This window comes from Pedobacter sp. Bi126 (assembly GCF_918698245.1).
In the GTDB taxonomy this organism is placed as follows: Bacteria; Bacteroidota; Bacteroidia; order Sphingobacteriales; family Sphingobacteriaceae; genus Pedobacter.
Genome location: NZ_CAKKMS010000001.1, coordinates 1,095,757 through 1,326,442, shown reverse-complemented (window position 1 = coordinate 1,326,442; position 230,686 = coordinate 1,095,757). Strand labels below are relative to the sequence as shown.

The following is a 230,686-nucleotide window of genomic DNA, read 5'->3' as shown; positions in this document are numbered from 1 at the left end:
TGGCTTTCCCGGTTCTTAACGATAATTTTTTGGCTTTAAGGTTATTCACTAAACCCGTAATCTGGCCATCAACATCAAGGTCGAGTTTCATGGTGTTCAGTTCCGGCGCAAAGAAGGCTATATCTCTGGAAGTGATGTGGCTATCTTTAAAAATGGCCTTCATCCGAACATTATCTACATAGTGGTTAAAGTCTTTATAGCTTTTAAACCGCATTTGGTAGTAGTTTGTTAAACGGCTCTGGTTGGTTTCGAGCAATAGGTTTTTTAGCTCGATGGCATTACTGTCTATAGTGGTTTGGGCCGTTAAGTTTTTAAGGTAAAACCCGCTACGCTCTTTAAAAGTAAGGTTTTTGATATTGGTTTTAATCAAATGGTTTTTAGTATCGAGCCCTTCAAAAATTCCGCTCAATTCTTTAACAGATACATTTTCGAAGTTTACGCTTTTGCCCTGAACGGTATCTTTTGCCCTGTAATTGATATACCTGAAGGCGAATTTATTTAAAATAATGCGGCCAATATTAATATCGTACGGTTTGCTTTTCTTTTTCTTTACAGTAGGTTTACCAGAATCGAAGTAGTTGATGATGAAATCGAGATTAGAAGACTTATCTTTGAAATCCTTTAGGAAAAACTGCCCATTGTTAATTTGAAGGGTATTGATATCAATGATCTTTTTATCAATGGACAATTGATTAATATCCACCATAAATTGTGGTGTGCTCAGTAAAGTGTCTTTTTGTAAATCTAAAACCAATAAATCTTCGAGTACAATAGATTTAAATGGCTTGATGTAGAGGCTCTTGATTGATACGGTGGTTTTAAGCTCTTTAGATAAATATGCGGCAGCCTTCTGCGCAAAATAAGTTTGAACAGGCTTAAATTGTAAAGAAAAAATAAGTAGCGCAAGCAGCAAGATTATTGATGCGATTACCCAAAGGAGTATTTTAAATAGTTTTTTAATAATTTTGCAGCTTAAATATTAATAATTTGTCTGTTATACTTGCTATCGAGTCTTCTTGCGATGATACATCCGTTGCTATTTGTAACAACGGCAAAATTACTGCCAATGTTATTGCAAACCAAACAATTCATCAAAATTATGGTGGTGTTATACCTGAATTAGCTTCAAGGGTACATCAACAAAATATTGTGCCTGCTGTACAACAAGCTTTAATTAATGCTAAAGTTACAAAACAGGACATTAATGCTGTCGCTTTTACACGTGGTCCCGGCCTTTTAGGATCGTTACTGGTTGGTGTTTCTTTTGCAAAATCTTTTGCATTAGCTTTAAATATACCTTTAATTTCTGTCAATCATATGCATGCGCACATCTTAGCGCACTTTATTGATGATCCCAAGCCAGGTTTTCCATTTATCTGTTTAACCGTTTCGGGCGGGCACACACAGATTGTGCTGGTAAAAGATTACTTTGATATGGAAATAATTGGCGAAACATTAGATGATGCTGCGGGTGAAGCTTTTGATAAAACTGCTAAATTACTGGCTTTGCCTTATCCGGGTGGGCCGCTGATCGATAAACATGCACAGCATGGAAATCCTTTCGCCTTTAAATTTGCCGAACCGCAAATTGCCGATCTGAATTTTAGCTTTAGCGGCTTTAAAACCTCTGTCCTGTATTTTATCAGGAGACAGGAAAAAGAGAACCCTAATTTTATTGCCGAAAATTTAGATGATATTTGCGCCTCGGTTCAACATAGCATTGTGCAAATTTTGCTGAATAAGTTGAAAAAAGCGGCAAAACAATATGGAATTAATGAAATTGCTATTGCAGGAGGTGTTTCGGCGAACTCCGGTTTAAGAAATGGATTACAGCAAACAGCCGACGAACTGGGCTGGAAGGTATATATCCCCGCCTTTCAATACTGTACAGATAATGCAGGGATGATCGCCATAGCAGGTTATCAGAAATACCTGAAACAGGATTTCGTAGGGCAGGATGTTTCGCCGATGGCGAGGATGGAGTTTTAATTTGGGTTCATTGGTCATTGGTTCAGTAGTCATTGGTTCAGTAGTCAATAGTTATTTGTCTGGAGTAGTTAACTGTAAACTGGCAACTGAAAAAACCGGTTAATTCCCTCGTTCATCATTGCGAGGAACGAAGCAATCTTACTACGGTGGTTAAGGCAGTGTACCCCCGTGTTTCTGTGCTTCCGTGGCAAAAAACTGTAAACCGCCAATTGAAAACTGGCAACGAAAATTGTTTAAATTGAATTTATATATATGACTGGAGCATCGTTAATATTTTGGATTGTTTGTGCCATACCGCTAATCGGTATTTTATATTGGTTGATCAGAAATGACAAAAACAAACTAAAGGGAAGCTGGGGAGTGATTATTTTAGGTGCTTTGGTTATTGCCGCACTTTTGGTAATTGTATATGTAACCAAAGATTTTAATGCCATTTTTAGCCAGAATTAAAAGATTATTTCCGCTAATCTTATTTAGACCTAATCTATTTAAGGTTGATTGCCTATCTTTGCCGCAAATTAAAGATAGATGAAAAAAATTATACTGATCATTGCTGTCTTATTGCTTAATCTCCTTTGTGTGCACGCACAGAACGTTAAGGTTGAAGGGCATGTTAAAGACAAAAATAGCGAAATCCCTTATGTAACCATTTCCCTGTTAGGGCAAAAAGTTCAAACAGATAGCAGAGGTTATTACTCTTTATACATCAAAAGCGGTGTTTCTTTTAAAATCGATATTAATGCCGTAGGTTACAAAACGTTTACCCAGCATATTTTATCGGTTAAAAGCGATACCGTTATAAACGTTGGCTTAGAAGCATTAAGCAATACGCTTGATGACGTTGTGATTTCTACTTCCAGAAAACCAGAGGAGATTAGAAATGTTACTACTTCGGTAAGTATTGTAAATAAGAAAAAGCTCGAAAAAGAAATTGCTATTAACCCTGATCTGAGTGCTATACTCGCCAATCAGGTACCTGGTTTTGCACCCACTGCGCAAACAGGTAATAATGTGGGCCAGAATTTAAGAGGCCGGCCTATGTTGGTGATGATTGATGGTGTTTCACAATCTTCGCCGTTAAGAAATGCCGAGGTGGATCTAAGATCCATCGATCCATCGGTATTGGAGCGCATAGAGATAGTAAAAGGTGCAACCGCAATTTACGGAAACGGTGCCGCCGGTGGATTGGTGAATTACATTACCATGGTTCCGGATACCGCGGCAAGCTTTGCCGGTAAAACCCAGATCAATTTAAACGGCTCCTTGGTAAAGGTGAAAAACTCTGAAGGCGGAAGGATTAACCAAATGTTTTATGGCAAACTTGGAAAGTTCGATTATGTGGTGAGTGGTATGTATGAGCAGACCGGAGAATATAAAGATGCAAAGGGCGATGTTGTAGGGCCTAATTATAGTTTAGGTGAAACCGATAGCTATAATGCTTTTGCCAAGTTTGGTTATATACCCGCAAAAAATCAACGTATTCAGCTTACCTATAATACATACAGCAGTTTGCAGAACAGTAATTTTACTTTGGTAAATGGTAATCTGGCAACTGGTCAGAAAGCAACTGGTGTTTTAGGAAAACCGCTTGATATCCCAACGGGAGTTGATTATAACCACAATTTAAATCTATCGTACAAGATTGACAGTACTTTTCTTCATTCGAGTTTGAATGTAGATGTTTACTACGAAACCCGTAAAGATGTTTTTTATGTTTCTTTAGGTCGCTTTGATGGAGGTGACGGACAATCGCTTGCCAAAAATGATAAAAAAGGGGCACGTTTGTTTTTGGAAACGCCAGTATTGAATCTTGATTTCTTAAAAGCAAAGGTTGCCTATGGTGCCGATTTTATGAAGGATAAAACTGCTCAGCCACTGGTAGATGGCAGGGTGTGGGTGCCAACCATGGATATGACCAATATTGCCCCTTTTGCCCAGGCAGATTTTAATATTTTAAGGAAGCTGGTATTCAAAACCGGGCTACGTTACGAAAATGTAAACATAGCAGTTGATGATTACCGCACTTTAAGAACTACAGGTGCCAATAATAGCACCATTACACCTTCTTTCGATGTAACAGGTGGCAACTTGAAATACAGCACCTATCTTTTTAATGCAGGTTTGAGGTATAACCAGTTTAATGTTTTTAGCCCTTTTGTAAGTTTCTCTCAGGGCTTTTCGGTAATGGATATCGGGCTTGCTTTACGCGATGCGAAAGTGAATAGCATCGATAAGATCAATACCGATGCTGTAAAAGTTAATAATTACGAAGCAGGTTTTGAAAGTAAGATTGCTGGATTAACATTTTCTGCTTCAGGATATATCAGTACTTCTAAATTAGGTATCGAAGTGGTTTACGATCCTGCCACGGGTTTATTTAATACCGCCAGAAGCCCTGAAAAAATTTATGGTTTTGAGTTAGCCGCTGATTACCGTTTGTTTGATCAACTGGGTTTGTCTGCAAGTTACAGTTATACGGAAGGCAAACGTGATATCGATAAAAATGGAAAATTCAATGATGACGGAGATCTATACCTAAACGGCCGCCGCATTTCTGCACCTAAAGTTACCGCTTCAGTAAGCTATAGCCCGTTAAAGGTGCTAGATTTAACATTGAATTATACGGGAATCAATTCGCGCAATAGATTCGAGAAAAACAGCAATGGGGTGTACAATGGAAACGAAGGTGCAGTAAAGGCTTACCATTTATTCAGTTTTGCCGGAATTTACCAGGTTAAAAAGAACACCAGGCTTAGCTTAGGTATTGATAACATTTTTAACCAGGATTATTTTCCTGCCAGGGCGCAATGGTTTATGCAGCCTGGTTTTTACTCAAAAGGGAGAGGTACTGCTGTGAATTTAGGAATTTCGGTTAGTTATTAAACTGCGAGTTCTGAGCAAAAGAAAAGCGTCCCGATTTTTTACATCGGAACGCTTTTTTTATGGATTTATCTGGTGATTTCTATTTCTCAGCCAATTTATCGCCGGTTACTTCGGCTTTAATTTTAATTTCTAATTCTTCTGCAAGTTCAGGGTTGTCGCTTAACAATTGTTTTACGGCGTCTCTACCTTGGCCAAGTTTGGTATCTCCGTAAGAGTACCATGAGCCAGCTTTTTTGATGATGCCGAAGTCAACACCTAAATCTACAATCTCTCCGTTTTTAGAAATACCTTCACCAAACATTACATCAAATTCTGCAATGCGGAAAGGTGGAGCCACTTTATTTTTAACGATTTTTACTTTCACACGGTTACCGGAAACTTCATCAGAATCTTTGATCTGTGAAATACGACGGATATCTAAACGTACTGATGCATAAAATTTCAACGCATTACCACCCGTTGTGGTTTCTGGGTTTCCGAACATCACCCCAATTTTATCGCGTAACTGGTTAATGAAAATACAGCAACATCCGGTTTTAGAAATTGTTCCGGTTAATTTACGTAGCGCCTGACTCATTAAACGGGCGTGTAAACCCATTTTACTGTCGCCCATTTCGCCCTCAATTTCACTTTTAGGAACCAAAGCCGCAACAGAGTCAATTACGATTACATCAATAGCACCTGAACGGATTAAGTTATCAGCTATTTCTAATGCCTGCTCACCATTATCTGGTTGAGAGATTAGAAGGTTATCGGTATCTACACCTAGTTTCTTTGCGTAAAACTGATCAAAAGCATGCTCTGCGTCGATAAAAGCAGCAATGCCGCCTTTTTTCTGTGCTTCGGCAATAATATGTGTTGCTAAAGTTGTTTTACCAGAAGATTCCGGACCATAGATTTCAATTACACGGCCTTTTGGGATACCGCCAATACCTAAAGCAATATCTAAACTGATTGATCCGGTAGAAATAAAATCTATTGGTTCAACGGCAGAATCGCCAAGTTTCATTATGGTACCTTTACCGTATGATTTCTCTAGCTTATCTAAGGTAAGTTGTAGGGCTTTTAATTTATCTGGATTTGCAGTGCTCATTTCTTTTTTCATTGATTGCGTAAATATAATCGTTTATCGGCTAATATGCTTAAATGTTGATATTTATAATACTAATATATTTAGCTAAGGTAAATGTTTTTTAGCTAATGTCAATAGTAAAGTGAAAATAATTTTTTAAGCTTTTAATTTATCTCTTTCGTTTTGAGCGGTTAACCGTTCGAAGTACCTGCACATGTAGGTAATTTCGCAAACATCACATTTGGGGCTTCTGGCCACACAAACGTAACGTCCGTGCAGAATAAGCCAATGGTGTGCAATGTGGATATCGTGTTCGGGAAGATTTTTAACTAAATCTTTTTCAACCGCCAGCGGGGTTTTACCATTGGTTAAACCTAAACGGTTGGCCACACGGAAAACATGGGTATCAACCGCCATTGCCGGTGCATTGTAAATTACCGAGGCAATTACATTGGCGGTTTTGCGGCCAACACCTGGCATTTTCTGTAAATCGTCAATCCCCGAAGGCACCACATCGTTAAATTCGTTAAGCAGAATATTAGCCATACCCACCAGGTGTTTAGCCTTATTGTTGGGGTAGCTGATGCTTCTGATGTAATCGAAAACAATATCGGGCGTAGCTTCGGCCAGTGCTTTAGCATTAGGGAAGCGTTGAAAAAGCGCAGGGGTTACCATGTTTACCCTTTTATCGGTGCATTGTGCTGAAAGGATTACCGCCACTAAAAGCTGGTAGGGATTATTATAATGTAACTCGGTTTCTGCATCAGGCTGCTTGGCCGAAAAATGTTCTACAAAAAGTTTGTAGCGTTCTTTTTTAAGCATGTGCAAATATAGCTTAAAGATGGAAAATGTAATATGGGAAATGGAAGATCATGAAGATGGATGAGGCATGCATTAAAACTGCGATTTGTCATCGTAAGGGTTAATTTATTGTACAGAAATCAATATGATTGACAGAGGGTTTAATTGCTATGTTCCAGCGAGGATTCGTCATTGCGAGAAGGCTTTTTCAGCCGACGAAGCAATCTTACAACTATCGCTAGTAGCGAGCGCTTTAAGATTGCTTCGTGCCTCGCAATGACGATCTTTCTATTGGAGCTGTCAATGATAGCGTACTCGAAGGGCCTTTGTTTATAAAGGTTAATTGTTAAACCGCTCAATCCACCCCCAACCACTTAACGCCAACCTCATGGCCCAACTACAAGCAATAATTATATAAACATTTTCGATAAAAGTGTAACATCCGGAAAGGCCATGCCGCTAGCTTTGTGTAACAATAAAAACCTGTTCTGGTTGCAAAGTAAATTAATAAGCAGCTCGCAAACTGGTATCAGGAAATAGGTTGATAACATTTAACGTAACACAAAATGAAAAGATTATTTAAATTATGGACAATCAATGTTCTTGTACTAATTGTGGCTGGCAGTGTATCAGCACAGGAAAAAGCAGCAGTGGTTAACCCTTTGCAGGCTTATTACGAAGTTAAAGATGCCTTGATTAGCAGCAATGCAAGCGTGGCTGGTACCAAGGCTACTGTATTAATCAACGCCATAAAAGCCAACGAAAAAACGAATACTTCCAAAGTATTGCGTGATAAAATATTATTTGATGCCGAACACATTGCCGAAAGTAAAGATATCGAACATCAAAGAGATCATTTTACCTCCCTGTCGACCGATTTTTATGCCTTGGTAAAAGCAGTAAAACTGAGCGATAAGCCTGTTTATTATGCTTATTGCCCGATGAAAAAAAGCTATTGGTTAAGTGAAAGCGAGGCGATAAAAAATCCGTATTATGGCAGTAAAATGTTAACTTGTGGCAAGGTTGCCGAGGTACTTAAATAAAACATACGCTACAAAATGAAGTTTATTTTAGTTTGTTGCCTTAGTATTTTGCTCAGTAGCTTTGCTTTTGGCCAACATCAGCACAGTGAGGTAAAAGCAGCCGCCCCAAAAAAAGCTCCCCCCAAAGTAAGTGATGTGGAAACTTTAGGCAACAAAAAGTCGCCGGGGGTTGTGCGCTATGATTTATATGTTGCCGATACAACGGTAACTTTTGGTGGGAAACCTAAAAGAGCCATTGCGGTTAACGGGCAAATACCTATGCCAACACTAACTTTTACCGAGGGTGATACAGCAGAAATACATGTACAGAATAGACTTAAGGAGTCAACTTCGTTGCATTGGCATGGGCTATTTTTGCCAAATCAATATGATGGGGTTCCTTATTTAACCCAAATGCCTATTGAGCCCAATAAAACCCACGTTTACCGTTTTCCAATTATACAGAACGGTACCCATTGGTACCATAGCCATTCGGGCTTGCAGGAGCAGATTGGAATGTACGGTGCCATGATTTTAAATAAAAGAAAAGAGCCTGTTATACCTACGATACCTGTTGTTTTGAGTGAGTGGACAAACATGATGCCGCACGAAGTTGACAGGAGATTACACAATGCCAATGATTGGTTCGCGATAAAAAAAGGCACAACACAGAGTTATGCCGAAGCCATAAAAGGCGGGCATTTCAAAACCAAGCTCACCAACGAACTGAAACGGATGACTGCCATGGATGTGAGTGATGTGTACTACGAAGCATTTTTGGTAAACGGAAAAAATCAGTACCAGGTACCAAACAAGCTCAAAGCAGGCGATAAAGTAAGGTTGCGAATTGCTAACGGCGGGGCATCTACCTATTTTTGGCTCACTTATGCCGGTGGTAAAATAACGGTGGTGGCCAATGATGGTAACGATGTAACACCTGTAGAAGTAGATCGGCTCATTATTGCCGTTTCCGAAACCTATGATGTAATGGTAACCATCCCCGAAAATAAAAACTTCGAGTTTTTGGTAACCCCCGAAGACCGTACCAAATCTGCTTCTTTATGGCTGGGTAGTGGGCAAAAAGTGCCGGCCCAAAAATTGCCCAAATTGAAATATTTCGAAGGCATGAAAATGATGAACGAAATGATGGATATGAACGGTAATCTGGTGCAGATGGAAGGCATGAAAATGCAGAATCAGGTGATGGATATGAATACCGTAATGTCTGCTGAGCTGGATGATGCGGGAACAGATACTGTTGTTGTTGATGCGCATAAGGCCCATAATATGGGGAGCGGCAAAAGCGCAAAAGGTCCTATGACAACATTAAATTACGATATGTTGCGCTCGCCTGAAAAAACGGTTTTGCCTAAAGCCCCAACTCGCGAAATGGAGTTTCAGTTAACGGGCAACATGAACCGTTATGTCTGGACTTTAGATAATAAAACCATTTCTGAAGAAGATAAAATTCTCATCAAAAAAGGCGAAAACCTGCGGATCATTTTATATAACAACAGTATGATGCGCCACCCTATGCACTTGCATGGGCACGATTTTAGGGTAATTAATGGTCAGGGCGATTACGCTCCTTTAAAAAATGTACTCGATATTATGCCCATGGAGCGCGATACCATTGAGTTTAGCGCTTCAGAAAGTGGCGATTGGTTTTTTCATTGCCACATTTTATACCACATGATGAGTGGGATGGGTAAAATCTTCAGTTATGAAAACTCACCGCTAAACCCCGAAATCCCAAACCCTAAATTGGCGCAGCGAAAACTTTTTGCCGATGACAGGATGTTTCATTTTATGGCCGAAAACGATTTTGCGAGTAACGGAAACGACGGTATGGCCATGTTGGCAAATACGCGCTGGAGCATTGGCGCCGAGTGGCGCTTAGGTTACAATAAAATGCATGGCTTTGAAACCGAAACTCATATTGGCCGGTACGTAGATAGAATGCAATGGTTAATGCCTTTTGTGGGTTTCGATTGGCGCTACCGGAAAATGGAAGCTGGCGAACAGGAAAGCAATATTTTTGGCCAAAAAAGCACAAAGGATAACAGAAGATTGTTTAGTGTAGGGCTTGCCTATACCTTGCCAATGCTAGTGGTAGCGCAGGCGGAAGTTTACCACGACGGTAATGTTCGTTTGCAGTTGATGCGTGAAGATATACCGATTTCTAAACGCTTAAGGGCAAGCTTTATGGTAAATAGCGATAAAGAATTTATGGGCGGACTTAAATTTATTACCACAAAATACATGGGTGTTTCTGCGCACTATGATAGCGATATGGGTTTTGGCGCAGGCTTAACGCTTAATTATTAATCTTAACCATTGGTAATCTCCCTCAACAGCTTGTCGCATTCGGCAAAGGCATTATACAGGTATTTATTGCGGTGTTTTTCTCCCTGGCCGCTAAAAGAAACCGATTTCATAATCAGGCCTTGCATCCATTGTTTGGTTTGTTTGCAATAGGCCTGATCTTCGGTTCTTAAGTAATTGAAAGTATTAAACCTGTTGTAGCAGGCCATGCGGTCTTTAAAATCGACCAGGTAAGCGATGCTTCCCAATACATCGCAATTATACCAGTTAAAGGTATGGTTTGGGTCGATGGTTTTTTTGCTGCTAATGGCGTACATATTCATATCAGTGAGGCAATACCTTACCTGCTCTACAATTTTTACGGCCAGTTCGGTATCGGTAAGATGCCCGGCTTCGAATGCATACCTGATCTGTTCGAGTGTGCCTGTTACGGTATCTTTAGACCATATTTCGGTGCTTGGTATTTCCAGGTAAGTGGCATGCAGCTCTTGCGAAATTTTAATAATCTCATCGGATAGGAAGGAAGAACTGAACGGCATTTCCAGATTATTGGCGCTATTTGCCCAAAAGAAGAGTTTAAAACTGGTGAGTTCGGGGTACTTGAAAAAATGAAATAAAGGAATATCGTCGGTCGTAATGGTGATGTGTTTCTTGTTGCTGTTCTTGATGGATTTTATATTGTCCAGTAAATTCCGGAGATAGCCAATCATATCTAAATCTTCATTTACACTTAAATAGCTAAAAGTAACGGATAACGATTGTTTCGGGCTGTATAGAAATGGAACATCGAAACAATCGGAAAGTTTGATGATCTGCTGGAATGTAAGGTTGCTGTCGCCCCTGATTTTCTTATAGGCCTCATTCGTGCTTATTCCCAGTTCTTCGGCTACACTCAGCGCCAGGTTCTGGTATTCTGGCAATGCAGCTTTGATGGCTTGAAAAAATAATGCTTGCTGATTATCCATAAAGATTAATTTATTAATGAAATCCTAATGTTTTTAATAATGGAATGGATTATTATCAGGTGTTAATTTATTGAATATAATTTATAATTACATTATAGGTGTATAAATTTCTTTTAGGGTTTATTATTTAATTTGATATAATCTTTAAGGGTAATTGAGCATTACGGAGTGTTTTAGATTTGATAAACAATTTAAAATACATCAAAATGAATACGCTAACCTCAACCTCAATTCAACCTTATACCAATGATCATAGGCTAAAAAACAACATCTCCTGCTTTAGGCAAGGTATCTGTATTACGCTCTGCCTGTTGCTTTCGGGCTGCGCTTCTTTTTCTGACAGGCCCATCAGGCGGCACAAGGTTAAGCTGCACAAAGACGAGATATCAAAAATTTCGGGCACTTATCAGTTATTTCCTGATTTAGCTTATACCAAGAATGGGGTGGCCGAGATGCTCCGTTATCAACCAATAACCGAGCACTTTCATCAGTATATCAGCAAACGTGGAATCTATTTTAAGCCTTCTGAAAATGTGGTCGTTGATGTAAAAGTGATGGACAATAACCAGATCCGTTTTCACTTTAAAAAGGACAGTATAGTTGTAGATAGTGTAACCCTATCAGCCAAGCTGCAATCGCGGGGCTTGTTGCTTTTAGGAAACAAGTATGTCGAATTTCACGGAGTGCCATACATTTTGGGCGGCTCAAAAAGTGAGAAGATAAGGATTGGACTGGCTAGCGATGGAGGACTCATCTTAAATCATGCCTACGACAGTTCTGGTGCACTTTTACTGTTTATAGGTGCAGGTCTTTCTTACGATTCTGCTTTTCATTTTAAAAGAATTAAATAATATAGTTATGAAAAAGATTATTTTATTATCGGTTTTAACCTTGCTGGGCAGTATTGTTAAAGCACAAAGAAATTTTGATGATTTTTTTAATCCCCTAAGTTTTGGGCTTGAGCTCGGCGCTGCAACATTGCAAAAACCCTTGGTTTCGGGCTTTATTGCATACAACAAACCGGGTTCTTATCTTAAGTTCAAAATATCTTCCGTAATGCAGGAGAGTTATGAAGTGAATGTAAATGGAGAAGAAACAACTATGCCGGGTTTTTCTGAAGTGGCACTGATGTTAGGTAAGCGGGTTAAAATCAATTCCAATCATAGGATTGAATTTGGAGGGGGCGTAGCACTAATTGCAGATCTGAAAAAGTACGATGAGTCGAATAGTGATACCACAAGGGATAAGATTATACAAAAAAACTCGGTGGGACTTGTTGCTGAGGCCAGGTATATATTCCGTTTTGTTGATGGTGTTGGAATTTCTTTATCAGTGAATGGCAATGCAAACAGGCAAAAAACTTTTGCAACAGCAGGTTTAGGTTTGGTATTCGGTTCTAAAAAGCTTTAATAGTATGCGAAAACATGTTTTAATCTTATTGCTCGTTTGCATTAACGGTTTTGTTTTTGCACAGCAGGATACTTTACACCAAAAAAGGAAAAGCTATTTCGGCCTTGGCTTTAGTCTGGGCGGTGGAGGAAACAGACGCTTCTATGGAGATGTAGATTTTTACCTGCAGAAAAGAAGTAATTATATCGCGCTTAAAACATCAGCTGTAGAACGTATCCGGATTTTTTATTTTGGCGGTTTGCCAGAACCACATATTTCTGACTTTGGTATTTTAGTGGGCAAAAGTTATACTTTTAACCATTACCATTATGTCAAGTTTGGCGCAGGGTTTTCGTTGGTTGATCAGGTAAGTCCCGGTGCATTTCTGTATAACGATTGTAATAGGCCAGGCGGATGCCTTTTCAGTAATAATGTGTATGAAAAGATCAGAAGAAAAACGGTCGGTTTGCCGCTCGAAATGAAATATGGACTGTACTTAGATAGGACAGCGGCTGTTACTGCTGGTTTTTCGGCAAACCTGAACAATCTGCAATCTTTTTATGGACTATCCCTTGGTCTGGTAGTAGGCAGGTTGAAAGATAAAGGGGGCCGCAGGTATTAGGCATAAAGGGCCTTAGCTAGGTGATCCAATTTTTAGTATGTCGGGTTTTATGCATCGCACTGACCATTCATTATAAACCTGATAGAAGCGGTAGCCCGAGCTTTTTCTGCGAGGCTTTAGCGTACAGCAGGACTAACCGTTTTTACTTGCACTTGCTTTCATTTTCTACAAAGTTAGCTGGGCAAATAAGTTTGAATGACTGAATTTTGAATGAGTGAGTGATTTGGATCCTCTAATTCAATCATTCTCTCATTCAATCATTGGACTAATGAAAAGATGCAGCCGGTACTTTAACCTGTTCTGTTACGCCCTGATTACTTTTAATCAACCAAAACGCAAAGAAAGCACCAACCAAAGCCATTGCGGCACCAACATAGGCCGGCGAAGTATAATCGAAACCATATACTAACGGAAGACCACCGAAGAATGCGCCTAAAGCATTACCAATATTAAAACTCGCCTGACTTGCAGATGCAGCCAGCATTTCGGAGCCCTTAGCACTCTGGATCATTAACATCTGTATTGGGGCTGCCAACGCAAAAGATACGGCGCCGGTAACAAAAGTCATAATTAAAGCCAATGGCTGACTTGCGGATACGAAGTGAACAATGGTTAAGGTAACGACCATGGTAAGCAATAAGGCAGCAGATGCTTTTGCAGGTGAAAATTTATCGGCCAGTCGGCCGCCAACATAATTGCCGAACATCATGCCCAAACCTGCCAGCATTAATATATAGGTTACTGCATTTGGCGAAAAGCCTGCAACATCTGTCATTAAAGGGGCAATATAACTGTACCAGGTAAATAATCCACCCGTTCCGATCGAGATCATAAAAATGATGATCCAGGCTTCTCTTTTTTTGAAGAAACTTAATTCGGCTTTTAAATCGCGGTTTTTTGTGGCTTCCAGCGCTGGCAGCCATAATTTTAAACTCAGCAAAGTAACAAGGCCAACAAATACGACAACGGCAAAAGAGATCCGCCAGGAAAAATTGTGACCGATAAAGGTACCCAATGGTACCCCAACAATATTGGCGATGGTTAAACCCATAAACATAAGCGATACCGCCTGAGCAGCTTTTCCCTTTTCGGCTATTCTGCTGGCTACTACCGATCCTACGCCAAAAAATGCACCGTGTGGTAAACCCGAAAGCAACCGGGCAATAAATAAGGTGTCAAAAGTAGGCGCGAACGCAGAGAAGGCATTAAACACGGTGAACATGATCATCAAAGCAATCAATATCATTTTTGGTGGATATTTGCCGGCAATCATGATTAATAAGGGTGCGCCAATTACTACACCTAAAGCGTATGCAGAAATTAGATGCCCTGCCTGCGGAATGGTTACTGCTAAATCTTTTGAGATATCGGGTAGCAGGCCCATCATAACAAATTCTGTTATCCCGATGCCTAAACCGCCTAAAGTGAGTGGGAGCAAGTTCTTGTTCATAGCGTACTTAGTGTTAAATTTACACTATGCAAAGGTAAGGCTTTTTGCTTTAGGAGATTGTAAAAATTAGGCCATTTATGGATAAGAGGGAAGAGGTAGGATGAGAGATTGACGATTCATTGCTAAATTGTTTTATTGTTGATGGTCAGATCGTTAATGGTTTATGGCCAAATGGATGATAGCCAGGTAGCAATGATGTGCATAAGTAGTTATAAGATAATACAGCACCATCAATTATGAACTGGTAGCCGGTTTGCAGTTACCAATGAACGAATGGCAAATGAACTATTGAACTTATAAAATAAAAAAAAGCTTGCCCCACCCTGTGGAACAAGCTTTTTTGGCTCATGTAAAGATTTTCTACTTTGCGCTGCTGTAAGCTAAAATCTTGTTGATGGTTTCATCTTGAGGATTTTTAGCCAGTCTATCTAACTTACCTTTTATTTGATCATAAAATAAGTCGATTTCTGCGTCAGATTCAATATCAGTTCTAGGCTGAAACATGTTAGGTGTAGGTAAATTTACATTTGTTTTTGATGTAGAGGTTTTTGTCATAAGCAAAAAATGTGATAAGTTTTATAAACTTAACGATAGTTCAGATGCTTTATTTCAACCCCTAAAAAATTTTATGTAACAATTTTACTACCCTTTGTAGGTCATCTCCTTTGTTTTAAGCATTTTACGCAAATTACTCAATGCATAACGCATACGGCCTAATGCTGTATTGATGCTTACATCGGTTAAATCTGCGATCTCTTTAAAGCTTAGATCAGCGTAATGACGCATCAGGAGCACTTCTTTCTGCTCATCAGGCAATAAATGGATCATTGCTTTCAAATCTTTATGGGTCTGGTCGCGAAGCATTTTATCTTCTGCGCTCTCATCATAAAAGTGTAGCATATTGAATACATCCATTCCATCAGCACTGGTGATGATTGGTGTTCTCTTTTCTTTTCTGAAATAATCGATAACCAAGTTATGGGCAATACGCATTACCCAAGGCAAAAACTTGCCTTCTTCGTTATATCTTCCCGATCGCAGGGTATTAATTACTTTTATAAAAGCATCCTGAAAAATATCCTCCGCCAGATATTGGTCTTTAACCAACAAGTAGATAGAGGTATAAATTTTACTTTTATGTCTTCTTAAAAGTTCCTGCAATCCATTCTCGTTCCCGGCAATATATACCTTTACCAGGTCCTGATCATTATATGATTGTAAATTCATAGGTTTACCTACACTAAATCCCGTACTATTTGCTAAAAATTAATTTGTAGATGTTTAATTTCTATAGCTTCTCTCCTATGTTTTTTGATGTGTGTTAGTTTGGTTTTGAGGTTGTTAATGTTCAAAGAAAGTTATTTTTTTATCAAAAAGCAAAAAATAAAATGTTAAAAAATAAATTAACCGTCTCAGTACCCTATTTTTGTATGTTCTTAAAACCCTAACCGCATTCTGGGGTTATACATTATATTCGTTACTATACATGAGCAAAAAAGAGGCCGAAAAAGATCCGCATAAAAATATTATCATAAAAGGTGCCCGCGTGCACAACCTCAAAAACATCGATGTTGCCATTCCAAAAAATAAACTTGTGGTGGTAACAGGTATGTCTGGTTCTGGGAAATCTTCGCTTGCATTTGATACTTTATATGCAGAGGGGCAACGCCGATATGTAGAAAGTTTATCTTCTTATGCCCGCCAGTTTATGGGCCGGATGAATAAACCCGATGTTGATTATATTAAAGGTATTGCTCCGGCAATTGCCATCGAACAAAAGGTTATTACTTCCAACCCACGTTCTACTGTCGGTACCTCGACCGAAATTTACGATTACCTCAAACTGCTTTTCTCGCGTATCGGCAAAACCATTTCGCCGGTTTCGGGCAAAGAAGTAAAAAAGGATTCGGTAAGCACGGTGGTAGATTATGTAAATGCCATGCCCGAAGATACAACGGTTACTATTTTTTGCCCGCTGTACCCGCACAATAACCGTACGATTAAAGAAGAGCTGGCTATTTTATTACAGAAAGGATTTTTACGTGTTCTGATTAACGATAAAATAGAAAAGATAGAAGCCGTTTTAGATGATGCCGACTTTAAGGATGAAGCCTTAACGGATGATAAAACCGTTCAGATCCTGATCGACCGTATTGTAACCAACCAGGAAGAAGAAACATTAAGCAGATTGGCTGATTCGGCACAGACTGCTTTTTTTGAAGGTAAAGGCGATTGTTATGTAGAAGCCCAGGGCACAACTAAACATTTTAGCGACCGGTTTGAGCTGGATGGAATAAAATTTGAAGAACCAACGCCGAACTTTTTCTCTTTCAATAACCCTTATGGTGCGTGTAAACGTTGTGAAGGTTATGGAAACGTAATCGGCATTGATGAAGATCTGGTTATTCCTGATAAGAGCAAAAGTATTTACGATAATGCCATTGCCCCCTGGCGCGGCGAAAAAATGAATGTATGGTTGCAGAATTTTATTAAAGCTGCACCAAAATTCGAATTCCCGATTCACCGGCCTTATAGTGCCTTAACAGAAACAGAGCAACGCTTGCTTTGGACAGGAAATAAATATTTTGCAGGTCTGGATGCTTTTTTCAAAGAACTGGAAGAGCAGACTTACAAAATCCAGTACCGTGTAATGTTATCACGTTACCGGGGCAAAACCACCTGTCCTGATTGTAAAGGCTCGCGTTTGCGTAAGGATGCATCTTATGTAAAGATTGCTGAGAAATCGATTATCGATGTGGTGCTGATGCCATTGGCAAAAGCTTTGGTTTTCTTTAACGAGTTGAAGTTAAATGCTAACGATACCAAAATTGCCAAACGTTTATTGGCAGAGATCGATAACCGTTTCCTTTATTTAAATAATGTAGGTTTAGGCTACCTCACCTTAAACCGTTTATCGAATACGCTTTCGGGTGGAGAATCGCAAAGGATTAACCTGGCCACTTCATTGGGAAGTAGTTTGGTGGGTTCTATTTACGTTTTGGACGAACCGAGCATCGGTTTGCATCCACGTGATACCAATAAACTGATCGAAGTATTGATCTCGCTCCGTAATGTAGGCAATACCGTTTTGGTGGTGGAGCATGAAGAAGAAATGATGCGTGCAGCCGATTACATTATCGATATCGGCCCTGAGGCTGGTACCCATGGCGGTAATTTGGTTTTCAGTGGTAATTACGAGGAGATTTTAAAAGATAAAAATAGCTTAACAGGCCGTTACCTATCGGGAATAGAAAAAATTGCCATTCCGGATAAACGCCGTAAGTGGAAGGATCACATCCTGATTAAAGGAGCAAGGGAAAACAACCTGCAGAATATTGATGTGAAGTTTCCGCTAGGTGTTTTTACTGCCGTAAGTGGTGTTTCCGGATCGGGTAAAACCAGTTTGGTTAAAAAGATCTTATATCCTGCACTGCAAAAAGCAATTGGAAACTACGCTGGTGAGCAAACGGGTGCTTATGACGGCATTTTTGGCAATTACGATCTGGTAAGCGCTGTAGAAATGGTCGATCAGAACCCGATTGGCCGCTCGAGCCGTTCTAATCCGGTTACTTATGTAAAGGCATGGGATGATATCCGTGCCTTGTTTTCAGGGCTGGCATCGGCAAAAGCTGCGGGCTTAAAACCAGCTGCATTCTCTTTCAACGTAGAAGGTGGCCGTTGCGATGTTTGCCAGGGTGAGGGCGAGGTGAAAATCGAGATGCAGTTTATGGCCGATATTTACCTGCCTTGTGAAGCCTGTAACGGTAAACGCTTTAAACAGCAGGTTTTAGATGTAACCTATAAAGAGAAAAACGTATCTGAAATTTTGGATATGACTATTGAAGAGGCGGTAGAATTTTTTAAGGATGAACAAAAGATCCTTAATAAATTAAATCCATTGGTTGATGTAGGTCTGGGTTATGTACATTTAGGTCAATCTTCCAATACCTTATCGGGAGGTGAGGCACAGCGTATTAAACTCGCATCGTTTTTAATTAAGGGAAATAATGCCAATAAAACGTTGTTTATTTTTGATGAGCCGACAACCGGTCTGCATTTCCATGATATTAAAAAACTGCTAAAGGCGCTGAATACCTTGATTGAACAAGGGAACACGATTTTGGTGATTGAACACAATATGGACATGATCAAATGTGCCGATTGGGTAATCGATATCGGCCCTGAAGGGGGCGATGGCGGTGGTCAGGTGGTATTTGAAGGCATACCCGAAGATTTAGTTAAGGTGGAAAAATCGTACACCGGAAAATATTTAGCATCGCATTTAAATTTAAATCCATAATTTCGGCAATGCTTTTTCTAACGTTTTTCATCGGCATCATTCTCAATGCCATGGGCTATATTCCCCCTGGCAACATTAATCTCACCGTTGCACAGCTCGCCATTAATAAGGGCATGCGGCAGGTTTGGTACTTTATTCTTTCCTTCTCTTGTGTAGAAGTATTTTTCACTTTTGGGATGATGCGTTTTGCCCGCTGGGCGATGAGTGATATCAATCCGAACGAGGCGGTAAGCGAAGTGCGTTTAAGTACTTTAGTCGATTGTTTTATGATCGTGATGTTTTTGGTGATGGGTACCATTACCTGGAAAAACCGGAAAAAAGTACCTAAAACAAGTAATACCAAAGAGGATAAACGAAGCGGAAGTGTTTTATACGGATTGATTTTAGGCGTTTTAAACCCTGTTCAGATTCCATTCTGGTTGTTTTTTGGCAATTATGTCATTTTACACCAATGGATCGAAACGGATTACCTCTCACTAGTAATTTTTAGTTTGGGCTCGGGCGTTGGTTCTACACTCGCACTTTACTTATATGCGCATTTTGCAACCTATATTCAGGAGAAATTTGCGTTAAGCAGTTTAATTATCAATAAATCGATAGCGATATTTTTGTTTGCATTGGCGGCTTACCTGGTTATAAAGCAGGCAATCGTTATTCTATAAATCTAATCCGGGGTCTGTGTTTCCACAGACCTTTTGTTTTGGTATTTTCTGAATTGGTAGTTTTTTTTGCCACGGAAACACGGAAAGCACGGAACAGGTGCACTTGGTTTATTATCTTAATCCAGGGTCTGTGTCGCCACGGACCTTCCAGTTGGCCTTTATCAAGTATTAACAGGAAGAAATTATTTGTTTTTCTTTATGTGAGAATACGGACTGGGTAATGGTTTTTCGTCTTATTAAGTCCGTTGTAAACGGCTAAGAACAGCTGCAGTTACCAAGCCACCAATAACATACCAGGCTACGGTTAATATTTTTGTCTTATCCGTATGGGTTACCGGCGTATCGTCCAAACCAATTTTATCGGGAATATTTATAGCCCCTAGGCCCGCTGTAAGTCCTGCTAACGCGCCTTTTATATAAATATTTTTTTTGCTGCCAAAGCCTATGGCGCTATAATATAAACCATTGCTCACTATATCGCCAGCAAGAGTGGCCAGATAAAGATTGTTCCCACTTGGCGTTTCAAGATTTAAACTTTTCATCGATCTTGACAGGGCTTGTTCGCCTAAAAGATCAATCCTTGGTGCATCAGGATCAATCCGTCTTACACTTTCGTGCAATATATTTAATGCTCCGGCACCAGCGAAGCCCGCGAGTAGGGATTTGAGTAGTTTCATATTATGATAATCGCTGCTACACCAAAATTGTTTTGAAATTGCCAAAATTGTATAGTCAAAACCAGTTAGCAAAATCACTGTTCTGTTATAAAATTGATACATAGATATGCTTCGGTTAACCTAATCATAACATTAAATTTATGTTTAAGAAGCCTAACCAAGCTAATATTGGGCTTTGATACAAAACATATCTTATCCTTATGTCTAACAGACGATTTTTTCTGAAAAATAGTTTGGCTGCCGCTGTAGTGGCCAGTATTTCGCCCGTTCTTTCCTCTTTTGCTGAAGAACACACGGCGCCTGCCAGACCGGGCAAAGCTCCTAAATTGCGTTTCGCTATCGCATCCGATGGACATTATGGCCAACCTGGAACGGAGTACAAATTGCACCACGAGAATATTGTGAAGTGGTTAAATGAATCACATGATAAAAATCCACTCAATTTTGTAATCATTAATGGGGATCTCGTACACGATCGCCCGGAACTATTATCGGAAGTAAAAAAGGAATATTACGATAAACTCAAAGTTCCTTTTTATGCCATTCCAGGTAATCACGACCATGCCGATGCAAAGATCTGGAAATCGGTTTTTGGCTATGAGGATAACTTTTCTTTCGAAAAAAATGGAGTAGGTTTTGTTTTGGCCAATACATCTGATACCAAAGGCACTTATTTATGCCCTAATAACGATTTTTTAAAACAGGAACTCGATAAGTTTAAAAACCTGAAAACTGTTTTTGTGGTGTTGCATATTCCGCCTCATTTCTGGGTACCCGAAAGTCCTTTTGTAGATTGTCCGGATACGGTTAAACTGTTGCACAGTTATGCCAACGTAAAGGCTGTATTTCATGGACACGACCACAGCCTTGATGCTGTTTTTTATACCGATAAACTGCCACACTTTTTCGATGCACACATCGGTGGAAACTGGGGTACGGCCTATAAGGGTTACCGCATTGTAGAGGTTGATGAAAATGATAAGATCCAGACTTATCAGGTAAATGCAAGTCAATCGCCATTATTAAATGAAACCAAATTTTAATTGATAGATCATCGCAATGAAAAAGACAATTTTGATGCTCATTTTTGCTGGCACCGTTTTAAACTGTGCCGCACAGCAAATAAATGAAGCCAAGCCTGAAATGAAAACTGGAACTGATGCCGCTCAGCCCTTCCTGTTTTCTCTGAATACCTTAACCGCAGAAAACCCCCGTTGGAATATCCATTATTCAGGAAGTTATGGCGAAAGAACCAACGGACAGTTCGGTTATGATGGTTTAGGGCAACAGTTTGGTGTTAAAGGCTATTTAGGCAGCAGGCTTACCTTGTATGCTACAGCGGCAATCGGTTTTGCCAATTCAGGAGGTGTAACCTCTGCTCAACAGGCTGAAGTAATTAGAGATTTAGTGGGCAGTAAAGGCATAGCTGGTTTTAGGTTAGGTGCAGGTTTAGGTTTAAGCAGAGATTGGTCGAGTGTTGGTTCGGCAATTAGCAGAATTACCGCTTCATTTGATCAGACAAACTGGCGAATGGCGGGTAACCTTCGCTTTGAAAAAGCTTTTGATAAAACAAGGGATAAACTCGATTTTATAAGCAGTTTTGGGTATCAGCATCGTGTTTCTAACGTTTTATACCTTGGCTTGGAGGCCTTAGGGCAGGATTTAGAAGGTTTTTGGGAAAAAGACGAGGCAGAAGGTGGTGCAAAGGTAATGATCGGGCCATCAATCAATCTGGAACCAAACCATTCGAAACTTTCGTTCTCTCTTTCTGGTGGGCCTGTTTTTTATGCAACCCGCAGTCAGGTGATCCCATCAGAGGCCATCCGCGAAATCGGTTCCGTAGCATCTGGTAACGGTTACACCATCAGGGCGCTGGTTAATTTTAATCTTCATCGCTAAGGCACTCCTAAGTCAATTTAAGAAAATGAAAAAATCATATATATTTATATTATTCGGTTTCCTGTTCATCCAAAAAGGATTTGCACAATGGCCAGGCAAAAACGAAAGTACGCTGCAGATTTTACTGCCTAATGGGTGGAAGCTGAGCCCGGCAGGGCATTCGCTGCAATTGGGCGATTTGCCTTTAAACATGCAGCTCAGTGCCTCGGGTAAATATCTTGCCATTACCAACAACGGACAAAGTACCCAGTCGCTGCAATTGCTTGATGCCAAAACAGAAAAGATTATTGATGAAAAAGTGCTAAGTAAATCTTGGTACGGCATTGCTTTTAGTAAAGACGAAAAACACCTGTATGCTTCTGGCGGTAACGACAACTGGATTTTAGATTTTAATATCCAGAACAATAAACTTGGCAAAAGCGATACGATTAAACTAGGTCCCATTTGGCCAAAGGGAAAAATCAGTCCGGCGGGGATTGTTGTAAACAAAAACAACAGTAAGTTATACACGGTAACCAAAGAAGACAGCAGTTTATACATTATCAATCCCACAGAAAAGCAGATCCTGAAAAAAATCCAGCTTCCTGCAATTGCCTATAGTTGTGTTTTATCTGCAGATGAAAGTAAATTATACGTTTCACTCTGGGGTGGAAAATCTGTTGCGGTTATCGATTTAGTTTCAGAAAGCATCTTACAGCGCATTCCTGTTGGCGATCACCCAAATGAACTATTGCTTAATAAAAAAGGAAATATTTTATTCGTAGCCAATGCGAACGATAATACCGTTTCGGTAATCAATACTTCGAATAATAAGGTGGTCGAAACCATTGCTACTACCCTTTACGCTACACAGTTAACAGGTTCTACCACTAATGGTTTAGCTTTAAGTGCCAACGAGAAAACTTTGTACATCGCTAATGCAGATAATAACTGTTTGGCAGTTTTTGATGTGAGCAAACCTGGATTAAGCTTAAGTCAGGGTTTTATCCCTGTAGGCTGGTACCCAACAAGTGTTAAGGTTTTAGGCTCGAAAATTTTAGTTACGAATGGCAAAGGCAATACACCGATGGCTAACCCTCAAGGGCCACAACCGATTTCTAAAGTCGATAATAGCGGTTACCACATGGGCAGTACGGCCAATAGCCGCCTGCAGTATATTGCCGGTTTGTTTAAAGGAACCTTATCTTTTATTGCTGCACCAAAACCTGAGCAGTTAAAAGCATATACCAAGCAGGTGTATGCCAATACGCCCTTTACCGATAAGCGGACGATTATGGCCGATGGTGAAGCCGGAAATCCTATTCCACGTAAACAGGGCGAAAAATCGCCCATTAAACATGTTTTTTATATCATCAAAGAAAACAGAACCTACGATCAGGTGCTTGGCGATCTGCCAAAAGGAAACGGCGATTCTACATTAACACTTTTCGGTAGAAAAATTACACCTAACCAGCATGCTTTTGCCGAAAACTATGTGCTATTGGATAATTTCTATGTTGATGCAGAGGTAAGTGCCGATGGACACAACTGGAGCATGGCCGCTTATGCTACAGATGTAGTTGAGAAAACATGGCCTACCAGTTATGGAGCACGTGGCGGAAGTACCAGTTTCGAAGGCGGCAGACCCGTTACCTATCCTAAAGGTGGTTTTATCTGGGACTACTGCCAAAGGGCAGGGGTAAGCTACCGCAGTTATGGTGAGTTTGGCGATTATGGTAAGGCAAATATTAAATCGCTACAGGGCCATATGTGTGCTGCTTCACCAGGTTTTGATATGGATATTAAAGATCAGGTTCGGGTAGATGCATGGCAACACGATTTCGATTCGTTACTGGTTGCAGGCGTTGTACCACAATTTAATACCTTAAGAATATCTAACGATCATACCAGCGGACAAAAGAAAGGTAAATATTCGCCACAGGCCGCAGTTGCCGATAACGATCTGGCTGTTGGTCGCATTTTGGAGCATCTATCGCATAGTAAAATCTGGAAAGAATCAGTTGTTTTTATTTTGGAAGACGACGCACAGAACGGACCCGATCATGTTGACGCGCACCGTTCGCCAGCCTATGTGGTTGGCCCTTATGTTAAGCGGAATACACCTGTTCATACCATGTATTCTACTTCCGGATTTTTAAGAACAATGGAACTTATTTTAGGTTTGCCACCAATGAGCCAGTACGATGCTGCAGCCATGCCACTGTATGAATGTTTTACGGCTAAGCCCGATTTTACACCTTATAACGTGATTCAGCCGCTTATTGATTTAGATACACGGAATGTGGCGGTGAATGAAAGCAGCAGACGTTCCGAACTGTTCAATTTTGCAAAAGAAGATTCGGCACCGGATTTGGATCTGAATGAAGTGGTATGGAAATCGGTTAAAGGAGAGCAATCGGTAATGCCAGCGCCCAAACGGAGTGCTTTTGTGATTTTGGAGAAGAAGAAAAAAGATGATGACGATTAATGATCTGTTATGATGATGTTTTAAACAAAAAGGCAATTTTCGATTAGAAAATTGCCTTTTTTTAAATTGATCGTCATTGCGAGGCACGAAGATAACCGAACGAAAGTGAGCTCATGAATGCCTTTAAAAACAACTGCAAAGATGAATAATCTTAAAGCGCTCGCTACTAGCGATAGTTGTAAGATTGCTTTGTTGGCTGAAAAGGCCTCCTCGCAATGACGATTCGTCGCTGGCACATAGCACTAAAGATGCTCTGTCAATAATATTGATTTTTATAAAAGAAATTATCCTTCAGGATGACAAAAAGGATTTCCGCGGCAATCAGGTTTAAAATTGGAGAGATTTGCTACTATTTAAGGTTGGTTAGCATGGCGCAGATAGATGATCGTATTCCAGAATTGTGCAGCCCCAAATAGCATTGCTTACCACGCCACTTAAACCCGATCAAAGTGAGATGCTCCCGATTCTTCATCGGAGCAGGAGCGAGAGCGGGGCGGAATGAACCGAAATGCTACTGTATCTGATTTCCAGAAAACAAAACTGACTCTCCAGCTTTCTGTCAAATTGCTTTGTGCCTTTTAATAGCGACCTTATTTACAATTTCCAATCCGGCCTTTCAAAGTGGCAGGTATAACCGTAAGGGTTTTTCTGTAAATAATCCTGGTGTTCTTCTTCAGCATTCCAGAAATCGGTTTCAGGTACCACTTCAGTTATAATTTTGCCAGGCCATTTGCCAGAAGCATCCAACTCGGCAATTAATGCATTTGCGGTGTTTTTCTGTTCCTCGCTATTGTAAAAAATAGCTGAGCGGTAGGAGGTACCCACATCATTTCCCTGTCTGTTGCGTGTACTCGGATCGTGGATCTGGAAGAAGTACTCTAATAATTTACGATAGGTTAAAACAGTTGGATCAAAAGTAACTTCAATGGCTTCGGCATGTGTGCCATGGTTCCGGTAAGTGGCATTGGGAACATCCCCACCAGTGTATCCAACAACTGTTGAGGTAACACCTGGGTAATGACGGAGCAGTTCTTCTACTCCCCAAAAGCAGCCGCCTGCAAGAATGGCTTTTTCAGTATTCATATATCTTCCTTTTTTATTGATAATAAAGATACGACGAAGATGTGTAAAGGGAAAGTAAAGAAGGGAATGATAAATTACGGGATCGCATTACAAATGCGAATCTCAATAATCCTCGTTACAAACGAGGACTATAAGGGATAAACTGCATAGTGTCATCCTGAGCGTAGTCGAAGGATTGTTTTACTACATAAACTTACATGATCTTATATTCCTTCTATGGTTAAACGGATCCAGGAGTCTTCGACACTTCCCTCAGACTGACAAATTTTGGCAACTGCAAGCTCTTATGTTTTGGAGCGCAAGGCTTCTGCAAACACACTAAATTTCTTCCCGTCTTCCGCTTTTACGCTTTCCCGAAACTTCGGGATGCCTCGTCGCTGCAGGGTAACGCTTCAGCCGGGGCTAAATGGCTAACTCAGTTTTTTATTTGTGAGGTTGCAGGGTGCACAAGCCCTTGTTCCTAAACCCGACAGTAGCGGCAGCCTCCGATTTTTTTTCTATCGGAGCTATAGCGAATGGCGGGATTGCAAACCGCCAAGAACCACAAGCCATTCGTTTCCTAATTTTGAATATACAAACAATTCGGTTTTCGGTAGGTGAGACACCTACCGATAGGATGAATGAATATGTTCCATTTTGGTCGGTGAGACACCGACCGATAGATTGAATCGCGAAATGCATGGCCTAACCGCCAAGCGCAAAATCCATAAAACTTACATTGTTTTTGCGGGAAGAACTTACGGCGATCCCTTTATTGGCCTGATCGGTAAAGGTAAAACCTTCCAGTTCATCCAGTTTATCAGTGTCTACAACTTTGATAACAGATTCTTGACCGCTGGCAAGTGATTTTTCCAGATCAAGAAAGGTAAGTCTCCATTTACGTCCTTCAATCTGGTTCTGGATTAAAACGAGTATACCTTTGCTAGCAATATAATGTAAGTTTTGTACCCATGGCGAACAGGTGAATTTTTTGAAGAGGATTCCCTTTTGACTTGTTTTATCGGCTTTTGATAAGGCTTCGGGATTGTATAACCGTACTTCATTGGCTTTATTGCCATAATCGGCTGTTGCGACGAACCATTTGCCTTTGTAATTTACATATTCGGGCCGTGTACCCTGGATACAGGCATCATCTTCAATACTTTTAATCAGGTTTCCATCTAGCTTTTTGGTCTTTAAAAGGCCTTCCCAGTTAATGCAATTAATTACCGCTTTCCAAACGGTGCCTGCTGCATTTTGCTTTACCGAATTACCCACAAACGTCGGTAAGCCTTTGTGATAGGCAATGCCCGTAGGATGTTTGATGATATTTTCGCCTTTAACGGTGAACTTGTATTCCTTATGCTGATCAATCAAGGAGTCTTTTTGGAGTTGATATTCGCGCATTACCCCCACTTCTCTATCGCCATAAAGAAAATACCTTCCGTTTTGATAAGAAATACCCTGACAGGCACCTAATGAGTCAATTGTAATCGTTTTTGTGATCTTTCCTTCTGTTTTATTGTACCTGGCCACAAAAAACATCACGATCAGTACTAAAATTGGGTTTAATGTTTTCATAAACTAAGGATCTAAAGGTTCATCAAAATCAATTTGTAAAGAAGTTGTATTTAAGTAGAATTCTGATTCGGTATCACTCAAACGTTTTCCGTTTTTATAAGGATAGTAGCCGAGTTCTTTTTTGCAACGCTCGGGGAGCAGATTGGTGATATTATAACTCTGCGATTTTACGGTACAGGCTAAACCAGGTTTATCTACCGGCATCCCGTACCTAAACATCAGCCTTGCACAGTTGCGCAGGTTGGTGGTGGTATGGCGGGCATGCGGCTCCATAATAATGGCACTTTCGGGTATTTGAAGTGTTTCCATCAGGAATTTCTTCATTTCATATGCTTCGCTGAACTTGGTCTTATAGGGATGTACACGTCCGCCCGAAACCACAATAAATGGTGCCATGCCTGTATGGTATTGCAAGGCCGCTAACCTGCAGCGGATCATTCCGCCAGCACTTAGCGCAACGTCTTTTTCCTCGGGGCCAGCACCTGGAACCAGGATTACGCTGTAAGGGTATTTCTTCCATTCTGTTTTCTTGATCTGGTTAATCGCCGAAAGGTTTACGCCTTTAGCCATCGGTTCATAATCGGCAGCCTCATTGCGTTCGTTCAGTTCTAAAGCTTCCAATGCAAATAACATGGCAGGTTCGAAAAAGAGCTTATTATTGCTCTGCAAGGACAATAATGCACTGGCAGAGGTGAGTTCTGCAAACGTTTTGTCAGTTAGACTAAAACTGATTGAATCTATTTTGGGGTAGTTGGGCTTGTTTCCTTCTACATATACACCAATTGCATAATTTATGGCATTGGCATCTTGTTCCCAGGCTTTAATTAAAAGGGTTCTGTGTTGTTCTTTGGCAAACATGGCATAACAACCTGAGGGGATGAGATGATTACTTACCAAATTTCCCAGCGGATTATTTTCTGTGTAAAGCAGCGCCAAACGGTTTCCAATATGGGCTATTTCCTCATTGGTAAATTTTAAGGCTTTGGCATAACACGTAATAGCTGTTTTGCAGGTTTTAACTGCTTCATTTACCTGTGCTGTTTTTGATTTATAGATGTTGCTGAACGCTGTATCTGTAATCAGTATTTTGCGCAGTTCGGGCAATTGTTCAAAAAGAGAAAGCAGGTAATAATTTTTGTATTGTACTTCGTTCCTGGTCTTAATTAATTGATAAGACTGTTGTGGTACATCCTGTGCAGCTAAGCCTTTGCAAAATAGGCAGAGCAAAAGGAAGGGATAGAGGGATTTCATTGAAAAGTTTTGGTAACAAAATTAAAGACAGGCTATTAAATAAAGATTAAGTGGATGTTATACTTTAATCTTCTGGTAAAACGATTTATTTGATATTTAATTAAGCTTAATATTAATTTAAACTACATCTTCTAATTGGTGTGGAGAGTTAACACAGGGGATACATAGTGTTAAAAGTACACTTATACTTTTGTCGCCGTAGAACGCTCCACAAATTAACCTGTTAACTATAAAAGGATAAGCCTATGTAAATGTGAAAATCTACGCTTCTACTTAAAACAAAACCCCAATTATATTTCAAAACCATTACTAAGAACAAAAAGATGACATCATTTTTTTTAACCGCAAGTATAAAAAGTGCTTGCAGGAAATTGCTTTTGCCTATCGGATTACTGGCCATCTGTAATTCCAATGCAATAGCGATTAATCATGAAGTAACCGCTTCGGGCTTGCATAATAAAGCATTTGCCACTGTAGGCGGAACAGTTACCGATCAAAATAAACAACCTTTACCTGGTGTAAGTGTTTTCGAAAAGAAAACAAAAAAAACAACTGTTACCGATCCGAATGGTAAATATTCAATTAATGTAGAAGAAGATGCAATTTTGGTGTTTTCTTATATCGGTTACGATAATCAGGAAGTTGCGGTTAACGGCCGTCAAAATATTAATATCACTTTAAAAGAAAGTAGCAATACCCTTAATGAGGTTGTGGCTATTGGTTACCAGAAGATCAGAAAATCGGATGTAACGGGTGCCATCAGCAGTGTTAAAGCCAGCGAAATGAATTTAACTTCTCCCACCGTTGGTCAGGCGCTGGTTGGTAAAGTTGCAGGCGTACAGGTATCGCAAACCAGTGGTGCGCCATATTCGGGTACCAAAATCAGGGTGAGGGGTATCGGGTCCATTAACGCCAGTTCTGATCCCTTATATGTAATTGATGGTTATCCGGCAGGAAACAACGTATCCATCAATCCGGAGGATATCGAAACCATCGACATTTTGAAAGATGCGGCTTCTGCAGCCATTTATGGTTCTAGAGCATCGGGTGGGGTAGTGTTGATTACCACCAAAAGAGGTGCAGATGGAAAAGGGAAGTTTGAGTACGATGTTCAGGGCGGTATTTCTCAATTGGCCAAAAAAGTAAAATTATTGGATGGCAACCAGTTTATCCAACTTTTAATCGACGGACGTAACAATGCCTATAAAGATTTGTGGGTAAACTCGGGCAAAACCTGGAACGATGCGATGTTCAGTGATAACAACACCATACGTATTGCCAATGTAGGCAATGGAAGTAGTGTAAGTATTCCGGCCGATCTTTATAATTTCAGCACGCAACAGGCTATCCCTGCAGCTTATAATACCGACTGGCAGGATGAACTGTACCGCAATGCAGCCTTTCAACGCCATAACCTTTCCTTTTCTGGCGGTACCAAAGATGTAAAATACTTTTTAAGCGGTGGTTACCAGAACAACGACGGTATTGTTACCAACACCAACCAAAAGGTAACCAACTTTAGGGGTAATATTGATGGCAAGGTGAGCGAGCGTTTACATGTAGGTGCAAACATTGCTTACACAAAAAACGATAACAGAGAGGTACAGGAAGGACGTTATAACTTAAGCCCGATGATGTCGGCATTAATTTATTTACCCTATCTGCCAGCGAGAGATGCGAACGGGAACCCTATCCAATTTGGAATGGGTGCATTATCTGCTCAATACGGGATACAAAACCCTGAAAACCCTTTGGCTACAGTTGAACAATTAAAAATTTCCAGAAAGAGCAATAGGAGTAATTATAATGCCAATGCTACTTACAAGATATTAGAGGGGCTTAATTTTAAGGCTAACTTAGGAACGCAGACATACAACGAGAAATATGAGTATTATTTGCCTACCAGCTTAAGCAGTGGCAATACTCCACCTTACTCACCAGAATCGATCAGGGCTGCAAATGCCATAGCACAAACCATAAGCCAGGTAGATCAGCTGGCAGAGTTTACGTTAAATTACAATAAAGCCTTTGGTAAACATAGCATAGATGTTTTAGGTGGTTATTCTACACAGAAAACATCAAGCGATCAGATCAGGGTAGCGGCAAGCGGATTTCAAAATGATTACATTGGTGAAATTACAGATAAAGGAGCGGATGCCGGTTTTTTTACCCTAGACCGCAACAGAACAGGTAAAACAGTTACTACTTTACTTTCTTACTTTGGCCGTTTCAGTTATAATTATGCGGGCAAATACTTTTTAACCGGTTCCTTCCGTCGCGATGGTTCTTCAAGGTTTGGTCCGTTAAACAAGTATGGTGTCTTTCCTTCAATAGCTGCGGGCTGGAACTTATCTGACGAAAGTTTTTACAACAACTTTTTGGGCGAACAATCGAGGGTTAAACTAAGGGCTAGCTGGGGCTTAAGCGGAAATAACAATATCCCGGATTACCGCACGCAGCAAGAGTTAAGCGCACCAGGTGGTGCGGTTTTCGGAAGTGCGATTTCTACCGCCATTTGGCCAAGCAGTATTCAGGATGGACGATTAGGATGGGAATCTACTTCTCAGTTCAACTTCGGTACCGATATCAGTCTGTTCAAAAACCGTGTATCGATCATGGCGAATTACTACTTAAGTTATTCTTTCAACTTATTGTTTAACAAACCACTTTCGGCAATTGCCAGCAGCTCAACAATTTTAACCAATCTTACTGATAGTAAGGTGTGTAATAAGGGTTTCGATTTGCAGATTGATGGCAAAATTATCCAAAATGAAGACTTTACTTTGGGTTTAAGCGGAAACATCGCGGCAAACCGGAACAAGGTTTTAGACCTGGGTGGTAACAGTACGATATTTACGGCCGGTGCAGAGCGTTCGTACATTACACATGTTACACAAGAGGGGCAGCCAATCGGTATGTTTTATGGTTTTAAGGTTTTGGGTAGAATTACGGCCGATAACTTAGGCAAGGTAGCGCCATCAGCTTCTTCTACTAACCCGGCAAAAATCGGCGATTTATATTTTCAGGATACGGATGGTAACGGCATTGTAAACGATGCAGATAAAACAGTAATCGGCACACCATATGCAAAATTCACCTATGGTTTTGCCTTAAACACTTCTTACAAAACGTTCGATTTAAGGGCATCATTTAACGGATCGTACGGAAACCAGGTGCTGGATGGACAGGATTATTACCTGTACAACTTTGAAGGTTCTGGAAACCAGTATGTTGATGTTGCCGATCGTTACAGAAATGAGGCCAATCCTGGCAGTGGTTTAAACTACCGTGCATCACGTGCGGGTACGCAGAGTAACAGTACCCGTTTATCGTCATTTTACATCCAGGATGGGTCTTATTTCAGATGTACTAATATTACTTTAGGCTACAGTTTTCCAAAGCAACTGGCCAATACACTTAAGGTGAGCAATATCCGTGTTTACGCCAGTGTAGATAACGCCTTTACCATTACCGATTATAAAGGTTATAATCCTGAAGTAGATTACAGTGCGGGCAATAACCTTGCTCCTGGGGTAGATTATGGAAACTATCCATTGGCAAGAACCTATAACCTTGGTATTAAATTGACTTTTTAGAACTAAAGAAATGAAAAAACATATTTATAAAGTATTGGCCATTAGTGCAATTTTAAGTTTGGGTGCCTGTAAGAAAGATTTTCTAAATCAAAGTAACCCCAACGCCATTGCTGTAGAAAACTATTTTAAAACAGAAAATGATGTGTTGCTGGCTGTAAATGGTGTTTACCAATCGCTTAGAAGCAGCAATACCTTGGGCGAGAACAGCGGTCTGTTTACTGATGAGCGCTCGGACGATGCGGGCAGGAATGATAACCAGAGTAACGCCGGTGAGCCATTTCAGTTTAATGATTTTTCGCTCCTGCCCAGTAATTCTTATTTAAGGAGCCATTGGCTGGCACTTTATGAGGCCATTGGCAGAACCAATGTTGTACTGACAAACATTGATAAAGTTTCTTTTGCTAATGCGGCCACCAAAGAAAACTACAAGGCAGAAGCCAAGTTTATCAGGGCGATTATGTATTTTGAACTGGTTAGGAAATGGGGACCGGTACCCGTGGTAACCAAGCAGCTTAGCACAGCCGATGAGGTAAAAGAGAATACATTTCGTGTTCCTGAAGCCGATGTATACAACCAGATTGTAAACGATTTAAAAGATGCCCTTAACAGCACATTGCCGAATTTCCAAACAGGAGCGAACATAGGTAGAACCTCAAAAGCGGCAATAAACGCATATTTGGGTAAGGTTTATTTAACAATGGCAGGAACATTGCCAGCAAATAAAACCGAGAACCTAAGCAATGCCAATACTTATTTGATGGCAGTTTATAATATGAAAACTTTTGGAAATCTTTCTGAGATTCCATATACAGATGTTTTTGATGTAGCTAAAAAAGCGACCTGTAAAGAGCTGATTTTTCAGATTTCAAATAAGCAGGGAGATATTAGTTTTAGCTCGAGCATTGCCGCAAACAACCAGGCCAAAGGCGAAACCATCAATTCGCTTAAACCTTCTACAGGGATTGGTGGCAATGTAAAACCCGATCTGATCAATGAATATGAAACAAGTGATTTAAGAAAAGATTTCTCGGTTAAATTTGCTAATGATCCCATTGTAAAAGACTGGTTTATCACCAAATTCCGCGATGCGAGCCAATTGGCAACCAATGCGGGTTATGGAGGCAACGACTGGATTTTGATGCGCTATGCCGATGTAATATTAATGCTTGCAGAAGTAAATATGCTGCAGGGCAACGATGCGGTGGCCATTCAATATTTAGATATGGTTAGGGCAAGGGCTGGAATGCCATTATACGCTGTAGCCAAGACAGACGCTACTTACGCGGCAAAATTCCCGACTTTAAAATTGGCTATTTTGCACGAACGTAGGGTAGAGTTTGCTTTTGAACACCAAAGGTGGTTTGATTTAATTAGGAATTTTACTGCTGCGGAGTTGGTTACTTACTTAAAAGCTAAGCCACAGTCGTCTTATGGGATTGCCAAGCTGGCTAATGTAACCTTAAAAGACAGGTATTATCCTATTCCTTTTGATGAAGTGAAATTAGATCCTGTTAAAATGTACCAGAATCCGGGTTACTAAGCGGGTTGGAAATATATAAGAAAAGCGGGCTGATCATTGATCGGGCCGCTTTTTTAGTTTTCAGTTAGGAGTTTTCAGTTCTGGGCGTGCAGTTGATATTAATCGTCATTGCGAAGAAGGCTTTTTCAGCCGACGAAGCAATCTTTATAACAGGGGTCATTAGCATGAAAGATTGCTTCGTCGTTCCTTCTCGCAATGACGATTCATCGCAATAATTATCCCGCAGGATGACAATTGTTATAAATTAACTTCCATATAGCTTTTTAAATCTGCGAAAATCTGCTGATCTGCGGGAGCTTTATTTATTCTCCGCTGATTAAGGATGATAAACGCTGATTCAATTTGCAAATCTTACTCATATTTATAATTCACTCCGAATTTGTCACGTTGAGCCCGTCGAAACGGCTTGTAAGATGTTTAATCACGTCCTTCGACAAGCTACCATTGACCTGCTCCAATAGAATGGTCGTCATCTCGACTGTAGCGCAGCGAAATGTTCCAAAGGAACTCCTTCGGAGGAGAGATCTTTGTACCAAGTTATTGGAATCAAAGTTAAAGATTTCTCCACTGCGGTCGAAATGACGATACTTCGAGACCATTTATCTCCTTGAAACCACTGTTATTTATATTGATTTTTATACAATAAATTATCCCTCAGAATGACAATTTTATAAACAGACTCTTATACGGTTTTTTAAAATCTGCGAAAATCTGCTGGATCTGCGGGAACCATCTTTTATTTATTCCCGTGGATTCAGTTTTCAGCTGGCAATTCGCAATTTTCAGTTAACTGTAAACTATTAACTAGAACCGGAAACCCTGAACTGAGAACTGCTTTTCCTAAATAACATTCCGTGTAATTTTTCCTTTTATAATATAAAGTGCCTGGATATTTTTTTTACGGATTACGGTATCGCCTTTAAAATTAGGATTTGAAGAACGGAGGATTAGTTTGGTATTATCAGCGTGCTGAAAAATTAGCTTTATGGTACGTAAACTGTTACTATCTGCATCCGTCATCACCACATATGCTTCGCCCCACTGTAGGATTTCGTAATTGGTAATTTCTTTTATGGCTATAATTTCGCCTGCGGCATATTTGGGGTACATGCTATCGCCATAAACCGGTAAATAAGCCGTACAATCGTTAAAAGGGAGGTAATTTACCAGGTATTCTGCCCGTTGTTCTTCTACGAGGAGATCTTTAGCATCCGATAGACTCATATCGAAATAGGGAACACCCTCTTTACTTTCGCTAACGCCAGGTTTCTTTTTAAAAAACGGTTCGCCTGTCCCGTTTTCAAGCCATGTTAAATTTACGTCGAATTTAAGTTCGAGTTTATCTTTAATGGCGTTTGATACTCTTAAGCCATCTTTCCCTCTCATTATATCAGACAAGGAGCCGGGCTGAATATTCAATGCATCCGCAAAAGCTTTTTGAGTCTTGAAATTCAATAAATCCATTAATAATTTTAATCTCTGATTTTCAGTCATTTGTGCTTATGTTGAAAGAAATTCTACTATAAGTTAGAATTTCTGTTGTTGTTTTGCTAAATTTGTTAGTGTTGCTAAGATAATAATTTAAAACTATACGCTATGGAAGGGAACTTAAATTTTAAAAAAGAAACTGTGGCATTTATCGATGCCATAGAAAACTTTTTTTTATCAGATGGTGTAGGCCATCATTTAGATTTTTTAAAAAACTGGGTAAACCCATCTCAAAACGAATTCGATTATTCGCCGCAAAAACACCCTGCGAAGCTATTGGGTTTTTATGAAAAACTGGTGCCGCTGTTTGATTATTCAGATTTAATTTTTAACCGGATTGAAGCTGATACGGCCTTTGTAAAGGCGATTGAGCTTGATGAATGTAATTTGGAACGCGAATCGGTTGTGCTTGATTATTGCCCGAAATTGTTGAGCAAGGGCGAGATGAAAAACCCGAAATTTACTTTTTTAGATATTTTTATCTTCTTTGAATCGGATAGCTATAAGATGGTTTACAAGGAATGGTTACTGGCCGGATTGGAAAATAAGCTCGATCTGGATTGGGACCAGTATGTTGCCGCGTTTTACGAGAATACCATGAAAATGCTGGAGGCCTGTTGGCTCATCCATGAAAGGGTTATCACTAAAAATAGTTTTAAGAGCATCGATCGTTATTACCATATGGCCATGTTCGAAAGTACATCGCCTTTGGCTTTCGATCAGGAATTATTTGATAATCCATTTAAGGCAATAGAATTTTTCTTTAGTTTGGACAACCTTGCAGGGCATAAAACATACCTGAAAAAATGGTATAAAATGGCTTTATCAGAAGCGCACCGTTTAAGTGATGTTGCCGATTATTTTTTCCTGTATAACCAGTTTACGAAATTGCTTAACGCAGGTTATTTAATTGCAACAAAAAAACTGATTTATCAGGAAGCCTTGCCTGAAGGCTTAATTACTAAGGGTCGTTTTATTACAAGCGAAGTGTACAACAAAGGCCTTTCTGAAGTAAATACACTATCCGCCGAACACATCGAAAATCCTTATCGCTTTGTAGCGTCTTTTTTCGTTCCTGAAAAAATTAAACAACTGCGTTTAGGCCTTTTTGAGTGGTTGTATGCCGCATTTAGTACCGGGAGCAGCATTAAACTGATGGATAAAGAATTTTTATTTGAGCAGTATGAAACCATGCTGATGATCATGGAAGCTTTCTTTATAATGATCGGGAATCCCTCACTAAGTGATGATATTAAAGATGAAAGGTGGCATTATGCGGAATAAATGCTTAAACCTTAGCCATAGTGCCATAAAAAAAGAAACCATAATGCGCTTATTAAAGTGCATTACCGCTGCGGTACCCATTCAATATATTTATCTCCATAACAATTTTTCTGCAGGTAAAGCGGTGCAGGAAATGCTGATTATGGTTCAGTTTAAACATGTGCGTATTTTAAACGAATTAACGCCGGTACTAAATATTATATTCAACGGGCAAACGGAATTTAGTTATCGGGTTTTCCATGTGCACGAGGTTGAGCGGGCTTTGCGCGAGGGGAGTTTGTTTTTTTACTATGCCACTGCAGCTCAAAATTGCTTATTTAGTAAATCTGGAAATTTTCTTGAATGTGGGACACCTGAGCTCGTTGCAGACCGGGTGAGCAGCACCTATCAACACGAAACGAATAAGGCCAACAAATTTTTATCGGGAGCCACTTTCTATTTTAAACAGCAAAATTTCGAGCATTGTGCTTTTATGCTGCACCAGGTTTTCGATTTAATGTACCGGGCCGTTGAAATTTTGGTAATAGGAAAGGATAAAAAAACACACCGCATCAGTGCCCATCAATTGTATGTTAAAGCCTATATTAAACCGCTTTCTGAGCTGTTTAATGATGAAGAAGAACTTTGCTTGTTGCATTTACTTGATGAAGCCTACCTGGCCGTTCGCTACGAAAACGATTATACCATCAGTAAGCCCGATGTGATGCGACTGTTTGATAAAGTAGATTTATTGTATTGTGTTGCAGAACGGGTTTATCAGGGGATAATGAATAATCATTTCGATCAGTAGGTTAATGAGATGTTTTTAAAGCCGAAGCTGGTCTCTCCATAATGGGCCATCTGTAGATCTGTCATTGGGAGCGAAATCTTTAATCTTTTCGGTAACATAGTTCAAAGATCTCTCCTCCGAAGGAGTTCCTTTGGAACACTCCGCGGTGCTTCGGTCGAGAGGACGATCTTTCTATTGGAGTCTGTCGATGGTAGAAGTTAGTATTTAGCTAAAAACAAAGGAGTTGGATGACAGGTTTTGGCGGTTCGTCATTCCCAACTTGATTGGAACCACGCAGTGCTCATGGATACCTCTGAAAAAAGAAAACTTATGAATAATCGTAATGCAAGCGCTTTAAGATTAGCTTCGCTGAGCACTTCGTGGTTCCCGCCTGCGCCTATCGTGTGGACACATCTTTTGTTAACTATATATATGTTTTTTTAGTACATTTCATTAAGAGGCGGTCGTCATGCTGTCCCGAATGTTCGGGATCAGCATCTTTCCAGCTATAAAAAGGCATTTATCTCCAAAACATTAATTAAGCAAGCATTGTCTTTTCCGCTCTATACCGCGGTGGCATGGTACTTTGGAGCGCCAAAGTACCCAAAGCGCTCTGTCAATCCAGCAATGGGCCTTTTACACAATCCTATACACATCAAAAAATAGCGGCACTTCGTTTAATCAGCTGTTGTCTCCGTTTTCTTCTGTCTGATTGAGCCCTTCGGGGTTTGTGTTCAATACTTCTTTAAAATTTTAAATTAGCTTTATGAACACAAAACCACTGCGTTTTAGGTTTGGTAATGCTATTTGTTCTATTCTGCACCTGTTTTTTTGATTTCTCCGGCCCTTGGGATTGACGGCGTTCTTCGGTTAAAACAATGTGTTATTTAAGGAAGCTAGCAAAACGCCTAAAAAATAAAACTCAAAAAGATGTGTCCACACCATAGGCCTGCGCGGAAAAGACGACCACTCTATTGGAGTCTGTCATTGATAGAGATTAATTCATGGATGAATCAATATAAATAACGTTTTTTAATGCTCCGCAAAGCGTTTGCAAACTAATCATTACCCATAAACTCACTCGGGGTTTTGCCGAAATGTTTTTTAAACTCTGAACTGAAATATTTCCGATCGTTAAAACCCACTGCATAAGCAATTTCGGCAATATTGCCGGTGCCTTGCTTGAGTAATTGGGCTGCTCTTTTTATCCGCAACGATTTAATGAAATCGTTCACCGAAAGGTCGGTCAGGGCCCTTATTTTTTTGTAGAGTACAGGCTGGCTCATGCCAATTTCTGAAGATAGGGTGGGTACATCAAAATCGGGATCGGCAATCCGGTCTTCGATAATCTGGATAATTTTATTCAAAAAGTTTTGCTCTGTGGTGTTAATCACCATGTTTTTAGGCTCGAGCGTAATTACCTGCGCAAACTTTTGTTTAATGGTTTCCCTCGCATTTAACAGGTTTTGGATGTTCAGCTCCAATATTTTTAAGTTAAATGGCTTCATGATGTAAGCATCGGCACCGTTTTCGAAACCGTTTACCTGGTGTACGTAAGCCGATCTTGCCGTTAATAAAACGACAGGGATATGGCTGGTTCGTTCATCGGTTTTAAGTTTCCGGCATAATTCTAAGCCATCCATTACGGGCATCATTACATCGCTGATAATTAGATCCGGAATCAGCTCTAAAGCACAATTTAGCCCGGCAGCTCCATTTTCGCGTTCGTAAATCTGGTATGCGGGGCTTAAAGCCTGTTTAATAAAGGTTCTTACATCTTCATTATCTTCCACGAGTAAGATGCTGTTTTTTCTCTTTTTCTCTGAGTCATCTGGCAGCACATCATCTTGCTTAATTTGTTCGGTTACCTGCGTTGCATTAAGGTTATAATTTAAGGCATCGTCGTAATAAACATAGTCGGGAATAAAATCGGATGGACTAAAATGTGCTTTGCCTATTTTTAAACTTACTGTGAAAGCGGTATTGCCAAAGGCTTTGCCGTTTTTAGGTGTGCTTTCGAAGCTGATCTGCCCATGATGCAGTTCTACAATGCTTTTAGAGAACGATAAGCCCAAACCTGTACCAATAGTTGTAGTGGCATTGGCCTGATAAAAATTGGTGAATAAATTGGCTTGGTTTTCTAATGGAATGCCCTTGCCATTATCGCAGATCTTAATATTAACGATTTGTTTTTCAACCTCTATTTTTAAGCTGATTTTTCCGTTTACAGGTGTAAACTTAAAGGCATTTGAGAGTAGATTAAACATCACTTTTTCCATTTGAACTTTATCAAAATAAAGCTCAATTTCTGCTTTTGTTGTTTCAAACTGATAATCGATGTTTTTGGCAATGGCCATGTTCTGAAACGCCAGAAATATTTCCCTGCAGAACTTTACCACATCGCCAGGACTTACATGTAGTGCCATTTTTCCGCTTTCTGCCTTTCTAAAGTCGAGCAGTTCGGTAACCAGGTTCATTAAACGGTCGGCATTATTTTTTATCGGCTGCAGATCCCGGTTCAGGGCGGGGTTGTCCTTGGCGTTTTCAATCAATTTATCTAAGGGGCCAACAATGAGGGTTAAAGGTGTACGTATTTCGTGAGAGATATTAGTAAAAAACTCAAGTTTGTGCTCGTTAATCTCTTTTTCTTTTTTAAGTACAGCTTTTATTAACAAATAGCGTATAAATACAATAGAAACGGCTGCAAAAGCACAAAAGTAAAACAGGTAAGCCCACCAGGTTTTATAAAATGGTGGCAAAATCTTAATAGCTAATGTGCTGGTTTTGTTGGTCCAAAGGCCATCATTATTACCTCCCTTCACCATCAGGGTGTAGTTTCCTGGCGATAGGTTAGTATAGCTTGCCGACGGGATATCTACATAGTTCCAGTTTTTTTCAAAACCCTCTAGTTTATAGGCATAATGGTTTTTATCAGATTTTATAAAGTTAAGTAGGGTAAAATCAATAGAAAATACATTCTGGTCTGATTTGAAGGTAATTGATTTAATGGTGCTGATGTTCTGTTTAAGTAAACCATCGTCGGTATTCAGGGCTATAGGTTTATTAAACAATTTTAATCCTGTAAAAATAACTGGTGGTGTATTTTTATTCTCTTTGATTTCGTTAGGGAAAAAGCTCACCATCCCGCTTAATCCACCAAAGAAAAAGGCACCTTCACTGTCTTTCAAAAATGATTTGTAATTAAATTCGTTGCCCGGCAGGCCATCTTTAACGTTGTAGGTTTTAAAAGTTTTCTGCCTGGGGTTGTATTTGCATAAACCTTTGTTTGTAGTTATCCATAGGTTGTTAAAATCATCTTCCAGTATGCCCATGATGTTATTGCTGGTTAAACCATCTAAAGTGGTAATTCTGGTATAGCGATGTCGATCGGGATTGAGCTTAAATAAGCCATTACGCGAGGTACCCACGAGCAAATGCCCTTCTTTATCGGCAGTTAAACAAGTGATTTCGTTATACGTTAAAATTCCCGGATCGGCAGCAACACGGCTTACAAATTGTTGGCTACCTTTTTTCAGTTCGTAAAGCCCCGAGTTGGTAGCTACCCACAGGTTTCCATTGGCATCTTCAAAAATGTAATATACCGCATCGGTTAAGCCGTTTATCCGATTGCGGATAAATTTACCGGTGGTGCTATTAAAGCTATTTAAGCCACCGTTGGTGCCTACCCAAAAGCGTCCATAACTATCTTCAAAAACGGCTGTAATTTCGTCATTACTAATAGATAAAGTATCGTTTTTGCGACTGGTATATCTGACAAAATTTTTGGTTTCTGGCTGAAAAAGATTTAATCCACCATAATGGGTCCCAATCCAAACTCTGTTTTTTCTATCCCGTATAATCGATTTTACCAGGTTTGCACTTAAGCTTTTAGGATCGTTGGGGTTGTTTTTATATCGGGTAAAAGTATTGTTTTTCCTGTCGTAATAATTTAGTCCTTCTCCTTCAGTACCGATCCAAAGGTTTTGGCGCTGATCTTCCATGATTGAGCTGACTACGTTACTGCTTAAGCCATTTGTTGCGGTGGTGCTTCTGTAAACCTTAAAGGGCGTATAGTTAGGGTAAGCCATGTTAATGGCGCCATAATAGGTGCCTACCCATATTATGCCCTGCCGGTCTTGATAAATATCGTAAACTGAATTTTGGCTTAGGCTAGCGGGGTCTTCAGGGACATTATGTAGGGAGCTGAAATTTTTGGTGGCAGGATTGTAGATGTTAATGCCATGTAAGGTTCCGATCCATAATTTACCTTCTTGATCCAACATAATTTTGCGGACATTATTGCTGCTAATGCCCTCTTTGTTAAGGCTGGAATATCGGTAAGTGGTAATGGCTTCGGTAATAAGGTTTAATTTGCTTACACCGGTTTGTTTGGTGCCGATCCATAAATTATTTTCAGGGTCTTCAACCATAGCGGTAATATGGTTATCTATTGCTTTGTTAAGCGCTTCACTAAAACCCTTAAAATACCTGAAGTGGGTTTTGCCATTTTTAAAACTCATGTTCATTAAACCATAAGTTGTACTTAGCCATAAGGTTCCATTATGGTCTTCGGTAATGGCATAAACTTCTTGGCGTTGCTTTTGTCCATAAAGAAAGCGTTTAAATTGATACTTCCCATTGGCGCTAAGCAGGTTCAAGCCATTCGGCGTACCAATCCAAACACGATTCTTTTTATCCTGAAAAATGCACCTTATAACATTACTGCTAATGCTGTTGAGATCTTTGTCATTGTGCCTGTAACAATCGAAGTTATCATTCGCTTCATTATATTTATTCAGCCCGTCTTGGGTACCAATTAATAATGTTCCATCTTTTAGTGCCAAAATAGACGAGAGAAAGGCTGCATTGCTCAGACTTTTCTTGTTATTATCTTCGTGATAATATACCTTGAAAGATTTAGAATCGTATTTGTTTAACCCGAACCGGGTGCCAAACCACATAAAGCCTCTACCATCTTGGGCGATAGACAATACCGAACTTTGCGAGAGCCCGTTTTCTACATTGAGGTGTTTAAAAGCATGTTTGTTTTGGGCGTTACTTACAATGATAAAAAATACTAAAGTAATTGTTAGCAGGTATTTCATGTTTGGCACAAAGTGAGGGATGGTTAGCTTTTACCTGATTAAAAGTACAAAATGTTTCTATTATAAAAATCAAATACGTTTGGTGAGGCAATTTTAAGATTTTATCCGCTCATTTGCCCTATTTAATGCTTTTTTCTGCTTTTCTTTAGAATTTTATACCTATTTGTTTAGGATTTTATCCCCTCTCTTTGCCTCCAAAGCAACAATTTTGAATAACCAAATATTAAAGCAAAACCAAACCGTTTAAGCCGATATCCTTTCATAGTAGCCAGAATTATTCTAGCTGGTGTTAGCCACAGGTTATGCCCATAATTTTTTGCGATTAAGAAAACCAATGTTAATCAACTAAACAAAAAATGGATAAACTTTACAAACATCTCAAAATTGGAGAAGCAAAACTGAGCCGTTTTTACTACCCGGTAAAACTATTCTCACTAATAATGCTTTTGAGTTTTACGGCATTTACAGCCTTTGCTCAATCTATAAAAATTTCAGGAACAGTAAAAGATGCTCAAGGAGGAACAATGCCCGGAGTAAGTGTAAAAGTAAAAGGAACTACAACGGCGGTATTAACCACTGGCGACGGTAAATTTTCTATAACAGTGCCCTCGTCACAAAGTGTACTTGTCTTTTCTTTTATTGGTTACGATATAAAGGAAGAAACTGTTGGTAATTCTACAAGTCTGAATGTCACCTTACAAGATCAGAATAATAGTTTGAACGATGTTGTGGTGGTTGGCTATGGTGTACAAAAGAAAGTAAACGTTATTGGCTCGGTGGCAACAATAGATGCTAAATCAATTGAAAACCGTCCGGTTACCAACCTTTCGTCTTCTTTGGGAGGTTTAAGTTCGGGGGTTTCGGTTAGACAGGCTTCAGGTAAACCTGGTTCAGACGGTGCTACGATCAGAATCCGCGGAACAGGAACATTAAACAGCAACAATGCTTTGATCATTGTGGATGGTATTGTGGGTAGCATGGATGCCGTAAACCCGAATGATGTGGAAACGGTTTCTATTTTAAAAGATGCTGCTGCTGCCTCTATTTATGGCTCCTTAGCGGCTAATGGTGTAATACTAATTACCACAAAAAAAGGTAAACAAGGGAAAACTACAGTTACTTACAGTGGTATTGGTTCAGTAGCTAAGCCTGCAAACTTGCCAACCTTTGTAACCGATTACATTACCCATATGCAATTAGTAAATGAGGGGTACAAAAACCTGGGACAAACACCAATTTATACTGATGCAACAATGGCATTATGGGCTACAGCTAATGCTAATCCTGATGGTTTCACAACACAGGGAATTCCAAATTATGTTGCTTATCCAAATACGGATTGGGGTAAAGAAATTTTTGAGAATAATTTTGCACAACAGCATAATATTTCATTAAACGGTGGTAGTGAAAATACACAGTACTTATTATCGGCATTTTACATTAACAACCCCGGTACAATGGCAAATACAGGTTCGGATAAATATAACCTGAGGATTAATTTGCAATCGAAAGTTGCCAGTTTCTTAACTGTCGGTACACAAACTTTTGCCTCTAACCAAACTTATGGTTTGGCAAGTACAGACAATGCATTTAACTTCTTACGTCAAACTACGCCGGGCGTTTATCCCGTATATAATGGTAAGTATGGTTTCCCGGCAGCTGCTGAAGAATCTTCAACAGCAAATAATATTTCTTCCTACTTATACAGTACCGGAGGTGATGATAACGAAACCCGCATTAATACTACAGTTTTTGCAAGATTTGATATTTTAAAAGGATTAAATTTTGAAACAAGGTTCAATTACCAGGCTCGCCAGGAAGAGTTTAATAACCATTCGATAACTAATGAGCGCTGGAATTTTGCTTCTAACATTTTAAAAAGTGCTGCTGCAACGCCCGATCAATTAAGTACAAATTATGGTTTTAATAAAAACTATGCTTATACCATTGATAATATTTTAAATTACAAAACTACAATTGCTAGAGTGCACGACATTGGGGTTTTGGCGGGTTATAATCAATATTATTATAACTATTACAATTTTGGTGCGAGCAAAAAAGGTTTAATTGATGAGACCATTACAACCCTGAGTTCTGGAACAACACTAACTTCTGCATCAGGAGATGAATATGATTATGCGCTACGTTCTTACTTTGGCCGTTTAAACTATGCTTTCAAAAACAGGTATTTATTAGAAGGTGTTTTTAGGTATGATGGCTCATCAAGATTTTCAGCTGATAACAGATGGGGTTTCTTCCCTGCATTATCTGCGGGATGGCGTATTTCGGAAGAGCCTTTTATGGAAGGCCTAAACAATTACGTAGGTAATCTAAAACTAAGAGTATCATGGGGTAAAACAGGTAACAATGCTTCAGGTAATTATGATTATCAGGCGGTATATGGTGCTACTAATTATTCTTTTAATGGCTTACAGTCAACTGGTTTAGTGTCAACAAAGTTTGCAAACAACGATTTGAAATGGGAAACCACTACTACCACCAATATTGGCCTAGATGGTAACTTATTTAAAGGTGCACTGACTTTCGAAATCGATTTGTACAAGAAATATACTGACGGTATTTTGTTTACACCAACCATACCATTAACCACAGGAACCGCAACAGCTGCCACTCAAAATATTGCAGAAGTATCTAACAAAGGTTTAGAGCTAACACTTGGGTATAATGGCAAAGTTGGTGATTTCAAATACGGTGTGTCGGGAAATTTTGCTTACAACTTCAACAGAGTTTCTAAATACAAAGGTTCACTCAATGCGGGTTATACAACCGATGCGTTGGGAAACAGGGTATATACTTCTAATTTAGGTAATGTTTCCAGTGGAAGTACTAACAGAATTCTGGAAGGACATGAAATCAATGAATATTACCTTCAAACTGTTTACAAAGGGAACGGAAGTTATTTTGCCGATGGAAAAGTTGATGTAAATGGCGGGCCAAGAGACGGTATGATCCGTACCCCTGATGATATGGCCTGGTTAAATGCAATGATTGCAGCAGGATATACTTTCCAGCCAACTGGCGGCGTAAGTAAAACTAAAATTTATTACGGCGATTTAATCTATGCAGATAATAATGGCGATGGCTTATATGGCAATGCTTTTGATTCTCAGTTCCTGAATAAATCATCAACGCCAAGATATAACTACGGGTTCAATATGAACTTTTCTTATAAAAATGTAGATATGTCTATGTTATGGTCTGGAAGTGCAGGCATGTGGTATTATTGGAATGCTACAGGTTATAACAATTCTGTCGTATCCTTAGGTAACGCGGTAAATACATTAATTGCCAATGACCATTATTATTACAACGATGCAAATCCAAGCGATCCTGCTAACAATATTATGGCGCACTATCCTCGATTAAAAAACACGACCGATGCACAGAATGCAGCAGTAGCCAGCGATTTTTATTTGTATAACGCCTCCTACCTGAAATTGAAAAACTTACAGATTGGTTATACCATTCCTGAAAAAATTTCGAAAAAAGCTTTAATCAGCAGGGCCAGGATTTATGTATCTGGCGAAAACCTTTGGACCATAACCAATTACCCTGGTTTAGATCCTGAAATTGGGGCTGGTGTTGGCTATCCTACAATGCGTCAATATTCTGTTGGATTAAATGTTACTTTTTAACGATTTAGAAAGAAGAAAATGAAAAAGATTTTAACTATAATATTTACAACCGTTATTCTTATTGGTTGTAAAAAAGATTTACTTGAAACCGCTCCATATTCGCAGATTGCCTCAGAAACAATGTGGACGAGTGATAACCTAACCGATCAGGGTGTAACTGGTGTTTATGCAGTTTTAAGATACGGATGGACCTCAGGTGGTGCTTCCGGGCTAGAGCTTTACCAAATGGATGCTTTAGGTTTTACGGGACAAACATCTGGTGCTGAATCTTTACTTTCCGGTACAATTACGGCATCAAACGGATATTTTAGCTCACATTGGCAAAACCTTTATGAAGGGATTCAAAGGGCCAATGATGCGATTAAAAATATTCCTTTAAAATCTCCTTCATCTGCTGAAAAGAAGGCAAGATACATTGCAGAATGTAAGTTTTTAAGGGCATATTTTTATTTAAGGTTAAACCAGCTTTATAAAGGTGTACCAATTTATTTAGAACCGTTTACTGCAGCCGATGCAACAAAAGCACGTTCAACTGAAGCAGAAGTTTGGGCACAGGTAGTTAGCGATCTTAATGCAGCCATAGCTGAACCAAATTTGCCCGATAGATATGTAAGTGGTAATGCACAGTATGGCCACATTACAAAAGGCGCAGCTTATGCATTACGAGGTAAAGCTTATTTATATACGCAAAAATGGGATTTAGCCGCGGCAGATTTTAGTAAAGTTAAAGACGCTGGTTATACCTTATTTGCCAACTATTCCAATTTGTTTAAAACCGCAAATGAGCAATCAAGCGAAATGATATTTTCTATTCAGAACATAGCTATAACCGGTTTTGGATCTGATACCCAATTTTATTGTGGTACACGTTCTTCTTTTGGATCTTGTTGGAACACCTACCATGTTTCGCCAAATTTGGTTGATCTGTATGAAAATGCAGATGGTTCTAAATTTGATTGGGAAATTGCAATTCCGGGTTATTCTGCTTTAACGGTTGCGGAGCGAGAAGTTTATTTTCTAAGAAACAACTTAACAGCTGCAGAAATTACGGCAGCAACAACAAGAGGCGCAAAAATGAGCCTTTATTTGCCAACCGGTAATGAAGCCCGTTTGCTTAAAGCTTACACCAACCGCGACCCAAGGCTGGCAGCCAATGTTATTACGCCGTATTCTACTTACCTTGGTGTATTTAGTGGTGCAAATGCAGTTGTAACATCCAGATGGCCATATCGCGCTGAAGCAGCAACAAACGGAGATTTACGTACAGATACGCAAAGTTTGTTCTATTATTTATATAGAAAATATGTTTATGAAGGTACAGCAGAAACACCCGCAAGAGATTATGGGCCCACAGACTTGGTTTTAATCAGATATGCTGATGTACTTTTAATGTGGGCGGAAGCGCTTAACGAACAAGGTTTAACTGCTGAAGCCACTGCAAAAGTAAATGAAGTAAGAACTCGTGCTGGCGTAGCTTTACTTCAAAATACAAATGCAGCATTGCCAACATTTGTATCAAGTCAAACTGATTTAAGAGAAAGAATCCGTAACGAAAGAAGAGTAGAATTTCCTAATGAGGGTATTAACTTTTTCGACGAAATGAGATGGAAAAGCTGGAAGGATAAAGTTTTTTACGCAGGTAACGGCGTAAAACAGGCTTGGGGCAAGGTTGTATATGCTTACTCATTTAAAGGTGATTATCTTTACAATTGGGCAATTCCGGCGGTAGAGATAGAAAGAAACCCTAACCTGACTCAAAACGCAGGTTGGATAAATTAGATATTTGGTGGGATTAGCTTTAGGCCGCTATTATGATAGCGGGCCTTTTTAACTGCTGAATTTCTACCTTCTTACTTTTTGTTCAATGTAGAATACCACATTGATCCAAAATCCAGGCTGGTAGAAAATAAAGGAATATCAGTTCAATCTGATAAATAAATGGTTAGTATCGTTAGTTTGGGGCCACCTTGCCTAGCTTGGTGGCTTTTTTAAATGAAGTGAAAAATCAAATTTGAATTGCTTTTTGCAAATTCTTTATTGCGAATACCTAAACTGGTTTGCTTAATAAAAAATAAACATGTTTGCCATAATTGAAAAAACAAACAATAAGATAAAGGCTCAGCGAAAAGTTAGATTTGGATTCCTGCTGGGAGGCCTCATGCTGATGAATGTAGGAGTGAAGGCTCAAATCGAACCTTATAATGTCATTCTGCAACGTATAAATAATGATTTACAGACTTTTGTTAAAGATAAGGCATTGGCCGAAGAGGTTGGCAATCATCTTAAAAATCTAAATGCCGATGGAAGTTGGCAGGATGTTAATTATGCCGATGTGCAATATGATCCGTTAAAACGGATCAAAGACATGGCGACAGTTTACATTCGCCCGTCGAACAAACTTTATAATAACGCCGAGCTGCATAGTGCTATTGTTAAATCTTTACAGAACTGGCTGGATAAAAACCCGAAGAACAAGAATTGGTGGTACAACGATATTTTTTATCCACAAGCAATCGGGCAAACCTTAATTTTAATGCGCAGCGCAAAGGCAGGACTTCCACCAGCGCTAGAAAATGCATTGATCAAAAGGATGATCAGAAAATTAAGAGTTGGTGATGGTGCCAACACCTCTGATGAAGCATTACATTATTTATACCGGGCTTGCCTAACACAAAACAAGGCAACGCTCGATTCGGCCGCAAAATACCTCTTCGAGCCTATTGCCATAACCGAAGGAAAAGAAGGCGTTCAGGTTGATGGGAGTTATTACCAGCACGGAAAACAGCAGGCTATTGCCAGTTATGGAAGGGTGTTTGCCGGAAATTCGGTTAATGCTGCTTTCTATTTACGGGAAACAGCATATGCTTTGCCGAAAGATCAGTTGGCTATTTTGGTCAATTACCTTAAAAATACTTTCTTAAAAACCATAAGAGGATCGTTTTACGATTTTAATGTGCGTGGACGAGGGATTAGCCGCAAAGACTCTTTGAGCAGCGGGCTGGGCGGTATGGTAAATAAAATTAAACTTTTCGATCCCGAAAATGCCGCATATTGGGATGCTTCGGTTAAACGGACCTCGGGGGCGGAACTGCCCAGTTATAAAATTTTGTCTAGCCATAACCAGTTTTGGAAAAGCGGCTATACCCTGCACCTTCGCCCCGATTATACTTTTAGTGTGCAAACGGCATCAACGAGAACTTTACGGACAGAACGCGGTAATAATGAAAACATATTGGGGAAATTTCTCCCCGATGGGGCAACCAATATCCAGCGTAGCGGATCGGAATATGCCAACCTGATGCCTGTTTGGGAATGGGATAAAATCCCTGGAACCACCAGTAGAGATTATGCCGATGATAATGGTGCAACTATTAAAAGTGACTGGGGAATTCCAGGTACCACCAAATTTGTGGGGGGCGTTAGTGATGGTGTTTATGGCGTTTCATGTTACGATTTAAACTATGATAGTGTTCAAGCAAAAAAAGCATGGTTCTTTTTCGATCAGGAAGTGGTTTGTTTAGGTGCCGGGATTAGGAGCGATTCGGAAGAAAATATTACCACAACTGTTAATCAGGCTTGGTCTAGGGGGAATGTAATTTCATCAAATGGAACACAGGCTAAAGGCGAGAGCGAAGTTTGGGCACTTCATGATAGTATTGGGTATATTTTTCCACAGGGTGGGAATTTAGAAATCAGCAATAATCCCCAAACCGGAAACTGGTACCGCATCAATCATTTTCAAGGTAAAACCGAACTCAAACATAATGTATTTAAGATTTGGTTAAATCATGGCAAAAATCCTCAGAATGCCAGCTATCAGTATATTGTTGTGCCAGGAATTGACGCTGCGAGTTTAAAAAAATACAACCGATCGATGATACAGGTATTAAAAAATACAGATGAACTGCAAGCTGTAAAACATACCGGACTGGATATGTTGCAGGCCGTTTTTTATAAAGCGGGAACACTGGTTGCCAATGGCCTTTCTCTTCAGGTAGATCAGCCGTGTACGGTTTACATTAAAGATTTAAACGGTAAAAACCCTACGTTATATATCGCAGATCCCGCACAGGAAAATGCAACTATAAGTGTGTTGTTAAAGCTGCCAGGATTATCGATGTCAAAAAGTATAAATTGTAATTTGCCAAATGGTGCTTTTGCAGGTGCTACAGCAAGTTTTAAAATAAAAGAATAATACACATCTATTAAATTATGAAAAAAATCAATTTCGCTGTCGCATTGGTGATGCTTGGCAGTTCAGTTTCCTTTGCCCAAACCACCAAGAAGCCAATGGCTCAGTTAATTAATGATGAATTTAAATTTGCAGTCGGCCAATATAAAGTACTCGCTAAAAATATACCAGAAGGTAAAACACCTCAAAGTTTCGACAAAGGTAAACCTATCAACTACGATATTAAATGGTGGTGCAGCGGTTTTTATTCGGGCAGTTTGTGGTACATATACGAACAAACTAAAGATCAGAACATTAAGCGAGAGGCAGAAGCAGCCTTAAAAGAGATAGAACCGAACCAAACTTATACCGGAAACCACGATTTAGGTTTTATGATGTACTGCAGTTTTGGCAATGCTTACCGTTTAACCGGCAAAGCAGAATATAAGGCTGTGATTCAGCGTTCGGCCGAATCTTTGGCTACACGTTACCGCCCTGTTGTAAAATCTATCCAATCGTGGAATAAAAGTAAAATGTGGGAGTGTCCTGTAATTATTGATAATATGATGAACCTGGAAATGATGAACTGGGCAAGCGATAATGGAGGAGATAAAAAGTATAAAGAAATTTCGGTTATCCATGCCAATACTACTTTAAAAAATCATTTCCGCCCGGATTTCAGTTCTTTCCATGTAGTAGATTATAACCCTCAAACAGGAGCGGTAATTAGGAAGGCAACGTGGCAGGGCGCAGCAGACTGTTCGGCGTGGTCGCGTGGACAGGGTTGGGCTTTGTATGGCTATACTATGATGTACCGATTTACCAAAGATCCGGTCTATTTAAAACAGGCCAAGGGTATTGCGCACTTTATATTGAACCATCCAAATTTACCTGCCGATAAAATTCCTTTCTGGGATTTCGATGCACAGGGGATTCCATTTGCCAAACGCGATGCTTCTGCAGGCGCACTGATGGCTTCGGCATTGTTAGAGCTTGGTCAGTACACTTCAGGGAGCGAAAAAACAGCATTCAAATCTGCAGCCGAAACCATGATCTATTCGCTTTCGAGCAGTGCTTATCATGCTAAATTAGGTGAAAACGGTGGCTTTTTGTTGATGCACAGCACAGGCGCTTATCCATTAAACAGCGAAATAGATGTACCTTTAATTTATGCCGATTATTATTATTTGGAAGCATTGGCCAGGTATAAAAAATGGTATTTATAGAAAATATTAAATAAAGGTTTAAGCGGAATAGCTGTTTTGAATTGACCAGCAGGTATTGAATTTTTGTTTTATTTGGAAACGAGCGTTCGGCAGTGCTTGGGAAACAGCAGTCCCGTTATTCGCTATAGTTCCGATGAAGAATCGGAGGCTGTCGCTACTGCCGGGTTTATGAACTAGGGCTTGTGCAAGGACTGCCAATAATTGTAATGCTTACCGTGCCATCTAGACCCGATTAAAGTGAACACGAGCCCGATTTTTCATCGGGAGAAGTAAAACGTAAAACGGGAAGAAACCTGAATCGTAGCACAGAAACCTGCTCTCCAAATAATTAAAAATAACCCGAGTGAGCCATCACACTCACATATATAATGATAATGAAATATAAACTGATTTTTTCTGCCCTGCTGATTTTTTCTCAGTTCGCAAACGCACAAAAGAAACCTACAACAGGTGCCGAAGACCGTGCTTTTTGGGTTAAAACCTTAAACCGTATTGCCTATCCAGTAATCCATAATTTGGCAAACGAAACTTTAAAAAAGAACATGCCGCTAGAAAAAGCCCCTGGCTATGGCTTAAACGTAGCCAAAGTTACGTATCTCGAAGCCCTGGGCCGTACCATTGCAGGAGTTGCGCCATGGTTGGCTTTGCCGGATGACAACTCTGCAGAAGGTAAACTCAGAAAAAACATGCGTACCGAGCTTTTAAAAGCGCTGGCCAATTCGGTAAATCCTGCAAGTCCTGATTATATCAGTTACCGCTCCGAAAATCAGCCTATTGTTGATGCTGCTTATGTTGCACATGCTTTTTTGCGTGCACCAAAAGCACTCTGGGAGCCGCTTGATGAAATCACCAAAAAAAGATTTATAGAAGCATTTAAATCGCTGCGCACCAGAAGTGGTGCCTACAATAACTGGTTATTGTTTTCGGGCTTAACTGAAGGGTTTTTATTGAGCATTAGCGAGCAGTACGATCCTGCCCGTGTTCAATTCTCAATTAATAAAATGAAGGAATGGTATGTAGGCGATAGCTGGTACAGTGATGGCGAAAAATTTAGCATGGATTATTACAATTCTTATGTGATTCATCCCATGCTGGTTGATCTTTTAAAGGTATTGGTCGATAAGAAAAGAGCCTCGCAGGCTGATTATGATATAGCCTTGAAAAGAATGGTACGTTATTCTGAATACCTGGAAAGAATTATTTCACCTGAAGGTACTTATCCTGCCTATGGCCGTTCGATCACTTACCGTACAGCAGCCTTTCAGGCCCTGGCGCAAACAGCGCTAATGGAAAAACTGCCAGAATATGTAAAGCCATCGCAAGTTCGTGGCGGCTTAACCGCGGTAATGCATAAGCTGTACGATGGAAACCAGAATTTTGATGATAAAGGATGGTTGGTGCTTGGCTTTAACGGTCATCAACCAGAAGTGGCTGATACCTATACTTCTACCGGGAGTTTATACATGGCCACGCTGGGCTTTTTAACCTTGGGTTTACCTGCCAACAATAAATTTTGGACAGATGCACCCGCACCATGGACCAGTTTAAAAGCCTGGAGCGGAGAAACCATAAAAAAGGATTATAAAGTTGAGTATTAATACAAATAATAAGTATCGTATAAATATATTTGCGGATAGGATCTGATATCGGTTCAGGCCTTATCGCAAAACTCAATTTTTAACCAATGAACAAATTCGAAAGCCGTTACGCGCAAAGCCCTAAAGAAGTTAAACAAATGGATACCGCAGCTTTGCGGGATAATTTCCTGATCGAAAACGTATTTGAGGCCAACCAGGTAAACCTAACCTTATCTCATTTTGACAGATATATTGTTGGGGGTGCAATGCCTGTTGATCAGAAAATAGCACTTCCAAACCCTGATGATTTAAAAGCGACCTACTTTTTAGAGCGTAGGGAACTGGGTATTATCAATGTTGGTGGAAAAGCAATCGTTACTGCTGACGGCGAAAAATACGAATTGGATTATAAAGAGGCTTTATACATTGGTAAGGGTACAAAAGAAGTGTTTTTTGAATCTGCCGCGCCAGGTGAGGCAGCTAAATTGTACATCAATTCTGCCCCTGCACACCACACTTATCCTAACAAAAAAGTAAGCAAAGCTGAAGCGGAGATTGTAGAATTGGGGACACCTGAAACCGCAAACCATAGGATTATAAATAAGTTATTGGTGAATAGTGTTTTGCCAACCTGCCAGTTGCAAATGGGTATGACCGAGTTAAAATCGGGCAGTGTCTGGAATACCATGCCTGCGCATACACATGATAGGAGGATGGAAGCTTATTTCTATTTCGAAGTTCCAAAAGGGCAGAGTGTTTGCCATTTTATGGGCCAGCCACAGGAAACCCGTCACATTTGGATGCAGAGTGATCAGGCGGTAATCTCGCCAAACTGGTCTATTCACTCAGGTGCAGGTACAAGCAACTATACCTTTATTTGGGGTATGGCTGGCGAGAATTTAGATTATGGTGATATGGATCACTGTGCCATCACCGAATTGAAATAAACTACATCATCGCAACTACAGCGCTGATTTTTCATCGGTAGCGAAATGGAGCGATTTTAAATGCATCATAGAATAAAGAACATGTCTAACATATTTAATTTAGCAGGTAAAACTGCATTAGTTACCGGTTGTAAAAGAGGAATAGGAAAAGCAATGGCTTTAGCTTTGGCCGAAGCCGGTGCCGATATTATCGGTGTTTCTGCCAGTCTTGAATTACAAGGTAGCACTATAGAAAAAGAAGTTTTAGCACTGGGTAGAAAGTTTTATGCTTACCAGTGCGATTTTGGTAAACGTGAAAATACCCTGGCTTTTGCTGCGCAGGTAAAGGCCGATCATCCCGTTATCGATATTTTGGTCAATAATGCCGGAACTATTTTACGTCAGCCGATTGCTGAACATTCGGATGAGTATTGGGACGAAGTAATTGCGGTAAACCAAACTGCACCATTTATTTTAACCCGAGAAATCGGAAGGGAAATGATTGCAAGAGGAAGCGGAAAAGTGATTTTTACGGCATCCTTACTGTCGTTCCAAGGTGGAATTACGGTTCCTGGTTATGCAGCAAGTAAAGGTGCAATCGCATCTTTAACCAAAGCTTTCGCAAACGAGTGGGCTTCAAAAGGCGTAAATGTAAATGCCATTGCACCTGGTTATATTGCAACCGATAATACTTCTGCTTTACGTGAAGATCGGGATAGAAGCACTTCTATTTTATCGCGTATCCCTGCCGGAAGATGGGGAACGCCAGAAGATTTTAAAGGACCAACATTATTTCTGGCCTCACCTTCCAGCGATTATGTTCACGGAACAATTTTAACCGTTGATGGCGGTTGGATGGGACGATAGGTTAGTCCTTAGTCTTTAGTTGATTATTTAAGACGATAAAACCTGTGAGGGTTATACCAAAGAAGTCAAGTTTTCAAAACTTGACTTCTTTATTTTAAATAACCTGCTGGTTTTTTTATTCACTTTGGACTCTAAACGCTCAGCGCCAAGCGCCTGGCTGTTAATAAAGGTTATAAATCTCTTTAATATCTTTCAAAATCTTTTCGAAATCGATCTTCAAGTCAATTAACTTTCCAGTATGGATATCAAATACCCAGCCGTGAACGGTTAATCCGCGATCAGAAATAGCTTCCTGAACTGCTGCTGTTTTTAACAGGTTTACACATTGCTCCTGAACATTAAGCTCTACCAATCTGTTATAACGAAGACTTTCATCTTCAATGGCATTTAGTTCGTCTTTATGGATACGGTATACATCGCGGATGTTTCTTAACCAGGGGTTTAATATGCCCAAATCTGCAGGCTGCATGGCTGCTTTAACGCCTCCACAATTGTAATGGCCGCAAACCACAATATGGTTAACTTTTAAATGGCGAACGGCGTAATTTAAAACCGTCATCACACTCAGATCCACGTTGTTTACCAGGTTGGCCACATTTCGGTGCACAAAAGCCTGCCCTGGTTGTATACCCATTAAATCTTCTGCAGTAACGCGACTATCTGAACAGCCGATGTACAAAAACTCAGGGCTTTGGCCTTTCGATAATTCAGTAAAATAATCAGGGTTGATGGCCAGTTTTTCGGCGATCCATTTTTCGTTGTTCTTAAAAACTTCTTCTACATTCATGCTTTTGCTTTAAATAGAATTTTGGGATATGTTGTATTGATAAATTGGCATTTATTGCGCCATAAAACTAAAAAAAGATTCTCTCATTTCGGTAAGTTCTTCTTCTTCTCTTTCGTTAGCTTAACTAACAACTTTTTCTGTTAAATGTTTAGTGGTTTGAAAGGTATTGTGGAAGGAAACCAGCTATAAATAGTATAAATGTAATAAAGGCGGTGAAAAATAAAAAAGGTTTAATGCCAGCGGTACTGCCACCATTCTTTAATATCAGTTGTCTGGCTACGTCTGAAGTGAGCAATGATACGCAGATTAAAAATACGAAAGCAAGCGCTAAGCCAACACCAATACCAAATATTTCTGTCTCTTTTCTGGTGTAAAATACGTTGAAAAAATCGGATAGGAAGAGTAAGTTCCAGATTACCACTATACCTACGGCAACTGGAATTTTAATCGGGAAACCAGTTTGAGCCTGAAGCTGGCTGATCTCCTGCTCAATGTAACTTGGGGTAGGTTCGGTATCATTAAGAAAACCCGTTTGTGTGATCTCTGCCACCCGCTCCTCTGCATTTCCCAGAAAGGTAAAGAAGATGTCTTTATTGTATTTTTCAACTCGGTGGGTAATCCTGATTGAACTACCTAATATAGAAGTATGGGGAGTAATGGCGATAATATCTGAGCGTTTAAAAACGAAATTGCCCCTGATAGATGCATTAAGTTCGAGTTTAAATTCGCTTACTTTTAATGTGGCAAAAGGCCAGGTTGCCTTAAAACCGCCTATTCTAACGCCACCGGTTTCTTCAAATGTATTCATTTATCGAGCAGTTAATCTGTTCGAATATATTCCATTTAATCTGATTTTTTATAGTCTCGATTAAATTTATCTGAAGAAAAATAAAAGCCAATATCAATCACCGTTATTGTTTAACGCGGATTAACATTGACTTTAAAAATGTTTTTAACTGGCAACAGCTACCGCATTCTTGTTAATGTGGTTAGGCAGTTCTTCAAGCGTATATAAGTTAACCAACGATTCTCTTAATACATTTTTAGCATCATACCACATGTTTTCTTGGGTAAAATGACAAACGCCATTGGTTAGCTCGGTAATAATTGCACCAATTAAGGTTGCAAAATGGTTTTCGAAAACATCGCCAGAATGATATTTTAAAGAAAATACTTTGTTGTAATTTTGAAGCTGAGCTTCAACCTCTGCGCTCAGTTTTATAGGTTTTGCAACCTTTCTTTTTTTCTTTTTAAATAATCCCAATATCTTTTGTACAAAACTCTGCTTGATGATTTTGTCTTTAAAGAGCTTTTTCTTGTATTCCTTAAGGTCGAATGATTTAAGGGATACGCCAAAGTTTAGTTTTAGGTTATTCTCGTTAAATATTTCCAAACTGGGTTTGTCCCATCTAAAAACGATAGGCAAGCTTCCATTCGGGTTTCTAAATGAAAAAGAGGAGTTAATATCCAGAACATTTTCATGCTCATTTAAACGTTTTAAAATTGTTGGGATAAGATCGTCTGTTAATGAATTGGTGTAGATGTTTATATAAGCACTCATGTTTAATTAAGATTAGCTGAAATCAATTATCGCAAATGGGCAATTGCCATAGGCTTTATTAAATGATAGTAAGGATATCATTATATTGTAGAGTGATCCATTTTAAATAGATTCGGCTCTTCAATATTCGATTAACTTGGAAATCTTAAGGTGAATTGGCGGTTGTCGTTTTTCATTTGTGTATGTGTTTTTTTGTGTGGCATTATTTTCGGCGGATGCGTTTTTTTAAATTTCAATTACTTAAACGAATCAAAAGACTGAAACGTTACAGTTAAATTTTTTTTAATAGCCCTTGAGCAATAATTATACCACAAATACGTTGACTATTTTAATCTTTCCAGCAGCGTTTTCATGTTGTTTAGCTGTAGGATGTTTTTAAATTCGGGCGTGTCAAAACCACCTTTATCTATCACATGCTTTAAGCTTCTGTTAAAGCTTCTTACGGAGATGCCCAGGTAGGCAGCCATGTCTTCTTTTGAGATGGAGATATGCTCATCGGCCTGTAGTTTGAGCAATTTTAAAAGTGCATATTCCAAGGTATATAGTTGTTGGAAGGATGCCCGTGTACTGGTTTGTATAATTCTGGTAGACAGTTCCTGGAGTAAGATTGTAGTAAATTCACTACTTTTATTGATCAGGGAAAGGAATAAATGGTCAGGGATAACATAGGCTGTAACATCACTTATTGCGGCTACGTTGCACAAACAATAAATCTTTTTTAAAGCTTCTAGTTCGCCAACCACTTCACCTTTGCCTAAAAATTCGATAATAAAGTCCTTGCCGTTTTCCTCAGAGATGAAACACTTGCTTATTCCTTCTTTAATAATGTAGATATTGCTGATTTTTTCTCCCTGTTCAATAAATCTATAGCCCGCTTTAAAGTTTTTAAGTGTAATGGTTCCCCCTTCACTTTCGGTACAGAAACGTTCGATAAAGGATAAGAAAGTAAGATTGGTCCGTAGCATATTTTTCAGTCAGGACAAATGTCCTTTTTTAGCAGTCTTGGTTGCGTTACTTTTGTCGCATTAAAAGTAAGCATAACAATGAAAAATCAAATTACCGTAATTGCTTTTGATGCTGATGATACCCTTTGGGTAAACGAACCATATTTCCGCGAAACGGAAGAACAGTTTGCAGGTCTTTTAGAAGATTTTATGCCTCATCATAGCATTCTGGCCGAACTTTACAAAACTGAGATAGCCAATTTGCCACTTTACGGCTACGGGATTAAAGGTTTTGTTTTGAGTATGATCGAAACAGTTTTGAGGATAACTGAAGGTAAAATAGACCCTATTGTGATTAGTAAAGCGATAACACTAGGACAGGAAATGCTCAATAAACCAGTTGAATTGCTTGATGGGGTAGAAGAGGTACTTAAAGCCCTGCACGGAAAATACAGATTAGTGGTTGCGACGAAAGGCGACCTGCTCGATCAACAGCGCAAACTCACCAAATCAGGACTCGATCACTATTTTCACCATATTGAAATTATGAGCGATAAACAGGAAAAAGATTATCAAAAACTGATCAAACACCTGGATTGTAAACCTGAGGAGTTTTTAATGCTGGGCAACTCCTTAAAATCGGATGTTTTACCAGTACTGAATATTGGCGGACATGCCGTTCACATCCCCTTCCATACCACATGGGTACATGAAAGTATCGATCATACCATTGAACATGTAAATTTTTATCAGATGGAAAATCTATCTGAGGTTTTACCAAAATTAATTGAATGAAAGAAAAAATAGATATAAATACCTGGATCAGAAAAGATCATTTTAAATTTTTTAGCGCCTTTGACGAACCTTTCTTTGGCGTAACCGTAGAAGTAGACTGTACCGCTACCTACGAAGAAGCAAAAGAACATCAAGTTTCTTTTTTCCTGCTTTATCTGCACAAATCGCTGGTTGCTGCAAATCAGGTAGAGCCTTTTAGTTACCGCATTATTGATGGCGAAGTTTGGAAATACGATAGCGTGAATGCTGCAGCTACCATCAACAGACCAAATGGCACATTCGGATTTGGCTATATGGATTTCTACAGGGATTTTGAAGATTTTAGAACATCAGCCAATAAGGAGATCGAAAAGGTACAGGCCAGCACGGGTTTAATCCCTTCCTCATCAGGTGAAAATGTGATCCACTATTCGGCATTACCCTGGTTGAACTTCACATCCTTATCACATGCCCGCAATTTTGCTTATCAGGATAGCTGCCCCAAAATATCTTTTGGCAAGGTTAGGGATGAAAACGGAAGAAAAATAATGTCGGTTTCCATACATGTAAACCATGCTTTGATGGATGGTTATAACGTTGCGCAGTTTGTAGATGCCTATCAGGAGCTATTAAACAAAAAAGAGGTTAGCGCGTATATTTAGCCTAAACCTTTAAGGAATTAAACCTAAAGGATATTTAATGTTCGGTTAATATTAGGAATTTATTTTCGGTGATGTTTATAGCTGCCGTTATTATTCCTTTTTATCTTTTAGCTATTGTAGCCATGTGTTATATGGATACCGTTTTTAAGGCCATTATGTTTTTTGTGCTGTTACTTATTGCCACATTTGTACTTTTTCTGTTCATTAATTATCCTATGCAATCGGTTTTTGCGGTAATCTGTTTAATGGCCATGTTTGCTTTTAAACCTAAAGATTAATTAAAAAATGAATTATGATTTGCATTCGAGAAAGTATTTGCTATTTTTGCTGCTCAGGCAGGAAGCTTGTTTCAATTACCGAATGATTATTTAATTATTAGTAATATTAAAATTGGGGGATTAGCTCATTTGGCTAGAGCGCTTCGCTGGCAGTGAAGAGGTGATCGGTTCGAATCCGATATTCTCCACCCTTATAATTAAGCCCTTAAATTTAATTTAAGGGCTTTTTTGTGCTTTGAAATGGTGGTTTTTCAGCACGAAATAAGCACGATTGATATCTTAAATAAATACATTTAAAGTGATTGAACGAATATGAATGTGGCACAGCATGCGATCTGGCTTTCGCCGCAAGTAAGGCGCTCAGCCCTTACAGTGCAATTATACAAATGAACAAAACTATCTATCAATATTAGCTAAAATTTCCTCATGCTGGTGCACGCCTGTGGCGTGTGAGAAATGAATAGAATTGTAGCAAAGCCTGGCAGCAAAGTTAGGCTTTGCTTGTTTGTAAATACCTCTTCGGTAAACGCAATAGCTTGATATGTAGAATGATAATACTTTGTAGTGGCAAGGAGTTGACTGACGAAATTTTGGAGTACGGATTAAGTGGACAGAAATTAAATGTAAATGGAACATCTCCAAGAGTTGCACAAAAAAATAGAACAAAATATTATAATGACCCTACAGTTTATGGAATCAATCCTCAACGGAGGAAGCGGGCCTGTTAACCAAGTTAGACCACAACCGAAGAAATAACATGTCATTATCACAAATCGACCTAAGAACTAGATATCAGCATAAACATGCGCCAATATTTAATACTCAAAGCTGGTGTATTTCAGAACTGTACTGGTCCTTTTTAAAAAACTATGATGTTGGAAAAGTTAAGAAATGTTTTATTCAGGTGAGTGACGACTGGGGCGATGAAGTAAATAAATATACTAACTGGAATGATTGCAAAGGAATTAATATGTCATTTGCTTTTGAAGAATATTTTGATAAAAGCGACTATCATAAAAAGGAAATGTTGCTTGAGATCGTTCATAGAGGTATGATGGCAATTGCAGGTAAAGAAGGATGGGATTCAGATCCGCTGTTAGATGCATTCAACTCTTGTAGGGCTGCTAATTTAGATTATTCATTTCTGGTTCAGGGTAAATTTAAAAACTCTCCAAGTAGAAAATATAAATTTGGGCTTTGGTGTGAATGGGGTCTTAACGAACTTAAAGTTTTTTGGATTCTTAAAGACAGAAATGAGGAAGAGATAAAGCGGGTTTTGTTAATTAATGAAAGTTTAGCTAAAGGAGAATCGGTTTATTATTTTACCTATAAATGGATGGATAATGAGACTGTAGTGGTAACAGATGATTATAGTAATGTAAACCGATTATGGAAAATAGATATTAATATATAGTAGTCATAAGAGTTAAGCTAAGTTATACTAATGTTGTTTTTTTAATTCTAAGGCACAAATTATGAAAAGCCAAAATAGTATTGGAATAAGGTACAGTAGCATCTCGAAAAAAACCAAATCGGAGATGTTGAGTTTAGGGCCTGAGGTTAAGGGTATTACTGTTGGAAAGTCTGGTAGTTGTTACTATCAGCTCCTTGATGGCAGAGTTATCTATGATGTGATTGGCGTTAAGTATTACTTATTCCAAAATCTTATTGATTTTGAGAGTTTTATTGCGTTGTCACAATCAGAAAAAACTTATGTCACTACTGCTATTTATCCAATAGATGATGAGAATTTTATTGAACACAAGGATGAATATATTAATACTTTTATTAAGCGTTTTACATCTAAAATTGCATTTGAAAGAATGGATGAACTAAAGCGGATCGATGAATTTTTGAGTACTTTGGATAAAGCACAATTATGGGAACTCAGAATCCCTATAATTGCGACTTGTGGGGAATTTTTGATAAATAAATCTAATACCGGCACATGGAAGTATTTAAACACATCTATCAAAGGAGTCAAACAACGGCAGCCTATCTTTATAGTTGAGGGTAAATTGATTAGTCCTTCTTTGATTTTTGACCTGGAGTACGATAAGAAATTGAAAAATAAAAATTATCAGGTCAACTTCTTTGATGGGATATCTTCTAGGCTTTAATAGCACTTGGATTCACAAAAAAAGAAGCAGATGAGATGGCACATTATTCAAGTACATATGCTGATCATCCTACTAATCGATAAGATTTGCTGATTTTATGTGGCATCCACTCGCAACAAAAGTCCATCCTTATCGCTCTGGAATAAATTATAATAAAACTAAAGATTCCCAATTGGAAAAAAAATAATGTTTGACATTCTATGATGAGTGATAAAGAAGCTGAAAGTGGAATGACATGAGAACAAGCAACAGCCAGAGGATTAAAATTTGGATGGGATAATATATTTAGTTCTGATGGAGGTAAAGATCTAGGGAAATTTGAGTAGGGTATTCATACTTTGCAAGACGCAATAGTACATGGAGGAATGACAACTCATGAGCATTTTGGTTCAAATTGGTCATCCGTTAAACAAACTTTATTTAAAGGTATGTTTGGGTCAACTGATGATGCTTCAAATCTTACAAGATCCGCGGGAATAGTTACCCGGCTAATGGCAGGAAAAGATGTTAAATTTAAAAAAAAATGAAGAATTGAATTTCAGAGGGATGTCGAATAATCGGGTGTCGTTAATGATTGGATTGTTGTTAAAGCAAGGGTTTTCGGGCACTATAAAGATGAATTGATATGAAAGTAATTATTTTAGTTTTGAAAATTGTTGTAATAGGCTTTTTATGTTTGGATTTATTATACTGGGGTGCTATTTATGGTTCAGGTCATAAAATTCCTAAAGATACTGAGTGGTTCTTGGCGAAATGGGCTATAATTTTAGCTTTTACTTTACTTTCAGTTGTTTTACTTTCAAAGAGGCTTGTAAAGAAATAGCAATTATTTCAAATTAGATGCTTAATGATTTTTAATACTTTACTATCAATATAAGATCCAAAGCCTAGCAGAAATGTTGGGCTTTGTTATTTCTTTAGGAGTTCAAGTTTAAGCAATCTCAGAATCAGTCGACCCAGTAAACAGATTTTAGATGGGACATCTTTGGGAGCAGGAGCTGTGGAAACTATTACCTCTGGTATAGCTACCTTTGCAAAGGATCCGACAACTCGAGAAGTTGCAGAAAAGGCTGGGAAATATTTAGGTGTCCCTGGAAAGGTACTCGGTGTAGCTGCCCTTAAAAATGATGTTAATAATATATATCAAAAAGGGCTTTCTAAAATGACCTTTGCAGATGGAGCGAAGCTGGGCTTATCAATTGCTCAACTAGCGCTTAAGATTAATCGTATCTTTGGCGTATGGAATAATGGATGCCATGGGTTATAATCCTGGTGATATGATCGCAGATTATTAAAATGACAAATAATGAAAAAAGAGATACGACATATATATTTTAGGCTCTATAAATACTATGACAATGATAGGTCAATTCCATTAGTATCTATATTTTGTGTAATATTTGCAATAATGGTTTTTATGGCTTTTGGGCTATTTAATGTCATGAAAATATTTTTTGGAAAGGGACTATTCACTTTTCCTGTAGCTAAGGCTGGAACAATTATGTATCTGTGGCCATTATTGTTGTTTTTTCCATTATACTTCATTTTTAAGTATTTGATGCAAAAAGAAAGACTACATGATTCGATCATGAATGAATTTGAAAATGAATCTGAAAAGGAGAGAAGAAATAGTATTTTTATAACATTATGTGTGGTTATATTTCCCTTAGTCTTCTTCTTTTTGACACTTTACATAAGAGGATAGTTTCCGAATACGTCTGGTTGTAGCGTTTTGCTACCGCCTATTCAAACAATCCCCTTGCAGGTGTATCGTGTGTTTAATCGGTTCGCTATTTACATGCTCCTTTTGCATTGTCTAAGCAGGAGCTCGCGGCTTTCTAGAGCTAGGTTTTAAGGAAAAGATGGGATTAAGAATGAAGACAGGAAAAAAAGGATGTAAAAGTAATATAGCGGCAACAAAAATTTTAAGTTTTATGGTTAGGTATTAAGGTGGGATAGGTGTGTTTCTTATCACACGCATCTGGTGGTGAAAATGGGCATGCCATCCGGCAATGCCCAGATCGTCGTCTTAACTATCACTAACTGCTGGCCATACTTCTACAATGACCAGTATGTTTTTATTTATTATGAAAAGCGTTTACCCCGTTTTCTAAGAATTTTTTATAATTTGTTATATCATAATCTGCACCCTGTGGTTGTGCCAGTATTGCTTCTGTTTTGGGATCGAGCAGTACATAAAAAGGCTGTGAGTTAGACTGGAATTTCCTGGCCTGCAGATCACTCCATTTTTTACCAATGGTATTGAGTTTTCTTCCCTCGGGTGTAATTACTACATCAGCTGGTGCCAGTTCCGATTTATCATCTACATATAACTGGATCAGTACATAATCATCGTTGATCATTTTGTACACATCCTTGTCTGGCCAAACATTAGCTTCCATTTTTCTACAGTTTACGCAGGCATGGCCAGTAAAATCAATCAGTACGGGTTTGTTTAGTTTTTTGGCTGCAGTTAAACCTTCGCTATAATCGAAATAGGCATTCAGCTTTAATGGTGCATGGAACTTATCCGCATATTTATGTGGGCCATCATTTGTTGACGTTTGTTTTCCTGCAAGTAATCCAGCAGTATAAAGGTCAAAATCTTGTGTTTCCTGTGGCGGAAGAAAAGCCGATACACTGCGTAACGGTGCGCCCCACATGCCAGGGATTAAGTAAACGGTAAAGGCAAGAACTATTGTTGCCAGAAAAAGCCTCGGTACGGAGATAAAAGCCAGCGGACTATCATGGGAAAACTTCAGTTTGCCTAAAAGATACATGCCCATCATCCCGAAAATAACAATCCACAGGCTTAAGAATATTTCCCTGTCAAACCACTCCCAGTGGTAGGCCAGATCTACATTGCTTAAGAATTTTAACGCAAAAGCGAGTTCAAGAAAACCGAGCACAACCTTAACACTGTTTAGCCAACCGCCAGATTTCGGCAGTTTGTTCATTGCCGATGGAAAAAGTGCAAACAGTGCAAAAGGAATGGCCAGGGCCAGAGAAAAACCGAACATGCCTATTGCAGGGCCTAATATAGCCCCTGTTGTGGCTGCCTGCACCAGTAGCGTGCCTATAATGGGGCCTGTGCAGGAGAAAGATACCAGGGCCAAAGTTCCGGCCATGAAAAACAATCCTGCAATGCCGCCTCTATCAGAATTGGCATCCATTTTATTTACCCAGGAAGAGGGCAGGGTAATTTCGAATGCCCCTAAAAACGAAGCTGCAAAAACAACCAGCAATAAGAAGAAAAAAAAGTTAAAAATACCGTTGGTAGACAGGCTGTTCAGGGCATCGGCACCAAAAATTACCGTTACCAAAAGCCCAAGCACCACATAAATAAGGATAATGAAAAAGCCATAGAGTGCCGCACGCCGAAAGGCCTTTCCTTTTTCTGATCCTTTAGTAAAAAAACTTACCGTAAGGGGCAGCATGGGGAAGATACAGGGCATCAGCAAAGCTGCTAAACCGCCAACAAAACCTGCAATAAAAATTCCCCACAAGGTTTTTTGTTCTTCTTTCGGTTGGGCAATAGTTTTTTGAGTAACAGCAGGAGCAGCTATTTTAGCAACAGTATCAGTTGCTTTAATTGTGCTGTCAACCGCTTCTGGCTTAATCTCTGTAAAAGTCAGCTCTTCGGTATTTGTGCTGTCCTGTGCATATCCACTTAAGGATATTGCGCAACAGAACAGCAAACCGAGACAGATTTTCTTTAAGGATATCATATGCTTTGTTACGCTATTATTTTACAGGAATGCTAAAATCTACCTGTTCTGGTGGTAAACATTGTTTGTCATCGCATACCATAAACTCTACATTACCTTTAACGGTTGCGCTTTTGCCTTTTAGCTTTACTTTTTGTTGAAATACTACTGACTTTTCGAAGTAGCTTACATCCATTTTGAAAGTAGATTCGAATTTGGTTATGGCTTTTGGTTCGATGGTTTTTCCAACGAGGGTATAAGCACCTGATGATGGAAAACTAAAGGTTGTTTTAACCGGACCGCCATCTTTAACAAATTGCGAATAGAGGTGCCAGCCCTGATCTATAGTGGCCTTAATGAAAACAGTAGCCGTATTCGGCCCGGTTTTTTTTGCTGCGTAACTCCAGGTTACAGGTTTTAAAATCTGGCTGTATGCGCTAAGGCTGATCAGGCATATGGCGCAGCATAAAATGGTGATTTTTTTCATGTTGTGGTTTATTTGTTGATTGTTTTGATTAATGTAATCTGCTAAAGGCCTGGTAGTCGATAAAGTCTACTTCAGGACTAATGTATCCGGTTTTAACCGCTTCTACCTTCATTAAATCGGTACTTAAATATTTTTTGTTGCTATCTGAAAAGATGGTCACTACACAGCTTTTCACACCCATTTTTTGTTGTTGTTTTATGGCGCCGATTACATTAGCGCCCGATGATATGCCTACGGCCAACCCCAGTTTCTCGGCCAGTTTTTGTGCCATAAGTATGGCATCGCCATCGTTTACCTGCAACACTTCATCAAGCTCGTTCAGTTTAACGATTTCGGGGATAAATTCATCAGAAATGCCCTGTATCCTATGACTGCCAACTTTATAACCAGTGGTTAAGGTCGGCGATTCTGCAGGCTCCAATGGATGTATCTTAATGCCCGGATTTTGCTTTCTTAAGAAATTTCCTACCCCCATAATAGTCCCCCCGGTGCCTACTCCGGCAACAAAAGCATCAGGTGAAAGATTTTTCAAGCGCAACTGCTCCCAGATTTCTTTACCTGTGGTATGTTCATGTGCTTCCGGATTGGCGATATTCTCGAACTGCTTAGGCAGGAAAATATTTGGATCGCTTGCTGCCAGCTGTTCTGCAAGTTTAATGCTGCCGATAAAACCGCCTTCTTCTTTGCTCACCAGAATAATCTCTGCACCTAAACTTTTAATAATATCCATGCGCTCTTTGCTCAACCAATTTGGCATAATGATGGTAACCGGATGGCCCAAAGCTTTGCCTATGGCCGCAAATGCAATCCCGGTATTGCCGCTGGTGGCTTCAACAATCCGATCACCAGCTTTGATCTTACCTTCGGCATATGCTTTTTTTAGCGTGTAAAGTGCCATCCGGTCTTTAATGCTGCCAGTTAAGTTGTAATGCTCGCATTTAACATAAATTTTGCCCTCGTTCCCCTGGTAGGTGTAGGTGAGCTCTAGCATTGGTGTGTTACCAACCAGAAGCGATAAATGTTCGAATTTTCCCTCCATGGCAGAAGTCATTTTATTTGCTGTTATTGTGCTCATAACTGTTGATTACATCGGATAGCAGTGGCTATTTTGATTGATTTTTATTTCGGTAAAATTCAGTATTATAATTTTTTACGTCAACACATGTTGTTTTTTACAGAAAATTTCTGCTTTTTTGATTATTATTTAGTCTTTATTTCAGTTTTGGCTTGATTTTTTAACTTTCATTATATTTTTTTTCAATTTATTATCGTCCAATGACCCACGGAGATTTAGATCAGGTTGATGTAGAAATACTAAAATTATTGCAGCATGATGCTTCTTTAACCAATAAAGAAGTATCCTTGAAGCTGCATAAATCTATAGCCACTATCCATGAACGGATAAGACGATTAAAGGAACAAGGCTATATTAAAAGGATTGTGGCCATTCTCGACCGGAAAAAGATCAATAGAAACCTGATCGCTTTTTCACATGTATTGTTGAAAGAACATACGGCTAAAACCCTGATCGAATTCGAAACCGAAGTTTCGAAGTTTGGCGAGGTAATGGAATGTTTGCAGATGACCGGTGCCCACGATTTTATTCTCCGTATCGCGACCAGGGATATGGATGATTACCACGAATTTCTGCGGAACAAACTCGCTACACTGCCCAATATCACAACTGTTCAAAGTTATTTTGTACTCTCAGAGCCTAAAAGTGAAACGGCATATCCTATCTGATCCCGTTAGATGGTTTGTGACAAAATTTTTCTGCCTCAAGCAATGTAATCTTGGATACCGCTGCTGGTAATCGGGTTAATGTAATTCTAATTATCAAAAAAATCATCTCTTTAAAGCAAACAATTTTCAATAATTTAGGCCTGCAGGTACCTGAAAGGCGGCGGTGCGAAAACTACTCATGATTGCTCCACTCCAGCCACTGAAAATATAAATCCAACGCCATAAACATTGTTGATTTTTACGTTTGAAGAAACAGCAAGCAATTTCCGTAGTCTGACGATAAAAACATCAAGGCTTCTTCCTAAAAAATAGTCGCTTTCACCCCAGATCTGAACCAGAATCTCTTCCCGCTTGGTGATTACGTTCCGGTTTTTGTTGAGATATTCCAGCAACTCCGCTTCACGCTGTGTTAGCGTTATTGGGGTTTGCCCGGGTATGCTAAGTTCCAGCAAGTCTTTATTGAGGCATAGGTCACCTATGTTCAGTATATTAGTTACTAATTCCTTTTCCCGCTGTGCTTTAGGGATTTGATGCCAGATAATGTTCCGTATTCTTAATACCAGTTCATCAATGTCAAAAGGCTTACAGATATAATCTACCGCACCAAGTGTAAGCCCTTTCACCCTGTCGGGTTTCTCTTTGCGCGCCGTAAGAAAAAGAAAGTATACATCGGGGTTAAGTTCCCTGATTTTTCCAGCCACCCCGAATCCATCAATATCGGGAAGTTGAATATCTATGATAATCAGATTGTAATCAGCGTGATTTTTTTGGTATAGGTTAATCGCTTCTGCTCCAGAACAGCACCAATCCACCGAAAAATCCATCAGTTCAAGGTACTGTCGGGTTACATTACCCAGATCTGTTTCATCCTCCACATAAAGTAGTCTTCTCTTCACGGCCTGCATTAAATCACAATTAAAATTTCGCTTCCCTGTCCGATGCTACTTTGCACTTCCAACTTCCAGTTATGGATCTGGATGCATTGCTGCACATAATACATGCCAAGACCTAAGCCGCTAACATGTTCCCGGCCAGGATTTTTGCCCCTGTAAAACTTGTCGAAGAGATGTTCAACCGTATATTTTTCCATTCCTATTCCATTATCTCTTATGCTGATCCTCAAACCATTCGATGTCCCATCAACGGTGATGTGTATTTCTTTAGGTGTTTTATCACTGTATTTTATAGCGTTGTCGAAGATATTCGATAACATGGTGGTCACCCAGAATCTATTCAGGTATACCTGCGTTCCGTTGTTTATACCCTGAGTGTAAAAATATACATTTTTATCATGCATTTTAACACGGTAGTCTTGTATTACTTCAGTTAAAAGTTGGCAGAAAATAACCTCTTTTTTTTCTATTTCGGTATTTACCAGGGTAATGTCCATTACCTGATTGAATAAGGTCTGTAGCTGTTTGGTTTGCCTTGCAATGATTTCAGTAAATTCAGTAATGCTTTCTTTGCTGTTAAATACTTTTTCATTCTGTATCGCTCTGTTAGCCACCATAATTGTCGAAATAGGAGTGTTGAATTCGTGGGTTATACTGTTTATAAAGTCAGATTTCATGTCTGATATCTTTTTTTGTTTAGACCAGCTTTTAAATGTAAAATAATAAACAAAAAAGACTAACAGTAAGGCGAACAGGGTAAGCAATAAAACCGGAATAGCACTTTTAAAGATTTCAGCTTGTCTGTCAATGCGATCGGCAAAGAAAGTGACAGTGATATCATAGGAATATGGACTGGATGGCCCCATAGACATTGAAGTGACTATGTTTTGTGCTTGGGGAGACTTAAGTTTTCCGCTAACGATGTACCCTTGTGGAGACTGTAGGTTTGCTTTTAGAAACGGATATTTTTTCTGATAGTGATATAAAGGGATCGGCTTGTTATCGCTGAACCGCAGGCTGATGCTGTTGATGACAATGAGATATTCAAGTTGATCATCCAGTTTATATTGTTTTTTTATCTCTTGTATGAGGGAGTCAGTTGGATTTCTGGTTTGTAACTCCTCAAACATCATTGCAAGAAGTGAATCAGTGTACTGGTTTTTTATGGAGCCAGATTTAAGATATTGACTTTCTAAGGATTCGATATTTTTAACGAGATAGCTGTCTAGGAGCGAAAACCCTCCAGCATAAATACTTTCCTTGCTGACATTTTTTAAGTAAAACTGTTTCAGCTTTTGTTTCAAATCGACCTGATATTGCTTGTTCTTTAGTTCAAATGTGTTATATATCAGGTACAGCAGCACCCCAACAAGGATGATAAACCCGGTGAAGGCAGTTGTTTGATACTTTTTGAGCTCGGTCATTTTGCGCTAAAATAATAAAAAATTGAAGCGGTCTGGTCCCATTAACATTTCGTTATGATTTCATTAACAGGATTTACAGGAAATGCCGGATAAATTTGCGGATCGATAGCGGCAAACCATATTGCCGTTATTACAACTCTTAAATATTATTTATAAAAATGAAAAATTTAACTTTAAAAATCGGATTGCTGATCACATTATTGACCAGCATTACTGCCTACGGACAAACAAACAGGTCTGCAGCTGCGTATGGGCGTGAGGAATACATAGAAGTTGAGAAAAATGTAAAACTTCACGTAACTGACCTGGGTGAAGGGCAGCCTTTAATCCTGATCCATGGCTGGCCGTTAAGCGACGCCATGTACGAATATCAGTACGCTTATTTTGTAGAAAAAGGCTTTAGGGTAATCGGCATTACGCTACGGGGATTTGGCCTGTCAGACAAACCGGGAGGTAAATACAATTACGATGTTTTTGCTGATGATATCAAGGTCATTCTTGATAAATTAAATATCAAAAATGCCACAATTGGCGGATTTTCGATGGGTGGGGCAACAGTGATTCATTATGTAGCCAAGTATAATGGTGCGCATGTATCTAAAATGGCCTTATTCGGCGCAGCTGCACCAATGTGGACAAAAAGAGCCGATTTTAACTTTGGGCTTTGGACAAAAGAAGACGTAGACGGTTTAATCAAATTGAATAATACAGACAGGCCTCAGTTGCTGGCCAATTTTGGGCAGATTTTTCCTGCAAGCCAGACAAGTGTTGCTCCAGGCTATGGTGCTTGGTTGGGTACAATCCAGGCGCAGGCCTCACCTTATGCAATGGCAGAAGGCCTTAAGACTTTAAGAGACGCTGACCTGCGTGCCGACCTGAAAAAAATTCAGTTGCCTACGTTGATTTTACATGGTAGATCAGATAAAATTTGTTCTTATGAGCTGGCGGAACAAATGAGTAAACTACTCAAAAACGCTAAACTGGTCCCTCTTGAAAAAAGCGGCCATGCCCTGTTCATCGAGGAGATGGAAAAATTCAACTCAGAACTTTTGAATTTCATTAAACAATAAAGCCCATTAAACAGATGTATCACTCATGCGATACATCTGTTTTAATATTTAAGAGAAATGAAAATTGTATTTTGGCTGTTTCTTATGGTATCTGTTTGCTCCTGTAAACCATATGCTGGTATAGTAAGGTATACCTTGAGCGAAGAAAAGGTGCCTTATTCAAAAGCTGTCATTGCCAATGGGATTCTATACGCTTCGGGCCAATTAGGTATAAATCCAAAAACAAAATTGCTGCAGCCAGATCTGGCATTGCAAACTAAGCAGATCATGGATAACCTAAAGATTTTGCTGAGACAGCATAATTCGGATACACAGCACATTATTAAAGTAAATATATATTTAAAAGACATTTCACAGTTACAGCAGGTAAATGAAATTTACACCAGCTATCTTTCTGAAAAAATGCCCGCCAGAACTTCTGTTCAAATTAACGCTTTACCTCTGGGTGCTTTAATCGAAATTGATTGTATAGCACTTGTCAAGTAAATCTTTAAACCTCAAAAAAATGAAAATATATCAACGTTACTTCTTACACATCATCGCATTTTTAGGCATGTTTGGCTGCTTAGTGCCAAATAAAGCGATAGCGCAACAGTCTGGTATTAAACGCACAGATCTTCAACGGCATGACCTTTCTGTGCCGGGATACGAAGCGATTCAGGTACGTGTTGATTTTGAGCCAGGCAAGGCCTTTGGCCTGCATTCGCATCCGGGCGAAGAAATTATTAATGTTTTAGAAGGGGAGCTGGAATATGTAATTGAGGGAGAAAAGCCTGTTGTGCTGAAAGCGGGCGGAGTACTTTTCATTCCCGCTGGAAAAAATCATTCTGCCAGGAATATTGGCAAAGTAAAAGCTTCTGAACTGGCAACTTATATCGTAGTAAAAGGAAAACCGCTATTAACATTGAAAGCTGAGAAACCTTAACTATTTGGGGGATATGCTATTGCACGCGGAATTACCATATAGAGATCAATGATAGAATAGATCGGGCGATGAAAGGCATGCATTTTTCTTTTTTTCAGATTGACCCAGAACAGACCTGTATCGATTAAACAAAAAAGGCGGTCCGTAAACAGACCGCCTGAACCAAAATATAATTCTTTTTTTATTTGCTAAGGGAAGCTAGTGCATTTTCAGTGTTTAGGCTTGTTTTTGTATTGGCTGCAACGAATTTATCCATGGTCAGCTTTTGTCCTTTGCCCATTACGAGCATATGGTCGGCAGTTGAACCACTTAAGGTTAAATCAGCATGATCTTCGATCACAGTATACAACCCTTCGGTCTGTGAGTTTAAGTCTAGTGATGCATTTCCGCTTAAGAAAACCTGCAGATATTGCGTATTGATTTTACCCTCTGTTTTTACTTTAGCGTTATCCATTGCATGGATGCGATAGATATCATTTACGTAAATGGTAAGTTTTGCAGTGCTGTTATCCAAAGCGGTAATCTCTAAGCCATCTCCGCTCTGCACAACCTTAGCTTTACCAGTGTTTTCATCTGTATAGCTGATGCCGGTACGTTTTCCCTGTACAATGGTCAATTCTACATTTCCTTTTACTTTGATGCGTTTGAAGCTCAATGCTTTTGCAGTGTGAACAGGTTTGATGGTTTCAGATGCGTTAGCTGATAATACTGCTGAAGTAGATAATACCAATGCTAAAGATGATGCGAATAATGTTTTGAATAAAGTTTTCATATGCTTTGAGTTTTAATTTTTATAATGTTTTTATTGATTGTTCTGATATTAAGACGTGCAACCACTAGAAACGTTTCAGCGCAAATCGCAGCATTATACCAGCCTGGGAAGCTAATCGACCAACGCCAGAAATTCAGAGACAAAAAGATGGTTGTCGCTTGTGAATTTTTCAGGTTTTCTTCCTGAGCGGTGAATCCACGAAAGTTCGAACTAACTGCTTTTTAATCGCATCAATACCTTGTTGCTTTACCAGCTTGGGTTCTGGCACAATAATGGCTCCGTGAATAAGATATGAAACCGAGGCACGTTATTAGCAATATCAATCATCTTTTTAACCAGCTCATGGTATAAATCGAGGACTGCCGGCAACAGTGGGAATTTCCTCCTGGCGAGGCAAAAAAAAGGAAGGGCTGTGTAAGCCGCCATCACATTTAAATTATTATTTGGCAACAAAAAATCCCTATAATTGTTATTAGGAGAAATATGAGTAAAGTATTTACAATTACAGAAGGACTCGAGAATTTAGGAGCGCTGCGAACGGGCGGGCAAGGATCGGTATATAAAGGGAAACGCATCGGTGCAATTTACTCCGCAGTGAAATTAATCCCTACTCCAATATACACCGAGAACCGCGATGATAAAAATTACCGCAATTTTGAAAACGAGGTTGCAAAGTTGCTAAAGGTAAATGAAAATCCCAGTCCGAATGTTGTAAAAATGCTCAGTTTCGGCATAACCGAAAGCGGGTCCTTCCCATTTATAGAAATGGAATATATAGAAGGGCCTGACCTTTGTGAGCTGCTCCAACCCCCTCATCAAAAGATATTTACGCTAAGCGAAGTCATAAAAGTTGCACAACACCTGGCTGCTGCCCTCGAGCACTGCCATAAACTTGGGGTAAAACATGGCGACGTTAAGAGTAATAACGTTAAATACAATTTGCATACAGCGAACTATGTGCTACTGGATTTTGGACTCGCCATTATGAGTGAGGAGCAGCGTAGAAGTAGCATCAGGCATGCAGGTGCGGTGGAGTTTATGGCGCCCGAACAAAATGAAGGCAAAATGCTTCTGCAAACCGATGTTTACAGTTATGGCATCATCTTATATGAATTACTCGGAGGTCAGGTCCCCTTTCCGCTACCTGGAAATAGTGATACCGGGCGCAATTCGGTAATGATCGGTCATATGGAAAGTGAAGTGCCTGACGTATTGGGTCTGCGCAAAGCAAACTTGCCCACGGGCTGGACTGAGGAACAGAAAACACGGGAGATGCAGGTTCCGGATTGGCTCCTAAAACTGATCGAAAAATGTCTGCAGAAAGATCCTATGTTCAGGTACAGCGATGGAATGGCTTTACATGAAGCGGTGCTTAGCGGAAGCTTATCGGGCAATGTTTTACCCATAGACCATTCAGCTATGGATTCGCTCAAAACGGAGAACGAAGCACTCCGTAAACAGGTATTGGCATTGGAAAGTATAGCCCAGATTCCGCAAAGAAACGGTATACTGTTACCTCATTTTGCGTTTGCCCTTATGATCATCTCAATTATCGGATTGCTTGCTTTCCTGGGCTATTCCCAGTTTCGCAGCGAGCCGCAGGCACAGCAAGCTGTCCAGCCCATAGATTCGATCCCACTGGCAGTTGATACCACAGCACAAGAAAAAAGAAGATTGGCGAATCAGCGCAAGCTGGCTGAAGCAGCAGCAGCAAAGCGGGCGGTGGATAGTGCTATCAACGCAGAGATCAATAAAGCCAGAGATAAAGCTGCCGATAGCACAGAAGACCTTAACCCTGATACTTCAGTTAGCCCTGTACAGTTTTAATTTTAAGAAAAAACAATTGCCCTTAACCGCCGCATAGGCACCCTTACTTATGGAAACAAAATCAAATTTCTGGCAACGTATCGGTATTCAGGATTGGTTTCTAACCGATGAAAACAAGAGCAGTGACCAAAAAGCACCGCAACTCACTCCCGAAACCATCTACAGCTTTATCGTGGATAAATTTAAGGAGTCCATCAGGGAATTATCTTTTGCCGATCGCATCGTTTTTTATCATGAATTCATTATTACCTTCAACGCTGAAGATTACCGTGAATTTATAGACAATAAACAGGGAATTTTGGGCTTGATCGTACAGGAAACAGTCAAAAAATTCTATGCGATTTTAAGAGAACACCGGCAAGCCGGAAAAAATGTAGAACCATCCGGCTCAAAATGGGTATTCCGGTTGGTATCACATCCGGATTACGCAAGGGGCGATAAGGGTTTTATCGGAAAACTGCTGCCAGACAACAATCAGAAATCGGAAAATTTACGGGTAACATTCATTCCCCGACAAACTGGTATTGCACAGACATTCGATATCAACAACGATATTTTAAAGGGCTTCACTTACTACAGCGAAGGCTATATGGAAATCCCATACGATGCGCAATTGGAATATGTTGATGGTAATACTACCCCGTCCAAGGACCAGGCTGTTCTCGGCCGGCTGGAAGCCATCATACCCGATAAGCAGTTTTCAGGCAAAAAAATAGAGTTCCTGATTAAAACAGAAGATACTATCGTTTCGGGTAACGATGACGAGCGCGAAGGTTCCAATATTTTCAAGATCGCCTCAGAATGGGCCAATTCGCCACACCTACACATCCGCTACAACAAAACAGACGGTAATTTCTATTTGGCTTCTTTCGGCGAACTTACTACTTTGAACGAGGTTTTGGTACAACGCAGCGAAATTAATTCACCACAATGGGTTTCTTTGCCGCTGAACTCCAGGATGTTGCTTAACGGCATAATCGGTATAAATCTATTTAAATCCTAACTTATGTCGCAACTGCTATCAATTTTATTGTTATCACTGGTCGTTGCGCTGATGATCGTTCATTTTAAAGACATTAAAAATTCCCGTAATAAAAATGGATAAACACTTTTTTGGCCTCACAGACACCGGCAAATCCAGAGACAACAACGAGGACAGCTTTATTGTTAAGTCCCTCACCAACGATCAGTTGATTTTAGCAGCTGTAATAGATGGCGTAGGTGGCTATCAAGGTGGCGAAGTAGCAGCAGGTATTGCGACGGAACAGATTTCAATGCAATTTTCAGGTCGTCCGGCCGATCCAATCTCGCAGATGATCAGCGCCTTCAGGAATACAAATGAAGTAATCATTGCCAAAAAGCAAACAGAGGCAGAACTTTCTGAAATGGCCTGCGTGGCCACTATGGTAATTGCGGATATTGAGCATAATCAATTTTATTATGCGCACGTTGGCGATACCAGATTATACCTGTTGCGGGACGGATCGCTGATCAAAATCTCTAAAGACCATTCATTTGTAGGTTTTCTGGAAGATTCGGGAAGATTGGATGAGGCCGCTGCTATGCAGCATCCAAAACGCAATGAAATCAATAAGGCGATCGGTTTCAGCGATCAGATTGCTACCGATGAGAGTTATATTGAAACCGGACAATCTCCTTTCCTGCCGGGCGATCTTCTCTTATTATGCAGTGATGGGCTGACCGATATGGTAAACAGGCAGGATATTACCACCCTGCTTCTACAAGGAGATACACTTGCTAAAAAAGCAGGCAATCTCATCGCGCTTGCCAATGAAAACGGCGGACGAGATAACATCACCGTTGTGCTACTGCAGAACAACAAAGCGCCTCAAAAGGTAATACCAACCAGACCAGATTTTATACAACAGCCTCAGGCAGCCGCAGGAGCAGAAAATAATGAGGCCATACGGACGCCTGAAAATCCAGCACTGGAAACTCATGCAGCGCCCAAAAGAAATTATCGGTTCGCCGCACTGGTTATTTTATGCCTCATCCTCCTTGGCACTACCATATTTATGTACCTGCAGAATCAGCACCCAGCAGCCCCTGTTTCAACACTAAATCCATCACCCAAACAAAAGATGAGAAACAGTCAGGAGCAGTTACTGCAAGATGCATTTGACCATGCCCTGGGTGACACGCTGGTACTATCCGACTCGATTTTTAAAAGTCCGGTCCTGATCAGCGATACGTTACGCCTGCGGAAAGACACCCTGTATGTTATGGCAAAGGGCATTGTGCTGCAAGCGGATAGCGGATACAAAGGTGCAGGGATAGCGATGCTCCCTCAATCCAGTCTATTGAAGCTGGACAGTTTGCAGTTTAAAGGCTTCGCTACGGCCATCGCCATTTCAGACCAGGCACTGTTACTCAAAAATGTCACCTTTACCAATTGTTTGCTTCCCATACAAAATAGCATCCATTTCCCTGACCAGAAACCGGTAAATGTAGAACTGATGAAGATAGGTACACTAAAAGGTAATACCCCTAAAACCGCAGATTCGAAAAATGGAGCAGAATAAAGGACCTGTCAAAGTGAGCCGGGCTCAGGAACGGATCTTCATATTAGCCACCGCAACCGTTCTCGCACTCTTTTTCTATCAGTTATACGCGATCATTCAGCCCAGGTTTGCAGAAGTTGTACCACGCTTAAAAGCCGGCACCATGGTTAACCTGAATGCGGAAAAACCTGCCGAGCATATCCGTAACCTACTTAAAAAAGGTTATTATTTTGAAGATCAGCGGGACATTGATCTGATAGAAAAAACCATTGCATCTGCAACGCCAAATGCCGGGCAACTCGACAACATTGGCGAAGTGAACAAACGCAGGTACTTTTTACCTGCAGATGAGGCCTATAAAAAAGGGGGGAAATCATTTAAAGCAAGGGTGTTGGCATCACGGGCACTGCTCGGTTATACGGGTGATGATTCGCTTAAATTCGACCAGGAGCAAAGTAATCCCCGTCCATATCCCTCCCAGGTAAATCTCGGCATGGGCGAGTATGATATCAGTGGAAAAATCTTAGAGAATAATAAAGCTGTGCCAGGTGTTTTGGTCCGTTTGGAAATGATATTGCCACAGGACAGTATTTACAACGACGAACCGACAGAAGCCATTAAAAATATAACTGAAAAGGCTAATGGTATTACAAAGGTTTATACTTTGGATACTGCCGGTAAGCGGAAATTATTCCAGCTCACTGCCTACGCCCGTACCGGTACTGCAGGTGAATTCACTTTTGCTAAGTTGCCCGGCAACCAGGCATTCAAGATATTGCCTTTAAAACCAGGTTTTCAGTTTGGCGCCTCAAAGGGCGTCCAAAACCTTGATGAAAATACCGCTTTCACATTTGAACAGCGTCCACATACGATAAAGCTTTTCTCTACCAGAGACTTCAATATCCTCAAAAAGGAAAAATCACTAATCATCAGAACACCCGAGGAATTTAACAAGTGGTTTATGATCATCTGCGGAAGCCTGATTGGTGGGTTTTTACTTGTCCACTTCATCCTGTCATGGAAATTCAGCACTGCCGATCAGGTCATATTGCCTGTAGTGATGATGCTTACTGGCATATCATTCCTGATGCTGCTGAGTTTGCAGGATCCGCTGCGCGACCGTTTTTTAGCTAAAGATTCCCTCTTATACCTGCTCATGGGTTTTGGAGGCATTTTATTGATGCTGTGCATTAAACTGCGCCGTTTCAATACCGATACCTGGCTTTACCGCCAGCTTTTATTTAAGAACATCCGATCAGCCGCAAACGGCTGGCCCTGGGCACTGGCCGCTATTGGATTGCTGGCACTCACGATCTTATTCGGAACCGGGCCGGAAGGGAGTGGTGTAAAGGTAAACCTGTTCGGATTTCAGCCCAGTGAAGTGGTGAAATATCTGATCATTTTTTTTCTTGCAGGATTTTTTGCCGTAAACGAGAAACTGATCAGTGAATATTTGAGCTGGAAAAAAAGATGGTCATTTTTCTCCTTTGCCCTATTGGCGATACTGTTAACCCTCATGTTATTTCTGATATTGGGAGACCTTGGCCCGGCGATGGTGGTTTGTTTCACCTTTATTATACTATTTTCATTCTCCCGCGGCGATTTTATGTTCATGGCAGGCGCTATCGTGTTGTACGTATTGGCCTCATGGATTTTTGAAAACGTATGGATATCCACCGCAGTTACCTTGCTTTTGGTCGGTATGCTGATGTTTTTCGGGCGGAGGCAGCTCAGTGAGTCCGCCATCATGGTGCTGGTGATCATGTCGGCTTTCTTAACGATTGATCAGATTCCATATCTGGACCGCGTCTTCCCTGGGCCTGTGCAGCGCCTGGGAGATCGCAAAGCAATCTGGCAGGATGCCTGGAACAATGAAGTTTATGGTGGCGATCAGGTGGCCAATGGTCTGTGGGCCATGTCTACAGGCGGTGCAACCGGTCAGGGCGTAGGGCAGGGCTTTGCGAAAACCATTCCTGAAGCACATACCGATATGATCTTACCTTCAATAGGTGAAGAATTTGGATTGACGGGCATATTGTGCATCTTCCTGCTGTTCCTGTTGTACCTACACCGCTCCATTATTATCGGGAGGAGGACCGGATCACCATTTCTCTTTTATTTAAGTGCAGGGGTCGGCGTATCCACCTTCGTACAGTTCCTGCTCATAGCAGGTGGTTCTACCGGAGCGCTACCGCTATCTGGGGTATCCCTGCCCTTTCAAAGTTATGGGGGATCATCACTTGTACTCAATTTTTTAGCCGCCGGATTTTTGATGTCGGTATCTGCGGTCCGGGGCAGCGACGTACAGATGCAGTACATTGCCAAAGCGCAGGATAAAAACCTGGTGCCGGCCTTGATTGCAGTCTGTTTGGGCATCCTGCTATTGGGCGTAAATGTAGCGGGCTATGTGCTAAACAACCGGAAATGGGTGGTACAGCCAGCCTTGGTAGCCGACCGCAGCGGCGCGAGAATGTTCAGTTACAATCCCCGTATCGCGATACTGATGAACCGTTTAAAAGCCGGAACCATACACGACCGCAAGGGAGTTTTAATGGCAACCAGCAACGTAGACAGTGTGAGGGCGCAACACTTCAAACTTATTGGTGCAGGTATCCCAAATTACAATCTCGATTCGGCGGTACATCAACGTTTAGACCGATATTATCCTTTCGAAGAACAACTGTTTTTTTGGACAGGCGACGCAAATTCAGGCATATTTAATGGAAGTGTTAATGGCTATTTTGCAGATTATGAACACGCAGCCGAACTCCGTGGCTTTAAACTGCCGGTAAAGAGCTTTACGGTTCTTGCAAAACGATATAGTGAAAACCGTTTCCTGGCACGGGGCGTTAAGGAAATGACGGTTGTGAAAAAAGATTACGCCGCGCTTTCTCCATTACTCCTTGCCGGTATCAGTAGCAAAGAAGTTGAAGATTTTAAAAATAAAAACCGTGATGTACAGTTAACCATGGATGCCGGTCTGCAGACCAAGATCCAAAAGTCAATTGCCCGCGACACTTCATTATCGGATAACCGGGTTTCTGTAGTGATCATGGAAGCAAGTTCTGGCGATGTCCTTACTTCAGCCGTATATCCACTACCACCCATACATGATTGGGAACGGTTGACCATGACCAATGCAGAACAGAATCAGCTTTCGGGGTGGATAACGACCGCTGACCTTGGCTTTACCAATTTCACACAGCCAGGCTCAACCGCTAAGCTGATTACCGCCATGGCATCGTTCAATAAACTGGGCATGGCTGCTGCTGAAAAAAAATACCAGGTGGCCTCCTGGGAGCGTATCCGTACAAAAGGTATCGAGCCGGATGAAACGGGATGGATCGATCTGGAACGTGCGGTGGTGAAATCCAACAACGTCTATTTCATCAAACTTGCAAACCAGGAACAGCTGCAGGAAAACATGGGCGAGCTGTACTTAAAAACAGGCATGTTCCTGCATGGGGCAGGAGGATATTATTACAATAAGCCCAGCGAAAACACCGCACAGGAAGAAAAATGGAAACAGCTTTGGCGCAGGACCGAATTCAACACCAAACCAAGGTATGATCCCAACAATATCCGAAAGACCAGGGCAAAGGGAATTTCCGGAATGTCTTGGGGGCAAGGCGCACTTATTGCAACCCCTGCGGCAGTGGCAAGAATGGCTGCGGGGATTGCAAATAATGGAAATATGATTGCAAACAGGTTTGTACTTAAAGTAAGCGATCAGCCACAGGCGATAAAAACTGGTACGAAATTGGTAAACAATCCGTTATACGCCAAACTGATGCAGGAGTACATGATCAAACAGAGCAGTCCAAAAGTGCAAACGCTAGGACTGGCTGTTGCCGGTAAAACCGGTACGCCGGAGCGGATCTGGAAGAAACAGCAGATTAATGATGGCTGGTATGTATTTTTTGCACCGACTGCAACTGGCAATGGTCATATTGTAGTCTGTATCCGCATTGAAGCTACCAAAGGATCATCAGACGCTGTACGATTGGCCGGCAGGCATGTAATTCCGTTCTTAAAAGAGGGTGGCTATATTAAAAGCATTGTGCCTTCGGCCAAAACTGATAACAAGGCAGCTGTATCGGAACTTAATTGAAGAAATGAAACATTTAAACTAAAACCATCAATCAATAGTTTGTATATCTTCACCACATTGAGGAACAACGCAGGTGTTGAACTCGACATATTTTATAACACATTAGCAAAGCACTAACAAAATATAGATGAAAACGATATTCGACCTCTTCAAAAGCGCAAGTGGGGAACATCCCGATGATGTGAAGGGAATCAGGCATGCATTACTACAGTTTGTAAAACAGGAATTACAAAAAGCGGAGGGCGGAGAAGGCGCAAATATCAAAGGTTTGGGTATTTTTATATACTGCAGCCCAGCAGCGCGCCATGTGTATGAAGCTGCTGTGTTTACCGAGGATCCCGACCAATTAAAAAACGAGATACAACGCATCAGTGATGACTATTCCCTGGATCTGCCTTCGGGCTGGTCACTTGAAGTTGCTTTCGACGAAGCTATTCCAGACGATGCGGTCGAAATGCAAAATCTGCCAATAGCACTGTTGGTCAAAACCAAAACCCATTTTGTTAAGCAACAGGCTAAGGCCTACCTGAAAGCACTTAGCGGGAAGACTTTACAGCCAATCTATGAAATAACTTCCGCGGGTGGAAAATACAATATCGGCAGAGATGAAAAGGCACAGTCTGATGAAGGTTATTTCCGCACCAACCACATTGCATTTCCATCAGAAAGTGATGATGAACGAAATAAGTACATCAGCAGACAGCATGCGCACATCGAATGGGATACCAGCATAGCCAAATTTGTAATCTTCGCAGATGAAGGTGGAATACCACCCCGCAATAAGGTTAAACTGCGTTCAGCGCTTACCGAAAAGACAGTAAAACTCCATGCTACCCAGATCGGGCAGGAATTAGCCGAGGGAGATCAGATTATCTTAGGCGAATCTGTCGTATTGGAGTTTAGCTTTAAGCCGCAGCATCATGAGTAAAATTTTTACAATTACAGAAGGGCTACAAAACCTCGGTGCATTAAAAACTGGTGGGCAGGGATCTGTTTACAAAGGAATGCGCATGGGGCCGGTTTATTCTGCCATCAAACTTATTCCTACACCAATCTACGTGGAAGATGACAGCGATAAAAACTACCGGAATTTTCTCAATGAAGTGAATAAGCTGCAGCAGGTAAACATCCATCCCAGCCCGAATGTGGTGAAAATACTCAGTTCAGGGATCACCGATAGCGGGTCCTTTCCTTATATAGAAATGGAATACATCGAAGGCCCCGAACTTAGCGAACTACTATTGCCTCCGCATCAAAAAGTTTTCACCGTTAAAGAACTGTTAAAAGTCGCTGAACAATTGGCTGCGGCACTTGCACATTGTCATCAGTTTGGGGTCAAACACGGCGATGTTAAAAGCAATAATGTAAAGTACAATACACAGACTGCCAATTACGTGCTATTGGATTTTGGCCTGGCCATTATGAGTGAAGAGCAGCGCAGGACAAGCATTCGCCATGCAGGGGCAGTAGAATTTATGGCACCGGAACAGCATGAGGGAAAAATGCTGTTACAGACAGATATTTATAGTTACGGTATCATCCTGTACGAACTCCTGGCCGGGCAGGTACCTTTTCCACTCGATGGCGGAGGCGATACCGCCCGCAATACGGTCATGATTTCACATCTTGAAAAGGAAATCCCAGATGCCATGTCACTGCGTAAAAGCAATCTGGAAGATAAGTTTCAGGACGATATTCTGCATGCGGAAATGCAGGTACCCCAATGGTTGATTGAGCTGATTGGGCGATGCCTGCAAAAAAATCCAGATGATCGGTATGCCAATGGAATGGAACTGCAGAAGGCTGTTACTGCCGGAATATTGTCGGCACCACAAGACAGCAGGCACAGAGAAAACACCATACCCAACGAAGCCCTGCGTTATGCCGCCTTATACGGTGAGACACAGCAAAAGAACGAAAAGCTTGAAAAAGAGCTGGCAACATTAAAACCCCTGGCCCTAAAGGCCGGAATAAAATACAATAGTTCGACTGGTGAATATCATCAGGAAAATTACATCCATGCCCCAAGAAAGGCTTTTTTAGGTTACGCTGCAGTCTGTGCCTTATTTGTTGCCTTTGTAGTTTATAGCTTAACTAAGACAGAAAACCATAATATTACGGCCATGTCGACAACCCCATACCGGTCACCATTTGAAATCGCAAATCAGCAATACAGGCAAGCACTGCAAGAAGCGAGAGAAGACAGTATCCGCAAAGCAAAAATGCAATGGGTGCAGCAAGTAAAAGCAAACGAAAAAGCCAGGAAACAGAACGGTAAAAAGAAGAAGAAATTTCTGGGTATATTCTGAGAAAGCAGTTACACCATACCTTCCGAAATTTAAATACTTAATGTGGCCTTTTATTTTAAAGAAGGATTAACATAAGGTTAAATTTTAATGATCTAAGCCTTTGCATCCTCCTAAATTGCTGATATAGCATAGTAATAGATTCTAACTATTCCATTATAGAATTAAATGATTGTGATTAGTTCTTTCAATTCTCTAAATTTATAATAATCTGGTTAAGTTTTAACAACGGATCGGATTTCACTAACAAATTAATATATGGAAAAAGAATCGAACGATATCAGCAAGTGCCCGTTTCATAACGGCAGCATGAAGAGTAATGTAGGTGGTGGCGGTACCCGAAATGGCGACTGGTGGCCAAAGCAGTTAAAGTTGGGTATTTTACGCCAGCATTCTAACTTATCCAACCCAATGGATGATGAATTTAGTTATGCCGAAGCTTTTAAAAGTTTAGACTTGGCGGCATTAAAGGCAGACCTTCATGCACTGATGACCGATTCGCAAGATTGGTGGCCGGCAGATTTTGGTCACTATGGAGGTTTATTTATCCGCATGGCATGGCACAGTGCCGGAACCTATAGGGTGGGCGATGGCCGTGGTGGTGCCGGTGCCGGATTACAACGTTTTGCACCGCTGAACAGCTGGCCAGATAATGTGAGCCTTGATAAAGCCCGCAGATTACTTTGGCCGATTAAACAAAAATACGGGCGCAGAATTTCGTGGGCAGATTTAATGATCTTAACAGGAAATATTGCCTTAGAATCGATGGGCTTTAAAACCTTTGGATTTGCCGGTGGGCGTGAGGACGTTTGGGAGGCTGATGAATCGGTATATTGGGGTTCGGAAACAACCTGGTTGGGTGGCGATCTTCGTTATGCACACGGTTCTGATGGCGCACATAAAGCACATGGTGTAGTGGTTACGGATGACGATGCCGATGGAGATGTTCACTCACGTAACTTAGAAAAGCCACTTGCTGCCGTGCAAATGGGCTTAATATATGTAAACCCTGAGGGGCCGGATGGAAACCCAGACCCAATTCTTGCAGCGAAAGATATCCGCGATACCTTTGGCCGGATGGCAATGGATGATGAAGAAACGGTCGCGTTAATTGCTGGTGGGCACACTTTTGGTAAAACCCATGGTGCTGCTTCAGCAGATCACGTGGGCAAAGAGCCTGAAGCCGCGGGTATCGAAAGTCAGGGCTTAGGATGGAACAATAGTTACGCTTCTGGCAAAGGTGCTGATACCATTACGAGTGGATTAGAAGTAATCTGGACCACAACACCTACGCAATGGAGCAATAATTTTTTCGAAAACCTGTTCGGATTTGAATGGGAATTATCGAAGAGCCCTGCCGGTGCACATCAATGGAAAGCTATAAATGCAGATGCCATTATTCCTGATGCGTTTGATGGATCGAAAAAACATCTGCCAACGATGCTTACCACCGATCTTTCTTTAAGGTTCGATCCGGCTTATGAAAAAATATCAAGACGTTTTTTAGAAAATCCAGATCAGTTTGCTGATGCATTTGCCAGGGCATGGTTTAAATTAACCCATCGCGATATGGGGCCTTTGGCACGTTACCTGGGGCCAGATGTGCCACAAGAAGAATTGCTGTGGCAAGATCCAATCCCTGCGGTTAACCATACATTGATCAACGAAACTGATATTGCCGCATTAAAAGTAAAAGTACTCGCTTCGGGACTGAGTGTGGCCGAACTGGTGTCTACTGCATGGGCTTCAGCTTCTACCTTCCGCGGTTCTGATAAACGTGGTGGTGCCAATGGTGCACGGATCCGTTTGGCGCCACAAAAAGATTGGGCAGTTAACAATCCTCTACAACTGCAGAAAGTATTGGGCGTATTAGCAAATATTCAAAATGAATTTAATGCAGCACAAATTGATGGCAAAAAAGTTTCACTGGCCGATTTAATTGTATTGGCAGGTGCTGCTGCGGTAGAAAAAGCTGCTGCTGCTGCGGGCCATTCAGTTACAGTGCCTTTTGCACCAGGGCGAATGGACGCTTCGCAAGAGCAAACCGATGTAGAATCTTTTGGTTATTTAGAGCCAGCTGCTGATGGTTTCCGTAACTACCGTAATTCAAAATCTCCTGTTCCTACAGAAGAATTCCTGATTGATAAAGCCCAGCTGCTCACTTTAACAGCACCTGAATTGACGGTGTTGGTAGGTGGTTTACGTGCGTTGGATACAAATTTTGATGGTTCGAAAAATGGTGTCTTAACCGAAAAACCCGGCCAGTTAACTAACGACTTTTTTGTAAACCTATTGGATATGGAAACCGCATGGAAAGCTGTTGGAGAAGATCAAGAACTCTATATCGGAAGCAGCCGTTCAACTGGTCAGCCAAAATGGACCGCAACCCGTGCCGATCTTGTATTTGGTTCTAATGCAGAGCTTAGGGCAATAGCAGAGGTGTATGCAAGCTCGGATGCACAAGGTAAATTTGTTAAAGACTTTGTGGCCACCTGGAATAAAGTAATGAATTTAGATCGTTTTGATTTAAATTAATCAGAAATACAGCGCAACATTTAAAGGCACCGGAATTCGGTGCCTTTTGTTTTACACTATTTCATTAAAGAAGGTTAGTCACCAAAGATTAATGTTTCTGAGTATAAATCAATTTGATATTTACTTAATGTTTTCGGTCTGAAAAACAAGGTAACTATACTTATTGATAATTTCAGAAATACTAACACTTCAATTAGAATTTCTTCTTTCTTTAAGATCCCGAAAATTTATTAGCTTTGTGACATTCCTGATGAACAATCTTTTTAATGTTTAGGAATTATGACAGCATATATCTACATATCATCCCCTTCAGAAATTGCCTAATAGGCGATAAAATAATGTAATTTGTTTTTGTTTGATTGGTTGCTTCAAGAGCTGTTCAATCTGCTATAACATTTTATTTCCCTTGAAGGGGTATATCCTTGCTCAAGGACGAATTGAGACCCACATTCAAGTTAAAGGAAATTAAATGGAAGTCCGATGGACACATATGAATTGCCATGCAGGATTAGAAGCGCACGGCAGAAAAAGCGGTTGGTAAAAACAGATCGCGACAAACAATTAATCAGGCTGAGTAAAAGAAGATCGGAACTTTGGATACAAAGGCGGGAACTGCCAATGGTACCTCTTGAAAAGCCCTATCAAAGAGGCTGGAAAAGATATTTTGTACTCAGAGCAGATATTGCATTTAGCATAAGAGCCGAGTTTTATACCGCATTATTAGCTAAGATCAATACAGTTGAATACCACCATGATAAAACTTTTAAACGAAAAAAACGCAGTAAAGGAAGGTATGGATACGAAATCAAAAAGCAATTGCTGCGCGAACTCACACCATATTTATGGGAAAGCAGCAATTTAGACCTTACCGAACAGGAAAAAGCGTGTTTTAGCCAGGTTGAAATTTACAATGTTAAAACACGCCAACAGGAAATCAGGTATGTTTTTACCGAACCGTGGAGATATAGGTTAAAAATTGCACCCAATATGGTTACACACAAAAAGTTATTGGATACCGACCTGGTAAGAGAACTGGATCTTATTGACAATCATATTCAACGCAATAATTTGGAGGGACACATACATTCATTAACCAATGGTCGAAAGAGTAACTTTTGGAGGTATCACCGAGGGTTGGCAAAATACAGTATGGTTAAGATTCCGAAATACAGATCCAAGGAAACGTATTTGGAGTTAGATTTTTAAAATTTTATCAATAACTAAAACAATTCTCAAACTTATTTGTCTTTTAGTTTCATTAGTTTGTTTGGTTTAGTTTTATTGGTGGATGCGAATAAGACAAAATAATTGGCCTCATAGCAATATGGGGCTTTCTTGTTTATATACGGCAAGGCCCAAACATAACATTGTGATAGCAATGCTGATCAATCTTACTGATAAGAAACCTGATGTGCTTTCTCTTGAAAAAAAACTTAATTTTTTTATCAAATTCTTAAAAATACACTTAAGTAGGTGAGGCATAGTGGATTTAGACTGAGCCATTTTTTGATTTGCCTGAAATACTTATTCAAAAATTTTTGGCCCTGTAAAAGTAATCATACTGTAATCGGATTTATACGATAATGTACTTCTAATGATCAAAATAATATTCTTGATTTCGTGATAAAATATTTAATATTGAATTGATAAATCGATTTATCAATAACCGAATATGATGATGAGCTTAGGAATATTTGCTACCTGTGGTGCAGTATATGTCTGTGTAGTTTATTTGTGTGTAGTTTTTAACCCGTTTAAAAATACGATCTCCCATCACACAATTGCTTTTAACTCAAGCCTTCTGATTAAAGATGATGATTTGCCGTCAATTATTTTTTTATTGAATAATTGATAAAACGTTTTAGCTGCTAGCAGTTGAATTATATATTATTAACTAATCATTTCTAAACCTAAACCAATGAAAATCAATCTACTAAAGATTTCAGGGCTTTCTGTGCTTTTTCTGCTCAATAGTCCTGCTTTTTCGATGAATCCGGTTGCTGAAAAATCCGAGGGGTTTTCCGGGCCAGATATGCCTTTAGTGCATATCCAAAACCGAAAAGTAATTACAGGAATCGTATTAGACGAAAAAAACATGCCTATTCCTGGCGTTGGCATCAAAAACATTTCGTCAGGTAAAACCGCTGTAACTGATGAAGCTGGTAAATTCAGCATTGAGGCCAACACAAACGATGTGATCCGTTTTTCTTATGTTGGCTATCAAAACAAAGATATAACAGTTGGCAATGAAGCTAACATTAGCGTTAAAATGGCACCTGCCGAAGCCAATAAGTTAGATGAAGTAGTGGTAATTGGTTATGGATCGGTGAAAAAAACAGATCTTACGGGTTCTGTTGGTGTGGTTAAAGCCAGCGAACTTCAGGAACGTCCGTCTTCATCGCTAAACCAGGCACTGGCTGGCCGTATTTCTGGCGTACAGGTAAACACCAACTCGGGTAGACCCGGCGGGCAGACCAATATCAAAATCCGTGGATTTAGTTCAATCAATACAAGCAACAATCCACTTTATGTGGTAGATGGTGTGGCTTTGCCAGTGGGATCGCAAACACAGAACAGTAACGCTATCGATTACATTAACCCAAGCGATATCGCTTCAGTAGAGGTGCTAAAGGATGCTTCTTCGACGGCCATATACGGTGCAAGGGGTGCAAATGGGGTAATTTTAATCACCACCAAAAAAGGAACAGCAAATGCCCAACGCATTACCTATGATGCAGATTTTGGCATCAATACATTGGCGGCACACCATGTTAAAATGCTCGATGCCTTTGAGTACGTTAAAGTGCAGGATCTGGCTTACGAGAATATTAAAGTTTACGATCCGGTAGGTTGGGCAGCAGGAAGTTACGCATCCAAACCCGTTCCAAAAGCAGCCAGAATTGCTTTACCTCAATTTTTCGATGGTAACGGAAATCCATTATATAATACCGATTGGTTAAAAGAATCTACACAGAACAAGCTTTCGCAAAATCACCAGCTGGGTTTTACAGGTGGAAACGAAAATAGTACTTACGGTGTTTTTGCAGGCTACCGCGATGACCAGGGACTTTTGCTGAACTCTTATTTAAAACGATATTCGGGCAGATTTAATTTTGATAGTAAAATTAAACCATGGTTAAAGGTAGGCGGTAATTTGAGCTACAATAACCAGAATGAAAACATTGTTGATCAGGGAACGGGCGGCTTAAATTCAGTCCGTATGATTACCGAAGCATTTCCTTTTCTACCAATTAAACTGGCAGATGGCAAGTGGGGCGATAATAAACTGATTCCATGGGCAGAAGGAGGCTCTAATCCCGTGCACATCTTAACTGATCAAAAATATGGAATGGTTACCCAAACTGCTTTGGGAAGTATTTATTCTACTATTAGCTTTAGCAAAGATTTGGAATTCCGTACCCAATTAGGGGCGAACATTGTGAGCCGTAACATTAATGAGTACAATGCCAAACAGTTATACGGGATCTCTGATGGACAGAATGGAACGGCGAATGTAACCGACGATCGGGAAACCTTCTGGTCACTGGAAAATTATTTAACCTATAACAAACGTTTTGCCGAATCGCATGCCATTAATGCTTTATTGGGTATCTCCTGGCAGGCCACCAGCTTTTTTAGCAATACCAGCCATGCGGAGAATTTTGTAACCGATTTTTACGGAAACAATAACATGGGCTCTGGAAGTAAATCGATTACGGTTGGTTCTAGCCGTAACAGATCGGCTTTTAACTCTTACTTCGGAAGGTTAAACTATGCTTTTAAAGATAAATACCTGGTTACATTTACGGGTAGGGTAGATGGATCATCCAAATTCGGAGAGAACCATAAATTCGCCTTTTTCCCTTCAGCAGCATTGGCTTGGAAAGCTTCAGACGAAGATTTTCTAAAAGGAAACAAAACCATCTCTAACTTAAAACTAAGAACCAGTTATGGTTTAAGTGGTAACTCAGAGCTCCCTGCGTATCAGTCGCTCGCCACATTGGTTAATAACTCGGCTATTATTAATGATAGTAAGGTAACCGGTATTGGTATCGGCAGGTTGGCCAATCCGGACCTGGTTTGGGAAAAAACAGCACAGGTTGATGCGGGTTTAGAATTAGGCTTGTTTAACAACCGCATTAATTTGGAGGCCGATCTTTATTATAGAAAAACTACCGATATGTTATTGGATGCCCCGGTTCCACGTACCACAGGATACGCGGTGATCAGAAAAAATATCGGGTCTATGCAGAATAAAGGTCTAGATTTAGGGATTAATACGGTAAACGTACAAACCGACAATTTTACCTGGAAAACCAGTTTCAATATCTCACTTAACCGTAACAAGGTACTTTCTTTGGCTACTCCTGATGATATTTTTGGTGTGGGTAACCCAAATTTCACCAATCAGACTGGTATAATCAGGGTAGGTGAGCCTGTGGGTTCATTCTGGGGGCTTGTACGTTTAGGAACCTGGAGCGAGGCCGAAAGGGCAGAAGCAGCCCAATATGTAAGTTACCGGGGTGGTAAAACTTTGCTTCCTGGCGATATTAAATATTTAGATGTAAACGGCGATCATGCCATTACAGATGCCGACCGTCAGATTATTGGTAACGGAACGCCAAAAGGCTGGGGATCGTTTGGCAACTCATTCCGCTATAAAAACTTAGAGCTGATTGTAGAACTTCAATATTCTTATGGAAATGATGTGTTGAATATGACCCATCACTCGGGTGAAGACAGACAGGTACAGGCCAATAGTTTTGCCAGCGTATTAAATGCCTGGACTCCTCAGAATCAAAATACACCGGTCGCCGCAATCAGGGATCAATCTGCCGGATATGTTACCAACGTGGATACCCATTGGTTAGAAGACGGTTCTTTCATCCGTGGAAAAAACCTTTTACTGGGTTATACTTTTGATAAAACACTTGTCGAAAAATTACGCTTAAGCAAGCTGCGTGTTTATGCATCCGTTCAAAATTTCTTCCTGGCAACCAAGTTTACAGGTAACGACCCTGAGGTAACTACCTATGGAAATGCATTTGCACAAGGTCAAACATTTTTCGATTATCCAAAGCCAACCACCTTCATGGTAGGTTTAAACATTGGATTATAAATATTAATTAAAGAAAGGATATCAAAATGAAAATGAACATAAAAAATATCGCTGCTTTGTTGTTGCTAAGCGTCGCTATAATCGGGAACTCAGGATGTAAGAAGTTTTTAGATGAAACAGATCCCACCAATCTTTCGCCCAATAATTTTTATACTTTGCCAGAACATGCTGAGGCAGGTATTGCTGCTGTTTATGCAGAGACCAGGTTTCTTGGAAACGGTGCCGGTATTTATTCCAATAACTGGCAGATGCTTGATGCGCCAACCGGTATACAATCTACCGAAACCGCACAAAACTCCGATCTGAACAATTTGTATTCATTAATTTATGATGGAACAAACCTGCATGTTAACCAAACCTGGAACGGATTTTATAAAGTGATTGCACAAACCAACCTGGTGTTGGATAAAGTTCCGGGCATTAACCCGATGGATAATGCACAGAAAAAAAGGATTTTAGGAGAGGCTGCTTTCATCAGGGCCTGGGCCTATTTTTACCTGGTACGTTTATGGGGCGATGTGCCTTTAATCACCAAGCCGATTACCAGTCCTAACGATCCCAATTTTTCTCCTTCCCGTACACCACAAGAGCAGGTGTACAAACTCATTGTTGATGATCTGGTTGCTGCAGAAGCGGCAGGTTTGCCTTTTATGGATGCAAGTGGACGTGTTTCTACGGCGGCAATTAAATCTGAACTGGCAAAAGTATATTTAACCATGGCCGGACAGCCCCTTAACAAAGGAGCAGCATATTATAAATTGGCTGCAGATAAGGCCAAAGAGGTAATCGATTATTCAACCGGGAATTCAGCATCACTTGGCTTGTTCCCTGGTTATGGAGCCCTGCACGATGCGAAGAATGACAATAAAGTAGAGCATTTATTCGGAATCCAATATAACGATGCTGCCGGATCTGGTAACCCCTTGCAATCATCTTATTTACCGCTGCACCAGCCATTGGTTTCTAAAATCGATGGCATTGGAACGGCTATTCCAACCGCAGATTTTTATGGTTCTTATGAGGCAGGAGATTTAAGGGCTAAAAACAGAGAAGGTTATTTCTTTACCGATTATTATACCGATGGATTTAAAATGCCGTTGGTTAACCGCGGTAAGCCTTATGTTTTTAAACACTTCGATCTGATTGCAAATGGAACACTAGGTGTAGAAGGTACGAGCAGGAGTGATCTGAATATTCCACAGATCCGTTATGCCGAAACCTTATTAATTTATGCCGAAGCACAGAACAGGGCAGATGGTAGTCCGAATGTTGCTGCCTATACTGCGGTAAATGTAGTACGAAAAAGAGCGCAATTGGCTGATCTTGCAGGTTTGAGCCAAACACAGTTTGAAGAAGCCGTTTGGAGAGAACGCTGGCACGAACTGTGCTATGAGGGCGTTACCTGGTTTGATATGGTGCGGTTACGTAAAGTGTACAATGAAACCACCAATGGTTTTGATAATTTTGTTGGTCATATCAATAAAAGTGTAAACCAACCTTTGCAAACCAAGCATTTATTGTTCCCGATTCCTACTTCAGAAATCAAAAACAACCCTAACCTGACTCAAAACCCAGGTTATTAAATAACAGTATTTTATTATTTCTAATGGATGGTGTCACACCGACCATTAGAAATGTTTTAACAAAAAAACGGGTGCCTCATATCGGGCATCCGTTTTTGTTTTGTAATATCCTTATTTTTCAAGATGATTTCATTCAATTATTCTTTGTTAATAAACCTAAAGGAGCTGGCATCCCTATTATTTTCAATCGGGATAAAGCGTATGGCCTATCCGTGTGTACACATCTTTTCGAGGTTGAATTTTTAGGCGTTTTGCTTGCTTACTCGAATAACGCATTACCTTAACTGAAGAACGCAATCAATGCCAAGCGCCAGGGAAATCAAAAAAACAGGTCTAACATAAACCCTTAACCTCGATCCAAACCTAAAACGCAGTGGTTTTGTGCACGTTTTGCAAAATCTTTTACCAGGCACTCGCTGCACAAAACAAAGTGCTTCTAATTTTTAACCTGTTCTGAAAGATAAAAGTTGTACACTTTAATTGCACAGGTTTGCAATTATGGGTACAGTTTTAAAGATAGCTCTATAATGGTTTTTAATTATTTTAAATTTATTATAAAAAAGCCCTATGAAAAAAATGATGCTAACAATAGGTGTTGTAGCGGTGATGCTATCTTCATGTATAAAAGGTCTTGGTGGACAAGTTGAATCTATGAAAAAGAACAAAATAGGCTTCAAACTTGGTGGAGTAAACCACAATGTAGGGGAGCCTAATGTTGGTTTTCCGACCGAGCCACTTAAAAATTTCATTGCGCAGTTAACTATTATAGCTTACAACACAGCAGATGGCACTGAGGTGGCCAGGCAGACACAACTGGCTACAAGTTCTACATTTGGCCAGATCAACTTTGAGCTGCCTAATGGAACGTATAATTTTGTAGCAATTGGATCGAATAGTGAATTTGGCATCAATCAATTTTACGATGCGGATAAAGATAAGCCTGTTTATTTACCCTATGCAGAGGCGAACTTTCAATATTGGCAACCAACACAGTTTTTTTTGGATAAGTTTTACAAAACATCTGATACATTTTTCGCAAAAAGGGTGGGTATCGCTGTAAATAGTGATCAAACCATTGAGGTGATAATGGAAAGGATTGTAGGATTATTGAATGTTGTGGTAACCGATCTCCCAAATTACATTATTGACCTTCAAAATGATTACACTGCATATAGAATTGAAACCCAAATTTCTTATAATGCAATGGAGAATGATTTTGGATCGGCACTAAAATATAGTAAAGATGGCCCCATAAGTTACTACATCATCAGAACTCATGTTCCTGTAGGCATACGGATTAGGAATGGCAGTACAGAAAAATATGTTGAGGTTAGTGTTCCCAAAAATAAGCGCACAACCTTAACCGGGCAGTTCGCGACGATGAACTTTACATCTGTTACGGAATAGTTATAATCATTTCATACGCCTGGTTAATGCAGTAAATATGACGCTTAAGATCTGAAACAAAAAAATAAAGAGCCCGAATGGGCTTTTTTAATTTATTAGGCTTATTTTTGCGGAAAATTATACAACCACACAGGAGAATAATTAATGCCTGTGAACCTCGACAATCATTAGAAAACTAATATTTTATCAATGACAAACGACAAAAAAGAAATATTCGAAAGCGTAGCACAACGTTTAAAAATTGAAGGTTTTAATGTAGTAAACCGCGATGAAACACGCCCTTGGGGTGGTTTCTTTGTAATAGATGAAGCACAGGCGCAACAATTTGCCGATACTTATTTTGATGGATTAAATGTTGAAGACCTTAAAATTGGCGGTAAATTAAGTCCGAAAATTTTAATCGTTGCACCAAATACGCGCCTTTCGTGGCAATATCACCACCGCAGAGCCGAAATCTGGCAAGTGGTAACCGGTACTGTTGGCATTAAAACCAGCCAAACGGATGAAGAAGGTGAAGTGAAAAAATATGCTCCAAAAGACCAGATCAAATTACAACAAGGCGAACGTCACCGTTTAATCGGTTTAGAAGATTGGGGTGTTGTAGCAGAAATATGGCAACATACCGATGCTTCAAACCCATCAGATGAAAGCGATATCGTACGTGTTCAAGACGATTTCGGCAGATAATAAATAATTTAAAAAAGAATCCTGTTCTATGCATTGGAACAGGATTCTTTTGTCTAAACGCTTAATTTAAGCGGTTTTCTAATCGATTAAAACTAAACACCCTCAAAATACGTTTATAAAGCATACACATCCTTACATGATTATCTTCATTTTTTTTCTTTGCCATTGGTTTTTATCCCTGTTTAGCCAAACCTTTTTCCTTCACCGTTACTCGTCTCACAAGATGTTTAAAATGGAGCTTTTTTGGGAGCGGTTTTTCTATCTGATATTGCTGATCTCGCAAGGCTCTTCATTTTTAAACCCCAGGGCTTATGCCATTCTGCACCGGATGCACCATGCTTATAGCGACACAGAGAAAGATCCACACTCGCCACATTTTTTTAAAGATGTTTTCGGGATGATGGTTGCAACGAAGAATATGTACATGAATTATCTGCAGTTTAAAATACAGCCAGAGCCAGCTTTCCAGGGTAATTATCCCGAATGGCCAATTGTGGATAAGATTGGAAATTCATGGGCCTGGAGAATTGCATGCGGACTATTTTACATTGGTTTTTATGTTGCTTTTGCCAATCACTGGTGGCTATTTATTTTATTGCCGATCCACTTTTTGATGGGTCCTTTACATGGGGCCATTGTAAACTGGTGTGGTCATAAATATGGCTATTCTAACCATGATAATGATGATCATAGCAAAAACTCATTACCTTGGGATTTCTTATTAATGGGCGAACTTTTTCAGAACAACCACCACAAAAAACCAAACAGTCCTAACTTTGCTACCAAATGGTGGGAATTTGATCCAACCTATCCCGTAATGAAGGTGCTGCACTGGATGCGGATTATAAAAATTAGAAAGGTTTAAGGGAAGACTAAAGCCCAAAGCTAACTGCTCCGTCTTACTATTCCGAATGTTCGGGATTTATTCCATGGTCTGTGTCCTCACAGACCATTTATTTTTTCTGTTTGGTTCACTAAACTGGCCATAGCTTTTTTTCACCAGGGAATCACGGAATTAATCTTAACAATTTGTCATCCTGTCGGAGGACTGTCGCAAGTTTCATTTCATGGTTTTGAGTGTAATCAAAGCGCAATAAAGGGCTTACTGTCATCCGTAATTCCTTTTACCGATAAAAGCGTGGTGTTTGCCGGCAAATTGATAGAGTTAGTGTAAAAAGTATAGCTTATAATTGTAACAAAATGCAATTTGCGTAGACTAATTACAAAAGACTAACTCTTTAACATGAAAAAACTTCTACTACTTACCTTCATCCTTGGATTATTTTTTACCGCGCATGCCCAGTTTACTGGTGGTGGCTTGGGTGGGGGACCAAAAAAATCTACCGTTACCGGACGTATTACCGCAACTATACTCGATTCGCTAACTAAAAAACCAATTGATTACGCAACGGTATCGTTGATTACTGCAAAAGATAACAAATCTGTAAACGGTGGTGTAACCGATGGAAAGGGAAAATTAAGCTTACAAAATGTATCACCTGATTCTTATAAGCTAATGATCGGTTTTATGGGCTACAAAACAAAATCTGTTTTGGTTACCACCACGCCATCAAAACCCGATAATAATATAGGTACAATTTATATTTCATCAAGCGAAAATACGCTGGCAGATGTGCAGGTTCAGGGAACAAAAGCGGTTATCGAAAATAAAATCGATAGAATGGTTTATAATGCAGAAGCTGATGGAACGAATGCTGGCGGCGACGCTACTGATGTAATGCGTAAGGTGCCGATGTTATCGGTTGATATTAATGGCAACGTGCAGTTGCGTGGTGGCGCGGTACGCGTTTTAATTAATGGTAAGCCTTCCGGTACTATGGCCAGCAGCGTTGCTGATGCTTTAAAAATGATCCCTGCAGAGCAGATTAAAAGTGTAGAGGTAATTACCAGTCCATCAGCTAAATACGATGCAGAAGGTTCTGGGGGTATCATTAATATTATTACTAAGAAATCTAATGCACAAGGCGTAAGTGGTTCGGTAAATGCTTCAGCAGGTACACGTCAGAACAACGGTGCATTTAACTTAACTGCAAAAACGGGCCGTTTAAGTGTTAATACTTCATTAGGAGGAAATTTTGCATACGCTCAGAATTCGAGGGTTGTCATCGTTAACAACACCAAACTAAACAATGGAGGTGTTAACAATTTATCACAAGACGGTTTCTCAAAATGGGGCAGAGATGGTTTAAATGGTAGTTTAGGTGTTGATTACGATTTTAATGCATACAACAACATTAGCTCTAATGTAAAGTTTAACCGTTTTTCAAATGGAGGTCCAGGTGAATCGGATTTTATTTATAATAGTATCCGTCAAAAAAATATCAGCGATATGGATATGACATTCAGTAACATGGATTGGAATGTCGATTATAAAAAGACCTCTAAAAAAGAAGGTGAAGAGTTTTCTATTTCTGCGCAGCTATCTACCGGCCGTACGCCGCAAAGGTTTAGTAATACACTTATTCCTCAGGATTCTTTAACAGGAGTAACTACTGAAAGAAACAATACCAGTAAAAATAATGAGTACACCGTTCAAACTGATTATACGTACCCATTTTCTAAATCAACAACCTTAGAAGTAGGCGCAAAAGGTATTTTTCGTAAAATTAGAAGCCAGTTCGATTTTTCATCACAAGACTTTGATTATAATCAAGATGTTGCCGCAGCTTATGGTGTAATTAGCTTCAACTTAACCAAAAAATTAAAGTTTAAAGGCGGTTTAAGAACGGAATATACTACAATAAGTTTTAACACTAAGGCTAACGGAATTCAGAAGAATGATTATCTGAATTTGTTCCCTAGTGCAATCATATCTCAAACCTTAAAAGGAAATGCAACATTAAAACTGAGTTATAACCGTCGTTTACAAAGACCTGGTCAAAACTATTTAAATCCTTTCCTTAACGATAGTAACCCAATTAACTTACAGCAGGGAAATCCATATTTAAATCCTGAATTAAGTGATAACTTAGAGTTGGGCTACAGTACCTTTATAAAAGGATCGGTAATTAATGCATCAGTGTTTTACCGCCGTACAGGAGGGATAATCGAAAGTTCACTTACTACAACTGCTGCCAATACACCATTAACCACTTACATTAATGTGGGTACTGGCCAAACTTACGGTTTCAATGTCTTTGGCTCATATAATCCTAAACCAAAATGGACTTTGATGAGTAATTTTGGATTAAATACTTATGAAGTGGATAATAAGGTAGCCAATTTTAATACAGGTACTTTTATAAACTATAATATTTTTGCCCGTTCTGCATATGGTTTTGGTAAAGGTTATAATTTTGAATTATTCGGTGTAGTAAATTCTCCAAGAAGAACGTATCAAGGTAAAACAGATGCGATGATCTTTTATGGTGCATCATTCAAGAAAGATATCTTAAACAAAAAAGGATCAATTGGTGTAAATACTTTGAACCCTTTCACAAAAGATCTTCACATCCAAACTGTAAATAACTCTATTACACCTACTGGAACAGTTTTTCAGAGCCAAAATATCTACTATCCGCTGCGCTCTTTTGGTGTGAACTTTAGTTATTCTTTCGGTAAACTTAAATTTACAGAAAAGAAAAAAATCAAAAACGACGATGTGAAGCAAGATCAGCAACAAGGCGGTGGCATGGGCGGTGGCGTTCAGCAGTAAAACCCAATTTAACATACATTTTAAGCCTTTTCGATTTCTTTCGGAAAGGCTTTTTTCGTTCATGTCCCTATTTTTTTCTGTAAAAGCGTTAAAGCCACGCTAACCAATTTTTAAGTAGCAATATTTTTGCATAATTAAGCTTGTAAGGTGGTTTATGCGTTTTTTGTTGATGTTTTTTGCAATATTTTGCAGGATGAAGGGTGTTTATGTAAAATTTTGCACGAAATACAGCCTTATTGATCATGTTTTGTGCGTGTTTTTGGTGCTAAAAATGTTATATTGCATATAACTAAAATCCCCTAAACTAAACAATTGTGATATGAGAAAAATCTTTACCTCACTTTTTTTTCTTTTTATTTTACTGATTGGCCTATCCACAATGGCACAGGTAAAAACAATAACAGGAAAAATAACCGCTGTTGATGATGGAGGTCCATTACCAGGAGCAAGTGTAAAAATCAAGGGCAGTACAACAGGTACCTCCACCAATGCCAATGGTAGCTTTACCATTCAGGTGCCATCAGCTAATGCTGTACTGGTTATCAGTCTTATTGGGTATAAAACGCAGGAAATTACTGTTGGTAGTAAAACCACAGTTAATGTAGGACTGGCTGCGGATGCACAGGAACTGCAGGAAGTAACCATTTCAACCGCACTTGGAATTACCCGACAGGCTAAATCTTTAGGTTATGCTGCACAATCTGTAAAATCTGAAGACCTGAATTATAACCACCAGCCTAACTTGCTTAATGCATTACAAGGTAAGGTTGCAGGTGCTACAATTTCGAGCACTGGCGGTGGCCCAGGCCAGGGCGCAAGTATTCGGATCAGGGGAGTTAACTCTATTGACCCTAACATTTCTGGCGATCCTTTATATGTAATAGATGGCGTGCAGATTGATAACTCTACCTCTACAGTCGGGGCTAATCCCGATGGAACCGCATATGGTTCAAGAGGTGTAACCAATAGGGCTTCAGATATCAATCCAGAGGATATTGAAACCATCAATATTTTAAAGGGAGGTGCCGCTACCGCGCTTTATGGATTAAGAGGCGCAAATGGTGTTGTGGTAATTACCACTAAAAGAGGCAAGCAGAATGGCGTTAGCGTTAATTTTAACAGTAGTTACGGCTATGATGAAGTGTTGAAATCGCCGGATGTACAAACAGAATATACCCAAGGCGTGTTGGGCGTTTATACCAACCCTCCAGGCGGAATTGGACCGGCATGGGGGCCAACCATTGCTGAAGCGAAACTGATTGATCCGACTCACCCTGATCAATTATTCAATAACTACGACCGTGCTTTTGGTACAGGTCAGCAAATTAAAAATTCGATTTCGGTTACTGGCGGAAGTGAAGCGATTAAATTTTTCTCTTCTCTTTCGCAGTTGTACCAAAAAGGGATGATGCCAAATACCGATAACAAAAATTTCTCGGGACGTTTAAATACAGACTTTACCATCAGTCCGAAATTTAAGGCCGCTGTAAATATGAATTTCACCAATTCTGGCGGATATACTTATAGTGCAGACCGTTTTGGCGAAAGTTTGGCTTATTGGTCGCCGCGTTACGATGTGGCAGATTATCAGAATGCAGATGGTTCGCAAAAATACTTCGGTACCAATAACCCGATCTGGGGTACAGCAAACAACAGGCTTAAAGGTGATGTTAACCGGTTTATCGGTGGGGCAAGCCTAAGTTATGATCCTGCAAAGTGGCTTAATTTTTCTTACCGCTTAGGTGTAGATACGTATAATGATAACCGTGTGCGCACTGCCCGCGGACCGATGTATGCTACTGAAGCCATGTACGATAATGCTCAGGGTTATTATGGCGAATACAATACCAAGTTTAGAACCATTAACAGCACTATCGTTGCCACACTTACCTCTAAACTAACGGATGATATTACTGGGACTTTAAGGCTTGGGCAAGAACTTTACGACCGTAAATCGAAAGAGATCGGTACTTTGGGCAGTATCCTCGGTGTGTACAATTTCTTTAATTTGGCTAATGCAGGTGTACTTACCCCAACGCAAACCCTGAGACAAAAAAGACTGATCGGTTATTTTGGAGAAGCAACTTTTGATTACAAAAATTATCTTTTCTTAACCGTAACCGGAAGAAATGACATCACTTCTACGCTGCCAAAAGCAAACAGGTCGTTTTTCTATCCTTCAGCAAGTTTAAGTTATGTGTTTTCTGATCAATTTAAGTTGCCTGCCGTCATTAATCAGGCCAAATTGCGCTTGTCTTATGCAAGGATCGGAAAGGATGCATCCGAATATTCTACGTTTACCGGATATTCGCCTTATACCTCGCTGCCAACCGGAACAGGTGGTTTAACCATTGCTCCAAACCTTGGCAATCCCGATCTTCGTCCCGAGTTTACCAATACCTACGAGGCTGGTTTAGAGATGTCGTTCTTTAAAAACCGTTTAGGATTCGATTTTACTTACTATTATTCATTAAGCAAAGATCAGATCATCCAAACGCAGATTTCTTCGGCAGTAGGTTATGTAACCAAATCAATCAATGCCGGCGATATCAGGAACAGGGGAGTTGAGCTGGTATTGAATGGTAAACCAATTGTGTCAAAAGATTTCAGGTGGGATGTAAATGTTAATTTTTCGGCCAACAGAAACATGGTATTGAGTATGCCTAACGGAATATCGGAAATTGTTTACGGTGCCGCAAGAGGTTACGGCAATGCAGGAGTAACGATGAAACTGATTCAGGGACAGCCATATGGCAATATTTATGGCAGCTATTTTAACCGTTATTATGGAAGTACGCCGGAGGATCCGATTGTACTCGATAAAGATCTTCCATTACTGATTGGAGCAAACGGATTCCCGAGCATTTCAGGTGGCAAACAAAAATTATTGGGTAATTCGCAGCCAAACTATATTATTGGTATGGGCAATACGTTCAAATACAAAAATTTCAGTTTAAATGTATTGTTTGATGCGCGTTTAGGATTTGAGAAATACAACTGGTTAGAAGATTTTTATTCGGCATTTGGATTGCCTGATTATACAGCAGATAGAAGAACAGTGCGGGTATTTGACGGCGTTTTGGCCAATGGACAACCGAACACCAAGCCTGTTTACATGGGGCAGCGGATCGGACCAGACGGTGTTGATTATGGTGAAGGCTATTACCGCATTTACTACCGAAACGTTTCTGAGCCTTTTGTAAGCGATGCCTCATGGGTACGTTTACGTTCTGCAAGTTTAACGTATAATTTACCAGAGAACTGGTTGCCTGCAAAATCAATCAAAAATGCTTCACTATCCGTTACCGGAAATAATTTATGGTTATGGACGAAATATTATGGTGTAGATCCAGAATCGAGTTCTTTCGATTCAGGTAGTAACAATGATGGCTCTGCCGGATTTACCTATCCATCTGCCCGTACAATTATGTTTACACTTAATGTTGGTTTTTAAATAGAATTACGATGCAAAAGATTATAAAATATACATGGTGCGCAGCTTTAATTGCAACACTGGGTTTGCAGAGTTGTAAAGACGATTATTTTGATAAATTGTCTGATAATCCGAATCAGGTTCCAACGCCAACACTCAATGCATTGTTGGCTACATCAACTTACAAAATCGGAAATAACAATTTCCTTGCCGGAAGTATTGTTGCCCCTTATGTGCAATATACCGCCAATCCTTCAGCTAATGCGGCCGGAGATACCTATCAGGCAATTGATTTTACTAGCACCTGGGATGCACTTTATTTTGCCATGGCCGATGCTAACGAAATGAAAAAACTGGCAGTTGCACAAGGCTCCAGCGAGTATAAAGGTGTAGCCGATGTAATTATTGCCTATAACCTTACCCTGGTAAATGATTTATGGGGAGACGCGCCGTTTTCGCAAGCTTTCGACATTAACAACCTTAAGCCTAAATATGATAAACAACAGGAGGTATATAACCAAGCCATAGCACTATTGGATGAAGCCATTGTTGAACTTGCCAAAACCAATGCAACAGTTAAACTGGCCCCTACAAGCGATTTAATTTATGGAAAAACTCCTGCCACTGAAAGGGCAAACTGGTTGAAAATGGCTTATGGTTTAAAAGCCAGATTATTGAACAAAATAAGTAAAACAAGTTCTTATAATCCTACAGCAGTATTGGCAGCGCTGAGTAATTCTTTTACCACAAATGCGGACGATGCCGGCATGGCTACTTTTAAAGAGCGTAATCCATGGGCCAACGTGGCACTGTCCAATTCGCAACAATCGCTGGGTGGATGGCTTTCAGAGCAGTTTATTGATGCCTTAAATGGTGCAACTTTTACTGTTTTTGATCCACGAATTGAAAAAATTACCGATAAAACCGTTAACAACACTTACATCGGAACCGTAAATGGGGCAGGTAACAGATTGCCTGGTGCAAACACCACAAAAGATGAGTGTTATATTTCCAGTAATTCTCCGTGGACCAGCAATACTGCTCCAATACTTATTGTTACTTATGCTGAGCTGAAATTTATCGAAGCTGAAGCTTCTTTTGATACCGATAAAACAAAAGCCTATGCAGCTTATTTGGCAGGTATTAGTGCTAATATGGATAAACTTTTGGTTTCGACAACTGCAAGAGATGCTTATTTGGCCAATCCTGTTGTTAATGTTGGTGCTGCGGCCTTAACAAAAGACCTGATTTTTAAAGAGAAATACATTGCAACCTATTTAAATCCTGAGGCCTGGAATGACGCCCGCCGTTTCGATTACAAGTACAAGGATTTCGGTATGCCGGCCAACGCTGCGCTTCCAACTTTTATCCGTCGTTTGGATTATCCACAGGGCGAACGCAGTAAAAACGGAGCAAATGTTCCGGCAGATGTGGCAAGAACAACCAAACTGTGGTGGGATCAGTAACATTCTTATAAAAAACAATAATCAGAGTCCTAACTGCACATCGGTTAGGGCTTTTTTTTATAATTTATTCGCTCAATATCAAGTAATGAAAAAATCGCTGCTTATACTGCTCATACTAATATCTGCCGCTAAAATTTTTGCGCAGAACTTTACACTGAAATCAGTTTTAAGTTATCCTTTTCCCACACAACTGGTAGCCTCGCCCGTTGGCGCTAAAATAGCCTGGGCCGCAAATGAACAGGGGAAAAGAAACATTTATACTGCTGAAGCGCCTGATTATAAAGCAATAAAAAATACAGATTATAATGATGATGATGGGCAGGAATTAACCAGTTTATCTATTTCTGCAAATGGCAAATGGATTGTATTTGTACGTGGCGGCGATCATGGAGGAAGAGATGGCGGACCGGTTAACGCAAATTCATCTCCAATTGCACCAAAAATACAGGTATTTGCTGTTCCTTTTGGCGGTGGAAAAGTTATTGCAATAGGTGAGGGCGATAACCCCATTATTTCACCCAACAGCGAACAGGTGCTGTTTAGCAAAGCAGGTCAGGTGATGGTTGCCCCGATTGATGGGTCGTTTCCGGCAAAAAATCTATTTTACGCAAAAGGCATCAACTCAGGTTACAAATGGTCGCCGGATGGAAAGAAGATTGTGTTTGTTTCCAACCGCACAGATCATTCTTTTATAGGTGTTTATACCGATCAGCAAACGGCGATACAGTGGTTATCGCCATCTTTTTCTAAAGATAATGCACCGGTTTGGTCACCAGACGGCAATGCGATTGCTTTTATCCGCACAGCAGGAATAGGTATTGAAACGGATTCGATTTTAACGCGAAAACATCAACCTTGGGCCATCTGGACGGTTAACGTAAATACTGGAGAAGGAAAACAGATCTGGAAAGCTCCCGAAACGATCAGGGGTTCTTATCCTTCAATTGATGGTGGTACCAATTTACAATGGGCCGATGGTAAGATAATATTCACTTCATATGAGGACGGTTGGCCGCACTTGTATGCGATTAATCCTGATGGATCTGGCCGTTTATTGCTTACCCCGGGTAATTTTGCTGTTGAAAACGTTAAACTGAGCAACGATAAAAAGACTTTGGTTTTTGCAGCAAACACAGGTAAAGAAGCAGATGATTTAGATAGGAGGCATATTTACAAAGTAGCAGTAAATAAGGCAAACATGGAGGCATTGAGTTTTGGCAAAGGCATCGAAGCCTATCCTGTAATTTCGGGAGATAACCGTACTTTTTTCTGTTTAAGTTCTACAGCAGAACGGCCGCTTTTACCAGCTGTATTAAATGATAAAAAGGCAGTTAAACTCATCGGTGAATCACTTATCCCTAACGATTTTCCCATCAAAGAAATGGTAATTCCAAAACATGTAAACTTTAAGGCACCCGATGGCAATACCGTATATGGACAATTGTTTTCTCCCAAAAAAGCAGATAAAAACAAGCCGGCAATCGTATATGTTCATGGTGGCCCTCAACGGCAAATGTTTTTGGGTTGGAACCCGATGGATTATTATTCAATTGACTATGCTTTAAACCAGTACCTGGTAAATATGGGGTTTACGGTTTTATCTGTAAATTACCGTTTGGGTACTGGTTATGGTTTTGATTTTCATAAACCTTTAAATGCCGGGGCACAGGGAGCAGCAGAATATCAGGATATAAAGGCTGCAGGAGAATGGTTAGCGAACCAGAAGGATATCAATAAACCTAAAATCGGCATTTATGGCGGTTCATATGGTGGCTACTTAACTGCACTGGCGCTTGGAAAAGATTCTAAATTGTTTGCAGCTGGGGTAGATATTCATGGCGTAAATTATAGGTTTAGTAATCCAGGAACCGAAGGAAAGGAGCCTGCCCCAGATGCTGCACTGGCCGCCAGGGTAGCCACATCATCATCTCCGGTGAGTTACATCAACACGTGGACATCGCCAACATTAATTATTCATGCCGATGACGACCGCAATGTTGCTTTTAATCAGAGTGTAGATTTGGCCAAAAGGTTTGAAGATAAAAAATTCGATTTTGAGTTTCTGACCATACCGGATGATACCCATCATTGGATGAAATTTTCTAACGGGTTAAAGGTGAGTGAAGCAACGGCCGATTTTCTTAAAAGGAAGTTGATGGATAAGAAGTAGCAATGGTTGCTGGTTGAAGACAACGTTTAAGTTGACGATTCTTCTATTTCTTTTTAATCCTTTTCAAAATCATCAAACTCAGCGGATTAAAGGAATAACCTGAAATGTTGTTCTGAAGCATCACTACCGATTGATCGTAGAAAAGCGGAACAACAGGCGCGTAATCCATTACCATCTGATCCATTTTGCGGTACAGCTCAAAGCGTTTTTCGTTATCGGTTTCATAATAGCTTTTCTCAAATAGTTGATCGAATTCTTTATTGTAAAAAGCAGTGTAATTTGGTCCATAAGGGACTTTATTTTTTGAGTAAAACATAGAAAGGAAATTCTCTCCATCGCCGTAATCGGCCAGCCAGGAGCCACGGAAAAAGTTTACGCTGTTTTTAGACATTAAATCCCTTAAGCTGGCACTTGGGCTTACATCAATTTTAACTTTAATACCTATTGCAGTAAGCTCGCCCTGAATAAATTCGATCAGGTCTTTGTAAGTTGTTGTTGTATTTAGGGTTACTTCTCCCATACCTTTACCTTCCGGGAAACCAGCTTCCGCTAAAAGTTTAGCAGCCAGTTTTGGGTTATAGGCATATCCCTTTACAGCAAGGCTATCAAAACCAGGCATGCCTTTAGGAATGAAACCAGATGTTGCCGCTATGCCAATGCCATTTCTTAGGTATTTAATCAATCTGTCGCGATCGATTGAATAATTAATGGCCTGCCTGATTTTTTTTAAGCGCAATGGCGATTTCTTCACAATCGAAAGATTGGTATCAACCAATATACCTACATACTCGGTACACAGGTATGGGCTTTTGGTTAATGTAAATTTTCCTTTGTACTTCGAGGTCATTTTTCCACTTTTGGTCAGGATATCGTCGCGGTAACTGCCGTCAACATTATAGTAGAAATCCAGGTCCTTTTTCAGGAAACTCATGAAACCACTTTGTTTATCGGTGATGAAGCTGGCTTTTACAGCATCAAGGTAGGGTAATGCCATTCCTTTGGCGTCTTTTTCAAAATAATGCTCGTTTTTTAAAAGCACTAATATTTCACCTTCTTTCCAGTATTTAAATTTAAAAGGGCCGGTGCCAACAGGATGACTTCTGAAATCCTTACCATAATGTTCTACAACTTCTTTGGGTACAACAGAGCAGTATTGTGTAGTGAGCAAACTCATAAAGGGTGGGAAAGGACGCACCAGTTTGATCTGGAAAGTAGAATCATTTAATGCGATAAAATTATGCTTATCCTTCACTTTATCACTAAAAATCCACCCGCCCGATGAGGCGACCTTTGGATCGATTAAACGATAAAAACTATATACAAAATCACTTGCCGTTACTTTTCGGCCTTTGCCATTTTTAAAAATAGGATCATCATGAAAGTAAACATCATTACGCAGGTTAAAAGTGTAAGTTAACGCATCTTCCGAAACCTGCCAGCTTTTGGCTATACAGGGGAGTGTTTGCAAGGATGAATCGATCTGTACCAAACCATTAAAAATCTGGTTGGTCATCCAGATTGCATTCTGGTTGCGCGCAAAGGCCGGATCAATAGAGGTTAAACCCTGATCGAGATTGATATTGAAGACTTTTTTGTCCTGATGATCAGCATTTTCCTTACATGAAAAGAGTAAGCTTACACAAAAAAACCAAAATATATAATTAAATGAGCCTCGCATGCGATCAGGAATGTTATTTTTGCACAAATTAATAAATTTAATGCAGATGTCTTTTTTAAACGATTTATTTATCGGCCTCGATGCTGCTCACCAGGAAGAATTACAGGAACGTTTAGATTTAGTGGAGCACAAGATTAAGTTTATGGATAAAATGCCTGTAGCCTGCTTAGATACGAGCAACAATCCGGAATATTTTTTATCAGAAGAAATTTCGCTGGCAGGTGGAATGATAGAGACTGACCTACTAAGCGCTGTTTTTATTATTTATTATCAGCCGGGTAAAACTTTAACCGACTTAATGAGAGAAGTACCTGCAGCATTAAATACCGATTGGCAAGCGGTACAAAACAACAGAATCATTTTATTGAATGACGATGTTAACCGCGAAAGAACTGCTGAAAATGCCGTTTCGCTAATAGAAGATATCGCCGAAATGTTACACCCGGGTTCTTTTATCTTTGGCCACGAAGGTGATAAATGGATCAGGTTTGGCGCATAGGGAATGTGAGATGCTAGATATGAGACGTTAGATTGGAGACGAAAAATTTGCAATTTTACAACATTCTATACTTGCGATCGTTTCCAAACAAGTGAATAAACAGTAATGTGATTTTATCGTTTGACACGATAAGCCATCAACGCTTGTTGGCCTAATCTTATGGGTAGGCTGGTAGCCTTTCAACTAAAAAATCGGTTTTTCTGCCAGATAACAATGTCTGACAGCACGAGAAAACTTTACAACTTTTACTTTTAACCTTCCGGCCCTCCTATGCTTGCGCTCGTTTCCAAACGAGTGCATAAATAGTAATACGATTTAATCGTTTGAGACGATAAGTAATTCAACGCTTGTTGGCCTAATCTTATGGGTAGGTTGGCAGCCTTTCAACTAAAAAATCGGTTTTTCTACCAGATAACAATGTCTGAGAGCACGAGAAAACTTTACAACTTTTACTTTTAACCTTCCGGCCCTCTACCTTCAGCCTTTAAATTTCCTTAATTTGGTATTCTTCTATTTTACGGTAAAGTGTGGTTAAACCGATCCCCAGTAATCGCGAGGTTTCTGTTTTATTCCCTTTGGTATGGATAAGTACTTTTTGAATGTGCTGCTTTTCTATCTGTTGTAGATTATAATCGTTTTCCATCGGTGCAAATTCAAAAAATTCGGGAGGTAAGGCGGTAGCGCTTAAGGTATCTCCATCCGAGAGGATTACCAAACGTTCGATCACATTTTTAAGTTCCCGGATATTCCCTTTCCAGCTATGACCGCTCAATAGGGATAAAATTTTATCATCCATTTTTGGTGCTGATCGGTTTACCTTATCTGCAAATTCTTTTAAGTAGTGTTTTGCCAATGCAGGGATGTCGGCTTTCCGATCGCGTAACGGCGGTAAGGTAATGGTGAAAACCGAAAGCCGATAATAAAGATCGGAGCGGAATTTTCCAGAAGTTGCATCGGCTTTTAAATTTTTATTTGTGGCGGCTAATATCCGAACATTTACCTGTTGCGTTTGGGTATCGCCTACTTTTATAAAAGTCTGGCTTTCGAGTACACGCAATAGCTTTGCCTGTAAATCGAGGTTCATCTCGCCGATTTCATCCAGTAATAATGTACCGCCGTTAGCTTCTTCCAACAGGCCTTTCTTATCTTTATTGGCGCCTGTAAAAGCCCCGGCTTTGTACCCAAAAAGTTCGCTTTCCAGTAAATCAGGGCTAAAGCCACTGCAATTTAAGGCCACAAAGGGTTTTGCTGCCCTAGGGCTTTCGTAATGGATAGATTGAGCAAAAACTTCCTTCCCTGTTCCGGTTTCGCCCAATAATAAAACAGTAGTATCAGTTGCACTTACTTTCCTGGCCAGATCAATCGCTTCCTTTAAAGCTTTTGATTGACCGATTATGGTTTCGAAGCTGTGTTTTTTAGCAATTTTGTTTTCCAGATCGGAGACCCTTCGCTGCAGATTTGATTTATCCATCGCCTTGTACAAAAGCGGAATAATTTTGTCGTTATCATCGCCTTTTACCAGATAATCAAATGCCCCGTTTTTGATCGCCAAAACGCCATCGGCAATGGTACCGTAGGCGGTAAGGTTTATAATTTCGACATAAGATTTTATGGCTTTTATATCTTTAACGAGCGCTACTCCATTAACATCAGGTAGTTTAACATCGCTGATTACAATGCTGATATCGTTATTTTTAAGCAATTTAAGGCCTTCTTTTCCAGTATTGGCCTGTAAGGTCTTAAATCCTTCTAATTCTATAATCCTGGAAAGTAAACTGCAGATTTTCTTTTCATCATCGATGATGAGCACCATGCCATTCATAGGTAAAATTTATGCTGCAATATTAAGGATAAAAATATCGAAAGATGATGAGGTGGATAAAATAAACGACTCATGCTGCCGACTCTTCTTCCTCGGTCTGTGTCTTCACAGAACGAAAAGATAAACATTGCAAAAGAAAGCGGGTGGTCTGTGAGGACACAGACCACGGGTTGAGATTAAATGATTTTCGTAAAAACTGAGTAAGGTCTTCGACTACGCTCAGACTGACAAATGCATGGTTATCTTTGGTCTTTAAGCTTTGGTCTCCCTACTCTCGACTCCCTACTCCAAACTAAATTGTACCTTTTTCGTTTCCGAAGCATTAAAGTAAAAGCTTTTTAAGCATATTTGGTTTTTGCAAAACAAATTCTATGTTTAAGAGACTAACCGCAATATTCATATTTTGCTTTCCAGCAGTTTTTTGTGCTGCCCAACAAGTACGCCCAGCCAAATCTTCTGAAATTTATAGAGAGATAAAAACGTTAAAACACCTTCCGAAAGTTTTATATCTGGCTGCTCACCCCGATGATGAGAATACTGGTTTGTTATCTTGGTTAATCAACGATCAAAATGTCGAAACGGCTTATTTGTCGCTTACCAGGGGAGACGGTGGGCAAAACCTTTTGGGCACCGAACAAGGTGCAGCCTTAGGCCTGATCAGAACACACGAACTTTTGGAAGCCCGTAGATTGGACGGTGCACAACAATTTTTCACCAGGGCAATCGACTTCGGCTTCTCTAAAAATACCAACGATACTTTTAAACAGTGGGATGCCGATAGCATTACCGCCGATGTGGTTTGGGTGATCAGAAAATTTAGACCGGATGTAATTATCTGCCGATTCCCGCCTACTGCAGCTGCGGGTCACGGTCAGCATGCCGCTTCTGCTGTTGTTGCGGAGAAGGCTTTTAAGGCTGCTGCTGATAAAAATATGTTTCCAAACCAACTTAAATATGTATCTGTTTGGCAACCAAAAAGACTATTGTGGAACACATTTAGGTTTGGTTCGGTAAATACCACAGCCGAAAATCAGTTAAAGGCAACTGTTGGGCAATACGACGCACAACTGGGAATGGGTTATGGTGAGCTGGCAGGATTAAGCCGAAGTTTACACAAAAGCCAGGGAGCAGGAACACAGTCGGTAGCTGGTGTACGTTCCGATTATTTTACAAACGTTTTAGGCGATCCTGCTAAAAGAACTTTGTTTGATGGCTTAAGCCTTAACTGGTCAGACAAAGGTATAGGCGATATTGATGAGCTGATTGACATTATACTATTATCTTTCAATTATAACCAACCCGATAAGAGCCTGCACGGACTGTTGATGCTGAGAAAGAAAATTGCTGAATTGCAGGATGCAGCCTTGAGAAAAGATAAGCTTGCGGCTATCGATAACATCATTTTAAGCAGTATAGGTTTTATGGGCGAGGTGGTAACCAATCAACCCGAAGCAATTGCTGGCAATAGTTATAATTTTCGTTTAAACTTAATTTCAAGATCGGCCACCCCCATTACGATTGAAAATGTAAACTGGTTAAACCAGACGGATAATTTAAATAGAAAGCTAGCTAACGACTCGCTGATTACCATTGAACGTAAAATCCAGATTCCGGCAGGCGCGGCACTTACTGAACCTTATTGGTTAGCTAAGCCTGCAAAAGATGCGGCAACATTCAGCGTAGCTAATGATACTTTAATCGGGCTTCCGGAAATGCAATCGCCAATTAATGTTTTATTGTCGTTAAAAATAGCATCTGAAAAATTTGAAGTCAGATTGCCTTTATCTTATAAAAAATTAGATCCTGTTAAAGGTGATGTCGTAGAAGCCCTCAGGATCATCCCCGCGCTCGATTTAAGTTTTAGCGAGCCAGTTTATTTCGCTAAAGAAAAAGAAGCTTTAAATGTTAGTCTTCGTTTAAAAGCCAATAAAAATATCAATTATGGTAAGGTTAGTTTCAAAATCGGCAACCAGGTGGTGAAAACCTTTCAAGGGATCAACCTGGCAGAGCATACCATCAATACGATGAATTTCCTTCTTCCGCTTGAAGATTTAGCCAAAATTAAAACCAGCCAGAATAAATTAGAAGCTGTTTTCTCATCAGAATCGAATGAATATTCAAAAGGACAGGTATTGATTCAGTATCCTCATTTGCCAACACTACAGTATTTTGTTCCGGCCACAACCTGGTTGATTAAAGGAGACGTAAAGGTACTGGCGAAAAAAGTTGGGTATATTGAAGGTGCCGGAGATCTGATCCCCGAGTTTTTAAGACAGGCAGGTTTGCAAGTTGATGTATTAACAGAAGCTGATATTCTTAACCCAACAAAACTGGCCAGTTACGATGCCGTGGTAACAGGAGTAAGGGTAATCAATACGGAAAAAAGAATTAAAAACTGGCAAACTGCTTTGCGCGGTTACGTAGAAAACGGTGGAACCATTGTGATGCAGTACAATACCACACAAGATATGGCACTACAGGATTTTGGTGTTTATCCGTTTAGCATCAGTGGTAAAAGGGTGACCGAAGAAAATGCAGAAGTTAAATTTTTAAAACCTGAACATAGGCTGTTAAATTACCCCAATAAAATTACTGCTGACGATTTTAAAGGATGGGTGCAGGAGCGCGGTGCTTATTTCCCTGATAAATGGGATGCCAAATACGAACCGCTTTTCGAGATGCACGATACCGATGAAGAACCGCTTCAAGGATCGACGCTGTATGCAAAATATGGCAAAGGGAATTTTATTTATACACCTTTAGCTTTTTTCAGGCAATTGCCTGCCGGAAATGTAGGTGCAGCTAGGTTGTTCTTTAACTTTTTATCAGCTGGGAAGTGATGAAAAATCAATTCAAAAACTGGAATACCTGGTATATTTTACTCGCTTTGGCGCTGGTATTTCAGATTGTATTTTATTACCTGTTTACTAAATTCTGGGCATGAGTAATATCGATTGGGCGGTACTGATATTTACTTTGCTTGCGGTGGTAACCTATGGTGTTTTTATTGGTCGTGGGCAAAAAAGCAATGCTTCCTATTTAAAGGCCGATAATAAAATGCCCTGGTATATTGTATTATTAGGGATTATGGCTACGCAGGCCAGTGCCATTACTTTTTTATCAGCACCAGGGCAGGCTTATACCGATGGCATGCGCTTCGTGCAGTATTATTTTGGCCTGCCGTTGGCAATGATTGTGATTTGCATTACTTTCATCCCGATTTTTCAAAGGTTGAATGTATACACCGCCTACGAATATTTGGAAAACCGTTTTGATAAAAAAACAAGGGTTTTAACTTCGTTGCTGTTTCTGTTTTCGCGTGGATTATCGACAGGGATCAGCATTTATGCACCAAGTATTATCCTCTCGAGCGTTTTAAACTGGAATATTTATTTAACCAACGTACTTACCGGAGGGATTTTGTTGATTTATACCTATGTTGGTGGTGCAAAAGCAATTGCACACACACAGAAACTGCAGTTTTTGATCATTTTAGGAACAATGGCCTTTGCCGGATATCTTTTGGTGCAGCACATGCCTAATGGAATCGGATTTAAAGACGCCCTTTACCTTGCCGGGAAATCGGGTAAATTAAATGTAATTACCACCGAATTCGATTGGAAGGATAAATACAATATCTGGAGTGGTTTAATCGGAGGTTTTTTCCTTGCGCTTTCTTACTTTGGGACAGATCAGAGCCAGGTAGGAAGATACATTACCGCGAAAGACAATACCAATGCAAAAATGGGATTACTCTTGAATGGACTGGTTAAAATCCCGATGCAGTTCGCTATCCTGTTAATCGGTGCATTATTGTTTGCTTTCTTCTCGTTAAAGCCGGCACCGATTTATTTTAATGAGCGTTCTTATCAGTATTTAAAAGAAACACAGCCACAGCAGGCGGCTGCTTTCGAGAAAGAACATAATGCTTTAGCACAGAAATTTAACCAGCAATCAAAAAATATCCTGATAGAAAAGGAAAAGCAATTACCATCTTTAAATTCTTCAATAGCGGATTTTAAATCAACCCAAAAGCAGGTGAAAGAACTGCACGGCAGGGTAGAAGAGGCAATTAACAAGTCGAATTACAATGCGGAGAAAACCGATACCAATTATATCTTTTTGTACTTTGTAAAGAATACCCTTCCAGTTGGAATGATCGGCCTGCTTTTCGCCGTCATTTTTTTGGCCAGTTGGGGATCTATTTCTGCAGCGCTGAATTCACTTGCTGCCTGTTCGTTAAAAGATGTACACCTCATTTTTGGTAAAAAAGAAGTAGACGACGAGACTGAACTGAAATATAGCCGTTTACATACTTTGGCCTGGGGTGTTTTTTCAATAGCTGTTGCCATGTTTGCTACACAGATGGGCTCGCTAATCGAAGCCGTTAATGTACTGGGCTCGCTCTTTTATGGGCCAATTCTTGGTATTTTTTTAGTGGCATTTTATTTCAAAAAGATAAACGGACCAATCGTATTTATTGCAGCCATCTTATCCGAAATTGCCGTTGTAGCAGTATATGAGTTCGATATTGTTTCATTCCTTTGGCTCAATGTAATCGGTGCAGCAGCAGTAATTATGTTTTCGGTAATTGGCCTCTTGTTTTCTAATCCAAAAACGGTAGTCGACAAATAAACCTAATTTTTACGTGCAGCAGATATTTGCTGCCCGAGCGCAAGGCTAAATTTTAATACCTTTATTTTCGACAAAATAGATAACGCTAAATATGAACGAAGCTTGGCTTGACAGGTGGAATGACCGATACAGTGCCGATGAGTTTGCTTATGGCGAACAACCGAATAACTATTTAAGAGAACAGTTGATGCAGCTCGATACCGGAACAATACTTTTTCCGGCAGAAGGAGAAGGCCGAAATGCCGTTTTTGCAGCTAAACTCGGTTGGAAGGTTTCGGCCTTTGATATCAGTATTGAAGGAAAGAATAAAGCACTTCAACTCGCAGAAAACAATAACGTTAGCATTGATTACCAGGTGGGCGAACTCCAAGAGCTGGACTATAAAGCTGAACAGTTTGATGCCATTGCCTTAATTTATGCACACTTTCCATCGGCGATTAAATCAACTTACCATAAAATACTGAGTAATTATTTACGCAATGGCGGTTTGCTTATTTTCGAAGCTTTTAGCAAGAAACATCTTGATTATCTTGCCAAAAACGAAAAAGTTGGTGGGCCAAAAGAAATCGACATGTTATTCTCAATTGAGGAAATAAGAACTGATTTCGAAAATTATGAGGTTCTGGCGCTTGAAGAAAAAGAAATTGAACTGAATGAGGGTTTGTTTCATAGCGGCCTGGGCTCAGTAATCAGATTTGTTGGAAGAAAGAAATAAAGCGTTTTGGTCTGTAACTGAGAATGAATTCAAAAACAGTGAAGTTTCGCTCAATTTTTTTCGACACCGGCATTATAGTTTTTATCAACCTAAAGCCATAAATTCGTAAAATCAAAAACAACAAAAACAGATAAATATAATACTATGAAAACGATGATTAAATCAATCGCATTGCTATTTACAGCAATTACTATTTCTGTAAGTGCAATGGCACAAGATGCTCAGCCTAAGCCAAGTCCTGCGGCTACAGCAACGGGAAAAGTTAAAGGTGCAACCATTACCATCACCTACAGCAGCCCTGCTGTAAAAGGACGTAAAATCTGGGGCGGTTTAGAAGCCTTTGATAAAGTATGGCGTGCAGGTGCAAACGAGGCTACTACTTTCGAAACCGATAAAGATATCGTAGTTGAAGGTAAACCTTTGGCAGCAGGAAAATACAGTTTCTTTTTAATCCCTAAAGAAAGCGGAACCTGGACAGCTATTTTTAACAAGGAACCAAAACAATGGGGTGCTTACAAATACGAAGAAGCTAAAGATGCTTTACGTGTTGATGTTAAAACAAAAGCATTAAAAGCTACACAAGAGCGTTTAGTTTATAAAATTACCAAAAGCGGATTCGCTTTAGAATGGGATAAAATTTCTGTTCCGGTTAATATTAAATAATTAGGTAAAATTACTTTAGAGCCGTCCATGTTTTACATTAGGACGGCTTTTTTTTGTATTATTTTTCGAGAATGACTGTGCAAAATCCCTTGAGTCTAAGCCATGCAACCCCAACAAATGAAATACTGCTGTAGCCATCTAACCCCGGTTGAAGCCTTACCCCAATGTCATTAAGTTATGGGATAAATCTCGAAAAAATGTCACCCTGGGCGTAGTCGAAGGGTATTTATTTGCGATTATCCTATCGGTTGGTGTCTCACCGACCGAAATAAAAGATATATCTTATTGGAAAATGAGAGGCTTGTGGTTCTTGGCGGTTTGCAGTCCCGCCATTCGCTATAGTCCCGATGAAGAATCGGGAACTGCCGCTGCTGTCGGGTTTAAGGACAAAGGTTTGTGTGCCTTGCAGCCTAACAAATGAAATGCTACCTCCCTCAATAGCCCCAGTTGAAGCCTTACCTCAATGTCATTAAGTTATGAGATAAATCTCGAAAAAAGGTCACCCTGAGGGGTAATTTATTGTATAAAAATCAATATGAATGACGTATATATTTGGTTATTGCCCTTGGCTCAACCTTGCCTCGGCTCGCCGCCGCCTAAGGGCTCTTTCTTTTTGGCATCAAAAAGAAACAAAAACTGCCGGCTGAAAATTTTTCTTTCGAAGCCAGCAGGTAGGCTTGGGCAGTGCAGCCCGAAAAATTTGTTAGGCCGGATTTAAGTAGAACGGGGATACCGTACTATGGCCTAGCTGGATGGAAATGCGAAATTTGTTAAAATGTTGATTAATAATTATTTGCAAAATAACGTCAATGGTAGCGTAGTCGAAGGGCATTTATTTGCGATTATCCTATCGGTTGGTGTCTCACCGACCGAAATAAAAGATATTCTTATTAGGAAATGAGCGGCTTGTGGTTCTTGGCAGTTTGCAGTCCCGCCATTCGCTATAGTCCCGATGAAGAATCGGGAGCTGCCGCTGCTGTCGGGTTTAAGGACAAGGGCTTGTGCATCCTGCAACCCAACAAATGAAATGCTGCTGTAGCCACTTAGCCCCGGTTGAAGCGTTACCCTGCAGCAATGAGGTACGAGGCAGCGAAGCGTAAAAGCGAAAAACGGGAAGGAACTTTTTATCCTGCACAGGCCTTGCGCTCTAAAAATAAAAAAAATCATATTTTGTTAAAGCTTTTTCTAATGTTAGTTGGGATTTGCAATCCCGTCTTAATAGCTTAGGATTTATCCTATCGGTTGGTGTCTCACCGACCGAAATAAAAGATATTCTTATTAGAGAAAATGAGCGGCTTGTGGTTCTTTGAGGTTTTCAGCCCCGCCATTCGCTATAGTCCCGATGAAGAATCGGGAGCTGCCGCTGCTGTCGGGTTTAAGGACAAGGGTTTGTGCACCCTGCAATCCAACAAATGAAATGCTGCTTCCCTCAATAGCCCCGGTCATTGTCATTAAGTGAAGCTATTCGGCGCAAGCAAATATTTAACCAAAGATGGAAAGGATGCACACAGATATAAAAATCCGTGTTTATCTGTGGTTATGCTGTCGTGATGTCCGGATCAGCATCCATAAATAATTATAAAGACCCTGACCACGAAGTAGCTATTAGACCTTTAAAACAATAAAAACTGCTAATAAAATAAATTCAGGGTGACGATTAGAGAAGGCCCTTTTGTAAAGAACCTAAAACATAATACCTACTTCATGTTAAAATACTATTTTAGGGCGATTTAAAAACAAACACAAATAATGAAGCTTTCCATTAAACTACTGGCTTTATTGCCGTTTCTTTCGTTAAACGTTTTAGCTCAACAAAAAACGCAGCTTTTTTCTGTTAAAACAGCAAAGCCTGTCGACCAGGTGAACGTTTTTTTAGGATCTTCAGCAGATCATGGGCAGATGTCGCCAGCTGCATCGGCCCCTTTTAGCATGTTGAGTATTGGCCCTCAAACTTATCCTAAAACACATACCGGTTACGAGTACCTGGCCAAGAAATTTGAAGGCTTTACCCACAACCGTTTCGAAGGAGTAGGCTGTCAGGGGTCAGGTGGTAATATTTTCATCAAACCATTTTTAGGCAGTGATCCGGCGAAGTCAGAACTGATCAAGATTGCTGAAAAAGCAAGTCCGGGTTACTATGAAGTAGGTTTCGAAAATAAAATTAAAGCCAGTTTTACCGTATTGAGCAAAGCCGGGAAGCATGCCTACCAATTTCCGAAAGGGGCCAAAGGTTTTTATCTCGATTTAGGTTATGCTTTTAATGGTGCTTTTGTAGCCGAATCGCACGAGGTAAACGGTAATGCCCTAAGCGGATGGATTACCTCGAAAACAACTTGTGGAGCAGGTAAATACAAGCTGTTTTATTACATGAAAATCGGCGATAATGTATCGTGGAAAGTAATCGACGATCATAAAATGATTGCCATGCTTAAAGGAGAATTAACTTCAGTTGGAATCAATATTGCACTTTCGTCGGTAAGTGTCGAAGCCGCAAAAGCTTCTGTCAATAAAAATCCTTTCAATACTATAAAAGAACAAAGCAAAGCCGATTGGAATACAAACCTTTCTAAAATTGCCGTAAATGGCGATCTGGAAAGTGCAAAACTATTTTATTCGCTTTTATACCGCACCATGCAATCGCCTTATGTAATTTCTGAAACTGATGGAACATATCGCAATACAAAAGGGGAAATTCAGAAAGATAAAGAAATCCGCTACAATGGCTGGGCCATTTGGGACAATTACCGTACGCAGTTACCTTTGCTTTCGCTAATTGAACAAGACAGGTATGCTGGAATGGTTAATTCTATCGCTGATCTCTATAACTCGGGCAAAAAAGATTATGCCGGGCTAAATGAGCCATCAAATACTGTGCGTTCTGAACATGCCATTGTGGTTTTGCTTGATGCCTACCGCAAGGGTTATCCGGTAGATTTTAACAAGATTGCCGATTCGTTAGTGAAAGAGGTAGATGGCCTGGATTATAAATCTCCGGATAAAGCACTGGAATCGAGTTACGATAACTGGGCATTGGCAGAAATCTTTAAGATTTTAAAGAATAAAGAAAAATCTGATTTTTATCTCAATAAAGCACTTGAATACAAGAAATATTGGAATAAAGATTTTAAAGATATGACCAAAAATGATGTCGACCGCATGCAGGCCCGTGGTTTATACCAAGGTACCATTTGGCAATATCGATGGTTTGTGCCTTATGATTTTAAAGGATTGATTGAACTGGACGGGGGAGAGGAATCTTATCTGGCAAAACTCGACGAATTTTTTGCGCGTGATTTATACAACCATGCCAATGAACCAGATTTGCAGGTACCATTGATGTATAATGTTACCAAGTCTGGTTATAAATCGCAATATTGGATGCATCAATTGGCAGCTGATACGGTAATCCAGAATTATTTTAACGATAACAGCCGCGGAATCGGTAGTTATATCGGTAAAATTTACAGAAACCAGCCACATGCCTATCTGCGTACGATGGACGATGATGCCGGTGCAATGAGTGCCTGGTATGTGTTTGCGGCAAGTGGTTTTTCTCCTGCCTGTGTAGGCTGGCCGATTTATTATTTAAATGTGCCTTTATTTCCATCGCTAAGCTATAACCTGCCAAAAGGAAAAACATTTACCATCGAAACGGAAAATTTCAGCTTTAAAAACAAATATATCAAGGCCGTTTTTCTTAACGGAAAACCTTTCAAAAAGAACGTTATCACGCAAGCCGATATCAATGCAGGAGGGGTACTAAAAATCGTTGCTTCTGCCGTACCGGTTAAAATTTCGGATACCGAAAACTGGATTTCGAGTCTTGAGCAATAATTTTAAAAATTTACAAAAAACTGCAAACTTATTCCAGATAATCCTGTTGTTCTAGTATAAATTTCAAGATCATGGCACCTTTAAAATTAAGCGAAGAACAGCATGCTACATTAAGCAATAGAAACACATCAGAACAAATTAACGAACAACCTTTAGAACTTCATCCAGAAGCGTATAAAGTAAAAGGCCCATCTCCGGATAAGATGAAGACGGTATCCTCTTCATTAAGGAATTACGCTCATGGTTTGTACGGGTTGTTGTAAAACGCCTCCAATTAAATCTCATCATACCAGATTATATAAAAGCGGTTAAGTGTAAAAGCTTAACTGCTTTTTTCATTAAAAAGATTTTCTTGAGTGTTGTTGTCCCCCTTTGAAGGGGGCAGGGAGATGAGAAATAAAAAGAGTTTAAAAGATCACTTTGTTTCTCTCCATGTTATATGCCTCAGTTCGATTAAAAACATTTTTTAAAGCTTTCCTGTAAAGCTAAACTGACGAGCTATAACCTGCATTTATTTTCAGAGGCTATTGAAGATGCTGAAACGAGTTCAGCATGACGTAACGCGGGATCAGACATGGTGAATTCTAATAAACTATCGTCATCCTGAACTTGTTTCAGGATCTTTGCCGAAAGATGTTAAGACAAACTCAATTCCTTTTCAATTCCAAATCCCTACCTTGCCCTTATGAAACAGAGTGCCGGAATATTGCTCTTCAGAAGAAAAGATCAGCAGGTAGAATTTTTTCTGGTTCATCCGGGCGGGCCGTTCTTTGCCAAAAAAGATTTAGGCTTTTGGACAGTGCCGAAAGGGGAATTAGATGAAGGTGAAGAGCCGTTAAAGGCTGCTATCCGCGAATTTAAAGAGGAAACAGGTAAAAGTTTAACTGGCGATTTCATTGAATTAAGTCCTGTTGTACAAAAGGGAGGTAAAAAAGTATTGTGCTGGGCTGTGGAAGGAGATCTTGATCCTTCTACAATTGTTAGCAATACTTTCGAAATTGAATGGCCGCCGCGATCGGGCAAAAAGAAAAGTTTCGCTGAAATAGACAAAGCCGAATGGTTTGCCTACAATAATGCCGTAAAACACATCAACGAAAAGCAGGTCGCTTTGCTTGATGAATTAAAATCCAAACTAAGCCGTTAATTCAAAGTGTGAAATTTCCTTCTCGGCACCGTTAATGATCATCGAAACCTGGTGACCGCCCAGATGAAATTTACGTGTCGTAATCAGTACGAATTTTTGCTTGCGGATAATGTTTACTGCTGCACCTGCAGGATAAGTCCGCTCCGAAATTTTATACACTTTTTTTGTGTTCTGGCCGTTTTGCTTTTTATAGTAAATGGCATATTCCAATCTAACCTTTTGTTCAGTCCGATTTTCGTTCAGAATAGAAAATGAAAACTCCAGACTTTCGCCAATTTTGATCTTGGGCGTCGAGATTTTGAAATCTTTTAATAAAATCCCTGCATCATCTAAGCCATAATGTTTAAGGATATCTGCATGGCCTTGTTTAAGTAATGTACGGCTGCCATGTTTAATAATGGCATCTGTTTCGGCACCCAAACCCGACCAATTTTTAGCAATATTTAAAACAATATGGGGATGATCTTTTGCAATATCGTTCAAACTATTGGCAACGCTCCGCCTTACGTATTCTGATGGATCTGTTTTAAGGTTTTCCAGTATGGGTAAAATGGATGTCGGGTCTTTTTTCAGAAAGGGAATACCCATGGCCCAGGGTAGGCGTGGTCTGCTGCCTTCACTGGCGAGCCTTCTTACTTTATGGCTTTCGTGCAGCGACCATTTTTTCATTTTTAAAATCATCTCGTTTCCGTATTTTAAAATGAAAGGACGAACGGCAAATTCGCAGCTTACAAACTGCGTAACAAATTCGAGTGCCTCAACCGAAGCTTCGAAATCATCTATACCATAGGTTTCGATATAGTCAGGTAAAAACATATAAGCCAAGCTATCTTCTCCAATACCCTGAAGCCTTAATTGTGCGATAGTTTTTTTAATCAACGCTATCGTTTGAGGATAATCTTCGGGTAAAAAATCATGTAATACCTTCGAGGTATGTTTCATCCGCTCTTTTAATTCTTTTGATTTGAAGTCAGCAGTAAAAACCTTTTTAATAAATTTTCCTTTGTCGAAACCTGGAACAGTAACCGTTAATGCATGGGCTAATCTATCGTAAAAGGCTGGAGAATATAAATCTTTAAGCGGGCTGGCCATATGGTATGGTAATTACAAAGTGGGAGATTATTTTAATGTGGTGCTAATTTACTAAAAATATTAGTATATTAAGGCGACTCATTCAAATAATTACTTCATCGTATCATTTTTACATGGGGTTTAAGGATTTCAGCTTTTTCTTTGGCACATTTGCTATTATAAAAATAACAAAATGAATACAACAAAAATAGGTTGGATCGGGTTAGGGAATATGGGGATCCCGATGGCAGGGCAATTGATAAAAGCAGGTTATACAGTTACTGTCTATAACAGGAGCAAGGATAAAGAAGCTTCGTTGAAAGAGATTGGCGCATCAATAGCCGAAACACCTAAAGCGCTGATTGCAGCTACTGATGTGGTAATCGTTATGGTTTCTGATGATGCCGCGATAGAACAGATTTTTAAGGGAGAAGAAGGCCTTTTTAGTATAGAAACATCGGGTAAGATCATCATCAATATGAGCACGGTTTCTCCTTCTATTTCAAAAGAAATGGCCACACAGTGTAAGGCAAAACGAAACTTTTATTTGGATGCACCGGTTTCAGGGAGTGTAAAGCAGGCAGAAACCGGTCAGTTGGTTATCATGGTTGGCGGTGAAGAAGCTGCTTTTAATCAGGTAAAACCGATTCTGGAAAAAATGGGCAAACTTGCCAAACTTGTTGGCGAAAATGGTGCGGGTAATAGCGCAAAGCTGGCCATCAATTCGCTTTTGGCCTTATATGCACAGGGCCTGGCCGAAACCGTTTTGTTTGCGAATGAACAAGGGATTAAAACAGAAGACTTATTAGAATTGATCAATAATGCAGCCATTGGTAATATTTTTACCAAAATTAAAGGTGATGCCATTATTGCTGATCATTACAAAGCTGCTTTTGCACTTAAACATATTGTAAAAGATCTGAACCTGGCTAAAACCGAAGGAATTTCATCACCATTGGCTAAAACAGCGCTAAATACTTTCGAAGATGCGGCTGCAAAATATGGAGAAGAGGATATTATTGCAGTAATTAAACAGCTTAAGGGATAAAAGCATCCCTTTTAATACTAAAGTTGATAACCATAGGAGATTTTGGCTTTTCCTATGGTTATTTATTTATGGGATATTACAAAGTTTCATGTATACCATATGAAACGGGGTAAGTCGTTATTTTTAGACCGCCAAAAGTGCTGCATAAAATAATTGCCAGTACAATTAAACCATCAGGAGATATTATTTTTGATGATTAATTTTCGTTAGACCTGCTGTTGAATAGATGCAGTTTATATCCTGCATTATTCAACAGCATTTTTTTTTGCGTTTGCCTAACAGAGAATTGCTCTTTTTAATATGTGATCTTAGAAATTAGTAAGTATATCCTTGTTATATACACTATTAATTTGCAAGTTTTGCTTAGGTGTTAAGCTTAAATCAATATCAAGATAGGAGAGAAGCAGGTCAGTAGGGATCTGGTCAAATAGTCCAGGATAAATACGTTTAAATAGCGATATTCTGTTTTCAGTATTCTGCAGTCTAAATAAGATGTTTCTATTGTTTACATCAGATATCGCAGTTTTGAGAAGATAAGTATTAAATAATGAGTCAAGAACAGGGTACCATTCGCAGCCATCCTCCAGCTCGGTTTGGTCTATCAAAAAAACGATAGTATCCTTTATGGCAAAAAGATTAAAGTTATCATCTGCTTGTTTAAAACCATTCGGGATATATACGCTACCTTTCGTGCCCAACCATATATTGGCCTGCCCGGCCTCTTCATTCACTAAATAGCCATTAACCAGGCCATCTGCTACAATTATAATGCTATTGTTAGCAACTGAACTGTTTGGCTTAAAAAGCGTTTTTCCTTTGTGAATCCTGAAAAAGGCTGTATGTCTGTACATAAAGCGAATAGCTGCTCTATCTTTCTTCCGATCTAACAACGAAAGAAATACCTTTAAAAAATATTTGATGTAGCCTACTTCCATGTTGATTTAATTAAGTTTCGTGATTAACATATTGATTTTTTTTTTTTTTTTGGTAAATCGCATCTACAAACCGGTCATGCTCAAAGGCTCAGATCCCCACCCGAATTAAAAGGGCATAATTTCTTGTCAGTTATCAATCATCGGCTCTTTCTCTTTCATAGGTTTCAACGGCACTGCAAGGTGCTATGGGTAAGACCAGCCGAAACTCATTCCTCTACCCGAAGCATCAACTTTGGAGCATCTTCGCCTATCGATAAATCGATTTAGTATTTTTGTGCGGCGATCGTTTTTTGGGTATTGTGCTAATCTTACTTAAGATCGGCTACAACTAAATTCTGCATTAAAAATTAATTTTCCTCTGATTTTGATCAAGACTTATCTTGATCTTACTCATCGCTAAAACTAGGTAGCAATGTGAGCTAAGCGATAAGTTTTTAAGTGGATATTTCAGTAAGCATATGCTAATTTTTCATCGTTTTCAAAGCGTTCATATCCAGTATAATAATATTATTACCGTCTTTTTCAATTAGCCCCTCTCTTGTGAAATCTCCAAGCACCCTACTCAGTGTTTCGGTTGCAATGCCTATGAAGCATGCCAGATCATATCTGGGGAGTATAAATCTATGATTCTCTGCAGACTCATGGTTTAGTTTAGTCAGTTCAATAATTGCTTTTGCTATCCTCTTCCTTACAGAGTAATAGGCGATGTTCAGTAGCTTTTCATCACGGTTGTTCAAGCCATGAGCAAGCGCTTTAGCAAAAAAGTTGAACATGTCTGGATAGTCTGTAATTAAATTCTGGAGATCGGTATAAGGGATGGTCAGTATTTCAACACTATCGATGGCTTCTGCAATTTCCTTATTTTCAGTGCCCAATAGCGCACTCTGAAGTCCGAAATATTCATGCGGGCCATAAATGCCAGTGATAAATATGTTGCCGGCGGAATCAGCTACATAGGTTTTTATCTTTCCTGATAAAATGTAATGTAATCCGAGCGATCGTCTCTCTCCCTTATGATAAAGAACCTGGTTTTTTTTTAAAGATCTGGGTAAACAACCTTCGAACCTTGATCTTAACCAGGATAACTCATCGCCGCTTTTGTGGATATTCTTTAATTGAGTATGCCTTTTTAAAAATAATTCATGTTGAAGCCTTTTTTTTCTGAGCTTTACCTCTACATGATTAAGCAGCTCGCCATCATCAAAAGGGGCCATCAGGTAGCCATCAGCGCCCAATTCCATCACTCTGCGGGCAAGGTCATAATCCTGATTGTTCAATATCATAATAAAACTGATGCTTGCAGTTTCCATAAATTTATTAACAACACGCAATACCCCGATTCCGTCCATTTCAGCTACATTTACCTCCGAAATAATTACATCTACCGGACTTTTTCTGAGAATGTCGATTGCTTGCTTACCGCTATTTGTTGATTTTACATTGTATTTTCCGATTGTTAGTATTTCGGTGATTTTTATCCTTAGATCGAAATCCTCAAGTATAATCAAGATTTTAGATCCCTCCATTTAAATTTTATGTTTAATCCTGAAGGCTATAGTTTCCTTTAGATTGGCAAAACAGGTGTTAAACCTGATTTCCGGACCTTGTTGTTACGTTATTAAAGCTTTTCGATAGACTAAATTAAGGTCTGCGAGAAAAGAAGATAGACAATTGGAAATAATAGGGGGAGCAAAAAACTTAAGTCGCTGGGTGGAAAAATTATCTTGACGGAAGTGAAGATAATACTGTAGGCTTTATTAAAAAAATGATGCAGTTTTTTAATAAGCATTTTTAGAGAAGGCATTTATTAGGTTTTTATAGGGATTAATAGACAAATATCCAATAAAAATCGTTATTCTGACGGATAAACAGGTTGATAATTATCAATTATATTTTTGATTGTAGTCAAGATGGTAAAAACAACCAATTAAAAAGTCTGCTTAGTACTAAAAATTAGCCTAAATAACCGTTTTTTAGTTTGTTTTAGGGAGGATAATACTTCTTTGCTGAGTACGTGAGTAATAAAACTCAAAAGATGTTGTATTGCCAATGAAAATAATACTGTTATCAACCGATGATGTGTTTAAGTTTTTAAGGATGTTTGTGTTTTTTTTGTTGTTTAAACAATTCTGGGCTTCCAGATCGATCCTTGCAAGTACAACAAAGGTTGTGATCAGGCAGCAGGTGATGAACAAATGAAATGATAGATAGCCGAACTGAAACATCCTAACATGGAAAAGAATAATCCATAACAACAATAAAAGAAAAAGGACGATGCCAAGCAGCACCAATAAAAGCTTAGTATCCTGAAAGCTGATGAGGAATGGTAAAAACGTAAATGGCAATATGCCGATCAGGAAGGCAAAATTTCTGGTAAATAGCTGGTTGGTTGTATCGTAAATCCAGTAGTGAATGATAAAACCTATGGTAATGATAAATGGTATAAAGATTAAAAAAGCGCATTTTTCCCAATATGAAAACCCTCTTTGTGATAATAAAAGGTCGGCAAGGCCATCAAGGTTTAGGATTTCGACATTAAACTTGGTAAAAAAATAATATTCACCAAAAATGGCCAGCAGCACGAGGTAAACTACTGTTAATATCAAATATTTGATAAACAGTATATGAAGGGTATTTCCTTTATCTGCCATCTTAATTATTATAAGCGATAAAATGTAACCATAAAACAAAAATGCGCGACATAGGATAGATTTTGATCCCCAAATTTGCTTAAGCGTTACCTTATGTGCATTGATAAGAGTTAATGCGATTAATGATTGTTGTCAAAGTACCTTCTGTTCCTGGCTTGTTTCAACTTTTTAGGTCTGGTTGGATTAATAAAAAATTGCCTGATTCTAAAGATGCAATACCTACTTGTTGAGACTTTAAATAATAAATAGTTTTTAATTCATTAGAAATCAGTACTTTAATTGTTTTATTGAAAAATAATTAATCTAATATTTGTATCGTACGAAAAACATCGTACCTTTAGAATATGAAAAGTAATCAAACTGAAAATAATCTGCCTGAACCTACTAAAGCTGAATTAGAAATTCTTCAGGTATTATGGGAATTCGGGCCTTCTACAGTTCGGTTTGTAAACGATAAATTGAACGAACAACGGGAGGTGAATTATACCTCAACTTTAAAGCAGATGCAGATCTTAACCGAAAAAGGAATATTAAAACGTGATGAAAGCCAAATGAAGCACATTTATATTCCTGTTGAGGCTGAAGAGAAAACCAAAGTACAGTTGTTAGACCGTTTTGTTAATACCTTATATAGAGGATCTGCCTCACAGTTAATGATGCAGCTTCTGGGTAACGAAAAAACCTCTAAACAGGAAATAGAAGAGATAAAGCGGCTATTGGATAGCATGGAATAATTAATAATAACAGATTCTAAAGAACCACAATGATGGAATTTAAGTTAATTAACCTTTTGCCCGAAAACTGGCTTCATGCCCTTGGCGCTACTTTATTCCACTCGCTATGGCTTGGTGTAATATTGGCCTTGCTTGCTGGTTTGGTTATGTTTACTACCCGAAAAGCTAGCGCGGCAATGCGCTATAACCTCCTCACCATATGTTTGGCCTTGTTTGTTGTGGCCATATTCTTCAGCTTTTACAAAGAACTGCGAAAGCCTATAGGTTCTACAGCTGAGCAGGTTGTAATTAATCTCCCAAGCGGGGCTACCGATCAACCTGTAATTGCAAACGTTCAGCAAGATATGTATTCGGGACTGAACAAAATGCTTTCTTTATGGAATGCATATGCTTATCAGATTGTATTGATCTGGTTTTTAATTATATGTGGGAAGAGTGTTCAGTTAGTGGTGGGTTTAAATGGTGTATATCATTTGCGTAAACATAAAACCTATGCTGCAGGTAAACAGTGGGATGAAAAGTTAGCTATACTGGCCCAAAAATTAGGTCTAAGTCAATCGGTTAAAATCATGCAATCGGGTATTGCGCAGGCGCCAATGGTTGTGGGGCATTTTAAACCCTTAATTCTGATTCCACTAGGTTTGCTTAACGGCCTGTCAAATGCAGAAGTTGAGGCTATTCTTTCTCACGAACTGGCGCACATTAAGCGCAAAGATTACCTGGTAAACCTATTGCAAAGTTTTATCGAAATCGTTTTCTTCTTTAACCCAGCGGTACTTTGGGTATCACAATTAATAAAAACAGAACGCGAGCATTGCTGTGATGATTTGGCCATTGTCTGTGTAAGCGATCGCAAAAACTACGTTCAGGCCCTCATATTCTGTCAAGAGTTTAAGCAGCGTGCACCTGCTTATGCCATGGCGATAACGGGTAAGAAAGGTAGCCTGCTGCATAGAGCAAGCAGGATGTTATTCAACACCAATTCAACTTTAAACAAAATGGAAAAGACAATATTAACCATCGCCTTGGTATCGGTTGTGGTTTGTAGCGCTGCGTTCAAGAGCGTGGGCAATGCAAAAACAGTTACCAGAAATAAAATATCCACTTCAATACAAGTTTTACAGGATACCGCTAAAAAAGCTAAACCTGTTGAAGGGAAATCTGCCGATCAATTGGAAAAGGAAATCAATTCGAAAATGGATCGTCAATTGAAACAGTTAAACGAAAAACGCAAAAACAGCGAAACGGATGAAGATGTAAATGCAAGAATTGCCGATCAGCAAGCCAGAAAAGACGATGCTGGAAAGGCAATAGTGGATGAACGAATGCGGAAAGAAGATGCCAAAGCAAGAATAGCCGATGAAAAACGCCGTATTGCAGACGAGAAACTGGCAAAAGAAGATGCTAAATTAGCCAAGGAAGACGCCAAATGGGCAAAAGAAGATGCCAAGTGGACAAAAGAGGTTGATAAATGGGCAAAGGAAGACGCTAAATGGACCCAGGATGATAAAGAGGGTAGAGGAAACCGTGTACCAAGAGCGCCACGTCCGCCGCGCCCACCTAGGGCACCAAGAACGCCCCGTGCTGCGTATGCTGTACCGCCGGCACCACCGTTGCCTCCAGTTCCGTCAGCTCCAACCAACCCACCAGCTCCACCTACGCCTCCAACGCCTCCTATGTATAACCCAAAAACTAGTACCAGAACAGGCGTACAGCGTACGGTTACCTCGAAAACCGTAACCGACGGAGATGGTCACGATTATACCAACGAAATCAATCAGCAATTGATGAAAGACGGCATCATTACCAGCACCAATAAATTGTCGTACAAACTTAATAAAGACGATTTAATTGTAAATGGCGTAAAACAAAATGCTGATGTGCAGAAAAAATACAAGCAAAGATTTTTGAAAAATGAAAATCATTCGCTGATGTATAATTTCCTGATCGAAAACAATAAAACTAAGTTCTAAAAGCGCTAATCCAATTCACATCATGAAATTTAAGCTCATGGCTTTTTTAGCCGTATGGATGAATATTGCCCTTACCTTTGCTCAAGCCCAAACTCCTCAATCCAGAATTTATGGTCGCGTATTGGATGCCGATGGAAAAAATATAGAATTTGCCACAGCTGCACTACTTAAAGATTCGGTGTTGGTTAAAACAACCTTCACCGAAAAAGATGGACTGTTTAGTTTTGATAAATTCGGTTATGGAAAATACCTCATCAAGGTATCGGTTGTAGGTTCGCCTATTTATCAAACCGATACCTTGGTTTTAACTGCCGATCACGCTGTGATCAATTTGGCCGACATCAAGATCAAGGCTGGAGCAACCAATTTAAAAGAGGTAAATATTTCGGGGCAAAAGGCTTTTGTAGAACGAAAGATAGACCGTACGGTGGTTAATGTTGATGCTTTGATCTCCAATGCAGGCACAACCGCACTGGATGTGCTGAGTAAATCGCCTGGGGTAAATGTAGATCAGAATGGGGTAATCTCGCTCAAAGGCAAGAGTGGAGTGGCTATTTTCATTGATGATAAACCAACCTATTTATCGGGCGCCGATCTCGATAATTACCTGCGTTCGCTTCCTTCTTCTTCGCTTGACCAGATTGAGCTGATGACCAATCCACCTGCTAAATATGACGCTGCGGGAAATGGAGGGGTAATCAATATCAAAACCAAGAAAACAAAAATCGCTGGGTTTAATGGAGGGATTAACCTGAGTTTAAATCAAGGCGAATTAAGTCGTTCGAACAACAGTTTCAACTTTAATTACCGCAAGGATAAAATCAATGTTTTCGGAAACCTGAGTTATAATTTAAATAACAGTTTTACCGATCTTGATCTGAACCGGAAATATAAAAATGACGATGGTAGTGCCAAATCCTACTTTAATCAGAATTCTTATTTCCGCAGGCACGGCAATACTTTTAATTTAAAAACAGGGCTAGATTATTACGCATCAGACCGCACAACCTGGGGCGTGGTACTTACCGGAATGAACAGGATTTCGAAACAGGTAAACAACAATACCAGTAATCTGTCTAATGCTTCGATGCAGTTAGATTCGGTCATCAGGGCTGAAAATATCGACCAGATCAAATACCAGAATGCCGGTGTAAATTTAAATTACAGGCACAAATTTAAGCAGGTAGGACGAGAATTGACTTTTGATGCCGATTATCTGCTTTACCGGAATCAAACCGATCAAACCTATTACAATTTCAGTTACCTGCCCAGTGGAGCCTTAAAATACCAGGATATTTTAACAGGTAACCTGCCTTCAAATATTGATATCTATACCGCAAAAGCAGATTATTCACATCCACTGGAAAATAAGTGGAAGCTTGATGCGGGTGTTAAAACCGCTTATACCAAAACCGATAACATTGCCGATTACTTTAATACGGCAAACGGGAAAACCAATGCCGATTATGAAAAGAGCAATCACTTTTTATATGAAGAAAACATCAATGCGGTTTACCTAAATATGAGCAGGGAAGGAAAGCGGTTTTCGCTTCAGGCTGGCTTGAGGTATGAAAACACGGTTTCTAACGGGCATCAGTTGGGCAATCTAATTAAACCTGATTCGAGTTTTAAAAGAACCTATAACAGTTTATTTCCAACGCTTTATTTCTCCTATAAACTCGATACTGCCGGTAACAATCAACTGGGACTTAATTATGGAAGAAGGATCGATCGGCCATATTATCAGGATCTTAATCCATTCTTTTCTCCTTTGGATAAGTTTACCTATTATGTTGGCAATCCTTTTTTAAAGCCTTCATTTACCCAAAGTATCGAACTTTCTCATACTTATAAAAGTAAGATTACCACAACATTTGGTTACAGCTGGGTGAGAGATGAGGTGAACGAAACCATCGAAATTTTAAATGGCACCTATTACAGCAGACCAGCAAATGTGGGCAAAACAAGAGTGGCCAATGTTTCGGTAAATGCAGAGATCGATATCACCAAATGGGTTAAGCTGAATGCTTATGTTGAGTATGCAAAAATAGTTTCAAAAACAGATTTCTACACAGGTTTTTTGGTTACCAATGGAAGTTATTTAAGGGCAAATCCGAATTTGCAGTTCAAAATCAGTCCAACCTGGAATGCAGAGGTAAATATGCGTTACCAGAGTAAACTATCTAATGTACAGTTTTTATTGGCCGAAGTACATGAGTTCGGTGCAGCGGTGCAGAAAAAACTTTCAGCAAAAAGTACGTTGAAATTAACTGCTAACGACATTTTCAGAACCCGGATTTATAATGGTATAATCAATAATCTGGCGAACACAGAAGCAAACTGGGTTAACCGTCAGGATTCGAGATCGGTTGTGGTGAGTTATAGTTACCGTTTTGGTAAAGCATTTTCTTCGCCGGCTAAACACGAGTCTTCTGGTGCCGATGCAGAAAAGAACAGGGTAAAGAATTAATGTTTTTAGATAATTTCGTCATTGCGAGGAACGAAGCAATCTTACAACGATGGGTGAAGGAACCATTCAAGTAGGTGCTACATTTTTTGAAAAGCAGCGCCTGTGGTGCTTCGGTTCCGATAGTCCCGCCCTTTGCTTAATCCCGTGAAGGACGGAATAACGCTGTCGGTCGGGTTTATTTTACCTTGGATAGTAGCACTGTTTAAGATCACTAAACCCGATCGGAGCGGGATGCCAATTCCTTCCAATTGGCAGAAGCGGGAGCGGGACTGTTTTACCCTAAAAGCTCCTGCAATTGCTTTCCAAAAAATAATTCAGGTGATAGGTCGTCATCCCGACTGGAGCAAGGCGGAATGGGGGATAAGCGCTTGATAAGCGTTGCCAACTTACTAGCGACATGGCTATTAAAAGTTGACAACGCTATCTTCCCCTTACACAAACTGATTAAGTACCAACACCCCAATAAGCCCTAAAACCGAAACCAGGCTTTCCATCATGGTCCAGGTGCTAAAAGTTTCTTTCAGGCTAAGGTTAAAGTATTCTTTAAACATCCAGAAACCTGTATCGTTTACGTGAGAAAACATCAAACTCCCTGCGCCGACAGATAATACCATTAACTCAGGAGGCGTCCCGGGGCCAATTAGCGGCAATACCATACCCGAAGCGGTTAGCGCAGCCACTGTTGCTGAACCCAGGGTTACCCTAAGCGATGCGGTGATTAGCCATGCGAGTAATAATGGCGACAAATTTAAACCGCCAGTAAGCTGTTTTACGGTTTCGCCCATACCACTATCGATCAAAATCTGTTTAAAGGCGCCGCCTGCTGCAATAATGAGGATAATCATGGCGATACTTTTTACCCCTTCGGCACACGATTCCATTGCTTTTGTAATGGTGGTTTTTTGAACCGCTAAAGCAATAATAACCGAAATTAATAAAGCAGCGGTAGGATCGGCTAAAAATATAAACAGCGGTTTACCGATATAATCTATTTTTAAGCTGCTTCCGATGGTTCCGGCGATGATTAAGAATACCGGCAGCAATGCCGTAATGAAACTCCTTGATGCAGAAGGGAGATTTTCTTCTTCGTTTATGCTGAAGTTTTGAACAGTTACCGATTGATCGCGTTTGAGAATCAACCGTGGGAAATAGATTCCGGCAATAACGGCAATAGGTAGGCTTAAAGTTAAACCGTAAATTAATGTTTTACCAATATCGGCGTGGAAAATACCAGCTAAAGCAACTGGGCCAGGGTGGGGCGGTAAAAAACCATGTGTTACTGAAAGGGCTGTGGCCATCGGGATGCCGATGTATAATTTTGATAGTCCTGTTGTGGCAGAAATGGCAAAAACCAAAGGGATTAACACCACAAAACCAGCATTGTAAAACAAAGGAATTCCCACCAATAAACCGGTTAACAACACGGCCCATTGAATGTTCTTTTTGCCGAAAGCCCCGATCAATATGAAAACGATCTTTTTTGCCGATCCGCTATCTTCAATTAATTTGCCCATCATCGCACCGAGTGCCAAAACCATTACCATGCTGCCCAGCGTGCTGCCTATACCATTGCCAATGGAGCTCATTACCTTTGGGGCAGGCATGCCCAATAAAAGACCTGTAATAATTGCCACAGCAATTAGGGCAATCATTGGGTTGATCTTTTTCAAGATCAGCACGAAAAGCAACAGGATGCCGAAGAGTAGGATAAGTAATGACATTTGGTTAGGGCTTAGGTAATGTGATTAAATATAGCTTTTACCACAGATGAACACTGATTTAATATTAGCTGTGTCTATCCTTTTTATCTCCCGAAAATCGGGAAAGGTCGTGGTAAATTTTTATTTTTTTTGCGCTTTTTACTTTTTAACAGTAATGGTTCTTCCGGTAACGAGATGAAACGCGTAAACCCGGTACAGGCCATCGTCGCTAATTTCTATATTTTCTACAAGGCCGGTTTTGCTAAAAGTATCGGTTACCATATCGCCAATTTTTACATCTTGAAGAATATCGTTGGGCGTATCGTTATTTAATCTGATCATAATGTAAATGTATTATAAATTGCTAAAAACTGTATAAAAGAAAAACTTAACTAAGTCAGTGCCAAAAACCATTGGCTTTCGCTAATATTTTTTGTTACTTTATAATAGCGGTTGTTTTTTATTGTTAGCGCTCAATTTCAGCTATAATCAAAAACAGATGACCTCCTGAAATAGCTGTAAAACCAAATAAAATGATCAGAAAGACTTTTCTTGTTGTAACCCTGTTTTTAATGTTCCAAGGCTGTAAAGCTGGTACTTCAGAGATTTTAAAGAATGAAAAAATAAATCAGAATACCAGGGCACAGCTAAGTGCATTGAACAATAAATTATTTAAGGCCATTGCTGGTAATGATGCAGCTACCGTAAAAGCAATGATGTCTGATAAACTACTGGAAAAAGATGAAGGGAATATCGAAAAACTTGTAAAAGACGCAAGTGCTTCTCTCTCTGCGAAAAACTATAGCCTCTTGGATGAATATCATGTCAAAAATTCAACAACTGGAGTAGGTAATACCCTTTTTTCTGGACTTGCTGGTAATAATGATTATATCATCCATTATCTGGCTCTAAATAAAGAAATGTATGTTTCGTTGTTATTGCCTGGCGATGGGGAATTACTAATTACTGCCATCTACGGTAATTATAATAACCAGTGGAAAATAAACATTCTTTATCTTGGACAGTATCGTTTAGAAAAATTGATCGCTCCTGACTACTATAAACAAGCGTTAGACAGTTATAATAAATCTTATTTGGTTGATGCCGCAAACTATCTTGTTCTTGCTCAACAATGTCTAAAGCCGGGGGGCGAATATTTTCAGTATCTAAAAGAAAAAGACATTAATGACCTTTCAGAGAAGGTGATGAAAGAAGTAAATGCTAAATACATATTTCCGTTAACACTTGAAAACATTGATACAAAGCCTAAAGTGTTCAGGATTTATCCTCAGATCATGGGAGAAGGGATTTTTCCTTGCATACTTTATGTAACGCGTATCGATCTTACAGATGTTGTTGCGCTAAAAGCTGAAAACGAAAAGGTAAGAATAGAGGCGGCTAAACTTTTTAACGGTATAGACAAAGATAAAAAAGCGATTCTATACCGTGCATTCGCCGAATTGCCTGATGGTGTAAAAGAAGTTAAGAGCTACGGCTTTGTTGATGAGAAATAAGCATTTGCTATAGGATTATTTAAACCAGAGTATTAAATTTTGATTCGATGTGGTTTCTGGCCTCTTTTTGAAACGCTTCGGGCGTTTGGCCTGTCTGTTTTTTAAAGAAACGGCTAAAATAAGGTCGGTCTGAAAAACCCAGTTCGTATGCAATTTCTTTAATGGTATGGGCACTATGGATAATTTTCCTTTTTGCCTCCAGGATGATGCGATCGTGGATGATCTGCATTCCTGTTTTATTTAGTTTTTCTTTTAAAATCTGATTTAATCTTTTAGAACTAATGCCGATTTTACCAGCATAGAAATCGGTGTTCCTAACCTGCTGATAATTGCTTTCGAGTAACATCAAAAATTCGTAGACTCTTTTTTGCTGTACATCATGGCTGGTAAATTCATGTTCTTTTACCTGGATCAGTTTTAATAGAAATACTTTTAGCAGTGCCCTGGTAATGATAAAAGTATTTCCTGCCTTCTGGTATTCATCCTCAATTAATTTGTAGATATTACCGAGCTCAGAAGCGGTTTCCTGATTTAGCCTTAAACAGGAAAATTCGCCCTGAACATTAAAGATCTTAAACAGATCGAGGAGGAATTCTTTTTCTTCCCCTTCAAGAACAGATCTTTTAAAGGAGATTAATACACCGTTTTTACCGGCTTTGTTAAGCTGATGCACGCGGTAGGGAGGGATGAGATAAATCCAGTCTCCTTTACTGTCGAATACTGATTCTTGTAAGGCGTGTAAAGGTTCTTCATTTTTTAACCAAACGATTTCGAAGAACTCTTTTCTGCCCGGGTCATTAAGATAACTGGGCGGACAATTGCTCAGATCGCGGATATAGATAATCGATTTTTCCAGATGTGTTACTTCGGAGGATAAACTCATGATGTTAAAGTTAAATACTTAATTTTTTAGCGATTGGATTAACTGGTAATTATGGTGGACTATTCGGAAACCATGTCTTTAATATGGCTAATGGATGACTTTTGTAGTAACATATTTCCTGATTGTCCCATATAAGTAGCTAAATGTATAACCATACTGCGAAGTGGCGCCCATACCTTTGGGCCAATAAACAGCGTGTATAAAATGGACTTAAAAGCCCCAATAGCAATTACCGACAGCCAGTTAGCAATAGATAGCCTTGATAATCAGCAGCTGGCCTGGGATCTGCAAATGAACCTGGATAAGATTATCGAGGAGAATGCCCGATTGGCCAGACAGATGGGATTAGACCAGTTAATCCCTTTTGTATATCACATTCAGCGGGCAAAACGGATTTTTATTACTGCCGCAGGCCGTTCCGGTTTCGCCATGCAATCGGCAGCAATGCGTTTAATGCATCTTGGTCTTACTGTTTACTATGTTGGAGATACCACAAGTCCGGCTATCGAAGCGGGCGATTTATTAATTGCTGCCTCGGGTTCAGGAACAACCGGATCGATTGTAAGGGCTGCAGAAAAATCGAAAGCGGTAGGTGCTGAAGTGGTAGCCATTACAACAAACGCCGGATCGTTACTGGCAAAACTGGCCAGCCACGTGGTATGGGTGCCAGCGGCGGAAAAAGAAGACCACAGCGCAAAAGTATCTACTCAATATGCAGGAAGCCTGTTCGAGCAGTTTTTGCTTTTACTTAATGATGCCGTTTTTCAATCACTTTGGAAACTGAGCGGACAAGCTGCAGAAACACTATGGAAGAGACACGCCAACCTTGAATAACAATTAATTTAATTATAGATAAAATAGAAACATGGCAAAATTACAAGTAGCAATAGATTTATTAACAACTGAAGAAGCCTTAGCTTTGGCAGCAAAAGTAGCTCCATATGTAGATATTATTGAATTGGGCACTCCGCTGATCAAGAATATGGGCGCTACAGTAATTACCGCAATGAAAGCTGCACATCCTGATAAACTGGTTTTTGCAGATTTAAAAACGGCAGATGCGGGTGAACTGGAAGCTGATATTGCTTTTAAAGCAGGAGCTGATTTGGTTACCGTAATGGGGGCTGCAGGAAATGCAACGATTATCGGTGCGGTTAAAGCGGCAAAAGCACATGGAAAAGGCGTAGTGGTTGACACTATTGGTTATCCTGACCGTGTTAAAAGAGCCCAAGAGGTTACTGCATTAGGTGTTGAATTCGTAGAATTACATGCAGGTTTAGATGAGCAGTGGACGGCTGGTTACTCTATTCAGGTGCTTATCGATGAAGCCGCAAGCGCTGGAGTTCCAGTTTCTATTGCTGGTGGGGTAAATATTGATAACGTTACTGCAGTTATACAGGCAGGTGCTATAGTTGCCGTTGCAGGTGCTGCAATTTATGGCGCTGAAGATCCTGCTGCTGCTGCAAAGGCACTTCGCGAAGCAATTGATGCTGCATAACTATTCAGTTATAGTCTGTTACCATAGGTACTTGGTTTATGGTAACAGATTATATTTACTTCTTTAGGTTATGGCTAAGCCAATAGCATGAATAAAATGCCTATTAATCCTGCTTGGTCCAAACCAAAGTGGCGGTATCATAACCTAAGCTTTCTGCCTTTCTCAAATATTGCTGTTTAATGTTTTCCGGAATGCTTTTGTTTCTGGATAAAATCCAGAGGTATTTTAGGTTGTTGCCGGCTACCAAAGCATATTGATAATCTGAGTCGACCTCGATTACATTATAGCCTGCATAAAAAGGGCCAAAGAACGAAACTTTTAATCTTCCTTCGTTGCTTTCATTTACAAATTTTGCTTTACCAATGCTCTGTTTCCATTCCTTTTTAACATAATTATAACCGCGGTTATCTACCTTGATACTGCCGTCATCCTTAAGTGAATAGGTAGCCGTTACATTATTAAGATCTTTTTCGAACTTAAAATCCATTCGTGCAATCTCATACCACTTGCCCAGGTATTTGTCTTTTTTAAATGGCTTAACAGCAGTGGCTCCCTTTGGAATAGACACACAGGAAATTAGGTTTATCGCTATAACACCAACGCCTAAAGCCAGGAATAATATCGGATATCTTTTATTCATCTTTAAATTCTTTTGAAAAGGAACAAAGCTATTATCATATAGTTTGTTTAGGGGAATCAAATTTAAAAGCGCATTTTCCTAAAACCTGCAAGACGTTATTTTAGTTGGTCTATTTATTGGGTTAGCCTTAACATAATCTAACTTTCTGTCCTTAAAATCTTTAACGGTGGTTGGTTCAGGATACTCCTGGTGCTTAATACCCCTGTAATTACGACTAGTAACACAATTGAGCCAAACAACAATAAGGTTGGCACAAATGGAGGCACAAAGGCTGCATCGAAAGTGAATTTAGCTAATGCCCAGCTTCCGCCTATGGCTAAAATCAATCCGGCACCTGCGGCAAAAGCACCTAAAAAGAAATATTCAATCGCATTTATTGCTAAAATCTGCTTTCTACTGGCACCCATTGTCCGCAACAAAATACTTTCTTTTATCCGCTGGTTTTTACTGGTTAATACCGACGATATTAAAACAATCCAACCGGTAACCATGCTAAAGCCGGTCATAAACTGAATCACAAAACCGATTTTGCTTAACAGCTCATCTAAGAGTTTCAATACCAGATCTAAATCGATGACTGAAACATTTGGAAATTTTTGCACCACTTCACCCTGAAAGCGTGCTGAAACTTCGCCCGATGGTATCCTGGTCATCAATACATGAAACTGTGGTGCTTCTTCTAATACCCCTGCCGGAAAAACAACCCTGAAATTGGTCTGCATCCTGCTCCAGTTTACTTCCCTCAAACTTCCAACAACCGTTGGAATCATCATGCCCTGCACATTAAAAAGAATTTTGTCATTCAGCTCAACATGAATCTGCTGGGCATAACGCTGGTCTAATGAAATATAAACCGTTTCATTGGGTTTTATTTTTCCGGTCCATTTGCCCGCTGTAATTTTCTCTGCTGCGGTTAAAGTATCCTGATAGGTAGCCCTGATTTCGTTGCGATAAGCCCTTCTGTTATTGGTATCTGCACTGGCTTTCTTTCCATTAATTTCTTCAATGCGCATGGTAATTACAGGCACCTGGTTCATTAGCGGTAATTTAAAAGCTTTGGTTAAACTGTCCAATCCTTCTTTTTGCGTATTCTGGATATCGAACATCACCATATTGGGCTGATTGGCGCCTGATGAAAGTGTAACGCGGCTCATTAAGATCCCCTGAACAAAAAATAGGGTGCAGATAAATGCGGTTGATAAACCAATAGAAACGGTAAGCATCAGGGTTTGGTTATTCGGCCGGTAAAGGTTGGCAAAGCCCTGCCGCCATAAATAACTGGATGAATTGGGAAAGAGTTTTCTTACCAGGAACATCAATAGTTTAGACAGTATAATCAACAGTACAAAAGCGATGGCAATACTTGCGGTAAAAGCCAGCGTTTGTATCCATGTTTTCATCTGCAAGTTCGTAAAAGCCGTAATAAAAATCGCCATAAGCAGATACACCAACCAGGTTAGCGGATCTCTCTTTCCAGTTGCTTTTTCGAAAGATACCCGGATGGCATTTAATGGCGAAATCCTTCTAACAGACAGAAGCGAGGGAAGGGCAAAGAGGATCGAGATGATCAGCCCCAGTAACAGCCCCTGACCAACAGCGGGCCACGAAACCTGCATAGTGATCTCAACAGGTAAAAAATCTTTTAATACCAAAGGCAGCAAGAACTGTATTCCCGTACCTAGAACAGCCCCTAAAACAGCCGCAATTAAGCCGATGAAAAAGACCTGGATAAGGTAGATTAAAAAGGCATGACGTGATTTTAAGCCTAAACACCTTAACGTTGCAATCGCACTTAACTTTTCCTGAATGTACACATGGATAGCGCTGCCTACACCAACACAACCCAGCAGCAAAGCGATAAAACCAGATAAAGCCAGAAAACGGTTTACATCCTTAAACGATCTTCCGGTCTGTTCTTTTCTCGATTCAACCGTATCTGCATCGAAACCTTCTTTTTCTAATTTGCTGTCCTGCTTTTTAACCCATTCATCTATTTTGGATGGATCGTTGTACCTGAAATAAAATTTATTGTTGATCCTGCTTCCTGTTTTAATCAGATTGGTTTTATCGAGGATTTGTAATGGAATATAAACCGTAGGGGCTATACTTGCACCAATACCGGTTTGGCCCGGAGCTTTGGTTAAAGTGCCCAGTATATTGAAATATAGATCGCCTATTTTTACCGAATCGCCAACTTTTGCATTAAACTGCAGCATTAGGGTTTGATCTACCAATGCGTTTCTTCCCGATTGAAACTGTTTTGCTGCGGCTAACGGAATGGTTTCTATGGTACCATAGTAGGGATAATTCCCTTCAAGGGCTTTCATCTGTACCAAACGGCTGCCTCCCCCTTTCTGGAAATAGATCATCGAAGCAAAGGTTTTCTCCTGCGATCGTTCATCGCCAAGTGTATCGAGCATTTTTTGCATCGCTTTGCTTACGCCCTTCCGGCTATCTAAAACCAGATCGGCTCCTGTAAGCTCCTTTGCCTGTGCATCGATATCTTTTTGAAGGTTATCTTTAAATGAATAAACTGCAACAAGGGCGGCGATGCCCAAAACAATGGATGAGATAAAGAGCAATAAACGTGCACGGTTTTTCCTGCTATCGCGCCAGGCCATTTTAAACAGCCACGAAAACTTAATAGATTGTTTTGGGAGGCTATTAGGCATAAGTAGGGTTTTCGTCTGAAATGATTACGCCGCCTTTAATTTTAATGCTCCTTGCCGTTCTGGCAGCCAGTTCAAGATCATGTGTTACGATAATCAATGTGGTTCCCGCATCTTTATTTAAATCAAAAAGCAATTTGATCACTTTTTCGCTGGTTTCTGCATCAAGATTTCCGGTAGGTTCATCTGCAAAAAGAATAGCCGGTTGGTTCGAAAATGCCCTTGCCAGCGAAACGCGCTGTTGCTCGCCACCTGATAATTGTACTGGATAGTGATGCGAACGGTCGGCAAGGCCAACTTTATCCAGCAGTTCTAGTGCATGTGCACGGATATTTTTTGCTCCTCTCAATTCTAAAGGTACCATTACATTTTCGAGTGCTGTTAAAGTGGGCAACAGTTGAAAGTTCTGAAAAATGAAACCCACATATTGATTTCTGATCGCCGCCCTTTCATCTTCATTCAGTTGCTCTAAAGCAATGCCATTCAGTTCAACCGTTCCGCTGCTGGCCCTGTCCAATCCGGCACATAAACCAAGTAAGGTTGTTTTTCCGCTTCCCGAAGGACCCGTTATGGCCACAGTTGAGCCAGCTGCTATCGAAAAATTAATGTTATCCAAAACGGTGAGTTCCCGTCCGGCACTTTGGTAAATTTTGCTTACATTTCGGATGTTCAATATGCTTTCCAATAGCTGAATTTTTAGGGTTTGCGTATAGATTGTGGCCAAACATAACCAGGCACTGCCTGTTAAGATAATGGTTTAAACAATAATTAGATATAGATTAATTAGATATGTTACGAAAACGATTAATGGGGCTATTTGTTTTGAGCCTTGTACTGTTGAGCTGCGGAAACCGCGAAAATAAAAGCAATACCGATAAAACTTTAGATTCGACTGACCAAAAAACTGCTTCTGTGGCTACTGAGCAGAAGAATATTCTCTTTTTTGGGACCAGCTTGACGGCAGGTTATGGACTCGACCCAACAGAAGCTTACCCGGCATTGATCCAAAATCGGATCGATTCTTTACAAATGCCTTACAAAGTAATTAATGGTGGTTTAAGTGGCGAGACTTCTGCTGGTGGAAAAGGACGGATTGATTGGCTACTTAAGCAACGAGTGGATATTTTCGTGCTCGAACTTGGTGCCAATGATGGTTTGCGTGGGTTGCCTGTATCGCAAACAATTAAAAACCTTCAGGCGATTATTGATCGGGTAAAAGCTAAATACCCTGATGCTAAAATGGTATTGGCTGGTATGCAGGTTCCACCAAATATGGGTGCCAAATATGCTGCAGACTTTAAAAACATGTTTCCTGATCTGGCAAAGAAAAACCAAATGGCACTGATCCCCTTTTTATTGGATAAGGTAGGTGGTGTTCCGGCATTAAACCAAGCCGATGGTATACATCCAACTGCCGAAGGAGATAAGATTCTTGCCGAAAACGTATGGGTAGTATTGAAGGATTTGTTGTAGTTTATGTGATTTTAACCACAGAGGTCGCGAAGGAAAAGACACCGAGAGACGCAGAGTTGTTATGCGAGGAAGTCGATCGTCATTCCCGCGCAGGCGGGAATCTTATTCCAATGTGGTTTGGATAGATCATCGTCCTCGTTTGTAACGAGGATGGGATGGGAAAGGCGATTTTATCGCCACTAAACTCTTGTTGTGCATTACAAATGCACATCTCGCTAATCCTCGTTGCAAACGAGGACTATTTTATTGAACATCTTCCAGTGTGCCTAAAAATGCAATAATCTGTTTGATCTCCAGTTTGCTTAAGTTCAGCTTATCGGCAGATAAAGTCTGGTTTTCAACATTGATTCCCATACCTGCACCACCACCTCGATTATAAAAATCCATCACCTGTTCTAAAGTTTTATAAACACCATTGTGCATATATGGACCTGTTTTAGTGATGTTTCTTACAGTTGAAGTTTTAAATGCATGTTTATATTGTGGGTAAGCATAAAGAGCATACCGGCCTAAATCAGCATCTATTTTAGGTTTTAAGGTATCTGTAGTAGCGGGCACACCTAAAACTTCTGCTTCACTTTTAATAAAGAGAGGTGCTTGGGTACCATTAAATAAGGGTGCAAAATGACAACTTCCACACTTTGCTTTTCCCATAAAAAGATTAAAACCTTCTTTTTCTTCTTGATTTAACTGTTTTTTATCGCCTTGCATGTAGCGGTCAAATCGGGAGTTAAACGGAGATAACGAACGGATATAAGATGCCAATGCGTGCTGGATTTTCCATGGATCGGCTTTCGCAGTTTTATCCAGATAAGCTTTTTGAAATAAGGTTAGATAATTTTTTGATGAATTGATTCTCGTCGCGGCTTGTGTTAATGAACCATTCATTTCCTGTTTATGATGAACCACATCAAGCGCCTGATCTTCCAGGGTTCCAGCTTTTAAATCATAAAAGAATCCACGCTGTAACCCCGCATAAGCTAAAGTTGGTGTATTTCTCAGTAACGATTGTCCTTTTGAAATCCCTGCTGCTTTGCTTAGACCATCCGTAAAGGCGAGTGATTGCTGATGGCAGCTGGCACAGCTCCGGTTATTTCCATTAGAAAGTACCGCATCATTGAACAGTATTTTTCCAAGTGCAATTTTATCGTCGTTGATAAATAAGGTGCTGTTGCCTACAAATTTGTTTACATTAAAAGCGTTTATCTGGAACATACTTGTTGCATCGTCGCGAAGCGCGCCGCCGCTGGCGGCAGTTGGTATTTTTTTTTCTAAACGGAGTAAATTGATGTGTTTGCTGATCGGATCAAGATATTCAGTTATAAAACTTAAACGATCGAAATGATCAAAATCGGTATTTTTATCCAGGTAGCTTATTGCTGAAGGTATCAATTTATCTGATGCGTCGTTTTCATACTTTGCCAGTACGTTTGCTATTCCCTGTAGTGCCGAAGCCGTTTCGGGTATCGATTGTAAGGCGTTTGGGGTATCAAAACCAGTAATGCCCAAACTGGTAATCCTGAAAATTTCTAAACGGATGGCATCAAATAATTGCGCATCGGTAATCTGGTACTGTTCATTAAAGCGACTAACACGTTGCAGGTTGAGTTGCATTTTTTTTACCTCATTTCCTAATTCCTTTCGGTTTTCTGTTGTTGGGGCTTCATAGATAATTTCTTCCATTACCTGAAAACCTGTTGGATTTTCAATGAGATTTTCGCCCAGTTCAATCTCATCAATCGGCGCACCATTAAGCAGTACAGAAGTTGAAGGGAAAAAATATTCGATATAATACTCCAGCTGTTTGTATTTTATTCTCGCCTGTAGAAAAGATTGTTTAATTGCTTTTTCATCCCTGTTTTGAACGGCTATCGATAATTTTTGGTCAACAATGTTTTGAAGTTCAATAAGCTGTCTATCAAAATCTGCTTTTACCAGTGCTGCATTTGATCTGTTTTCTGTTTTGCAGAAAATAGACAATAGGGTAGTAAGGGTAATCAGTATAAGGAAAAAAACAATTTTTTTAAGGCTAGACATGCTTGGGTAGGCGTTGAAATAAAATAGAAAAATCCCTTCCAGCATTTGCCGAAAGGGATAAAGAAATAAAATAGGTTATTTAGAAACGCCGCGAACGATTACTACTTGTCCGCCTTCGTTATTATTTACCAATCTTGTTGTACCACCATCGGCATTTTTGTATTTATCGCTTGTCCAGGTGTGTGGGTGTAAGTTCAGCACAAATGTATCAGGGATACCAGTCAGTGCAGAGATATCGTACATTGCGCCATATTCCCAGCTACTTAATTGTACACTGTTTGATGGGTTGTATTTAGCGTTAAAGGTTGCATCTGTTCTGCGGTGGTTCATTTGTAACATCGGTTTTAACGATTTTGAAGCCATTGCAAATTGCCAGACGGTTCCATCATGGTCATTGTTTTTGTAGAACGAATCTCCATCTTCCTGGATGTACACATAGTTTTCGGTTACACAAAGGTTATCTGGATTTACAATACTTTTTCCAGGGTTGTCATTTCCGTCAACAGCAACTTCTAGCTTACCTTTTAATGGACTGCTTGCGTCCAATACCAGTTTATATACACGGCCCCACATGGTTTTTCCACTTACTGGTGTAAGTTTATCACCCTGGCTAACGCCAGTTGCCGTAAAATATACTTCGCGTCCGTTTGCTGCGCTGCCTTTTCTGTAATCGATATCTTCTACGCGGGCTAACATTAGCGCTTTTTTATCGATTGTTTGTTGCTGTAATTGTGCACCTGTACTGCTTTTTACGTTGTCAAGCTCTACAAATTCCACATCATAGCTTTGTCCTTTGTCCATGTTGGTTTCTATCGGGTCGTTATTGCTGCGTTTCATCACGTATAACTTTCCGTTTTCCAGGTCGCCTTGAGTGTTAGATACGTACATGGCCAATTGCCCATCGGTTTCATCCTCACCAATCATGATAACGGTTTTACCAGCATATGATGCTTTGGGAAGTGGCACTGCGTTTTCTGCGCTCCATCTGCCTAATGCACTAACAGTTCTTTGTTTGTTCTTTTTATCTGCTGCCGCAAGAGGGTCGATAGCATGAATCATCGATTCTGCACCGCTTTCTCCGGCAGTTAAGAAAACTGGTTTAGAAAAGCCATGTTCTTCAGGTGTTACCATTGTAGCAGAACATAAACGGGTCATACCGCCATCAGAATCTACAATATATTCTCCTTTTACAGGTTTGAAATTTTTATCTAAATATACTCTCGATACCGATTGAAGAATTTCATGGTTATTGATCATGATAAAACCTTCTCCGGCTGGATTTTTAATAATTCCGGCGCCATCAGGTTGTGCACCAAATATAAAATTTGGTGATTCTGCCAGTACATCATCTGAGCTGATCAACGTGGTAATATTCAGGCTTTCGAAACCGGGCATGGTTTTTACCAATGAAGGGTTTACCGAATAATCTTTAAGCGTAACTGTGGTTTCTGGGTTTTCTGCCTCATTATTCTTTTTACAGGCACTGATCACAACTGCCGAAGTAACGAATGCGGCAACAGCAAGGGCTAATGCCTTTTGCTTTAGTAATGTTTTGTTCATAAGTTTTGTTTTCCGTTTGAGGCAAAATTACATCGGCTATGTTTCCGGAAATTAAAGTATATGTTAAGCTAAGCTGCATCGCGCTATTTAGAATTGTTCTTTTGATCAACAAATACAACGACCTAATAAAAATTAAAGGGAGGTGATAATCATAGATCGGATCAGGGTGACGACTTTATATAAGATGATAAATGAACAACTACATTTTTCATTCTTGCCTGAAGCTCTTTAGTGTTCCATCACCGTTAAACTGAAGATCGTAGCGTTCACGGCTGCCATTTATTGTAGAAGGGAACCAACGCATACCATTATCCCAAATTGAAATGTAGGCTGTGGTGGTGGGTTTTGCACCATCAACCTGGGCGGCTTTATCGTTATAAATCTGCATGACTTTTTGTGCAGCTGCAAAATTTATTTTACTTAAAGGAAAGGTCCTGCGCTCGATATTCCTGGCCTGTACGGGTTTTGGTTCAGACCAATAACCATCTTTGTATTGGTATGCATCTACATATTTGGGGTTTTCGGGATGCTGTAAGGCCAGTTTAATGGAGCCATCTTCATAAAAGTGCACAGATTCATATACCACAATTTCTCTATCACGGTATTGTGGCAACTGCCTTAGTTTCTCTTCTGCCTGTGCTAATTGTGAAGCACTTAACATTCCTTTCCTGGCTTTTGTTACTGGTTTTTCTGTATTGCTGTTTTTCGCCTCTGGCTGAGGCAGGTTCATATCCTTTAAAAATTCATTTACCCTTTTTTGGATTTCCTTGCTACCTGCTGGTGTTTGCTTTTGTTTTAATAGTTCCAGGTCATGAAAAAGTTCTTTTGCCTTGTCCTGAAGTTCTGGTGTTTTAACCGTATCACCATTTATCACTACAAATTTCTCCTGATGATGCTGTGTAGAAGTTGTCGTTGTTGTTTTAGTGGTTCCGGTATATTCGCCTTCTGATCCGATACGGTTTTCTTTATTGTATTTTTTAGCCAAAGAATCGTTTGGATGAAAGGTTTCGTCTACACTTTTTGTGATTTGTTTGCAGCTCAAACACAGGAAGCAAGACAATATGATCAGCCAGGAAATATGGGTTAAGTTTTTCATCAGAATTCTCCTTTAATTTCGTTCAGGTCTTTTTCAAGGGCAATTTTCTGTGGATTTTCTTTGAGGTAAAAAATAGATACATGTTCCTGTTTGGTTATATCCAGATCGAGCAGATCAACAATCATTTTTAAGTTTGCCCTATGTTTTTGGTTATGTTGATCGGTAAATTCCACCTCAAAATTAATCATTGGCTGTTCGTTTATAAAGGTTCCCGTTTGGCTGGCCTTAATCAACCTGGCGGTTGTCCGGATGCCTTTAAATTTGATCAGGAACAATTCATTTGGCCTACCCAAAAATTTGCTTTGGATAATAGCGCCTAAAAACCGGTAAAAAAGAAGTCCTGCAGGGCAAACCAACAGTGGATGGCCTAAGCTCATAAAACGCCAGCCCATACCTTCGCTTTCTGAATAATAAGAATAAACAAAATAGCCAGCAACGATACAGGTAAAAGCGAGCCAACCCAAGTTAACCAGCACTACTATGGTTTTGTTTATGCTCACTTCCGTACTGGCGATAATGAGATAAGGAACTTTGTTTGCTTCTTTATCCAACAGTATGCCCACGGTTTTACCAGTCTCATAGCGGCGTTCGTAAGGTTTTGAATCATTTATTATGGTTTTTTGCCTGATTTCACTACCTGCCAGATTTTTAAACTGGAGTGTGAGTTCATAGGTATCATAAGCCGCATTTGGTTCTGACATTTTTATAGCCTCTATAATTTTGGCTTCACGTGGCTCACCGGTGTTTTTGAGTTTTTCTATATTGTGCTTTATCGAAAAGGTACGGATTACCCATTTGCGGTAATAGCCTGTTAAAAGAATAATCCACAATAACGCAGCAACTGCTACTAAACTTAACGATAGCCATGGGTCGCGTTCCATCAGGTTCGGCATGTTGTCGCTTTTAATGTTGTAATATAACAACATCGGGAACGGGATGGCAAAAAACAACATGTAAAGTATCCAGAATATCGAAAGTCCTTGTTTCATAGTAATCTGGTTAAGGTATTGAATGACTGAATAATAACGATTATAGAGGTGTCTTTTCTACTGCAATGTTATTGTCCTTAGCATATACATCTGCAAGTTTCCATAGCTTATTGTACTTCTCAATAAATGAGTCATAGGGTTTGGTATCGAGTTCAGTTAAGGCCTTGTTAATGTTTTCCTCGGGCTCATGTTGATCTATCATTTTGGCTATTTTGAGATGCGCTTCCTTGTAGCTTGCTAAAACATAGTTGTATAGTAATATTGAAGCATCCAACATAGGTTTTGTTTCGGGAGTTGGCTGCAGTTTCTTTACTTTCTCCAGATTCTTTTCGGCCCTGGCAATCGAATTTTTTAGGTATTCTTCGCAATTGGTAATTTTCCCCGGACCAGATGCATTTTTAAGATATTCTTGATAGCCATCAAAATAGTAAGTGCCAAAACGCGATATATCGTTGGCATTTAAGGCGGCCTGGTCAAAATATTCTTCAGGGGCATTTACTGTAAGGTTGCATGCGGTGATGGTCGAGACCATCACCATTAGCATGACATTTTTGATGTTGAGGCGCATAAACTTCTTCTTAGTATTTACCAACAAATGAAGACTTGTCTTCGAACATTTTACCTATAAGTGGAACAGGTTTTAATGCACCGTTGGCCGCATTGATAATGCCCATAATCCACAAGACGATAAATACATAGCCAATTAAGCCTAAAAATGATAAACTGGGTACCATACTGGCAATGATGGTAAGAGCCACGCTAAAAATAATATTTACAATAGCCAATCCAAGCGACTGCCTTAAGTGGTATTTAAGTAAAGCATCAGCTTTGTCTTTTCCGCTGAAATAAGCTACAAGCCATCCGATAATGGTAATGTAGGAAATGATTGAAAGGGTTTTGTTGTTCATGATGTCTGATTTTAGATTGAAAAATTATTTAGGTCAAAGTTGAGATTAAAGATTGCCGTTTGAAAGACTTCTCCGCCTACAGAACATCTACTGTGTTTTTTAAAAACGTCTACAATACATCTACAGATGTTATTAAGTTATTGTTAATGAGTATTTTATATTTTTTTGTTGTTTTTAGCTTTTGTCTACAATTTTGCCCAAGCTCCAATCTTTATACTAATTTTACGATATGAAGCATCTGGTTTTTAAAAACATATTACTCTTGATTGGGATCGTTATAGGTTGTTATGCTGCTAAGGCGCAAAGCTTATTGGATAGTACAGCGCTCGATAATTTAAGTGAGAAGGATAAACCAGCCCTGCTTACACAACTGGCAGAAAGATATAGGACTAATGCAAACTATGCAGCCGCAATTGCAAAGGCGCAACAAAGTGTAAGTTTGGCCATAAAACTCAAAAACTTCACCGAAGCCACAAAAGCGTATACCATGCTGGCTAACGTTTATGCAAATATGAAGCAGTTTGCTTTGCTGAAAAAAACAAGCGATACCACTTTAGCTATCGGGCAAAAGGCACAACAGCCTATTGCCTTAGCTTATGCTTATTACGCGCAGGCTTTATTCTACAATGCTATCGATAATAACGAATTGGTAACTAAGTATTGCCAGATGGGGCTTAAAATGTTGGAGAAAAAATACGATCCTTACCTTACTGCCAAAATATATTACCAGCTATATGCACTGAATACCAGGTGGGACGATGTAAAAAATGTAAATAGATATGCTCAAAAGGCCATTGAAAGTGCGCTTAAAACTACCGACTATAACCTATTGAGTAACTGTTATATTGCGCTGTCGGTAGCTGCTGATTACAATTTTGCAGCAACAAAAAGAGAATTACAGCGGGATAGTATTATTTACTACTTAAATAAAGTACAAGATCTTTATAAACAGTACCCTCAATATATTGCCAGAAAAACATACGCTATGGCTTGTATCAATAGTGCAGATTATTATTTGAAATACTTTCCTGATACGGATCAGGCTGCGAAAGCAAATGCCATTCGGTATGCAAGCATGGCCAACGAGGTAATGAAAGGAGTGCTGAATGGGGAAGAGGTTAGGGCAAGCAGTTTGGGTATTTTGAGCGAATACGCCAAAAGAGATAAAAATATGGCCATGACTGAAGGGTATTTACAGGAAGCCTATAGTATGATGAGAGACCAGCAGGCGCCTTATTATTACACGCTGATCAATATTGTAACGGCATTGTCCAGCTTTTATGAGCAAAATGGCCATTACGAAAAGGCACTTGAGTTTCAGAAGAAAGCAACAGCATACAATAGTAAACTTTTTGATCAGAAGCAGGCTTTAAATGCTCAAAAACTAGAAGTACAGTACGAAGCTGAAAAAAAAAACAATGAGGTGAAGCTGTTAAAACAGAGCGAAAAATATGCGCAGCAGCAGAAGTATCTATACATTGGTATTGCAATCGCTTCTTTGCTTGGCCTGATATTTATGTTCCGTTCCTATCATTTCAGGCTTAGGTATTCACTGCAGCGTGAAAAACAGCTGCATCTGGAAAAGCAGGATGCCGAACTGCAGATGAGGCTGGAAAAGGAAGAGCAGGCAAGGTTAAAGGTAGAGCAACTGTTATTGGAAAGCCAGCAACAGCAGTTGCAGAAAGAAGTGATGGCCAATCAATTACAATTGGAGCATAAAAAAGAAATGCTTTTTCAGATCAAAGAAAAGCTCAGCGCCAACGATCAATTGAATATTAATAAAATCTGGAACGAGGAACTGCTTTTGGACAATGACTTTGAGCAAGCTAAATTTCAGATCCAACAGGTGCATCCAGAGTTTTTCGCTCTGTTAAATCAACGGGCACAACAAAAACTCACCTCGCTAGACTTAAAACTCTGTGCTTACCTTCATTTAAAAATGGATACCAAAAAAATTGCCCAGCTGATGCATATCGAAGCCAAAAGTGTGCGCATGAGCCGCTACCGCGTTAAACAAAAACTGGGGCTTGACAAAGAAGAGGATTTGAATTTATTTTTGCAGAAAATGGCTTAAAGCTTTAGTTTTCTAAGTGTTTATTAAGGCGAAAAACAGGTTAGTGCAAACGGTTAAGCAAGTTGAACTGTTTCCGTACTTCGGCCAATACCTGTTCTTTTTTATTGATTATTTTGCGCATTTTCAGCTTGTCTCTTGATAATTGCCCTTGTTGACGTATTGCAGCATCCCGTATTTTTTCAGTATTTGTTTTATTTTGACTGATCTGTTGCTGGGCAATAATTAAGCGGTCAAAAACTTCGAATTCTTTAACAGCTTTATAATATTTGTCTGTTGCCAATTTTAGTTCGTTGCCATATTTAATATCTCCTGTTTCCAGTGAATTTATTTCACTGATGATTTTATCAAATGCCTGTTCCTCTTTGGTTATTGCCTGCTGGGCGCATTTAAAATCGCCAGCAATAAGGCACTTCAGTTTTTGTTCATTAGGGCCGTTTTTGCCGAGCATTATATTGAAAGCAACCCGTTCTTTTTGCTCCAGGACTGTTTTTAAATGGACTGCTTTTTCAGACTGGCAAGAGGAAACAATCAAAATCAGCACAAGGAATAGGATGTTTCTTGGTATCATAACATTTACGCAGGATTAATAAATTATTTTCTGGTCAGATCTGTGATTAACAGCGGATTATCCTTTCTCAGTTTTTCTATCAGTTCTTGTACAGCACCTATTGTAGGGCTTTTTTTCAAATCTTCTACTTCTGCATTGGTAATGCCAACCAACTGTAAAAAGCTTACTTCGCCATGAGGGGTTTCTATTTTTCCCAGTTCGGGATCTAAGGCAAAAACAAAGCCTGTTATTGCTGTTTCTGTATTTAATCTTATTGGCCCATTTGCTGGGATAAAATGATTTTCTTCAAACCATTTACCGCTCGAAAATACGTACCGGGCCAGGTTGTTCATTACGTTTATGGCCCAGATAGGATCACGCTCATCATCTTTAAAAGGCGCCAGTCTAAATGTAAACTCAAAGCCCCATTTGCTAAATTCTCCGCCAGCTTTCTCCTCGTTATAATACAGTTCACTCATGCCATAACTGATCATGTGCCGATGGAAAGTTTGGCGGCTGCTATCATAAATACTGGCGCCATCTATTGGGTCTGTGCCGCCAGCTGCATAATGGATTCCGCACAACGGTGGGTAATGGCGCGCTTCCGTATTGCCATATATCTTCTCCAATTGATCATCTATCGCCTGCCATCCAGGTGTATCTTCTGTGGTAAATTGCTGTTTGTAGATTTCCGGGTTCATTATCGTTTTTGTTGAATGTGATGTGTTAAACCAGCTCAAAGATTTTGCCATTATTCCCATAACAATTGTTAAGGGATTATCATAACACGTTTTCTGCTGTTGGCTGCTGCTTCTATTGGGAAAATATTGTAGTGCCGTCAATAGTCAGCGTTTTTACGTAAAGACTCATCTGCAGAGCGTTGCTGCCGTTGGTCATGTAAACGCTTTCAGACGAAGCTGCAAGCTGTCCGTCTGTAAATTAATGTTAAGAAGCGAAATTGAATTTTCCTTCAAATATTTTTCCGATGAGTGGAACAGGTTTTTCCAGCTCGTTGTTGGCCGCTATGATGCCTAGCAATAACAATACAAACGGAATGAATAAAATGAGGTAAAAAATAGCACCTAAAGATGGAATAACCGCTAAAATAATACTGCTCAAAATGCTTAAAAGAACAGATGTGATGATCAGCCCGAGCGATTGCCCAAGATGATAATTAACCAGTTTACTTTTTTCTGTTGATTTTTTAAGCTCCAGGTAAGAAATGATCCAACCGATTATTGTTATGTAGGCCACAATAGCCATTGTTTTTTGTTTCATCTGATTAAATTTTTGGTGAATTGAATAACTCAAAGTTATGGACGTTAAAACCGTTAGCCAAGAAAAGGCAGACTACACAGCGGCTACCTATTTTTTAAATAGTGTCTACAACGAGACTACAAAAGCCGTTTAAACCGCTATATCGCAATTATTTGTTATACTTCTGCTTTTATAAAAGTGTTTCTTTTCTATTTTTGAATATGCAGCTACCACTGAAAACTTTGTTAAGCCTCTTTATCTGTCTTTTCTTTTTTTTTAAAAGTGCAGAAGCCCAAAAAATCTATATCGATTCTTTAAACCATTTACTTGCACAAGAGGGTATAACCAAAGAGCTGCGTGTAAATGTATTGTGCAAGCTGGCGAAAGCCAATTTTGAAAAAAAACTCCCACTATCTTTCAAATTGGCCGATCAGGCCCTTCAGGTTAGTGCGGGGCTAAAGGATGGGAAAAGTAAAGCGATGACCTATGCCACGCTGGTGTATTTATATGTTTGGAAAAAAGACATGAAAAACGCTTATCAAAGCCTTGATAGTGCCATGTACTATGCAAAGAAAACGAAAGACAGGGTTACCTTAGGTTTTGTATGGTTTAGAAATGGCTGGTTAGATCTTGTTAATGATGAGAATGATAAATCTATTACCAAAATGTTTAAAGCACTCGATTTTTTTAAGGGCGAAAATGCTTACGAATATGAGAGTGCCATATATCATTACCTGGCCAGCTTTTATGGTTATGGGAACAACCCATCTAAACAACAAAAATATGCCGATCTATGCTATCTAACGGCAGTAAAAAGCCAGCAAGTGGATCTGTTGAATAATGCTTATTTTACCATAGGACAAGCCTTTTTTGATCGCTTTAAGCTAGATACTACAAAACGTAATCTACTGGATTCGACTTTAAAGGTTTACAAAAAATCGCTTTGGCTCTCTAAAAAACAAGAAGGACGTTTGCTCGTATACAGCAATACCGCCGCAGTAGCACTAAATACAGCCAATACTTATTTTCAATACTTTCCTGCAAGCTATCGCGATAGCGCCGAAAAATATGTTGATGAGGCGATTGAAATTGCCACAAAAACGAATTTATTGGAGATTTTATTAAATTGTTATGGGCTAAAAAGTGAATATTACGTGCGGGATGGTAATTATGACCAGGCTGAAAAAATATTATTAACCGGTTTGAGCAAAATAGAAAATGGCGTAGTTAAAATGCCGCTCACAAAGTCCAGGATATTTCAGGGACTGTCAAATATCGCTGAGAAAAAGGGCGATAAGGCGGCAGCGCTAAATTATTTAAAAGAATATATCGCGAATTATAAAAAAGCTTTCGATGAACAGAAAATAAATAACACCGTCAGGATTGAGGCACAATATCAGTCTGAAAAAAAAGAACAGGAAATCGCCTATCTTCATCAACAAAGCGCTTACACGAAAAAATTAAATGTTTTCTACATCATTTCGGGACTTGCCGGGATACTAGCCTTACTTTTCCTATTGATCTCCTACAACTACAAACTTAAAGCCTCCGTCAGGAAACAGGAATTAATTGATCAGCAAAAGGATGCGGCAGAACTAAAAGCACAATTAAAAGAAGCCGAAGCTTTACAGTTGAAAGCCGAGCAAGCTTTACTTAAAGAACGGCAGGAGCGGTTGGAAAAAGAGGTATTAGCCGGTAATTTGCAGATTGAAGAAAAAAATGAGCTACTGGAACTCATATCAGACAAGGTAAACAGCGAGAGCCATCTTTCGCTTGATGAACAGATTAAACGGATTGTCAATCAACAGAAAAAGATGGATAAAGAGTTTGAAGAATATAAAATAGACTTTTTTGATACCAATCCTGCTTTTTTTGAACGCCTGCAAGAGAAAGCAAATCCTACACTTACCCGGCTCGATTTAAAATACTGTTCATATATGTTAATGGGGCTAACGAACAAAGAAGTCTCCATTCGTTTAGGTATTGAGCCTAAAAGTGTGCGCATGAGCCGCTACCGGATTAAACAGAAACTAGGGTTGAGCAAAGAAGATGATTTGAATTTATTTTTGCAAAATATAGGTTGAAATCTTAGATAGTTTTTAGTTTTTCATTTTATAAGCTAAGAAATCTTTAAGAATTTTTATAAATTGTGAAACACATGTAACAAGTTTTTCTTAAACAGAAATAACCAAATTATTTAACCTATAAAACTATTTTAATGAAAAAAATATTAACGTTCTTCATCTTAATTTTTACTTTTTCTGAATTCTTGTTTGCTCAAAATACCGCTTGGCCGGAAATGGGTAGTGCTAGTCCTGTTGGTATTGGAACAACTTCGCCTGTTGCAAATGCGAAATTAGATATTCAAGGTAATGGCTTAAACATAGGTAATAATGCAAGCCTAAATGCGACATTGCACATTGGGTCCTCTTATGGTGGTTTCGATCGGCTAACACAAATTCATCCATCACTAGCCAGTAAACCGGCGTTAAATTTAATGGCATCAACGGATGCAAGCAATAACCATCTATGGTGGGCCTGGGGGGTACTGGAAAACACTGGTACGTGGGTGCTACAACCAAATACCGGATTTGGGGGATCGGTTGGAATGTTTTTAACAAGGGCAGGGAATCTAGGTGTTGGTACTGCATTGCCCTCTGCTAAATTAAGTATATCCAGCAATTCGGGCAGTTCTTTAACTGGCTTAGCTTCAGTTGCTGATTTCTCATCAAGCTATGTTATGGATAGGGCCCGTATTTCCATTGGTAATACATCCATCGGATCATCCACAAGCGCTGCTATGGTTTTCTACGGATATAATGACAATAATACTGCGCTTGAAAATAAATGGGAAATTGGAACTGATTTATCTGCTAACCATGGCCGTGATCTGTATTTTTATAATACTAATATTAATAACGCTCAGATGTTTATGCATGGAAATGGAAATATTGGTATAGGAACCAATACACCTGATGCAAAATTAGCAGTAAATGGAGTTATACATTCAAAAGAAGTTAAAGTTGACATGACTGGATGGCCAGATTATGTTTTTATTCCATCATACAAATTAGAGTCATTGCAAAAGCTTAAGTCTTATTTGATTAAAAATCAGCACTTACCAGAGATGCCGACAGAAGCTGAAGTGGCCAGGAATGGTGTTAATTTAGGGGAAATAAATAAGCTTCTAGTAAAGAAGGTTGAAGAATTGACTCTATATTTAATCGAAAAAGATGAAGAAGTAAGGTCTCAAGCAGATAAGATAAAACTTCAGCAGGATCAGATAAATGATCTGTCAGCAAAAACAGATAAAATTTTGGAAAAGTTAAAGATTAACAATAAGTAAAATTTAAATAGCACTTCAGTTATCAAAAACCAATTCATTGAGTCTAGAAGATAAACATTTTATATTGTTTATCTTCTAGACTATTGTAACTATTTTTTAGCCAGTGTTGGGCTTGGCCGGTAATAAAACTCTTCTTCTTCAAAGTATCATCCTCTCTCTCTTTTCTGTGTGTTTAGCGGGTATTTATTATTTTTTTTCAAAAGCCATTCATGCCTAAATAAAATTTAAGACCCTGCTAAATAAACATCGGTAAGGAGTAATTATTCTAAGTTTTTTAATCGTGGTGTTGAGGAGGATATTCTAATTTCTTTACGCTCTTGGGGAGAAGAGAACTTGTAAAAAAGCAGCCAATAAGTGATGGCCATAATCAACATACCTAAGAGCGCACTGATTATATCATTCCTTTTCATACTGGTTTCGCTACAAAAAAAATGCCGATACGCCGATATTGATCCTAATTTCTTCTTTTTTTTTATCGATTTCTTAATTTTTTAATAACAATTTACAAGTCTGATTTTCGGAAATAACGGGCTTTGGGCACGGTGTAAACAAAAGAAGCCAAAATAATATCGCTTTTTTGTTGCGATAATATATTTCGCTAATACTCGGAGGCAATAAAGTTTTATTTCTTTGGTAGTGCGCTGGAGTTATTGTTGTTTTGATTGATGTTTTCTGTCCTAAATAATGGTGCCTGATAATTTTTAGGTAAGTAATCTGCTGGGATGGTGGTGGCATTTCCATCTCTGAGCGCTTTATAATGTGGCGACATAATTTCTACTCCGGCCTGGTTAAACTGATCCTGTATGTTTGCATGCAAAGCAGAATAGATTACGGCCTGCCGGTTTGGCGATTTTGTAAAGGCATTTAATCTATAACTTACATAATAATCGTCAAGGCTGGTTTGAAGCACATATGGCTTCGGTTCAGCATCAACAAGCTCAGTAGCAAGTGCAGCATTAATGAGCAGTTCATGCACTTGCCTCCAGGGCACATCATAACCAATAGTTACTGTGGTATGAATAATGAGCCCCTTTTCAAGCGCTTCAATACTAAAATTTACCGTATGGTTATTCATCACGGTGGAGTTCGGGATAGAAACCACCTCGTTCTGGATAGTGCGTACCCTGGTAACCAGCAAAGTTTTTTCAATAATATCTCCTGTAACTTCTCCAATCTTTACCCGGTCGCCTATCCTAAAAGCCCGCATATAGGTGAGTACCAGACCAGCAACAACATTTCCGAGCGCACCTGCTGATCCGAAAGTGAAAAGAACACCCATGAAAACCGAAACCCCTTTAAAAACACCCGAATCAGATCCCGGGAGATAAGGAAAAATGACAATAAGCATAAAAGCCAGAATTAACACACGGATAATCTGATAGGTAGGATTGGCCCAATCTTTATAAAAACCGGGTATAGTGAGTTTACCCCGTTCGATCTCCGTTTTGATAAACCTAACAAAGCGGATCACATACCTGAATACCACCAGAAGAACCAAAATAGTCATCAAGTCTGGAATATAGTTCCATACTGCAATACCAATTCTTTTAAGTGGACTGAGGATATAATTCAACAGGTTAACAGAGAGATCACGCGTAAAGGGGAAAATTCCAAACAGCACAGGAAAAGCCAGATAAATTACTGCCAGAATAACCCCATAACGAATGATTTTTAAGAGTATCGTAATTATAGCCAGTTGACGGTTCACATCTAATAACTCATAGTTTTTGATTTTTATACCATCTTTAAAACGTCCTTCTGCGGAGAAAAATTTGGTTGATATTTTTCTGAAGAGCCTGTTAATAAGGAATATTAAGCCAATTACCACTGCAACAACCAATATTGTCAATAAAATTTCCCTCAATAGCACTTGCCAACTGGTATCGTGAATATACTTATCGAGGGCGGCCACTACCCGTTTTTTGATTTCTGCGGTATAAAGCGTCCGGTCGCTTCTGGCCCATAATGCATCCTGATCGGTTATAGAAAGCAATAAGGTGTTACCATAAAGCAGGTCGGTAGTTTGTTCGGCGGGGATAAGCTTAAGTGAATCGGATGAAAAATTTGCACCATCACCCACTCTTTCTAGCCTGTCAGCCACAGCTTTTGCCCTGTCGGTGGCACTAAAACTGCCCAGTTTTGCATAAATAAAATAAATTGTGTCGCCATTAAATATAACCGGTACGCCTTTTATAATCTTGCGTAAAGAATCTATCTGACTTATCTGGCGGAAACGATGGATGGAATCCCTTTTTTTGAGCGATTTTAATTCAGCCATTAAACTTTCACGTTGCAATTTGTCTGTTGTTCCAAGTGCGCTTACACGTTGTTCTAGTTCTGCTCGCTTAAGTGAATCAGAAAGCCGCTCCGCAGAGAGTTGATTTACTTTATTGAATTCGTTTTCTAGCTTTCCATTCTTTAGGCTGTCTGATTTTAAGGTTGTGCTGTCCTGTCCAAAGGTGTAAATAGATACAGCAGCATTTAGCAGAAAAATAGATAATGTAAAAAATTTCGTCATGTTATCTTAGGCTAGGTTAGCGAAAATAGCCAAAATAATGAAGAAATGCAGGCATTTATTATGGCTTTTTAACCGCATGAGGTTCCTGTTTTAATGTGTTAATCTTAGCCAATTGTGTTGGTATAATGTTCCATCCAGCCAGAATATGGGAGTGAATTTAAAGCAGCCATCCTCCACTATCAAAAAAGCATAGGTATTGGTTAAATTTGAGCTAGTTTATTATGAGCTGTAAATTAGGTAAACAGAATAAAATGAGCAGAAATTATAAGTTTTATAATAAAGAGGGGCTATATTTTGTCAGATTTGCAACTGTGTTTTGGATTGATGTTTTGTTAGGTTACAATATTTTAACATTTTGATAGAGCATTTAGATTATTGTAGAAAGAATAAAGATATGGAAGTTTATACATTAATATTTAGCGCAAAAAATAATAATCGAGGCGATATGCTAAGTGATTTTAAAGTACACATGGAATTTGCCATTTCCTCGCTTGCGCGCCTATGGACATGTGGTGAATAAATAGATTTGTTGCTACCTTTAAGTCCAGGCAAGTAGCCAACTGGTTTGCTGTTAATTGCCGACGACAAGTTGATACATGGAAATAAATAATGGATATAGAAAATAAAATTAAATGCGTTTGTTGTGGTTTTTTTACGATCGAAAAGGATGCGATTTCAACGATCTGCCCAGTTTGTTTTTGGCATAAAGATTTTTATCAGGAGGAGCATATTGATGATGATGGAGGACCGAATTCAATTTCTTTGCGAGGGGCAAAAGTGAATTTTAAGTCTTTTGGGGTTATAGAGAGGGAATTTTTAGATTTTGTAAGACCACCTAAAGAAGATGAGATTGAAGGATAAAGTAGCTTTAGTATAGAATACAAGCGGGTATTAATCAATGTGCTGGTGCGAGTTTTTAACTTGTACCAATATAGAAAAGCCATAGTTCTAAAATTTAGAAAGTCGTAATCTTAAACTTTCATAATTTTCGAAGCATAATAATCATAGATTATCTAAATTGCTGTCAAGCCTATTGAGCTGTGGTCAAACGAAGTAATTGATCAAAAAGTCGATTATATTCACAATAATCCAGTTGAGGCAGGCTTTGTAACAGAAGATTACCATTGGAAGTATAGTAGTGCAATAGATTTCTGGAGAAAAGGGTTTGTTAGAAATTGATATGATTTAAGCTAATTTGGATACGAGCTACAAGCTCGCACCAGCTCGGTGAATTTTTTAGAAATTAATGCATTGATTTACCGAAAGCCCAAATCAGGCTTTGCTAAGGCCGTGGGCGCTAAGACTTGTGTTGGATGGAGGAAAAGATTCAATTTTGTGAATTTCAAACACATGGATTTTGTCCAAATTTTAAGGACTTCTCCTTGCTAAATCAATTTGCTATATTTAGCCTATGATGCGCTCTACTACAATTTTCCTTTTATTATTTTCCTTTCACCTTTCGGCAAATGCTCAAAAGAAAATGGTTGTTAAGGAGGATACAGTTTTGGCCTACACTTATCAGGAAGCCTCTATAACAGTCTCTTCTCTAGATAAATTGCCGCCTAATATACAAAAGCAGGTTGAAACGATAATGAAGGACTCTTTTTGGGAATTCAAAGATTCTCTCCATTTTATCAATGCCCAGATTGTTGATGTACTAAAATACCTCGAGGATGGCGATTCCCATAAAAGGCACTGGGTTGTTCCCAAATACGAACTTAACTTTTACTTAAAGGATACCCCTATTGGAATCCAACGGTACAACATCACACTTCACCTGGATGATTATGGACAAATTCTGCAACTCAATTGGCCAAGAGAAGGAGCGGGGAGCAGAAAAATGTTCCTAGCACGCAAAGCTATACAAGAATTCGCATTCAAGGAGGCAAAAAAACGCAGATACAACCTTCACAAGTTTGAAGTACGTTTTGAATATAACGAACAATTTCGCCGGCTTTGCTGGGAATTTTCTTTCTTAGACCACATGGAGATAGGTGCCGCTTATTACAATTTCGTAACAGTGCCCTGGGATGAGTTACTTATAATCGATAGCACTGAAAAAGACAACTAATATGGTTTGTCAACGAATTTAAATAAGATTAGGGCTATTCATATTCCCCTGCTAGTCCGAGCAAATTGCAATTTAGATAAAATGTGCTGGTGCGAGTTTTTAACTCGTACCAATATAGAAAAGCCATAATTCTAAAATTTAGAAAGTCGCAATGACTGCTTTGGATGTTTAAACGAGCAGGAGAAAAAAATAGCAATGTAACAAATGGCCAGTTTTGGCAAGAGCATAACAAGCCTATTGAGCTGTGGTTAAACGAAGTAATTGATCAAAAAGTCGAAGTATAGTAGTGCATTAGATTTTTCTGGAGAAAAAGGTTTGTTAGAAATTGATATGATAAGTTAATTTGGATACGAGCTACAAGCTTGCACCAGCTCGGGCTTTAATGTTGAACTGTTCCAAAATGGTTTTGTACAGCTCAAAGGAAGTATAATGATACTGATGCATTACACCAGTCACAATGTTACGAATCTGTTGTCTGGTCGGTTTCTCTCCGTAAATAGCCCCTGTTTAAAAGGTTGTTATCCAGTAGTATTTAGTTTTTAGGGCTGTACTTGTTTGGAATATGGAGATTGCAGATAAACTATTTTTGTAATTTAGTTCAAAACCTTAAACATAACCAAATGAAATCTGACGGTAAAGTAGGAGATAAATACCCTGATCTTGATTTATTCTTTCTTGAAAGCTTGGGCTTATACCATGCAAAACAGCGGAACGATCAGGAATGTCTCATTGACGACCAGGGTGAGATTGTATATACAACCCGGCAGAATACCAGTCGGGAACACTATTGGACCAATTTTTCTTATAGACATCTGGATAAGCTGGATGATGAGTTTAACAAGAAAATAAGCTACTGGATCCAGTTTGGTTTAACTCATTCTATGTCGGTTTCTGTATTTGGTTTTAAAAATAAGCAGGTATTTCCGCTGCTCGAGCAGGAACAAATTATATGGGCAGAACCGCTAAGTCCTTCAAAGATATTGATTCAGACAGCTGTCGGTAATACGGATCCACATTTCAGGTACCAGATCGGTATTTATGATATTGAAAAAAATGAGCTGAAAAATATCCTCAAAACCCGTTTTGGAAATGGACCAGACGAAAATTCGGTATTGCTGGTTCATAAAATATATGGCACAGAATACCTGTTTTCAGTGCAGACTGATAGGCGTAAAGACAGTGAAGAGGACTTCGATCATGATATCAATCTCCTTTATAACTGTCAGGGCGAAAGACTAACGGATTTTGAAACAACCATAGGTCAAAATGGCGAGAAAACATGGTTTGAGCCGGGTAAACGCAGTTTGGGAATTACCTATAGAATGATGGAAAGTCCTGTCCGTATTTCTTCCAGCTTTTATCACAATCGCTTTCAGGTGTACAATTCTTTAATTGATGCCAAGGGTAATCATTATGGTGATTTTTATTATATATATGGACAAAGCCCTGGTTCTCTAGGTAAAACGTCCACACGATTACCTAAATATATAGATAAAAAATTATTGTGTCTTTCAGTTCCTTTTGAAAATAACCAGTCTCCCTGTCTGGCAATCTTAGATGAAAACCACAATATATTGCAGACCCCTTATGAATGTCCGTGGTTATTTACTTTTATATCCAGGGCTTTAGTGAAGGATAAGAAAATATTTGGTGAAACCTGTATTACTGTGCTTGATTCCGAAAGTTATGTGAGGCTGATTGACTTGAATGGGCAGGAAATATCAGAAACGCGTCCCATAAAATTTGAGGGCCTGATGGTTAATTATCTTAAGCTATTTATGAAACAAATAGACATCAGCTGAAGACCAAACAAAAAGCCTGAAATCTTATGATTTCAGGCTCTAATTTTCAGCGGAGAGTGGGGGATTCGAACCCGCGGACCCTTTAACAAGTCAACAGTTTTCAAGACTGCCGCAATCGACCACTCTGCCAACTCTCCGCTGCAAAAGTACGAACTTGCCGCAAATCTGCAAATGATTTCCATTCAAATATTTGCATAAATATTTTAAGCGTTGCTAATCATTTAGTTAGCTCGCATAAAAACTTTCAAAAAAACAAATAATAGGCCAGTAAAGGCCATTTTAGCTACAATTTTGGGCTTTAGGTTTAAACTAAAGCGCCTCTTTATGGTAAATTTTTTCCCGGTCTACCGATAAAACACCATTTCCCTCAATTGCAAAACAAACGAGTCCGATTAAAACGGAGACCGAAAACCAAAATTCTGAATAGGGTTTAAAAATTCCACCAGAAATATTTACAAAGAATACCGCCCCGATCAGTATTGGTAAATTAACCAGGCAGAATACACGGGTATGTGTGCCCAGGGTGATGGCTAAGCCCCCAATTAGGTGTAACATAATAATCAGGTGCGCCAGTAAGCTAATGCTCACAGCCGTGCCTAAGAAAGCGCCCCTCATTAAATTACTAAAGGCTGGCATATTGATGTAAAAATCAATTCCCTTCCAAATTAAAATAAGGCCTAATAAGATTCTAAAATAGTCTAACCATTTTGGGTGATGGTGATCGCCCCAGATCTGGATTTTCTTAAGCATGTTCATAACTTCTATATTTTGGTTATGACAATTTACGGAAAAATTAAGAAAATAACAATGCTTAACTATTTGATTTTAAGGCTTTTTTTTATCAATAGTTTTACTGTTTACATAATCAGTTGGCGACATGCCGAACTGTTTGGCAAAGTTTCTGCCAAAGTGCGATTGAGAGCTATAACCAACCATTTCTGAGATTTCGTAAATTTTCAGTACCCCTTCATTTAAAAGCTCGGCCGCTTTTTTTAGCCTTGCCAAATTAATCAGTTCATTGGGGCTAAGGTTAGAAATGGATTTAATTTTCCGGTATAAGGTTGGCCGGCTCATATTCATCTTTTCTGCCAGATGTTCGACGTCCAGATCCTGATTGCTGATATTCTTGTTAATGGTATCCTGTAATTTTTCTAAAAACAGTTCGTCTGCCTTTGAATAAGCAATACTTTTAAGGTGGAGCAGGGGAGAGCTCGCGAAATATGCTTTGATTTTGTTCCTGTTTTTAATCAGGCTCGAAATCTGTACCTGTAAAAACTCAGGAGAAAAGGGCTTTTCCACATAGGCATCGGCACCCAGTTCTAAACCTTCAATTTTAGATTGCAATGAATTTTTTGCGGTAAGCAGGATAACGGGGATATGGCTGAATTCTAAGGTAGATTTTACTTTCGCACAAAATTCGAAACCGTCCATTTCGGGCATCATTACATCGCTAATGATGAGCTGAACAATTTCACGCTGTAATATTTCTAATGCTTCTATCCCGTTTCTGGCCTGTAATACATGGTATTTTTCTTCCAGATCATCTGAAATGAAATCAAGGATATCTTCATTATCATCAACCAGCAACACTACAGATCTTTCCATATCTTCAGTATCTTTTATGGCCAGCTTGCCTACAATTTCTTCCATTTTCCGTTCAGGTTAAATTCTATAAGTTGATGGATAGGCAATTCCAATACAAATATATTAAAATCATGGTCATTAAAATCTAAATAAAGCTCCCCGCTATGCAGTTGAGCAAGCGATTTTGAAATCGATAAACCTATTCCGGTTCCTGCCTTAATTTCTGTTTCTTTGCCCCTAAAAAAAGGTTCAAATATCTTGTCCTTAATTTCAATTGGGATGCGATGTCCATCGTTTTTTACCACTACAGCAAACTTATCTCTTCCCTGCAATGATAAATTGATCTGTACCATGGTTTTTCCGTACTTAATGGCATTGTCTACCAAATTGCTGATCATTTTGTAAAAGGCCTCTACGTCGATATAGGCAAGGAGCTTTTTCTCAGGTAAATGAAGGTTGTACTTTATCTCATGCTGTTCTGCAGCAGGTTGAAACTGAAGAAATACGTCTTTCAGGATTTCTGAAATATCGGCTTTTACGAAATTTAATGAAAATTCGCTGGTTTCGGTTTTTCTGAAATCCAGTAACTGATTGGTCAATTTGAGCAACCTATCAGTGTTTCGCTCCATAATCCGTAAATTCTTTTCTATCGCGGGTACGGCATCAGCCTGTTTAATCAGTTTCTCCATAGGGCCGATAATCAGCGTAAGGGGTGTTCTGATTTCGTGGGCAACATTCGTAAAGAATTCAATTTTCGCCTGATACACTTCTTTTTGTTTTTCATGCTCAAAAACTTCCATCCGCCTGCTGTTTTTTAATGCGATTTTTCGGTGATAGCTTCGCACCAGAAAGAAGATGATTCCACCTGCCGCGATCAGATAAAACAGATACGCCACAGGGCTAAGGTAAAAAGGAGGACGGATTTTGATCAGTAACTTCGCATTTTTGGTGCTCCAGTTACTACTTCCTTCAACCAATGCTTTCACTTCAAAAGTATAATTCCCAGGGGCAAGTTTGGTAAAATAAACTTTCCTGTTGGTTTTTAAATATTCCCAGTTTTTATAAAGCCCGGTCATTTTATAGGCATACTCTGTCATTTCGGGCGAGAGGTAACTTAATGCCGCAAAATCGATACTAAAAGAAGATTGGTTGTAGTTAAGTTCAATGGTATCGGCATAAACGATCGATTGATCAGAAACAGAATCTGCCCCATTTAAACCGATTTCTGAACTATTGATCTGAAAGCCGGTTAAAAATACAGGGGTTTCGTATGATGTTGCTTTTAAGTTGGCCGGATTGAAGCTGACCAGCCCTTTTACACTCCCAAAATAGGTTCGGCCATCCTCATCCTGATAGGCAGAACTGTAGTTGAACTGATCGGTAAGCAATCCATTGGCTTTAGTATAGGTTTTGTTTAAACCCATAGAGGGGTCAAAATGGATAAGTCCCCTGGTACTGCTAATCCAGAACTTATTTGCGGCATCTTCTTCAATGCGGAAAAGGTAATTACTGGGAAAACCATTTTTTATACCGTAACGCTTAAACTGATGTGTTTTCTGATCAAACCTGCAAAGTCCGCCACCGTCTGTGGTTACCCAAATCTGTTGTTTACTATCTTCAAAAACACTATTTACGGTGTTATGACTTAAACTTTTCGCATCCGTCGGATTATTTCGGTAGTTCACATAACCTGGTTTGGATAAGTTAAACTGAAATAAACCATCATTAAAACTGCCTGCCCAGATATTACCCTTGCTGTCTTCGATAACCGAATAGTAAAAAATAAAGGGGAGGCCGGCAACAGGTTCAAAATCATCACGTTTTCGGTTATAGCGATAAATCCCGTTAATGGTTCCAACTAAAATTTCACCAGACCGTGTTTTACAGAAAGTAACAATAAAATTGGTGCGTAAGGCATTTCCAACGCCTGCCTGGTAATGTTTAATTACCTTTTCTGTTTTCAGGTCTAAAACATCCAGCCCGTGTTCGAAAGTGCCAATCCAGAGTTTGTCGCCATCAACCAATAAACCATGGATATTGGAATAGGCAATGCTTCCGGGTTTTCCATCAGGTAAGAAGTGTTTAAATATTCCTGTTTTTACCTCAAGTTTGTTCAGCCCGGCATCTTCCGTACCAATCCAGAAATTTCCGTTGCCATCCCTTGTAATTTCCCTAACGTCGCTTCCACTGATCGAGTTTGTGCCTTTTTGAGGAAAGTATTTGGTAAAGAGTGAAGTATGGCTCGAATAGTAATTTACACCGCCAAAATAGGTGCCTGTCCAAACGCCTCCTTCGCGGTCAAGACAGATGGTGTAAACGGCATTATCGCTTAAAGAATAATCGTTATTGTACTGTTTTTTAATGTGGATAATCGCTCCGTTTTCGTCATTGTAAATGTAAATGCCCGATTCGGTGGCAATCCAAAACTCATGAGGGCCTGTTTTTTTGATATCCCGTACAAAAATTGGCGTTTTATCATCGTTTAACCGTAATATATTTTTCGATGCTAAAGTAACCGGATTAAAGAGTTTAACACCCTGATTGGTGGTGCCAACCAGTAAATTTCCATTTTCGGTTTCGGCAATTCTGGATACCCAGCCGTATTCGGTTTTTGCATTTTTACCGTTGATGTTAAAACGCTGAAAATTATTCGTCTTGGGGTTATATTTTTCGAGGGTTCCCTTTCCGGTACTGATCCATACGCTGCCATCTTTTAAAACCGTTACCAGTGAGGCATCGAAAGGTGCATTATGGGTAAAAGCCCGTACTTTCTTACTGCGTTTTTGATACAGGTATATTTTGAATGAAGATAAGATCCATAAATTTCCACGCTGATCGCTCGCCAGATCTATAATCCGCATCCCTTTCGTTTCTTTGATGATGCTGAAGCTTTCTTTTGCCGGATCGTATTGATACACGCCGCTGTTGGTACCTACCCAAAGTGTTTGCTGCCGGTCGTGGTGAAGGGCATAGATTAAATCGTTGCCTAAACTGCCAGCCTGCTCTGGCTCGTGCCGATAGGTTTTAAAAGAATAACCATCAAACCGGTTTAAGCCATCTTTCGTGCCGAACCACATAAAACCGTTTCCATCCTGCACACTGCAAAAGGCTGTATTGTTAGAAAGTCCGTTTTCTACCTGATAATGCCTGAAATAATAAGGTTGCCCCCACACGAGGTGCACCGAAAACAAAAGACATAAGAGGATGAAGAGTTTTTTCAAGATATCTTGGTCAGCTGCATCAAATATATTAAAGAAATGCTTTGCTTTCAGGCTAAATTGAATTTGAGCAGATAAGTAGAAAGATTGAGACAGATCGGTCTTGTGCAACGGAGCAAGTTATATTATTTGTGCTTCACCATCCTAAATGTGCCAGCCTCCCATTTCCAAAAAAGAACAGTCGGCTAAGCAACATATCGGTAACGCGATAAAACTATCAATTGCGAATTTCAAATTAATCTGGGCGTTACCTAAGCTGCGCAAAGGTCGGGCTTTTCAGGGCTGCGCTGCGCTTCGGTACCGATGAAGGATCGGTACTGAACCCTTACAATCCCTAACGCAAAAACCCAGCGTACAAAATCTGCAAAGTCTGACTTCTATAGCACTACAGGCCCGTGTTAAATAAACCTGATAAAACGTAAAGCCCGGATCCCGATTTTTTCTATCGGGAGAGGACTTGGAGTGATAGCAGGACTTCCCTAACCGAAATGTGCCAGCCCCATCGTTTCCAAAAAACAATCACCTAAGTCACCTGAGCAATCTATCAGTAGCGCGACAGGCTTGTGTTAAATAAAGATTTTTCTAGATTTGAAAACTGTAAACTGCCAATTTCAAATTAATCTGGGCGTTACCTAAGCTGCGCAAAGGTCGGGCTTTTCAGGGCTGCGCTTCGCTCCGGTACCGATGAAGGATCGGTACTGAACCCTTACAATCCCTAACGCGAAGCTACTGCATTAAGACTTTGCGCGTAATTGCTTGCGCTCGTTTCCTAACGAGTGCTTAAATAGATAAACGATTTTATCGTTTGAAACGACAAACTATTCAACGCTCGTTAGAAACGAGCGTTAGCACAAATGGTGGCCACAGGGAAGAGTCATCATCCGATAGTTATCGGATGCAAGGTTGCTTCCTCGAAAAGTCGTCATCTCGACTGGAGCGCAGTCCCGAACTTTTGGGAGAGAGATCTATCTAGGCAGATTTAGCTTCGCTGAGCCTTCGGGTTCTCGACTGCGTTGCACTTCGCTCGAAATGACGAAAGCTTGAGGGAACAATCTCCTTGAACTTCTATGTCATCTATAGTGATTTTTATAAAATAAATTATTCCTCAGGATGACCCATTGAGCGGCATTTTCCGTATTTCTGAGCCTCCGTGGCTAAATACACTCCTTCAATACAAATCGAGACAAAATGAAGAAAGATTGATACAAATGCGTATCCCTCTGAAAAGCTAAAAACCGAATCTTTGGATAAGAATTAAATAGAACTAAATCCATTTACTTCTATAACTAACCAAATCCCTAACCTAATATGAAAAGAAGTTTATTCTCTTATGGTGGCTTTGTCTGCCTGGATTGGTATCCGCTTCAAAAAATGTTTTTGAAACGCAAAGTCCTCTCCGCTATTTTTACTTCCATCACCTTAATCTTACTTTCCCTTCAGCTCGTTGCCCAGGAGCAAACAGCTGTCACCGGAACAGTAACCGACGAAAAGGGCGAAACGGTTGTTGGTGCCAGCATTAAAGTTAAGGGTACAAACACAGGAGTAACTACCGATGGCAATGGAAAATTCAAAATTCAGGTAAGCGATAAAAATGCAACCCTGATCTTTATTTATGTGGGCTATGCCAATCAGGAAGTTGCATTAGCTGGCCGTACGCAAATTAATGTTAGCCTTAAGCCATCTAATAACGATCTGTCAGAGGTTGTTGTGGTAGGTTACAACACACAGAAAAAGGAAGCCATTACGGGTGCCATTTCATCAATCAGCAGCAAAGATCTCGAAAAAGTTCACGGCGGTTCTACCGTAAGTACAGGCTTGGCCGGAAAGCTGCCAGGTGTATCTTTCAGGATGCCTGACGGCAGACCTGGTGCGAGCGCCAATATCCAGATCCGTAACATGGGTAACCCGCTGTATGTTATCGATGGTATTCAACAGGATGCTGGCCAGTTTAATAATATTTCGCCTAATGATATCGAAAGTATCAGTGTGCTTAAAGATGCATCGGCCGCTATTTATGGTAGCAGGGCATCAAACGGTGTAATATTGGTTACCACTAAAAGAGGAAAAAACAGTACCCGCAATACTTTTAGTGTTGATGCTTACACGGGTTGGCAGAACTGGGTGCGTTTCCCGGAAACAACCAATGCTTACCAATGGAAAGTGGGACAGGCTACTGCAGAAATGAACCAAAACGGCGCAACCAGCATTACCCAGGCCGAACTCGATAAATGGAAAGCAGGAACAGAATATGGCTATCAAAGCCAAAACTGGAAGGATATTATTATTGCACCTAACGCACCCCAAACTTCAGTAAACCTAAGTGCTTCGGGTGGAAGTGACAGGGTAAACTATTACTTTTCTGCTACCCGTTTGGATCAGAAAGGTGTATATGGAACAGCAAGGGAATTCGAATTTAACCGGACCAATATCCAGAGTAATATCGAGGCTAAAATAACCGACCGCTTTAAGGTGGGTATGCTCATCAATGGCCGTATCGAAAGCCGTGATCAGCCAGGTGTACCGGGGGGAGATGATTATTGGGCTGCCCGTTTTGCCTTATTGAGGAACAGACCTACTGAACAGGCTTACGCCAATGGCAATCCGAATTACCCAAATGATATCGGACACAATACCGAGCAGTTCGCTGTACAGAGTAAAGCGCTAAGTGGTTATTGGAAATCAGACTGGAGGGTTTTACAGACAAATTTATCAGCCTCTTACGAAACGCCTATAAAAGGCTTGGAAATTAAAGGTTTATATTCTTATTACATTGCCGATAACGTAATCAACGGGCACGAGTATACCTATAATGTATATACCTACCATCCTGAAACAGGCATTTACGAACAAAAAGTAGGCAGTTCAAACCCTTATAGAGAGCGCAGAAACGAAAAAGTATATACCAATACCTATCAGCTTCAGGCTAATTATAACCGCACTTTTGGTAAACATACCGTAGGTGGGGTATTGGTAGCTGAGCGCTTAGACCGTTTTAGAACCTATACCTTTCAGCACGCTGTACCACAGACTAATATTTTACCTGTGTTGCAGTTTGCCGATATGGATGGGCAGGATTTTTCAGACACACAGAATGAAGAGGCCCGCGTTGGTTATGTGGCCAGGGTAAATTACAACTACGATAACAAATATTATTTAGAGTTATCCGGTCGTAGAGACGCTTCTTGGAAATTTGCACCAGATAGGCGCGTGGGTTATTTCCCTTCGGCATCAATTGGATGGAGAATTACGCAAGAGAAATTTATGAAATCGCTTTTGGGCGAAAGCAATATCCTGAACGATCTGAAACTCCGTGCCTCTTACGGGCAGCTTGGGGATGATAATGTGGATATCGATCCCTTTGCTTATATCCCAGGTTATAACTACAATCAGGGCAGTGTGATATTGGATGGAAAAAACATCACTACTTCGAGGGATAAAGGCCCTATTATCAATAACCTAAGCTGGTTTAAAAGCAAAATAACCGATATCGGTATTGATTTTTTAATGTTCGGTAGTAAACTTTCCGGAACTGCAGATTATTTTTATAGAAAACGCACTGGTTTAAAAGCCATTAAAAACGACGTAATTGTTCCCATTGAACTGGGATACCCGCTAAATGCTGAAAACCTGGAGAGCGATGCACAGTTTGGAGGAGAATTCTCTTTAAACTATAGGGATAAAATCGGTGAGTTTAACTACAATGTTGGTGGAAACATTTCCATTAGCAGAAAAAAACTTTTAGAAAGATATAAACCACGTTTTGGTAACTCGTGGGAGAATTATAGAAGTAATGGTACCAATAGATATGCTGATATTTTTTGGGGTTACGAAGTAATCGGTCAGTTTCAGAGTATCGATGAGATCAATAATTACAAAGTGAATATTGATGAAAAAGGAAATCGTTCTTTACTCCCTGGCGATTTAATTTACAAGGATCAGAATGGCGATGGGATTATTGACGGTTTAGACGAAAGACCGATAGGTTATACCACATCAGGGCAACCGAATGTGGGCTTTGGTTTCACCATCGGTGGCTCTTATAAAAACTTCGATTTTACCGCCGATTTTTCTGGAGGTGCCATGTACTCCTGGAACCAGAATTGGGAGCAGCGCTGGGCATTCCAGAACGGAGGCGCTTTACTGCAGAATTTTGCTGATGACAGTTGGCACCGTACTAATCTTTACGACCTGAACAGTCCATGGGTGGCCGGTAAATATCCTGCAATCCGTTTTAACGACCGCGACCATAGTAACAACACCAAAAACTCTACTTTCTGGTTGCACAATGTGAGGTACCTAAGGGCACGTACACTGGAAATTGGTTATACCTTGCCAAAAAGATGGGCAGAAAAAATCAAGATCCAGAATGCAAGGGTATATGTAAACGGATACAACCTATTTTCTATCGATAACCTGAAAGAATATGGGGTAGATCCTGAAATTGCAGACGATAATGGATTGCAATACCCACAGAACAAGTTCTTTAATATAGGTCTTAAATTATCGCTATAACATGAAAAAGACTAATCAAATGAAAAAATATATATACGCATTTGCTGCCATTGCATGTTTAAGTTTTGCGCAGTCGTGTAAAAAAGATTCCGAATTTTTGGATAAGCAACCTACCAGTACATTGCCAATTGATGCGGTGTGGAAAGACCCTAACCTGGTGCTTACTGTGGTTGGCGATCTGTACGATCGTTTCCCTGATTTTCAGCGTATCGAATCATGGTGGTTATTTGCCGATTTTGATGAGGGTTTTGCTTCAGCAGGCGGCGATTATGGTCGCCACCAGAACCTGGAATATGGATACGACGCATGGAGATACTGGGATATGGGCGTTTACAAGCTGATAAACGACCTGAATCTGTTTATTAAACGTGGGCAGGAAGCTACAGCGCTAAAAGCCGAAGACCGAGACCGTTTTTTAGCTGAAGCGCGTTTTATCAGGGCCGGTGTTTATTTCGAGATGGTAAAAAGAATGGGCGGTGTTCCGCTGATTACTATTCCCCTTGCTTATGATTATAGCGGTGATCCAAGTTACCTGCAATATCCAAGGGCAAAGGAATCTGAAATTTATGATTTTGTGATTGCTGAACTGGAAGCCGTTAAAACCATACTTCCAGATAATGCAACCATACAAAGCAGGGCTACAAAAGCTGCGGCCCTCGCCATGGAATCGAGAGCTGCACTTTATGCAGGTTCAATTGCCAGATATAGCAATGCCCAATTAACCCTTCCAGGTGGAGAGGTTGGCATTCCTGCAGCAATGGCCAATGGTTATTTTACCAAAGCCTTAAATGCCGCAAAAGAAATTATCGATGGTGGTAAATATTCGCTTTACAAAAAGAACCCAAATCTGTCTGAAAATTTTGCGGCCCTTTTTACCGATAAAGGCAGCAATCCAGAGGTAATATTTGCTAAAGATTTTAAATTGAAAACCAATAAAGTTCATGGTTTTACAATCGATAACCAACCGCGCTCTTCTGCCGAAGAAGCACAGGGAGGAAGGTTAAACCCTTCGTTAAATCTGGTGCAATCTTTCGAAAAGCTAGATAATACCTATGCCTCTTTGGCTGCTGTTGATGGTAGCGGGAACCCGGTTTATTACACCAATATCACCGATATTTTTGCTGGCCGCGATGCACGTTTGGCCGGTACTGTAATTCTTCCTGGAACACAGTTTAAAGGTAAAACAGTGGATATATGGGCGGGCTATCAATTGGCCAATGGTACAATTGTAACGGGCGACAATTTTGCGCAGAGTAAAAGCAATGTACTTCCCGGTAACCCAGGTTCGGTGCAGGTAGTGGGTGGTGATGGTCCTGTTGATGGTCTGGAATTCAGCGCACAATCGGGATTTTACGTGCGTAAATATCTAGATCCTGCTACAGGCTCAGGCCAGATTGGCACCCGAAGTGAGGTATGGTGGGTCCGTTACCGTTATGCCGAAGTATTGTTAAATGCTGCCGAGGCTGCTTTTGAATTGGGCGATGCAGCTACTGCAGCCAATTATATTAAACCGGTAAGAGACCGTGCAGGATTAACCACAGCACTAAGTCCGGCCGATATTACTTTCGACCGGATCGTACACGAACGTAAAGTAGAATTCGCTTTTGAAGGACATCAGCTTTGGGATATGAAACGTTGGAGACTGGCCGATAAAGTATGGAACGGTAACAATATGTCGGTTGCTGATTTTACCAATGCCAGCAATATCGGTAGCGCAACACGCACCAGTACACAGGTGTTTGGTTTGTGGCCATATAAATACTATAACCCGGGCAATGCAAATCATTTAAAGTATGTTTTTAAGGTGGTTAAACCCAGCCGTGTAACGGCTGCACACCGTTTCCGTATCGGCAATTATTATTCTTCAATCGGGCAGGACGTACTAAATGGCAACCCGAAAATTATCAGAAACCCTAATCAATAATCAGATACAGACATGAAAAATAAATTTTATTTCATCATAGGGGCAGTTATAGCCGTATTGTTCTCTTCTTGTAAAAAAGATAATTACGAGGCGCCCGAGGCCGATTTTACAGGAAGGATCGTATATAAGGGCGAAGCAATCAATGTGCAGTACCGCCAGGTAAATTTCGAACTTTGGCAATCGGGCTTTGGCAACTACTCCGCATTAAACGTATATGTTAATCAGGATGGTAATTTTTCGGCTAAGTTATTTGATGGCAACTATAAACTGGTTTTCTCTCCGAACCAGGGTCCGTTTTTGTGGAAAAAGAATGCAGCCGGTAAACAAGATACCATAGCGGTAAATATTAGCGGTAACAAGGTGATGGACATTGAAGTAATGCCTTACTACATGATCCGCGGTGCTAGTTTAACCGCTGCATCTGGAAAAGTGAACGGATTCTGCAAACTGGAAAAAATCATCACTGATGCCAATGCAAAGGATATAGAAAGTGTATCGCTTTATATTAATAAAACACAGTTTGTAGATGGAGGTAATAATATCGGGGTACAAGAACTTAAAGGCGCAGCCATAGCTGACCTGAATAACTTAAGTATGAGTGTAAACATCCCTGCAATTGTACCTACGCAAAATTATGTTTTTGCCAGGATAGGGGTTAAAATTGCAGGTGTAGATGACCTGATTTTTACACCTGCAACCAAAGTAAGTTTTTAACCAAGGAAGGTATTTTAGAAGTTAGATTTATAATTAAATGGATTTTTGAAGTTTCGTCATTCCCGCGCAGGCGGGAATCTTAATGCACATGTAACTAATCATTAGGCATTAAGATTCCCAATCAGGTTGTTCCAAAGGAACTCCTTTGGAGGGAATGACGATCAATCGAAGCATTATTAATAATCACTATCTTACCCTTAACAAATCATCGTTATATGAAATATCTTTTCGCCTTTTTTTTATGCTTCTTTGTATTTTCTATAGGTAAAAACGTGTTTGCTAAGCAACTAAACGATACGCTTTACCTGGCCGATCCGACCATTTTCTTAGATAAAGGTGTATACTATTTATATGGCACAAGTAGCGATGAAGGTTTCCTGGTTTATTCTTCCAACGACCTTAAAAACTGGACCAAACCAACCGGAAAAAATAAAGGATTTGCATTAAAAAAGGGCGATGCCTTTGGGAGCAAGGGTTTTTGGGCACCTCAGGTATTTAAAAGAGGCAAAACCTATTTTATGGCCTATACTGCTGATGAGCAGATTGCCATTGCGCACAGTAATAGCCCCGCAGGACCTTTTGTCCAGGAAGAATTAAAAGCAATTTCAGGCACTGGCAAGCAGATCGACCCTTTTGTATTTACCGATAAAGATGGAAAAAACTACCTCTACCATGTAAAGCTCGATCATGGCAACAGGATTTTTGTAACAGAACTGAAGGCTGATTTTTCTGATGTAATCCCTGAAACAACAAAATTTTGTTTATCAGGAACAGCAGCCTGGGAAAATACAGCGAAAACCGATTGGCCGGTAACCGAAGGGCCAACGGTAATCAAAAAGGAAAATCTTTACTATCTTTTTTATTCGGCTAATGATTTTAGAAACCCTGATTATGCCGTGGGTTATGCTACCTCAAACTCAGCTACCGGTCCATGGATAAAGTATCAGGGCAACCCGATTATCAGTAAAAAGGTATTGAAAATAAATGGCACCGGGCATGGCGATTTTTTTATGGATAAAAGCGGGGCATTACAATATGTTTTTCATACCCATCATTCAAATTATAAAGTATCACCAAGAGCTACGGCTATAATCAAAGCTGCCTTTATAAAAGAGAAAAATGGAAGTTTTTGCATGCAGATCGACCCCGAAAGTTTTCGGTTTTTAATGCAAAGTGCGGCAAAAACATTTTAAGGATTAATTGATTGCATTTGTAGAAAAATTGAGATAAAAATGGACCGATTTAAGAAAAGAAATCACTTTTTTTAAGGATTAAGGAATGCCGCAGATAAAAAAGTATAAAAGACCTAAGAGTTTAAAAATGAATGCTTTGAAAATAAGATGTCTGTTTGTTGCACTGTGCCTGTTACACATAACAGGTTTACATGCACAAACATTTACCAATCCTTTATTGCCATCGGGTGCCGATCCATATAGCTTTTATAAAGATGGTTATTATTACTATACCCATACTACCGGAAACCGCGTAGATCTCTGGAAAACCAAAACCCTTGATGGTTTAAAAGATGCGGAGCGGAAAACCATTTGGCGTGCACCTGCAGGCACCATGTACAGTAAAGAAATCTGGGCACCCGAGGTGATGTTTTTAAGGGGTAAATGGTACGCTTATTTTGCAGCCGATGATGGGAGAAACGAAAACCACCGCATGTACGTTTTGGAAAATACTTCGGCCGATCCGATGAAAGGCGAGTGGGTATTTAAAGGCAAAATTACCGATCCGACTGATAAATGGGCCATTGATGGAGATGTGATCGATTTTAAAGGCCAGTTGTATATGATCTGGTCTGGATGGGAGGGAGATGAAAACGGCAAACAGGAAATTTTTATCGCCAAACTTAAAAACCCCTTTACAGTAGAAGGTAAACGGGTGAAGATTTCTACACCCAAATTTAGCTGGGAAAGAATCGGAGACCTTGGCGGAGGAGCGCACGTGGATGTAAACGAAGGGCCTCAGTTTTTGCCGCACGGTGATAAAATATTTGTCATTTATTCGGCAAGCGGCTGTTGGACAGATTTTTATGCTTTGGGTATGCTTTCCGCCTCGGCTAAAAGCAATCTGCTCGACCCTGCCTCCTGGACAAAATCCGATCAACCTGTTTTTCAGCAATCGCCAAAAGATGGCGTTTATGCGCCGGGCCATAACTCATTTTTTAAATCGCCAGATGGAAAAGAAGATTGGATCCTATATCACGCCAATGATAAACCGGGCCAGGGCTGCGGAGGTTTCCGCTCGCCCCGTGCCCAAAAGTTTAGCTGGAATGCCGATGGGGCACCAAATTTTGGAACTCCGGTAAAAGCTGGATTGAGTATAATATCACCATCAAACCACAATAAAAACTAAATCAGATATACCGATATGAACTTAAAAAACTACGCGCTACTTGCTGTCTTGAGCTTTAACATTAGCTTGGGTTTTGCACAAAAAACAAAAAAAAGTGCTGAGCCTGCAAAGGTTTGGTCGATAGAAAAAGCCAATGCCTGGTACAAAGAACATAAATGGTTAACAGGTGCCAACTACATTCCTTCCAATGCAATTAACCAGTTGGAAATGTGGCAGGCCGATACTTTTTCACCCGATCTGATCGATAAAGAACTGGGTTGGGCCGAAGGAATCGGTTTTAACACACTGCGTGTATTCCTGTTCAGTAAAGCCTGGAGCCAGGATCCTGAAGGTTTTAAAAAGAGAATGGACCAATTTCTAACCATTACCCAAAAACATGGTATTAAACCGATGTTTGTTTTTTTCGACGATTGCTGGAATAAAACTTCGGCCATTGGTAAACAGCCCGAGCCTAAAACGGGTGTTCACAATTCGGGCTGGTTGCAAGATCCCGGCGATCCGGCTTTTAAAGAAGAAGCCAATTTCCCTGAACTCGAAAAATATGTAAAGGATGTACTTACCCATTTTGCACACGATAAAAGAATTTTACTTTGGGATTTATACAATGAACCAGGAAATAGCGGAAAGTTAGAAGCCACCATACCTTTGTTAACCAAAACCATTAGCTGGGCAAGGTCAGTTAATCCCGATCAGCCGATTTCTATCGGATTGTGGAGCTGGGGTTTCGAGAAGCTTAACGAAATGCAGTTGGCCAACTCAGATATTGTAACCTACCATAACTATGAGGCACCAGACTGGCACCAAAGAACCATCGATCTGTTAAAAGCCAGCGGCCGGCCATTAATCTGTACCGAATATATGGCCAGATCGCGCAACAGCCGTTTCGCTAACATTTTGCCGATGCTAAAAAACGAAAATGTAGGTGCCATTAACTGGGGTTTTGCTGCAGGCAAAACCAACACTAAATATGCCTGGGATACCCCGCTTGCCGATGGATCTGATCCGATAGAGTGGTTTCACGAAATCTTTCAGCCCGATGGTACCCCGTACCGCCTGGATGAAGTTAACCTGATTAAAAAACTTAACAGCAAATAAATTATTGTCAGTAGGGAGATCCGAAAAAGAGCTTAATAAAAATTATTGTCAGTCTGTCCAAAGGACTCCTACGGAGGCGAAGACGAAGACTCTTAGTTGAAACAGAAATATTTGTCTTTCTACAGGCTATCATTGACAGGTTTCAGTAAAGGGGCGTCATTCCCGCGTAGGCGGGAATCTTAAGGCTTATTGCATTAAGATTCCCAATCGGGTTGGGAATGACGACTCCTCACAGCCTATCAATTCAAAAAAAATGTAATTCATATTGACTTTTACGAAACAAATAATCCATCAGGAAACTATTTCTTGCTTAAATTAACAATTTGCAAAATCCAACTTTAACACACAAATTTAAAACAATGAAAAAAAAAGTATCCATCCTTTTCTCGCTGCTGGGGCTCTCACTTTCCCTTTCTGCGCAGCAGCAGGACAAATCGTGGTCGATGGTAAAAGGGAAAATCTCTTCACCATGGGCCCAAGAAGTTAATTCTAAAAATGTGTTGCCAGAATATCCACGGCCGCAGTTTGAGCGTACTGGCAACTGGAAAAACCTCAATGGACTTTGGGATTATGCCATTTCCGCAAAATCACAACAGCCGGCAATTAACCAGGGTAAAATCCTTGTGCCTTTCGCCATAGAATCTTCACTTTCGGGTGTTGGCAAAACAGTAGGTAAAGATAGCTTGCTGTGGTACAAAACCAGCTTTACTGTACCGGCAAACATGAAAGGCAAAGAAATTTTGCTTCATTTCGGCGCGGTTGACTGGAGAAGCACGGTGAGTATCAACGGTAAAGAGGTGGGTAAACATGAAGGCGGTTTCGATCCTTTCAGTTTTAATATTACGCCTTTTTTAAACAAGAGTGGAAACCAGACTTTAACCGTAGAAGTTTGGGATCCGACGGATGAAGGCCCTCAGCCAAGAGGAAAACAGGTTAAAAAACCAGAAGGCATCTGGTATACTCCTGTAACCGGCATCTGGCAAACGGTGTGGATCGAGGCGGTAAACAAAGTGCGTATCGATCACATTAAAATAACGCCTGATATCGATCAGCAAGCGGTAGCAGTTACGCCATTTTTAACGGGTGCCGGTGCCGGAGATCAGGTTAAGGTTTCGGCTTGGGACGGCGCAACCAAAGTGGCTGAGCAGACCGCAGATGGCACTGGCGCAATCAGTTTAAAAATTGCGAACCCTAAACTTTGGAATACTAAAAACCCATTTTTATACGACCTGAAAGTTGAGCTGATCTCTAAAAACAAAAAGGTAGATGAGGTGAAAAGTTATTTTGCCATGCGCAAAACCTCAATGGGCAAAGATCAGAACGGTATTCAGCGTATGCTGTTAAACAATGAATTTGTTTTCCAGTACGGCCCCTTAGATCAGGGCTGGTGGCCTGATGGGCTTTATACCGCCCCAACAGATGCCGCTTTAAAGTTCGATGTAGATAAAACCAAAGAAATGGGTTTTAATATGATCAGAAAGCACATTAAAGTAGAGCCTGCACGTTGGTATTACTACTGCGATAAAGCAGGTATGCTGGTTTGGCAGGATATGCCAAGTGGCGACCTGGGCAACGGCTGGGAAAACCGCCCTGGTGTTTTAGACCATGGATCGGATAAAAACAGAAGTGCCGAATCCGAAGGATATTACAAGAAAGAATGGAATGCCATTATTGATGCACTTTATAATGTGCCTTCTATTGTAGTATGGACACCTTTCAATGAGGCTTGGGGGCAGTTTAAAACAGTAGAAATTGCCAAATGGACAAAAGAGAAAGATCCTTCAAGATTAGTGAATACGGCCAGTGGAGGTAATTTTTATCCGGTTGGCGATATTATCGACCTGCACAATTACCCACATCCGGCTATGCCTAGTCCTGATTATTTTGGAAAAGACTATGCCCTTGTGCTGGGCGAGTTTGGTGGGCTTGGTCTGCCTATTGATGGCCACGTGTGGCAACAGAAAAATAACTGGGGCTATCAGAGTTTTAAAAACAAAACCGATCTGTTTAATAAATACGCCCAGTTTACGAAACGTTTAGCAGAATTAATCCCACTAGGGCTTTCTGCCGGAGTATATACCCAAACTACCGATGTTGAAGTAGAAACCAATGGCTTGATGACCTATGACAGAAAAGATATCAAGTTTTCTGAAGCACAGATGAAAGCTTTGCACGATAAGCTTTATCAGATAAATGTGCCGGTGAAGCAATAGCTTATCATTTAACGCTTTTTGTTTTATCAGCATAATAAGGCGCTGCAATTGTGTCTGTAGATTATTAAATCATTGAGGCTGTATCCTATTTGTAATTTGTTCGATTTATCACGTTGGGCTTGTTGAAACGTCTTGTAAGACATTTTAACAAGCCCTTCGACCCAGCCGCCATTTACAGGTTCCAAAAGAATGGTCGTCATCTCGACTGTAGCGCAGCGAAATGGAGAGATCTTTGTACCAGGTTATTGAAATCAGATTTAAAAGATCTCTCCTCCAAAGGAGTTCCTTTGGAACACTACGATCGAGATGACGATACCTTCATTAGCGATTTTTAAGCAAACTCATATAAATGAGGATTAAGCAGCCCGCAAACCGAAAGGTACTTTGTGTAAGGAAATATGCTAATATTTCTTTACCCCTTTATTACCTGTTGTTTACCCTTTCTCTATACCAAGTTAACCCCAAGTTAACCCTATGGTTACCTTTTCTTTACCTTTTGGTTACCTAAAAGGTAAAGCCAGGCTCTCCTTTGGGGCTTTTTGTGGTGAGTCGATGTCGATGTTCCCCGCCAGCAAGTACCTTTAAGTGGTAATGAGTTATATTCGCCTTGCGCCGATTGAGAAACTTTAATTCATATGGAAAAAATCGTTATCTTTCGCTAGATAATGATCTTTGATTGCAGCAATTCTTCCTTAAGTTAACCAGATGAAACAACCCGATTTTTCCACTTTCCCTGTACTCGAAACCGACAGATTGGTCCTTCGCAGACTTTCGCTGGAAGATGCTCCTGTAATTTATCAATTGCGTTCGGATGTTGAAGTGGCTGCCTTAACGGGTAAGGCGCCCTTTCTTCATATTAACGAAGCCGTTGCGTACATCAATAAAATTGATAACCTGATCAATAATGATGAATCTATATACTGGGTTGCTTCTTATAAGGGTGATACCGCTATGATAGGTGCAGCCTGCCTCTGGAATTTTGATATTCAGAATGAGACCGTGGAACTAGGATATGAGTTGCTTCCGGATTTTCAAGGTAAAGGTATCATGGTAGAGATTATTACCTGCATACTCAGGTATGCATTTGAGGTAATGGGCATTAAAACGCTTGTTGCTTGCCCATCCAGTGATAACCCGCCTTCTGTAAAACTACTTGAAAAAATGGGGTTTGAAATTGTGCAAAGCGATTATCAAAATATACATGTCGGTGTTCCAGGCATGCTCACTTATATTCTTACTTCAAGAGTATAGATTTTGGCTACGGCCATAAAATTGAACATAAATAAATGTAGGCTAAACACAAATAAGAGTTTTAAGGGAAATGTTAACCCTTTTCCTTCCAGTCTTTAACCATCAGCTCATCACCCACACTGATGATTCCTGTTTGTTGATGAAGCAGGTTCTGGCCGAACATGATTTTTTTACCTACCGTACGGTAGCTGGCCAATGTTCTTAATGGTTCCTGCCCTTTTTCGCCAGTTTGCTGATCGATGGTAATGAGTACGCATCTGGCACATGGTTTTACTGCCGAAAACAGTACGTCACCAATGTGAAAGGTTTTAAAACTATCTTCAATATGTGGCTCCCCGCCCGTAAAAACAAAATTTGGGCGGAAACGGTCCATTCGGATTGGATCGGCGAGCTTTTCATTAAGCCCATCGAGCGACGATTGGCCGATAAGCAGGCAGGGATAACCATCGGCAAAACTAACCACTTCATCATTCATAGCATAATCCCGATCTACCAATCTTTTCTCGGTTAAAGGCATTTTTACCAATCTAACCTTAAATTTTAGGAAGTTGGAAAACCAATCACTTACTGTTTTGTTTACTTCAAGCGCGGTGGCGGTATCGTTCCATATTACGATAGATAACTGTTCGCCGGTATCTTCATCCAAAGAAAATGATATGTTTTGCTCAGGTAATGTTTTATGGGAAACGGTTAATTTACCATCCCCAATATTCACCTGAAGCATTGCCAGTTCAAAATGTTTCCGTTGGGTAATAAATATACCTTCCGCATCAACAAGCATCCATCTTCTGTCATATTGCAGGCCTTTTTCTTCAAGATGTGCTTTTTCAAGCCGGATACCGCCCAAAGATTTGATAGGATAAATATTGATTTCAGAAAGGATAAATTTGCTCATATTATCTGCAATTATAAAATTTCGATGTTCTTCTGTTCAAATGCCTCAAATATCTGTGCATTGATCATACTTCTGGTTAAGTCGGCTTTAGAAATATCCTTGCACCAGAAATAAATATTGATGGTACTGTTCAGCTTACTCACGGGGCTGATCATAATAATAGGTTCTTTGCTGATAAAAACATTGCTGTTCTCTACAATAATTTCCCTGATCAGGTTTACCACTTCAGTAGAATTAAAAGGCTTTGCAATCAATAAAGAGATATCTATCCGCATCTGGTTGTTACTCAGCGTCCAGTTGATGATGTTGTTCGATAAAATAGAACCGTTAGGGATAATAATTTCGGCGCCTTCGTCGCTAAGTAAGGTACTGGAGCGTACGCCGATTTCCTTTACTCTTCCTTTTTTATTGCTCAGCTCTACAATGTCGCCAATTCGGATGGTTTTATCAAAAATAAGGATAATCCCCGATACAAAATTGCTTACAATATTCTGTAAGCCCAACCCAATTCCAACACCCAATGCACCAAGAATAACTGTGATTTTATCAATTGGCAGTCCGGAGGCTGCAACAGCGATTAAAAAGCCGCCAATTAATAATACCAAACGGGTTACGAGTAATTTCGAACGCTCTCCTTTGTTATCATCAAAACTGTCGTCGCCCGTATCGCCAAAGAAATAAGCAATGTATTTCTGCAAAAAGTTGGCAACCCAGATAATGCCCAAAAACAATACGATGCCGCCAAAGGTAAAAGAGAAGTTGCCTATGGTTCTTTTTTGGGTGAGGATTTCCATTACCGATTCGTATAGTCCATTAAAAATATTCAGGTTGGTGGTAAATATTATAAACCAGATAATGGTAGCACCAATGCCGGTTAGCCTTTTAAGTCCGGTAATTACAGGCTGCCAATCAAAATACTCAGGAAATCCTTTACGGATCCTGCTGCTTTTCATCTGTAACAAAAAGGCCTCTACCAATACTTTGGCCAGGATGGTTAGCGATATGGCATTTAAAAGCGAGCTTACCCCGGTAGAATAAAAAATCTGCGTAAGGGTAAAGCGGCCAAATAGATTACAAAAGGTGGCAATGATGGCAAAGCCAACGTAAATAAATCCCGTGGTGAGGATCATTCTGTATCTTTTGGTTTTCTCATCGAGCATTTTCCATACCATAACGCCATAGGCAACGGAGCTGGTGGTTAAAAACAGCAGCAGCCAACGCTGGTACCTTGGTGGCATACCCAAAAGGCGTAAGAAAACAGGAGCAAGAAGAAGTACTACAAATATGCACCAATAGTAAAATAACTTTGAGTCTAGCTTTTTACGGAAAAATACAGTAAGCACAATGGCCAGTATAATCTCTACAGCTTCTATGTAAAGTGCAGGCGCCCTCAGATCGAATATAGGAGCCAATGCAAACAGCATGATAAAAGTAATTAAATAAGGCTGCGGACTGACCAGTGAAAAACCATCAAGGGTTTCTAAACGGCCCCGCTGTTTTACACTTCTAAAATTGAAAAATACCCAAAAGAAGAATATGGTACAAGTAAAAAGTAATAACAATCTACTGTTTCTGGTGTACACAAAATAATAGCCCGATATTTCTTGTTCTCCTTTAATAAACCTTCGGAAGCCCATGCTTTTATTGGCCCGTCTGTTTACCGTTTCCCACAAGTAACGGCGCTCTTTACCAAAAGCTTTAATGCTTACGGCATCGAGCTGACTATCGGTAAGGTACATCAACTCTTTAATATTGATGAGGTTGGAAGAGGTTCTGGCCTGCAGGTTGTTGATGGATAAAGTAGTCGTTTTTAGTAGACTATCCATCACTATACGTTTCTTCTTTAATTCTGCAAACTGCTCTTTAAACATAACCTGTATGGCAGGTACCGTAAATACTTTAATCAGTACGGTATCTTTACGCAGGTTAAGAATTTCTGTTTTTAAAGCCCGCAACTCCTTTTCATATTCATCAAGGTCTGACAAACAATCTTTATTATTGCTCTGTAGTTCTTCCAGCAGGGTTTGATCCATCTGCAGGTTTTGCAGGTTAGGGGATCTGTCGCTTTGCGTTAACCTGCTTTTAAGCAATGCCAGTGCAGCTTCATCCTGTGTTAAATGTGCTTCTATAGGCTTAAGTTTCTTAAATGAGCCAACGGTAACCGGAACTTTGTTTACGGTTTCAAATACTTTTTCCAGGTGCGCAAGATAATCGCCTTTGGTCAATGTAGCAGAATCCGAAAGAATAGATACATCCTGCCCCTTATCTACAGGCTTATCTTTCTGCGCAAACACATGGCCAGAAAAAAATAGGATAAGGAATAAAGATATTAAGTTCCGGATGGCTGGGTTAAAAGAATTTTGTGTTATCATTGAGCTTAAGCAGTATTGAATATTATCCTTTATGGGAATATAGGTTTCAAAAATAGGGATTAGGATTGATTTTACAGCCGGTGGTTTTGGCTATTTCATTTACAATAAACCTTAAAAAATGCGAGCGCATTAATGCCAGAGAGAATTTAATGAAATTTTATACTGTTGTTCAATAAAATTAAATAATTTCAATTCAGCATTTGCTATTTACAAGCTTAAAAGCATTTAAATGACCTATCGTGAATAAATTTTTAATGAGATACATTTTTGCTTTGTTTTTATCAGGCTTTTCCATTTCGGTAACTGCACAGGCCACACGGCGGATTGTGAAAGATTTTGATTTCGACTTGAAAAAAGATACCATTTCCGTCAATAGCGATATGCGCACGCTGGAATGCAGTTTGTCTACGCAGCAGTATAAGAAAATAGTGAGCAAGACCATCACACGTCTTAATTTTGGCAATATGCTGGTGGCTACAAAAAAAGGTTTCAAGTTTTGGAACGATTACGGGCGATCGGGCTTTATAAGCGTGTTTGAATACAATAAAACAGCTAAAAAGATGCGGCTGGTAAAAATGAAAAGAACAGACTACGAGTTAAATGGCACATACTCGGGTGAAAACGGAGGTAACTCGAGTGTAGATCTGTTGACGAACAAATACAGTGCACATTTTAATGTGGTGCGCAACAATAAGATTGTTAAATTGCCCCTCATCACAGGCACAATGGTGTTCCCGAAAACGTATCTGCAAACCTTTGGCGATGATATTAATTTTAGCTACGAGGCGAAGTGTGTAGCCATTTACAACAGTTACCAGCTAAAAGATAAATAAAAACTGCAGGAGATTAACCATAAACAATCGATGAAGAAACAGCATAAAATTATCTTCGGGGTTTTAGCGTGCATGATGTTGGTAGCCATTGCGTTGATGTATAAACTGCATTGGTTTGGCGCAGGCATGAAACCTCAGCATGAAGCAACCCGCAGCCCCGATCGTGTTGCTGAAGTTATATCCGATACACACGAAGTAACCCTTAACCCTAAAAAAGAAAGCCCGAAGGAAGCGGCGCAGATCGAATTTCCACTATACGGAAACACTATTGAAGATTTTGTGCCCGGATTGTATAAAATTGCAATGGATACCAAAGGCCTTTTAAATAATGACGAACTGGAAGATGTAGTTTTAGTGCTCCAGAATAAGACAGACAGTACAGATTTGCGCCCGACCTTAATTTTGTTGAAACAGCCGGAAGGTGGGTACCGTTTATACGCCAGCTCCCTGCTGGCCATTGGCGCTGCCTATATTAATGGCGATTACCAGCAATATGACAGCGAAGACATCAGCATAGATCAAAAAAGAAATTTAATTATATCAACTTACGGTAGCGGTCCGGTAGGTAACCGCGAAACCAGGTACCGCTTTATAGATAACGAACTTGTTTTTACTTATATGGAAACGTTTAATGCGGGTGCAGGACAGCAAACCAGGGCAACCTATGATGTTTTAAACCGAAAGGTAACTGTTGAAGATATTAATACCATGAAAGAGGATATGCCTGCTACAGTTAGCCATGGTACTTTGCCACAACATCCACTTTATTTTTTTAAAGAATTGGATCCGACAACGGTTTTCTCTGAATAAGCAACCAAATATTGCTCATCGTTTAACCAGACTGGAGATGATCAGATTTATTCCTTTGTGAGGTAGATATTCATCACGCCTCTTGCAGAAATTTGGTTAGTTCCATAAATAAGCGATTGTTTATCCGTTACCTCAGCACTAATCCGAATATACTGATCAGTCTGTGCTACAATGTTCCAGATGGTCTGTGCGGCAAAATTAGGATTGCTGAAAGTGAGGATACGGTTATCTGCATTTCGTCTCAAAATATAGTCTGAAAACTTTACCGATGTATGAACATCAGTAGAGAATTTTACCTGTTTATCATCGAATGTCCAGTACGATTTTACGGCATCTGCCACGATATGGCTAACTTTGATTCCAGAAGAGTTGTAAAGCTCGAGGTCATACCCACCTGTCGACCATTTGCCATTCAGGGTTTCATTCGTGGTATGATCGGTGTCTTTTTTGCAACCCGATATATTGATTATGATACATAACAGAAATAAAATGCGTTTCATGCCTGGCCTTTAGATGATTGAAGTTAAATAAACCAAAAGGAATTCGCAAATCGAATATACTTAGCCCGGCTATTTGTAGTTTGAGCTGAATTGGCACATTAAGTTATTTACCTCAGCTTGTAGCAAGTAAGGCTATATTTACGTTTATGCTTTAAATTAACACTAAGCATTGATGAAAAAAATCCTACCTATTTTGCTCGTATTATTTTGCATCGCCGGATGTAAAAAGGAGAAACAGGGAAATTATTCTGAAACCATAACAAAGGGCGAAAAATGGGGAATAAAGATCGGCAGTTCACATGCTGAAGTGTACAGCCAACTGCAAAAGGCAGGACCAAGCCTCGACTTTCAGCATGTGGCAATTTTCGGACACAAGCCTTACAGTTCGCCAGAAGGCCTGGGCCAACTTCTTCCTTATTATTATGCGCTCACTATTTATAACAATACCGGAACTTTAGACCGTGTAGTGCTGCTTTTTAGCGGAGATAAAGTGCAGCAGATTGCCACAGGCGGTGGCCTCAGCACACCAGTAAGCAAATGGCCAGAAAATGTAGCTGATGATACCGCAATAAAAGTTGATGACCCTGTTTCAGGTTTAACAGCAAAGCTGATCAAAATCCATCAGATACCAGCCTATGCAGCTTATGGATTTGTACTTTCCGATAAACCATTGAACAAACCGTACGATCCGGATATGAACAATCATGATGACTGGCAGTTTGGTTTTTCAGAATTTGTAAATGCAAGCATCAGCGGATCTTCAACAGTAACTCTTCATTTCAAGGCAGGTAAGCTGGAAAGTATAAGCCACGATTATCGCGAAGGCCAAATATTTAATTGATTCGAAAGTATCGTCATCTCGATCCCGAAGATTCGGGAAGAGATCTTTAAATTTGATTTCAATAACATGGTTCAAAGATCTCTCCTCCAAAGGAGTTCCTTTGGAACACTCCGCAGTGCTTCGGTCGAGATGACGATCATTCCATTGGAGTCTGTCAATGGTAGCTTGTTGAAAGGGCTTAAGGTGTTTCGATAAGCTCTCCTTCGGAGTCATTTGGACAACATAACATCATGAGGTGAAATCGCCTTTATGATACAACTCGTTTTTTTGAATATAAACTATACCAGCGATGCATGGCATCATTTATAAATTTAACATATCCATTAAATTAACGGGTCGGAATCCTGATTGCGGGGATTGTGTTCCGGAAAACTATTCTTATCGAAATGATGGTGACGATAAAAGTTTGCACGATCAATCTCTACAATTTCATCTTCCATCCGTAACGCCGCCGGACTTCCAATTACGCTGCGGATCTGGTTCTCCAATTCAGGGGTAACCTCACCAATAATATATCTCGGCATTGCCCTGAACTGATCCTGGTGGATATCGGGTAAAATAACTTCTTTTTTATCTTTGCCTAAATTTGCGAGCCCGATGGGTATCAGCACAGCCTTTTCCTCCAAATCTTCGCCCATATCGACAAGCTCTACAATAACGTAGCGTATTGCATTTTGCTCGGGATCAAATAGGAGGTCGCGCACCTTTCCAACCGAATCGCCAGCTTCATTTCTTACCGGCCAACCTTTAATGTTTGCCTCGCCGTCTGTTAATTGATAACTACTTTTTGAGAGTTCTTCTAAATTGCTGTATACAATAGTTCCTGAATCCATAATTGCTTTTTTAAAGGGGCCATTAATAACGAGGCCCATTTTTACAACAAGTTTTTTAGAAGATGGTTTTTATGCTATGACGCCTGGGTACAAAAATTGGGCGGCTAAAACAAATACCATAAAGGGGGATAATTAATGGTAAATATTTGTGATCTAGTGTTTTGCGTTAACATTAAAAGATTTGGAGAGTTACAAAAATATTAATCGAAATATTTTTTTTATCAGGCGGCGATCATGCTGTTTTAACGATTATTTTGTATAATCGTTAAAACAGAATCAGAAGTTAATGAAGAATATAGCTGAATTTAAAATGTCATTAAAAGAAGATAGGCCTGATCGTAACATGTCAGTTCAATTGTGCGCACTCTGGTATGATGCAAAAGGAGACTGGCATACGGCCCATAACCAGGTAGACCATTTAGGGGATGTTGCCTCTGCCCGTATCCACGCCTACCTTCACCGCAAAGAAGGTGATATTTGGAATGCCGATTATTGGTATGCAAAAGCCGGAGAGAAAAGGTCGCAATTAACATTAGACCAGGAGTGGGAAGAATTGGTACAGCGTTTTTTATCATGACGGGTATAAATCCCTATCATTTAGCTCCAGTAATAATTAATGGTATGCTGGAAGATTTGCCGCCAATCATATTTACCAAATCGCCCAGGTTTTGCAGCACATCCCATCGGTAAAGCCAGCCATTGTTTTCGTCGTAAGCTACAATGCCTGGTGTCAAAAAAATGGGTTACGGCTTAAGCTTAAGTGGTGTATAAACAAAAAAGAGCGATGAATAGATTTCATCGCTCTTCGAATGTTAAATTTTACTTATTATTTTGCTAATGAAGCAGTTTGTTCTGTACCGGTTACTGGTGAGCTCATTTGTGTTTTCAATGCTGCAAATCTATCTAGATTCAATTTTGGTGTGCTTCCCATTACTAAGATATGTTCTGCTGTAGCACCGCTTAATTTTAAATCTGCACGGCCTTCAATTACGGTATATAAACTTTCAGTATCTGAATCGATTTCTGCAACTGCATTTCCTTTTAAGAATAACTGAAGATATTTGGTATCCAATTTGCCCGCTGTTTTTACTACGGCATTTTCAGAAGCTTGTACTCTATAAATATTTTTTACATAAATTGTAATCTTAGCCGTATTTCTATCTGCTGAACTGATTTTTAATGCATGTCCGTCTTGGATCACTTTTACTTTACCAGTGTTATCATCATTGTAGCTCACACTTTCTTTTTCTCCTTGTATCAACGTAATTTCTACATTTCCGCTTACAATAACCTGGCTGATGTTTTTAGGTGCCGACATTTTGATTGGCTGTTTTTCGCCTGCCATTACACTTGTTGAGAAAATAGCAGAGGTTAAAACGATAGCTGCTAATACTGATTTTGTTAGGGTTTTGATTGAGGTTTTCATAATGCTGTTATTTATATTTCAAATTAATATTTTGTGATTGTTTTGTAGATAAGACGCCACCATGGCCGAAACGTTGCAGCAGAAAACCCTCAATTATACCAACACAGCTTAATTCTCGACGAACGGGTTTAAAAATCGGGCGAAAAAGAGTTCGTTTTAGGAATGAAAATGAGTCGCCGTCTCCGCTACACATTACTGCGGCTGGAGATGACGACGATTTCAGAATTTCTCAATGATAGAAGTTAGTATTTAGCCAAAAATAAAGTAGCTAGATGATGGGGTTTGGCGGTTCGTCATTCCCTCCAAGGGAGTTCCTTTGGAACGACTTGATTGGGAACCACGGAGTGTTCATGAATGCCTTTGAATAAAAGGAAAACTTATGAATAATCGTAATGCAAGCGCTTTAAGATTCCCGCCTGCGCGGGAAAGACGACTACTCTACTGGAGTCTGTCAATGGAAGACTGTTTTGAGAGTCAATTTTTTTTGTTGTCATCCAACACGATTTCCCGTAGGTATGAAGCGTCTAATATTTCGATTCTTTTTCCCTGGGCACTGATCTTTCCCGCATTTATGAACTCTGTGAAGATTTTAAAAAGCGTTTCGTAGGTGGTTCCTGAATAAGAAGCAATATCCTGACGGGATATATCGAGGTTTATTGCACCATTGTTATCAACGCCGAATTGAGATTGTAAGGAAAGAAGCGCATTAGAAACCCTGCCTTTTACCGACATATGCGCCAGATTGCGCATCCGTTCATGGGATTCCTGAAGCTCGGAAGCGAAAAAGTCCATTAGTTGATAAGTAAGGTCGGGATTTACCTTTAAGCTAGATCTAAAGAATTCCAGGTCGATAAAGCATACGGTTGCCTGTTCAAGTGCAGTTGCAGAAACGGGGTAGATGGGATTTTTTCCCAGACCAAGATGGCCGATAACATCTCCTGGCCTTGCAAATCTTATAATGAGTTCCTTTTCATTGTCCCACTTTTTATGAACTTTGATTGTTCCTGAAAAGACGAAAAATATACCGCCAACAGGTTCGGTTTCAGTGAACAACTGTTCGCCCTTTTTTAACTGAAAATTTTTCTTCTTCTGAGAAACAGCAGGTAGCCAATCTACCATTACACGGCTGCACAGATAGCAGCTTTTTACATCACACACATTGTTGCATTCTTTCATCGGATAGTCTTGCTTGGCGCAAAAATACAACTAATATTTAATTACCATGTTTTGTAGTTAAATATTGTTTATAATATATTAATTGTTTATTAATTTGCTTTTTTTAATTATATTGTATTGTTTAAAATATATATTATGTTTTATTTATTGTTTTTTATTTCTACTTTTGCTGCATTCTAAAAGGAAAATGAGGAGCACAAAAAATGTAATACCAATAGCGCCGGCGCTGGGTGTTTTCGGTAAATTTAAATTAGGAAGGAACAAAGAAAAAAGTTCGAAGAAGCGTCTTTTATTTATTTCTACGTTGTCGGTAGGAGTTGCTATAGGGATTTCCCTCATAGCAAAGGTTCTCGTGTCTCTGATCAATCTGGTAACAAACATTTCTTTCTATCAGCAGTTCGAATTTGGTTTCCGCAGCCCTGCAGATAATCATCTAGGTTTAGTGGTAATTGTTATTCCTATAATCGGCGGTGTTATCGTTGGACTGATGGCGCTTTATGGTTCCAAAGCGATCAGGGGGCATGGGATTCCGGAGGCAATGGAGCAGGTGTTAACCAATCAGAGCAGGATCAAACCTTCAATAGCAATTTTAAAACCCGTTTCTTCAGCGATTGCAATAGGTACCGGCGGTCCTTTTGGGGCAGAAGGACCCATTATTGCAACAGGCGGTGCACTGGGCTCAACCCTTGGGCAGCTATTCACCGTAAGTTCCAATGAACGCAAAATCATCCTTGCTGCAGGGGCAACAGCGGGGATGTCTGCGATATTCGGTACACCTTTGGCAGCGGTTTTTTTGGCCATTGAGCTTTTACTGTTTGAGTTTTCTCCCAAATCGATTATTCCAGTAGCACTGGCCTGTATTACTGGTGCTGCGGGGCATCATCTTCTTTTTGAGCAGGGGCCGGTTTTTCCGATGCCAACACTTTCGGCTCCCTCAAATGCAGCCCTTGGCATATATAGTCTCATCGGTATACTTGTCGGTTTTGCATCACTCGCGCTAACCAAGATTGTGTATTTTATTGAGGATGCTTTTGAGAAACTTCCAGTTCACTGGATGTGGTGGCCGGCAATGGGCGGACTAGCGGTTGGTATTGTCGGTTATTTCGCACCCCGCACCCTCGGAGTAGGATACGATAATATTATTTCGCTTTTAAGCGGACAACTTTCCATTTCGGTAATCCTTTCCTTATGCATCTTTAAATTTATATCCTGGGCCATTGCCCTGGGCAGTGGAACCTCGGGAGGAACATTGGCACCATTGATGACCATTGGCGGAGCCAGCGGTGCTACATTGGGATATCTATTGCATTCCTTTTTTCCGGGGCTGGATATCAGTATACCAATGTCGGCACTGGTAGGAATGTCTGCTATGTTTGCAGGAGCTTCGAGGGCCTATCTTACCAGTATCCTTTTTGCGCTCGAATCTACTCATCAGATTTATGGACTGCTTCCCCTTCTGGGTGCCTGCTCAGGAGCATATCTCATTTCTGTATTTTTTATGAAAAACACCATCATGACAGAAAAAATTGCGCGCAGGGGGGTACATACACCCGATAGTTACGAACCTGACCTATTGTTAAAACTACGGGTTTCAGAGGTAATGGACCGTGATCAGGTCTTTATCAGTCCTTACAATACCATTGCTGAGGTAAGAGAATATTTTGTGAAAAATCCTCCAGGGGAAAACCAGTATGCGGTTAAAGAGCCTAAGGGGGATTGCCTGGGAACGGTTTCTATGCTGGATCTTTTCTTGCCTTCACTAGATACGGCAAAAGAAATCACGGCAATTACCAAGCCGGTAAATGGCCGGGTTAGAACTAACGACTACTTAAAAAAGGTAGTGGAACTGATGTCTCAAAACGGGAACGATTTTCTGATGGTGTTTAGCAGTAAGGCTGAAAACGCTTTTGCAGGACTGCTCAGCTATAAGGACGTGGTTAAGGCTTATCACGTAAATCACGAAAAGGAAAGTACGGTCGGCAGGAATCTCTCGCTGGACAGGCAAGCGAAAAAAATCATTGTTAGGGGCAAAAGGATAATGGCTGACAGAAGGCTTTAAACATATTTATTAAAAATCAATGTTATGAAAAATGCAAGTTATTGTATGATGATTGCTGGTATAATCGTGCTGGTTGTCGCTTTCTCTACCACCGGACATCTCAATTCGGTAAATCCCGTGGATTCTCACCCCTGGACCATTAATATCAATGGGATCCGTTCATTTGCCTGGCCAGAATTCTGTGGCGGGCTTCTGATTGCCCTGGGCGGAATTTTCAATATTGCCACATGGCACCAAAAGAAATACCGCATGGACTGATATTTCCGTATGGTATCATTAATATAAAACATGAAAGCGGTGAAAATCGATCAAAAGAAAATAAGTATCACGCATGGTATTAATCTTACATCCAGTCAACATGTGAACAAGCCTCACAATGTAATGGAGGCAAGCCAAGTTGATGAGGCGATAGCGCGTTTAAAAGCTAAAGGATATACGCTTACGTTTAATCCCGAAGATTCCAGTGCCGCCTCATGGGGTGTATCCGGTCCCTGGCCATCAGATATCGAATTTGAAATAGATGAGGTAATTACCTGTGAAGGTCCTGATAAAACACGGCTTAAGGTTTTGGCAATAACCACAAAGCCTTTCGGTTTAAAAGGAATAAGGATATCATCTGCTGAAGAACAGAAATACTGGACGGTGGAAGAGGTAGTGGCGGGTTTCAAAAAAATAGTTAAGTCCATTTTGTTTTCCCTGTTTAAACGGCATTAGAATTTAATCGATAGTTTTTCAGAAACCAGCACATTGTTTTTGTAGTACTCGAAGAACCAGGTTCCATTCTTTTTTAAAACTACGCCGTTCCCGTTTCCATTGCTGGAAATGTAACAGTCCTCTACAGAGGTTTTGAGTAAGGTCATTACAATTTTAGGTGTTGCGTCTATCAGTTGGAAGCCATTGCTTATAGGCTGGGCGTACAATAGCCCCTCTTGTTGTTCTGTTTTCGCGACGATTGGTTGACTAACCGGTACAGGCATTGTTTTAGCCGCTACGTTTGCCGGGGCAGGTGTTGGATTGGTAGCCGCGGTTGGACTGCCTGCTACATACTTAAAATCGTTAAAAGACGTAAATGCGTCTTTCAATGCCAAATTGTAAGAAGTCTCGTATTCTTTCTCTCTGCTTTTACCTGCCTTGCTTTTTATCACTATAGCACCCTTACAATCTTTAAGTAAAAGGGTAAGATTGGTAACGAACATACTATTGTTTTCCTGCACTTCTACTACCAGAGCCTTGCATCTATCTGTTGCAATTTCTTCTGGTATTTCGGAATTATCAAAATACACCGTAAAACCTTTCTCCTCAAAAAAAGCTTTTGTTAGCGTATTTAAACCATATTGATTAATCTGTTTGAGAAAACTAAATTTCTCGGGCACAATGATGTATTTGTAATTGGCGGTATTAGACTGTGCCTGTACAGAGAAAGAGATTGCTAAAAAGAGAATAAAAAGATATCTTTTCATAACGGTTAATGGAGCCTGGATAAGATTCCGCCTCAATTTATAGAATGAAACGGAGAAAATCAAATTCATAGGCAATAAACCGTAAGCTTATTGGGTTATGTAGGTCGTGGAAAAGTATATATTTTAATAAATGCCTCCTAGATCAGGTGCTGGCTGATGCAAAGAGCCGGCACCTGATCTTATCGCTCAATTGGAGAACATAACGGTCAGTTTTATAGAATGACCCTGAAGGACCTAAAAAGAAATGCATTCGAAGCTAGATCACAGATCCTAAAAGTGTGATTTGGTGTACTTCAGTAACAGATTGCAAAAGAAAGGGAAGAGCAATGCTTGTAGGGCTTACTAGGTCAATTAACTAATTGAGTTTAATGCCGTTAAATGCGTATATTTAAATTGATAAACTCTTCTGCTTCAAATTATCATTAACCATGTTTTCCGTTTTTCGGGCAAGGCCAGATCAAGGCACCATTATTCACTTCTAGAATTAAAATTGTATGGATCCAGATATTCCTCAATTTGACCCGGTCGAGTATAAAAAAATGACCCGTCGGCAATGGCAGGCAACAGCGGAAGCCTGGTACCGCTGGAGTCCCACCTTGAATAAGTGGTTGGGCAACACGACTGAAAAGATGCTAGCGCTGGCAGGCATTACCAACGGACAACATATACTTGATATTGCTGCCGGGGCAGGAGAACAATCCATCATGGCAGCTAACAAGGTAGGTGTTAGCGGGTATGTTTTAGCTACTGATATTTCTTCCAATATTCTAGCGTTTGCTAAGCAGATGGCTCAGCAGGCCGGAATAAATAACATAGAGACAAAAGTAATGGATGGTGAAAACCTCACGCTTGAAGATGGAACATTTGATGCTGTGATTTCCAGGGTCGGACTTATTTATTTTCCGGATCAGCAAAAAGCGCTGAAAGAAATGTTGCGGGTGTTAAAGCCTGGCGGGAGAATGGCAGCTATTGTTTACTCTACTCCCGAAAGAAATAAATTCTTTTCGGTTCCTGTATCCATAATCCGCAACCGTGCCAAGCTACCACCGCCGTTGCCTGGCCAGCCCGGCCCTTTTAGTTTAGGCACAGAAGGTGTTATTGAAAAAGCATTTTCACAAGCTGGGTTCAAAAACATAAAATCAGAACTTGTTGAGGCTCCTTTGCTGTTTGAGTCTGCAAAAGAGTGTTTGCGGTTCGAAAAAGAATCGTTTGGTGCCTTGCATCAGATGATGAGTGGTTTGTCAGAACAAGAGAAAGAAGCTGTTTGGGAAGAAATTGAAATTGCACTTCAGGAATTTCAAACAGAAGATGGTTTTTTGGGTCCTTGTGAAATGCTCGTAGCTGTTGGAGAAAAACGCGTCCATATGGGATAAATAATAATTGCTGACTTTTCAGCAAGTGCAAAAATTGTAAACATTTTTCAGTACCGGGCAAAATGACAAGTAAGTCCGTAGTGAAACGGGGTATGCTATGGACTGATGTCATCGGCCTATACAGCTATTATTTCTAAGCAATCGATTGTTTTTTTAGAAAAAATATTTAATTTACCGCATTAAATAACTAATGCACAGTGAAAAACTAATTGCGACTAATACTTTTGTGCAGGTACTGACCAGGATCTTACATGTAAAAAGCAAAGGGCTGGGTAGCAAGTGCATCGGAACAACCGCAGATAACCAAATTTTAAACCAAATATAAACGTAAACATATGCTTAACATTCAAAATACCAAACTATTCTGGGCAAGCTGCCTGGCGTTATTGGTTACCTCTCTTTCCTTCGGCATCCGTGCCGGTATCATGAACCAGCTCGGCATCGATTTTCAATTGACAACCGGTCAGTTGGGAACCATTACTGCTGCTGCCTTCTGGGGATTTCCGCTGGCAATTGTAGTCGGAGGATTTGTGGTCGATATGATCGGCATGAAACGTTTGCTGGTGATGGCTTTTATCTTTCACCTGGCCGGAATTGTACTGACCATTTTTGCTCAGGGCTACTGGAGCCTGTTTTTATCAACGCTATTGATCGGCATTGCCAATGGCACGGTGGAGGCCGCGTGTAATCCCCTTGTAGCCGCTTTATATCCGGAAAATAAAACTACCCGCTTAAATCATTTTCACCTATGGTTTCCTGGAGGTATTGTGATCGGCACCTTGCTGGTTACCTTGTTTGTTCAACTCGGACTGGGCTGGAAGGTACAGGTGGCCATGATGATTATTCCGACTTTAATTTACGGATACCTGTTTTCAAAGCTGGATTTTCCGGTTACCGAAAGGGTATCATCCGGTTACTCCAGCTCAGATATGTATAAAGCAGTACTTTCTCCATTGTTTATCTTTATGTTTATCTGTATGTTCGGTACGGCCATTACTGAGTTATTTACCGGGCAATGGATAGGTTTATTACTGAAAAATGTAACCGATAATGCCATTTTATTGCTCACGCTGACTACCGGAATTATGGTAATTGGCCGGGGTTTTGCCGAACCTGTGGTTCACCGTCTTGCCCCTCAGGGCGTATTGCTCTTATCAGCAATATTTGCCGCATTGGGACTTTACATGCTGGGTACATTTACCGGGAATTCTATTTTTTTCGCAGCAATTATCTTTGGTATAGGCGTTTGTTATTTCTGGCCGACTATGATCGGTTTTGTCGCTGAGAATGTTCCTAAATCCGGAGCATTAGGTCTAAACCTGATGGGAGGTGCAGGAATGTTTGCTGTTTCTATTTATACGATGTTTATGGGTGGTTTTTATGATAACCTGATCGTTAAACATTTACCTGCTGGTGCCTCGTTAGGTGATTATTTAAAAGCTCCGGAAAATTCGGCACCAGCGCAGGCGCTTGCCAATGCCAAAAACCTGGCGGGTCCTGAAATTCTGCAGGCTACACTGATTATCCCTATCATATTGATTGTGGCTTTCGGCGGATTGGTTATATACTTGCGTTCACGAAAAAAGAGCAGGTCTGTAGCTTTGTAACTAAAAGTTGATGACTTTATAGATTATCCGGCCTGATGCATTAGAAGAACAATATCTGCAAGTTTATGATGTTAAATCCATCATAACTTGTAGATATTTAGGGCTTACCTTTTGATCACTGCATTGCGTTTCAATAAATTAATTATAACAAAGAACTGCCTGGAGGGAGCTCGTGTGGGGCTTTGCCTACCTCAAATATCCTGGTATATTCACTTCCCTGTGTAGTGATTTCATCGCCTAGTATCCTAATCCAATTGCCTTCGCGCAGCCCTACTACCTTTATGTTATTCTGCGTTAGAAATTCCATGATCCTGGCTTCCCTTGTTTCTCCATTATGTTTTAACTCCGGATTTGGGTCGAGGTAATGTGGATTAAGGTTGAAAGGAACCAGTTGCATGCAATCAAAAGAGGGCGGATACACAATAGGCATATCATTAGTGGTTTTCATATTCATGCCGGCGATATTGCTTCCGGCGCTACAGCCCAAATAAGCTTTACCCAATTTGATGTTTTCACTTAGATGTTTCATCAGTCCCAGCTCATGAAGTGTTTTTACCAGCAGAAAAGTATTGCCTCCACCGGTAAAAAAACCTTTGGCAGTATGGATCGCCTCAATGGGGTTATTAAATTCGTGCAGGCCTTTAACGCTGATATTTAGCTGTGAGAAAAAATCGCGGGCTTTGGCCGTATATTCTTCATGCGAAATGCCTCCCGGCCTTGCAAAAGGGATAAATATAATTTCATCTATCCCGGCAAAGAGCGTAATGAGCTCATCTTTTAAGTATTCCAGATAATTACCGCCAAACAGCGTCGAAGTAGAGGCCAGGATAACATTCATTTTATTTTGCTTTCGGCAATTATACCGTTTTTCATTGAAATAATTGTTGTGTAGAGCCAGTAGAAAGATCGCCCATTTTCTAGTTAATCCTTTTTTATGCTTTTCAGATAAAAACTAAGGCTGGGCGTTAGACACCCTGGTTGCAGAAAGATATTTTCTTCGCTCGCCTATCCACTCTTTTAACTTTGGGATAATAAACAGGATTGCAAAAGCCAATATGGAAATAATGGCCTGTAAATAGAGGTTTATCTTGGTCACCGAATGAATATCTGCATCACCCATTACTACGTACAGGCGGTAAAAGCTTCTTATAATGATAAGTATCAATAAGTATTTGCTCCATCCGAACCTGCGCCTGATCAGGATAAAAAGCAGGTAGCGCGTGATGAGTATTGATATAAAAATAACCAACTCCTGCGTACTCTCATAATTGTAAAAAAACAGATTTACAATCCCGATTAAAAAAGTAATTAAAATAAGGTTAGAAGATAAGGAGTACTTATTCTTCATTAATTTAAAATTTACCAACTTAAATAGGTTTAAGACGACACACAATACAAATGTCCTGATATTTTTTTAAATAAGATAATTTTGATTGTTAAAGAAACCTTAACTATTGATATTTGTCAATAAATAGTTGAATAGCTATTCAAAAAAAGCGGATTGCCAAACAGCAATCCGCTTTATATTTTAGTCTGAATTTTGTATTATTCTTTTATTAAACGGTCTTTAACCTTTACCGCTGGGTTGCCTTGGTAAATGCTGTAAGGCATTAAGTTTTTGTTCGCCACACTTCCCATTGTTAAAACCGCATGACTATGTAGCGTTACACCAGGGCCAACTGTAGCTGCAGCACCAATCCAGGCTCCATCTTCCAGCACTATGGGGCCAGTCATTAAGTCAAAATTTGTGCGGCTATAATTGTGATTTCCGGTAATGAGAACAGCCTGTTGCGAAATACAGCAGTTTTTTCCAATTTTTACCTGATCCAAATTGTCTATATAACAATCAGCAAGCCAGCTATAATCGCCAATTTCCAGTTTCCATGGATATTTTACGTGAATGCCCGGTTTTATGCGTACTTCTATGCCAATCCTGCTACCAAATAACCGTAACAAAGCAACCAGTACCGAACTAACTGGCATTAAACGGCTCTTAAAAAAGATGACATCGGTAAAGTACCACAAAATCTGCTTGAAGATGGGAGCACCAACCTTAAAATCGCCAGTATCAAAATTCTTGTGTAACTGTGTTTTTAGGAAAATTTCCTCTTTATCTGTTGTTGGCAATGGTTTGATTTTTAACTAATTTATTGCTTCTTTTGATCCAAAAATATAACATTGCAAAAATGCAGATGTACACAATGATATTAAAAATTTCGTGGTGATAGGTAAAATTGTTCCGTTGAGATTTAAAGAATCCCAATAAGATACCCAAACCTGCAATACGCAATACATTCAGAAGGTAGATGGCAATAAAACCGATCACCAGCATTTTAAAAGTCGATTTCCATGGCGCAGGGAATGCCAGTACAAAAGCAGCCAAAAAACTCATTACACCAAGGCCAAGGCAGGAGTAATTCACGCGAAGATAAGGCCCGGATACTACCATAACGTCCATTTCATTGTGAATGGCGTAAAACCCAAAAGCTTTGATAATCCATACTGCAGGAACAATTAATGCTGTTTTTAAGCCTTGAATATAATCAAAGTGATCGGCAATATAGACATTGTAGAACCTGGAGCCTGGACTCATTACACTATTCATAAACAGGTTGCCCTGGCTAAAAAGGATGTATAATATGAACAGGGCAAACACAAATTTGATGGCCTTTTTATTCGCTTCTTTTTTTGCTTCTTCTGGGTTCATATGTTATCGGCATTTATAATTTAACTTCTGTTTTTTTGAATTACTTTAATTTTTTTATCTACCAGTTTTCTGAACCAGAAACCTTGAAGATAATGGAATTTAATTCCCGTTGGGCCCTCAAATATACCGAGTTTAAAAAACATCCGGTAGCCAAAGTAAAGATAGGGGCGCAATCCAAGCGGAAGTTTCCACCATAATTGTTTTAACCAAGCCCGTTTTTCATCAGGGCTGCCCAAAAAGTTAGGCTTTAAACTTTGTGTCCGTAGTTTTAACATCCTTTCTACCTCTTCCTGCGCCACCAGATCACTATAGCGTTCGTGTTTGGCTTTCCAAAAAGCAATGTCATTCTCTTTTAGGTTTTCTTCCAGAATCCAGCCTTTCTTCCAGATTTCAGTTTTGCCCGTTACAATAAAACGGTGATCCATGTTCTCATTGAGATCAGAAAACCCGATCCCTGTCCTGAACATTTTTAAAAGATAAAAAGGGTAGAAGGTACCAAACCTGATCCAGCTTCCCTGAAAGAAGTTTTTGCGGTTAAAGTAAATACCGTTAATATTGAGGTGGTCTTCCTCTTTAAAGTTGGCCAACATTTCAAACAGCTCGGGTGTAACGGTTTGATCTGCATCGAGGCCGATTGTCCAGGGAGTTTCTACCTTAAAGTTTTTTAAAGCGAAATCCCATTGTTTTGGGTGGTTTATAAAAGGGTTTTGTTTTACCGTTACACCATAAATATTAGCAATTTCCAATGTCTTATCGGTACTTCCGCTATCCAAAATAAATGTGCTGGCATCAAGCTTCTTAATAGATTCTAACAACCTGGATAAATGAATTTCTTCATTAAAGGTTAATATGATAAAACTAAAATTTTGATTCATTTAAGTTATTATCAGTAGCAGGAATTTCTTTGTAAAATTCAACGTATTGTTTAGCCAAAATGTCATCATTAAAATCAGTATTGATTTGCGATGGAGCAGTAGTCCTGATTTTTTTTCTTTTTTCAATATCCTGATAAGCAGCAACGATGCCAGCCTTTATCTGTTCAACTTTCAACCCGGTAATCCACCCCAGGTTCTTATCAGCCACATAATCAGCAAGACCAACAAATTTACTGATCAATACGGGAGTACCCATACTTAAACTTTCAACCACTATGTTAGCGAAATTTTCGTTGTAAGAAGTGAGCACAGCTACATCATGCTCGGCCATTAGGTTAAACTTTTCTTCATTATTTACCTGTCCAAGCCAGGTAATTCGCTCGCTAAGTTTTAGCGTTTCAGCCTTGTGCTTTAAATTTTGTACATATTCTTCCTTGCCTGTACCACCGATGGTTAACTGCCAGGGGACATCAACAAGTGTTAAAGCTTCAAAAAGCAATTCAAGTCCTTTCTTCTCTTCAATGCGGGAAAGAAAAATAATCTTGAAAATAAGTGATTCCTCATCTTTTACGATTGATGCATGATACTCACTAACTATCGCTCCAGCGCCTAAACTAACCAGATTGGCAATTACCTTAATACTTTTAGGTTGTACTATCGTTAAAATATCTCTTTTTTCCTGTTCGCTGGTGGCGTGGATGTGGCAATATTTTAATAATTGTTTCCCCATTAATTTATGGATGATCCTTTTTGAAAAAGAATTCCGGTTGCCAAATGTATAGGAGGTGAGCATTCCCCTAGGAGACAAAACTACAGGGATTTTATACCACTTGGCAAGCAAACAGCTTAATACCGAAACCAAATTCCACCAGGCATGGATGTGGATAACCAGCCTGTCATCCTTAGCACTTGTCTTGTCGTTCTGGATGCAATGAAGGATCGCTTTCCGTAAACTCAACAATAACCCCGGCGAAAAATGGCTATGATCCTTTGTCCAGCGTTTAAAATAAGTCACTTTTACACCCTCTACCAAAACAGGTTTGCCTATGGCTATATCTAGCTCAGCACTTCCATTTGCCGTAGTAGTTAGTACTTGTATATTATCAACACTTAAGCCTTCACCACCGATTTCTAAACCCATAAAGGCTTCGCATAATTTTGCAACGCTCTGTATAGGCCCGCCGTAGATATAGGCTGGTTTGTATGAGGCGGAGATCTGTATGATTTTCAATTTATCCTGTCGATTATGGCCCTTGCCCGTAGAAACCTGAAGATAATCAGCATGGTAACGTAACTCCACAAAACAGAGTTGAACATAAATTCAAAACTGTTGCCTCTCCAGAGAATCTGGAACAGTCCGGCAAACATTACAGCGGTTCCCAAGAAATAACTTCCGAATAGCATCTCCGCCTTACAGCTGATCAGCTGGCTGATATAACCTAATGACAAAAGGGCTACCCAGACACCGAAATATCCATAAGATAAGAAGCCGTCAACAATGTATGCAGGTTTTGCAGACACCTGGGAAGCCGGATTGATTACCCCGGCCCGATAAACCCTGTCCATTACCATATCCTCTGTGACTGGTTTTTCCGGCCATATTACCCTTGGTACGATAGACTGGAAACCCTGTTTAACAATATCATACTTATAATAGGGCACAAATTGAGGTGTTGTGGTTGTGTAATTGATAAACATATCAATTTCCGAAAGGCGGTTGGTTAAAAACGACCAATAATTCTCCTGCAGATCTCTTTGAAGATTATTCTTGTCCAATACTGCACTCAAGCCTTTTTCCCTAGAGTAGGTGGCATCACCACCGCTATAGGCACTGCTGCGGTAAGCACCGATAAATGTGGGAAGCAGGATGAAAAGTGCAATCATGATAACAGCAAAAAAAGGAATTATTTTTTTTCCATAAACCGGCAGAAGAAATATCCCCAAAAGTAAAACGCAGATGATAATAGGTTCCTTAAAACCAGAAACCGTACTTTTTAGAAGATTTCCTAAAAACAGAAGAGCGGTCAATATGATCAAAGTGTTCCTGCGTTCTTTAATCGCAAAAGTCAGGCTAATTGTGCCCGATACGAAACTCAGACCATTTAATTGGATACTAAACTGATTGAGAAAACCGACTCTTTCAAATACAAGCCCCAATGCCAGGCAGACTATAGAAAGCTGAAATAAAAATACGCTCATTGTACTGACCCTCAAAGCATATTTTTTCTCAAAGTTGTAGTCCATCCTGAATAATATTCCATGGATCAGCGCAGCATGTCCCAATACATAGTACCGTTGGCAATTGGCAATATCTTTGAAGATCATCAGGTTTGGCGATGTATTTCTCACGTTTTCAAAATACTCATACCCCATTGAATTGATGTAATAGAATATCGATGTACATGCCATGTAACCTACAAAAATAACATGCATCAAAAAGATGGGCCTGAGCAGCTGTTGAAGGACTGGCAGATCATCCGGTAATTTTTTCAACCGGCCGCTAAATGCCATATAAAAAATAAAAAACGAACCTGACCAGGCAATAAAATAGGAAACATGGGGCAGGTCTTTAAGCAGTATAGAAAATAAGAAAGGTAAATAGACAGGAAGAAAGGCAAAAAAATTCTTAGATAACATGTTTGTTTATTTGGCTCATTATCGCTTTCACCTGATCTGAAAACGACCAGCTGAGTATTTTGGCTTTAGAAATCTCGCCCATTTCTTTCAGCTTTCCACTTTCGATCATTGTCCTGAGATGTTTCGCTAAACTAGTTAAATCATTTGATTCAAATATAAATCCGTTTTCATTATTTTTTACCAGATCTATGGCGCAGCCGACTTGATCTGAAACAAGTATCGCTTTGCCTGCTGCCATTGCCTCATTTACAGATAATCCCCAGGTTTCACTCAAAGAAGGAAGGCAGAATATATCACAGGCCTGATATACTACGGGCATGTTACGCTGGTTTTGGAAATCTATAAAATGTATCCGGTCTGCTGTTTTATGCTTTTTACTCTCTGCTATAAGTTTTCCTTCCAGTACACCATTGCCAACAAAAAGTAAATGGGCATTAGGGATGTTTATCCTGATAAAAGCATCGAGTAATAAGTTCAGGTTTTTTACCGGTTCCAGCTTTCCGGCATACAGAATCAGAATATGATCATCGGCTATCTTGAACTGATGGCGTAAAAGCTGTTTTTCATCATTGCACTCGATCCTAAAGCGATTGTTGTCAATCGCATGCGGTGCAAATATAAGCTGGTGTTGAGACATTCCGTTCGATATAAAATATTCCTGGTTGTTTGTTCCTACATAAAAGGCAAGATCAATCTTTTTATAAATCCAGGTGAGACTGATTTTGCGGATAATCCTTTTCCATAAAGGTGAAGGATTAAGCAGGGTGCTGTCGCCCCTAAACCAGATTGGTATAGTGTTGTGATAATGTTTTAAGGCTTTCAGGTGGCTTTTATAGGCCCATCCGTAAACCAGGATTGCATTCGGCCTGAACTGGTCGACCCGTTCAAATAAAGAGGGATTATCTATCCCGTTAAATTGACTGCTTGTCGGATGATTGGAACGGTTCTCCAGAAATTCGAACTCATATCCATCAAGCAGGGGAATATCCCAGGTAATGGCTTTACCAAAACCCTCATCCTTGATTTCTCTGTCATCTCCCAGGGTATAAAATACTTTTAACTCAATATCTTTTTCTGCAGCGAGCAGTTTAAAAACCGGAGCATAATATTGAATGGGATGTGTGGTTAATATCGCTAAATGAAATGGCATGTTCAGTCGGGGATGGCGATGATCTCAGCGCCTTGGATTTCAGGGGTATAACTGAACGGTGCTGTTCTTCCATAGCCATCAATTTCAATAAATGTAAAACCTAGGTTTTGTAGAAATAAAAATAAATCCTCTGGATTTTTTGTGGTTCTTAGCTGATAGTTTCGGTCATATTCGAAAAAGATAACCGGTCTGTCTTTTTTGATCGTTTTCTCCAGTCCCTGCAATGCAGGATATTCATAACCTTCAACGTCGATCTTGATAAAAGATATACGGGCAGCAGTTAGTTCTTCCAATATATCATCTCCTTTTCTGCAGGTTACCGTGGCGTTTTTCTCTCCTTCTTCAAAAAGGTTATGCGCACCCGGGTTTTTGAGGTTTTTGCTGATATGGATGTTTAATTCCTCATTTTTATTGCTCAGCGCATTTGATATGGGCTGAACCTGATCAAACTGGTTTAGCTTGATGTTTTTGGTTAATGACTCAAAATTATCCGGCATGGGTTCAAATGCAATTACTTTTCCGTATGGGCCAACAAGAGCGGCGAAGTATAAAGTGTGAAAACCGATATTTGCGCCAACGTCTACTACTGTCATCCCTTCGTTGATGTATTTTTTAAAATGCATTTTTAAGGAAAACTCATAATCACCGGTGTAGTAGATACAGGCATCAATATATTTGCCTGTATCCAGGTTCAGTTTAAAGTCACCCTCGAGAGGTTGGCCGACAAGTTTAAATGATTTTAACATTTTCCTAGTGTAAAGCCATAAAAATAATTTAAACTGTCCCTTGAAGGGGTTTCGCCTTAACAAAAAGAGGTAGATATAATTTAGCATTTAAGGTTTGGATTTTTGGGCAATGACTTTGTCAAACAGCTCACATTGATGTTTTGTCATCTGTTCTGCACTGTATTTTTCTAACTTTTCCATGTCTGTTTCAACTTCGCTGTTTGATTTTGATGATAGGATATGCAGGTAATCACTGATGATCTTTACTGCTTGAGGGTCTTGAAATGTGGCAATTGAACCCGCCCGGCACTCCTTGATAATTTTTGCTGCGCTGCTCTGGTGGTCAAAAATGGCAAGTAAAGGTTTCTTTGATAAAATATAGGGGTAGATTTTGGAAGCCGTGTAGTTTGGATCATCTGATCCGGGGATAATTACCCCATCAGCACCACTGATGTAATTTAAACTGTTGTAAAAACCCATTCGGTCTGTCTCTTCCCTTACATAAGTACCGACTCCGTGTTTTTCGGCCAGTGGCAGTATTGTTTTAATTCCTGTTCCCTTTGGCGCATAGCTGGTGCCAATAAAGTGGAACCGTAAGGTTTTAAATTGCTCGGGATGTGATTTCAATCCGAGTTTAAATCCCTCAAAGAGTAAATCCAGCGCTTTATGCAGATCGAAGCCACCCCGCCCGGTGTAAACCAGGTTTACATACCGTTGATCTAATGGCGGTGACTCCTGGATATTCTTGGCTATCTCGAAGTCTTTTTCAAAGAAAGAGAATGGGATTGTGGCAACCGGCTTTGAGCTTATTGATGGATAGCGGTCGATCAAATCCTCAATATAGCCCTGCGAAACGCTGATGAGCCCATCAACTGCATTCATGGCTATGGGCTCTAAAAATTTGTTTAACCGGTAAGAAAACCAATATTTTTTTGGCCGCTGATGTCTTGGTAAGGTCTTATAATATTCGGAATGCCATGGATCCTGTATGTCGACAACATAAGGAATACCAAATTTCTTCTTCCAATACCTCCCCAATACGGTAACGGGATACTCTGTTGTAGAGAAGTAAATGAGGTCAAACTTTTCTGTTTTTAGTAATTTGTCTGCATATTTTCGGTAAAACATCAAAGACCTTAGTGAAAGACTGCCTAGACCAAATTTTGAAGTCCATTTTTTAGAGAGTGCATTTACCCTGTGTATTTTTATGCTTTCAGGTATACTTTTCAATAACAATGGCTCTTTTGTTAAATCCGAAAACCGCTCGTCTACCATTATCACCTCTGCTTCCCAATCAAAAGTATCAAAATATGGTAAACTCATCCTGATCCTCTGCATATCGGGGGTATTGGAAGGAGGGAAGTAAGGGGAGATTATTAAAAGCCGCTTCAATTTTGATACCTATATTTTGTGATGAACAGCATTATTATCCTTTAAGTAACTGATTTACAACTGATAGAAACTTTATTTTTTCTGTCTCCCAATTTAAATTATTTGAAGCGTAATTCTTTGAATTTATCCTGTGCAATTTGAGCAGGTCAGGATTGGTGATGTAAGTAAGGACGATTTCCTCTAGTGTATTGATCTTGTTGCTTTTATATACAAGCCCCATAGCTGGATATTGGTTCATGAATTGTTTTTGGGCAGCTGTGTCTGAGGCAATGATCGCTAGTCCCGATTGCATATAAGTAAATATCTTGTTAGTTAAACAGATATCTCTGTTTGTCGGAAACGAACATTCGGTTGCCAGACCAACATCAAAAGCGCTGGCTATTTCGAAAATCTTATCCGGCTGAACAGGCTCAATGATAAATATATTTTCCTTTTCGAAAGTCACTATTTTTAAAAGCTCCTCATGATAAGATGAAGTAATGTTCCCTAAAAGATGAAGTTGAAAAGGCTTTTTTATCTGATTTAATGATCTGATCACCTCTTCGAGCCCTCTATCCGGGCCTATTGTTTGTGAGAACCAAAATAATTTTAGGCAGTTATTTTCTAAGGGTTTTTGCTCAATGTCTTTGTTAGGGAAAACATTTAAAATTGTTGTTATATCCCTGTTCAGGATCAAACTGTACTTTTGACTGATGAGTTCGCTTGAAGCAGTGATATAATCAGCTTGTGGCATATACTTTTCTTCAATTTGCTTTTTTAATGCAAAGTCGCTGTTGTTTTCATCATCACTCACCTCATTCCGGTGAAAATCTTCAGCATCAAAGCCAGCCTTTACCTGAGCTTTTTTAGCTGCCCTTACCGCAGCTGGTAAGGCAGCCAGGTTATGTGCGATGTATAAATCCGCAGGATGTTTTTTTGCCTCTTTATATAACAGTTTTGAACATCTTCCTATGGCAAGCTCTGAAGCAATCCGAAAATGATGAAATAGGAACAGCCCCAGTTTAAACCTTAATTTACTATACCAATAAATACGTTTGTTTTCGTGGGGCGATCCACCCGTTCTGATGGCTTTCCATTTCTTTTGCGCCAGTAAATCAGCATCGTGTAAGGTTGCCCAATCATTCCAGTATTGGTAGATTACGGTTACATGGTGCCCTTCCTGCAACAAAGCATCTGCTTCTTTGATCAAGCGCGGATTTAAGGTAGGTTGCCCTGAAGTGATTAAAACAATTCTCAATTTTTCTATAAAGAAATTACGATGAGCTTTTAATATAAAGACAGGTAATCTTTTGCAATTCTCCTATCACTGTATTCTTCCTCTGCCTTTATCCGACAGGCAGCCCTATCTAAAAGATGGATTTTTTTTACATGATATGCCATTTCTGATACATTTTTACTAACATATCCCGTGATGCCCTCAACAATCCCTTCTTTTATCCCTCCATTGTCAAAACCAAGTACAGGGGTTCCACAAGCATATGCTTCCGGTATAATAATGGGAAATGGTTCAAACCATTCAACAGGAGTTAAAAGTGCACTAGCATTTCCAAGTAGATCATTTTTCTGAACATTGTTGACGGGACCAATATAAACTATATTCTCATTATCGATTAACGGTTTTATTTCCTCCTCAAAATAGCATTTTTCTTCCTGTATATCAGAGATATTTCCCGCGATTATAAGCTTATAATTTGTCAGTTTTGCAACTGCTATGGCAGAATGAAGACCTTTGCAACGCTCTATTCGCCCTAAAAATACAAGATAGTTTGTGGCGGGGGTATGTCCCTTAAAATCAAAATTATTTATTGGAGTACAGTTGTATATTGTTTTCCAATAACTCTCAGGGGTTTGACCTGTTTGTAATATAGCCTCTGAGACTGCTGTATATTTTAAGTTTTTTGGTTTGAGCCGGTCGATACCACGAATGTTTTTAATATTTACATACCGCATGTATGTCTGAACCTTTGAGATTGGATTCTTTATAAAAGGCAATAGGAAAAGCAAGCGCCCGAAATTATGAACTACATCATGTTCTTTAATCTCTCTTCTTAAGATAAAGTAGATATCGGATAATAATTTCAGGTTCACCTGAGCTTTTAGAAGACCATTTTGCCCGTAGGTAACAAGCCTGTCGGGCGATTTTGAGTTTGGCCCCGCAACTATAGTTACCCGGTGTCCCATTTCAACATATTGGCATGCAATATCATGTATTACCCGTTCAATTCCCCCATAATGATCTGGTGGAACAGGAATAAAAGGATCCATTACAAGAAGAATTTTCATTTGTTTAAATCGCTTGGTTAACGTATAGTTTTAAATAATTTGTGGCCATGGTATCTGCAGTATATCTCTGCTCGAAAATTTCACGGCATTTAGCCCTATCAATTAAATGGAGTTGATTAATGCTAGCTGCTAGTTCAGTAACGGTATTGCCTTTAAACCCATTAATGCCGGGTTCAATAAATTCTGTAAAACAGAACCGGTCATAACTTATAACGGGACAACCGCATGCATTGGCCTCTATCATGGTGGTATTGAATGCTTCGCTATCTATAGTTGGAATTAATAAAGCCAGTGCTGAGTTAAGTAAAATCTGTTTTTGCTGATCATCCACAGGACCAATAAATCTAATTATCTCACCATCACATAAGTCTTTCAAATTGTCATTAAACCATTCAATTTCATGAGGATAATCTCCTATTTTCCCCGCAATAATGAGCTTTTTATTACTCTGTTTTGCAATTTGCACGGCCTCTAATATACCTTTACTTAACCCTATCCGTGCAATTATCACTAAAGGAGCATCTAAGGATACTTCTCTGTTATAAAATCTGTATAAATCTAAAGGCAGGCCATTTTGTACAAAGTCCCAATGTCCTGGTAAGTGCGCAGATTTATCTTTTATCCATTTTGAGCATGGGCAAAGCGTTAAATTTTTTGCCTTCAGAGCTAAAAACCTTCTAAAAGATCTAGTCTCTAGCTCTGCCATATGAAAAGTGTGAATTTTTCTTGTAGTATCCCAGATTCTAGGTAAAAGATAAATTAGTCTGCCATGGTTATGGATTACATCATATTTGTTTAGCAGCAAATGCTTCCATATTTTTTGATTGGTTTTCTTTTGGTCTAAATATGTCCCTATAGGAACAAATTTCACCCCAGGTTGAACTACGGAATCATCATGCCCCATCAATGTAACTTCATGGCCTCTGTTGGCAAGTTCATGCATTAGATACTGCACAATCCTTTCTTTACCCCCAACTGTAACGGCAGGAAAAGGAATGACCGGATTAACTATTTGAAGTATCTTCATTGAGGGAATTAATTAAGTTGATGTAGTGTTCGGCACAGATTTCCAATGTCAGGTTTTCTAAAATATATTGCCGTGGGGAATACCTGTTATTAGTTTTTAGAAACATTGAAAGTTTTTGATCGAAATCATTTAGTCCTTTAAATTTAAGCCCACATCTCTCATCCCAATAAGGTACTGATGAGGAAGGGGTAAAGCGAACTTTCTCGGGATAATAGGTGGGATCTATCCAATAGTCTTCACGATCCCATGCCAATATTGGCAAATCTGTTGATAAGATTTGTTGATATGCCATGCCTTGGGTCTCATGTTCACACAAAAATATAACAGCCTTACTTCTATCTAAACTGTCTTTCAGTAATTCATGAGTATATTTTCCATAAGTTATTACTTCATATTTTAGGCCATTTTGATCTAGTTTATCGAGAATAGGCCTTAGCATTTCAGATCGGTTGATTTCCTTATTCCAGAGAAACTTGCTATATATTAGGAAATCATTTTCTTTTACTGTATTTTTTGGACTCCATTTATTTGTATCAATCCCAACTGGCCAAGATAGTACAGATTCTTCACCGTAAACAGATGCGAACATTTTTTGCATCCATGGTCCCGGTACAAGAATTTTCTTGATGTTGGGGTATTTGTTCAAGAGATCGGGGTAATCTACAGGGTGTGAAAAGATACCAGGGCCAAATACAATGGGATTTTTCCAGTCGTATTTATCGAGCAAGTGGGGCTTTCCAATAATACATGCAATCTCAGCAGTATTTTTTTTGATATACTTAAAATCATTGAAGCGGTACGGAACCCCAAGACGTTCAAGGCCCGCAATTAAACCTAAAGCAACCATCATAATGCTACCTGGTTTTTCTTCACCCCGAATAATATGCCTAAGCAGTTTCCTTGGATAACGGTCGTATTTAAACCAACGATCGTGTTCCGGTTCCTGGTAGAAAATGTTTAAAGGCTTCAAAATAGACGTTTAATTTTTCTTCGCATGGACATGACTTTTTGCATGTTTTTAAAACCCAGTAAATTATAACCAAAACCTAAAGCCCCATTTTCAGGAATTTTAAACGAGGGATTGAGCTCAAGTATCCAATTATAAACATCCAATCCATCCATGGGATGGTCTTTTGCAATCCAGGTCGATAATGGCCATAGCGAAGTACACGCTGCGGCTATTCTACTTTCGTTCAACGTTCCTGATTCATTCAGTTTGGCTAAGATTTTTTTATAGATGTTTAATGACTGCCAGTTTGCGGCTTGCGATTTTAGTCCACTATAGTTCCCCTGCATTTGGTTAACATGTTTAACCCAATATCCGGCACAACCCGGTACAAATGCCAATCGGGGATTTAACAGACCGTATTCTAGAAGAAACATTCTATCCTCTCTAAGCGCAAAATCGGGTCTTCTTGGAACGAGTTTAACCTTATCGGTTCTGAATAACATTCCAAGGAAATGACTTCCATAGCGGGTACTTAATTGTAACTCCATAAAATCTTCCCATTCCACCATTTCGGGGTAAGCGGTTACAGCCTTTGATTCTAAGTCAAATCCATCTACTCTACTATACACTAATTGAGCTCCCGTCTGCTCAGCCTTTTGAAACTGCTTGTCAATTATACCACTTTCAAGAAAATCATCGCTATCCAGGAAACGGATATATTTTCCCTTCGCAATTGAGGTGCCTGCGTTTATAGCATAGGTTTGTCCCTGGTTGTCCTGCCTGAGTTTAACTATATCATCTTGCTCGAGCAGCCACGACCAGGTACCGTCACAACTGCCATCATCAACAACAATAATTTCGGTTTGACAAATTGTGTTTCTACAGCTTTCCACAGCCCTGGGTAAACACCATAACCGGTTAAATGTCGGTATAACAATACTTACGTCACACATTCTTTAGATAAATTTTTATGATCGGCGGTTACGTAGCCAAATCTGTTCTTTAACCTGATAAACCTCAACTCAAGGTAATAATATGAGGAATATGAAATAATAAACACAAGTGCCAGTTCAATTAAATAGGCAGGAGGAGGGTATTTTAAAAACTTTAAGGTCTCAGGAGTAAACAAAAAATATCGGTTGAGGTAATCTACGAACTGGTTCCAATAGGATGGAACAATAAAATGGTAAAGATAAATGCCATAACTTATTTTGCCCGTATTGATGAGGAGCTTGTTCGTGAAGATCATTTTTGTAAACTTGTTGTAGTTCTCATTAACTACATACATGATTAAGTTAATGGCAAGAATAGAATTAACTGCTCTGATCAAGCTTAATTTATAGCCAAATTGATTTATAAAGAAAAATAGAACAATAATTGGAAATAATAGTTTAAAGGCGGGTACAATTACTTTTCGACTAGCTGGATAAAATTCACTATAGGCCAATAATGCGCCAATTGAAAATGCTGTTATGCAGGGAGGAAGCAGAATATAAAAGAAATCCCCAAGAAAATAATCAAATGTCAGCGTACTTAAAATGCCGAATATTAAAGCTGTAAGGATGAAGGTTAAAAGATGCTTTCTTGGTAGAAAAATTATGAACCAGGGCCATATAAGATAAAATTGTTCCTCGACTGCCAATGACCATGTGTGGGTGATACTGTCCCATGAATTGGTTTTGAACACCAAAAAATTAGAGGTATAGGTCAGGTAGTAATCTAGGTTGGATATAACGTTCTGAGCACCTAGTAAACAAACAACAAATATTAGTAAATAATATATTGGAAAAATCCTTAATGCCCTTCTGATATAGAAAGCCCTTATTGTTCGAAATCTATATTCCTCGGACTGCTCCTCTCTCGCCTTTAATAATATCCGGGTTATTAGATAGCCGCTAAGAACAAAGAAAAGATCAACACCGAAATTTCCATCAGGGATAATTTTTTGAAAAATAAAAGTTAAAATTTCAGATTTAAAGGTATGTGGCCCCCAGTGTGTTATAATAACAAAAAAGACAGCTACAGCTCTTAATACATCTAATCCTTTTATGTACTTCATCTTAGCTGCTTACAAAATGTTATCTCTTTCCGAGCGTCCAATGCTTCGATATCCAAACAAACAGTGAAATAGCGGTCTGAAAATGTTTTTTACCGCGCTTTTCAATTGCGATGGATATTTTATAGTGAAGTTTCCTTTTAGCCTGTTCCAGATAGTAAGGTTGTTCTCCAATTTTTTTCTTAGCCTGTACGCATCAAGTAGATAAGGATGATGTTGGGTGTAATAACCTAAAAAATGCACAATCAATGGGTGGATAGTTGTATGGGGATACCAACTTTGGTGTAAGGGACTTGGATAGGCGGGATTGCTTAACTCAGCATGACCTTCAATTACATTCAGTTTATAATCTCCCTGGCATGCTTGTAAATCCCCCATAATTGTACCATCATCCAATATAGGATTTTGACCATTCATTTCCATTGCCACCGCCATTAATACCTCATCGTTTGAAGTACCCCTAAGCTTAACAAATCCGATTTCATCGTAACGCCTTTCCAAGTTTTGGGCTGTTTCATAGATCTGTTTAGCCAGATCACCGTTTTCTAGATAATATACACCTCCATTAAATTTGGGTATTTTTTTTAGCCGTAATTTTTTGCAAATAGATTCGATGTCACCAAACCATTCACCTTTTGAAATAAAATCACCGATAACTGAAACAGCGTGCCCGGCGAAACGGTCAAATATGGATTGGATATTTCCATAAATTAAGCAATCACTGTCTATAAATAATGTCCTACCTGGTGGTGCAAGCTTTTCCAAATGTAATTTAGTGGAGAAACCCTTTCCCAGTTGATTTTCAGTTAATGGAATTATACATACAAAAGGTTTTACATCCAATGGGATAAGATCCGGTCTGTCAGTTGCCAGATAGAACTTAATCCCCGTATCACTGTTCCAGTAATAAAACGAGCGGGCCAAATTTAGGGCAAGGTTTACGTAGAGGGGTTTCCCTGTGGCAATTGTCAATACATTTCTTTGCTCAGTCATCTTTTTTAGCTGAATCTGCACCAGTAATTACTCTAAAACAAAATTCATATGTTTTATTGTTAAATAGTTGCCTGAAACTTAGTGAGAGAAATACCCAGAAAAGTTTAAATAGCATTATGAGCCGTCTGGGAATTGAAGGCCTGGGAATCGTTAACAGGTGCTCCGGTGTACGTGTTTCAAGTGAGTTGATCATGTGCCAGTTTCTTGCAGTCGTTTCCAGGTAGCCTTCATGTTTAATTGGATGATTATTTTTCGGATCCTGTATTGCACAGACTAGCTTTGCTTGATTGAAAGTTCTAGTTAAGAAGTTTTCGAATCCGTCATGACCTAAGACATCTCCTTTAACAGCTGTTTTAAGCAATTCAAATGCAGACCTTATATGTCCGGTATTACAGAGGGACGGATTCGCCGAAAAGCCAAAATCGGTTTCGTAGAAATCTCCGAATAATTTTTTCTTCTTTTGCTCATCGCTAAGTGGGCCAAATTTGCTCAGTATTATCTGGGTCCAACTCGTATTGCTACTTATTTTTTTTAACAGATCGCTTATAGATATTTCTTCTTTGAAACTCCAGTCATCCTCTAGCCAAAAAAAATAAGGTGCATCTATAACCGTTAACGTTTTCGAAATGCTACTAACATACCCATTCCTTTTAAAGTGCTGAATTACAATATCTGGTTTTATGATTTGAAGGATCGCAGGATTAACTTCTCCATCAATAGCCAGAATAGTTTGATTAAACCTAAAATCAATATACTTTTTGAATGATTTCAGGGTACTCAGTAATAGGTGTTCCCTACCACTGCAGGTGAAAATAACCAGGTTTACGCTGGGATCACCTAAGCTCTTGTTGCCCATAAATTTTGTTCTGGTATATTTTCCTGTCCGATAAAATCATTGTTATTTACATCCTTAATTAGGTATCCATTATCTCTGAATAAATTAACTAGAATGTCAGCTTCTTTAAAAGCTTCTGGAATATATTCAAAAATGATGTCTTTTGGATATATATTATGACTGAACAGTTCTTTAAAAACATTGATTTCATGTCCTTCTACGTCTATTTTTATAAGATCTATATTGGAAATGCCATAGGTTTTAAGTAAATCTGGCAAACTCAACGTGGCTGCTAAGTAATTGTCTAATCCTACATTTTCTGAGTCGTGATTGATCATTGTATTTCCCATATTCCAATAGGCCGGGATATTAATGTTGACCACATTTTTTGAAGATCCAACAGCTCCTAAAATAGGTTTAATGTTCCTGAATTCATTGACTTGGATGTTGTTTAACAGATAGGTGAATGTTTTTGGGTTAACTTCTATCGCAAATATTTTCTTTTCAATAGAATTATCATCCTGTGAGCACTCCAGTGCATACTGACCAATATGTGCACCAATATCAAAAATTATTGAAGAATTTTTACCTAATCTTTTAAATAATTCAACGCTTTGTTTTTCATAGTTCCCGTGTAGATAGATCTGATACTGAACCCAGTCAGTAACATCAAGTACGAGCTTGAGTCCCGAAGGTGTTGTATATTTCAAAAGATCGAGCCTCCAGAATTTACGGATAAGATTCTGTATTCTCAATCTTGAAGGGAATTCTTTGGAAATCGCCAACCGGTATAAAAGGTTATGCTTCCATTGTGCTCCGGAAACTTTTATGATATTTTTTTTTTCCATGAGTGTTTAAATCTAGAAATTAATTTTGCCCTCCTCCAGCCAAGGATATAACTGATCTGTTTTAAAGGAAAGTTTTTGTAAGGGGTAGGTTTTTGATTTGGGTCTAGCACCTTTCCCAAATTCTCAGCTTCTAAGGTAAGGAAAGGGAATTCGGGATAAAAGGAAACCGCAACCTCAAAGAATATCCTGCTTAGCACTAAACGAACCTGCTGATCATCTTTCCGAGATAACAAATACTGCATTTTTAGCTTTACTGAATTTAACAGGCTTTTATGAGCGGTTTCAGAAGTCGAACTGCTGATGTTGTAATGATCTGTATGTTTTCTATAATATACCACTGCATTTTGAGCATATTTAATGCCCTTTGATTTTAATATTACCCGACACATAAACTCTCCATCATCGTCTAGTGATAGCGCTTCATTCCACTGGCCAGCGAGTTTAATAAGGCTAAATGGAATCAACCAGGAATGAAGGGCGATAAAACCTCCGTATTCTGGTCCGATCAAACTTCCACCATATAATTTAATAAGGAAATCAATAGGATCATCCGATTCTTCTCTGACCCATTCGTGAACAATAGGTTTTGCAAAGGGATCAGCATCATTTTGAAAATGAACGCAGGCACAGGTTGCTAGGTGGTAAGGATTGTTTAGTAACAAGTTAACCTGCGTTTCAATTTTGACTTCGTTTATTAAGTCGTCAGCATCCAAGAATTGTATATAGTCTCCCGTTGCTACACTGAGAGCTAGATTTCTTGCCGAACTGGCACCTTTATTCTGCTGGTTAAGAACAGTTATCTTCTTGTTTTTAAATTCTTTTGCAATTTCAAGTGAACGGTCTGTGGAACCATCGTCAACAATGATGATTTCAGTATTCGTCCATGTCTGATTTATCGCTGAACTTATAGTCTCTGAAATAAAACTTTCAGCGTTGTATACAGGAATAATTATTGAGACTAAGGGCAAGTTCATAGATCAGCTTCCAAAAATTTCTCTCCACCTATTGTTAGCCGATAAATGCTCAGGTATCGTATTGTCCTTAAACCAAGGCTCCCTAAGCATTTTTAGATATTCTTCAGGATTTTTATCTAACTCAATAATCCTGTCAATCAGTGGCGTAAAGTCTAGATTTTTCAATTCTATACGCATTTTTTGAGCTTTGCCTATCGTTTTAAGCTTGCGTCTAACTTTATAATATATACTACTATAGGTTGCAGGAAGATAATCTTTAAAATTATATTGACAGTTTTGTTCTAGGAAGTCTTTAATCGGTTTATTTGATGCCGGCAAATAATCTTTGGCATTGATAAAGCTTTGTTCGTTGAAGATATCTGTTATATTTGGATCCCCACAATAGATAGGGATACTGTTCATTTGCATGGCATCATATAATTTTTCTGTTTGATACCCTGGATAGGTGTAACTTTCGAAAGCTATTGTGAATTTATATGGTGTGAGGAACTGTCTCTTAATATCCCATTTGCTCCCAGAATATTGACTATCAATGGACGGCATATTATTCATCGATCTGCCGGGTGCATCAATCTTCTTGTATTTTGATAACTGTTTGAAAAAAGCTTCTCTATGTGGTATGATGTTGGAGTATAGAAAATTGCAAAATTTATCTTTTTTGCCTAAAATTTCCTCGGCATCTATTTCCTTTATTAAGGATTCTGGATTTAAACCATGCCACTGAATTCTTTTGTAATGGTAACTGTTGATTTCCTCCTCTCTGGGTACACCAAATGCCCATTCACAATTTGATAGATCGGGAGTGATGCATTCGCAATAGTAGCCGATACGGGTATAATTTCCCTTTTCAGGAACATTATTTCCATATGGGCCAAAAACAATAAAATCCGGATTTTCACTGTCAATAAAGTCATATTCATCAAGAAGACCGCCTAATATTTCCTTTTTGCTACTGTGAAACTCAATTCCATTCTGGAATTTTATCTTAATTCTTTTCTTCTGCATTAACGTAATAACTTTCTTGCTAGCTGATATACCGGGATAGCAATTGCTTTAACAAGCCAATCACTAAGAAATATTGGTAGTAAATACTTTTGATTGAGCTTTAATCTTATAGAATCAAATATCCAGGGCTTTTTATTAAAATTGCCGCTTCCAACGTGTAAAATTAATGGGCTGTATTTCCCATTTGGCAGCCAGAACTTGTAAGTTGCTGAACCTGGGATATTATCGAAAATGGGAGGACTTTTAAAAATATTCAGTTGATCTTCATAATTGAAATGTACAAGATCTCCCCAGATATTACCGTCATCAATTAGGGGATCTACAACATGTTTTGATAGGGCTATGGATAAAATGGGCTCATCGTACATTGTATTTTCATTTCTCTGAAATGGGCGGCCTGATAGATATAATATTTTGGCATAATCAAATATTTTTTCTCCCTGCTTGTTTTTAACCAAATAATAAAATGCACCACAGTATCGAATCATGTAGCCTAGATCAAATTCATTACTGGTAGCAGCAATATCTTCATCTACCCAAATGCCATTGGTCACTTTTGTGCCGATTACGCTTGGGGTCTCATCAAATTCATTAAAAATAAAATCGATATTTGAATAGATTAATGAATCTGCATCGATAAAAATAGATTTATAAGTAGGGGAAATTTCAAGTAAATGTAATTTAAATTCCAGGCCAGGTCCTACCTGAGATTTGGAGACGATTGCCTTTTTAACCCACTTTAGATCCCAAGGAAGACTAAAATCGCTGTTGGAGATGATATAAAATGGGATTTCTATTGAATTATGATGTTTGTAAGATCTGGCTAAGGTAAATGCCAGTGAAAGATATTTTTTTCCACTGGCATAAGTGAAATATGATTTGTCATTTTTCAACACTGATCGGGTTGTTGTCAATTTTTTACTTATGTGTTTTTCTTATCGTAACAAACTGAAGTTAAATTTTAGTTTGAAATAGATTGTTTTGAGTTTGTAGATAATATAACTGTCTCTTTTCCATTTGTAGTTAAAATATAGTTGGGGCATCATTGTTAGATTGAAGTATTCTTTTTTGTTTAATGATTTCGAAGTAACCGCATTCAAATGTGTTACCACAGACCTGGGGATTAAAACATTTTTAATCTGATATTTATTAAGGGTTCTTAAATAATCGCTATCTGCATACCAAAATTTATATTTTTCGTCAAAATACCCTATTTTATCAATTAGCGAGCGCTTTATCAAGAAACACCAGCCTGAAAAAAAACCTTCGTACCCCTCTACCGCTTCCATGTTCATGTTTACCCCATTATCTCTTTGTATCAATGGGCAGAAAGTGCTTGCGCTCAAAATTGAATCATTGTTCTTCAGTACCGATAGCATCTCGGTTGCCCATTCTTTATGAAAGATCAGATCATTGTTGCAAAAACAGATTAAATTTTCAGATGTGTTCTTCAAACCAATATTTAGGTATCTGTTAAAACCAAAACTTTCTTTGGGGTATAGTGTCGTCGTATTTTTGAATTGAAAAGGACTTAGCTTTTTTTCGGACTCTAACACCAAAATGTTGAAGTGGATTTTTTTAGGGTCTTCAGAGCTCAGCAGTGTTTGGATTGTCTGTGTAGTTAATTGTTTTAACTCCTCACTCTTTGCATAGCTTAAAATCACAATGTCAATTTTTACAGGCTTGAAATTTGGATCTTCAGAGGTCATTGTTTTACTTTCTCCCGAGAATGTTTTTTAAATGAGAGGCGGTTTTATAATAATAGTGTGCCAGCCTTGGACTTCCAAAAAGCTGAAGGATCCGTTTTGTTAAATGAAGGCGCTGCCTAGAAATGAAGTTTAAATGAAAATCTGCTTCAGTTGGAGAAAAATAGTTTTTCGACATATTTTTTATCCTGTATAAGCTTAAACAATCAGCAGGTTTTATCAAAGGGTTTTGATTCTGTAAGGATAGCCAACCTTCATAATAATAACGATCTGTGGTCTGAGCAGGAGAGGGGCAATTTGATAGGTATTCTCCCGAAGCATACCAATAATTATACCAGATCCAGCCACCTGCATATCCGTTGTTTTCCTTATTTTCTTTTAGAATGGCAGGGAATAAGCCAATTTTGTGTATTCCATTTTTGTTTAGCAATTGAAGATTCTTTCGCCAGTTTTCAAAGGTGTTGGCCAAAAGAGATATCTCCTCGGTTGATCTTGAATGCATGTTGTGTGCCATTCCTTTGGTGTGAAGGTAAATGAAGTTGTCTTTTGGAAATTGAAGAGCCAAATCGTGTATGAGCTTTATGCCAGGGTATTCAAAAAGATTCTTATCGTTAGAACTTATTACAGCAGATGGAGCTATTTCCTTTATTAAGCTCTTAACCTTAGGTAATAAATTGAAACAATCTGTAACATGTATATATAAATCAGCTTCAGATAATATTCCATAACTTTTTAATTGCAGCAATTGACCCGAAATAATACCTTGCCAATTTGAGTTGGGATTTATGAAAACATAATAAACAATTTTAATGTTGTTCTTCGGGTTTGTTAAATCAATATCAATATCCAAGGGGTAATGGTCGTCAGCAATGTTATAGATTTTATCCTCTATAATTATTTGCAGAAATTTTTTATCCTCTGTTTCAGTGCGGTCAAATAATTGAGAAAAATTGCATTTATTCTGTATTGAAATACGATCTTCTTTTATAAATTGTTGAGCCAGTTCGCTAACATCAATGGCGTCCAAGGGAATCATCTCCATATTAAAAGTGCCATAAAATGCAGACATGTTTTTAATTTTTTTCATAGATGTCGGCTAACTTGGACTATTCGATAACATACCTCTTAAATACTTAAATAAGTAATAAGGCGTTTTGTAGAAAAAAAATCCTTTATAGAATCTTAAGGTCTGAGCAATCGCCAGTCTATAAGCCTTCTTTCTAGAAAATTTATTGGCAAGTAATATCATTACATACTCATTAAGTGTTTTAAATTCAGCTTGGCACCTATTATTGTAAGAAAGGCTGACGGAGGCGAGTGGTAACTTTCTCTTCCATTTTTCATTAAATTTATTGACGTTAATTATCCATTGTGAATTTAGTTTTCCGCTTGATAAATGTTCGATCAATATGTCATATACAACAAATATCTTGAAATCCATTTGGTGGATCTGCAGGCAAATATCTATATCATAGAAATGATAATCATTAAAAGTTGAGCTGTCAAAACAGATGGTTTCAAAGAGACTCTTTTTTATACAGATCCAAACGCCATCCAATACGATAACTTCGCTCTTGTCTTGATTGTTGCCCGACACAGATTTTGTTTGGAGTGTTGGGGTTTTGCTTTTGGTATCTAATAATTGCTGATTGACCAAGTTTCCTCCCCACCAAGAACCTAACATTTGTGGAACATAAGGACTGCCTGCAATGCCTATGGCGCCTGTTCTCTCGTTTTCAAAATACGTATGGACTTTATCTCCCCAATTTTGGGTATGGTATAAAACATCGTCATGCATAAAGCACAAAATGGAACCGCTACTTTTTGATACCCCAATGTTATAGGCTTCAAAAATTGTGAGGTTATTGGCCGAGTTGTCAACCGCTATGATTTCAAAAGGAACACCTATGGTTGAATTGATATTCGAAACCAATTTTGGGTCAAGTCGTTCGTTTCTCGAACATATAATAATTGAAATCAATAATATAGAGATTGAATTTTAAGTTTGGCGTAAACAAAGATCAGGTATAACCTGGTAAGTATACTTACTTTAGCCCCGTTATTGAATGCAGCTTGCTGTACATAAAATCTTAATGGGATGAATTCTTTTCTATGTATTTTATTTAGATAGTATTTTATGAAATTTTTAATCTTATCCTTTTCAAATTCTTCATCTTTTTGAAGGCTGCTTGTACCTCCTAGCGTGAAATTCGCGATTATATGATCAACATATTTAAAAGTAAATTCTGCGAATGCCCTTAAATTAAGGTCATGATCTGCCAATACCTCGTATTTTGGGTTAAAACTTCCGATTTTTGCGAAAAGACTTTTAGGGTAGAATATGCCCTGATGGGGAATGTTGTGACTGAGCAGTCTTTTTAGGTCAAACTCACCACCGTAAACAGTGCCATCTTTAATGAACTCATGCCTGCCGTTCATTTTTATGTTCCCATAGATGACTTTTTCGTTCCCCTGACTTATGAGTTCAGCAATTCCCAGCATAACATTTTGATCATAGATGGTGTCATCACTTCCCAGAAAATAGAGATAAGAGCCACCAGCTTTTTCTATTCCTTTATTCATGGCATCATATATCCCTTCATCTTTTTCGATATAATATTTTATTGGCAGCTGAGATTCATATTGCTGAATAATCTCGATTGTTTTGTCAGTTGAGCATCCATCAATAATCAAAACTTCAATGTTTTCAAAACTCTGGACAAGGATTGACTTTATGCATTCGGCAATTGTTTTTTCCGAATTGAATGTGGGGATGATGATAGAAAGTAATGAACCCTGCAAATTCTATTATTTTATTGATAACTCAGAATAAACTGATTTTAAATTATTCAATGCCCCACTGTTTCTCAGTTTGTGAGATTGTTTTTTTCCATTACGTGATGAAAGCGTTCTAAAAGTATCATCATTCCATAGCTGAAAAACTTTATTGCTTATTGAGTCTATGTCATTTGGATTGAAAATAAAGTTATCATCATTGATTGTATCAGGTAGAGATGTTGTGTCGGAGCATATAACAGGGATACCCAACAAAAGCGCTTCCATCAACGGAAAACTCCCTGCTTCATAAAGTGTTGGTACAACAACTCCTGCACAGCTTTTATATAAGCTATATAGGGTAACCTCATCAACGATTCCAAGAAAATAGATTTTATCCTGCAAGTTATTGCTTTCAATATATGGCAGAAGATGGCTATAATAATAATCGGTTTTATGCCCGGTACATACCAATGTAATATCCTCTGCCGATTGTTTTTGCAATTGTACTAAGGCTTTAAATAAGTTTAAATGATTTTTATGTTCCCAGGTATTTGAAGGAAGAAAAAGAAACTTTTTTGGTAGATTGAACTGGGTAAGTTCTGATATATCCTGTTCATTAAATTTATCCAACCATAAATTTTCCATATCTAATAAACACACCTTCACATTAGCCTCATCAACTTTGAAAAATTTGACTAGATCAGCTTTTATATGCTGATAACTAACAAGAATGCAGTCCGCATTTTTAATGTAATTTAAATATTGAACCGCACGAAAAGCCCTGTCTTCTGCTGAAAAATATTCTGGATAATGTAATTCCTGAACATCGTGCATTGTACAAATAGATTTAACCCCCTTAACCATTGGTAGATATTGATATGGACAATGAATAATTTCGATGGTATGTTTTTTGCAGAGTGTGTTTAACGAAAATTGCTCAATATCTATATTTTTTATAAATGAGGGGAGCAGGTAATTCCTGAGTTTATTAAAAATCTTCAGTGAAATGGGTGAAATTAATTTTACTAGTTTGACTTGCTCATAGTCGTTTATGATCGCTACTATTTCAGGGTCGTTATTGTGATGTAAAACAAAATAGTGATCTCTTTTATTGTTGGCTAAAATTTTCAGTAATGCTACAGCATACTGCCTTATTCCGCCCATTTCCTGATTAATATTAGGGATGTAGTATAAAATATTCAATTTAACCTCAAGTTATATAAAGCTGTAGTTTTAGTTTCCAGTGACTTTTGAAATCCGTGGTTTAAATAAAGCTTTTGTGCTTTTAAATTTGTTTTGTCAACCGAAAGGGAGATAGCCGTTTCATCATTTTGTTTTGCTAGATCGATTAATCTATTCATCATTTTATTACCAAGACCTTGGTTAACATATCTATCTGCTACGGCTAAACCTAACCATAGAATATCGCCTTCCTTTTCTAAATGGCCATAGGCTACGGGATAATCTGATTCATTTAATATTAAAATTGTAGCTAGGTGGTTGTGTATGATTTCGATTGGTCTCGATTGAAAATAACGGAAATTCTCAGCCCCTTGTTTTAAATCTTCAATAAACAGACGGACCGACTGTACATCCGCGTTAATAAATTTAATTGTTCTCATCAAAAAAAAATCTGATCTGGTTTGAAACCTCGATAACCTGAGTATCTGTCAATGTTGGGTAGCTAGGCAGATTTATTCCCTTAGAGCTCAATTCAACGGCTACTTGAAAATTATGTATCTTATTTAAATACATTGGCATCGTGTGAATTGGAAAAAATAACGGACGGGTTTCTATTCCCCTTTCAGTAAGATAATTTCTAAGAAGATCACGGTTGACACCATTTGTTATCAATATAGAACACATCCAAAATGTATGTTTGACCTCTTTACAAGCTGTGTGGAACCTAACTGGTAAATCCTTAAGTTTTTCCTGGTATAGTTCGGCTATTTGGATTTTTCTACGGATGAAATACTCTACCTGTTCCAACTGTGCAAGTCCAATTGCAGCGCAAATATTTGTCATTCTATAATTATAGCCAATAACATCATGCCAGTAGAAGGTGTTTTTTGAAAGTCCCTGTCCTTTAAAGTGAAGAACCCTTTCATGAAGATTTTGATCATTTGTGACAACCATACCACCTTCACCTGTCGTAATCATTTTGTTCCCAAAAAAACTAAATGTTGCTATATCTCCAAAAGTGCCAACATGTTTTCCTTTGTACTCACTGCCAATTGCTTCAGCACAATCTTCTACCAGGAAGAATTTATGCTCTGTTGCTATCTTTTTAAGGGAGTCCATTTCACACGGGTGTCCATAGAGATGAACAGCCATTATTGCCTTTGTTTTTGATGTTATTTTACTCACTACATCACCTGGGTCCATTTGCCAGGTGTCTACAAGTGAATCAACGAAGACCGCTTTGGCGCCAGTATAACTTATGGCATTTACAGATGCTATATAGGTAAGTGTTGGTACAATTACCTCATCGCCTGGCCCGATACCTAAAGCAATTAAGGCGACGTGCAGTGCCACTGTACCGTTGGACACAGCTGCGGCATATTTTACATTAATAAAAGCAGAGAAAGCATCTTCAAACTGATTTATAAATTTTCCCTTTGACGATATCCATGTTGAATCTAAACATTCATTGACATACTTTTTTTCGTTTCCATTTAGAGATGGTTGATACACTGGGATAGTTATATCCATATTTTTTTAAAATTATTATTTTGAATTAATAGTATCCCATCTACAGTCAGCAAATACACATCCATAGTCAGCTCCAGAAAATAGATGAAAATCAGTACCTGTTTCTAACACTTCAAAGAAAATTTTGTCTATAATTTGTTCAATTATCTGAACATTGGGAATGTGTATTGCAATGGATGCTTTATAATCACCTGGTGTCAAAAGATTATTAGGTATGGTGACGGTAAATTCTGTTATGCCTGTGCTGCTAACCAGTTCATTTATCTGCTGTTCGGATGTGAATATACACCTGTCTAAAGTGTCTAGTATTTTTATTCCAATTAATGCGTCAATACATCGTGAATCTATCATGCAGTTTAAGCGTAGTATTATATTTTCATCATGTTCAAAACTAATCTTGCGAGATTGATTTCCATCTTCAGTATTTATTTTTAGAATATTTGCGTTTTCATTCAGATTTTTATAGAACGGCTGCTTACTTGATTGCTGTAGCTGTACATAGGTTTTAATAACTCTGTCGATATTTCCTTGTGTTAACATTGAACCTTGGTCTAGAATAACTCCAGTACGACATAATTGCTTCACTGCCCCCATATTGTGGCTTACAAACAATACCGTTCTGCCTTCACCTCTACTCACTTCACCCATTTTGCCCAAACACTTTTTCTGGAACTCCGCATCACCAACAGCCAATACCTCATCTACGATCAAAATCTCCGATTCCAGGTGCGCAGCAACAGCGAAAGCCAAGCGCACGTACATCCCAGATGAGTATCGTTTAACAGGAGTGTCTAAATAACGCTCAATCCCTGCGAAATCGACAATCTCTTCCAGTTTTCGTTGGATTTCTTTTTTGCGCATGCCGAGAATGGCGCCGTTCAAAAAGATGTTTTCGCGTCCGGATAGTTCTGGATGAAAGCCTGTACCCACTTCCAATAAACTAGCTATTCTACCCCTGCCACTGATTTTGCCAGTTGTAGGTGCAGTGACTTTACTGAGTATTTTAAGTAATGTGCTTTTGCCTGCACCATTGCGGCCAATAATACCAACTGCGTCACCTTGTTCAATTTCAAAGTTGATGTCCTTTAAGCTCCAGACCACATCACTGTCACTTTTAGTGTGTTGGTTATTGCTTTCACCTATGCGTAAAAAAGGATCTTCTTTCCCGCGTATGTGTGCATACCATCGCTCCAGATCACGGCTGATCGTACCGGTACCGATCTGCCCCAATTGATAAGCTTTGCTCAGGTTTTCTACTTTTATGGCAATGTTATTCATTAAATAATTTTTTTCCTTAAAATCCTGTTCAGCACAGGTTTAAATCTCCATTCAACTGCCTTATGATAAAAAATACTGATTGAACAGAGAATGATAATCAATATAGTTGGTAACATGAACTCGGCTGGATAAAAGTGTTTGCCAAATTTATTTATAAGTAAAACACCAATAGGCTCGTGAATTAAATATAGGAAATATGAGGATACTCCTATATCTAAAATGTATTTGTTTTTTAGCGGTTTTAGATATTTTGGAAAATAACAGAACACGCCGAATAATCCGAAAAATATAATCAATATAATCCTGCCTATATTTTGATCAAAAAAATATATTGTATAGGCTATAAACGCAATTAGCGCTAAAATCACGGATAAAGGAATCTTTTTCTGTGATCTGTTATGATTGTAAATAATAAAGAATAGTGATCCGGTAATAAAATAAGGGTAAAATTTCCATAGATCGAATACCTGCATAAACGATTTTATATAAGGAATTGGGTTATTCGGAATAATATAAACCGATAATATGTGGGTTGCGATTATTAATGCAAATGAGATTATCAGTAAATTAGAAAGAAACCTCGTTTTATTAAAATAGAAAATTATACTTACCAGTACATAGAATTGTATTTCAGTCCATAAACTCCAATAAGATCCGTTAAGGTAATCAAAATTGTATTGCTTAAAGAGCGTATGCAGTATGGCAGGGTGTATGAATGTTAAGCTGAAAGCGAAATTTTTTGCCTCATGTGCCGCAGGAAAAAGGTTATGGCTGTCAAACAAGTTCATGAAAGCATAAATGATGACTGCGGAGATGAGCATTGAGGGGAGCAGCCTTATTAACCTATTTTTCCAGAACAAGAGTATGGTTTCTGTATGGCTAAGGGTATAAAAAATAACAAAACCACTAATTACGAAAAAGAAATATACGCCCATATAACCATAAGTAAAGAAATTATATTGGGTTGTATAAGGATAATATGTAGGCCATCTATTAAAAAAATGGTATAGAAGCACCGGGATGATAGCAAGTGCTCTGAATGAATCCAGTAAAGAGATTCTGTTATTGAGAGCAGCCATTAAACAGTATCGACAAAATTTCTTTCCACTTTATTGAAAACAACAATTCCGAATGCAAGGAGGGCCAATGTAACTACAATAGCATACCCAAAGCCATCCCAACTAAAACTGCCCTCGCCTAAAAATCCATATCTAAAAGTTTCAATAATGGGGGTCATTGGGTTATATTCGATAATCCAGGCATAATCAGGATACTTTTTAATTGCCTCAGATAAAGGATAGATAACCGTTGTGGCGTACATCAGTAACTGAACACCGAAGCCAATCAGAAAAGCCAGATCGCGATATTTCGTTGTCATTGCTGAAATAATCATACCTGCACCTAACCCCAGTAACGCCATTAATATTACTACAAAAGGAAATAGCATAATAGCCCAGCTTACACTAAAATTTGCGCCTGAGAAATAATAATATGCCATTAGAATTAAAAACAGGAACATTTGTACTCCGAAGCGGATTAAGTTACTAGCGACAATACTGAGCGGCATAATTAAACGCGGGAAATAGACCTTTCCGAAAATCCCTGCATTGTCCCTAAAAACAGTAGAGGTCTTGTTCAAACAGTCTGCAAAGTAATTCCATGCGGTGATCCCAGCCATATAAAATAAGGGCTTAGGAAGGCCGTCGGTAGAAATCCCAGCAAGGTTACCAAAAACGAAAGTGAAAATAACGGTTGTAAATAATGGCTGTATAAAAAACCACAACGGTCCCAATATGGTTTGTTTGTAAAACGAAACAAAGTCCCGGCGAACCATCAAAACCAGAAGATCCCGGTAGGCCCAAATTTCCTTTAGTTTTAAATCGAATATAGGAGCCCTTGCCTCAATGGTCCAGTTTTGATCTTTGTTTGTATCTATATTCATCATGTTTTAAGAGGTTAACCCTGCTTGCGCTTATTGTGAATGGAGGCAGACTGTATTCAGCAATTCCAAAACTTTTCTTTTATAACCCACAAAATCAAATGATGTCAAACATTTTTTCTGAAGATGGAGAGACTCTGTTCTTTCTTTGCTGATGTTTTTTGAAATGGCATTACCAAGCGCTTCTGGATCATCGGGATTGATCAGATCGCCCAGATTTCCATTCAACAGGGCATCCACACTGCCATCTTTATTGCCGGCAATAACCCTGCACCCACAGGCAGCAGCTTCAATAAAGCTAATGCCAAAACCCTCACCTTTGCTCGGCATTACAAAAGTATCTGCCAATAAATAGTGCGCTATAATTTCGCTATCGGGAATAAATCCGGTTAAGGTAACCTGGTTCTGCAGGCCATATTCGTTTATCAGGTTTTTAATCCTCTTTTTTTCCTGTTCATCGGCTTTTCCGGCAAGAATATAATGCGCATCTGGAAAATTCTTCATTGCTAGCAATACCTGATCGTAACCTTTATATTGTTCTTGGTTTGATAATCTGCCTAATGTGAAAAGTATTTTCGTGTCCAGGTCCAGTCCATAACGTTCAAGTAGTGAAACTGGCTTGTTGAAATGAGATGGTGAGTTAAAAAAGGGATCTAGGCAATTGTTCAATACTTTGATTTGATCTGCCTTGATTTGATGTACTTCAGCTACGCGGCCGGCTGTAAAGTTACTCACCGCCCATATTTCTACATTTTTTTCGATGAAAATGGTTTTCCAGGGACTAAGTTCTTTCCATACTTCAATGCCATGGGCAAACAATACGATTTTTTTTTGAGGTTTAATTTTCTTGATCAGCCATGCAAACAACAAAAGATTGATGTGACTTAATACAATCACATCAGCATTGATTCCCATTGAAAGTGTACACAGGCCAAAAACCATTTTTTTTCCTGCAAAACCTTTAAATGAATTGTTTTGCACGTAACGCAGATCAGCTTGCGTATCGTAGAGACTATTTACCTTGTAATCCTGAATAGCTGATTCCTTTTTTAGATCGCATAAGACCTTTGCAAATGCCCGGGATACTTTTTCAATTCCACCTGTTAAACTGAAAGTATGTAGAGTAAGAAATAGTATTTTTTTGCTTTTCAATTTGTCTTTTCCGAGCCCTTGAATACTTGATAAATTGCCATTATCTTGCTCCAGTGTAAATTTCCCCGCCGAAAATCATCAAGCATTGCTGAAGCGAATGTATTTCCGCCCGTTTTTATTGAATTGAGAAAGTGCTCATCTTTTCTCAACCAGTGTTGAAAAGGGAAAGTAAAGCCCATTTTACTGCGGTCCCAGATGGCTCTGGGAAGTATGTCTGAAAAAGCTTCAATCAAAAGCGATTTTGGGCGGCCACCTTCAAATTTGATTTCGCCATCCGTTGCAGCCAGGGTTGCAAGCAAGTGCTGATCTAAAAAGGGAACCCTAACCTCTACACCATGTTGCATGCTCATGGTATCGGTATCTTTAAGCAACTGGTTTTGCATGTACAGGTTACATTCTAACCAACTGGCTCTTTCGCCGTCTTTTAAATGATTGGGAACTGGGATTATTACAGCACTTTGAAGTACCTGATCAACCTCCGCAATCGAACACGATAACAGCCCGGCGATTTCGTCTGGAGTGAATATGCCCCTTAAAAAAAGATACTCGCCAACCGTATTGCGGTAACTTAAATAATATGACCGTTTTAACGAAGCTTTTTTAAAACGCAAGCTTTTTCTGAGAATGAACTGAGGGAGTTTCTTTAATTGTCTGACCCATCGCATCCGTTTGAAAGAAGGATAACCACCAAACAGTTCATCAGAACCAATGCCAGATAGAACAGCCTTTAAGCCGTTTTCTTTAGCGAAATAGTTAACAAACCACGAATTAATGCCATCAGCAGTGGGTTGATCCATGGCTGTTAAGGCTGCGGGGAAATGTTTGAAGAAGAGGGTAGGTGTGATGGTATATTCCGAGTGATCTCCATGGAGTTGTTGGACAACAATATCCTGAAAAACTTTCTCAGAAAATGCTGTTTCCTCAAAATTGATCGATACGGTATTGAGTTTGCTTAATTCGGGGTTGTTGCTGGTTAGAATTTTATCGGCAAGTAAAGTCAAAATGCTACTGTCGATCCCACCACTTAAAAAAACACCGATTTTAGCATCGGATAAAAGATGCTTTTTTACCGAAGCGTATAAACTTTGTTGCACTGCGGTTTTCGCTTCTATGTGATTTTTGATTTCTTTTACAGCATGCTGTTGGACATAATCTTTGATCTCGAAAGTATCCGAGTGATGTTGCCAGTCCAGATAATGTCCTTTTGCCAACATCATCACTTCGCTAAAGGTGGTGTATGGTTCAGGCAAATGGCCAAAAGCCAGAAAAAGGATCTTCCAGTCAGGCCGTTCGTTATAAGTATAGCCGGTCTCTGCAAAGGCTTTAACTTCCGAAGAAAAAACCAGATGTTTTTCGATTGCACGAAAATATAAGGGTTTAATACCCGATGGGTCACGTACCAGGTAGCTATGTTGTAGATCAGCGTCATACAAACAAAAAGCAAACATGCCTTTTAACTTATCGAAACCCTCAACTCCCCACGCGGCATAGCTGGCTAAAATAACCTCGGTATCACTCTCGGTCTTAAACTGAAAGCCGAGGT

Annotated in this window: 182 protein-coding genes and 2 tRNA genes (2 of these 184 running past the window's edge); 93 read left to right on the top strand and 91 right to left on the bottom strand. The window is 39.5% G+C overall.

Annotated elements, in window-relative coordinates; genetic code table 11:
* Positions 1-913, bottom strand: the start of a protein-coding gene (locus LQ201_RS05270; protein WP_230145741.1) for a translocation/assembly module TamB domain-containing protein. Its footprint begins 3,518 nt before the window's first position; only the first 913 of its 4,431 coding nucleotides appear in the window; the start codon lies at positions 911-913; the stop codon falls past the left edge of the window.
* Between the two features lie 74 nt (positions 914-987).
* Here LQ201_RS05270 and tsaD point away from each other — a divergent pair, with 74 nt between their 5' ends.
* The 3 genes from tsaD to LQ201_RS05255 all read left to right on the top strand — a co-directional run bounded on the left by tsaD (position 988) and on the right by LQ201_RS05255 (position 4,872).
* Positions 988-1,989: a tRNA (adenosine(37)-N6)-threonylcarbamoyltransferase complex transferase subunit TsaD gene (gene tsaD / locus LQ201_RS05265; protein WP_230145739.1), complete on the top strand. Its 1,002-nt coding sequence runs from the start codon at positions 988-990 to the stop codon at positions 1,987-1,989.
* Positions 1,990-2,241: 252 nt separating this feature from the next.
* On the top strand, positions 2,242-2,439 hold the full coding sequence (locus tag LQ201_RS05260; protein ID WP_108199335.1) for a hypothetical protein: 198 nt from the start codon (positions 2,242-2,244) through the stop codon (positions 2,437-2,439).
* Positions 2,440-2,517: 78 nt separating this feature from the next.
* Complete coding sequence (locus LQ201_RS05255) at positions 2,518-4,872, top strand: TonB-dependent receptor (RefSeq protein WP_230145737.1); 2,355 nt, start codon at positions 2,518-2,520, stop codon at positions 4,870-4,872.
* A 79-nt stretch (positions 4,873-4,951) separates the two neighbouring features.
* Here LQ201_RS05255 and recA read toward each other — a convergent pair whose 3' ends face one another.
* A complete protein-coding gene (recA, locus tag LQ201_RS05250) occupies positions 4,952-5,965 on the bottom strand; it encodes a recombinase RecA (RefSeq protein WP_230145735.1) in 1,014 nt (337 codons plus the stop codon).
* A gap of 135 nt (positions 5,966-6,100) precedes the next feature.
* Positions 6,101-6,766 carry an endonuclease III gene (gene nth / locus LQ201_RS05245; RefSeq protein ID WP_029280284.1) on the bottom strand — a complete coding sequence of 222 codons (666 nt, stop codon included), beginning with the start codon at positions 6,764-6,766 and terminating at the stop codon, positions 6,101-6,103.
* Positions 6,767-7,311: 545 nt separating this feature from the next.
* Here nth and LQ201_RS05240 point away from each other — a divergent pair.
* Together LQ201_RS05240 and LQ201_RS05235 are read left to right on the top strand one after the other, a co-directional pair.
* Entirely contained in the window at positions 7,312-7,788 is a 477-nt protein-coding gene (locus tag LQ201_RS05240) for a DUF3347 domain-containing protein (RefSeq protein ID WP_230145733.1), read from the top strand.
* A 15-nt stretch (positions 7,789-7,803) separates the two neighbouring features.
* Positions 7,804-10,095, top strand: coding sequence for a multicopper oxidase domain-containing protein (locus LQ201_RS05235; protein ID WP_230145731.1), 2,292 nt, complete (start codon positions 7,804-7,806; stop codon positions 10,093-10,095).
* A gap of 2 nt (positions 10,096-10,097) precedes the next feature.
* On the opposite strand, the gene LQ201_RS05230 is transcribed toward LQ201_RS05235, so the two are convergent.
* Positions 10,098-11,057, bottom strand: a complete 960-nt coding sequence (locus LQ201_RS05230; RefSeq protein ID WP_230145728.1) for a hypothetical protein — start codon at positions 11,055-11,057, stop codon at positions 10,098-10,100.
* A 206-nt stretch (positions 11,058-11,263) separates the two neighbouring features.
* Between LQ201_RS05230 and LQ201_RS05225 the strand changes: the two genes are divergently transcribed.
* Genes LQ201_RS05225 through LQ201_RS05215 form a run of 3 tightly spaced genes read left to right on the top strand, consistent with a single transcriptional unit; the run spans position 11,264 to position 13,068 of the window.
* Positions 11,264-11,908: a hypothetical protein gene (locus tag LQ201_RS05225; RefSeq protein WP_230145727.1), complete on the top strand. Its 645-nt coding sequence runs from the start codon at positions 11,264-11,266 to the stop codon at positions 11,906-11,908.
* A 7-nt stretch (positions 11,909-11,915) separates the two neighbouring features.
* Complete coding sequence (locus tag LQ201_RS05220) at positions 11,916-12,467, top strand: hypothetical protein (RefSeq protein ID WP_230145725.1); 552 nt, start codon at positions 11,916-11,918, stop codon at positions 12,465-12,467.
* Between the two features lie 4 nt (positions 12,468-12,471).
* Positions 12,472-13,068 (top strand): hypothetical protein, encoded by a 597-nt coding sequence (locus LQ201_RS05215; protein WP_230145724.1) that lies wholly within the window; start codon positions 12,472-12,474, stop codon positions 13,066-13,068.
* A gap of 265 nt (positions 13,069-13,333) precedes the next feature.
* On the opposite strand, the gene LQ201_RS05210 is transcribed toward LQ201_RS05215, so the two are convergent.
* From LQ201_RS05210 to LQ201_RS05200, 3 genes are all read right to left on the bottom strand, one after another.
* Positions 13,334-14,518 (bottom strand): MFS transporter, encoded by a 1,185-nt coding sequence (locus tag LQ201_RS05210; RefSeq protein WP_230145723.1) that lies wholly within the window; start codon positions 14,516-14,518, stop codon positions 13,334-13,336.
* Positions 14,519-14,878: 360 nt separating this feature from the next.
* Complete coding sequence (locus LQ201_RS05205) at positions 14,879-15,073, bottom strand: hypothetical protein (RefSeq protein WP_029279590.1); 195 nt, start codon at positions 15,071-15,073, stop codon at positions 14,879-14,881.
* An 87-nt stretch (positions 15,074-15,160) separates the two neighbouring features.
* Positions 15,161-15,745 (bottom strand): RNA polymerase sigma factor, encoded by a 585-nt coding sequence (locus LQ201_RS05200; protein ID WP_029279592.1) that lies wholly within the window; start codon positions 15,743-15,745, stop codon positions 15,161-15,163.
* Positions 15,746-16,004: 259 nt separating this feature from the next.
* Between LQ201_RS05200 and uvrA the strand changes: the two genes are divergently transcribed.
* Together uvrA and LQ201_RS05190 are read left to right on the top strand one after the other, a co-directional pair.
* Positions 16,005-18,818: an excinuclease ABC subunit UvrA gene (gene uvrA, locus LQ201_RS05195; protein WP_230145721.1), complete on the top strand. Its 2,814-nt coding sequence runs from the start codon at positions 16,005-16,007 to the stop codon at positions 18,816-18,818.
* An 8-nt stretch (positions 18,819-18,826) separates the two neighbouring features.
* A complete protein-coding gene (locus LQ201_RS05190; protein WP_230145720.1) occupies positions 18,827-19,480 on the top strand; it encodes a LysE family transporter in 654 nt (217 codons plus the stop codon).
* A gap of 236 nt (positions 19,481-19,716) precedes the next feature.
* On the opposite strand, the gene LQ201_RS05185 is transcribed toward LQ201_RS05190, so the two are convergent.
* On the bottom strand, positions 19,717-20,157 hold the full coding sequence (locus tag LQ201_RS05185; RefSeq protein WP_230145718.1) for a hypothetical protein: 441 nt from the start codon (positions 20,155-20,157) through the stop codon (positions 19,717-19,719).
* 200 nt (positions 20,158-20,357) lie between these two features.
* Between LQ201_RS05185 and LQ201_RS05180 the strand changes: the two genes are divergently transcribed.
* From LQ201_RS05180 to LQ201_RS05170, 3 genes are read left to right on the top strand one after another with little or no spacing between them, the layout of a single operon-like run.
* Positions 20,358-21,200 carry a metallophosphoesterase gene (locus tag LQ201_RS05180; protein ID WP_230145716.1) on the top strand — a complete coding sequence of 281 codons (843 nt, stop codon included), beginning with the start codon at positions 20,358-20,360 and terminating at the stop codon, positions 21,198-21,200.
* Positions 21,201-21,216: 16 nt separating this feature from the next.
* Positions 21,217-22,056, top strand: coding sequence for a hypothetical protein (locus tag LQ201_RS05175; protein ID WP_230145715.1), 840 nt, complete (start codon positions 21,217-21,219; stop codon positions 22,054-22,056).
* Between the two features lie 25 nt (positions 22,057-22,081).
* Positions 22,082-24,523: a bifunctional YncE family protein/alkaline phosphatase family protein gene (locus tag LQ201_RS05170; RefSeq protein WP_230145713.1), complete on the top strand. Its 2,442-nt coding sequence runs from the start codon at positions 22,082-22,084 to the stop codon at positions 24,521-24,523.
* A 594-nt stretch (positions 24,524-25,117) separates the two neighbouring features.
* Here the strand turns inward: LQ201_RS05170 and msrA are convergent.
* From msrA to LQ201_RS05155, 3 genes are all read right to left on the bottom strand, one after another.
* Positions 25,118-25,606: a peptide-methionine (S)-S-oxide reductase MsrA gene (gene msrA, locus LQ201_RS05165; RefSeq protein ID WP_230145712.1), complete on the bottom strand. Its 489-nt coding sequence runs from the start codon at positions 25,604-25,606 to the stop codon at positions 25,118-25,120.
* Between the two features lie 684 nt (positions 25,607-26,290).
* Entirely contained in the window at positions 26,291-27,166 is an 876-nt protein-coding gene (locus LQ201_RS05160) for a hypothetical protein (protein WP_230145710.1), read from the bottom strand.
* A 3-nt stretch (positions 27,167-27,169) separates the two neighbouring features.
* Positions 27,170-28,417: a YdcF family protein gene (locus LQ201_RS05155; RefSeq protein WP_230145708.1), complete on the bottom strand. Its 1,248-nt coding sequence runs from the start codon at positions 28,415-28,417 to the stop codon at positions 27,170-27,172.
* Positions 28,418-28,740: 323 nt separating this feature from the next.
* Between LQ201_RS05155 and LQ201_RS05150 the strand changes: the two genes are divergently transcribed.
* Positions 28,741-32,013 (top strand): TonB-dependent receptor, encoded by a 3,273-nt coding sequence (locus LQ201_RS05150; protein WP_230145707.1) that lies wholly within the window; start codon positions 28,741-28,743, stop codon positions 32,011-32,013.
* A gap of 10 nt (positions 32,014-32,023) precedes the next feature.
* On the top strand, positions 32,024-33,553 hold the full coding sequence (locus LQ201_RS05145) for a RagB/SusD family nutrient uptake outer membrane protein (RefSeq protein ID WP_230145705.1): 1,530 nt from the start codon (positions 32,024-32,026) through the stop codon (positions 33,551-33,553).
* An 840-nt stretch (positions 33,554-34,393) separates the two neighbouring features.
* Here the strand turns inward: LQ201_RS05145 and LQ201_RS05140 are convergent.
* A complete protein-coding gene (locus LQ201_RS05140; protein ID WP_230145704.1) occupies positions 34,394-35,047 on the bottom strand; it encodes a LexA family transcriptional regulator in 654 nt (217 codons plus the stop codon).
* Positions 35,048-35,149: 102 nt separating this feature from the next.
* Between LQ201_RS05140 and LQ201_RS05135 the strand changes: the two genes are divergently transcribed.
* Positions 35,150-36,325 (top strand): hypothetical protein, encoded by a 1,176-nt coding sequence (locus LQ201_RS05135; RefSeq protein WP_230145702.1) that lies wholly within the window; start codon positions 35,150-35,152, stop codon positions 36,323-36,325.
* Between the two features lie 43 nt (positions 36,326-36,368).
* Positions 36,369-37,115 (top strand): HEPN domain-containing protein, encoded by a 747-nt coding sequence (locus tag LQ201_RS05130; RefSeq protein ID WP_230145701.1) that lies wholly within the window; start codon positions 36,369-36,371, stop codon positions 37,113-37,115.
* A 1,037-nt stretch (positions 37,116-38,152) separates the two neighbouring features.
* Here the strand turns inward: LQ201_RS05130 and LQ201_RS05125 are convergent.
* A complete protein-coding gene (locus tag LQ201_RS05125; protein ID WP_230145699.1) occupies positions 38,153-42,199 on the bottom strand; it encodes a hybrid sensor histidine kinase/response regulator transcription factor in 4,047 nt (1,348 codons plus the stop codon).
* Positions 42,200-42,555: 356 nt separating this feature from the next.
* On the opposite strand from LQ201_RS05125, the gene LQ201_RS05120 reads away from it, so the two are divergent.
* From LQ201_RS05120 to LQ201_RS05090, 7 genes are all read left to right on the top strand, one after another.
* Entirely contained in the window at positions 42,556-45,855 is a 3,300-nt protein-coding gene (locus LQ201_RS05120) for a TonB-dependent receptor (RefSeq protein ID WP_230145697.1), read from the top strand.
* Between the two features lie 18 nt (positions 45,856-45,873).
* Positions 45,874-47,634: a RagB/SusD family nutrient uptake outer membrane protein gene (locus tag LQ201_RS05115; RefSeq protein WP_230145696.1), complete on the top strand. Its 1,761-nt coding sequence runs from the start codon at positions 45,874-45,876 to the stop codon at positions 47,632-47,634.
* A gap of 298 nt (positions 47,635-47,932) precedes the next feature.
* Positions 47,933-50,050, top strand: coding sequence for a polysaccharide lyase 8 family protein (locus LQ201_RS05110; protein ID WP_230145694.1), 2,118 nt, complete (start codon positions 47,933-47,935; stop codon positions 50,048-50,050).
* A gap of 17 nt (positions 50,051-50,067) precedes the next feature.
* Complete coding sequence (locus tag LQ201_RS05105) at positions 50,068-51,252, top strand: glycoside hydrolase family 88 protein (RefSeq protein WP_230145692.1); 1,185 nt, start codon at positions 50,068-50,070, stop codon at positions 51,250-51,252.
* Between the two features lie 374 nt (positions 51,253-51,626).
* The gene (locus tag LQ201_RS05100; RefSeq protein ID WP_230145691.1) at positions 51,627-52,850 is read left to right on the top strand and encodes a DUF2264 domain-containing protein; all 1,224 of its coding nucleotides are present in this window, start codon (positions 51,627-51,629) and stop codon (positions 52,848-52,850) included.
* 86 nt (positions 52,851-52,936) lie between these two features.
* Positions 52,937-53,776: a 5-dehydro-4-deoxy-D-glucuronate isomerase gene (gene kduI, locus LQ201_RS05095; protein WP_230145690.1), complete on the top strand. Its 840-nt coding sequence runs from the start codon at positions 52,937-52,939 to the stop codon at positions 53,774-53,776.
* Positions 53,777-53,857: 81 nt separating this feature from the next.
* Positions 53,858-54,622, top strand: a complete 765-nt coding sequence (locus LQ201_RS05090) for an SDR family NAD(P)-dependent oxidoreductase (protein WP_230145689.1) — start codon at positions 53,858-53,860, stop codon at positions 54,620-54,622.
* Between the two features lie 160 nt (positions 54,623-54,782).
* Here LQ201_RS05090 and LQ201_RS05085 read toward each other — a convergent pair whose 3' ends face one another.
* The 4 genes from LQ201_RS05085 to LQ201_RS05070 all read right to left on the bottom strand — a co-directional run bounded on the left by LQ201_RS05085 (position 54,783) and on the right by LQ201_RS05070 (position 57,935).
* Positions 54,783-55,409 carry a carbonic anhydrase gene (locus LQ201_RS05085; RefSeq protein ID WP_230145687.1) on the bottom strand — a complete coding sequence of 209 codons (627 nt, stop codon included), beginning with the start codon at positions 55,407-55,409 and terminating at the stop codon, positions 54,783-54,785.
* A 148-nt stretch (positions 55,410-55,557) separates the two neighbouring features.
* Positions 55,558-56,217 (bottom strand): hypothetical protein, encoded by a 660-nt coding sequence (locus LQ201_RS05080; RefSeq protein ID WP_230145685.1) that lies wholly within the window; start codon positions 56,215-56,217, stop codon positions 55,558-55,560.
* 144 nt (positions 56,218-56,361) lie between these two features.
* On the bottom strand, positions 56,362-56,970 hold the full coding sequence (locus tag LQ201_RS05075; RefSeq protein WP_230145684.1) for a hypothetical protein: 609 nt from the start codon (positions 56,968-56,970) through the stop codon (positions 56,362-56,364).
* A 323-nt stretch (positions 56,971-57,293) separates the two neighbouring features.
* The gene (locus tag LQ201_RS05070) at positions 57,294-57,935 is read right to left on the bottom strand and encodes a Crp/Fnr family transcriptional regulator (RefSeq protein ID WP_230145683.1); all 642 of its coding nucleotides are present in this window, start codon (positions 57,933-57,935) and stop codon (positions 57,294-57,296) included.
* 78 nt (positions 57,936-58,013) lie between these two features.
* On the opposite strand from LQ201_RS05070, the gene LQ201_RS05065 reads away from it, so the two are divergent.
* From LQ201_RS05065 to LQ201_RS05025, 9 genes are all read left to right on the top strand, one after another.
* The gene (locus LQ201_RS05065; RefSeq protein ID WP_230145681.1) at positions 58,014-58,709 is read left to right on the top strand and encodes an HAD family hydrolase; all 696 of its coding nucleotides are present in this window, start codon (positions 58,014-58,016) and stop codon (positions 58,707-58,709) included.
* Entirely contained in the window at positions 58,706-59,350 is a 645-nt protein-coding gene (locus LQ201_RS05060) for a chloramphenicol acetyltransferase (RefSeq protein WP_230145679.1), read from the top strand. The genes LQ201_RS05065 and LQ201_RS05060 overlap by 4 nt, the downstream gene beginning before the upstream one ends.
* Positions 59,351-59,421: 71 nt before the next feature.
* Complete coding sequence (locus LQ201_RS05055; RefSeq protein WP_230145678.1) at positions 59,422-59,628, top strand: hypothetical protein; 207 nt, start codon at positions 59,422-59,424, stop codon at positions 59,626-59,628.
* 114 nt (positions 59,629-59,742) lie between these two features.
* A tRNA-Ala gene (locus LQ201_RS05050) sits at positions 59,743-59,816 on the top strand.
* A gap of 569 nt (positions 59,817-60,385) precedes the next feature.
* Positions 60,386-61,042: a hypothetical protein gene (locus tag LQ201_RS05045; RefSeq protein WP_230145675.1), complete on the top strand. Its 657-nt coding sequence runs from the start codon at positions 60,386-60,388 to the stop codon at positions 61,040-61,042.
* 61 nt (positions 61,043-61,103) lie between these two features.
* Positions 61,104-61,748, top strand: a complete 645-nt coding sequence (locus LQ201_RS05040; protein ID WP_230145674.1) for a hypothetical protein — start codon at positions 61,104-61,106, stop codon at positions 61,746-61,748.
* A gap of 625 nt (positions 61,749-62,373) precedes the next feature.
* Positions 62,374-62,571, top strand: coding sequence for a hypothetical protein (locus tag LQ201_RS05035; RefSeq protein ID WP_230145672.1), 198 nt, complete (start codon positions 62,374-62,376; stop codon positions 62,569-62,571).
* Between the two features lie 162 nt (positions 62,572-62,733).
* Positions 62,734-63,015: a hypothetical protein gene (locus tag LQ201_RS05030; RefSeq protein WP_230145670.1), complete on the top strand. Its 282-nt coding sequence runs from the start codon at positions 62,734-62,736 to the stop codon at positions 63,013-63,015.
* Positions 63,016-63,054: 39 nt separating this feature from the next.
* Positions 63,055-63,453, top strand: a complete 399-nt coding sequence (locus tag LQ201_RS05025; protein WP_230146608.1) for a hypothetical protein — start codon at positions 63,055-63,057, stop codon at positions 63,451-63,453.
* Between the two features lie 373 nt (positions 63,454-63,826).
* Here the strand turns inward: LQ201_RS05025 and LQ201_RS05020 are convergent, their stop codons facing one another.
* The 3 genes from LQ201_RS05020 to LQ201_RS05010 are packed head-to-tail and all read right to left on the bottom strand — an operon-like array spanning position 63,827 to position 67,017.
* Positions 63,827-65,476, bottom strand: coding sequence for a protein-disulfide reductase DsbD (locus LQ201_RS05020; RefSeq protein WP_230145666.1), 1,650 nt, complete (start codon positions 65,474-65,476; stop codon positions 63,827-63,829).
* Between the two features lie 16 nt (positions 65,477-65,492).
* Positions 65,493-65,942: a protein-disulfide reductase DsbD domain-containing protein gene (locus tag LQ201_RS05015; protein WP_230145665.1), complete on the bottom strand. Its 450-nt coding sequence runs from the start codon at positions 65,940-65,942 to the stop codon at positions 65,493-65,495.
* Positions 65,943-65,970: 28 nt separating this feature from the next.
* Positions 65,971-67,017, bottom strand: coding sequence for a PLP-dependent cysteine synthase family protein (locus LQ201_RS05010; protein WP_230145664.1), 1,047 nt, complete (start codon positions 67,015-67,017; stop codon positions 65,971-65,973).
* A 200-nt stretch (positions 67,018-67,217) separates the two neighbouring features.
* Between LQ201_RS05010 and LQ201_RS05005 the strand changes: the two genes are divergently transcribed.
* Positions 67,218-67,685, top strand: a complete 468-nt coding sequence (locus LQ201_RS05005) for an Lrp/AsnC family transcriptional regulator (RefSeq protein ID WP_057933797.1) — start codon at positions 67,218-67,220, stop codon at positions 67,683-67,685.
* Positions 67,686-67,861: 176 nt separating this feature from the next.
* On the opposite strand, the gene LQ201_RS05000 is transcribed toward LQ201_RS05005, so the two are convergent.
* Both LQ201_RS05000 and LQ201_RS04995 read right to left on the bottom strand, forming a co-directional pair.
* Positions 67,862-68,581 (bottom strand): response regulator transcription factor, encoded by a 720-nt coding sequence (locus tag LQ201_RS05000; protein WP_230145663.1) that lies wholly within the window; start codon positions 68,579-68,581, stop codon positions 67,862-67,864.
* Between the two features lie 8 nt (positions 68,582-68,589).
* Positions 68,590-70,002, bottom strand: a complete 1,413-nt coding sequence (locus tag LQ201_RS04995; RefSeq protein ID WP_230145662.1) for a sensor histidine kinase KdpD — start codon at positions 70,000-70,002, stop codon at positions 68,590-68,592.
* A gap of 158 nt (positions 70,003-70,160) precedes the next feature.
* Between LQ201_RS04995 and LQ201_RS04990 the strand changes: the two genes are divergently transcribed.
* Genes LQ201_RS04990 through LQ201_RS04980 form a run of 3 tightly spaced genes read left to right on the top strand, consistent with a single transcriptional unit; the run spans position 70,161 to position 71,997 of the window.
* Entirely contained in the window at positions 70,161-71,072 is a 912-nt protein-coding gene (locus LQ201_RS04990) for an alpha/beta fold hydrolase (RefSeq protein ID WP_230145661.1), read from the top strand.
* A gap of 57 nt (positions 71,073-71,129) precedes the next feature.
* Positions 71,130-71,558, top strand: coding sequence for a RidA family protein (locus LQ201_RS04985; protein WP_230145660.1), 429 nt, complete (start codon positions 71,130-71,132; stop codon positions 71,556-71,558).
* A 19-nt stretch (positions 71,559-71,577) separates the two neighbouring features.
* Positions 71,578-71,997 (top strand): cupin domain-containing protein, encoded by a 420-nt coding sequence (locus LQ201_RS04980; protein WP_230145659.1) that lies wholly within the window; start codon positions 71,578-71,580, stop codon positions 71,995-71,997.
* Positions 71,998-72,178: 181 nt separating this feature from the next.
* Here the strand turns inward: LQ201_RS04980 and LQ201_RS04975 are convergent, their stop codons facing one another.
* Complete coding sequence (locus tag LQ201_RS04975; protein ID WP_230145658.1) at positions 72,179-72,769, bottom strand: GIN domain-containing protein; 591 nt, start codon at positions 72,767-72,769, stop codon at positions 72,179-72,181.
* A gap of 483 nt (positions 72,770-73,252) precedes the next feature.
* On the opposite strand from LQ201_RS04975, the gene LQ201_RS04970 reads away from it, so the two are divergent.
* The 17 genes from LQ201_RS04970 to LQ201_RS04890 all read left to right on the top strand — a co-directional run bounded on the left by LQ201_RS04970 (position 73,253) and on the right by LQ201_RS04890 (position 105,611).
* Positions 73,253-74,596 (top strand): serine/threonine-protein kinase, encoded by a 1,344-nt coding sequence (locus LQ201_RS04970; RefSeq protein WP_230145657.1) that lies wholly within the window; start codon positions 73,253-73,255, stop codon positions 74,594-74,596.
* A 49-nt stretch (positions 74,597-74,645) separates the two neighbouring features.
* On the top strand, positions 74,646-75,599 hold the full coding sequence (locus tag LQ201_RS04965) for a hypothetical protein (protein WP_230145656.1): 954 nt from the start codon (positions 74,646-74,648) through the stop codon (positions 75,597-75,599).
* 94 nt (positions 75,600-75,693) lie between these two features.
* Complete coding sequence (locus tag LQ201_RS04960; RefSeq protein WP_230145655.1) at positions 75,694-77,139, top strand: PP2C family serine/threonine-protein phosphatase; 1,446 nt, start codon at positions 75,694-75,696, stop codon at positions 77,137-77,139.
* Entirely contained in the window at positions 77,126-81,229 is a 4,104-nt protein-coding gene (locus LQ201_RS04955; protein ID WP_230145654.1) for an FtsW/RodA/SpoVE family cell cycle protein, read from the top strand. The genes LQ201_RS04960 and LQ201_RS04955 overlap by 14 nt, the downstream gene beginning before the upstream one ends.
* 127 nt (positions 81,230-81,356) lie before the next feature.
* Positions 81,357-82,157, top strand: coding sequence for an FHA domain-containing protein (locus LQ201_RS04950; RefSeq protein WP_230145653.1), 801 nt, complete (start codon positions 81,357-81,359; stop codon positions 82,155-82,157).
* The gene (locus LQ201_RS04945; protein WP_230145652.1) at positions 82,150-83,538 is read left to right on the top strand and encodes a serine/threonine-protein kinase; all 1,389 of its coding nucleotides are present in this window, start codon (positions 82,150-82,152) and stop codon (positions 83,536-83,538) included. The genes LQ201_RS04950 and LQ201_RS04945 overlap by 8 nt, the downstream gene beginning before the upstream one ends.
* A gap of 255 nt (positions 83,539-83,793) precedes the next feature.
* Positions 83,794-86,070, top strand: coding sequence for a catalase/peroxidase HPI (gene katG, locus LQ201_RS04940; RefSeq protein WP_256449145.1), 2,277 nt, complete (start codon positions 83,794-83,796; stop codon positions 86,068-86,070).
* Between the two features lie 480 nt (positions 86,071-86,550).
* Positions 86,551-87,276, top strand: a complete 726-nt coding sequence (locus LQ201_RS04935) for a hypothetical protein (RefSeq protein ID WP_230145651.1) — start codon at positions 86,551-86,553, stop codon at positions 87,274-87,276.
* A gap of 712 nt (positions 87,277-87,988) precedes the next feature.
* Positions 87,989-91,189, top strand: a complete 3,201-nt coding sequence (locus LQ201_RS04930) for a TonB-dependent receptor (RefSeq protein WP_230145650.1) — start codon at positions 87,989-87,991, stop codon at positions 91,187-91,189.
* Positions 91,190-91,221: 32 nt separating this feature from the next.
* Positions 91,222-92,772, top strand: coding sequence for a RagB/SusD family nutrient uptake outer membrane protein (locus LQ201_RS04925; protein WP_230146607.1), 1,551 nt, complete (start codon positions 91,222-91,224; stop codon positions 92,770-92,772).
* 576 nt (positions 92,773-93,348) lie between these two features.
* Positions 93,349-94,179, top strand: coding sequence for a FimB/Mfa2 family fimbrial subunit (locus tag LQ201_RS04920; protein WP_230146606.1), 831 nt, complete (start codon positions 93,349-93,351; stop codon positions 94,177-94,179).
* A gap of 189 nt (positions 94,180-94,368) precedes the next feature.
* On the top strand, positions 94,369-94,866 hold the full coding sequence (locus tag LQ201_RS04915; RefSeq protein ID WP_025142534.1) for a phosphoheptose isomerase: 498 nt from the start codon (positions 94,369-94,371) through the stop codon (positions 94,864-94,866).
* A gap of 136 nt (positions 94,867-95,002) precedes the next feature.
* Positions 95,003-95,731, top strand: coding sequence for an acyl-CoA desaturase (locus tag LQ201_RS04910; RefSeq protein WP_215131673.1), 729 nt, complete (start codon positions 95,003-95,005; stop codon positions 95,729-95,731).
* A 378-nt stretch (positions 95,732-96,109) separates the two neighbouring features.
* On the top strand, positions 96,110-98,542 hold the full coding sequence (locus LQ201_RS04905) for an outer membrane beta-barrel family protein (RefSeq protein WP_230145645.1): 2,433 nt from the start codon (positions 96,110-96,112) through the stop codon (positions 98,540-98,542).
* Between the two features lie 319 nt (positions 98,543-98,861).
* Positions 98,862-101,996, top strand: coding sequence for a SusC/RagA family TonB-linked outer membrane protein (locus tag LQ201_RS04900; RefSeq protein WP_230145644.1), 3,135 nt, complete (start codon positions 98,862-98,864; stop codon positions 101,994-101,996).
* A gap of 11 nt (positions 101,997-102,007) precedes the next feature.
* Complete coding sequence (locus LQ201_RS04895) at positions 102,008-103,441, top strand: SusD/RagB family nutrient-binding outer membrane lipoprotein (protein WP_230145642.1); 1,434 nt, start codon at positions 102,008-102,010, stop codon at positions 103,439-103,441.
* A gap of 85 nt (positions 103,442-103,526) precedes the next feature.
* Entirely contained in the window at positions 103,527-105,611 is a 2,085-nt protein-coding gene (locus tag LQ201_RS04890) for a prolyl oligopeptidase family serine peptidase (protein ID WP_230145641.1), read from the top strand.
* Positions 105,612-105,654: 43 nt separating this feature from the next.
* Here LQ201_RS04890 and LQ201_RS04885 read toward each other — a convergent pair whose 3' ends face one another.
* Positions 105,655-107,289, bottom strand: a complete 1,635-nt coding sequence (locus tag LQ201_RS04885) for an ABC transporter substrate-binding protein (protein ID WP_230145639.1) — start codon at positions 107,287-107,289, stop codon at positions 105,655-105,657.
* Between the two features lie 46 nt (positions 107,290-107,335).
* Here LQ201_RS04885 and LQ201_RS04880 point away from each other — a divergent pair, with 46 nt between their 5' ends.
* Positions 107,336-107,788 (top strand): hypothetical protein, encoded by a 453-nt coding sequence (locus LQ201_RS04880; protein WP_230145637.1) that lies wholly within the window; start codon positions 107,336-107,338, stop codon positions 107,786-107,788.
* 484 nt (positions 107,789-108,272) lie between these two features.
* Here the strand turns inward: LQ201_RS04880 and LQ201_RS04875 are convergent, their stop codons facing one another.
* Positions 108,273-109,610: a sigma-54 dependent transcriptional regulator gene (locus LQ201_RS04875; RefSeq protein ID WP_230145636.1), complete on the bottom strand. Its 1,338-nt coding sequence runs from the start codon at positions 109,608-109,610 to the stop codon at positions 108,273-108,275.
* Between the two features lie 371 nt (positions 109,611-109,981).
* Between LQ201_RS04875 and LQ201_RS04870 the strand changes: the two genes are divergently transcribed.
* The 7 genes from LQ201_RS04870 to LQ201_RS04840 all read left to right on the top strand — a co-directional run bounded on the left by LQ201_RS04870 (position 109,982) and on the right by LQ201_RS04840 (position 120,601).
* The gene (locus LQ201_RS04870) at positions 109,982-112,450 is read left to right on the top strand and encodes a PIG-L family deacetylase (RefSeq protein WP_230145635.1); all 2,469 of its coding nucleotides are present in this window, start codon (positions 109,982-109,984) and stop codon (positions 112,448-112,450) included.
* A 100-nt stretch (positions 112,451-112,550) separates the two neighbouring features.
* The gene (locus LQ201_RS04865; protein ID WP_230145633.1) at positions 112,551-114,245 is read left to right on the top strand and encodes a sodium:solute symporter; all 1,695 of its coding nucleotides are present in this window, start codon (positions 112,551-112,553) and stop codon (positions 114,243-114,245) included.
* Between the two features lie 91 nt (positions 114,246-114,336).
* Positions 114,337-114,960: a bifunctional 2-polyprenyl-6-hydroxyphenol methylase/3-demethylubiquinol 3-O-methyltransferase UbiG gene (locus tag LQ201_RS04860; protein WP_230145631.1), complete on the top strand. Its 624-nt coding sequence runs from the start codon at positions 114,337-114,339 to the stop codon at positions 114,958-114,960.
* Between the two features lie 144 nt (positions 114,961-115,104).
* On the top strand, positions 115,105-115,623 hold the full coding sequence (locus LQ201_RS04855; RefSeq protein ID WP_230145629.1) for a DUF2911 domain-containing protein: 519 nt from the start codon (positions 115,105-115,107) through the stop codon (positions 115,621-115,623).
* A gap of 1,749 nt (positions 115,624-117,372) precedes the next feature.
* Positions 117,373-119,457, top strand: coding sequence for a glycoside hydrolase domain-containing protein (locus LQ201_RS04850; RefSeq protein ID WP_230145627.1), 2,085 nt, complete (start codon positions 117,373-117,375; stop codon positions 119,455-119,457).
* A gap of 71 nt (positions 119,458-119,528) precedes the next feature.
* Complete coding sequence (locus LQ201_RS04845) at positions 119,529-119,720, top strand: hypothetical protein (RefSeq protein ID WP_230145617.1); 192 nt, start codon at positions 119,529-119,531, stop codon at positions 119,718-119,720.
* Positions 119,721-120,142: 422 nt separating this feature from the next.
* On the top strand, positions 120,143-120,601 hold the full coding sequence (locus LQ201_RS04840) for an NUDIX domain-containing protein (RefSeq protein ID WP_230145615.1): 459 nt from the start codon (positions 120,143-120,145) through the stop codon (positions 120,599-120,601).
* Here LQ201_RS04840 and LQ201_RS04835 read toward each other — a convergent pair.
* A complete protein-coding gene (locus LQ201_RS04835; protein ID WP_230145614.1) occupies positions 120,590-121,693 on the bottom strand; it encodes a DNA alkylation repair protein in 1,104 nt (367 codons plus the stop codon). The two genes, LQ201_RS04840 and LQ201_RS04835, sit on opposite strands and share 12 nt — an antisense overlap.
* A gap of 172 nt (positions 121,694-121,865) precedes the next feature.
* Between LQ201_RS04835 and LQ201_RS04830 the strand changes: the two genes are divergently transcribed.
* The gene (locus LQ201_RS04830) at positions 121,866-122,720 is read left to right on the top strand and encodes an NAD(P)-dependent oxidoreductase (protein ID WP_230145612.1); all 855 of its coding nucleotides are present in this window, start codon (positions 121,866-121,868) and stop codon (positions 122,718-122,720) included.
* Between the two features lie 308 nt (positions 122,721-123,028).
* Here LQ201_RS04830 and LQ201_RS04825 read toward each other — a convergent pair whose 3' ends face one another.
* The 3 genes from LQ201_RS04825 to LQ201_RS04815 form a co-directional block, all read right to left on the bottom strand.
* Positions 123,029-123,655 carry a hypothetical protein gene (locus LQ201_RS04825; protein ID WP_230145610.1) on the bottom strand — a complete coding sequence of 209 codons (627 nt, stop codon included), beginning with the start codon at positions 123,653-123,655 and terminating at the stop codon, positions 123,029-123,031.
* Between the two features lie 461 nt (positions 123,656-124,116).
* Positions 124,117-125,181 carry a response regulator gene (locus tag LQ201_RS04820; RefSeq protein WP_230145608.1) on the bottom strand — a complete coding sequence of 355 codons (1,065 nt, stop codon included), beginning with the start codon at positions 125,179-125,181 and terminating at the stop codon, positions 124,117-124,119.
* 447 nt (positions 125,182-125,628) lie between these two features.
* Complete coding sequence (locus LQ201_RS04815; protein WP_230145607.1) at positions 125,629-126,306, bottom strand: hypothetical protein; 678 nt, start codon at positions 126,304-126,306, stop codon at positions 125,629-125,631.
* Between the two features lie 344 nt (positions 126,307-126,650).
* On the opposite strand from LQ201_RS04815, the gene LQ201_RS04810 reads away from it, so the two are divergent.
* Genes LQ201_RS04810 through LQ201_RS04800 form a run of 3 tightly spaced genes read left to right on the top strand, consistent with a single transcriptional unit; the run spans position 126,651 to position 131,483 of the window.
* Complete coding sequence (locus LQ201_RS04810; protein WP_230145605.1) at positions 126,651-127,040, top strand: BlaI/MecI/CopY family transcriptional regulator; 390 nt, start codon at positions 126,651-126,653, stop codon at positions 127,038-127,040.
* 29 nt (positions 127,041-127,069) lie between these two features.
* Complete coding sequence (locus tag LQ201_RS04805; protein WP_230145601.1) at positions 127,070-129,013, top strand: M56 family metallopeptidase; 1,944 nt, start codon at positions 127,070-127,072, stop codon at positions 129,011-129,013.
* 22 nt (positions 129,014-129,035) lie between these two features.
* The gene (locus tag LQ201_RS04800) at positions 129,036-131,483 is read left to right on the top strand and encodes a TonB-dependent receptor (RefSeq protein ID WP_230145600.1); all 2,448 of its coding nucleotides are present in this window, start codon (positions 129,036-129,038) and stop codon (positions 131,481-131,483) included.
* A 431-nt stretch (positions 131,484-131,914) separates the two neighbouring features.
* On the opposite strand, the gene LQ201_RS04795 is transcribed toward LQ201_RS04800, so the two are convergent.
* Both LQ201_RS04795 and LQ201_RS04790 read right to left on the bottom strand, forming a co-directional pair.
* The gene (locus LQ201_RS04795) at positions 131,915-133,204 is read right to left on the bottom strand and encodes a gluconate:H+ symporter (protein WP_230145599.1); all 1,290 of its coding nucleotides are present in this window, start codon (positions 133,202-133,204) and stop codon (positions 131,915-131,917) included.
* Between the two features lie 138 nt (positions 133,205-133,342).
* The gene (locus tag LQ201_RS04790) at positions 133,343-133,525 is read right to left on the bottom strand and encodes a hypothetical protein (protein WP_029275851.1); all 183 of its coding nucleotides are present in this window, start codon (positions 133,523-133,525) and stop codon (positions 133,343-133,345) included.
* A gap of 191 nt (positions 133,526-133,716) precedes the next feature.
* On the opposite strand from LQ201_RS04790, the gene LQ201_RS04785 reads away from it, so the two are divergent.
* Complete coding sequence (locus LQ201_RS04785; RefSeq protein ID WP_230145598.1) at positions 133,717-134,697, top strand: hypothetical protein; 981 nt, start codon at positions 133,717-133,719, stop codon at positions 134,695-134,697.
* 19 nt (positions 134,698-134,716) lie between these two features.
* Here the strand turns inward: LQ201_RS04785 and LQ201_RS04780 are convergent, their stop codons facing one another.
* Complete coding sequence (locus tag LQ201_RS04780; RefSeq protein ID WP_230145597.1) at positions 134,717-135,580, bottom strand: helix-turn-helix domain-containing protein; 864 nt, start codon at positions 135,578-135,580, stop codon at positions 134,717-134,719.
* 204 nt (positions 135,581-135,784) lie between these two features.
* Here LQ201_RS04780 and hxlB point away from each other — a divergent pair, with 204 nt between their 5' ends.
* Together hxlB and hxlA are read left to right on the top strand one after the other, a co-directional pair.
* The gene (gene hxlB, locus LQ201_RS04775) at positions 135,785-136,414 is read left to right on the top strand and encodes a 6-phospho-3-hexuloisomerase (RefSeq protein ID WP_230145596.1); all 630 of its coding nucleotides are present in this window, start codon (positions 135,785-135,787) and stop codon (positions 136,412-136,414) included.
* A 31-nt stretch (positions 136,415-136,445) separates the two neighbouring features.
* A complete protein-coding gene (hxlA, locus tag LQ201_RS04770) occupies positions 136,446-137,078 on the top strand; it encodes a 3-hexulose-6-phosphate synthase (RefSeq protein ID WP_230145595.1) in 633 nt (210 codons plus the stop codon).
* Positions 137,079-137,181: 103 nt separating this feature from the next.
* On the opposite strand, the gene LQ201_RS04765 is transcribed toward hxlA, so the two are convergent.
* From LQ201_RS04765 to LQ201_RS04755, 3 genes are all read right to left on the bottom strand, one after another.
* Positions 137,182-137,718, bottom strand: coding sequence for a lipocalin family protein (locus LQ201_RS04765; RefSeq protein ID WP_230145594.1), 537 nt, complete (start codon positions 137,716-137,718; stop codon positions 137,182-137,184).
* A gap of 137 nt (positions 137,719-137,855) precedes the next feature.
* Positions 137,856-140,390: an ABC transporter permease gene (locus LQ201_RS04760; protein WP_230145593.1), complete on the bottom strand. Its 2,535-nt coding sequence runs from the start codon at positions 140,388-140,390 to the stop codon at positions 137,856-137,858.
* Positions 140,383-141,072, bottom strand: coding sequence for an ABC transporter ATP-binding protein (locus LQ201_RS04755; RefSeq protein WP_230145592.1), 690 nt, complete (start codon positions 141,070-141,072; stop codon positions 140,383-140,385). Before LQ201_RS04755 ends, LQ201_RS04760 begins: the two co-directional genes overlap by 8 nt.
* A 104-nt stretch (positions 141,073-141,176) precedes the next feature.
* Between LQ201_RS04755 and LQ201_RS04750 the strand changes: the two genes are divergently transcribed.
* Positions 141,177-141,860: an arylesterase gene (locus tag LQ201_RS04750; protein ID WP_230145591.1), complete on the top strand. Its 684-nt coding sequence runs from the start codon at positions 141,177-141,179 to the stop codon at positions 141,858-141,860.
* Between the two features lie 243 nt (positions 141,861-142,103).
* Here the strand turns inward: LQ201_RS04750 and LQ201_RS04745 are convergent, their stop codons facing one another.
* The 6 genes from LQ201_RS04745 to LQ201_RS04720 form a co-directional block, all read right to left on the bottom strand.
* Entirely contained in the window at positions 142,104-143,897 is a 1,794-nt protein-coding gene (locus tag LQ201_RS04745; RefSeq protein ID WP_230145590.1) for a cytochrome-c peroxidase, read from the bottom strand.
* 75 nt (positions 143,898-143,972) lie between these two features.
* Positions 143,973-145,457, bottom strand: a complete 1,485-nt coding sequence (locus LQ201_RS04740; protein ID WP_230145589.1) for a PhoX family protein — start codon at positions 145,455-145,457, stop codon at positions 143,973-143,975.
* A gap of 208 nt (positions 145,458-145,665) precedes the next feature.
* Positions 145,666-146,553: a hypothetical protein gene (locus tag LQ201_RS04735; protein WP_230145588.1), complete on the bottom strand. Its 888-nt coding sequence runs from the start codon at positions 146,551-146,553 to the stop codon at positions 145,666-145,668.
* Positions 146,553-147,542 carry a hypothetical protein gene (locus tag LQ201_RS04730; RefSeq protein WP_230145587.1) on the bottom strand — a complete coding sequence of 330 codons (990 nt, stop codon included), beginning with the start codon at positions 147,540-147,542 and terminating at the stop codon, positions 146,553-146,555. Before LQ201_RS04730 ends, LQ201_RS04735 begins: the two co-directional genes overlap by 1 nt.
* Before the next feature lie 40 nt (positions 147,543-147,582).
* Positions 147,583-148,110 (bottom strand): hypothetical protein, encoded by a 528-nt coding sequence (locus tag LQ201_RS04725; RefSeq protein WP_230145586.1) that lies wholly within the window; start codon positions 148,108-148,110, stop codon positions 147,583-147,585.
* Positions 148,111-148,120: 10 nt separating this feature from the next.
* Entirely contained in the window at positions 148,121-148,450 is a 330-nt protein-coding gene (locus LQ201_RS04720; RefSeq protein WP_230145585.1) for a DUF4870 domain-containing protein, read from the bottom strand.
* A gap of 229 nt (positions 148,451-148,679) precedes the next feature.
* Between LQ201_RS04720 and LQ201_RS04715 the strand changes: the two genes are divergently transcribed.
* Complete coding sequence (locus LQ201_RS04715; protein ID WP_230145584.1) at positions 148,680-150,524, top strand: hypothetical protein; 1,845 nt, start codon at positions 148,680-148,682, stop codon at positions 150,522-150,524.
* Positions 150,525-150,564: 40 nt separating this feature from the next.
* Here LQ201_RS04715 and LQ201_RS04710 read toward each other — a convergent pair whose 3' ends face one another.
* The 3 genes from LQ201_RS04710 to LQ201_RS04700 all read right to left on the bottom strand — a co-directional run bounded on the left by LQ201_RS04710 (position 150,565) and on the right by LQ201_RS04700 (position 152,349).
* Positions 150,565-151,092, bottom strand: coding sequence for a hypothetical protein (locus LQ201_RS04710; protein ID WP_230145583.1), 528 nt, complete (start codon positions 151,090-151,092; stop codon positions 150,565-150,567).
* A 23-nt stretch (positions 151,093-151,115) separates the two neighbouring features.
* Positions 151,116-151,772: a suppressor of fused domain protein gene (locus tag LQ201_RS04705; RefSeq protein ID WP_230145582.1), complete on the bottom strand. Its 657-nt coding sequence runs from the start codon at positions 151,770-151,772 to the stop codon at positions 151,116-151,118.
* Between the two features lie 244 nt (positions 151,773-152,016).
* Positions 152,017-152,349, bottom strand: coding sequence for a DUF4870 domain-containing protein (locus tag LQ201_RS04700; protein WP_230145581.1), 333 nt, complete (start codon positions 152,347-152,349; stop codon positions 152,017-152,019).
* A gap of 200 nt (positions 152,350-152,549) precedes the next feature.
* Between LQ201_RS04700 and LQ201_RS04695 the strand changes: the two genes are divergently transcribed.
* Together LQ201_RS04695 and LQ201_RS04690 are read left to right on the top strand one after the other, a co-directional pair.
* Entirely contained in the window at positions 152,550-154,412 is a 1,863-nt protein-coding gene (locus LQ201_RS04695; protein ID WP_230145580.1) for a LuxR C-terminal-related transcriptional regulator, read from the top strand.
* A gap of 134 nt (positions 154,413-154,546) precedes the next feature.
* Positions 154,547-155,674, top strand: coding sequence for a hypothetical protein (locus LQ201_RS04690; RefSeq protein ID WP_230145579.1), 1,128 nt, complete (start codon positions 154,547-154,549; stop codon positions 155,672-155,674).
* A gap of 622 nt (positions 155,675-156,296) precedes the next feature.
* On the opposite strand, the gene LQ201_RS04685 is transcribed toward LQ201_RS04690, so the two are convergent.
* Positions 156,297-158,192: a mechanosensitive ion channel family protein gene (locus LQ201_RS04685; protein WP_230145578.1), complete on the bottom strand. Its 1,896-nt coding sequence runs from the start codon at positions 158,190-158,192 to the stop codon at positions 156,297-156,299.
* A 609-nt stretch (positions 158,193-158,801) separates the two neighbouring features.
* Here LQ201_RS04685 and LQ201_RS04680 point away from each other — a divergent pair.
* The 3 genes from LQ201_RS04680 to LQ201_RS04670 all read left to right on the top strand — a co-directional run bounded on the left by LQ201_RS04680 (position 158,802) and on the right by LQ201_RS04670 (position 162,065).
* Entirely contained in the window at positions 158,802-159,053 is a 252-nt protein-coding gene (locus tag LQ201_RS04680; RefSeq protein WP_230145577.1) for a CPCC family cysteine-rich protein, read from the top strand.
* Positions 159,054-159,603: 550 nt separating this feature from the next.
* A complete protein-coding gene (locus LQ201_RS04675; RefSeq protein ID WP_230145576.1) occupies positions 159,604-160,263 on the top strand; it encodes a hypothetical protein in 660 nt (219 codons plus the stop codon).
* A gap of 620 nt (positions 160,264-160,883) precedes the next feature.
* Positions 160,884-162,065 (top strand): hypothetical protein, encoded by a 1,182-nt coding sequence (locus LQ201_RS04670; protein ID WP_230145575.1) that lies wholly within the window; start codon positions 160,884-160,886, stop codon positions 162,063-162,065.
* 50 nt (positions 162,066-162,115) lie between these two features.
* Here LQ201_RS04670 and LQ201_RS04665 read toward each other — a convergent pair.
* The 4 genes from LQ201_RS04665 to LQ201_RS04650 form a co-directional block, all read right to left on the bottom strand.
* Positions 162,116-162,202: transfer RNA gene (locus LQ201_RS04665), tRNA-Ser, on the bottom strand.
* 172 nt (positions 162,203-162,374) lie between these two features.
* Complete coding sequence (locus tag LQ201_RS04660) at positions 162,375-162,821, bottom strand: DoxX family protein (RefSeq protein WP_230145574.1); 447 nt, start codon at positions 162,819-162,821, stop codon at positions 162,375-162,377.
* A 69-nt stretch (positions 162,822-162,890) separates the two neighbouring features.
* Entirely contained in the window at positions 162,891-163,715 is an 825-nt protein-coding gene (locus tag LQ201_RS04655; RefSeq protein WP_230145573.1) for a response regulator, read from the bottom strand.
* Complete coding sequence (locus tag LQ201_RS04650; protein WP_230145572.1) at positions 163,700-166,870, bottom strand: two-component regulator propeller domain-containing protein; 3,171 nt, start codon at positions 166,868-166,870, stop codon at positions 163,700-163,702. Before LQ201_RS04650 ends, LQ201_RS04655 begins: the two co-directional genes overlap by 16 nt.
* A 1,305-nt stretch (positions 166,871-168,175) precedes the next feature.
* Between LQ201_RS04650 and LQ201_RS04645 the strand changes: the two genes are divergently transcribed.
* The 8 genes from LQ201_RS04645 to LQ201_RS04610 all read left to right on the top strand — a co-directional run bounded on the left by LQ201_RS04645 (position 168,176) and on the right by LQ201_RS04610 (position 180,937).
* A complete protein-coding gene (locus tag LQ201_RS04645) occupies positions 168,176-171,379 on the top strand; it encodes a TonB-dependent receptor (protein WP_230145571.1) in 3,204 nt (1,067 codons plus the stop codon).
* 19 nt (positions 171,380-171,398) lie between these two features.
* Positions 171,399-173,303 (top strand): RagB/SusD family nutrient uptake outer membrane protein, encoded by a 1,905-nt coding sequence (locus tag LQ201_RS04640; RefSeq protein ID WP_230145570.1) that lies wholly within the window; start codon positions 171,399-171,401, stop codon positions 173,301-173,303.
* Positions 173,304-173,315: 12 nt separating this feature from the next.
* Entirely contained in the window at positions 173,316-174,017 is a 702-nt protein-coding gene (locus LQ201_RS04635; protein ID WP_230145569.1) for a DUF3823 domain-containing protein, read from the top strand.
* 215 nt (positions 174,018-174,232) lie between these two features.
* Entirely contained in the window at positions 174,233-175,210 is a 978-nt protein-coding gene (locus LQ201_RS04630) for a glycoside hydrolase family 43 protein (protein ID WP_230145568.1), read from the top strand.
* A gap of 127 nt (positions 175,211-175,337) precedes the next feature.
* Positions 175,338-176,378, top strand: a complete 1,041-nt coding sequence (locus tag LQ201_RS04625; RefSeq protein WP_230145567.1) for a family 43 glycosylhydrolase — start codon at positions 175,338-175,340, stop codon at positions 176,376-176,378.
* A 15-nt stretch (positions 176,379-176,393) separates the two neighbouring features.
* Entirely contained in the window at positions 176,394-177,473 is a 1,080-nt protein-coding gene (locus LQ201_RS04620) for a cellulase family glycosylhydrolase (RefSeq protein WP_230145566.1), read from the top strand.
* 359 nt (positions 177,474-177,832) lie between these two features.
* Positions 177,833-179,686 carry a glycoside hydrolase family 2 protein gene (locus tag LQ201_RS04615; RefSeq protein ID WP_230145565.1) on the top strand — a complete coding sequence of 618 codons (1,854 nt, stop codon included), beginning with the start codon at positions 177,833-177,835 and terminating at the stop codon, positions 179,684-179,686.
* 705 nt (positions 179,687-180,391) lie between these two features.
* Positions 180,392-180,937 carry a GNAT family N-acetyltransferase gene (locus LQ201_RS04610; protein ID WP_230145564.1) on the top strand — a complete coding sequence of 182 codons (546 nt, stop codon included), beginning with the start codon at positions 180,392-180,394 and terminating at the stop codon, positions 180,935-180,937.
* Positions 180,938-181,010: 73 nt separating this feature from the next.
* On the opposite strand, the gene LQ201_RS04605 is transcribed toward LQ201_RS04610, so the two are convergent.
* The gene (locus LQ201_RS04605; protein WP_230145563.1) at positions 181,011-181,832 is read right to left on the bottom strand and encodes an MOSC domain-containing protein; all 822 of its coding nucleotides are present in this window, start codon (positions 181,830-181,832) and stop codon (positions 181,011-181,013) included.
* 11 nt (positions 181,833-181,843) lie between these two features.
* Positions 181,844-184,204: a mechanosensitive ion channel family protein gene (locus tag LQ201_RS04600; RefSeq protein WP_230145562.1), complete on the bottom strand. Its 2,361-nt coding sequence runs from the start codon at positions 184,202-184,204 to the stop codon at positions 181,844-181,846.
* A 254-nt stretch (positions 184,205-184,458) separates the two neighbouring features.
* Between LQ201_RS04600 and LQ201_RS04595 the strand changes: the two genes are divergently transcribed.
* Positions 184,459-185,037, top strand: a complete 579-nt coding sequence (locus LQ201_RS04595; protein ID WP_230145561.1) for a hypothetical protein — start codon at positions 184,459-184,461, stop codon at positions 185,035-185,037.
* Positions 185,038-185,067: 30 nt separating this feature from the next.
* Entirely contained in the window at positions 185,068-185,847 is a 780-nt protein-coding gene (locus LQ201_RS04590; RefSeq protein WP_230145560.1) for a hypothetical protein, read from the top strand.
* A 47-nt stretch (positions 185,848-185,894) separates the two neighbouring features.
* On the opposite strand, the gene LQ201_RS04585 is transcribed toward LQ201_RS04590, so the two are convergent.
* Positions 185,895-186,347 (bottom strand): hypothetical protein, encoded by a 453-nt coding sequence (locus LQ201_RS04585; RefSeq protein WP_230145559.1) that lies wholly within the window; start codon positions 186,345-186,347, stop codon positions 185,895-185,897.
* 172 nt (positions 186,348-186,519) lie between these two features.
* Between LQ201_RS04585 and LQ201_RS04580 the strand changes: the two genes are divergently transcribed.
* Positions 186,520-187,188: a hypothetical protein gene (locus LQ201_RS04580; protein WP_230145558.1), complete on the top strand. Its 669-nt coding sequence runs from the start codon at positions 186,520-186,522 to the stop codon at positions 187,186-187,188.
* A gap of 323 nt (positions 187,189-187,511) precedes the next feature.
* On the opposite strand, the gene LQ201_RS04575 is transcribed toward LQ201_RS04580, so the two are convergent.
* Positions 187,512-188,021 carry a PRC-barrel domain-containing protein gene (locus LQ201_RS04575; protein ID WP_230145557.1) on the bottom strand — a complete coding sequence of 170 codons (510 nt, stop codon included), beginning with the start codon at positions 188,019-188,021 and terminating at the stop codon, positions 187,512-187,514.
* Between the two features lie 286 nt (positions 188,022-188,307).
* Between LQ201_RS04575 and LQ201_RS04570 the strand changes: the two genes are divergently transcribed.
* Entirely contained in the window at positions 188,308-188,598 is a 291-nt protein-coding gene (locus tag LQ201_RS04570) for a hypothetical protein (RefSeq protein WP_230145556.1), read from the top strand.
* Positions 188,599-188,614: 16 nt separating this feature from the next.
* Here the strand turns inward: LQ201_RS04570 and LQ201_RS04565 are convergent, their stop codons facing one another.
* The 3 genes from LQ201_RS04565 to LQ201_RS04555 all read right to left on the bottom strand — a co-directional run bounded on the left by LQ201_RS04565 (position 188,615) and on the right by LQ201_RS04555 (position 190,653).
* Positions 188,615-188,755: a glycoside hydrolase family 92 protein gene (locus tag LQ201_RS04565; RefSeq protein WP_230145555.1), complete on the bottom strand. Its 141-nt coding sequence runs from the start codon at positions 188,753-188,755 to the stop codon at positions 188,615-188,617.
* Between the two features lie 92 nt (positions 188,756-188,847).
* Positions 188,848-189,447: a GIN domain-containing protein gene (locus LQ201_RS04560; RefSeq protein ID WP_230145554.1), complete on the bottom strand. Its 600-nt coding sequence runs from the start codon at positions 189,445-189,447 to the stop codon at positions 188,848-188,850.
* Between the two features lie 474 nt (positions 189,448-189,921).
* Positions 189,922-190,653, bottom strand: a complete 732-nt coding sequence (locus LQ201_RS04555) for a Crp/Fnr family transcriptional regulator (protein ID WP_230145553.1) — start codon at positions 190,651-190,653, stop codon at positions 189,922-189,924.
* A 322-nt stretch (positions 190,654-190,975) separates the two neighbouring features.
* On the opposite strand from LQ201_RS04555, the gene LQ201_RS04550 reads away from it, so the two are divergent.
* The 3 genes from LQ201_RS04550 to LQ201_RS04540 are packed head-to-tail and all read left to right on the top strand — an operon-like array spanning position 190,976 to position 193,396.
* Complete coding sequence (locus LQ201_RS04550; RefSeq protein ID WP_230145552.1) at positions 190,976-192,682, top strand: chloride channel protein; 1,707 nt, start codon at positions 190,976-190,978, stop codon at positions 192,680-192,682.
* 24 nt (positions 192,683-192,706) lie between these two features.
* Positions 192,707-192,940 carry a hypothetical protein gene (locus LQ201_RS04545; RefSeq protein WP_230145551.1) on the top strand — a complete coding sequence of 78 codons (234 nt, stop codon included), beginning with the start codon at positions 192,707-192,709 and terminating at the stop codon, positions 192,938-192,940.
* Positions 192,941-192,970: 30 nt separating this feature from the next.
* Positions 192,971-193,396 carry a hypothetical protein gene (locus LQ201_RS04540; protein WP_230145550.1) on the top strand — a complete coding sequence of 142 codons (426 nt, stop codon included), beginning with the start codon at positions 192,971-192,973 and terminating at the stop codon, positions 193,394-193,396.
* Here LQ201_RS04540 and LQ201_RS04535 read toward each other — a convergent pair.
* Complete coding sequence (locus LQ201_RS04535; RefSeq protein WP_230145549.1) at positions 193,393-194,142, bottom strand: hypothetical protein; 750 nt, start codon at positions 194,140-194,142, stop codon at positions 193,393-193,395. The two genes, LQ201_RS04540 and LQ201_RS04535, sit on opposite strands and share 4 nt — an antisense overlap.
* A gap of 494 nt (positions 194,143-194,636) precedes the next feature.
* On the opposite strand from LQ201_RS04535, the gene LQ201_RS04530 reads away from it, so the two are divergent.
* Positions 194,637-195,515, top strand: a complete 879-nt coding sequence (locus tag LQ201_RS04530) for a class I SAM-dependent methyltransferase (protein ID WP_230145548.1) — start codon at positions 194,637-194,639, stop codon at positions 195,513-195,515.
* A 335-nt stretch (positions 195,516-195,850) separates the two neighbouring features.
* Complete coding sequence (locus LQ201_RS04525) at positions 195,851-197,122, top strand: sugar MFS transporter (RefSeq protein ID WP_230145547.1); 1,272 nt, start codon at positions 195,851-195,853, stop codon at positions 197,120-197,122.
* Between the two features lie 142 nt (positions 197,123-197,264).
* Here LQ201_RS04525 and pepE read toward each other — a convergent pair whose 3' ends face one another.
* The 34 genes from pepE to asnB form a co-directional block, all read right to left on the bottom strand.
* Positions 197,265-197,960, bottom strand: a complete 696-nt coding sequence (gene pepE / locus LQ201_RS04520) for a dipeptidase PepE (protein WP_230145546.1) — start codon at positions 197,958-197,960, stop codon at positions 197,265-197,267.
* A 114-nt stretch (positions 197,961-198,074) separates the two neighbouring features.
* Entirely contained in the window at positions 198,075-198,470 is a 396-nt protein-coding gene (locus tag LQ201_RS04515; RefSeq protein WP_230145545.1) for a hypothetical protein, read from the bottom strand.
* Between the two features lie 197 nt (positions 198,471-198,667).
* A complete protein-coding gene (locus tag LQ201_RS04510) occupies positions 198,668-199,249 on the bottom strand; it encodes a WcaF family extracellular polysaccharide biosynthesis acetyltransferase (RefSeq protein WP_230145544.1) in 582 nt (193 codons plus the stop codon).
* Entirely contained in the window at positions 199,233-199,829 is a 597-nt protein-coding gene (gene xrtY / locus LQ201_RS04505; RefSeq protein WP_230145543.1) for an exosortase Y, read from the bottom strand. Before xrtY ends, LQ201_RS04510 begins: the two co-directional genes overlap by 17 nt.
* 20 nt (positions 199,830-199,849) lie before the next feature.
* A complete protein-coding gene (locus LQ201_RS04500) occupies positions 199,850-200,704 on the bottom strand; it encodes a glycosyltransferase family 2 protein (protein WP_230145542.1) in 855 nt (284 codons plus the stop codon).
* Entirely contained in the window at positions 200,688-201,935 is a 1,248-nt protein-coding gene (locus tag LQ201_RS04495; RefSeq protein WP_230146605.1) for an XrtY-associated glycosyltransferase XYAG1, read from the bottom strand. Before LQ201_RS04495 ends, LQ201_RS04500 begins: the two co-directional genes overlap by 17 nt.
* Positions 201,932-203,341 carry an exosortase Y-associated Wzy-like protein gene (locus tag LQ201_RS04490; protein ID WP_230145540.1) on the bottom strand — a complete coding sequence of 470 codons (1,410 nt, stop codon included), beginning with the start codon at positions 203,339-203,341 and terminating at the stop codon, positions 201,932-201,934. The genes LQ201_RS04495 and LQ201_RS04490 overlap by 4 nt, the downstream gene beginning before the upstream one ends.
* A complete protein-coding gene (locus LQ201_RS04485) occupies positions 203,331-204,491 on the bottom strand; it encodes a glycosyltransferase family 4 protein (protein WP_230145539.1) in 1,161 nt (386 codons plus the stop codon). The genes LQ201_RS04490 and LQ201_RS04485 overlap by 11 nt, the downstream gene beginning before the upstream one ends.
* Before the next feature lie 2 nt (positions 204,492-204,493).
* Entirely contained in the window at positions 204,494-205,237 is a 744-nt protein-coding gene (locus LQ201_RS04480; protein ID WP_230145538.1) for an FkbM family methyltransferase, read from the bottom strand.
* An 87-nt stretch (positions 205,238-205,324) separates the two neighbouring features.
* Entirely contained in the window at positions 205,325-206,554 is a 1,230-nt protein-coding gene (locus LQ201_RS04475) for a glycosyltransferase (protein ID WP_230145537.1), read from the bottom strand.
* Between the two features lie 88 nt (positions 206,555-206,642).
* Positions 206,643-207,845: a hypothetical protein gene (locus LQ201_RS04470; protein WP_230145536.1), complete on the bottom strand. Its 1,203-nt coding sequence runs from the start codon at positions 207,843-207,845 to the stop codon at positions 206,643-206,645.
* 29 nt (positions 207,846-207,874) lie between these two features.
* A complete protein-coding gene (locus LQ201_RS04465) occupies positions 207,875-208,891 on the bottom strand; it encodes a glycosyltransferase (RefSeq protein WP_230145535.1) in 1,017 nt (338 codons plus the stop codon).
* Positions 208,892-208,895: 4 nt separating this feature from the next.
* Positions 208,896-209,918, bottom strand: coding sequence for a glycosyltransferase (locus LQ201_RS04460; protein WP_230145534.1), 1,023 nt, complete (start codon positions 209,916-209,918; stop codon positions 208,896-208,898).
* Positions 209,896-210,888 carry a hypothetical protein gene (locus LQ201_RS04455; RefSeq protein WP_230145533.1) on the bottom strand — a complete coding sequence of 331 codons (993 nt, stop codon included), beginning with the start codon at positions 210,886-210,888 and terminating at the stop codon, positions 209,896-209,898. The genes LQ201_RS04460 and LQ201_RS04455 overlap by 23 nt, the downstream gene beginning before the upstream one ends.
* Complete coding sequence (locus LQ201_RS04450; RefSeq protein WP_256449144.1) at positions 210,885-211,820, bottom strand: glycosyltransferase family 2 protein; 936 nt, start codon at positions 211,818-211,820, stop codon at positions 210,885-210,887. Before LQ201_RS04450 ends, LQ201_RS04455 begins: the two co-directional genes overlap by 4 nt.
* Positions 211,808-212,926, bottom strand: coding sequence for an acyltransferase (locus LQ201_RS04445; protein ID WP_230145531.1), 1,119 nt, complete (start codon positions 212,924-212,926; stop codon positions 211,808-211,810). Before LQ201_RS04445 ends, LQ201_RS04450 begins: the two co-directional genes overlap by 13 nt.
* A 9-nt stretch (positions 212,927-212,935) precedes the next feature.
* Entirely contained in the window at positions 212,936-213,916 is a 981-nt protein-coding gene (locus tag LQ201_RS04440; protein ID WP_230146604.1) for a hypothetical protein, read from the bottom strand.
* On the bottom strand, positions 213,909-214,772 hold the full coding sequence (locus LQ201_RS04435) for a hypothetical protein (protein WP_230145529.1): 864 nt from the start codon (positions 214,770-214,772) through the stop codon (positions 213,909-213,911). Before LQ201_RS04435 ends, LQ201_RS04440 begins: the two co-directional genes overlap by 8 nt.
* Positions 214,754-215,599 carry an FkbM family methyltransferase gene (locus LQ201_RS04430; protein WP_230145528.1) on the bottom strand — a complete coding sequence of 282 codons (846 nt, stop codon included), beginning with the start codon at positions 215,597-215,599 and terminating at the stop codon, positions 214,754-214,756. The genes LQ201_RS04435 and LQ201_RS04430 overlap by 19 nt, the downstream gene beginning before the upstream one ends.
* The gene (locus LQ201_RS04425) at positions 215,578-216,573 is read right to left on the bottom strand and encodes a glycosyltransferase family 2 protein (RefSeq protein ID WP_230145527.1); all 996 of its coding nucleotides are present in this window, start codon (positions 216,571-216,573) and stop codon (positions 215,578-215,580) included. The genes LQ201_RS04430 and LQ201_RS04425 overlap by 22 nt, the downstream gene beginning before the upstream one ends.
* Before the next feature lie 3 nt (positions 216,574-216,576).
* Positions 216,577-217,578, bottom strand: a complete 1,002-nt coding sequence (locus tag LQ201_RS04420; protein WP_230145526.1) for a glycosyltransferase family 10 domain-containing protein — start codon at positions 217,576-217,578, stop codon at positions 216,577-216,579.
* Positions 217,578-218,471, bottom strand: a complete 894-nt coding sequence (locus LQ201_RS04415) for a hypothetical protein (RefSeq protein WP_230145525.1) — start codon at positions 218,469-218,471, stop codon at positions 217,578-217,580. Before LQ201_RS04415 ends, LQ201_RS04420 begins: the two co-directional genes overlap by 1 nt.
* Positions 218,472-218,513: 42 nt before the next feature.
* Positions 218,514-219,287 carry a glycosyltransferase family 2 protein gene (locus tag LQ201_RS04410; protein ID WP_230145524.1) on the bottom strand — a complete coding sequence of 258 codons (774 nt, stop codon included), beginning with the start codon at positions 219,285-219,287 and terminating at the stop codon, positions 218,514-218,516.
* Between the two features lie 4 nt (positions 219,288-219,291).
* A complete protein-coding gene (locus LQ201_RS04405; RefSeq protein ID WP_230145523.1) occupies positions 219,292-220,371 on the bottom strand; it encodes a hypothetical protein in 1,080 nt (359 codons plus the stop codon).
* Between the two features lie 9 nt (positions 220,372-220,380).
* A complete protein-coding gene (locus LQ201_RS04400) occupies positions 220,381-221,265 on the bottom strand; it encodes a glycosyltransferase (RefSeq protein WP_230145522.1) in 885 nt (294 codons plus the stop codon).
* Complete coding sequence (locus tag LQ201_RS04395; protein WP_230145521.1) at positions 221,262-222,086, bottom strand: glycosyltransferase family 2 protein; 825 nt, start codon at positions 222,084-222,086, stop codon at positions 221,262-221,264. The genes LQ201_RS04400 and LQ201_RS04395 overlap by 4 nt, the downstream gene beginning before the upstream one ends.
* A gap of 6 nt (positions 222,087-222,092) precedes the next feature.
* Positions 222,093-223,226: a glycosyltransferase family 1 protein gene (locus LQ201_RS04390; protein WP_230145520.1), complete on the bottom strand. Its 1,134-nt coding sequence runs from the start codon at positions 223,224-223,226 to the stop codon at positions 222,093-222,095.
* Between the two features lie 35 nt (positions 223,227-223,261).
* A complete protein-coding gene (locus LQ201_RS04385) occupies positions 223,262-223,684 on the bottom strand; it encodes an N-acetyltransferase (RefSeq protein ID WP_230145519.1) in 423 nt (140 codons plus the stop codon).
* On the bottom strand, positions 223,671-224,774 hold the full coding sequence (locus tag LQ201_RS04380) for a DegT/DnrJ/EryC1/StrS aminotransferase family protein (RefSeq protein ID WP_230145518.1): 1,104 nt from the start codon (positions 224,772-224,774) through the stop codon (positions 223,671-223,673). Before LQ201_RS04380 ends, LQ201_RS04385 begins: the two co-directional genes overlap by 14 nt.
* A gap of 15 nt (positions 224,775-224,789) precedes the next feature.
* A complete protein-coding gene (locus LQ201_RS04375; protein WP_230145517.1) occupies positions 224,790-226,052 on the bottom strand; it encodes an ABC transporter ATP-binding protein in 1,263 nt (420 codons plus the stop codon).
* Positions 226,052-227,131, bottom strand: coding sequence for an acyltransferase family protein (locus tag LQ201_RS25700; RefSeq protein ID WP_371823032.1), 1,080 nt, complete (start codon positions 227,129-227,131; stop codon positions 226,052-226,054). Before LQ201_RS25700 ends, LQ201_RS04375 begins: the two co-directional genes overlap by 1 nt.
* Positions 227,131-227,997 carry an ABC transporter permease gene (locus tag LQ201_RS04370; protein WP_230145516.1) on the bottom strand — a complete coding sequence of 289 codons (867 nt, stop codon included), beginning with the start codon at positions 227,995-227,997 and terminating at the stop codon, positions 227,131-227,133. Before LQ201_RS04370 ends, LQ201_RS25700 begins: the two co-directional genes overlap by 1 nt.
* A gap of 27 nt (positions 227,998-228,024) precedes the next feature.
* Complete coding sequence (locus LQ201_RS04365) at positions 228,025-229,143, bottom strand: glycosyltransferase family 4 protein (protein WP_230145515.1); 1,119 nt, start codon at positions 229,141-229,143, stop codon at positions 228,025-228,027.
* A protein-coding gene (gene asnB, locus LQ201_RS04360; protein ID WP_230145514.1) for an asparagine synthase (glutamine-hydrolyzing) crosses the window boundary here: on the bottom strand, positions 229,140-230,686 show its 3' portion. It continues 277 nt past the right edge of the window; 1,547 of the gene's 1,824 nt are visible here — the last part of the coding sequence; its start codon lies beyond the right edge, outside the window; its stop codon occupies positions 229,140-229,142. The genes LQ201_RS04365 and asnB overlap by 4 nt, the downstream gene beginning before the upstream one ends.

Coding starts and splice junctions, on each gene's coding strand:
- LQ201_RS05145 (WP_230145705.1), top strand. CDS start 32,024: ATGAAAAAACATATTTATAAAGTATTGGCCATTAGTGCAATTTTAAGT.
- LQ201_RS04685 (WP_230145578.1), bottom strand. CDS start 158,192: ATGACGAAATTTTTTACATTATCTATTTTTCTGCTAAATGCTGCTGTA.
- nth (WP_029280284.1), bottom strand. CDS start 6,766: ATGCTTAAAAAAGAACGCTACAAACTTTTTGTAGAACATTTTTCGGCC.
- LQ201_RS04875 (WP_230145636.1), bottom strand. CDS start 109,610: ATGAATGGCATGGTGCTCATCATCGATGATGAAAAGAAAATCTGCAGT.
- LQ201_RS04390 (WP_230145520.1), bottom strand. CDS start 223,226: ATGGGCGGAATAAGGCAGTATGCTGTAGCATTACTGAAAATTTTAGCC.
- msrA (WP_230145712.1), bottom strand. CDS start 25,606: ATGAATACTGAAAAAGCCATTCTTGCAGGCGGCTGCTTTTGGGGAGTA.
- LQ201_RS05085 (WP_230145687.1), bottom strand. CDS start 55,409: ATGAATGTAGAAGAAGTTTTTAAGAACAACGAAAAATGGATCGCCGAA.
- LQ201_RS04645 (WP_230145571.1), top strand. CDS start 168,176: ATGAAAAGAAGTTTATTCTCTTATGGTGGCTTTGTCTGCCTGGATTGG.
- recA (WP_230145735.1), bottom strand. CDS start 5,965: ATGAGCACTGCAAATCCAGATAAATTAAAAGCCCTACAACTTACCTTA.
- LQ201_RS04840 (WP_230145615.1), top strand. CDS start 120,143: ATGAAACAGAGTGCCGGAATATTGCTCTTCAGAAGAAAAGATCAGCAG.
- LQ201_RS04895 (WP_230145642.1), top strand. CDS start 102,008: ATGCAAAAGATTATAAAATATACATGGTGCGCAGCTTTAATTGCAACA.
- LQ201_RS04440 (WP_230146604.1), bottom strand. CDS start 213,916: ATGACTGAGCAAAGAAATGTATTGACAATTGCCACAGGGAAACCCCTC.
- LQ201_RS05060 (WP_230145679.1), top strand. CDS start 58,706: ATGAAAGAAAAAATAGATATAAATACCTGGATCAGAAAAGATCATTTT.
- LQ201_RS04760 (WP_230145593.1), bottom strand. CDS start 140,390: ATGCCTAATAGCCTCCCAAAACAATCTATTAAGTTTTCGTGGCTGTTT.
- LQ201_RS04920 (WP_230146606.1), top strand. CDS start 93,349: ATGATGCTAACAATAGGTGTTGTAGCGGTGATGCTATCTTCATGTATA.
- LQ201_RS04410 (WP_230145524.1), bottom strand. CDS start 219,287: ATGACCTCTGAAGATCCAAATTTCAAGCCTGTAAAAATTGACATTGTG.
- LQ201_RS04855 (WP_230145629.1), top strand. CDS start 115,105: ATGAAAACGATGATTAAATCAATCGCATTGCTATTTACAGCAATTACT.
- LQ201_RS05125 (WP_230145699.1), bottom strand. CDS start 42,199: ATGAAATACCTGCTAACAATTACTTTAGTATTTTTTATCATTGTAAGT.
- LQ201_RS04935 (WP_230145651.1), top strand. CDS start 86,551: ATGGACACATATGAATTGCCATGCAGGATTAGAAGCGCACGGCAGAAA.
- LQ201_RS04695 (WP_230145580.1), top strand. CDS start 152,550: ATGCAGCTACCACTGAAAACTTTGTTAAGCCTCTTTATCTGTCTTTTC.
- LQ201_RS05010 (WP_230145664.1), bottom strand. CDS start 67,017: ATGAGCACAATAACAGCAAATAAAATGACTTCTGCCATGGAGGGAAAA.
- LQ201_RS04900 (WP_230145644.1), top strand. CDS start 98,862: ATGAGAAAAATCTTTACCTCACTTTTTTTTCTTTTTATTTTACTGATT.
- LQ201_RS05260 (WP_108199335.1), top strand. CDS start 2,242: ATGACTGGAGCATCGTTAATATTTTGGATTGTTTGTGCCATACCGCTA.
- LQ201_RS05105 (WP_230145692.1), top strand. CDS start 50,068: ATGAAAAAAATCAATTTCGCTGTCGCATTGGTGATGCTTGGCAGTTCA.
- LQ201_RS04620 (WP_230145566.1), top strand. CDS start 176,394: ATGAACTTAAAAAACTACGCGCTACTTGCTGTCTTGAGCTTTAACATT.
- LQ201_RS05210 (WP_230145723.1), bottom strand. CDS start 14,518: ATGAACAAGAACTTGCTCCCACTCACTTTAGGCGGTTTAGGCATCGGG.
- LQ201_RS05025 (WP_230146608.1), top strand. CDS start 63,055: ATGAAAAAAGAGATACGACATATATATTTTAGGCTCTATAAATACTAT.
- LQ201_RS04930 (WP_230145650.1), top strand. CDS start 87,989: ATGAAAATCAATCTACTAAAGATTTCAGGGCTTTCTGTGCTTTTTCTG.
- LQ201_RS04890 (WP_230145641.1), top strand. CDS start 103,527: ATGAAAAAATCGCTGCTTATACTGCTCATACTAATATCTGCCGCTAAA.
- LQ201_RS04625 (WP_230145567.1), top strand. CDS start 175,338: ATGAATGCTTTGAAAATAAGATGTCTGTTTGTTGCACTGTGCCTGTTA.
- LQ201_RS04710 (WP_230145583.1), bottom strand. CDS start 151,092: ATGATACCAAGAAACATCCTATTCCTTGTGCTGATTTTGATTGTTTCC.
- LQ201_RS04610 (WP_230145564.1), top strand. CDS start 180,392: ATGAAACAACCCGATTTTTCCACTTTCCCTGTACTCGAAACCGACAGA.
- LQ201_RS04715 (WP_230145584.1), top strand. CDS start 148,680: ATGAAGCATCTGGTTTTTAAAAACATATTACTCTTGATTGGGATCGTT.
- LQ201_RS04535 (WP_230145549.1), bottom strand. CDS start 194,142: ATGAAAAGATATCTTTTTATTCTCTTTTTAGCAATCTCTTTCTCTGTA.
- LQ201_RS04720 (WP_230145585.1), bottom strand. CDS start 148,450: ATGAACAACAAAACCCTTTCAATCATTTCCTACATTACCATTATCGGA.
- LQ201_RS05055 (WP_230145678.1), top strand. CDS start 59,422: ATGTTTATAGCTGCCGTTATTATTCCTTTTTATCTTTTAGCTATTGTA.
- LQ201_RS04805 (WP_230145601.1), top strand. CDS start 127,070: ATGATGGAATTTAAGTTAATTAACCTTTTGCCCGAAAACTGGCTTCAT.
- LQ201_RS04970 (WP_230145657.1), top strand. CDS start 73,253: ATGAGTAAAGTATTTACAATTACAGAAGGACTCGAGAATTTAGGAGCG.
- LQ201_RS04800 (WP_230145600.1), top strand. CDS start 129,036: ATGAAATTTAAGCTCATGGCTTTTTTAGCCGTATGGATGAATATTGCC.
- LQ201_RS05175 (WP_230145715.1), top strand. CDS start 21,217: ATGAAAAAGACAATTTTGATGCTCATTTTTGCTGGCACCGTTTTAAAC.
- katG (WP_256449145.1), top strand. CDS start 83,794: ATGGAAAAAGAATCGAACGATATCAGCAAGTGCCCGTTTCATAACGGC.
- LQ201_RS04580 (WP_230145558.1), top strand. CDS start 186,520: ATGAAAAAAATCCTACCTATTTTGCTCGTATTATTTTGCATCGCCGGA.
- uvrA (WP_230145721.1), top strand. CDS start 16,005: ATGAGCAAAAAAGAGGCCGAAAAAGATCCGCATAAAAATATTATCATA.
- LQ201_RS04735 (WP_230145588.1), bottom strand. CDS start 146,553: ATGAAAAACTTAACCCATATTTCCTGGCTGATCATATTGTCTTGCTTC.
- LQ201_RS05255 (WP_230145737.1), top strand. CDS start 2,518: ATGAAAAAAATTATACTGATCATTGCTGTCTTATTGCTTAATCTCCTT.
- LQ201_RS05005 (WP_057933797.1), top strand. CDS start 67,218: ATGACCCACGGAGATTTAGATCAGGTTGATGTAGAAATACTAAAATTA.
- LQ201_RS04595 (WP_230145561.1), top strand. CDS start 184,459: ATGAGATACATTTTTGCTTTGTTTTTATCAGGCTTTTCCATTTCGGTA.
- LQ201_RS04740 (WP_230145589.1), bottom strand. CDS start 145,457: ATGAACAAAACATTACTAAAGCAAAAGGCATTAGCCCTTGCTGTTGCC.
- LQ201_RS04370 (WP_230145516.1), bottom strand. CDS start 227,997: ATGATGAATATAGATACAAACAAAGATCAAAACTGGACCATTGAGGCA.
- LQ201_RS04660 (WP_230145574.1), bottom strand. CDS start 162,821: ATGAACATGCTTAAGAAAATCCAGATCTGGGGCGATCACCATCACCCA.
- LQ201_RS04485 (WP_230145539.1), bottom strand. CDS start 204,491: ATGCCATTTCATTTAGCGATATTAACCACACATCCCATTCAATATTAT.
- LQ201_RS04465 (WP_230145535.1), bottom strand. CDS start 208,891: ATGAAAATTCTTCTTGTAATGGATCCTTTTATTCCTGTTCCACCAGAT.
- LQ201_RS04540 (WP_230145550.1), top strand. CDS start 192,971: ATGAAAGCGGTGAAAATCGATCAAAAGAAAATAAGTATCACGCATGGT.
- LQ201_RS04690 (WP_230145579.1), top strand. CDS start 154,547: ATGAAAAAAATATTAACGTTCTTCATCTTAATTTTTACTTTTTCTGAA.
- LQ201_RS04375 (WP_230145517.1), bottom strand. CDS start 226,052: ATGAATAACATTGCCATAAAAGTAGAAAACCTGAGCAAAGCTTATCAA.
- LQ201_RS05015 (WP_230145665.1), bottom strand. CDS start 65,942: ATGAAAAAAATCACCATTTTATGCTGCGCCATATGCCTGATCAGCCTT.
- LQ201_RS05200 (WP_029279592.1), bottom strand. CDS start 15,745: ATGAATTTACAATCATATAATGATCAGGACCTGGTAAAGGTATATATT.
- LQ201_RS04765 (WP_230145594.1), bottom strand. CDS start 137,718: ATGAATAAAAGATATCCGATATTATTCCTGGCTTTAGGCGTTGGTGTT.
- LQ201_RS05035 (WP_230145672.1), top strand. CDS start 62,374: ATGAAAGTAATTATTTTAGTTTTGAAAATTGTTGTAATAGGCTTTTTA.
- LQ201_RS04980 (WP_230145659.1), top strand. CDS start 71,578: ATGAAAATATATCAACGTTACTTCTTACACATCATCGCATTTTTAGGC.
- LQ201_RS04655 (WP_230145573.1), bottom strand. CDS start 163,715: ATGGAAGAAATTGTAGGCAAGCTGGCCATAAAAGATACTGAAGATATG.
- LQ201_RS05180 (WP_230145716.1), top strand. CDS start 20,358: ATGTCTAACAGACGATTTTTTCTGAAAAATAGTTTGGCTGCCGCTGTA.
- LQ201_RS04600 (WP_230145562.1), bottom strand. CDS start 184,204: ATGATAACACAAAATTCTTTTAACCCAGCCATCCGGAACTTAATATCT.
- LQ201_RS04450 (WP_256449144.1), bottom strand. CDS start 211,820: ATGTGTGACGTAAGTATTGTTATACCGACATTTAACCGGTTATGGTGT.
- LQ201_RS04635 (WP_230145569.1), top strand. CDS start 173,316: ATGAAAAATAAATTTTATTTCATCATAGGGGCAGTTATAGCCGTATTG.
- LQ201_RS04640 (WP_230145570.1), top strand. CDS start 171,399: ATGAAAAAATATATATACGCATTTGCTGCCATTGCATGTTTAAGTTTT.
- hxlB (WP_230145596.1), top strand. CDS start 135,785: ATGGACTTAAAAGCCCCAATAGCAATTACCGACAGCCAGTTAGCAATA.
- LQ201_RS04425 (WP_230145527.1), bottom strand. CDS start 216,573: ATGAACTTGCCCTTAGTCTCAATAATTATTCCTGTATACAACGCTGAA.
- LQ201_RS05090 (WP_230145689.1), top strand. CDS start 53,858: ATGTCTAACATATTTAATTTAGCAGGTAAAACTGCATTAGTTACCGGT.
- LQ201_RS05150 (WP_230145707.1), top strand. CDS start 28,741: ATGACATCATTTTTTTTAACCGCAAGTATAAAAAGTGCTTGCAGGAAA.
- LQ201_RS04590 (WP_230145560.1), top strand. CDS start 185,068: ATGAAGAAACAGCATAAAATTATCTTCGGGGTTTTAGCGTGCATGATG.
- LQ201_RS04445 (WP_230145531.1), bottom strand. CDS start 212,926: ATGAAGTACATAAAAGGATTAGATGTATTAAGAGCTGTAGCTGTCTTT.
- LQ201_RS04515 (WP_230145545.1), bottom strand. CDS start 198,470: ATGAAGAATAAGTACTCCTTATCTTCTAACCTTATTTTAATTACTTTT.
- LQ201_RS05140 (WP_230145704.1), bottom strand. CDS start 35,047: ATGACTGAAAATCAGAGATTAAAATTATTAATGGATTTATTGAATTTC.
- LQ201_RS05020 (WP_230145666.1), bottom strand. CDS start 65,476: ATGATATCCTTAAAGAAAATCTGTCTCGGTTTGCTGTTCTGTTGCGCA.
- LQ201_RS04530 (WP_230145548.1), top strand. CDS start 194,637: ATGGATCCAGATATTCCTCAATTTGACCCGGTCGAGTATAAAAAAATG.
- LQ201_RS05040 (WP_230145674.1), top strand. CDS start 61,104: ATGAAAAGCCAAAATAGTATTGGAATAAGGTACAGTAGCATCTCGAAA.
- kduI (WP_230145690.1), top strand. CDS start 52,937: ATGAACAAATTCGAAAGCCGTTACGCGCAAAGCCCTAAAGAAGTTAAA.
- LQ201_RS04780 (WP_230145597.1), bottom strand. CDS start 135,580: ATGAGTTTATCCTCCGAAGTAACACATCTGGAAAAATCGATTATCTAT.
- LQ201_RS04975 (WP_230145658.1), bottom strand. CDS start 72,769: ATGAAAACTTTATTCAAAACATTATTCGCATCATCTTTAGCATTGGTA.
- LQ201_RS04605 (WP_230145563.1), bottom strand. CDS start 181,832: ATGAGCAAATTTATCCTTTCTGAAATCAATATTTATCCTATCAAATCT.
- LQ201_RS05120 (WP_230145697.1), top strand. CDS start 42,556: ATGGATAAACTTTACAAACATCTCAAAATTGGAGAAGCAAAACTGAGC.
- LQ201_RS04860 (WP_230145631.1), top strand. CDS start 114,337: ATGAACGAAGCTTGGCTTGACAGGTGGAATGACCGATACAGTGCCGAT.
- LQ201_RS04380 (WP_230145518.1), bottom strand. CDS start 224,774: ATGGATATAACTATCCCAGTGTATCAACCATCTCTAAATGGAAACGAA.
- LQ201_RS04885 (WP_230145639.1), bottom strand. CDS start 107,289: ATGCGAGGCTCATTTAATTATATATTTTGGTTTTTTTGTGTAAGCTTA.
- LQ201_RS04905 (WP_230145645.1), top strand. CDS start 96,110: ATGAAAAAACTTCTACTACTTACCTTCATCCTTGGATTATTTTTTACC.
- LQ201_RS04585 (WP_230145559.1), bottom strand. CDS start 186,347: ATGAAACGCATTTTATTTCTGTTATGTATCATAATCAATATATCGGGT.
- LQ201_RS04630 (WP_230145568.1), top strand. CDS start 174,233: ATGAAATATCTTTTCGCCTTTTTTTTATGCTTCTTTGTATTTTCTATA.
- LQ201_RS04880 (WP_230145637.1), top strand. CDS start 107,336: ATGTCTTTTTTAAACGATTTATTTATCGGCCTCGATGCTGCTCACCAG.
- pepE (WP_230145546.1), bottom strand. CDS start 197,960: ATGAATGTTATCCTGGCCTCTACTTCGACGCTGTTTGGCGGTAATTAT.
- LQ201_RS04750 (WP_230145591.1), top strand. CDS start 141,177: ATGTTACGAAAACGATTAATGGGGCTATTTGTTTTGAGCCTTGTACTG.
- LQ201_RS04500 (WP_230145542.1), bottom strand. CDS start 200,704: ATGAATCAAAATTTTAGTTTTATCATATTAACCTTTAATGAAGAAATT.
- LQ201_RS04475 (WP_230145537.1), bottom strand. CDS start 206,554: ATGCAGAGGATCAGGATGAGTTTACCATATTTTGATACTTTTGATTGG.
- LQ201_RS05205 (WP_029279590.1), bottom strand. CDS start 15,073: ATGACAAAAACCTCTACATCAAAAACAAATGTAAATTTACCTACACCT.
- LQ201_RS04730 (WP_230145587.1), bottom strand. CDS start 147,542: ATGAAACAAGGACTTTCGATATTCTGGATACTTTACATGTTGTTTTTT.
- LQ201_RS05135 (WP_230145702.1), top strand. CDS start 35,150: ATGGAAGGGAACTTAAATTTTAAAAAAGAAACTGTGGCATTTATCGAT.
- LQ201_RS05080 (WP_230145685.1), bottom strand. CDS start 56,217: ATGAATACATTTGAAGAAACCGGTGGCGTTAGAATAGGCGGTTTTAAG.
- LQ201_RS04385 (WP_230145519.1), bottom strand. CDS start 223,684: ATGAGAACAATTAAATTTATTAACGCGGATGTACAGTCGGTCCGTCTG.
- LQ201_RS04955 (WP_230145654.1), top strand. CDS start 77,126: ATGGAGCAGAATAAAGGACCTGTCAAAGTGAGCCGGGCTCAGGAACGG.
- LQ201_RS04850 (WP_230145627.1), top strand. CDS start 117,373: ATGAAGCTTTCCATTAAACTACTGGCTTTATTGCCGTTTCTTTCGTTA.
- LQ201_RS05160 (WP_230145710.1), bottom strand. CDS start 27,166: ATGAAAACATTAAACCCAATTTTAGTACTGATCGTGATGTTTTTTGTG.
- LQ201_RS04950 (WP_230145653.1), top strand. CDS start 81,357: ATGAAAACGATATTCGACCTCTTCAAAAGCGCAAGTGGGGAACATCCC.
- LQ201_RS04945 (WP_230145652.1), top strand. CDS start 82,150: ATGAGTAAAATTTTTACAATTACAGAAGGGCTACAAAACCTCGGTGCA.
- LQ201_RS05170 (WP_230145713.1), top strand. CDS start 22,082: ATGAAAAAATCATATATATTTATATTATTCGGTTTCCTGTTCATCCAA.
- LQ201_RS05100 (WP_230145691.1), top strand. CDS start 51,627: ATGAAATATAAACTGATTTTTTCTGCCCTGCTGATTTTTTCTCAGTTC.
- LQ201_RS04745 (WP_230145590.1), bottom strand. CDS start 143,897: ATGTCTAGCCTTAAAAAAATTGTTTTTTTCCTTATACTGATTACCCTT.
- LQ201_RS04830 (WP_230145612.1), top strand. CDS start 121,866: ATGAATACAACAAAAATAGGTTGGATCGGGTTAGGGAATATGGGGATC.
- LQ201_RS04705 (WP_230145582.1), bottom strand. CDS start 151,772: ATGAACCCGGAAATCTACAAACAGCAATTTACCACAGAAGATACACCT.
- LQ201_RS05215 (WP_230145724.1), top strand. CDS start 12,472: ATGCGAAAACATGTTTTAATCTTATTGCTCGTTTGCATTAACGGTTTT.
- LQ201_RS04835 (WP_230145614.1), bottom strand. CDS start 121,693: ATGGCCAGCCCGCTTAAAGATTTATATTCTCCAGCCTTTTACGATAGA.
- LQ201_RS25700 (WP_371823032.1), bottom strand. CDS start 227,131: ATGGCTGCTCTCAATAACAGAATCTCTTTACTGGATTCATTCAGAGCA.
- LQ201_RS04490 (WP_230145540.1), bottom strand. CDS start 203,341: ATGTTATCTAAGAATTTTTTTGCCTTTCTTCCTGTCTATTTACCTTTC.
- LQ201_RS05225 (WP_230145727.1), top strand. CDS start 11,264: ATGAATACGCTAACCTCAACCTCAATTCAACCTTATACCAATGATCAT.
- LQ201_RS05065 (WP_230145681.1), top strand. CDS start 58,014: ATGAAAAATCAAATTACCGTAATTGCTTTTGATGCTGATGATACCCTT.
- LQ201_RS04995 (WP_230145662.1), bottom strand. CDS start 70,002: ATGACCGAGCTCAAAAAGTATCAAACAACTGCCTTCACCGGGTTTATC.
- LQ201_RS05110 (WP_230145694.1), top strand. CDS start 47,933: ATGTTTGCCATAATTGAAAAAACAAACAATAAGATAAAGGCTCAGCGA.
- LQ201_RS04405 (WP_230145523.1), bottom strand. CDS start 220,371: ATGAAAAAAATTAAAAACATGTCTGCATTTTATGGCACTTTTAATATG.
- LQ201_RS05220 (WP_230145725.1), top strand. CDS start 11,916: ATGAAAAAGATTATTTTATTATCGGTTTTAACCTTGCTGGGCAGTATT.
- LQ201_RS04785 (WP_230145598.1), top strand. CDS start 133,717: ATGATCAGAAAGACTTTTCTTGTTGTAACCCTGTTTTTAATGTTCCAA.
- LQ201_RS05075 (WP_230145684.1), bottom strand. CDS start 56,970: ATGAGTGCTTATATAAACATCTACACCAATTCATTAACAGACGATCTT.
- LQ201_RS05130 (WP_230145701.1), top strand. CDS start 36,369: ATGCGCTTATTAAAGTGCATTACCGCTGCGGTACCCATTCAATATATT.
- LQ201_RS04420 (WP_230145526.1), bottom strand. CDS start 217,578: ATGCAGAAGAAAAGAATTAAGATAAAATTCCAGAATGGAATTGAGTTT.
- LQ201_RS04985 (WP_230145660.1), top strand. CDS start 71,130: ATGAAAATTGTATTTTGGCTGTTTCTTATGGTATCTGTTTGCTCCTGT.
- LQ201_RS05240 (WP_230145733.1), top strand. CDS start 7,312: ATGAAAAGATTATTTAAATTATGGACAATCAATGTTCTTGTACTAATT.
- LQ201_RS05155 (WP_230145708.1), bottom strand. CDS start 28,417: ATGAAATCCCTCTATCCCTTCCTTTTGCTCTGCCTATTTTGCAAAGGC.
- LQ201_RS04675 (WP_230145576.1), top strand. CDS start 159,604: ATGATGCGCTCTACTACAATTTTCCTTTTATTATTTTCCTTTCACCTT.
- LQ201_RS04435 (WP_230145529.1), bottom strand. CDS start 214,772: ATGGGCAACAAGAGCTTAGGTGATCCCAGCGTAAACCTGGTTATTTTC.
- LQ201_RS05070 (WP_230145683.1), bottom strand. CDS start 57,935: ATGCTACGGACCAATCTTACTTTCTTATCCTTTATCGAACGTTTCTGT.
- LQ201_RS04825 (WP_230145610.1), bottom strand. CDS start 123,655: ATGGAAGTAGGCTACATCAAATATTTTTTAAAGGTATTTCTTTCGTTG.
- LQ201_RS04925 (WP_230146607.1), top strand. CDS start 91,222: ATGAACATAAAAAATATCGCTGCTTTGTTGTTGCTAAGCGTCGCTATA.
- LQ201_RS04525 (WP_230145547.1), top strand. CDS start 195,851: ATGCTTAACATTCAAAATACCAAACTATTCTGGGCAAGCTGCCTGGCG.
- LQ201_RS04545 (WP_230145551.1), top strand. CDS start 192,707: ATGAAAAATGCAAGTTATTGTATGATGATTGCTGGTATAATCGTGCTG.
- LQ201_RS05230 (WP_230145728.1), bottom strand. CDS start 11,057: ATGGATAATCAGCAAGCATTATTTTTTCAAGCCATCAAAGCTGCATTG.
- LQ201_RS04915 (WP_025142534.1), top strand. CDS start 94,369: ATGACAAACGACAAAAAAGAAATATTCGAAAGCGTAGCACAACGTTTA.
- LQ201_RS05190 (WP_230145720.1), top strand. CDS start 18,827: ATGCTTTTTCTAACGTTTTTCATCGGCATCATTCTCAATGCCATGGGC.
- LQ201_RS04810 (WP_230145605.1), top strand. CDS start 126,651: ATGAAAAGTAATCAAACTGAAAATAATCTGCCTGAACCTACTAAAGCT.
- LQ201_RS04960 (WP_230145655.1), top strand. CDS start 75,694: ATGGATAAACACTTTTTTGGCCTCACAGACACCGGCAAATCCAGAGAC.
- LQ201_RS04430 (WP_230145528.1), bottom strand. CDS start 215,599: ATGGAAAAAAAAAATATCATAAAAGTTTCCGGAGCACAATGGAAGCAT.
- LQ201_RS05045 (WP_230145675.1), top strand. CDS start 60,386: ATGTCATTATCACAAATCGACCTAAGAACTAGATATCAGCATAAACAT.
- LQ201_RS04725 (WP_230145586.1), bottom strand. CDS start 148,110: ATGCGCCTCAACATCAAAAATGTCATGCTAATGGTGATGGTCTCGACC.
- LQ201_RS04815 (WP_230145607.1), bottom strand. CDS start 126,306: ATGGCAGATAAAGGAAATACCCTTCATATACTGTTTATCAAATATTTG.
- LQ201_RS04680 (WP_230145577.1), top strand. CDS start 158,802: ATGGATATAGAAAATAAAATTAAATGCGTTTGTTGTGGTTTTTTTACG.
- LQ201_RS05115 (WP_230145696.1), top strand. CDS start 45,874: ATGAAAAAGATTTTAACTATAATATTTACAACCGTTATTCTTATTGGT.
- LQ201_RS04870 (WP_230145635.1), top strand. CDS start 109,982: ATGTTTAAGAGACTAACCGCAATATTCATATTTTGCTTTCCAGCAGTT.
- LQ201_RS04990 (WP_230145661.1), top strand. CDS start 70,161: ATGAAAAATTTAACTTTAAAAATCGGATTGCTGATCACATTATTGACC.
- LQ201_RS04965 (WP_230145656.1), top strand. CDS start 74,646: ATGGAAACAAAATCAAATTTCTGGCAACGTATCGGTATTCAGGATTGG.
- LQ201_RS04570 (WP_230145556.1), top strand. CDS start 188,308: ATGAAGAATATAGCTGAATTTAAAATGTCATTAAAAGAAGATAGGCCT.
- LQ201_RS04820 (WP_230145608.1), bottom strand. CDS start 125,181: ATGGAGGGATCTAAAATCTTGATTATACTTGAGGATTTCGATCTAAGG.
- xrtY (WP_230145543.1), bottom strand. CDS start 199,829: ATGAACCCAGAAGAAGCAAAAAAAGAAGCGAATAAAAAGGCCATCAAA.
- LQ201_RS04910 (WP_215131673.1), top strand. CDS start 95,003: ATGATTATCTTCATTTTTTTTCTTTGCCATTGGTTTTTATCCCTGTTT.
- LQ201_RS04795 (WP_230145599.1), bottom strand. CDS start 133,204: ATGTCATTACTTATCCTACTCTTCGGCATCCTGTTGCTTTTCGTGCTG.
- LQ201_RS05185 (WP_230145718.1), bottom strand. CDS start 20,157: ATGAAACTACTCAAATCCCTACTCGCGGGCTTCGCTGGTGCCGGAGCA.
- LQ201_RS04480 (WP_230145538.1), bottom strand. CDS start 205,237: ATGTTAAAATCATTTAAACTTGTCGGCCAACCTCTCGAGGGTGACTTT.
- LQ201_RS04615 (WP_230145565.1), top strand. CDS start 177,833: ATGAAAAAAAAAGTATCCATCCTTTTCTCGCTGCTGGGGCTCTCACTT.
- LQ201_RS04865 (WP_230145633.1), top strand. CDS start 112,551: ATGAGTAATATCGATTGGGCGGTACTGATATTTACTTTGCTTGCGGTG.
- hxlA (WP_230145595.1), top strand. CDS start 136,446: ATGGCAAAATTACAAGTAGCAATAGATTTATTAACAACTGAAGAAGCC.
- LQ201_RS04700 (WP_230145581.1), bottom strand. CDS start 152,349: ATGAAACAAAAAACAATGGCTATTGTGGCCTACATAACAATAATCGGT.
- LQ201_RS04670 (WP_230145575.1), top strand. CDS start 160,884: ATGAAATCTGACGGTAAAGTAGGAGATAAATACCCTGATCTTGATTTA.
- LQ201_RS04460 (WP_230145534.1), bottom strand. CDS start 209,918: ATGAAGATACTTCAAATAGTTAATCCGGTCATTCCTTTTCCTGCCGTT.
- LQ201_RS04845 (WP_230145617.1), top strand. CDS start 119,529: ATGGCACCTTTAAAATTAAGCGAAGAACAGCATGCTACATTAAGCAAT.
- LQ201_RS04575 (WP_230145557.1), bottom strand. CDS start 188,021: ATGGATTCAGGAACTATTGTATACAGCAATTTAGAAGAACTCTCAAAA.
- LQ201_RS04790 (WP_029275851.1), bottom strand. CDS start 133,525: ATGATCAGATTAAATAACGATACGCCCAACGATATTCTTCAAGATGTA.
- LQ201_RS04560 (WP_230145554.1), bottom strand. CDS start 189,447: ATGAAAACCTCAATCAAAACCCTAACAAAATCAGTATTAGCAGCTATC.
- LQ201_RS05235 (WP_230145731.1), top strand. CDS start 7,804: ATGAAGTTTATTTTAGTTTGTTGCCTTAGTATTTTGCTCAGTAGCTTT.